208 protein-coding genes, 7 tRNA genes, 1 other RNA gene and 3 pseudogenes (2 of these 219 running past the window's edge) are annotated in these 225624 nt (G+C 72.9%); 122 read left to right on the top strand and 97 right to left on the bottom strand.

Annotated elements, in window-relative coordinates; genetic code table 11:
* Nucleotides 1-792, top strand: partial view of an adenylate/guanylate cyclase domain-containing protein gene (locus AC3RJ8_RS12035; protein ID WP_489712849.1) — the 3' portion only. The gene continues 246 nt to the left of window position 1, outside the view; the window shows 792 of its 1038 coding nt (coding positions 247-1038); the start codon falls outside the window, past its left edge; it ends in the stop codon at nt 790-792.
* Nucleotides 793-850: 58 nt separating this feature from the next.
* On the opposite strand, the gene AC3RJ8_RS12030 is transcribed toward AC3RJ8_RS12035, so the two are convergent.
* Together AC3RJ8_RS12030 and AC3RJ8_RS12025 are read right to left on the bottom strand one after the other, a co-directional pair.
* Nucleotides 851-1585, bottom strand: a complete 735-nt coding sequence (locus AC3RJ8_RS12030; RefSeq protein ID WP_489712848.1) for an enoyl-CoA hydratase-related protein — start codon at nt 1583-1585, stop codon at nt 851-853.
* Between the two features lie 44 nt (nt 1586-1629).
* A complete protein-coding gene (locus tag AC3RJ8_RS12025; protein WP_489712847.1) occupies nt 1630-2415 on the bottom strand; it encodes an SOS response-associated peptidase in 786 nt (261 codons plus the stop codon).
* Between the two features lie 96 nt (nt 2416-2511).
* Between AC3RJ8_RS12025 and AC3RJ8_RS12020 the strand changes: the two genes are divergently transcribed.
* Both AC3RJ8_RS12020 and AC3RJ8_RS12015 read left to right on the top strand, forming a co-directional pair.
* Nucleotides 2512-3741 carry a multidrug effflux MFS transporter gene (locus AC3RJ8_RS12020; RefSeq protein WP_489712846.1) on the top strand — a complete coding sequence of 410 codons (1230 nt, stop codon included), beginning with the start codon at nt 2512-2514 and terminating at the stop codon, nt 3739-3741.
* Between the two features lie 121 nt (nt 3742-3862).
* Nucleotides 3863-5104: an LCP family protein gene (locus AC3RJ8_RS12015; RefSeq protein ID WP_489712845.1), complete on the top strand. Its 1242-nt coding sequence runs from the start codon at nt 3863-3865 to the stop codon at nt 5102-5104.
* Here AC3RJ8_RS12015 and AC3RJ8_RS12010 read toward each other — a convergent pair whose 3' ends face one another.
* Nucleotides 5105-6037 (bottom strand): LysR family transcriptional regulator ArgP, encoded by a 933-nt coding sequence (locus tag AC3RJ8_RS12010; protein ID WP_489712844.1) that lies wholly within the window; start codon nt 6035-6037, stop codon nt 5105-5107. It lies immediately after the preceding gene.
* A gap of 73 nt (nt 6038-6110) precedes the next feature.
* On the opposite strand from AC3RJ8_RS12010, the gene AC3RJ8_RS12005 reads away from it, so the two are divergent.
* Entirely contained in the window at nt 6111-6728 is a 618-nt protein-coding gene (locus AC3RJ8_RS12005; RefSeq protein WP_489712843.1) for a LysE/ArgO family amino acid transporter, read from the top strand.
* 62 nt (nt 6729-6790) lie between these two features.
* Here the strand turns inward: AC3RJ8_RS12005 and AC3RJ8_RS12000 are convergent, their stop codons facing one another.
* Nucleotides 6791-8002, bottom strand: coding sequence for an aminotransferase class I/II-fold pyridoxal phosphate-dependent enzyme (locus tag AC3RJ8_RS12000; protein WP_489712842.1), 1212 nt, complete (start codon nt 8000-8002; stop codon nt 6791-6793).
* Nucleotides 8003-8065: 63 nt separating this feature from the next.
* Here AC3RJ8_RS12000 and AC3RJ8_RS11995 point away from each other — a divergent pair, with 63 nt between their 5' ends.
* Nucleotides 8066-8686, top strand: a complete 621-nt coding sequence (locus tag AC3RJ8_RS11995; protein WP_489712841.1) for a GyrI-like domain-containing protein — start codon at nt 8066-8068, stop codon at nt 8684-8686.
* 46 nt (nt 8687-8732) lie between these two features.
* Complete coding sequence (locus AC3RJ8_RS11990) at nt 8733-9323, top strand: DUF998 domain-containing protein (RefSeq protein WP_489712840.1); 591 nt, start codon at nt 8733-8735, stop codon at nt 9321-9323.
* A 30-nt stretch (nt 9324-9353) separates the two neighbouring features.
* Here the strand turns inward: AC3RJ8_RS11990 and AC3RJ8_RS11985 are convergent, their stop codons facing one another.
* Nucleotides 9354-10076 (bottom strand): SDR family oxidoreductase, encoded by a 723-nt coding sequence (locus tag AC3RJ8_RS11985; protein ID WP_489712839.1) that lies wholly within the window; start codon nt 10074-10076, stop codon nt 9354-9356.
* 129 nt (nt 10077-10205) lie between these two features.
* Between AC3RJ8_RS11985 and AC3RJ8_RS11980 the strand changes: the two genes are divergently transcribed.
* Nucleotides 10206-10616 carry a MerR family transcriptional regulator gene (locus tag AC3RJ8_RS11980; RefSeq protein ID WP_489712838.1) on the top strand — a complete coding sequence of 137 codons (411 nt, stop codon included), beginning with the start codon at nt 10206-10208 and terminating at the stop codon, nt 10614-10616.
* A 31-nt stretch (nt 10617-10647) separates the two neighbouring features.
* Here AC3RJ8_RS11980 and AC3RJ8_RS11975 read toward each other — a convergent pair whose 3' ends face one another.
* Complete coding sequence (locus tag AC3RJ8_RS11975; RefSeq protein ID WP_489712837.1) at nt 10648-11118, bottom strand: hypothetical protein; 471 nt, start codon at nt 11116-11118, stop codon at nt 10648-10650.
* A gap of 474 nt (nt 11119-11592) precedes the next feature.
* Between AC3RJ8_RS11975 and AC3RJ8_RS11970 the strand changes: the two genes are divergently transcribed.
* Genes AC3RJ8_RS11970 through AC3RJ8_RS11940 form a run of 7 tightly spaced genes read left to right on the top strand, consistent with a single transcriptional unit; the run spans nt 11593 to nt 16213 of the window.
* Nucleotides 11593-12867 (top strand): TadA family conjugal transfer-associated ATPase, encoded by a 1275-nt coding sequence (locus AC3RJ8_RS11970; RefSeq protein ID WP_489712836.1) that lies wholly within the window; start codon nt 11593-11595, stop codon nt 12865-12867.
* On the top strand, nt 12855-13712 hold the full coding sequence (locus AC3RJ8_RS11965; RefSeq protein WP_489712835.1) for a type II secretion system F family protein: 858 nt from the start codon (nt 12855-12857) through the stop codon (nt 13710-13712). Before AC3RJ8_RS11970 ends, AC3RJ8_RS11965 begins: the two co-directional genes overlap by 13 nt.
* Complete coding sequence (locus AC3RJ8_RS11960) at nt 13709-14641, top strand: type II secretion system F family protein (protein WP_489712834.1); 933 nt, start codon at nt 13709-13711, stop codon at nt 14639-14641. The genes AC3RJ8_RS11965 and AC3RJ8_RS11960 overlap by 4 nt, the downstream gene beginning before the upstream one ends.
* A gap of 19 nt (nt 14642-14660) precedes the next feature.
* Nucleotides 14661-14876, top strand: coding sequence for a hypothetical protein (locus AC3RJ8_RS11955; protein ID WP_489712833.1), 216 nt, complete (start codon nt 14661-14663; stop codon nt 14874-14876).
* 10 nt (nt 14877-14886) lie between these two features.
* Nucleotides 14887-15300 carry a TadE family protein gene (locus AC3RJ8_RS11950; protein ID WP_489712832.1) on the top strand — a complete coding sequence of 138 codons (414 nt, stop codon included), beginning with the start codon at nt 14887-14889 and terminating at the stop codon, nt 15298-15300.
* Nucleotides 15297-15758, top strand: coding sequence for a pilus assembly protein (locus AC3RJ8_RS11945; RefSeq protein ID WP_489712831.1), 462 nt, complete (start codon nt 15297-15299; stop codon nt 15756-15758). Before AC3RJ8_RS11950 ends, AC3RJ8_RS11945 begins: the two co-directional genes overlap by 4 nt.
* Before the next feature lie 23 nt (nt 15759-15781).
* Nucleotides 15782-16213, top strand: a complete 432-nt coding sequence (locus AC3RJ8_RS11940; RefSeq protein WP_489712830.1) for a hypothetical protein — start codon at nt 15782-15784, stop codon at nt 16211-16213.
* A 17-nt stretch (nt 16214-16230) separates the two neighbouring features.
* On the opposite strand, the gene AC3RJ8_RS11935 is transcribed toward AC3RJ8_RS11940, so the two are convergent.
* From AC3RJ8_RS11935 to AC3RJ8_RS11925, 3 genes are all read right to left on the bottom strand, one after another.
* On the bottom strand, nt 16231-17310 hold the full coding sequence (locus AC3RJ8_RS11935; RefSeq protein WP_489712829.1) for a Fic family protein: 1080 nt from the start codon (nt 17308-17310) through the stop codon (nt 16231-16233).
* A 126-nt stretch (nt 17311-17436) separates the two neighbouring features.
* Entirely contained in the window at nt 17437-17976 is a 540-nt protein-coding gene (locus AC3RJ8_RS11930; protein WP_489712828.1) for a putative glycolipid-binding domain-containing protein, read from the bottom strand.
* 78 nt (nt 17977-18054) lie between these two features.
* A complete protein-coding gene (locus AC3RJ8_RS11925; protein ID WP_489712827.1) occupies nt 18055-18432 on the bottom strand; it encodes a VOC family protein in 378 nt (125 codons plus the stop codon).
* Nucleotides 18433-18502: 70 nt separating this feature from the next.
* Here AC3RJ8_RS11925 and AC3RJ8_RS11920 point away from each other — a divergent pair, with 70 nt between their 5' ends.
* Both AC3RJ8_RS11920 and AC3RJ8_RS11915 read left to right on the top strand, forming a co-directional pair.
* On the top strand, nt 18503-18973 hold the full coding sequence (locus AC3RJ8_RS11920) for an SRPBCC domain-containing protein (protein WP_489712826.1): 471 nt from the start codon (nt 18503-18505) through the stop codon (nt 18971-18973).
* On the top strand, nt 18970-19290 hold the full coding sequence (locus tag AC3RJ8_RS11915) for an ArsR/SmtB family transcription factor (protein WP_489712825.1): 321 nt from the start codon (nt 18970-18972) through the stop codon (nt 19288-19290). Before AC3RJ8_RS11920 ends, AC3RJ8_RS11915 begins: the two co-directional genes overlap by 4 nt.
* A gap of 210 nt (nt 19291-19500) precedes the next feature.
* Here AC3RJ8_RS11915 and AC3RJ8_RS11910 read toward each other — a convergent pair whose 3' ends face one another.
* Nucleotides 19501-20448 carry a transposase gene (locus tag AC3RJ8_RS11910; RefSeq protein WP_489712824.1) on the bottom strand — a complete coding sequence of 316 codons (948 nt, stop codon included), beginning with the start codon at nt 20446-20448 and terminating at the stop codon, nt 19501-19503.
* Nucleotides 20445-20762 carry a transposase gene (locus AC3RJ8_RS11905; protein WP_489712823.1) on the bottom strand — a complete coding sequence of 106 codons (318 nt, stop codon included), beginning with the start codon at nt 20760-20762 and terminating at the stop codon, nt 20445-20447. Before AC3RJ8_RS11905 ends, AC3RJ8_RS11910 begins: the two co-directional genes overlap by 4 nt.
* A 78-nt stretch (nt 20763-20840) precedes the next feature.
* On the opposite strand from AC3RJ8_RS11905, the pseudogene AC3RJ8_RS11900 reads away from it, so the two are divergent.
* The 4 genes and pseudogenes from AC3RJ8_RS11900 to AC3RJ8_RS11885 form a co-directional block, all read left to right on the top strand.
* Nucleotides 20841-21227 (top strand): annotated as a pseudogene (locus AC3RJ8_RS11900) (recombinase family protein); the annotation flags it as partial.
* Nucleotides 21228-21493: 266 nt separating this feature from the next.
* Nucleotides 21494-21898 carry a hypothetical protein gene (locus AC3RJ8_RS11895; RefSeq protein ID WP_489715670.1) on the top strand — a complete coding sequence of 135 codons (405 nt, stop codon included), beginning with the start codon at nt 21494-21496 and terminating at the stop codon, nt 21896-21898.
* Nucleotides 21899-22022: 124 nt separating this feature from the next.
* Entirely contained in the window at nt 22023-23591 is a 1569-nt protein-coding gene (locus tag AC3RJ8_RS11890; protein ID WP_489712822.1) for an SIR2 family protein, read from the top strand.
* A gap of 236 nt (nt 23592-23827) precedes the next feature.
* Entirely contained in the window at nt 23828-25144 is a 1317-nt protein-coding gene (locus AC3RJ8_RS11885) for an ISL3 family transposase (protein ID WP_489712821.1), read from the top strand.
* Here AC3RJ8_RS11885 and AC3RJ8_RS11880 read toward each other — a convergent pair.
* From AC3RJ8_RS11880 to AC3RJ8_RS11865, 4 genes are all read right to left on the bottom strand, one after another.
* Nucleotides 25113-25724, bottom strand: a complete 612-nt coding sequence (locus AC3RJ8_RS11880; protein WP_489712820.1) for a hypothetical protein — start codon at nt 25722-25724, stop codon at nt 25113-25115. The genes AC3RJ8_RS11885 and AC3RJ8_RS11880 overlap by 32 nt on opposite strands.
* 76 nt (nt 25725-25800) lie before the next feature.
* Entirely contained in the window at nt 25801-26499 is a 699-nt protein-coding gene (locus AC3RJ8_RS11875) for a toll/interleukin-1 receptor domain-containing protein (protein ID WP_489712819.1), read from the bottom strand.
* 325 nt (nt 26500-26824) lie between these two features.
* Nucleotides 26825-27010 carry a hypothetical protein gene (locus tag AC3RJ8_RS11870; RefSeq protein ID WP_489712818.1) on the bottom strand — a complete coding sequence of 62 codons (186 nt, stop codon included), beginning with the start codon at nt 27008-27010 and terminating at the stop codon, nt 26825-26827.
* Entirely contained in the window at nt 27007-27288 is a 282-nt protein-coding gene (locus tag AC3RJ8_RS11865; protein WP_489712817.1) for a hypothetical protein, read from the bottom strand. Before AC3RJ8_RS11865 ends, AC3RJ8_RS11870 begins: the two co-directional genes overlap by 4 nt.
* Nucleotides 27289-27448: 160 nt before the next feature.
* Between AC3RJ8_RS11865 and AC3RJ8_RS11860 the strand changes: the two genes are divergently transcribed.
* The 13 genes and pseudogenes from AC3RJ8_RS11860 (at nt 27449) to AC3RJ8_RS11800 (ending at nt 43220) form a co-directional block, all read left to right on the top strand.
* The gene (locus tag AC3RJ8_RS11860; RefSeq protein WP_489712816.1) at nt 27449-27814 is read left to right on the top strand and encodes an ankyrin repeat domain-containing protein; all 366 of its coding nucleotides are present in this window, start codon (nt 27449-27451) and stop codon (nt 27812-27814) included.
* Between the two features lie 22 nt (nt 27815-27836).
* Entirely contained in the window at nt 27837-28946 is a 1110-nt protein-coding gene (prfB, locus tag AC3RJ8_RS11855) for a peptide chain release factor 2 (protein ID WP_489712815.1), read from the top strand.
* Between the two features lie 248 nt (nt 28947-29194).
* Nucleotides 29195-29872: pseudogene (gene ftsE, locus AC3RJ8_RS11850) on the top strand (cell division ATP-binding protein FtsE); the annotation flags it as partial.
* A gap of 321 nt (nt 29873-30193) precedes the next feature.
* Nucleotides 30194-31105, top strand: coding sequence for a permease-like cell division protein FtsX (gene ftsX, locus AC3RJ8_RS11845; protein ID WP_489712814.1), 912 nt, complete (start codon nt 30194-30196; stop codon nt 31103-31105).
* Between the two features lie 4 nt (nt 31106-31109).
* Complete coding sequence (locus AC3RJ8_RS11840; protein ID WP_489712813.1) at nt 31110-32639, top strand: peptidoglycan DD-metalloendopeptidase family protein; 1530 nt, start codon at nt 31110-31112, stop codon at nt 32637-32639.
* Nucleotides 32640-32764: 125 nt separating this feature from the next.
* Nucleotides 32765-33265, top strand: coding sequence for an SsrA-binding protein SmpB (gene smpB / locus AC3RJ8_RS11835; RefSeq protein ID WP_407318530.1), 501 nt, complete (start codon nt 32765-32767; stop codon nt 33263-33265).
* A gap of 112 nt (nt 33266-33377) precedes the next feature.
* Nucleotides 33378-33744, top strand: a transfer-messenger RNA (tmRNA) gene (ssrA, locus tag AC3RJ8_RS11830).
* Between the two features lie 92 nt (nt 33745-33836).
* Complete coding sequence (hrpB, locus tag AC3RJ8_RS11825; protein ID WP_489712812.1) at nt 33837-36383, top strand: ATP-dependent helicase HrpB; 2547 nt, start codon at nt 33837-33839, stop codon at nt 36381-36383.
* 124 nt (nt 36384-36507) lie between these two features.
* Nucleotides 36508-38238 carry a BCCT family transporter gene (locus AC3RJ8_RS11820; RefSeq protein WP_489712811.1) on the top strand — a complete coding sequence of 577 codons (1731 nt, stop codon included), beginning with the start codon at nt 36508-36510 and terminating at the stop codon, nt 38236-38238.
* A 38-nt stretch (nt 38239-38276) separates the two neighbouring features.
* The gene (locus AC3RJ8_RS11815) at nt 38277-40058 is read left to right on the top strand and encodes a beta-N-acetylhexosaminidase (RefSeq protein ID WP_489712810.1); all 1782 of its coding nucleotides are present in this window, start codon (nt 38277-38279) and stop codon (nt 40056-40058) included.
* On the top strand, nt 40055-41665 hold the full coding sequence (locus AC3RJ8_RS11810) for an N-acyl-D-amino-acid deacylase family protein (RefSeq protein ID WP_489712809.1): 1611 nt from the start codon (nt 40055-40057) through the stop codon (nt 41663-41665). Before AC3RJ8_RS11815 ends, AC3RJ8_RS11810 begins: the two co-directional genes overlap by 4 nt.
* Nucleotides 41662-42822, top strand: coding sequence for a type III PLP-dependent enzyme domain-containing protein (locus AC3RJ8_RS11805; protein WP_489712808.1), 1161 nt, complete (start codon nt 41662-41664; stop codon nt 42820-42822). Before AC3RJ8_RS11810 ends, AC3RJ8_RS11805 begins: the two co-directional genes overlap by 4 nt.
* Entirely contained in the window at nt 42819-43220 is a 402-nt protein-coding gene (locus AC3RJ8_RS11800; RefSeq protein ID WP_489712807.1) for a RidA family protein, read from the top strand. Before AC3RJ8_RS11805 ends, AC3RJ8_RS11800 begins: the two co-directional genes overlap by 4 nt.
* 10 nt (nt 43221-43230) lie before the next feature.
* On the opposite strand, the gene AC3RJ8_RS11795 is transcribed toward AC3RJ8_RS11800, so the two are convergent.
* Entirely contained in the window at nt 43231-44193 is a 963-nt protein-coding gene (locus tag AC3RJ8_RS11795) for a DUF4349 domain-containing protein (protein ID WP_489712806.1), read from the bottom strand.
* A 188-nt stretch (nt 44194-44381) separates the two neighbouring features.
* Here AC3RJ8_RS11795 and AC3RJ8_RS11790 point away from each other — a divergent pair, with 188 nt between their 5' ends.
* The 9 genes from AC3RJ8_RS11790 (at nt 44382) to AC3RJ8_RS11750 (ending at nt 54438) form a co-directional block, all read left to right on the top strand.
* Nucleotides 44382-45533 (top strand): ROK family transcriptional regulator, encoded by a 1152-nt coding sequence (locus AC3RJ8_RS11790; RefSeq protein ID WP_407318521.1) that lies wholly within the window; start codon nt 44382-44384, stop codon nt 45531-45533.
* A gap of 116 nt (nt 45534-45649) precedes the next feature.
* Nucleotides 45650-46990 carry an extracellular solute-binding protein gene (locus AC3RJ8_RS11785; protein WP_489712805.1) on the top strand — a complete coding sequence of 447 codons (1341 nt, stop codon included), beginning with the start codon at nt 45650-45652 and terminating at the stop codon, nt 46988-46990.
* 98 nt (nt 46991-47088) lie between these two features.
* Nucleotides 47089-48030 carry a carbohydrate ABC transporter permease gene (locus AC3RJ8_RS11780; RefSeq protein ID WP_489712804.1) on the top strand — a complete coding sequence of 314 codons (942 nt, stop codon included), beginning with the start codon at nt 47089-47091 and terminating at the stop codon, nt 48028-48030.
* Nucleotides 48027-48926, top strand: a complete 900-nt coding sequence (locus tag AC3RJ8_RS11775) for a carbohydrate ABC transporter permease (RefSeq protein WP_489712803.1) — start codon at nt 48027-48029, stop codon at nt 48924-48926. Before AC3RJ8_RS11780 ends, AC3RJ8_RS11775 begins: the two co-directional genes overlap by 4 nt.
* A 1-nt stretch (nt 48927) precedes the next feature.
* Nucleotides 48928-49926 (top strand): ROK family protein, encoded by a 999-nt coding sequence (locus AC3RJ8_RS11770; RefSeq protein WP_489712802.1) that lies wholly within the window; start codon nt 48928-48930, stop codon nt 49924-49926.
* 54 nt (nt 49927-49980) lie between these two features.
* Entirely contained in the window at nt 49981-51336 is a 1356-nt protein-coding gene (locus AC3RJ8_RS11765; RefSeq protein WP_489712801.1) for an extracellular solute-binding protein, read from the top strand.
* A 65-nt stretch (nt 51337-51401) separates the two neighbouring features.
* Complete coding sequence (nagB, locus tag AC3RJ8_RS11760; protein ID WP_489712800.1) at nt 51402-52184, top strand: glucosamine-6-phosphate deaminase; 783 nt, start codon at nt 51402-51404, stop codon at nt 52182-52184.
* Between the two features lie 71 nt (nt 52185-52255).
* Nucleotides 52256-52576: a DUF3039 domain-containing protein gene (locus AC3RJ8_RS11755; RefSeq protein ID WP_489712799.1), complete on the top strand. Its 321-nt coding sequence runs from the start codon at nt 52256-52258 to the stop codon at nt 52574-52576.
* A 74-nt stretch (nt 52577-52650) separates the two neighbouring features.
* Nucleotides 52651-54438, top strand: coding sequence for a DEAD/DEAH box helicase (locus AC3RJ8_RS11750; RefSeq protein ID WP_489715629.1), 1788 nt, complete (start codon nt 52651-52653; stop codon nt 54436-54438).
* A gap of 50 nt (nt 54439-54488) precedes the next feature.
* Here AC3RJ8_RS11750 and AC3RJ8_RS11745 read toward each other — a convergent pair whose 3' ends face one another.
* On the bottom strand, nt 54489-55043 hold the full coding sequence (locus AC3RJ8_RS11745) for a maltokinase N-terminal cap-like domain-containing protein (protein WP_489712798.1): 555 nt from the start codon (nt 55041-55043) through the stop codon (nt 54489-54491).
* A 209-nt stretch (nt 55044-55252) separates the two neighbouring features.
* Between AC3RJ8_RS11745 and AC3RJ8_RS11740 the strand changes: the two genes are divergently transcribed.
* Nucleotides 55253-56725 carry a non-reducing end alpha-L-arabinofuranosidase family hydrolase gene (locus AC3RJ8_RS11740; RefSeq protein WP_489712797.1) on the top strand — a complete coding sequence of 491 codons (1473 nt, stop codon included), beginning with the start codon at nt 55253-55255 and terminating at the stop codon, nt 56723-56725.
* A 44-nt stretch (nt 56726-56769) separates the two neighbouring features.
* Here AC3RJ8_RS11740 and AC3RJ8_RS11735 read toward each other — a convergent pair whose 3' ends face one another.
* Entirely contained in the window at nt 56770-58200 is a 1431-nt protein-coding gene (locus tag AC3RJ8_RS11735; RefSeq protein ID WP_489712796.1) for a nicotinate phosphoribosyltransferase, read from the bottom strand.
* Between the two features lie 68 nt (nt 58201-58268).
* Here AC3RJ8_RS11735 and clpS point away from each other — a divergent pair, with 68 nt between their 5' ends.
* Both clpS and AC3RJ8_RS11725 read left to right on the top strand, forming a co-directional pair.
* Nucleotides 58269-58604, top strand: a complete 336-nt coding sequence (gene clpS / locus AC3RJ8_RS11730) for an ATP-dependent Clp protease adapter ClpS (protein WP_489712795.1) — start codon at nt 58269-58271, stop codon at nt 58602-58604.
* Nucleotides 58601-59245 (top strand): DUF2017 family protein, encoded by a 645-nt coding sequence (locus AC3RJ8_RS11725; RefSeq protein ID WP_489712794.1) that lies wholly within the window; start codon nt 58601-58603, stop codon nt 59243-59245. Before clpS ends, AC3RJ8_RS11725 begins: the two co-directional genes overlap by 4 nt.
* 4 nt (nt 59246-59249) lie before the next feature.
* On the opposite strand, the gene AC3RJ8_RS11720 is transcribed toward AC3RJ8_RS11725, so the two are convergent.
* From AC3RJ8_RS11720 to AC3RJ8_RS11705, 4 genes are read right to left on the bottom strand one after another with little or no spacing between them, the layout of a single operon-like run.
* Nucleotides 59250-59495: a hypothetical protein gene (locus AC3RJ8_RS11720; RefSeq protein WP_489712793.1), complete on the bottom strand. Its 246-nt coding sequence runs from the start codon at nt 59493-59495 to the stop codon at nt 59250-59252.
* A 7-nt stretch (nt 59496-59502) separates the two neighbouring features.
* Nucleotides 59503-59730: a hypothetical protein gene (locus AC3RJ8_RS11715; protein WP_489712792.1), complete on the bottom strand. Its 228-nt coding sequence runs from the start codon at nt 59728-59730 to the stop codon at nt 59503-59505.
* On the bottom strand, nt 59717-59914 hold the full coding sequence (locus AC3RJ8_RS11710) for a hypothetical protein (protein ID WP_489712791.1): 198 nt from the start codon (nt 59912-59914) through the stop codon (nt 59717-59719). The genes AC3RJ8_RS11715 and AC3RJ8_RS11710 overlap by 14 nt, the downstream gene beginning before the upstream one ends.
* On the bottom strand, nt 59911-60828 hold the full coding sequence (locus tag AC3RJ8_RS11705; protein WP_489712790.1) for a Rho termination factor N-terminal domain-containing protein: 918 nt from the start codon (nt 60826-60828) through the stop codon (nt 59911-59913). Before AC3RJ8_RS11705 ends, AC3RJ8_RS11710 begins: the two co-directional genes overlap by 4 nt.
* 194 nt (nt 60829-61022) lie before the next feature.
* Here AC3RJ8_RS11705 and murI point away from each other — a divergent pair, with 194 nt between their 5' ends.
* Genes murI through AC3RJ8_RS11690 form a run of 3 tightly spaced genes read left to right on the top strand, consistent with a single transcriptional unit; the run spans nt 61023 to nt 63024 of the window.
* The gene (murI, locus tag AC3RJ8_RS11700) at nt 61023-61826 is read left to right on the top strand and encodes a glutamate racemase (protein ID WP_489712789.1); all 804 of its coding nucleotides are present in this window, start codon (nt 61023-61025) and stop codon (nt 61824-61826) included.
* Nucleotides 61823-62626 (top strand): MBL fold metallo-hydrolase, encoded by an 804-nt coding sequence (locus AC3RJ8_RS11695; RefSeq protein ID WP_489712788.1) that lies wholly within the window; start codon nt 61823-61825, stop codon nt 62624-62626. The genes murI and AC3RJ8_RS11695 overlap by 4 nt, the downstream gene beginning before the upstream one ends.
* Nucleotides 62623-63024, top strand: a complete 402-nt coding sequence (locus tag AC3RJ8_RS11690) for a DUF3054 domain-containing protein (protein WP_489712787.1) — start codon at nt 62623-62625, stop codon at nt 63022-63024. The genes AC3RJ8_RS11695 and AC3RJ8_RS11690 overlap by 4 nt, the downstream gene beginning before the upstream one ends.
* 28 nt (nt 63025-63052) lie before the next feature.
* On the opposite strand, the gene rdgB is transcribed toward AC3RJ8_RS11690, so the two are convergent.
* From rdgB to AC3RJ8_RS11655, 7 genes are all read right to left on the bottom strand, one after another.
* The gene (gene rdgB, locus AC3RJ8_RS11685) at nt 63053-63721 is read right to left on the bottom strand and encodes an RdgB/HAM1 family non-canonical purine NTP pyrophosphatase (protein WP_489712786.1); all 669 of its coding nucleotides are present in this window, start codon (nt 63719-63721) and stop codon (nt 63053-63055) included.
* 2 nt (nt 63722-63723) lie between these two features.
* Nucleotides 63724-64458 (bottom strand): ribonuclease PH, encoded by a 735-nt coding sequence (rph, locus tag AC3RJ8_RS11680; RefSeq protein ID WP_489712785.1) that lies wholly within the window; start codon nt 64456-64458, stop codon nt 63724-63726.
* An 84-nt stretch (nt 64459-64542) separates the two neighbouring features.
* Complete coding sequence (locus AC3RJ8_RS11675; protein ID WP_489712784.1) at nt 64543-65364, bottom strand: LytR/AlgR family response regulator transcription factor; 822 nt, start codon at nt 65362-65364, stop codon at nt 64543-64545.
* Nucleotides 65365-65370: 6 nt separating this feature from the next.
* Nucleotides 65371-66720, bottom strand: a complete 1350-nt coding sequence (locus tag AC3RJ8_RS11670) for a sensor histidine kinase (protein WP_489712783.1) — start codon at nt 66718-66720, stop codon at nt 65371-65373.
* Complete coding sequence (locus AC3RJ8_RS11665; protein ID WP_489712782.1) at nt 66707-68437, bottom strand: sodium/solute symporter; 1731 nt, start codon at nt 68435-68437, stop codon at nt 66707-66709. Before AC3RJ8_RS11665 ends, AC3RJ8_RS11670 begins: the two co-directional genes overlap by 14 nt.
* A complete protein-coding gene (locus tag AC3RJ8_RS11660; RefSeq protein ID WP_489712781.1) occupies nt 68434-68769 on the bottom strand; it encodes a hypothetical protein in 336 nt (111 codons plus the stop codon). The genes AC3RJ8_RS11665 and AC3RJ8_RS11660 overlap by 4 nt, the downstream gene beginning before the upstream one ends.
* A 73-nt stretch (nt 68770-68842) precedes the next feature.
* A complete protein-coding gene (locus AC3RJ8_RS11655) occupies nt 68843-69307 on the bottom strand; it encodes a hypothetical protein (RefSeq protein ID WP_489712780.1) in 465 nt (154 codons plus the stop codon).
* Nucleotides 69308-69572: 265 nt separating this feature from the next.
* On the opposite strand from AC3RJ8_RS11655, the gene AC3RJ8_RS11650 reads away from it, so the two are divergent.
* The 3 genes from AC3RJ8_RS11650 (at nt 69573) to AC3RJ8_RS11640 (ending at nt 73395) form a co-directional block, all read left to right on the top strand.
* Entirely contained in the window at nt 69573-69893 is a 321-nt protein-coding gene (locus AC3RJ8_RS11650; RefSeq protein WP_489712779.1) for a DUF4212 domain-containing protein, read from the top strand.
* Nucleotides 69890-71560 carry a sodium:solute symporter family protein gene (locus AC3RJ8_RS11645; protein ID WP_489712778.1) on the top strand — a complete coding sequence of 557 codons (1671 nt, stop codon included), beginning with the start codon at nt 69890-69892 and terminating at the stop codon, nt 71558-71560. The genes AC3RJ8_RS11650 and AC3RJ8_RS11645 overlap by 4 nt, the downstream gene beginning before the upstream one ends.
* Nucleotides 71561-71751: 191 nt before the next feature.
* Nucleotides 71752-73395 (top strand): ATP-binding cassette domain-containing protein, encoded by a 1644-nt coding sequence (locus AC3RJ8_RS11640; protein ID WP_489712777.1) that lies wholly within the window; start codon nt 71752-71754, stop codon nt 73393-73395.
* A 52-nt stretch (nt 73396-73447) separates the two neighbouring features.
* Here the strand turns inward: AC3RJ8_RS11640 and AC3RJ8_RS11635 are convergent, their stop codons facing one another.
* Nucleotides 73448-74017: an NUDIX hydrolase family protein gene (locus tag AC3RJ8_RS11635; protein WP_489712776.1), complete on the bottom strand. Its 570-nt coding sequence runs from the start codon at nt 74015-74017 to the stop codon at nt 73448-73450.
* Nucleotides 74018-74177: 160 nt separating this feature from the next.
* On the opposite strand from AC3RJ8_RS11635, the gene trxA reads away from it, so the two are divergent.
* Nucleotides 74178-74555 carry a thioredoxin gene (gene trxA / locus AC3RJ8_RS11630; RefSeq protein WP_489712775.1) on the top strand — a complete coding sequence of 126 codons (378 nt, stop codon included), beginning with the start codon at nt 74178-74180 and terminating at the stop codon, nt 74553-74555.
* Between the two features lie 87 nt (nt 74556-74642).
* On the opposite strand, the gene AC3RJ8_RS11625 is transcribed toward trxA, so the two are convergent.
* The 3 genes from AC3RJ8_RS11625 to AC3RJ8_RS11615 form a co-directional block, all read right to left on the bottom strand.
* Entirely contained in the window at nt 74643-77507 is a 2865-nt protein-coding gene (locus AC3RJ8_RS11625; RefSeq protein WP_489712774.1) for a glycosyl hydrolase, read from the bottom strand.
* A gap of 161 nt (nt 77508-77668) precedes the next feature.
* Nucleotides 77669-77751, bottom strand: a tRNA-Leu gene (locus AC3RJ8_RS11620).
* A 32-nt stretch (nt 77752-77783) separates the two neighbouring features.
* Complete coding sequence (locus AC3RJ8_RS11615) at nt 77784-78257, bottom strand: peroxiredoxin (RefSeq protein ID WP_489712773.1); 474 nt, start codon at nt 78255-78257, stop codon at nt 77784-77786.
* A 209-nt stretch (nt 78258-78466) separates the two neighbouring features.
* On the opposite strand from AC3RJ8_RS11615, the gene AC3RJ8_RS11610 reads away from it, so the two are divergent.
* The 3 genes from AC3RJ8_RS11610 (at nt 78467) to AC3RJ8_RS11600 (ending at nt 79082) form a co-directional block, all read left to right on the top strand.
* Complete coding sequence (locus tag AC3RJ8_RS11610) at nt 78467-78763, top strand: GroES family chaperonin (protein WP_489715628.1); 297 nt, start codon at nt 78467-78469, stop codon at nt 78761-78763.
* Between the two features lie 120 nt (nt 78764-78883).
* Nucleotides 78884-78959, top strand: a tRNA-Lys gene (locus AC3RJ8_RS11605).
* 47 nt (nt 78960-79006) lie between these two features.
* Nucleotides 79007-79082: transfer RNA gene (locus AC3RJ8_RS11600), tRNA-Lys, on the top strand.
* 43 nt (nt 79083-79125) lie between these two features.
* On the opposite strand, the gene AC3RJ8_RS11595 is transcribed toward AC3RJ8_RS11600, so the two are convergent.
* Both AC3RJ8_RS11595 and AC3RJ8_RS11590 read right to left on the bottom strand, forming a co-directional pair.
* Nucleotides 79126-79383: a helix-turn-helix domain-containing protein gene (locus AC3RJ8_RS11595; RefSeq protein ID WP_489712772.1), complete on the bottom strand. Its 258-nt coding sequence runs from the start codon at nt 79381-79383 to the stop codon at nt 79126-79128.
* Nucleotides 79380-80033: a DUF2975 domain-containing protein gene (locus AC3RJ8_RS11590; RefSeq protein WP_489712771.1), complete on the bottom strand. Its 654-nt coding sequence runs from the start codon at nt 80031-80033 to the stop codon at nt 79380-79382. Before AC3RJ8_RS11590 ends, AC3RJ8_RS11595 begins: the two co-directional genes overlap by 4 nt.
* A gap of 64 nt (nt 80034-80097) precedes the next feature.
* Between AC3RJ8_RS11590 and AC3RJ8_RS11585 the strand changes: the two genes are divergently transcribed.
* Genes AC3RJ8_RS11585 through trmB form a run of 3 tightly spaced genes read left to right on the top strand, consistent with a single transcriptional unit; the run spans nt 80098 to nt 82096 of the window.
* Nucleotides 80098-80802, top strand: a complete 705-nt coding sequence (locus AC3RJ8_RS11585; RefSeq protein ID WP_489712770.1) for a CPBP family glutamic-type intramembrane protease — start codon at nt 80098-80100, stop codon at nt 80800-80802.
* Nucleotides 80803-80857: 55 nt separating this feature from the next.
* Nucleotides 80858-81265, top strand: a complete 408-nt coding sequence (locus AC3RJ8_RS11580) for a pilus assembly protein CpaE (RefSeq protein WP_489712769.1) — start codon at nt 80858-80860, stop codon at nt 81263-81265.
* 24 nt (nt 81266-81289) lie between these two features.
* A complete protein-coding gene (trmB, locus tag AC3RJ8_RS11575; RefSeq protein ID WP_489712768.1) occupies nt 81290-82096 on the top strand; it encodes a tRNA (guanosine(46)-N7)-methyltransferase TrmB in 807 nt (268 codons plus the stop codon).
* A gap of 9 nt (nt 82097-82105) precedes the next feature.
* Here the strand turns inward: trmB and AC3RJ8_RS11570 are convergent, their stop codons facing one another.
* The 5 genes from AC3RJ8_RS11570 to AC3RJ8_RS11550 are packed head-to-tail and all read right to left on the bottom strand — an operon-like array spanning nt 82106 to nt 86571.
* Nucleotides 82106-82678, bottom strand: coding sequence for an energy-coupling factor transporter transmembrane component T family protein (locus AC3RJ8_RS11570; protein WP_489712767.1), 573 nt, complete (start codon nt 82676-82678; stop codon nt 82106-82108).
* Nucleotides 82675-83355: an energy-coupling factor ABC transporter ATP-binding protein gene (locus AC3RJ8_RS11565; RefSeq protein ID WP_489712766.1), complete on the bottom strand. Its 681-nt coding sequence runs from the start codon at nt 83353-83355 to the stop codon at nt 82675-82677. Before AC3RJ8_RS11565 ends, AC3RJ8_RS11570 begins: the two co-directional genes overlap by 4 nt.
* Entirely contained in the window at nt 83352-84470 is a 1119-nt protein-coding gene (locus tag AC3RJ8_RS11560) for an acetyl-CoA C-acyltransferase (RefSeq protein ID WP_489712765.1), read from the bottom strand. Before AC3RJ8_RS11560 ends, AC3RJ8_RS11565 begins: the two co-directional genes overlap by 4 nt.
* Nucleotides 84467-85867: a class I adenylate-forming enzyme family protein gene (locus tag AC3RJ8_RS11555; protein ID WP_489712764.1), complete on the bottom strand. Its 1401-nt coding sequence runs from the start codon at nt 85865-85867 to the stop codon at nt 84467-84469. Before AC3RJ8_RS11555 ends, AC3RJ8_RS11560 begins: the two co-directional genes overlap by 4 nt.
* A 2-nt stretch (nt 85868-85869) precedes the next feature.
* Nucleotides 85870-86571 carry a biotin transporter BioY gene (locus tag AC3RJ8_RS11550; protein ID WP_489712763.1) on the bottom strand — a complete coding sequence of 234 codons (702 nt, stop codon included), beginning with the start codon at nt 86569-86571 and terminating at the stop codon, nt 85870-85872.
* Nucleotides 86572-86803: 232 nt separating this feature from the next.
* Between AC3RJ8_RS11550 and AC3RJ8_RS11545 the strand changes: the two genes are divergently transcribed.
* Nucleotides 86804-88282: a dihydrolipoyl dehydrogenase family protein gene (locus AC3RJ8_RS11545; RefSeq protein WP_489712762.1), complete on the top strand. Its 1479-nt coding sequence runs from the start codon at nt 86804-86806 to the stop codon at nt 88280-88282.
* 24 nt (nt 88283-88306) lie between these two features.
* Nucleotides 88307-89218 (top strand): ATP-grasp domain-containing protein, encoded by a 912-nt coding sequence (locus tag AC3RJ8_RS11540; protein WP_489712761.1) that lies wholly within the window; start codon nt 88307-88309, stop codon nt 89216-89218.
* A 126-nt stretch (nt 89219-89344) separates the two neighbouring features.
* Here AC3RJ8_RS11540 and AC3RJ8_RS11535 read toward each other — a convergent pair whose 3' ends face one another.
* From AC3RJ8_RS11535 to orn, 6 genes are all read right to left on the bottom strand, one after another.
* A complete protein-coding gene (locus AC3RJ8_RS11535) occupies nt 89345-90256 on the bottom strand; it encodes an ABC transporter substrate-binding protein (protein ID WP_489712760.1) in 912 nt (303 codons plus the stop codon).
* 40 nt (nt 90257-90296) lie between these two features.
* Nucleotides 90297-90983 (bottom strand): ABC transporter permease, encoded by a 687-nt coding sequence (locus AC3RJ8_RS11530; protein ID WP_489715627.1) that lies wholly within the window; start codon nt 90981-90983, stop codon nt 90297-90299.
* Nucleotides 90983-91621, bottom strand: a complete 639-nt coding sequence (locus AC3RJ8_RS11525) for an ABC transporter permease (RefSeq protein WP_407318470.1) — start codon at nt 91619-91621, stop codon at nt 90983-90985. The genes AC3RJ8_RS11530 and AC3RJ8_RS11525 overlap by 1 nt, the downstream gene beginning before the upstream one ends.
* The gene (locus tag AC3RJ8_RS11520; protein ID WP_489712759.1) at nt 91618-92451 is read right to left on the bottom strand and encodes an ABC transporter ATP-binding protein; all 834 of its coding nucleotides are present in this window, start codon (nt 92449-92451) and stop codon (nt 91618-91620) included. Before AC3RJ8_RS11520 ends, AC3RJ8_RS11525 begins: the two co-directional genes overlap by 4 nt.
* 246 nt (nt 92452-92697) lie before the next feature.
* Nucleotides 92698-92773 (bottom strand) — tRNA-His (locus AC3RJ8_RS11515).
* A 69-nt stretch (nt 92774-92842) separates the two neighbouring features.
* Nucleotides 92843-93481, bottom strand: a complete 639-nt coding sequence (gene orn, locus AC3RJ8_RS11510) for an oligoribonuclease (protein WP_489712758.1) — start codon at nt 93479-93481, stop codon at nt 92843-92845.
* A 545-nt stretch (nt 93482-94026) separates the two neighbouring features.
* Here orn and AC3RJ8_RS11505 point away from each other — a divergent pair.
* A complete protein-coding gene (locus AC3RJ8_RS11505) occupies nt 94027-95235 on the top strand; it encodes an MFS transporter (protein WP_489712757.1) in 1209 nt (402 codons plus the stop codon).
* 98 nt (nt 95236-95333) lie between these two features.
* Here the strand turns inward: AC3RJ8_RS11505 and AC3RJ8_RS11500 are convergent.
* Nucleotides 95334-95407: transfer RNA gene (locus tag AC3RJ8_RS11500), tRNA-Arg, on the bottom strand.
* Nucleotides 95408-95777: 370 nt separating this feature from the next.
* Here AC3RJ8_RS11500 and AC3RJ8_RS11495 point away from each other — a divergent pair.
* From AC3RJ8_RS11495 to AC3RJ8_RS11460, 8 genes are all read left to right on the top strand, one after another.
* Nucleotides 95778-96098, top strand: coding sequence for a DUF3467 domain-containing protein (locus AC3RJ8_RS11495; RefSeq protein WP_489712756.1), 321 nt, complete (start codon nt 95778-95780; stop codon nt 96096-96098).
* Between the two features lie 90 nt (nt 96099-96188).
* Complete coding sequence (locus tag AC3RJ8_RS11490; protein WP_489712755.1) at nt 96189-97844, top strand: GTPase; 1656 nt, start codon at nt 96189-96191, stop codon at nt 97842-97844.
* Nucleotides 97841-99418 (top strand): GTPase, encoded by a 1578-nt coding sequence (locus AC3RJ8_RS11485; protein WP_489712754.1) that lies wholly within the window; start codon nt 97841-97843, stop codon nt 99416-99418. The genes AC3RJ8_RS11490 and AC3RJ8_RS11485 overlap by 4 nt, the downstream gene beginning before the upstream one ends.
* Before the next feature lie 50 nt (nt 99419-99468).
* Nucleotides 99469-100044, top strand: coding sequence for a single-stranded DNA-binding protein (locus AC3RJ8_RS11480; RefSeq protein WP_489712753.1), 576 nt, complete (start codon nt 99469-99471; stop codon nt 100042-100044).
* Between the two features lie 101 nt (nt 100045-100145).
* On the top strand, nt 100146-101828 hold the full coding sequence (gene ettA, locus AC3RJ8_RS11475) for an energy-dependent translational throttle protein EttA (RefSeq protein WP_489712752.1): 1683 nt from the start codon (nt 100146-100148) through the stop codon (nt 101826-101828).
* A 133-nt stretch (nt 101829-101961) separates the two neighbouring features.
* On the top strand, nt 101962-104031 hold the full coding sequence (locus AC3RJ8_RS11470; protein WP_489712751.1) for a dynamin family protein: 2070 nt from the start codon (nt 101962-101964) through the stop codon (nt 104029-104031).
* On the top strand, nt 104028-105710 hold the full coding sequence (locus AC3RJ8_RS11465) for a GTPase (protein ID WP_489712750.1): 1683 nt from the start codon (nt 104028-104030) through the stop codon (nt 105708-105710). Before AC3RJ8_RS11470 ends, AC3RJ8_RS11465 begins: the two co-directional genes overlap by 4 nt.
* A 61-nt stretch (nt 105711-105771) precedes the next feature.
* Nucleotides 105772-106266, top strand: coding sequence for an acyl-CoA thioesterase (locus tag AC3RJ8_RS11460; RefSeq protein ID WP_489712749.1), 495 nt, complete (start codon nt 105772-105774; stop codon nt 106264-106266).
* 78 nt (nt 106267-106344) lie between these two features.
* On the opposite strand, the gene AC3RJ8_RS11455 is transcribed toward AC3RJ8_RS11460, so the two are convergent.
* The 4 genes from AC3RJ8_RS11455 to AC3RJ8_RS11440 form a co-directional block, all read right to left on the bottom strand.
* A complete protein-coding gene (locus tag AC3RJ8_RS11455) occupies nt 106345-109083 on the bottom strand; it encodes a cellulose binding domain-containing protein (protein WP_489712748.1) in 2739 nt (912 codons plus the stop codon).
* Between the two features lie 235 nt (nt 109084-109318).
* Nucleotides 109319-110776 (bottom strand): endo-1,4-beta-xylanase, encoded by a 1458-nt coding sequence (locus AC3RJ8_RS11450; protein WP_489712747.1) that lies wholly within the window; start codon nt 110774-110776, stop codon nt 109319-109321.
* A 96-nt stretch (nt 110777-110872) separates the two neighbouring features.
* A complete protein-coding gene (locus AC3RJ8_RS11445) occupies nt 110873-113128 on the bottom strand; it encodes a glycoside hydrolase family 6 protein (RefSeq protein ID WP_489712746.1) in 2256 nt (751 codons plus the stop codon).
* A 166-nt stretch (nt 113129-113294) separates the two neighbouring features.
* Nucleotides 113295-114344 carry a LacI family DNA-binding transcriptional regulator gene (locus tag AC3RJ8_RS11440; protein ID WP_489712745.1) on the bottom strand — a complete coding sequence of 350 codons (1050 nt, stop codon included), beginning with the start codon at nt 114342-114344 and terminating at the stop codon, nt 113295-113297.
* Nucleotides 114345-114426: 82 nt separating this feature from the next.
* On the opposite strand from AC3RJ8_RS11440, the gene AC3RJ8_RS11435 reads away from it, so the two are divergent.
* Together AC3RJ8_RS11435 and AC3RJ8_RS11430 are read left to right on the top strand one after the other, a co-directional pair.
* A complete protein-coding gene (locus AC3RJ8_RS11435) occupies nt 114427-117090 on the top strand; it encodes a substrate-binding domain-containing protein (protein WP_489712744.1) in 2664 nt (887 codons plus the stop codon).
* A gap of 128 nt (nt 117091-117218) precedes the next feature.
* Entirely contained in the window at nt 117219-119897 is a 2679-nt protein-coding gene (locus AC3RJ8_RS11430) for a glycoside hydrolase family 48 protein (RefSeq protein WP_489712743.1), read from the top strand.
* 21 nt (nt 119898-119918) lie between these two features.
* Here the strand turns inward: AC3RJ8_RS11430 and AC3RJ8_RS11425 are convergent, their stop codons facing one another.
* The 4 genes from AC3RJ8_RS11425 to AC3RJ8_RS11410 all read right to left on the bottom strand — a co-directional run bounded on the left by AC3RJ8_RS11425 (nt 119919) and on the right by AC3RJ8_RS11410 (nt 123929).
* Nucleotides 119919-121454 (bottom strand): SDR family oxidoreductase, encoded by a 1536-nt coding sequence (locus AC3RJ8_RS11425; RefSeq protein ID WP_489712742.1) that lies wholly within the window; start codon nt 121452-121454, stop codon nt 119919-119921.
* The gene (locus AC3RJ8_RS11420) at nt 121451-122434 is read right to left on the bottom strand and encodes a DNA topoisomerase IB (protein WP_489712741.1); all 984 of its coding nucleotides are present in this window, start codon (nt 122432-122434) and stop codon (nt 121451-121453) included. Before AC3RJ8_RS11420 ends, AC3RJ8_RS11425 begins: the two co-directional genes overlap by 4 nt.
* A gap of 45 nt (nt 122435-122479) precedes the next feature.
* Nucleotides 122480-123373 (bottom strand): acyl-CoA thioesterase, encoded by an 894-nt coding sequence (locus AC3RJ8_RS11415; RefSeq protein WP_489712740.1) that lies wholly within the window; start codon nt 123371-123373, stop codon nt 122480-122482.
* 172 nt (nt 123374-123545) lie between these two features.
* Entirely contained in the window at nt 123546-123929 is a 384-nt protein-coding gene (locus AC3RJ8_RS11410) for a globin (RefSeq protein WP_489712739.1), read from the bottom strand.
* A gap of 148 nt (nt 123930-124077) precedes the next feature.
* Between AC3RJ8_RS11410 and AC3RJ8_RS11405 the strand changes: the two genes are divergently transcribed.
* Nucleotides 124078-124317, top strand: coding sequence for a PTS sugar transporter subunit IIB (locus AC3RJ8_RS11405; RefSeq protein ID WP_407318445.1), 240 nt, complete (start codon nt 124078-124080; stop codon nt 124315-124317).
* Nucleotides 124318-124390: 73 nt separating this feature from the next.
* On the opposite strand, the gene AC3RJ8_RS11400 is transcribed toward AC3RJ8_RS11405, so the two are convergent.
* Nucleotides 124391-125377, bottom strand: a complete 987-nt coding sequence (locus tag AC3RJ8_RS11400; protein ID WP_489712738.1) for a mechanosensitive ion channel family protein — start codon at nt 125375-125377, stop codon at nt 124391-124393.
* Between the two features lie 119 nt (nt 125378-125496).
* Here AC3RJ8_RS11400 and malQ point away from each other — a divergent pair, with 119 nt between their 5' ends.
* Complete coding sequence (gene malQ, locus AC3RJ8_RS11395) at nt 125497-127656, top strand: 4-alpha-glucanotransferase (RefSeq protein ID WP_489715626.1); 2160 nt, start codon at nt 125497-125499, stop codon at nt 127654-127656.
* 47 nt (nt 127657-127703) lie between these two features.
* Here the strand turns inward: malQ and pepN are convergent, their stop codons facing one another.
* Nucleotides 127704-130274 carry an aminopeptidase N gene (gene pepN, locus AC3RJ8_RS11390; RefSeq protein WP_489712737.1) on the bottom strand — a complete coding sequence of 857 codons (2571 nt, stop codon included), beginning with the start codon at nt 130272-130274 and terminating at the stop codon, nt 127704-127706.
* A gap of 272 nt (nt 130275-130546) precedes the next feature.
* Here pepN and AC3RJ8_RS11385 point away from each other — a divergent pair, with 272 nt between their 5' ends.
* The gene (locus tag AC3RJ8_RS11385; RefSeq protein WP_489712736.1) at nt 130547-131617 is read left to right on the top strand and encodes a hypothetical protein; all 1071 of its coding nucleotides are present in this window, start codon (nt 130547-130549) and stop codon (nt 131615-131617) included.
* A gap of 22 nt (nt 131618-131639) precedes the next feature.
* Here the strand turns inward: AC3RJ8_RS11385 and AC3RJ8_RS11380 are convergent, their stop codons facing one another.
* A complete protein-coding gene (locus AC3RJ8_RS11380; protein WP_489712735.1) occupies nt 131640-133652 on the bottom strand; it encodes a M13 family metallopeptidase in 2013 nt (670 codons plus the stop codon).
* Nucleotides 133653-133766: 114 nt separating this feature from the next.
* Between AC3RJ8_RS11380 and AC3RJ8_RS11375 the strand changes: the two genes are divergently transcribed.
* Together AC3RJ8_RS11375 and AC3RJ8_RS11370 are read left to right on the top strand one after the other, a co-directional pair.
* The gene (locus AC3RJ8_RS11375) at nt 133767-134225 is read left to right on the top strand and encodes a ribose-5-phosphate isomerase (RefSeq protein ID WP_489712734.1); all 459 of its coding nucleotides are present in this window, start codon (nt 133767-133769) and stop codon (nt 134223-134225) included.
* A 1-nt stretch (nt 134226) separates the two neighbouring features.
* Nucleotides 134227-135207, top strand: a complete 981-nt coding sequence (locus AC3RJ8_RS11370) for an Fpg/Nei family DNA glycosylase (RefSeq protein ID WP_489712733.1) — start codon at nt 134227-134229, stop codon at nt 135205-135207.
* A gap of 1 nt (nt 135208) precedes the next feature.
* On the opposite strand, the gene AC3RJ8_RS11365 is transcribed toward AC3RJ8_RS11370, so the two are convergent.
* On the bottom strand, nt 135209-136516 hold the full coding sequence (locus AC3RJ8_RS11365) for a GNAT family N-acetyltransferase (protein WP_489712732.1): 1308 nt from the start codon (nt 136514-136516) through the stop codon (nt 135209-135211).
* 64 nt (nt 136517-136580) lie between these two features.
* Between AC3RJ8_RS11365 and AC3RJ8_RS11360 the strand changes: the two genes are divergently transcribed.
* A complete protein-coding gene (locus tag AC3RJ8_RS11360; protein ID WP_489712731.1) occupies nt 136581-136922 on the top strand; it encodes an MGMT family protein in 342 nt (113 codons plus the stop codon).
* A gap of 30 nt (nt 136923-136952) precedes the next feature.
* On the opposite strand, the gene AC3RJ8_RS11355 is transcribed toward AC3RJ8_RS11360, so the two are convergent.
* A complete protein-coding gene (locus tag AC3RJ8_RS11355; protein WP_489715625.1) occupies nt 136953-137984 on the bottom strand; it encodes an LLM class F420-dependent oxidoreductase in 1032 nt (343 codons plus the stop codon).
* A 110-nt stretch (nt 137985-138094) separates the two neighbouring features.
* On the opposite strand from AC3RJ8_RS11355, the gene AC3RJ8_RS11350 reads away from it, so the two are divergent.
* A complete protein-coding gene (locus tag AC3RJ8_RS11350; RefSeq protein WP_489712730.1) occupies nt 138095-138481 on the top strand; it encodes an MmcQ/YjbR family DNA-binding protein in 387 nt (128 codons plus the stop codon).
* A 102-nt stretch (nt 138482-138583) separates the two neighbouring features.
* Here AC3RJ8_RS11350 and cysE read toward each other — a convergent pair whose 3' ends face one another.
* The 4 genes from cysE to AC3RJ8_RS11330 all read right to left on the bottom strand — a co-directional run bounded on the left by cysE (nt 138584) and on the right by AC3RJ8_RS11330 (nt 141977).
* Nucleotides 138584-139189 carry a serine O-acetyltransferase gene (gene cysE, locus AC3RJ8_RS11345; RefSeq protein WP_489712729.1) on the bottom strand — a complete coding sequence of 202 codons (606 nt, stop codon included), beginning with the start codon at nt 139187-139189 and terminating at the stop codon, nt 138584-138586.
* Nucleotides 139189-140121: a cysteine synthase A gene (gene cysK / locus AC3RJ8_RS11340; protein ID WP_489712728.1), complete on the bottom strand. Its 933-nt coding sequence runs from the start codon at nt 140119-140121 to the stop codon at nt 139189-139191. Before cysK ends, cysE begins: the two co-directional genes overlap by 1 nt.
* 485 nt (nt 140122-140606) lie before the next feature.
* Nucleotides 140607-141683 carry a lytic polysaccharide monooxygenase gene (locus AC3RJ8_RS11335; protein WP_489712727.1) on the bottom strand — a complete coding sequence of 359 codons (1077 nt, stop codon included), beginning with the start codon at nt 141681-141683 and terminating at the stop codon, nt 140607-140609.
* A gap of 223 nt (nt 141684-141906) precedes the next feature.
* Nucleotides 141907-141977 (bottom strand) — tRNA-Gly (locus tag AC3RJ8_RS11330).
* A 132-nt stretch (nt 141978-142109) separates the two neighbouring features.
* Here AC3RJ8_RS11330 and AC3RJ8_RS11325 point away from each other — a divergent pair.
* The 3 genes from AC3RJ8_RS11325 to AC3RJ8_RS11315 all read left to right on the top strand — a co-directional run bounded on the left by AC3RJ8_RS11325 (nt 142110) and on the right by AC3RJ8_RS11315 (nt 144841).
* Nucleotides 142110-142183 (top strand) — tRNA-Pro (locus AC3RJ8_RS11325).
* Nucleotides 142184-142255: 72 nt separating this feature from the next.
* Nucleotides 142256-142720 carry an SRPBCC family protein gene (locus AC3RJ8_RS11320; RefSeq protein WP_489712726.1) on the top strand — a complete coding sequence of 155 codons (465 nt, stop codon included), beginning with the start codon at nt 142256-142258 and terminating at the stop codon, nt 142718-142720.
* Nucleotides 142721-142948: 228 nt separating this feature from the next.
* On the top strand, nt 142949-144841 hold the full coding sequence (locus AC3RJ8_RS11315) for an alkyl/aryl-sulfatase (RefSeq protein WP_489712725.1): 1893 nt from the start codon (nt 142949-142951) through the stop codon (nt 144839-144841).
* A 36-nt stretch (nt 144842-144877) separates the two neighbouring features.
* Here the strand turns inward: AC3RJ8_RS11315 and AC3RJ8_RS11310 are convergent, their stop codons facing one another.
* Both AC3RJ8_RS11310 and AC3RJ8_RS11305 read right to left on the bottom strand, forming a co-directional pair.
* A complete protein-coding gene (locus tag AC3RJ8_RS11310; RefSeq protein ID WP_489712724.1) occupies nt 144878-145225 on the bottom strand; it encodes a DUF202 domain-containing protein in 348 nt (115 codons plus the stop codon).
* Nucleotides 145222-145584 carry a YidH family protein gene (locus tag AC3RJ8_RS11305; RefSeq protein WP_489712723.1) on the bottom strand — a complete coding sequence of 121 codons (363 nt, stop codon included), beginning with the start codon at nt 145582-145584 and terminating at the stop codon, nt 145222-145224. The genes AC3RJ8_RS11310 and AC3RJ8_RS11305 overlap by 4 nt, the downstream gene beginning before the upstream one ends.
* Before the next feature lie 151 nt (nt 145585-145735).
* Between AC3RJ8_RS11305 and AC3RJ8_RS11300 the strand changes: the two genes are divergently transcribed.
* The 5 genes from AC3RJ8_RS11300 (at nt 145736) to tig (ending at nt 149582) form a co-directional block, all read left to right on the top strand.
* Entirely contained in the window at nt 145736-146485 is a 750-nt protein-coding gene (locus AC3RJ8_RS11300) for a cation diffusion facilitator family transporter (RefSeq protein WP_489712722.1), read from the top strand.
* Between the two features lie 12 nt (nt 146486-146497).
* Entirely contained in the window at nt 146498-146740 is a 243-nt protein-coding gene (locus AC3RJ8_RS11295; RefSeq protein ID WP_489712721.1) for a hypothetical protein, read from the top strand.
* 51 nt (nt 146741-146791) lie between these two features.
* Nucleotides 146792-147205: a DUF4190 domain-containing protein gene (locus AC3RJ8_RS11290; protein WP_489712720.1), complete on the top strand. Its 414-nt coding sequence runs from the start codon at nt 146792-146794 to the stop codon at nt 147203-147205.
* Nucleotides 147206-147360: 155 nt separating this feature from the next.
* On the top strand, nt 147361-147975 hold the full coding sequence (locus tag AC3RJ8_RS11285; protein ID WP_489712719.1) for a helix-turn-helix domain-containing protein: 615 nt from the start codon (nt 147361-147363) through the stop codon (nt 147973-147975).
* A 227-nt stretch (nt 147976-148202) separates the two neighbouring features.
* Nucleotides 148203-149582 carry a trigger factor gene (tig, locus tag AC3RJ8_RS11280; protein WP_489715624.1) on the top strand — a complete coding sequence of 460 codons (1380 nt, stop codon included), beginning with the start codon at nt 148203-148205 and terminating at the stop codon, nt 149580-149582.
* 91 nt (nt 149583-149673) lie between these two features.
* Here the strand turns inward: tig and AC3RJ8_RS11275 are convergent, their stop codons facing one another.
* Nucleotides 149674-150240 carry a dihydrofolate reductase family protein gene (locus AC3RJ8_RS11275; protein ID WP_489712718.1) on the bottom strand — a complete coding sequence of 189 codons (567 nt, stop codon included), beginning with the start codon at nt 150238-150240 and terminating at the stop codon, nt 149674-149676.
* Entirely contained in the window at nt 150240-150998 is a 759-nt protein-coding gene (locus AC3RJ8_RS11270; protein ID WP_489712717.1) for a winged helix-turn-helix transcriptional regulator, read from the bottom strand. The genes AC3RJ8_RS11275 and AC3RJ8_RS11270 overlap by 1 nt, the downstream gene beginning before the upstream one ends.
* A 167-nt stretch (nt 150999-151165) precedes the next feature.
* Between AC3RJ8_RS11270 and AC3RJ8_RS11265 the strand changes: the two genes are divergently transcribed.
* The 3 genes from AC3RJ8_RS11265 (at nt 151166) to clpX (ending at nt 154014) form a co-directional block, all read left to right on the top strand.
* Nucleotides 151166-151804 carry an ATP-dependent Clp protease proteolytic subunit gene (locus AC3RJ8_RS11265; protein ID WP_489712716.1) on the top strand — a complete coding sequence of 213 codons (639 nt, stop codon included), beginning with the start codon at nt 151166-151168 and terminating at the stop codon, nt 151802-151804.
* 51 nt (nt 151805-151855) lie between these two features.
* Nucleotides 151856-152581, top strand: a complete 726-nt coding sequence (locus AC3RJ8_RS11260) for an ATP-dependent Clp protease proteolytic subunit (RefSeq protein WP_489712715.1) — start codon at nt 151856-151858, stop codon at nt 152579-152581.
* A gap of 167 nt (nt 152582-152748) precedes the next feature.
* Nucleotides 152749-154014, top strand: a complete 1266-nt coding sequence (clpX, locus tag AC3RJ8_RS11255; RefSeq protein ID WP_489712714.1) for an ATP-dependent Clp protease ATP-binding subunit ClpX — start codon at nt 152749-152751, stop codon at nt 154012-154014.
* Between the two features lie 14 nt (nt 154015-154028).
* On the opposite strand, the gene AC3RJ8_RS11250 is transcribed toward clpX, so the two are convergent.
* Nucleotides 154029-155837: an AMP-dependent synthetase/ligase gene (locus tag AC3RJ8_RS11250; RefSeq protein WP_489712713.1), complete on the bottom strand. Its 1809-nt coding sequence runs from the start codon at nt 155835-155837 to the stop codon at nt 154029-154031.
* Nucleotides 155838-155958: 121 nt separating this feature from the next.
* Between AC3RJ8_RS11250 and AC3RJ8_RS11245 the strand changes: the two genes are divergently transcribed.
* A complete protein-coding gene (locus AC3RJ8_RS11245) occupies nt 155959-156336 on the top strand; it encodes a chorismate mutase (protein WP_489712712.1) in 378 nt (125 codons plus the stop codon).
* 153 nt (nt 156337-156489) lie between these two features.
* The gene (locus tag AC3RJ8_RS11240; protein ID WP_489712711.1) at nt 156490-157737 is read left to right on the top strand and encodes a baeRF2 domain-containing protein; all 1248 of its coding nucleotides are present in this window, start codon (nt 156490-156492) and stop codon (nt 157735-157737) included.
* Nucleotides 157738-157873: 136 nt separating this feature from the next.
* Here the strand turns inward: AC3RJ8_RS11240 and valS are convergent, their stop codons facing one another.
* Nucleotides 157874-160672 carry a valine--tRNA ligase gene (valS, locus tag AC3RJ8_RS11235; protein ID WP_489712710.1) on the bottom strand — a complete coding sequence of 933 codons (2799 nt, stop codon included), beginning with the start codon at nt 160670-160672 and terminating at the stop codon, nt 157874-157876.
* Nucleotides 160673-160751: 79 nt separating this feature from the next.
* Between valS and AC3RJ8_RS11230 the strand changes: the two genes are divergently transcribed.
* The 5 genes from AC3RJ8_RS11230 (at nt 160752) to AC3RJ8_RS11210 (ending at nt 165090) form a co-directional block, all read left to right on the top strand.
* Entirely contained in the window at nt 160752-161720 is a 969-nt protein-coding gene (locus tag AC3RJ8_RS11230) for a bifunctional helix-turn-helix transcriptional regulator/GNAT family N-acetyltransferase (protein ID WP_489712709.1), read from the top strand.
* Nucleotides 161710-162714 (top strand): TIGR03557 family F420-dependent LLM class oxidoreductase, encoded by a 1005-nt coding sequence (locus tag AC3RJ8_RS11225; protein WP_489712708.1) that lies wholly within the window; start codon nt 161710-161712, stop codon nt 162712-162714. The genes AC3RJ8_RS11230 and AC3RJ8_RS11225 overlap by 11 nt, the downstream gene beginning before the upstream one ends.
* On the top strand, nt 162711-163577 hold the full coding sequence (cofE, locus tag AC3RJ8_RS11220; protein WP_489712707.1) for a coenzyme F420-0:L-glutamate ligase: 867 nt from the start codon (nt 162711-162713) through the stop codon (nt 163575-163577). Before AC3RJ8_RS11225 ends, cofE begins: the two co-directional genes overlap by 4 nt.
* 36 nt (nt 163578-163613) lie before the next feature.
* The gene (locus tag AC3RJ8_RS11215; protein ID WP_489712706.1) at nt 163614-164024 is read left to right on the top strand and encodes a hypothetical protein; all 411 of its coding nucleotides are present in this window, start codon (nt 163614-163616) and stop codon (nt 164022-164024) included.
* A 100-nt stretch (nt 164025-164124) separates the two neighbouring features.
* Nucleotides 164125-165090, top strand: a complete 966-nt coding sequence (locus tag AC3RJ8_RS11210) for an IS481 family transposase (protein ID WP_489712705.1) — start codon at nt 164125-164127, stop codon at nt 165088-165090.
* 20 nt (nt 165091-165110) lie between these two features.
* Here the strand turns inward: AC3RJ8_RS11210 and AC3RJ8_RS11205 are convergent, their stop codons facing one another.
* Nucleotides 165111-165491 (bottom strand): VOC family protein, encoded by a 381-nt coding sequence (locus AC3RJ8_RS11205; RefSeq protein ID WP_489715623.1) that lies wholly within the window; start codon nt 165489-165491, stop codon nt 165111-165113.
* Nucleotides 165492-166018: 527 nt separating this feature from the next.
* On the opposite strand from AC3RJ8_RS11205, the gene AC3RJ8_RS11200 reads away from it, so the two are divergent.
* Nucleotides 166019-166810, top strand: coding sequence for an alpha/beta fold hydrolase (locus tag AC3RJ8_RS11200; protein ID WP_489712704.1), 792 nt, complete (start codon nt 166019-166021; stop codon nt 166808-166810).
* A 10-nt stretch (nt 166811-166820) separates the two neighbouring features.
* Here AC3RJ8_RS11200 and AC3RJ8_RS11195 read toward each other — a convergent pair whose 3' ends face one another.
* Entirely contained in the window at nt 166821-168020 is a 1200-nt protein-coding gene (locus tag AC3RJ8_RS11195) for an AI-2E family transporter (RefSeq protein WP_489712703.1), read from the bottom strand.
* 109 nt (nt 168021-168129) lie between these two features.
* Between AC3RJ8_RS11195 and AC3RJ8_RS11190 the strand changes: the two genes are divergently transcribed.
* A complete protein-coding gene (locus AC3RJ8_RS11190; RefSeq protein WP_489712702.1) occupies nt 168130-168564 on the top strand; it encodes a cold-shock protein in 435 nt (144 codons plus the stop codon).
* 21 nt (nt 168565-168585) lie between these two features.
* Here the strand turns inward: AC3RJ8_RS11190 and corA are convergent, their stop codons facing one another.
* The 4 genes from corA to AC3RJ8_RS11170 form a co-directional block, all read right to left on the bottom strand.
* The gene (gene corA, locus AC3RJ8_RS11185) at nt 168586-169731 is read right to left on the bottom strand and encodes a magnesium/cobalt transporter CorA (protein WP_489712701.1); all 1146 of its coding nucleotides are present in this window, start codon (nt 169729-169731) and stop codon (nt 168586-168588) included.
* 304 nt (nt 169732-170035) lie between these two features.
* Nucleotides 170036-170794, bottom strand: a complete 759-nt coding sequence (gene ddaH, locus AC3RJ8_RS11180) for a dimethylargininase (protein WP_489712700.1) — start codon at nt 170792-170794, stop codon at nt 170036-170038.
* Between the two features lie 118 nt (nt 170795-170912).
* Nucleotides 170913-171977, bottom strand: a complete 1065-nt coding sequence (locus AC3RJ8_RS11175) for an alcohol dehydrogenase catalytic domain-containing protein (protein ID WP_489715622.1) — start codon at nt 171975-171977, stop codon at nt 170913-170915.
* A gap of 2 nt (nt 171978-171979) precedes the next feature.
* Nucleotides 171980-172468: an SRPBCC family protein gene (locus tag AC3RJ8_RS11170; RefSeq protein ID WP_489712699.1), complete on the bottom strand. Its 489-nt coding sequence runs from the start codon at nt 172466-172468 to the stop codon at nt 171980-171982.
* A 133-nt stretch (nt 172469-172601) separates the two neighbouring features.
* Here AC3RJ8_RS11170 and AC3RJ8_RS11165 point away from each other — a divergent pair, with 133 nt between their 5' ends.
* Together AC3RJ8_RS11165 and AC3RJ8_RS11160 are read left to right on the top strand one after the other, a co-directional pair.
* A complete protein-coding gene (locus AC3RJ8_RS11165) occupies nt 172602-177164 on the top strand; it encodes a metallophosphoesterase (protein ID WP_489712698.1) in 4563 nt (1520 codons plus the stop codon).
* A gap of 96 nt (nt 177165-177260) precedes the next feature.
* Nucleotides 177261-178442, top strand: a complete 1182-nt coding sequence (locus AC3RJ8_RS11160; protein ID WP_489712697.1) for an FAD-dependent oxidoreductase — start codon at nt 177261-177263, stop codon at nt 178440-178442.
* Here the strand turns inward: AC3RJ8_RS11160 and AC3RJ8_RS11155 are convergent.
* From AC3RJ8_RS11155 to AC3RJ8_RS11145, 3 genes are all read right to left on the bottom strand, one after another.
* On the bottom strand, nt 178429-180834 hold the full coding sequence (locus AC3RJ8_RS11155; RefSeq protein WP_489712696.1) for a LamG-like jellyroll fold domain-containing protein: 2406 nt from the start codon (nt 180832-180834) through the stop codon (nt 178429-178431). The two genes, AC3RJ8_RS11160 and AC3RJ8_RS11155, sit on opposite strands and share 14 nt — an antisense overlap.
* 194 nt (nt 180835-181028) lie before the next feature.
* Complete coding sequence (locus AC3RJ8_RS11150) at nt 181029-183185, bottom strand: hypothetical protein (protein WP_489712695.1); 2157 nt, start codon at nt 183183-183185, stop codon at nt 181029-181031.
* On the bottom strand, nt 183083-183673 hold the full coding sequence (locus AC3RJ8_RS11145) for a hypothetical protein (protein WP_489712694.1): 591 nt from the start codon (nt 183671-183673) through the stop codon (nt 183083-183085). Before AC3RJ8_RS11145 ends, AC3RJ8_RS11150 begins: the two co-directional genes overlap by 103 nt.
* A gap of 312 nt (nt 183674-183985) precedes the next feature.
* Here AC3RJ8_RS11145 and AC3RJ8_RS11140 point away from each other — a divergent pair, with 312 nt between their 5' ends.
* Complete coding sequence (locus AC3RJ8_RS11140) at nt 183986-184318, top strand: metallophosphoesterase N-terminal domain-containing protein (protein WP_489712693.1); 333 nt, start codon at nt 183986-183988, stop codon at nt 184316-184318.
* On the top strand, nt 184206-185939 hold the full coding sequence (locus AC3RJ8_RS11135) for an alpha/beta fold hydrolase (protein WP_489712692.1): 1734 nt from the start codon (nt 184206-184208) through the stop codon (nt 185937-185939). Before AC3RJ8_RS11140 ends, AC3RJ8_RS11135 begins: the two co-directional genes overlap by 113 nt.
* A gap of 9 nt (nt 185940-185948) precedes the next feature.
* Here the strand turns inward: AC3RJ8_RS11135 and AC3RJ8_RS11130 are convergent, their stop codons facing one another.
* Nucleotides 185949-186887: an NAD(P)/FAD-dependent oxidoreductase gene (locus AC3RJ8_RS11130; protein WP_489712691.1), complete on the bottom strand. Its 939-nt coding sequence runs from the start codon at nt 186885-186887 to the stop codon at nt 185949-185951.
* 55 nt (nt 186888-186942) lie between these two features.
* Here AC3RJ8_RS11130 and AC3RJ8_RS11125 point away from each other — a divergent pair, with 55 nt between their 5' ends.
* On the top strand, nt 186943-187431 hold the full coding sequence (locus AC3RJ8_RS11125; RefSeq protein WP_489712690.1) for a MerR family transcriptional regulator: 489 nt from the start codon (nt 186943-186945) through the stop codon (nt 187429-187431).
* Nucleotides 187432-187439: 8 nt separating this feature from the next.
* Here AC3RJ8_RS11125 and AC3RJ8_RS11120 read toward each other — a convergent pair whose 3' ends face one another.
* From AC3RJ8_RS11120 to AC3RJ8_RS11105, 4 genes are all read right to left on the bottom strand, one after another.
* Nucleotides 187440-187967, bottom strand: a complete 528-nt coding sequence (locus AC3RJ8_RS11120) for a HepT-like ribonuclease domain-containing protein (protein ID WP_489712689.1) — start codon at nt 187965-187967, stop codon at nt 187440-187442.
* On the bottom strand, nt 187964-188419 hold the full coding sequence (locus AC3RJ8_RS11115; protein WP_489712688.1) for a nucleotidyltransferase domain-containing protein: 456 nt from the start codon (nt 188417-188419) through the stop codon (nt 187964-187966). Before AC3RJ8_RS11115 ends, AC3RJ8_RS11120 begins: the two co-directional genes overlap by 4 nt.
* Before the next feature lie 22 nt (nt 188420-188441).
* A complete protein-coding gene (locus tag AC3RJ8_RS11110) occupies nt 188442-189452 on the bottom strand; it encodes a hypothetical protein (RefSeq protein WP_489712687.1) in 1011 nt (336 codons plus the stop codon).
* Nucleotides 189453-189675: 223 nt separating this feature from the next.
* Nucleotides 189676-190041: an MmcQ/YjbR family DNA-binding protein gene (locus AC3RJ8_RS11105; protein ID WP_489712686.1), complete on the bottom strand. Its 366-nt coding sequence runs from the start codon at nt 190039-190041 to the stop codon at nt 189676-189678.
* Between the two features lie 186 nt (nt 190042-190227).
* On the opposite strand from AC3RJ8_RS11105, the gene AC3RJ8_RS11100 reads away from it, so the two are divergent.
* Nucleotides 190228-191562, top strand: coding sequence for an MFS transporter (locus tag AC3RJ8_RS11100; RefSeq protein WP_489712685.1), 1335 nt, complete (start codon nt 190228-190230; stop codon nt 191560-191562).
* Between the two features lie 59 nt (nt 191563-191621).
* On the opposite strand, the gene AC3RJ8_RS11095 is transcribed toward AC3RJ8_RS11100, so the two are convergent.
* The gene (locus AC3RJ8_RS11095; protein WP_489712684.1) at nt 191622-192560 is read right to left on the bottom strand and encodes an AraC family transcriptional regulator; all 939 of its coding nucleotides are present in this window, start codon (nt 192558-192560) and stop codon (nt 191622-191624) included.
* A 142-nt stretch (nt 192561-192702) separates the two neighbouring features.
* On the opposite strand from AC3RJ8_RS11095, the gene AC3RJ8_RS11090 reads away from it, so the two are divergent.
* Together AC3RJ8_RS11090 and AC3RJ8_RS11085 are read left to right on the top strand one after the other, a co-directional pair.
* The gene (locus AC3RJ8_RS11090; protein WP_489712683.1) at nt 192703-193578 is read left to right on the top strand and encodes an NAD(P)H-binding protein; all 876 of its coding nucleotides are present in this window, start codon (nt 192703-192705) and stop codon (nt 193576-193578) included.
* 44 nt (nt 193579-193622) lie between these two features.
* Nucleotides 193623-193949: pseudogene (locus tag AC3RJ8_RS11085) on the top strand (anthrone oxygenase family protein); the annotation flags it as partial.
* A gap of 93 nt (nt 193950-194042) precedes the next feature.
* Here the strand turns inward: AC3RJ8_RS11085 and AC3RJ8_RS11080 are convergent.
* The 7 genes from AC3RJ8_RS11080 to AC3RJ8_RS11050 form a co-directional block, all read right to left on the bottom strand.
* The gene (locus AC3RJ8_RS11080) at nt 194043-194891 is read right to left on the bottom strand and encodes a hypothetical protein (protein ID WP_489712682.1); all 849 of its coding nucleotides are present in this window, start codon (nt 194889-194891) and stop codon (nt 194043-194045) included.
* 82 nt (nt 194892-194973) lie between these two features.
* Nucleotides 194974-195777, bottom strand: a complete 804-nt coding sequence (locus AC3RJ8_RS11075; RefSeq protein ID WP_489712681.1) for an ABC transporter ATP-binding protein — start codon at nt 195775-195777, stop codon at nt 194974-194976.
* On the bottom strand, nt 195777-196856 hold the full coding sequence (locus tag AC3RJ8_RS11070) for a FecCD family ABC transporter permease (RefSeq protein ID WP_489712680.1): 1080 nt from the start codon (nt 196854-196856) through the stop codon (nt 195777-195779). Before AC3RJ8_RS11070 ends, AC3RJ8_RS11075 begins: the two co-directional genes overlap by 1 nt.
* Entirely contained in the window at nt 196853-197896 is a 1044-nt protein-coding gene (locus AC3RJ8_RS11065) for a FecCD family ABC transporter permease (protein ID WP_489712679.1), read from the bottom strand. Before AC3RJ8_RS11065 ends, AC3RJ8_RS11070 begins: the two co-directional genes overlap by 4 nt.
* A gap of 11 nt (nt 197897-197907) precedes the next feature.
* Complete coding sequence (locus tag AC3RJ8_RS11060) at nt 197908-198972, bottom strand: iron-siderophore ABC transporter substrate-binding protein (RefSeq protein WP_489712678.1); 1065 nt, start codon at nt 198970-198972, stop codon at nt 197908-197910.
* A 192-nt stretch (nt 198973-199164) separates the two neighbouring features.
* On the bottom strand, nt 199165-200229 hold the full coding sequence (locus tag AC3RJ8_RS11055; RefSeq protein WP_489712677.1) for a glutathione S-transferase family protein: 1065 nt from the start codon (nt 200227-200229) through the stop codon (nt 199165-199167).
* Nucleotides 200226-200819, bottom strand: coding sequence for an HhH-GPD-type base excision DNA repair protein (locus AC3RJ8_RS11050; protein ID WP_489712676.1), 594 nt, complete (start codon nt 200817-200819; stop codon nt 200226-200228). The genes AC3RJ8_RS11055 and AC3RJ8_RS11050 overlap by 4 nt, the downstream gene beginning before the upstream one ends.
* Nucleotides 200820-200871: 52 nt before the next feature.
* On the opposite strand from AC3RJ8_RS11050, the gene AC3RJ8_RS11045 reads away from it, so the two are divergent.
* Nucleotides 200872-201267: a DoxX family protein gene (locus AC3RJ8_RS11045; protein WP_489712675.1), complete on the top strand. Its 396-nt coding sequence runs from the start codon at nt 200872-200874 to the stop codon at nt 201265-201267.
* Nucleotides 201268-201339: 72 nt separating this feature from the next.
* Nucleotides 201340-202491, top strand: coding sequence for a DUF6318 family protein (locus AC3RJ8_RS11040; protein ID WP_489712674.1), 1152 nt, complete (start codon nt 201340-201342; stop codon nt 202489-202491).
* 5 nt (nt 202492-202496) lie between these two features.
* Here AC3RJ8_RS11040 and AC3RJ8_RS11035 read toward each other — a convergent pair whose 3' ends face one another.
* Genes AC3RJ8_RS11035 through AC3RJ8_RS11025 form a run of 3 tightly spaced genes read right to left on the bottom strand, consistent with a single transcriptional unit; the run spans nt 202497 to nt 205541 of the window.
* Nucleotides 202497-203405, bottom strand: a complete 909-nt coding sequence (locus AC3RJ8_RS11035) for an ABC transporter ATP-binding protein (protein ID WP_489712673.1) — start codon at nt 203403-203405, stop codon at nt 202497-202499.
* A complete protein-coding gene (locus tag AC3RJ8_RS11030) occupies nt 203402-204511 on the bottom strand; it encodes a putative F420-0 ABC transporter permease subunit (protein WP_489712672.1) in 1110 nt (369 codons plus the stop codon). Before AC3RJ8_RS11030 ends, AC3RJ8_RS11035 begins: the two co-directional genes overlap by 4 nt.
* Nucleotides 204504-205541 (bottom strand): putative F420-0 ABC transporter substrate-binding protein, encoded by a 1038-nt coding sequence (locus AC3RJ8_RS11025; protein WP_489712671.1) that lies wholly within the window; start codon nt 205539-205541, stop codon nt 204504-204506. The genes AC3RJ8_RS11030 and AC3RJ8_RS11025 overlap by 8 nt, the downstream gene beginning before the upstream one ends.
* Nucleotides 205542-205834: 293 nt before the next feature.
* On the opposite strand from AC3RJ8_RS11025, the gene AC3RJ8_RS11020 reads away from it, so the two are divergent.
* From AC3RJ8_RS11020 to AC3RJ8_RS11010, 3 genes are all read left to right on the top strand, one after another.
* Complete coding sequence (locus AC3RJ8_RS11020; RefSeq protein ID WP_489712670.1) at nt 205835-206260, top strand: CoA-binding protein; 426 nt, start codon at nt 205835-205837, stop codon at nt 206258-206260.
* Nucleotides 206261-206388: 128 nt separating this feature from the next.
* Nucleotides 206389-207939, top strand: coding sequence for a molybdopterin-dependent oxidoreductase (locus AC3RJ8_RS11015; RefSeq protein ID WP_489712669.1), 1551 nt, complete (start codon nt 206389-206391; stop codon nt 207937-207939).
* A 354-nt stretch (nt 207940-208293) separates the two neighbouring features.
* The gene (locus AC3RJ8_RS11010; RefSeq protein ID WP_489712668.1) at nt 208294-209085 is read left to right on the top strand and encodes an SDR family oxidoreductase; all 792 of its coding nucleotides are present in this window, start codon (nt 208294-208296) and stop codon (nt 209083-209085) included.
* A 39-nt stretch (nt 209086-209124) separates the two neighbouring features.
* Here AC3RJ8_RS11010 and AC3RJ8_RS11005 read toward each other — a convergent pair whose 3' ends face one another.
* Both AC3RJ8_RS11005 and AC3RJ8_RS11000 read right to left on the bottom strand, forming a co-directional pair.
* The gene (locus AC3RJ8_RS11005) at nt 209125-210486 is read right to left on the bottom strand and encodes an MFS transporter (RefSeq protein ID WP_489712667.1); all 1362 of its coding nucleotides are present in this window, start codon (nt 210484-210486) and stop codon (nt 209125-209127) included.
* 168 nt (nt 210487-210654) lie between these two features.
* Entirely contained in the window at nt 210655-211287 is a 633-nt protein-coding gene (locus AC3RJ8_RS11000) for an alpha/beta fold hydrolase (RefSeq protein ID WP_489712666.1), read from the bottom strand.
* Between the two features lie 217 nt (nt 211288-211504).
* Here AC3RJ8_RS11000 and AC3RJ8_RS10995 point away from each other — a divergent pair, with 217 nt between their 5' ends.
* The 11 genes from AC3RJ8_RS10995 to smc all read left to right on the top strand — a co-directional run.
* Nucleotides 211505-212137 (top strand): maleylpyruvate isomerase family mycothiol-dependent enzyme, encoded by a 633-nt coding sequence (locus AC3RJ8_RS10995; RefSeq protein ID WP_489712665.1) that lies wholly within the window; start codon nt 211505-211507, stop codon nt 212135-212137.
* A gap of 293 nt (nt 212138-212430) precedes the next feature.
* Nucleotides 212431-215835: an isoleucine--tRNA ligase gene (ileS, locus tag AC3RJ8_RS10990; protein WP_489712664.1), complete on the top strand. Its 3405-nt coding sequence runs from the start codon at nt 212431-212433 to the stop codon at nt 215833-215835.
* Nucleotides 215832-217241 carry a bifunctional folylpolyglutamate synthase/dihydrofolate synthase gene (locus AC3RJ8_RS10985; protein WP_489712663.1) on the top strand — a complete coding sequence of 470 codons (1410 nt, stop codon included), beginning with the start codon at nt 215832-215834 and terminating at the stop codon, nt 217239-217241. Before ileS ends, AC3RJ8_RS10985 begins: the two co-directional genes overlap by 4 nt.
* Before the next feature lie 88 nt (nt 217242-217329).
* Nucleotides 217330-218325 (top strand): dihydroxyacetone kinase subunit DhaK, encoded by a 996-nt coding sequence (gene dhaK / locus AC3RJ8_RS10980; RefSeq protein WP_489715621.1) that lies wholly within the window; start codon nt 217330-217332, stop codon nt 218323-218325.
* 32 nt (nt 218326-218357) lie between these two features.
* Complete coding sequence (gene dhaL, locus AC3RJ8_RS10975; protein WP_489715620.1) at nt 218358-218984, top strand: dihydroxyacetone kinase subunit DhaL; 627 nt, start codon at nt 218358-218360, stop codon at nt 218982-218984.
* On the top strand, nt 218981-219751 hold the full coding sequence (gene dhaM / locus AC3RJ8_RS10970) for a dihydroxyacetone kinase phosphoryl donor subunit DhaM (protein WP_489712662.1): 771 nt from the start codon (nt 218981-218983) through the stop codon (nt 219749-219751). Before dhaL ends, dhaM begins: the two co-directional genes overlap by 4 nt.
* A 57-nt stretch (nt 219752-219808) precedes the next feature.
* On the top strand, nt 219809-220420 hold the full coding sequence (locus AC3RJ8_RS10965) for a TetR/AcrR family transcriptional regulator (protein WP_489712661.1): 612 nt from the start codon (nt 219809-219811) through the stop codon (nt 220418-220420).
* A gap of 94 nt (nt 220421-220514) precedes the next feature.
* Nucleotides 220515-222161: an MDR family MFS transporter gene (locus AC3RJ8_RS10960; RefSeq protein ID WP_489712660.1), complete on the top strand. Its 1647-nt coding sequence runs from the start codon at nt 220515-220517 to the stop codon at nt 222159-222161.
* On the top strand, nt 222158-222601 hold the full coding sequence (locus tag AC3RJ8_RS10955) for a DUF4233 domain-containing protein (RefSeq protein ID WP_489712659.1): 444 nt from the start codon (nt 222158-222160) through the stop codon (nt 222599-222601). Before AC3RJ8_RS10960 ends, AC3RJ8_RS10955 begins: the two co-directional genes overlap by 4 nt.
* Before the next feature lie 23 nt (nt 222602-222624).
* Nucleotides 222625-223065, top strand: coding sequence for a nucleoside-diphosphate kinase (gene ndk / locus AC3RJ8_RS10950; protein WP_407318333.1), 441 nt, complete (start codon nt 222625-222627; stop codon nt 223063-223065).
* A 137-nt stretch (nt 223066-223202) separates the two neighbouring features.
* On the top strand, nt 223203-225624 hold the 5' portion of the coding sequence (smc, locus tag AC3RJ8_RS10945; protein ID WP_489712658.1) for a chromosome segregation protein SMC. It continues 1154 nt past the right edge of the window; the window shows 2422 of its 3576 coding nt (coding positions 1-2422); its start codon is at nt 223203-223205; its stop codon lies beyond the right edge, outside the window.

Raw genomic sequence — 225624 nt, 5'->3', positions numbered from 1 at the left:
GACGAGGGCCAGCTGGACGAGCAGGCCCAGATGACGCTCGTCCGTTCTCTCGGGCACACGGCCGACCGGCTCGCGCTGTGGCAGGTGGAGGCGTTCGTCGAGCACCTCGGGCGCCGGTTCGAGCTGGACGACGTCAGCGCCCGCCTCGCGGCGCTCGAGCGCATCCCGGGGTTCGCCGACATCCTCGCGCGCCAGCTCGAGCACGCGTGGCGCCGCCAGCTCGCGGCCCTCATGGGGCGGTTCGCCACCGAGTTCGGCGGGGTGCAGGGGGCGCGCCCGGTACCGGACGAGCTCCCGCTGCGGCGCGCGGTCGGGTTCGCCGACATCGTGTCGTTCACGAAGCGGACCGCCGGGCTCGGGTCGCAGGAGCTGTCCGAGTTCGTCCAGCAGTTCGAGGCACGCGCTCGTGACGTCATCACCGAGGCGGGCGGCCGGGTCGTCAAGACGATCGGTGACGCGGTGCTCTTCGTCGCCGACGACGTCGCGACGGGTGCGGAGTGCGCCCTCGGTCTCGCCGCGCCGCACGCCACCGCGCAGGAGATCCCGGTGCGCGTGGGCTTCGTGTGGGGGCGGGTGCTGTCCCGGTTCGGCGACGTGTTCGGCCCCGACGTGAACCTCGCCTCGCGGATTACCGAGCTGGCCGAGCCGGCCAGCGTCCTGGTGGACCCGCCCACGGCGGCGCTGCTGGCGTCGTCGTCGCGGTACGCGCTGACGGCACAGGCGCCGCAGGAGGTGCAGGGGCTGGGCGAGATCACGCCTGTGCGCCTGCACCGCGCCTACACGGCGTCCTGACGTGGCGGCGGGACGTCCGTCCGTCCCGACCGCGGGCCTCTCCCACCCCGCAGGCCCTTCAGCGGTCCCAGTGCCCCCGGCAGCAGCCGGAGCTGTGCGCGCCGCTCGGCGGCGAAGGTGCGCCGGTCGCCCGCCGACCACCGACGGTCGAACAGCTGCTTCGCCGCCGCGAGCGCCTCGGGACGCCGCTCGGCGAGCCGGGCCGCGAGGTGGTGCGCGTCGTCGTACGGGGTGTCCGACGCCGTGCCGGCCAGTCCCAGCGCGACCGCGTCGCTGCCGCTGACCTCGTCGGCGGTGAGGTGAGCCGCTTGGCGGTCTCGATCCCGACGAGCTGGGAGAGCGACCGGACCCCGGTCATGTCCGGAACGAGACCGCGGGCGGTCTCCATGACGCACCAGCGCGCGTCGGTCGCGGTGACGCGCAGGTCCGCGGCGAGCGCGAGCTGCAGTCCCGCCCCGAGCACGGCACCGTGCGTCGCCGCGACGACGGGCACGGGCAGGCGACGCCAGGCCCAGCAGGCCTCCTGCAGCGGGTTGGTGCCGCGCCACGTCGGCACGAACGCGCGGGCGGTCCCGCGCGGGTCCCGGGCGGCGGAGCCGAGGTCCATCCCGGCGCAGAACGCCCGCCCGGTGCCGGAGAGGACGACGGCGCGCACCGCCGGGTCGCGACGCAGCCGGTGAGCGGTGGCCCCCAGGTCGTGCACCATGGCCAACGACAGGGCGTTGAGCTTGTCCGGGCGGTCGAGGCGGACGTCGGCGACGCCGTCGGACACGGCGCAGGTCACGTGGCTCATGGCGGTCACCCTAGGGCCTGGCGGCCTCGGCACCTGAGCAGAGCTCAGCCGTCGCCGACGACGTCGGGGTCGAGCGGTTCGGGGTCCGGCTCGATGAGTCCGGGGTCGTCGTGGCGGACGTTGCCGACGCGTGAGCGGACCGGCCGGACCGCCATCGGTGTGCCGGTCGTGTCCAGGAGGCCGTACGCCTCCTCGGCGCCGACGGCCGGGTCGAGCCAGGCGTCCCAGGCGGAGCGGGGGAGGACCGCGGGGGTGCGGTCGTGGATGCGTCCGAGCTCCCCGACGGCGGCCCGCGTCACGATCGTGGCCGAGACCAGCCACCGGTCCGGGTCGTCGCCGGCGCGGCTGCGGTCCCTCCAGAACTCGTAGAGACCCGCGAAGGCCGCGACGCCGTCGTCGGCCGGGTGGATCCAGTACGCCTGCTTCGGGACCTTCTTGGTGGTGGTCGGCAGGTCGAGCCTGCGCCACTCGTAGTAGCCGTCGGCGGGCACCAGGCAGCGCCGCACGGCCAGCGGGCGGGCGAACGCGGGCTTGTCGAGGAGGGTCTCGCTGCGCGCGTTGATCATCCGCGGCCCGACGCCGGGGTCCTTGGCCCAGGACGGGACGAGGCCCCACCGGGCGGCCTGCATCGAGCGGGTGATCTCCCCGGCCGTGGTCCGGCCGTCGGCGAGGCGCTCGCGGCGCGGCTTCTCGACGACGATGCGGACGTCGTCGGTCGGAGCGACGTTCCAGCGGGGGCCGAGTACGCGCGCGTCCTCGGCGACCTCGGCGATCGCGAGGTCGTCGGCCAGTGACTGGGCGTCCGTGAACGACGCGTACCTGCCGCACATGGAACCCATGGTCGCGCACGCCACCGACAGGGCGGGTGAGAGGCGTCACGGGCGAACGCGTCGCGACCGTCGTATCGTTTCGATAACATGGCGGTCATGCCCGAGAACCCCGCCCCGCCGCAGCGTGCCCGCTCGTCCTTCCGGTGGGTCGTCATGCTCGGGTCCCTCGCGGCGATCCCGGCGTTCACGGTCGACATGTACCTGCCGTCGTTGCCGGAGGTCGCCGCCGACCTCGGCTCCGGCCCATCGTTCGCGGCGCTGTCGGTCTCGATCATGCTCGTCGGCGGCGCGGCCGGACAGCTCGTCATCGGGCCGCTGTCCGACAGGTACGGCCGTCGTGCGCCGCTCCTGGTCGGGCTGGCCATGCACGTGGTCACCTCGCTGCTGTGCGCTGTCGCCCCGAACATGCTCGCGCTGGTCGGGCTGCGGCTGCTCCAGGGATTCTTCAACGCCGCCTGCGGTGTCGCGGCGATGGCGATCGTGCGGGACCGGTTCGTCGGCTCCGAGGCGGCTCGCATCCTGTCGCGCCTCATGCTGATCATCGGGATCGCGCCGCTGCTGGCACCGACGTTCGGCTCGGCGGTCGCCGAGCTCGCCTCGTGGCGCTGGGTCTTCGGCTTCCTGGCGATCCTCGGCGTGACCATGGGCGTGATCGTGTGGCGGTTCCTGCCGGAGACCCACCCCGTCGAGCGCCGGTCCACCGGCGGGGCGCGCTCCGTCGTCGGCGGGTACCGGCACCTTCTGCGCGACCGGCACTTCATGGCGCTCGCGCTGCTGCCGGGACTCGGCATGGCCGTGCTCATGAGCTACGTCGTCACCTCGCCCTTCGTGTTCCAGGAGGTCTACGGGCTCAGCCACGGCCAGTTCTCGCTGCTGTTCGCGCTCAACGGCGTCGGGCTCGTCGCCTCGGCCCAGATCAACGCGTCGCTGGTGCGCCGGGTCGCCCCGATCCGCATCCTGCGCACCGCGCTGGTCCTGCAGGGCGGGTGCGCCCTGATCCTGCTCGTCGTGGCCATCACAGGCGCTGGCGGGCTCATCGGGCTCCTCGCCGCGCTGTGGATGGTGCTCGCGTTCACCGGCCTGATCCCCGCCAACGCCTCCGCCATCGCCCTGTCCCGCCACGGCGAGCGCGCCGGGACCGCGGCCGCCGTGATCGGTGCCGTGCAGTCCGGCGTCGCCGGGCTCGTCTCGCCGCTCGCCGGAGCGCTCGGTGGCGGTACCGTCGCGATGACGTCGGTCATGATGGGCGCCTGGATCTGCGCCATGGCCGTACTCGCGTTCGCCACGCCGGCGTTCCGGCGCGGCGGCTGGGTGCAGCTCGCCTGAGCCGACCGCGCCGCCACGGCGCCTCGTCAGGACGTTCCCTCGTGGTGAAGGTGCCGTGAAAGGGACGTTGTCCGGACTCGCCGGGTAGGCCTGAAACGGACGCCCGACCTAAGGTGTCGGTATGGAGAGTGTCAGTCCCCGGCACGCGGGACCTCATGCCGGGCACAGGGTCCTGCGGTGGACCGCCCTCGGGCTCACCGGGATCCTGGCACTCGGCACCGCTGGTGGGGTGGCGGCCTACATCGACCTGCGCAACCAGATCGAGGTGTCCGACGTCGACGCCCTCCTCGGGCGTGACGGTGACCCCGAACCCGTGGCCGAGCCCGAGGAACCGGAGGATCCCAGCGACCCGTTCGCCGGGGACTCGCTGAACCTCCTGGTCATGGGGACCGACTTCCGCGACGCCGCGAACGAGGAGCTCGCCGGCAAGGGCGACGAGTTCAACTCCGACACCACGCTGGTGGTGCACGTCAGCGGTGACCGCAGCCGGATCGAGGCGGTGTCGATCCCGCGCGACTCGCTCGTCGACATCCCCGCCTGTCCCCGGCCGGACGGCAGCACCACCTCGCCCCAGTACGGGGCCATGTTCAACACGGCCTTCGCGCTCGGCGGCGGTCCCGAGAAGGACATCACCGGCGCCGCGGCGTGCACGATCCTCACGGTCGAGGCGCTGACGGGGCTGACGATCGACGACCACGTGGTCGTCAAGATGAACGGTGTGGTGGACATCGTCGACGCCATCGGTGGCGTCCCCATGTGCCTGCCCGAGCCGGTGGTCGGCGACAAGCGCTACAGCGACCTCGAGCTCGGTGCGGGACGCCAGGTGCTCGACGGCGAGACCGCGATCCAGTTCCTGCGGGTGCGCAAGGGCGAGGGCATGGGGCTCGAGCTCGGCAGCGACCTCATGCGCATCGAGCGGCAGCAGGCCTTCATCGACTCCATGCTGCGCGAGGTCCTCGACCAGAACGTCATCACCGACACCCCGGCCCTGTACCGGATGGTCCAGGCGTCGCTGCGTGCGATGTCGACCAGCCCGGACCTGGCCAGCCCCCGCGCGCTCGCGGGCCTCGCGTGGAGCGTGCGGGACGTCGACCCCTCGGGCATCTCGTTCCGGTCGGTGCCCGTCGTCGAGGCCGTCAACGACGCCAACCGGGTCGTGTGGACCGCCGAGGCGGACGAGATCTGGGAGCGGCTCGCCGCCGACGACCCCCTGGTCGACGAGCCCGAGCCGAGCGCGTCGCCGACCGCCTCCGACGACGGTGACGGGGACGACGAGAAGAACGGCGACGACGAGAAGGACGAGGAGGGCGACGACCCCTCGCCGTCGCCGAGCCCGTCGCTGCGGCCGGGGGTCTGCGCCTGATCAGCTCGGCTGGGGCAGGGTGCGTCGCGCCTGCTCGCGCAGCGCGTCGGTGACCCGGGCGAGCACCGTGGAGCGCAGCCGCCACTGCTGGAGGAAGAGCGGGACGTCGACGGAGTCCTCGCTGAGCCAGACGACGTCGTCGGCCGGCTCCAGGACGTCGAACCGGGTGCCGGCCCGGGGCAGCGGACCCCACATGCCCCAGCCCATCCCGGCACGGACGGCCGCGAGGAACGCGACGGTGGACGGCACGTGGTGCCGGGGCGGCGAGGGGACGGCGGTGCCGAGGTCGCGGGCCACCGTGCGCAGCCAGCGGTCCTGCAGGTCGTCGGTGCGGTCGAAGACGACCACGGGAGCGGCGTCGAGCGCCGCGGGGGTGGCGCCGCCGGGGAACCAGCGGTCCACGAAGGAGCGCGTCGCCGCGGGACGGTAGCGCGTGAGTCCGAGCGGGACGGACGTGCACCCCTGCACGGGCTCCCGGTGGGAGGTGACGGCGGCCATGACGGCGCCGGCCGGCAGCAGGTCGACCGTGCGGTCCTGGTCGGCGACGTGCACGTCGAGGCAGACGCCGTCCACCGCGGCCAGGGCCGGCATCAGCCAGGTGGCCAGCGAGTCGGCGTTGACCGCGACCGGGACCGTCACGGGGCGTCCGGTGGTCCCGGCGGCGTCGGGCGTGCCGGCGGGTCCGAGCTCGGCCGCGGCCTCGGCGCCGAGCAGCTCGACCTGGCGGGCGAGCCGCAGCAGCGTGCGACCCGGTGCGGTAGGTGTCGCCGGACGGGTGCGCTGCACCAGCACGGTGCCCGCGGTGTTCTCGAGGGCCCGGATCCGCTGGCTGACCGCCGACGGCGTGATGTGCAGCGCGCGGGCCGCGCCCTCGAAGGACCCCTCGGTGACGACGGCGGCGAGGGCGGCGAGCTGTCCGGAGTCCCAGATCATAGATGAAGTATGCCTTCATCAGGCGCAGTAACATTCGCTGTACTTCACCGGGAGGCCTGTCTAGCGTCGTGGGGTGCTCATCTTCCTCGCCGGCCTCGGGTTCGGGCTGTCCCTCATCGTCGCCATCGGCGCCCAGAACGCCTTCGTGCTGCGCCAGGGCGTGCGCCGCGAGCACGTCGGCGTCGTCGTCGCCGTGTGCGCCGCCTCCGACGCGATCCTGTACGCCGCCGGGGGAGCAGGGCTCGGAACGCTCCTCGAGCGCGCACCCGCCGTCGTCGACGTCGCACGCTGGGCGGGCGCCGCCGTCGTCCTCGGGTACGGCATCCTGTCGGCACGGCGCGCCTGGCGCGGCGGGGAGGAGCTCGAGGCCGCCGACGACGGCGCCGTGCCCGACGCGGGCCGCCGGCTGCGGCCCGTGCTGCTCACGGCCCTGGCGCTCACGTGGCTCAACCCGCACGTCTACCTCGACACCGTGATCCTCGGCGGCTCGGTGGCCGCGACGTACGGGGCCGACCGCGGCTGGTTCACCGCCGGGGCGATGGTGTCCAGCGTGCTGTGGTTCGTCGGTCTCGGCTACGGCGCGCGGTACCTCGCCCCGATGCTGCGGCGCCCCGGCGCGTGGCGGGTCGTCGACGGCGTGATCGCGCTGGTCATGCTGGCGGTGGCGGTCTCGCTGGTCGCCGCGAGGTAGCGCTCGACGGCGCGAGGTAGCGCAGCGCAGCGCGAGGTAGCGCTCGACGGTGCGAGGTAGCGTCAGCGGCGCAGCCTGGCCAGGCGGCCGACGGCGTCGCGCAGCACCTCCGGGCGCTTGACGAACGTGAACCGCACGCGCGAGCGCCACGCCTCGGCCGCCGTCGACCCCTGCCGGCAGAACGCCGAGACCGGCACGCCCACCACACCGGCGAGCTCCGGCAGGCGCAGGCACAGGTCGTGGCCGTCGTCGAGACCGAGCCGTTCGACGTGCGCCGCGCCGTCGGCCACCACGAAGTACGTGCCGCGGGGGACGACGACGCCGAAGCCCGCCGCCTCCAGCCCCTCGCACAGCAGGTCCCGGCGGGCGGTGAGCGACCTTGCCAGTGCCCGCGGTGTCTCGTCGTCGGCGAGCGCCAGCGCGATCGCCGGCTGGAACGCCGAGCCCGAGGTGTACGTCATGAACTGCTTCACCGTGCGCACCGCCGTGACGAGCTCCGCGGGGCCGTGCAACCAGCCGACCTTCCACCCGGTCAGGCTGAACGTCTTGCCCGAGCTGGACACGGTCAGCGTGCGCTCGGCCATGCCGGGCAGGGTCGCCACGGGGACGTGCTCGGCGTCGTCGTAGACGAGATGCTCGTAGACCTCGTCGGTGAGCACGACCGCGTCGCGCTCGCGGGCCACGGCGGCGAGCTGCTCGAGCTCGGCGCGCGTCAGCACGGTGCCGGTGGGGTTGTGCGGCGTGTTGACCAGGAGCAGGCGCGTGCGGTCGCTGGCGGCGGCGCGCAGGGCCGCCACGTCCAGGCGCAGGTCGGTGGTCAGCGGGACGGGCACGTGCGTCGCGCCGGCCAGGGCGATGGCCGCGGCGTGCGAGTCGTAGAACGGCTCGAGGGTGATCACCTCGTCGCCGGGCCCCGTCAGCGCGAGGATGGCGGCCGTGAGCGCCTCGGTGGCCCCGGTGGTGGCGAGCACCTCGGTGTCCGGGTCGACGACGAGCCCGTAGTGGCGGTGCTGGTGCGCGGCGATCGCCCGGCGCAGCTCGGGGACGCCGTCACCCGGGGCGTACTGGTTGCGACCGGCGTCGATGGCCGCCTTCGCGGCCTCCTTGATGTAGTCCGGCCCGTCGACGTCCGGGAACCCCTGGCCCAGGTTGATCGCCCCGGTGCGGTTCGCCAGCACCGTCATCTCCGCGAAGATCGTCTGCCCGACGCCGCCGTCGGGCGCGAGCAGACCGGTCGCGGCGGCGACCTGGCGCCAGCGCGGGGTGGACGTCATGCGCCCGACCCTACCGATCGCCCTCCTGTCGCCGCCGTCGGTGACGGCGGGCATGCTGGGGTCATGCCGAGCGTGGACCTCAAGACGACGTACCGCGAGCTGTACCGGGCGCCGCGCGACCCCGAGCTCGTGACGGTGCCGCCGCGCCCCCACCTCATGGTCGACGGGGCGGGCGACCCGAACACCGCTCCTGCGTACGGCGAGGCCGTCACGTCGCTGTACCCCCTGGCGTACGCGTTGCGCGCCGCGGTGAAGGACGCCACGGGCACCGCCTACACGGTGATGCCCCTCGAAGGACTGTGGTGGGCCGACGACGTCGAGCGGTTCCGCGACCTGCCCCGCTCCGTGTGGCGCTGGACGCTGATGATCAGCCTGCCCGACGACGTCGCGCAGGTCGACGCGGTCGAGGTCGTCGCGCGCACGACGGCGGAACGCGGCCTGCGAGCGGCCGTGCGGCTCGACGAGTTCGGCGACGGCGAGGCGGCGCAGGTGCTGCACGTCGGCCCGTACGCCGAGGAAGCGCCCACGGTGGACGCCCTGCACGCGTTCGTCACCGCCTCGGGGCGCGAGCTGACCGGGCGGCACCACGAGATCTACCTGTCGGACCCCCGGAAGACGGCGCCCGAGCGGCTGCGCACGATCATCCGGCAGCCGGTGACGCCGGTGGACGTCCCCGGCCCGTGACCGGTGGCACTCCCGGAGCGGTGGGCGCGTCGGGGAGGGTGGTGACATGTCGATGTGGTTCCCCGCCGTGTGCTGCTGGTCGTTCGTGGTCGTGTTCCTCGTCGACGGGTGGACCCGCCCGGGCTACGGGTGGGTGCGCCAGCCGGTGAGCGCGCTCGCCCTCGGGAGGCGCGGCTGGCTGCAGACCGTGAACTTCCTGGTGTGCGGCGGGGCGGTCACGGCCGGGGCGCTCGTCGCGCGCGAGGACCTCGGCAACGGGCTGCTCGCCGTCGTCGTCGGCGTGTTCGGCCTGGCGCTCGTGGCGTCGGGGCTGTTCCGGATGGACCCGATGCGCGCGTACCCGCCCGGGACCCCTGACACGACGCCCGAGGAGACGTCGTGGCACCACCGGCTCCACGACCACGCCGGGGCCGTCGTGTTCGCGGCCGTGCCGCTGGCGGCCGTCGTCGCGACCGTCGTGCTGCCGGAGGCCGGCTGGAAGGGGTACTCGGGGACGACGGCCGTCCTGTCGGGCGCCGGGCTCATCGTCTTCGGGCAGGCGTGGGAGGACGACTCCCCGCGGGCCGGCCTCCTCCAGAAGGCGACCATCGCCGTCGGGTGGCTGTGGGTCGGGCTGCTGTTCGTCCGGGCCGCGTGAGCCGCGGCCCGGACGCACAGCTGTCGCTGCTCAGCCGGCCAGCAGCGCGTCGAGCTCGGCGTAGAACGCGGCGGGGTCGCCGGCGAGGGACGCCTTGACCATCGCGGTCCAGTCGTCGACGATCACCTCGATCGAGCCGGTGGCCAGGCCGTCGAGGGACGTGCGCGGCACCTCGCGCGGATCGATCTTCGGCCCGTCGTAGCCCGCGGCGATGGCCGTGTCGGCGGCGCCGAGGAGCACCCCCTGGACGAGCGTGCCCTGCGCGGCGAGCTCGAGGCGCACGCCGTTGGTCATGCTCCACTCGGCCGCCTTGGCGATGGCGTACGAGCCGGTGCCCGGCGCGACGAACCACGACAGGGCCGAGAGGACGTTCACGATCGCGCCGCCGCCGTTCGCCGCCAGGGCGGGGCGGAGCTCGCGGATCACGTCGAGCGTGCCCCAGAAGTGTGTGTCCATCTCGCGGCGCACGTCCGCCAGGTCGCCCGTGGTGAGCGAGGCGCCGGTCGCGATGCCGGCGTTGTTGACGAGCAGGGTCACGTCGCGTGCCGCGTCGGCGGCCGCGACGACGGACTCGTGGTCGAGCAGGTCGAGCCGCAGCGGCACCACTCGGCTGTCGTCGACGTCGAGGCTCTCGGGGCGGCGAGCCGTCGCGTAGACCTTGCTCGCTCCACGGTCGAGCAGCTCGAGCACGAACTCGCGGCCGATGCCGCGGTTGGCTCCGGTGACGAGGGCGATCTGACCGGTGACGTCCATGGGGTTCTCAGCTTTCTCGATGAGTGGTGGCGGGTCCGACCGGGACTGATCGGCCCGATGTCGGCTACGCTAAGAGTTCACGTTGACGTCAAGGGCAAGTACTGAGGCCAGGATCACAGGAGGGCACGGATGCGAATCGGCGAGGTGGCACGCCGGGCAGGCGTCAGCACCAGAGCGCTCCGCTACTACGAGGAGCAGGGGCTGCTCGCCGCGGAGCGCACCGACAGCGGCCAGCGCACCTATCCCGAGTCGGCCGTCGAACGTGTCCGGCTGATCCAGCAGTTCTTCACCGCCGGTGTGCCCAGTCGCACGGTCCTGCAGCTCATGCCCTGCATCGAGACCGGGGAGGCCGCGCCCGAGGTCTTCCAGGTGCTCGCAGCCGAGCGAGACCGCATCACCGCCGCCATGGCCGACCTCGCTGCCGCGCGCGATGCCCTGGACCACATGATCGACGTCGCGAACCACCCGACGCCCGAGCACTGCCCCGGCCTGCGCGAGCCGGCCTGGTCGTCCTACGAGCCGGCCGCCCGGGCGCGGTGAGCGAAGCCGTCGTTGACGGCGCGGGAGACGTTCAGCGACATGCGGCGGACGAGGACCTGCGCTGCAGCCACCACACGAGCTGATCGGTCGGGGCCCGGAGGTCACCGAACTGGAGCGTGGCAGGGTGTCCCGAGTGCAGGACGCGGATCCGCAGGGCACCGCGGTACGTGGACACACCGGCGATCTCGTGCCAGGGCACGGTGGGCCTGCCGCCCATCCGGACCCCGTACGAGGTCACCACCAGGTCGCGCTTCAGGTAGCTGATCTGCATCGCGAGGACGACCCCGGCCAGCACGGCGACGAGGACGAGCGGGCCGATGGACACGAGCAGGGCCAGGGGCCCGAACGCGATCGGCAGGCCGATGGCCGCACCGAGGCAGAGCGCGATCGTGCCGGCCGTCAGGGCGATGGCGACGGTGCGCAAGGTCCTCGGGGCCTGGATGACCACGCGCCCGGAACGGCGCAGCTCGGCTTCCCACTGCTGCGGGCCCGACGCGCTCACCTGCGGTGCGAAGCCGTCGGCTGCACCGCGACCGGTCGGGTCAGGTGCAGCCGAGTGCGGCACGGGCTGTGCAGGCTGGTCCGACATCGTTCTCCTCGCAGGCCGCCATCCCCGGTCCGATCCGGAACCGAGGGCTGGAACGGCTCAGCGTAGCCTCGATCGTTCCGGGGACATCGACCGCCGTCGGGGCCGGCGGTCCGGTCCGCGACGTGCGTGCGATCGCCGCGACGCGTCGCAGCAGGTGCTGCCTGGCGTGTCCACGATTCGGACCGTGGTCAGAGGTCGGTGGCACGGTGCACGGTGCGGCATCTAGCGCGCTGACCAGGGATCTTGTCGTCCCGGGGAGGCTGCGGCGACAGACCGGCGACACCGCGGCGCGGGTCGTCCACAGGGTGGCAGCGGGGCCGTGGCGATGTTCGCTACGCTCGGCGACGCCTGAAGGCCCGGAATGTCCCCGACCGAGAGGTTCGCCCGGTGACCATCGACGTGCCGCTGCGCGACGACGCGACCGGCATCCTGCAGCACGAGGTGCGCGAGCTGATCCGTCGTCGTGGCCTCGACCCCGTCAGCGACCGTGCCGGTCTCGAGCGCCTCGTCGTCGAGGCCGCCGCCGACTACGCCGAACGTGTGTCGCTCGGCGTGGTGCCCCCGCTGGCCGACACCGCGGCGTCGGTACGTGCCGTGGCCGACGCACTCGGCGGCCTCGGGCCGCTGCAGCCGTACCTCGACGACCCGGAGATCGAGGAGATCTGGATCAACGCGCCCGCGCAGGTGTTCGTCGCGCGCCGCGGGGTCAGCGAGCTGACCACCACGCTGCTCACCGTCGCTCAGGTCCGCGAGCTCGTCGAACGGATGCTGTCCTCCAGCGGGCGACGCCTGGACCTCAGCAGCCCGTTCGTGGACGCGACGCTGCCCGGAGGGGAGCGGTTGCACGTCGTCATCCCGGACGTCACCCGCGAGCACATGGCGGTCAACATCCGCAAGCACGTCGTGCGGGCCCACCATATCGACCACATGGCCCGGCTGGGGTCGTTGACCCCGCACGCGGCGGCCTTCCTCGACGCCGCGGTCCTGGCGGGGCTGAACATCCTGGTCGCCGGGGCGACCCAGGCCGGCAAGACCACGATGCTCAACGCGCTGGCGGGATCGATCCCCGCCGGGCAACGCGTCGTGTCCTGCGAGGAGGTGTTCGAGCTGCGGCTGCCTGTCCGCGACCACGTCGCGATGCAGTGCCGTCAGCCGAGCCTCGAAGGCACCGGTGAGATCCCGCTGCGCCGACTCGTCAAGGAGTCCCTGCGGATGCGCCCCGACCGTATCGTCATCGGCGAGGTCCGCGAGGCCGAGAGTCTCGACCTGCTGGTGGCGTTGAACGCCGGTGTTCCGGGCATGTGCACGATCCACGCGAACTCCGCCCGGGAGGCGGTCACCAAGATGTGCACCCTGCCGCTGCTCGCCGGGGAGAACGTCTCGGACCGCTTCGTCACCCCGACGGTCGCTTCGGCCATCGACCTCGTCGTCCACCTGGGGGTGTCGGCCGACGGCGTTCGCCAGGTCCGCGAGATCGTCGCGGTCACCGGACGGGTCGAGGAGAGCAGGGTGGAGACCGCGCAGATCTTTCAGCGGCGTCCGGTCGCGCTCGGCGGGGAGCTCGTGCGCGGCGACGGGTTCCCGCCGGGTGCCGAGCGCTTCGAGCGCGCCGGTATCGACGTCAACGCTCTCCTGGGCGGGGAGCACGCATGGGCGTCCTGATCGGACTGGTCGCCGGCGTCGGGTTGGTGCTGGTCTGGCTGTCCTGCTGGGAGCCCGTGACGGCGAGACGACGGCGCAGCCGGCGCAGCCAGGTGCTGCAGGACGTGCTCGTCCAGGCCGGCGTGCCGACGGTCGGGCCTGGTGCGCTGTACGCCTTCAGCGTCGGCGTGGGAGTCGTGGTGCTTCTCGTCGGGATCGCGCTGACGCGGTCCCCGGCCATCGCCGGTTGCTTCGCCCTCATGGCCGCCGCGGCCCCGGAGGTCCTCCTCCGGGTGCGGGCGCGCCGTCGTCGTGAGGGCCTGCGGGACGTGTGGCCGGACGCCGTCGACCACCTCGCCTCCGGCGTCCGCGCCGGTCTGTCGTTGCCCGAGGCCGTCGCCCAGCTCGGTGAGCGCGGGCCGGTCGAGCTGCGCGAGCCGTTCGCCCAGTTCGCCGCCGACTACCGGGCCACCGGCCGGTTCGGCGAGTGCCTCGACCTGCTCAAGGCACGCCTCGCGGACCCGGTGGCGGACCGCATCATCGAGGCGCTGCGCCTGACCCGCGAGGTCGGCGGGACCGATCTCGGCCGACTGCTCAAGAGCCTCTCGGAGTTCCTGCGCGAGGACGCGCGGACGCGCGGCGAGCTGGAGGCACGCCAGTCGTGGACGGTGAACGGAGCTCGGTTGGCCGCCGCCGGCCCGTGGGTCGTGCTGGCGTTCCTGGCGACGCGACCGGAGACGGCGCAGGCCTACGACTCGGCGGCGGGTGTCGCCGTGCTCGCGGCGGGTGCCGGGTGCTCGGTGCTCGCGTACCAGGTGATGCGACGGATCGGGCGCCTGCCCGAGGAGAGCCGGGTGCTGCGATGACGCTGGCGGTGACGGGTGGTCTGCTCGGGCTGCTGGGCGGGGTGGGCCTGGTGCTGGTGTGGGCGGGCTGGCGGGGCCGACGGATCTCGTTGGACGAGCGGCTCGCCCCTGCCCTGCGCCCGCGGGACGCGTCTTCGGGCCTGTTGCGTACCCAGGTCGCCCACACACCGTTCGGTGTGGTCGAGAGGATCGTCGCCCCCTGGGTGTCCGACGCCGCCCACTGGTTCGAGCGGTTCGGATCGACGCGCGAGGAGGTCCAGCGTCGCCTGGACCGCGCCGGTCGGACCGAGACGGTCGAGCAGTTCCGGGCGCGGCAGCTCGTGTGGACCGTAAGTGGTCTCGTGGTCGGTCTGGCGGTGTCGGTGCTGCTCGCCGCCACCCGCGACTCCGCGGTGATCCCGCTGGTCGCCCTGGTGCTGCTGGCCGGTTCGGTGGGGTTCGTCGCCTGCGACCGGTGGTTGAGCACGTCGGCCCAGCGGCGTGAGGAGCAGATGCTGGCGGAGTTCCCGACGGTGGCCGAGCTGCTGGCGCTGGCTGTCACGGCGGGGGAGGGCCCGATGCCGGCGTTGGAGCGGGTGGCCTCGACGGCGCGCGGCGAGCTGTCGGCGGAGATCTCCACCATGCTCGCGGACGTCCGGGCCGGGGCACCGATCGCCGCGGCGCTGTCGGCGATGGCCGACCGTACCAACCTCCCGTCGCTGACCCGCTTCGCCGAAGGGGTGGCGGTCGCCCTGGAGCGCGGCACCCCGTTGGCGGACGTGCTGCGTGCCCAGGCGCAGGACGTGCGCGAGTCCGGTCGTCGAGCCCTGATGGAGGCCGGTGGCAAGAAGGAGGTCGTCATGCTCGTGCCGGTCGTCTTCCTCATCCTTCCCATCACCGTCGTGTTCGCCGTGTTCCCCTCGCTGGCCACATTGCAGATCGGTCTCTGACCCTCGTGAAAGGTTGACCATGTTCCACGGATCTCCCGCCCGCTGCTCGTCCGAGGTGTCGCCGCCGGAGCGCGCCTGGCGTCCTGCCGCCGACGACCCGGAACGCGGGGACGTCCCGGGTTGGGTGCTCGTGACGTTGATGACCGCCGGCCTGGTGGTCGCCCTCTGGGCGCTGGCCGGCCCGCTGCTCGAGGGTGCGTTCACCGAGGCGATCCAGAGTGTCACGGGCCCGTGATGTCGTACCGGTGAGTCGTCTCAACGACCGGGGCGGCGACCGGGGCGGCGCCCGTGGCGAGCACGGTTCGGCCGTCGCGGAGTTCGCGCTGGTCTCGGCGTTGCTGGTCGCGCTGTTCCTGGGGGTGGTGCAGGTGACGCTCGCGCTCCACGTGCGCGCGCTGACCATCGATGCCGCTGCGGAGGGCGCCCGGATCGCCGCGCGGGCGGACCGGGACCTGTCCTCGGGGTCGCAGCGCACCCGTGACCTGCTCACGGCCTCGTTGGGGAGCCGGTACGCCCACGACGTGGTCGCGCGCGACGTGGTCCGGGAAGGACTGGCCGTCGTGGAGGTGACGGTGCGGGCGCCGCTGCCGGTCGTGGGCGTCCTCGGGCCGTCCGGCGCGATGACGGTGAGCGGGCACGCGCTGGAGGAGCCGGGATGAGCCCCGCGGAGGAGGAGCACGACCGCGACCCGGAGGCCGGGGCGGCGGTCGTGGAGTTCCTGGGCGTGAGCGTCCTGCTGCTGGTGCCGTTGGTGTATCTCGTGGTCACCCTGTCCCAGGTGCACGCCGCGGCCTTCGCCGTGGAGGGCGCAGCCCGGGAAGCCTCGCGGGCGATGCTGACGGCGGACTCGTCGTCGGCCGGTGCGGCGCGCGCGGCGGCGGCGACGCGGATCGCGCTGGGCGACCAGGGGTTCGACGTCGACGGCGCGGACCTGCTGACGCTGGAGTGCTCGGCCGACCCGTGCCTCACCCCCGGGGCGACGATCGGGGTCGCGGTGCGCTACGAGGTGCCGCTGCCCCTGGTGCCGTCCGGCCTGCGCGGATGGGTACCGCTCGTCGTACCGGTCGAGTCGGCGCACGTGGCTGCCGTCGAGGACCACGTGGCGGTCCGCCCGTGAGGGGGCGCGAGGACGGACGGATCATGCTCCTCACCGCCGGGTTCGTCGCGGTCGGGCTGATGCTGGTAGGGGTCGTGGCGTCGGCGGCGGCGGTGCACCTGGACCGCAAGCACCTGTTCGACCTCGCGGACTCCCTGGCGGTCGCCGGGGCGGACGCGACGAGCGTGACCACGTACTACGACCCGCTGGCCGCGGGCGACACGGGCACGACCGGCGCCGTGGTGCTGTCCGACGAGGACGTCCGCCGGGCCGTGGGCGAGCACCTCGCGCGGCAGCCGGCACCGAGCGCGCCGGGCCTGCGGGACGTGCAGGTCGTCGAGGCCGTCAGCCCGGACGGGCGTGGTGCTCGAGTCAGCCTCGTCGCGACGTCCCACCCGCCGTTGGTGCGGTGGTTCACCGACGCGTTCGGCGGCGGGATCACCGTCACCGCGACCGCGTCAGCCCGCGCCGGATAGGGGCGTGCGGCGGACCGTCAGTGCGGATCCTTCGTCCCGGGTGCGTACCCGGAACGCACGGCGCGCCGTTTGCCCGCCCGTTCTGCGAAGTCGTCCAGGGCGTGCAGAATCTCCAGCGCGGACCAGGTGATGTGGTGGCGGTGGACCTTCGTCTCGGAGACGACGCCTGCTTCGGTGAGGGCGTCCATGTGGCGCCGCACGTGCCCGCGGGCGATGCCGAGCTCGGCCCCGAGGACGCCGGAGTCGATCACGGGCTGGCGGGTGAGCAGGTCCGCGACGTCGTAGGTGCGGCTTCCGCGTCGGACCATGATCCGGTCGTTCCAGGACTCACGGATCGCGCGGACGTCCTCGACGAGTGTCCGTCCGTTCGCGAGCGCGCGATGAGTGGAGGCGTTGAACATCCGCACGAGGACTTCGGGGTTGCCTTCGCGGTAGGCGTCGAGCGCCCGGTCGTAGTCCTCGACCTGTGCGAGCAGGCCTGCCGACAACGGCATCGTCACGTTCCGGACCAGTCCACGGGCGTGCAGCATCGCCTGCACGAGGGCGCGACCGGTCCGTCCGTTGCCGTCGATGAACGGGTGGATCGTCTCGAACTGGGCGTGCGCGACGGCGATGTGGGCGAGGGCGGGGACGTCTCTGCGCCGGATGAAGCGGACGAGGTCGTCGATCGCCGCCGGCACGTGGTCGTGGTGGGGCGGGACGAAGTCCGCCCCGGCCGGAGAGTAGTCCGATCCGCCGATCCAGACCTGCTCTCGACGCCACCGGCCGGCCTCGTCGGGGTCGTGACGGGCCATGAGGGCATGGTGCATCGCCAGGATCGCGTCGGGGCTCATCGTGTCTGCCATGTCCAGCGCCGCCTGCATCGCGGTCGTGTTGGCGACGATCTGCGGTGCGTTGGAGCCGTGCTTGGCGGGTCCGAGCTCGGCCAGGGCGATCTGTCGTGCCGACGCCGTCAGGCGCTCGATCTTCGACGACGCCGCGGACTCGCTGCGCAGCAGGACGGTGGTGAACGGGGCCAGCTCGCCACCGAGTTCGGCATCGAACCGGCTCATCTCCTGTGCGGCGTGCTCCGCCTCGGCGACGACTTCCGGCGACATGGTGGCGGGCTGATCCCTGATCGCCGGCACGACGGCGGCCTGGTAGCTCCGCACCGGTATGCGACTCTGACGATCAGGTGCGACCAGTTGCTGTGGCGTGCGGTTCGCTCGGTCCTTGCGGTCGTCTCACCGTGACGGCGTCGTGCCGGCCCGGGCGAAGAGGCCGGGGTAGTCGACGACGAGCCCCTCGTCGTCCACGGTGACCTCGCGCCGGAAGTCGCTGTCGCGCGACTCGTAGAGGTACCGGTCGACGGCGAGCCGGGTGTACCGCTGCGGGTCGGTGGTGACCGTGAACGACTCGGGGTCCACGTACGCCGTCACGATGTCCGCGGACTCGCCGATCGCCAGGTCGAGGCGGCGGATCGGCAGCGTGTTGGTGAAGGGGCTGAAAGCCAGGTCGATGTCCACGGCCTCGGCCAGGTCCGGTCGGGCCGAACTGCCCGACCACCATCCGCCGTCGTGGCGAGCGAGCTCCAGCGTGCGCCCGTCGGACGATCTCAGGTTCAGCGTCGTGAAGGTCCAGGCCGGGTCGAGCTCGACGGTGTACTCGAGCCGTTGCGGCCCGAGGTCGACGACCGACCGAGCCTCGTGGCGGCCGTCGCGCATCGTCAGGTCGAGGCGTTCCAGGCTGTCGGACGCGATGCCGCGCCACACCGCCGTCGTCACGAGATTCCCTCCTCGTCGCTCTCGAGCTTGTCGATTCCAGCGTCGCGCGTGGCGTCGCGTCGCGCCATCGAGGATTCCTCAGGTCGACATCTCGCGCAGGATGTGGGGCACTCCGGCAGGGTTGACGATCCAGTGGTGGCGTGGCGGCAGCGGTTCGAGCTCGTCGCGGGTCGGTATGCCGTGGGCGGCGAGGTGCTGGGTCGCAGCGTCGATGTCGTCGGTCTCGACGTCGAGCCAGAGGTCGTGGTGCGCGGTGCTGTCGACCTTGTCGAGCCACAGCGTGCACGGGCCGAAGCGGACGCGCGCCGTCCGGCTCACCTGCTCACCGGGGGTGTCGGGCTCGGGCTCGACGTCGAGCCCGAGGATGTCGCGGTAGAAGGCGACGGTGTCGTCGTAGCGGGCGGCGGGGATCTTCATCGCGATGTTGACTCCACCGCGGAACGTGGGTGCGGGCATGAGGCCTCCGGTGTTCGAGATGTGCAAGCAACGTATTGCAGCTGCACGCGTTCTGCAATAGGTTGGTTGCATGACGTCACCGACCGACCGCATCGAGCGCGAGACCGCGATCGCCGCACCGTCCGCGAGGGTCTGGGAGCTGGTCACCGAGCCGGGCTGGTGGATCAACGACGGCCGGTTGACCGAGCACCGTCTCGAGCCCGACGGCGACGGTCGGGTGGTCGTGCACGACCCGGTCCACGGCGCCTTCGCCGTGCGGACGGTGTCCGAGCGTCCCCAGGAGTACGTCGCCTTCCGCTGGTACAGCGGGGCCGACGGCGCGCGGCGGCGGGGCGCGCTCGACGCGACGGCGTCCACGCTGGTCGAGTTCCACCTCACGGCGCTGTCGCCGACCGAGACCCGCCTGCGTGTCGTGGAGTCCGGCTTCGACGCGCTCGACGAGGACGCGGCGGCCCGCCGGGCGATGCTCGAGGAGAACACCGAGGGCTGGGCCGCCGAGCTCGCTCTGGCCCGCGCCGACGCCGAGGACGGTGCCGCGTGACGACGTCGACCGTCGTCCAGGTCTGCTCGGCGCTCGGTGACGAGAACCGGTGGCTAATCCTGCGGATGCTGGGAGAGCGGCCTCGGTCCGCGTCGGCGCTGGCCGCCGAGCTGCCGATCAGCCGCCAGGCGATCGCCCAGCACCTCGACGTGCTGGCCGGTGCCGGGCTCGTCGAGAGTCGCCGCCACGGCCGCGAGGTGCGCTACGAGCCGGTCGGCGCGAGGCTCAGCGCCGTCGTCGGCCAGCTCGAGTCCGTCGCCGCGGGCTGGGACCGCCGTCTCCAGGCGCTGCGCGAGCGTGCCGAAGGGTCTGCGTGAGCGCGCGAAAGGTGCCTGCCCGAGTGCTCAGAGGGTAGCCGCAAGGCGATCGCTCGCGAAGAAGCCAGGTGGGAGTGGCGGTCGGTCGTGTCCGCACCTGCCGCGTCAAGCGGCCTCCAGGCCCTGTGTCCGGCCGCTGTCCGACAGTTGCTCGCAGAGCGGATCGCCCAGGGGTCTGACAGTCCCAGGTGCTCGGGCAGCTGTCCCGCGTCAAGCTGCTGGCAGATTCTGGGTCTCGGGAAAGTTGGGGATGAGGGGGTCGGCGTAGCCGAGGTGGACCTCCAGGGGCCGGTTCCAGGCGATGGCCTCGTGGGGGCGCACGGTGTTGTACTCGGCCCGGTAGTCGTCAGCGTGGGCGACCAGGGCCAGGACGTCGTCGACCTCCTCGAGGTAGAGCCGCTCGTACTTCAACGACTGAAAGCCGCGTTCGCGTGAGCCGTTCTGTCCGGGGGTCTTGACCCTCGTGCGCACGTGCCGCAGCTCGGGGTGGGCGATGATGAACGCCTCGAACCGGAACGAGCGGAACGGGCCGCCGTTGTCCGTCACGATCGTGACCGCCGGGATCACGTTCCCGTCGGCGTCGCGTGAGCAGGTGCCGATCAGCGGGCTGCCGAACATCGCCTCGTAGTCCGCTAGCGCGAGCTCGATCGCCGCGATCGCGTCGTGCTGGTTCGCCGTCGGGGACACGTGCCACGGATGCTCGTACTTGGACCAGTAGTCCCGGCAGCCCGCGATCCGCCACGTGCCTCCGGTCGTGGTCTCGAACTCGGAAAAGTCGAGCTGCCACACCTGGTTCGGGCCGGTCGGCTCGGTCGCGAACGCGGCCTTGCGCCGCTGGGCGAGCTGGCGGCGTTCACGCTGGTAGGCCGCCGGCAGGATCAGTCCTTCGTCGCGCAGCAGCAGCAGCACCGTGGCCTGGGAGACCCGGTGCCCGTCGTGACGCACCATCGCCCACACCTTGCGGTGCCCCCACGCCGGATGGGCGAGCGCGTGCCGGCGGGCCGCCTCTCGCACGCCCTCTCGCGCGGGACGTGGCCACGGGCCCTTGACCGGCGCGCTGGCCCGGGCGCGAGCCTGCCAGCGTCGCCACGACCGCTCGGGCACGCCGACCAAGGAGCAGAACCTCGTGGTCGGCATGCCCGCCTCGACGCGGATCACCTCGAGGTCCTCGAAGGGCCCAGGCGGCCCTCCGCGGACTTCTTCCACACCCGGGCCTCCAGGTGCGCCTCTCCGAGCGCCTGGGTCAGCTCGGCGATCTCGGCCTCGAGCTGCTGCTCGCGGGTCGAGGGACCGGACTTCCCGGCGGCCAGTCCCGTTCTGCCGGCCTCGAGAAACTGCCGCTTCCAGTTCCCGACCGACTGCTCCGACACCTTCGCCCGCCGGGCGGCCTCGGCGACGGTGACCTCCCCGGCCAGGACCGACAACACGATCCTGGTCTTCTCCTCAGACGGAACGGCTGGTGGTCTCGCCATGAACGATCAGACTCCTCACAGGTCAGGCCCGAAAGCAACGGGCCCTGCCACTAAGTCTGACGCGCGACAGGTGGCACGGTGCCCTATGGCTGGCGTTCGGTGTCCCGTGCGGACGGCCCCGGGCTCGTGTTGGAGCGAGACCCCGACCGGATCGACTACGTGCGCGAGGCGGCCGACCGCGTGCGGCGAGGAGACACCGTGTACTCCGTGGTGCAGTGGCTGGACGAGGTGGGAGCGCCGCTGCCGCGCGCCTCTCAGACGACACGGAAGCGCACGGGTTGGAACTACTCGACGGTGGAGCGGCTCCTACGCTCGCCCATCCTCGCCGGCATGACCGCCTACAACCCTGGCAACACCACCAAGTCTCGCGGGGATGATGTGCTGCGCGACGGGGACGGGCTGCCCGTGGTGGACGAGCCCGTGGCGATCCTCTCGCCGGGGGAGTGGCGCGCGTTGGTGAAGAGCCTGGATGACCGCAAGGAGACCTCCGCCCGTGCCCGCCCTCGGGCCATGCGCTCCAAGACCTCGGCGCTGCTGTCGGGCCTCGTGTTCTGCGGCCACTGCGACGACGACGGCGCGCCGCGACGGATGCACCGAGGGACGACCAACGGGCGCTCGTCGTACTCGTGCCCGCGCTGCCACCAGACCATCTCCAACGTCGAGGACTACGTGGTGGGTGAGTTCCTACGGCAGAAGGGGGAGCAGGTACGTTGGTCGGTGGTTGAGGAGAGGTGCGCGAGGGCGGCGCGGCGATGCTGCCCGAGATTGAGCACCGGCTATCGGAACTCAGCCAGCAGTTGCAGGCCACGGACGACGATGACGAGGCTGACCGGCTCACCGAACAGATCGGCTCCCTGCGGGCAATGCGCCGCGAGGCCCGCCAGAAGGCGCCCGTGGTCAGCATGCAGCCGGTCAGGCTCACCCAGACCTACGGCCAGGACTGGGCAGCTGCGGAGGCGGTGGAAGACCAGCGGGCCGTGCTGGACGACGCGCTGGAGTCCATCGTGGTGCGGCGGGGGCGCGTCGGGCGTGGGCTGGACACGTCGCGGCTGGCATTCACGTGGAAGTTCCCCGAGGTCCTGGGGCCAGTAGAGACGCCGGACGACGAGACGCTCGCGGAGTGGGCGCAGACCTGAACTGCGGAGACCCTCGCTGGGCGTTTCAGCGGTGGCCTCTGGGCGACTACGAGTCTTGGGTGGTTTGACGACCTGCCCTGCGTGGCGGGTGGGAGTAGCGGGTGGATTTCGGGATGATGAACTGGTGCTACGTGATCAGCTCGTCTCCCACCTTCGCAGCGTCGGCCCTGCCCCGTTCCTCTTCGTGGGGTCGGGGCTGTCGCGTCGATACCTAGGTGTCCCTAGCTGGGACGGGCTGCTGCGGCACTTCGCGAAGGAGTTCGGGTCGAACTACGACTTCCTTTACGCGTCGGCAGATGGCCGTCTCCCAGAGGTCGCCTCGTTGTTGGCCAGCGTGATCCACGAGCGGTGGTGGAAGGACGGTGAGTTCGCTGAATCCCGAGCCAAGTACGCGGAGGCGAAGCTGCTCGGCAAGGATTCGGCATTTAAGGCAGAGGTCGCGAGTTTCGTCGGGAACAAGCTGGACGATCTCACCAAGGAAGACGCTCTGGTGCGGGAGATAGATCTCCTGCGGAGGGCCGTGGTGGATGGTGTCATCACGACCAACTACGACGCGCTCATGGAACACATCTTCGGAGATTTCAAAGTCTTCGTAGGTGAGGAGGACCTGCTGTTCTCTGACATTCAGGGAGTGGGTGAAATCTACAAGATACATGGTGACCACGGAGACCCTGACTCTCTCATCCTGACTACAGCTGACTATGAGCGATTCTCCGAGCGGCGACCCTACTTGGCTGCCAAGCTCCTGACGATCTTTGTCGAGCGTCCGATTGTCTTCATCGGGTACTCCTTGTCGGACGAGAACGTCCTCAGTATTCTCCGGTCAATCGCGACGGCGCTAACGAGGGAACGAGTCGGGGACCTGCAGGATCGTCTCGTCTTCATTGAGTGGAACCCGAGCGCTGAACCAGAATCTCGGCTGGGTGCGACCGTAGTGCCGGTGGAGGGTGGGTTCAGTATCCCCGTCCAGCACGTCCAGGTGCGGGACTTCGTGGAGGTCTTCGAGGCGCTGGGTGACCTGGAACGAAGGTTCCCGGCTCGCTACCTGCGGCATCTGAAGGAACACGTCTACGAGCTCGTTCGCGACCAGGACCCGCAACGCAGAATCTATGTAGCGGACATCGAGCCCGGGGAGACCTTGGATGACGTCGACGTAGTCTTGGGTGTCGGGGCTCTTGCGAAGATTACCCAGTCGTATGCAGGGAAGACTCGCCGGGATCTCTTGGAGGACGTTGTTGCGGGCGGGGATTTGGTGCCAGGTCGCGTGATTGCGGACGTCCTTCCAGCGATCCCGGTGGGCCATGCGGCTCCGATCTACAAGTACTTGCGGGCCGAAGGTTTACTTGACGAATACGGTAATCTCAACGATCCGAGCAAGGTTAGCGAAAAGATTGTGGATCGTATGGCCAGGGGTGCCGACTCGTGGCAGCCGCCGTCGTCGTATCACGCGCGAGGCGACGCCATTGCTGCGCAGTATGAGGACTTTGATGCGCTCGCGCAGGGTATGGAGCCGCACCACGTTTTGCTGTTCGCGCCGCGCCTGCCGGATGATAAACAAAATGCGGAAGCGCTTCGCTGCTTTCTACTGGATCATCGGGATGACCAGTGGGTTGAGGGGCATCCTTTTCAGCAGACCCAATGGGCGAAAGGCGTGCTGCTGTACGACTGGTTACGGTTTGGTCGGGCGCGATAGTAGCTGCGGCCGTAGATTGTGATCGGCCGCTCACGATCGCTCCGACGTCGTGTTTGGCACGACCCCGCTGGCTGTGTTCACCGGGCGGGTATGCGTTCTGAGTACCGGGAGGTACTAATGGATAACGGGCTCAACGCAGATGAGGGTGTAGCGCTGGCTGGCTGAGCCGGTTCCGGGGATGGGTCGAGGTCCCCCAGGATGGAAGTTCTCACGCTCACCATCTGGAAGACCTCGACGTGCCTGAACTTACCTTCGCTGCCCCTGACCTTGCGACCTTCGCGCGCCTGGACGAGCTCGGGCTCGTCGTGGTCGGGCAACGGCTGGAGCCCGACCGGGCGACGCTGTGCTGCCGGGTCGTGGCGCGCGCCGATGATGCGTTTTGCCGCGGGTGCGGGGCCGAGGGCACGCCGCGGGGCACGGTGACCCGGTGGCTGGCGCATGAGCCGTTCGGGTGGCGGCCGGTCACGCTGCTGGTGCGGGTGCGCCGCTACCGCTGCACGGGCTGTCGTCGGGTGTGGCGCCAGGACATCTCGAGGGCGGCCGAGCCGCGGGCGAAGCTCTCGCGGGCGGCGGTGCGCTGGGCCCTGGTGGGTCTGGTCACCCAGCATCTGACGGTCGCGCGGGTGGCCGAGGCCCTTGCGGTGGCATGGCACACCGTCAACGACGCCGTCCTGGCTGAGGGCCGACGGGTGCTGATCGATGACGAGGCCCGGTTCGACGGCGTGGCCGTCATCGGAGTCGACGAGCACGTATGGCGCCACACGCGGCGCGGTGACAAGTACGTCACGGTGGTCATCGACCTGACCCCGATCCGGGACGGCACCGGCCCAGCGAGGCTGCTCGACATGGTCGAGGCGCGCTCCAAGCAGGCCTTCAAGCAGTGGCTGGCCGCCCGACCCAAGTCCTGGCGACAGGCGGTGGAGGTCGTCGCGATGGACGGCTTCACCGGCTTCAAGACCGCCGCCGCTGAGGAGCTGCCCGACGCGGTCGCGGTGATGGACCCGTTCCACGTCGTGCGCCTGGCGGGCGACGCCCTGGATCGCTGCCGACGCCGGGTCCAGCTCGATCTGCACGGCCACCGCGGCCGCGCCAAGGACCCCTTGTATCGCGCGCGGCGGACCCTGCACACCGGCGCCGAGCTGCTCACCGACAAGCAGACGGCCAGGATCCAGGCGCTGTTCGCCATCGCCGAGCACGTGGAGGTCGAGGCGACCTGGGGCATCTACCAGCGCATGATCACCGCATACCGCCACCACGACCGCGCACACGGCCGCGCCCTGATGGTCGCGGTCATCGACTCCCTGGCCCGCGGAGTTCCGGCCGCGCTGAGCGAACTCGTCACGCTCGGGCGGACCCTGACCAAGCGTGCCGCCGACGTGCTCGCGTTCTTCGACCTGCCCGGCACCAGCAACGGACCGACGGAGGCGATCAACGGCCGACTCGAAAACCTGCGCGGCTCCGCCCTCGGCTTCCGCAACCTGACCCACTACATCGCCAGATCACTGCTCGAAGCCGGCGGCTTCAGACCGCTGCTACACCCTCATCTGCGTTGAGCCCGTTTAACCGCATCACATTCTTGCCCGAAACGAACGTCCACCACCTACCGTTCTCTCCCTCCCCGGACTCGCTCACGTCTTCGACCGTGTCGGGGTCTGTTGCTCGCTTTCGAAAGTATTCATATGCACGACGTAACTGCCGATACTGGTTCGCAACAGTGACGTCTCCAGCGTTCAGTATTTCGCCTGCGGTTACAGCAAGTAGATCCTCTACCGTCCGAACTGCTGACACTAGCTTCTTGCGCATCTGTGCCAGCATCTCCTCTGCTTGCTGTTCTGAGAGATTTCCGGCGATGCGCAGTCGGAGGCCGAACTTCTGGTGAGCAAGCTCGCATGGGTATCCCTTGTATGCAAATGGAGTCCACCAAGCCACCTTCTCGCCAGGTCCGTGGTGCTGGATGCCGACGAGATTGAGCGCATGCCTCAAAAGCACCGGCACCGGAGCTTCGTCAGGCGTGATCGACACCCGGTATGACGGATGGCTCAGGTCGCGCTCTCGATACGGGATCGGCTGAGAGAAGTCTCGGAGCGCAGTCATAGCGAGCCGCTTGCCGGCCGATTCTTCCGGGGAGTCCATTTGTCAAGGATGGCATATGGGGTAGACGGGCGACAGCTGGCAGCTACCAGGTTGACGGCGTCGCGCCTCGGGTAGGTTAGGCGGGAATCGCTGCTGCTGTGGCGGCAATCTTGGCCGAGACTTCTTCCAGGGAGGAGCCTGCCGTACTCACTCCGGATCGCGAAGCGAGCAACGGGCTCACGTCGCGTAGTTGCTCGAACGTAATGCCATGCGTGACCGGGATCACCCGGTCAGTTGCGAGGAGCGCTGAGAGTTCCTTGTCTGCGATCCCCTGCGCATCCAGGCTCCTGAGCAGAGCGGGAGTTGCCAACACGAGTCCAATTCGTGAATTCTTGAGTCCTCGGTCAATCTCGCGGATCAAGGAGGTTCCTAGTCCGACTTCGACCTCACTGAACCAGACGCTTGCGCCGTTCGACTTGAGGTGGTTGTAAAGATCGGTTGCGGCATCCTGGCGGTCATCCCAGGCATGGCAAAGGAAGAGGTCGCGCTTCTCGGGGTGCTTATGTGCCTGCTTCTCGGCCTCGCGTGCGAACGGCTCTACCGAGCGCCACTCGGACGGGGAGAACGAGACGGACTTCCCTTGTCGCGTGCGTCGCGACCGCGAACCACCCGAGGACCCGCTGCTCGGACCGCCAGCGCCAACTGGCCGGTAGGACCTTCGGGGCTCGTAGTAGGCGTACGAGGAAGACCGAGATGACCGCCCACGACACGCGGGGCAGTTGGCGGCAGCTGCTGAGGAACGGTGGCCGTAGACGGGCGCTGTACATTGAGACACGGAGGCGATGCTAGAGGAGACCCCTGACACTCTCCCGAGAATGAGCCGATTTCACCCGCATGCTCGCTGTTGGTCACGCCAGGCCCGCGTGGACGGCAGCCGCCAAGTTGCAGGAACGAACCAAGAGGACGGTACGGATCTGAGCGGGCCCCGTGACCCGCTGGCCGTATACATCGGCCGCCCAACGGAGCCGTGGAGAAGGACTTGGATGTCTGAACCTCTAGGCGCGGGCTGAATGCCAGGACCGGATGGGTGGAGAGGCCCAACAGGTTCTCATGCCCGTGCCGGGCGTCTAGCGCGACTATGGTTCCGCGTGGTCTCTCCGTTACTGCTGCAACGCTGCGACGGCGTCTCGCACGCCCCGTGCATAGGCCCTCAGCAGCGCACGGGTGTTGACGTCTGCTGCGTCGGTGTTGTCGGGCGGTAGCGCGGCGAGCATCCGCTCGACCTGCCCAGCGAGGTCCAGCGCGCCGGTCAGGTCGAGGTAGGCAGTGTGAGGCTGGTCGGTCACTCGACTGCCACCGGCTCCGGACGGACCGCTGCGACGTACTCCCGGGCGGTCGCGGGCACCTGCTCGCCGGACACCTGCTCCCAGGCGTACAGGCCGCCGAGGCGCATCCGGCCCGCGTGGGTGCTCACGTCATGGGCGGTTGCCGGCAGACGGTCGTTGGCGGCGGTGTACCGCAGCACTGCCTCGCGGATCTCGTGCAGCGTTGCCGACCGGGTCAGCGTCGCTAGGCGGCCCTCCCGGAAGGTGACGACCTCGCCGTCGTTGTGGGCCTCCGGCATCTTGGGTGCGTACTCGACCTCGTTGAGTGCCTTCAGCTGGTCGAGCAGCGCGGCGACCTTGCGCTGGAGTGAGTCGCCCCGGCGTGTCCGGAGACGGCGAAGCGGGCCTCGTCCGCCGCCGCGGGGCCCACGCGACGCCCCCCGCGCGATACTGGCCACCATGAACGACAAGCTGCCCGTGGACCTGGACCAGATGTTCGACCTCGCCCGCGCGGGCGAAGGCCTGCTGCTGGAGTTCGTCGACGCCGGCGTCCCGGCCGACCACGCGGACGCCCAGGGCAACACGTTGCTCATGCTGGCCGCGTACCACGGCCACGCCACGCTCGTCCGCGGTCTGGCCGACCGTGGTGCGGACGTGAACCGCCTGAACGCCCGCGGTCAGTCGCCCCTGGCGGGCGCGGTCTTCAAGGGTGAGCTCGCGGTGATCGAGGTGCTGGTCGCGGCCGGCGCCGATCCCGAGGCGGGCGAGCCGAGCGCCCGCGCGACGGCCGCGATGTTCGGCAGGGTGCTGCCGGGAGCCTCCTGAGCGACAGGTAGGCTTGAACATCGTGGCCACCATCGACTTTCCCGCCGAGATCAAGGCGCTCCGCTCCACCCTCAAGACCATCGAGTCGGTGAGCGACCCTGCGGAGCTGCAGGAGCGGATCGAGATGCTGTCCGACCAGGCGGCCTCGCCGGACCTGTGGGACGACCAGGACAACGCGCAGAAGGTCACCTCCGCGCTCTCCCACGCGCAGAGCGAGCTCGAGCGGGTCAAGCGGTTCGCCAGCCGGATCGACGACGTCGAAACGCTGGTCGAGCTGGGCAACGAGATGGAGGACGCCGACTCCCTGGAGGAGGCCGAGGCCGAGCTGGCCACGATCCGCAAGGACCTCCGCTCGCTCGAGGTCCGCACCCTCCTCAACGGTGAGTACGACGCGCGTGCCGCCGTCGTGACGATCCGCGCCGGCGCCGGCGGCGTCGACGCCGCGGACTTCGCCGAGATGCTGATGCGCATGTACCTGCGCTGGGCCGAGCGCCACGGCTATCCCACCAAGGTGATGGACACCTCCTACGCCGAGGAGGCGGGCCTGAAGTCCGCGACGTTCGAGGTGGATGCGCCCTACGCGTTCGGCCACCTCTCGGTCGAGGCCGGAACGCATCGCCTGGTGCGCATCTCGCCCTTCGACAACCAGGGCCGCCGGCAGACGTCGTTCGCCGCGGTCGAGGTGATCCCGCTCATCGAGCAGACGGATTCCATCGAGATCCCGGACAACGAGCTCAAGATCGACGTCTTCCGCTCCTCGGGCCCGGGCGGCCAGTCGGTGAACACCACGGACTCCGCGGTGCGCATGACGCACATCCCCACGGGGACGGTCGTGTCGATGCAGAACGAGAAGTCGCAGATCCAGAACCGCGCCGCCGCGCTGCGCGTCATGCAGTCGCGCCTCCTGCTGATCCGTCAGGCCGAGGAGGCGGCGCAGAAGAAGGAGATGGCCGGAGACATCAAGGCGTCCTGGGGCGACCAGATGCGCTCCTACGTGCTGCACCCGTACCAGATGGTCAAGGACCTGCGCACCGAGCACGAGTCGGGCAACACTCAGAACGTGTTCGACGGCGCGATCGACGAGTTCATCGAGGCCGGCATCCGCTGGCGTCGTTCGGGCGGCGAGAGCTGACCCGAGCGCGACGACCTCGCGCTACCTCGCGCCGTCGTGCGCTACCTCGGGCCAGGCTGCGCTACCTCGCTGGAATGGGCGCTACCTTGGTGTTTGGCGGGTTTCAGCCTTTTGTCGTAGTTGCGCCGAGCAACAGGTCGACCCGCGACACACCGGCGTGTCGTCCGACGGCCCACCCGAGGCGTCGTGCGACTCTCGATCAGGCGAGCGCCGCAGACAGCGGCGTCCGCGCGGGGGAGGGGCACGCAGTGATCCGGTTCGAGAACGTCTCGAAGGTCTACGCCCGGGGGGCGCGACCCGCGCTCGACGACGTCTCCGTCGACGTCGAGCGCGGTGAGTTCGTGTTCCTCGTGGGCGCCTCCGGTTCGGGCAAGTCCACGTTCCTGCGGCTCGTGCTGCGCGAGGAGCGGCCCACCGGCGGTCGGGTGTACGTCGCCGGCCGCGACCTGACCCGGCTCTCGGCATGGAAGGTGCCGTCGCTGCGGCGCGGCATCGGCATGGTCTTCCAGGACTTCCGGCTGCTGCCCAACAAGAACGTCTACGAGAACGTCGCCTTCGCGCTGCAGGTCATCGGCCGGCCGCGGCACACGATCCGCACCACCGTGCCGGAGGTGCTCGAATGGGTCGGCCTCGACGGCAAGGAGAAGCGCCGCCCCCACGAGCTGTCCGGCGGCGAGCAGCAGCGCGTCGCGATCGCCCGCGCGTTCGTGAACCGGCCGCAGATCCTGCTCGCCGACGAGCCCACCGGCAACCTCGACCCGACGACGTCGCTCGGCATCATGCGACTGCTCGATCGCATCAACAGCACCGGCACCACCGTGGTGATGGCGACGCACGACGACGAGATCGTCAACGAGATGCGCCGTCGCGTCGTCGAGCTCTCCACCGGGCACGTCGTGCGGGACGAGGCCGACGCGGTCTACGGGCGCCGAGAGGACATCCTGCCGCTCGTCGGGCCGGCACCGGTGCTCGACGCTCCCGGCCGTGGCGTCCCTCGGCGTGGGACGGCGACGCCGCGCATCGTCGTCCAGCCCGAGCCGGGCGACGTGGCCGCGGAGGAGGCCGCCGAGGCCGCCGTCGGGCACGGGGCGTTCGAGGAGGACGCGCACGACGCCGTCGCCCCCCTGGCCGAGGACCCCGTCGGCACCGCGCCGGCCGAGGCGCCCGCCGAACCCGAGCCGCTCGAGGACCGGCTGACCCGGTCGCGCCGCGCGATGTCCCGCGCCGGCGCCGAGGAGGTCTGAGCGGTGCGTCTGCAGTTCATCCTCGTCGAGGTCCTCCAGGGCCTGCGGCGCAACGCCACCATGGTGGTCTCCGTCGTCCTGGTGACGTTCGTGTCCCTGACCTTCGTCGGCGCGGCCGCTCTGCTGCAGACGCAGGTGACCAAGCTCAAGGGGGACTGGTACGACCTGGTCGAGGTGTCCGTCTTCCTGTGCCCCGACGGCTCCACGGTCCCCACCTGCGCCGAGGGAGAGGCCACCGAGGACCAGATCACCGCGGTCGAGGAGGCGATCGCCACCGAGCTGGACGACGTCGTGTCGACCACCTACTTCGAGTCCCAGGCGGAGGCGTTCGAGGCCTTCTCCGCCCGCTACCCGGACGGGTACCAGGGCACGCAGCTCACCGAGGACGACATGCAGGCGTCCTACCGGCTCCAGCTCGCCGACCCCGAGCAGTACCAGGTCGTCGACGACGTCCTCGGCGGTCGCGACGGCGTCGAGGTGGTCGAGGACCAGCGCGCGGCCTTCGAGCCGCTCTTCCTCGCGCTCAACCGCGCGTCCCTGGTCGCGGTGGGCCTGGCCGCGGTCATGCTGCTGGCTGCGGCACTGCTGATCACCACCACGATCAGGCTCTCCGCCGTGTCGAGACGGCGAGAAACAGGCATCATGCGTCTCGTGGGTGCGTCGAACCTCTTCGTGCAGCTGCCCTTCATGCTGGAGGGGGCCATCGCCGCACTCGTGGGCGCCGTGCTGGCCGTGGGCGGGCTGTGGCTCGCCGTGCAGTACCTGGTGGTCGACTGGCTCGCCGAGTCGGTCGACTGGGTCAACTACGTCACGACCGCTGACGTGCTGGCCATCGCCCCGCTGCTGCTCGGCGTCGCCGTCGCCCTCGCCGTCGTGTCCTCCGTCGTCACCCTGCACCGCTACACGAGGGTGTGATCCCATGACCCCGCGTCCCGCCTCCCGCCTGCGCCGGATCATCGGCGCCGCCGTCGTCGGCCTGCTCGTCCTGGGGCCGTCGGCACCGGCGCTCGCCGACGAGATCGACGACCAGCGTGCCGCCGCCGAGCAGGAGAAGCGCGAGAAGGACGCCGAGCGCGAAGACCTCGAGCTCGCCCTGGAGGACACCAACGCCGAGTTCGCCCAGGCCGTGCTCGACCTCAACACGGTCGAGGCGCGACTGCCCGTGGCCCAGGCCGAGCTGGCCGAGGCCCAGGCCGCCCTCGCCGAGGCGCGGCGCAAGGCCGAGGTCCTCGCGCAGCGCCTCGCCGACGCCGAGGACGAGGAGACGCGGATCTCGGAGGAGATCGCGGCGGGCGAGGGGCAGTCCGAGGAGGCCCGGTCCGACGTCGTGGCGATGGCCCGCGAGGCGTATCGACGAGGCGACGACGTCAGTGCGCTGGGCCTCGTCACCGGCGCGCAGTCGACGCGCGAGTTCCTCGAGGACATGTCCGTCAACTCCTCCGCAGCGCGCAGCCAGTCACGGGCCGTCGCCGAGCTGCAGGAGGCGCAGACGGTGGCGCGCAACCAGGAGGCCCGCCTCGTCGCGATCCGCGAGACCATCGCCGACCTCAAGGCGGAGGCCGACGCCAACGTCGTGGTCGCCGAGCAGGCGGAGCAGGACGCCGCGGACCGCAAGGCCGAGGTCGAACAGCTCATCGAGGAGCAGAAGCGGCTCAAGGCCTCGATCGAGGAGCAGCGCGACGAGACCGTCGCGGAGCTCGAGGAGAACGAGGCGCAGCGGGCGACCCTCGAGGACGAGATCCAGCAGATCATCGTCAAGCAGGAGGAGCGCGACCGTCGCCTCGAGGAGGAGCGCAAGCGCCGCGAGGCCGAGGAGCGCCGCCAGCGGGAAGCCGAGGCGAAGCGGCAGGCCGAGCGAGAGGCCGAACGCCGTGCCGAGCAGAAGGAGTCCGAGAAGGGCGGCTCGGGCGGCGGCTCCGGTGGCGGCGGGTCCGGCGGTGGTGGCTCCGGCGGAGGCGGGTCCGGCGGAGGCGGGTCCGGCGGCGGAGGCGGTGGTTCCGGTTCCGGCGGTGGTGGCGGCGGCTCCGGCGGCGGAGGTTCCTCCGGCCCGTTCCTCGGCTGGCCCACGAACTACCACGTGGTCACCAGCTCGTACGGCCAGCGCTTCCACCCGCTCTACAACGCGTGGCGGCTGCACGCGGGCACCGACATCCGTTCGTACTGCGGCACACCTATCTACGCGGCCCAGAGCGGGTACGTGGAGCAGGCCTACTACGGCAGCGGCCCGGGCAACAACGTGCTCGTCAACCACGGCCGGCACCAGGGCGACAGCGTCATGTCCCGCTACCTGCACCTGTCGCGCGACGTGGTGAGCGTGGGGGAGAAGGTCGACAAGGGCGAGATCATCGGGTACTCCGGGACCACCGGCAGCTCGACGGCGTGCCACCTGCACTTCGAGGTGTACGTGAACGGCAGCACCGTCGACCCGATGGGCGGCTGGCTCAACTGACCCGCTGATCGCCTGACGAGCTGATCGCCTGGCGCGCTGATCGCCGAGCGCAGAAAAGGCCTGGATCGCCGTCGTCGGCCGCGTATCCTGGGACGCTGCGGTATCGCGACCAGGGAGGGGGAGCCGTGTCCAACAAGGCCAAGGGCGCCAAGAAGAAGGCGGACGACCCGCGCCAGGTCGTGGCGAACAACAAGAGGGCACGCCACGACTTCGTGATCGAGGACGTCTTCGAGGCCGGGATCGTCCTGTCCGGCACGGAGGTCAAGGCGCTGCGCATGGGCCGCGCCTCGCTCGTGGACGGCTACGTCGCGATCGACCACGACGAGGCCTGGCTGGAGAACGTCCACATCCCCGAGTACTTCCAGGGCACGTGGAACAACCACACGCCCAAGCGCAAGCGCAAGCTCCTGCTGCACCGCGACGAGATCGACCGCCTCGGTGTGAAGTCGCGGGAGAAGGGGCACACCATCGTGCCGCTGCGGCTGTACTTCCTGGACGGCCGGGCCAAGGTGGAGATCGCCCTGGCCCGAGGCAAGAAGGAGTACGACAAGCGCCAGACGCTGCGGGAGAAGCAGGACATGCGCGAGGCCCAGCGGGCGATCCGCCAGAAGGAGCTCCTCAGCTGACAGGACCGGCGCGCGCCGCCGGTCCTGCGGGCCGGAATATCCGTGCGCACGGTGTCGTTGGTGCACTACAGTGAGACCGTCGGCCTGCGGGCCGGCGCTTGACAACACCACAGGGGCTGATCGGTTTCGACGGTGGTCGTGATTCCAGGAGAAGCGGGCCGAGGAGGCAGGCTCATCTCGTGAACGATGCCTGCAAACCTATAGGTGCCGATAACAAGCGCACCGACTTCGCCCTCGCCGCCTGAGCGAGCCTCGAAGTCCGTGAGCCCGGGATTGCTCTCGACCCGGTAGCTCACGTCATCTAGAGAGCCACTGCTCGTAGCCCTCGTCGTCGGGGCTGCGGGGACTCTCAGACGGCTGAGCCCGTCCACACCTTGTCTGCGTGAGTGTGGGGGCTGAGAAAAGCGCAGCAGACTGCGCCCGGAGAAGTCCTGGAACAGCGTCACCGGACCCGGGTTCGATTCCCGGCAGCTCCACCCCGTGCCCAAGGCCCGGACTCCTGCCAGCAGACTCGCCGGCAGGAGTCCGGGCCTTGTCTGCGTCCCTGGCCGGGCACGGCACACTGGAGCCCATGACCCTGGCCGTGCTCGCTGATCTTCTCGCCGCCCCGCCGGCGCTGCCGGTTGCCGGCGGCCTCGCCGAGCTGTCCGCCGCGGTCCGCGCCTCGGGTGCCGCGGTGCTGCAGTCCCCGCCCGGCAGCGGCAAGACGACCCTGGTCCCTCCTGCGCTCGCGGTCGCCCAGGGTGGTCGCGTCGTCGTCACCCAACCGCGCCGGATCGCCGCCCGCGCCGGTGCTCGCCGGCTCGCCGGGCTCCTCGGCGAGCCGGTGGGGCGCACGGCTGGTTTCGCGGTGCGCGGGGACCGGCAGTCCGGCCCGGAGACCCTCGTGGAGTTCGTCACCGCGGGCACCCTGCTGCGCCGCCTGCAGCACGACCCGGAGCTCCCCGGGGTCCGGGCCGTCGTGCTCGACGAGGTCCACGAGCGTCAGGTCGACGGCGATCTCCTGCTCGCCATGCTGGTCGAGGCGCGTGCGGCGCTCCGTGAGGACCTCGCTGTCGTGGCCATGTCCGCCACGGTCGAGGCGGGGCGGGTCGCCGCGCTGCTCGGGGAGGACGCCTCCGTCGTCACCGTGCCCGGTGCGCTGCACCCGGTCTCGACGGTGTGGTGCCCGGCGCCGCGCACCGCACCGCGCCTGACGCCCGGGGGCACGAGCCGTGAGTTCCTCGGCCATGTCACCGACGTCCTGGGACGGGCGCTGCAGGAGCAGGCCGGGGACGTCCTGGTCTTCCTCCCCGGCGCCCGGGAGGTCGACGACGTGGTGCGTCTCGCCCGCGCGGCCTTCCCCCGGGTCGACGTGCTGCCCCTCCACGGTCGCCTCCCGGGGGCGGAGCAGGACCGCGCGCTGCAGACGACGTCCGGCCGGCGGGTCATCGTCTCCACGGCGGTGGCGGAGTCCTCGCTCACCGTCCCGGGAGTGCGCGTCGTGGTGGACGCCGGCCTGGTGCGTGAGCCCCGCACCGACCACCACCGGGGACTGGCGGGGCTCGTCACCCGCAGCGTGAGCCAGGCCGCGGCCGAGCAGCGCGCCGGACGTGCCGGGCGTCAGGGCTCCGGCACCGTGTACCGGTGCTGGTCCGAGGCCGAGCACGCCCGGCTGGAACCCCACCCGCGTCCCGAGATCCAGACCGCCGACCTGACCGGTCCGATGCTCGAGCTCGCGGTGTGGGGCGCGCCGGGCGGGAAGGGGCTCGCGCTGCTGGACGCGCCGCCGCCCGCCGCGGCGGCCGCTGCGGACGCCGTCCTCGCTGAGCTCGGCGCCGTGACGGCCGACGGCGTCGTCACCGCGCGGGGCCGGGCCATCGCCGCGGTCGGGACCGACCCGCGGCTGGCGCGCGCTCTGCTCGACGGCGCCGAGGCGGTCGGTCCGCGGGTCGCCGCGGAGACGGTCGCGCTGCTCGCGGCCGACGGCGGCCCGAGCGACGTCGACCTGGCGGCCGCGTTGCGCCGCCAGCGCTCCGCGCCGGGGCGGAGCAACCCGTGGCGGCGCGAGGCGGATCGCTGGGAGCGGGTCGTCGCGCGACGGGACGGGAGCCCGCGTCGTGACGACCGGGCCGGCACGTCGGCCGGTTCGCACGGGGTCAGCCTGGACCTTGCCGTCGGGATCGTGACGGCGTTGGCCCATCCCGACCGCATCGCCCGCAAGCGGCCGGGGGCCGACCGGTACCTCATGGCGGGGGGAGCGGGGGCGCGCCTGCCCGGGGGTGCGCTGGCGGGCAGCGAATGGCTCGCCGTCGCGGAGGCGACCCGGTCGCCCGGGCAGCCCGACGCACTCGTCCGGTCGGCGGTCCCGATCGACGAGGCCACCGCCCGCGAGGCGGGCGCGAGCCTGCTGAGGACGGTCGACGACGTCGCCTGGCGGGACGGCCGTCTGGTGTCACGCCGCGTCGTGCGGCTGGGGGCGATCGAGCTGTCGGCGAAGCCCTTGTCCAGCCCGCCGTCCGAGCTGGTGGCGGCGGCCGTCCAGCAGGGCCTGCGCGCGGAAGGGCTCGACCTGGTGCCCTGGCCCCCGGCAGCGGTCTCGTTGCGGCGCCGGCTCGCCTTCCTCCACGCAGCGCTCGGCGAGCCGTGGCCGGACGTGTCCGACGAGGCGCTGGAGGATCACGTGCCCGCCTGGCTCGGGCCGGACCTCGACCGGGTGCGGACCGGTCGGGACCTGCGCCGCGTGGACACGACGACGGCGCTGCGCAGGCTGCTCCCGTGGCCCGAGGCGTCCCGGCTCGACGTCCTCGCCCCCGAACGCGTCACCGTCCCCACCGGCTCGGCGCTGCGCGTGGACTACTCCGACCCGGACCGGCCCACGCTGGCCGCGCGGATCCAGGAGGTCTTCGGCTGGCAGGGTGCGCCCGCCCTGGCCGACGGGCGCGTGCCGCTGGTCCTGGAACTGCTTTCCCCGGCGCAGCGGCCCGCCGCGGTGACCGCGGACCTCGCCGGGTTCTGGAGCACGGGGTACCCGCAGGTGCGGTCCGAGCTGCGCGGGCGCTATCCCAAGCACCCGTGGCCCGAGGATCCCGCAGCCGCCAGCGCGACGACGCGGACCAAGAGGGCCTCGCGCGGCTGACCTCGCAGCGCGTCGGGACGCCGCTCCTTCCGCCTCCCGACGCGCGGGGAACGGCCAGGTGCTGGACTATCGACTTCTGCACCCTCAGGGTGGACGTGATGACCGTCACAGGGGAGTGGTAGCCATGGCCGAGGGAAAGCTCGACGTCGTCGCGAGGCGGCTGGGTCTCCGGACCGACCCGATCATCTTCTTCGTCTCCGCGGCACTCATGGTGCTGTTCCTCGTGGTCCTCATGATCTTCCCGACGCCGATCCGCAATGCCTTCGGCAACGGCCGCGAGTGGATCGTCACCAATCTCGGCTGGTTCTTCATCCTGGGCGTGACGGTCTGGCTCGTCTTCCTCGCGTGGGTGGCGCTGAGCCGCTACGGCCACCTGCGGCTCGGGCCCGACGACGCGAAGCCGGAGTACGGCAACCTCTCGTGGTTCGCGATGCTGTTCGCCGGCGGGATCGGAACGGTGCTGATGTTCTGGGGCGTGGCCGAGCCCATCTCCCACTTCGGGACGCCACCGTTCGCCGGGGTGGAGCCGTACTCGGCGGAGGCGGCCGAGGACGCCATGTCGGTCTCGCTGTACGACCTGGGCCTGCACACCTGGACGATCTTCACGCTGCCCGGCCTCGCCTTCGGGTACTTCGTCTACCGGCACGACCTCCCGCTGCGCGTCAGCTCCGTGTTCTACCCCTTCCTCAAGGAGCGGATCCACGGGCCGATCGGCCGGACGATCGACATCTTCGCGGTTCTCGGCACGCTCTTCGGCCTGGCGGTGTCGCTCGGCCTGGGCACGTCCCAGATCGGGGCCGGCATCAACCACCTGTTGCCGGAGGTCGACAACAGCACGTGGCTGCAGGTCGGCATCATCACGGTACTGACGGCCGTCGCCGTGGCGTCGATCGTCGCGGGCCTCGACAAGGGCGTGAAACGGCTGTCGAACATCAACATCCTCATGGCTGTCGGTCTGATGATCTTCATCCTCATCAGCGGCGACACCGTGTTCCTGCTGCGTCAGGTCCCGCAGAGCATCGGCGTCTACCTGCAGGACCTGACAGGGTTGGCGTTCTGGAACGACGCGATGTCGCCCTTCACCAAGGACGGCGGCTGGGGTTGGCAGGGTGACTGGACGGTCTTCTACTGGGCCTGGACGGTCACCTGGGCACCGTTCATGGGCGTGTTCCTCGCGCGCATCTCCAAAGGGCGCACGATCCGCCAGTTCGTCGCGGGCGTGCTCCTCGCGCCGACGCTGTTCACGATCGTGTGGTTCGTCGTGTTCGGCTGGTCGGCGATGCAGCTCGACGGGATCGGCGGGGACGGCGGGATCATCTCCGAGGCGGTCGAGGTGGACGTGGCGCTGGCCATGTTCACGTTCTTCGAGCAGTTCCCGGCCGCGACGCTGATCTCCGGCATCGCCGTGGTGGTGGTCGCCCTGTTCTTCGCCACGTCCTCGGACTCGGCGTCGCTGGTGGTGGACATGCTCTGCGCCGGCACACCGGACGCCGGGCCGACCCGTCAGCGGGTCTTCTGGGGGGTGAGCGAGGGGGCGCTGGCCGCATCGCTGATCATCCTCGGCGGCGTGACCAACGCCGACGGCCTCGCCGCGCTCCAGCAGGTCATCACGGTGATCGGGCTGCCGATCTTCGTCCTCGTGTTCCTCATGATCTTCTCGATGATCAAGGCGTTGTCCACGGAGCGACGGGCGGCGATCGAGGCACAGTTCGCTGGCGTGCTCGCCAAGCGGGACCGGGCGATGCGCGGGCGCCCGAAGGTCGCCGGGCAGGGGCGCGCGCGGGAGGGCAGCGAAGAGCCCCTCGTGCCGGTCGAGGACGGCGACAACGCGGACGACGGCACCGACCGGGTCTGATTGTCAGGGGGCCTACCCAATTCGCTAGGGTGCGTGGTGTGCCCCACGCCACACCGCCGACGACGCCGGTCCCCACCGTCCCCGCACCGCTGACGGCGGCGCTCGACCCGGGCGAGCACGCCCTGGCCGCCGGCGCCCTCGTCGCGACGCACCCGCTGCTCGCCCCCGCGGCGCGGTGGTGGCGCCGCGTCACCGAGGAGAGCACCGGGATCGAGCTGGTCCCGACGCCCGGCACGACGGCCGCCGCCGAGCCCGCCGCCGAGCCCGTCGATGACGGTGCGAGCGTGCGCTTCGACCTTGACGACACGTTGACGGGCGGGGCGTACACGCTCGACGTGAGCCCCGCCGTCGTGCAGGTGCGCGCCGCCGACCTGCCGGGCGCGTTCGCCGCCGCCCAGACGCTCCGGCAGCTCGGCGGCGCGGCCGCGTTCCGTCGGGCCGGCACCACCCCGCTTGTGCTGCCCGCCCTGCGCGTCACCGACGCCCCGCGCCACCACTGGCGCGGGGTTCTGCTCGACGTCGCCCGCCACTTCCTGCCGACGGCGGACGTGCTGCGGTTCGTCGACCTGGCCGCCGCGCACCACCTGAACGTGCTCCAGCTCCACCTCACCGACGACCAGGGCTGGCGGATCGAGATCGAGCGGTACCCCCGGCTCACGCAGGTCGGTGCCTGGCGGCGCGAGTCCACCGTCGGCACGTGGCGCACCGGGACGCTCGACGGCCGGCCCCACGGCGGCTGCTACAGCGCCAACGACCTGCGCGAGATCGTCGCCTACGCGCGCGAGCGCGGGGTCATGGTCGTCCCCGAGGTCGACGTCCCCGGCCACGTCGCGGCGGCGCTCGCCGCCTACCCGGAGCTCGCCGCCCGCTCCGGGCCCCACGAGGTCTCGACCACGTGGGGCATCAGCGAGGACGTGCTGGACCCGTCCGAGCGGACCCTGGCCTTCTTCCGCGGGGTCCTGGACGAGGTCTGCCAGATCTTCGACGCGCCGTTCGTGGCGCTCGGCGGCGACGAGGTGCCGACCACCGCGTGGAGCGAGCGACCGGATCTCGCGGAGCGGGCCGCCGGCCTCGGTCTGACCCGCGGGGACGGGAGCCCCGACGTGGCCCGGCTGCACGGCTGGTTCCTCGCCCGGCTGGCCGACCACCTGCGCACCAGGGGGCGTCGCACCGTCGTGTGGGACGAGGCGTTCGGCCCCGACCTGCCCCGCGACGCCGTCGTCGTCTGCTGGCGTGGCCACACCGTCGCGCTGGACGCGATGGCGGCGGGCCACGACGTCGTCATGGCGCCCGAGCAGGAGGTGTACCTCGACCACCGCGCCGCCGACGACCCGGAGGAGCCCGTCCCGGTCGGTTTCGTGCGCACCACGGCCGACGTGTACGGCTTCGAGCCGCTGCCGGCGGCTGCGCTCGCGGCCCGCCCCGGGGTGCCGGACGACGAGCGGCACGGCCGCCTGCTGGGCGCCCAGGCGCAGGTGTGGACCGAGCACCTCGACTCCGCGCGCCGCGTCGACTATGCGGCGTTCCCGCGGCTGGCGGCTTTCGCCGAGGCCGTCTGGACCACCGATCCCGCGCCTCGCGCACCCGGCGGCCCGGCGTCCGCCGCGTTCCTGGACCGGCTGCACGGTGCGCACCTGCCGCGCCTCGCGGCGGCCGGGGTCGAGTTCCGCCCGCCCGAGGGTCCGCACCCGTGGCAACGGCGTCCGGGCGTCGCCGGGCACCCGCGGGACCTCGTGGCCGAGCGTGCCGCTGCCGGCTGGGACGGGATGGGTGGTTGGGTCCCGGGTCGGGACGGCGCCGAGCCGGAGGCCCGCCGGTGAGCGCCCGGACGGTGGACGTCGTGCGGGGAGTGGTGCTGCCCCGTCCCGACGGCAGCCTCACCTCCCCCCAGGACGTCCTCCTCGACGGCGGCCGGGTGCGCGCGGTCGTGCGGTCCTCGCACCGGCGCGGCGGGACGGTGCTCGACGGCGGTGGCCGCCTCGTGCTGCCGGGTTTCGTCGACGCCCACGTCCACGGGGGCGCCGCCGTGCTCGAGCCGGAGGTCCAGCACGCGCTGCTGCGCCAGGGGATCACCGCGATCGTCACCGGGGCCGACGGCGTGGGGTACGCGCCGTCGGACCGGACTTCCGCGGCCTGGGCGGGCCGCTACTTCGCCGGCATCGACGGCGAGCACCCTCGTTTCGACGGCGGCAGCGTCGCCGAGCTCCTTGCCGGCTACGACGGGACGACCCCGGTGAGCGTCGCGGCGCTGGTGCCGCACGGCACCCTGCGCCGCACCGTCGTGGGCGTCGACCGGCGTCCTGCCACCTCCGCCGAGACGGCGAGGATGGTGGCGCTGGCGCGCCAGGGGTTCGCCGACGGCGCGGTGGGACTGTCCACCGGCCTCGAGTACGTCCCGGCGGCCTGGGCGCACGAGGACGAGCTGCGCGCCGTCGTCGCGGTCGCCGCCGAGCACGGGTTGCCCCACGTCTCGCACATGCGGGGCTACGAGGACCGTGCCGTCCCGGCGCTCGAGGAGCTGCTGCGGCTGGCCGCGGCGACGGGCGCCGCTACCCACGTGTCGCACCTGCACGGCCCGGCGGCACCGATCGTCGCGCAGCTCGACGAGGCCCGTGCCGCCGGCGCCGACCTCACCTTCGACTCCTACCCGTACCTGCGGGGCTGCTCGCTGCTGTCGATGGTGGCCCTGCCGACGTGGCTGCCGCTCGCCGACCCGGACGCCACCGCCGCGGCCCTCGACGCCCCGGCCCACGCCCGGCGGCTGCGCGCCCACCTCGACGGGCTGGCCGACCTCTGGCCGCGCGTCACCCTCGCCTGGGTGCCGGGGCTGGCCCCGCACGAGGGCGACGTGGCGGGCCGGGCGCTGGTCGACGTCGCCGCGCGCTGGGGCGTGCCGCCGGCGGAGGCCGCGCTGCGCATCCTGCGGGCGTCCCGGCTGCGGGCGAGCTGCGTCTTCGCCCAGCCGCCCACCGGGACGGCCGCCGCGGTGCGCACGCTGGCGAACCATCCCGGGCACCTCGCGGGTTCCGACGCGATCTACCAGCCCGTCGGCGCGGCCGCCACGGAGGGCCGGTCGCACCCGCGCGGCTGGGGTGCCTTCGCCCGGTTCCTCGCCGAGCGCGTGCGAGGCACCGGCGACTGGACGTGGCACGCCGCCGCCGAGCACCTCGCGGGTCGGGCCGCACGACGCTTCGCGCTGGCCGGCCGCGGACGCGTCGCGCCGGGGGCCGTCGCCGACCTCGTGCTGGTCGATACTGACGCCGTGGCCGACCGGGCCACCTACGAGGCGCCCCGGACCCCCGCGGTCGGGATCGACGACGTGCTCGTCGCCGGCGAGCCGGTGCTCGCCGGCGGTGAGCTGACCGGTGCCCGTCCCGGCCGCGGACTGCGGGCCGCCACCCGCCCCACCGAGAGGAGCCCGTCATGAGGATCGACGACCCGGACCGGACGTGGCCGCTGCTCGCCCTCGAGCGCAGCGCCGTCGAGCACAACGTCGCCACCGCGTCCGCCGCGCTGGCCCGGGCCGGCGTCGAGCACGCCCCGCACGTCAAGACCCACATGTCGCGCCAGCTGTGGGACCGTCAGCGCGCGGCGGGCGCCTGGGGCGCCACCGTCGCGACCCCGGCGCAGCTGCGCACCGTGCTGGGGTGGGGCACCGCGCGGCGGCTCCTGCTCGCCAACGAGCTGGTCGATGCCCGGGACGCCGCCCGGCTGCGCGCCGCGCTCGACGCCGGCGCCGCCGAGGAGGTCTGGGTCTGCGTCGACTCCCCACACGGGGTCGAGGTGCTGCGGCGGGCCTTCGACGGCGTCACGCACCGGCAGCTCGGCGTGCTCGTGGAGCTGGGTGTCGCCGCCGGGCGCACCGGGGTCCGGACCGTCGACGGTGCGCTGCTGCTCGCCCGGTCCGTCGTCGACGCCGGGCTGCGGCTCGTCGGTGTCAGCGGCTACGAGGGCCCGGTCGCGTCCGGGACGACCGCGGCCGAGCTCGACGCGGTCGCGCGCTGGTGCGGCCTCCTGCGCGACGCCGGGGCCGCCGTCGCGCCGTTCGTGGACGGCCCCGTCGTGCTGTCCGCGGGCGGCAGCGCCTTCGCCGACGTGGTCGTCCGGCAGCTCACCGCGGTGGCGGGTGCCCGCGTCGTCGTCCGCTCGGGGGCCTACGTCGCGCACGACCACGGTCACTACGCGCACGCGGACCCGTGGACACGCCTCGGCGTCGCGGCCCTGCGCCCGGCGATCACCGTGTGGGCGGCCGTGCTCTCGGCTCCCGAGCCCGGCCTGGCGGTGTGCGGGCTGGGACGGCGCGACGTCTCGTTCGACCTGCACCTGCCGGTCCCGCTGGTCGCCCGCGGGACCGGTCCCACCGGCCGGCTCGCCGACCCCCGAGCGCTGGACGCTCGGGTGACCGCGCTCGACGACCAGCACGCCTACCTGCGGGTGCCGGACGACGACCTGTCGCCGGGCGACGTCGTCGGGTTCGGCGTCTCGCACCCGTGTACCACGTTCGACAAGTACCGCACCGGCGTCCTCACCGACGCCGACGTGGTGGTCGAGACCCTGACGTTCGACTTCTCGGAGGAACCATGACCAAGACCGCCGTGTCCACCCCGCACGCCCCCGCGCCCGCCCACACGTTCCACCAGGGGGTGCGCCGCGGGCCGTTCGTGCAGGTCTCCGGGCAGGGTCCTGTGGACCCGGTGACGGGGGAGTACGTGTTCGCGGACGACGTCGCCGCCCAGACGACGCGGACCCTGGAGAACGTGCGCGCGATCGTCGAGGCGGCCGGGGCGACGTTCGACGACGTCGTCATGCTGCGGGTCTACCTCACCTCGCGGGAGCACTTCGCGGCGATGAACGAGGCCTACGGGACCTTCGTGACCCGGCACTGCCCGTCCGGGGTGCTGCCGAGCCGCACCACGGTGATGGTGGGGCTTCCGCGCCCGGAGATGCTCGTGGAGATCGACGGGTTCGCCGTGACGGCGTGAGGGGCGCCGGTCAGCGCCCGTCGTCCGCCGACGACGCGCTGTCCTGCGCACCGTGGTGCGCGCCGTCCTGTGCGTCGTCCCGCGGCCGGGCCTCGGGGTCGCGTGGCGAGCCGGCCCGGCGGCGGCGCACGAGCCGGTAGAGGACGTAGCCGACGGCGGCGAGGACGAGCCACGGCAGCAGGACCCCCAGCACCAGCACCACGGTCTCGACCGTGGCGACGAGCGCCTCCCACCCGGTGGCCAGCCCGCCGGTGAACCCGCCGCGCGGGGCAGAGATCTGGGCCTCCGGCGCGTCGATCTGCACGTGGAGGGTGGACATCGCGACCTCGTCGCTCAGCGCGTCACGCTGGGCGACCAAGGAGTCGAGCTCGGCCTGTCGCTCGGAGAGCTCTCGCTCGACCTCGAGCAGGTCGGCGGTGGAGCCGGCGGCGGCCAGGAGCTCGGTGAGCCGTTCGGTCGACGTGGTGAGCGCAGAGATGCGGGCGTCCAGGTCCTGGCCGCGGCTGGTGACGTCGGTGCTGGACAGCTCGACGTCCTGGACGGTCCCGAGGTCGCCGATCGCGTCCACGGCGCTCGACGTGCGGTCAGCGGGGACTCTCACGGTCAGGCTGGCCGAGCCGGGGGAGTCTTCGTCGCCGGGGTTCTCGTGGCGCTCCTCGACGTGGCCGCCGGCCTGCTCGACGAGGCGGACCAGCTCGGCCGCCGTCGTCGTGGGCTGTTCCGACACGAGCGAGAGGTAGCCGGTGACGACGACCTCGCGGTCGACGACCGACGAGGCGGAGTCGTCCTCCTCGGTCGCCGCGGTGGCCTCCGCGACGGCGGCTGCCTCCCCGGCGGAGTCCTGCGCGGACATCTCGGCGCCGGCGTCGCCGGAGTCCCCCGCCCCGGAGCCGGAGCACCCCGCGAGTCCGAGGGCGAGGACCGCAGCGACCGTGGCGGTCACGGCGCGACGAGGCAGGGATCGGATCGGCATGGCCCCGACTCTAGGTGGCTGACCTGGCCCGACGCGCGCCGTGGTCAGGATCGTGATGGGACCGTGGCGCGACCGTGACCTCCGTCCCGGACAGTGGGACGAGCGGCCGGCGACCGATGGTTACGATCGAGTAACGAAGGCGAACGGGCGATGGACAACGGGTCTGTTAAGACGCTCTACTAACAAACATGACCACGACGACGACGCGCACCAGCCGACGGGGACTGGGTGGCGGTCTGCGAGCCACCTCGAAGGTGCTGCCCGAGCACGCGAGGGCCCACAACCGCTCGCTCGTGCTCCAGCACCTCTTCCACGAGGGCCCCACGTCGCGCGCCGGTCTCGCGCGGGCCACCGGCCTCACGCGCGTCACCATCTCGGACCTGGTCGGCGTGCTGTTGGCCGAGGACCTCGTCGAGGAGCTCGGCACCCAGCCGGGGCGCCGGGTGGGCAAGCCGGCGATCCTCGTCGGGATGCGCACGGACGCCTACCAGATCGTCGCCGTCGACCTCTCCGACGACACCGTGTTGCGCGGTGCCGTCCTGACCCTCACGGGCGAGGCCGTCGTCCGCCAGGAGCTCGAGGTGGGCGACCGCCGCGGCGACGACCTGGTCGATCTGATCGCCCGTTTCGCCCGCCGCCTGGTGGCCGCTGCCACGCGTCCCGTCATCGGGGTGGGCATCGGCTCGCCGGGTGTCGTCGACCACGCCGGGCGCGTCGTCGAGGCACCGAACGTCGAGTGGCGGGACCTGCCGCTCGCGGCCACCCTCACCGACCGGCTCGGGCTGCCGGTGCACGTCGCCAACGACGCGAACTCCGCGGCGCTCGCCGAGTACACCTACGGCGGAGCGGCCGACTCGATGCTGGTCCTCACCGTGGGGCAGGGCGTCGGCGCCGGCGTCATGGTCGACGGCGCGCGCGTGCACGGCTCCGCCGACGCCGCCGGCGAGCTCGGGCACGTCACCGCGGTCGACGACGGCCTGCCCTGCGCCTGCGGGCGCCGGGGGTGCCTGGAGACGGTGCTGTCGGCGCCCGCGCTGCGACGCGCCGTCGAGGGTCTCGACCGCGCGGCGGCGGACGCCGTGCTGGCCGACGTCGGCCGCACGCTGGGCAAGTCGCTCGCACCGGTCGTCGGTGCGCTCAACCTGGGCGAGGTGCTGCTCTCCGGCCCGCCGGAGCTGCTCGCCGGGGCGCTGCGCGCCGCGGCCCACGAGACCCTCGTCGCACGGACCATGCCGGCCACCGCGGCCGGCCTCAACCTGCGCATGGCGTCGCTGGACGACGACGTCGTGCTGGCCGGCGCCGCCGTGCTCGTCCTCGGCGCCCAGCTCGGAGTCTCCTGACATGACTCCTGACACGGCTCTCGACAGCAGTCCCTGACCAGCTCCATCGACCGACCACAGCCGGTGCCACCTGGTACCGGCCCCCGCGTACCCCAATTTGGAAGGAAACCGAAGCAGTGAAGAGAACACGCACCGTCGTCGCTGCGGCGTCGACCATCACGCTCGCCCTCACCCTCGCCGCCTGCGGCACCGACGAGCCGGCCGACACCTCGGACGGCGAGACCACCGACAGCGCCGAGGTGGAGCCCGGTGACATCACCCTCTGGGTCGCCGGCGCCGACACGCCCGAGGAGCTGCGCACCTACCTCGTGGACACGTTCGCCGAGGAGAACCCCGGCTCGACGCTGACCATCGAGGAGCAGGACTGGGGCGACCTGGTCACCAAGCTCACCACGGCGCTGCCCGACGCCGAGAACACCCCGGACGTCGTCGAGATCGGCAACACCCAGTCGCCGACCTTCACCAACGCCGGTGCGTTCCGCGAGATCTCCCCGGAGCTGTACGAGGAGCTCGGCGGCGACAAGCTGCTGCCGTCCTTCGTGGAGGCCGGTTCCGTGGACGACACGATCTACGCGCTGCCGTACTACTTCGGCTCGCGCTACATGTTCTACCGCGCGGACCTCTGGGACGAGGCGGGCGTCGAGATGCCCGAGACGCTGCCGGAGTTCACCGAGGCCGTCACCGAGCTCACCACCGACGACCTGTCCGGGTTCGCGATGGGCGGCCAGGACTGGCGCAACGGCATCTCCTGGGTCTTCGCCAACGACGGCGAGCTGGCGGTCAAGGAGGGCGACCAGTGGGTCTCCACCCTCGCCGACCCGAACACCGTCGCCGGCCTGGAGATGTGGCAGGAGGTCTACGAGGGCGCCTCGAACCTGCCCGCGACCGAGCGTGACGTCGCCTACTGGGACTTCCTGAACGACGCCGAGGACGGCGGGGCCCCCGAGGCCGCGACGATCATGGCGCCGGGCTGGGCCCGCTGGTCCATCGGTGAGCTCGTCGAGAACGACGAGGGCGAGATGGTCCGCGACGGCATGGCCGACGCGGAGAAGTACGACATCTTCGCCCTGCCGGGTCTCGACGGCGGCATCGCCCCCGTCTTCGCCGGTGGCTCCAACGTGGCCGTCTCGGCCCAGTCCCAGCACCCCGAGCTCTCCGAGAACCTGCTGCGGATCATCTACTCGGACGAGTACCAGACGATGCTCGCGGAGAACGGGCTCGGCCCGGCCAACGCGGACTTCAACAGCATCATGGAGACCGACACGTTCGGCGAGGTGACCGTCGCGACGGCCGAGGCCTCCCAGCTCACCCCGGCCGCGCCGGGCTGGGCCGCCGTCGAGGGCGCCTTCGTCTACGAGGAGCTCTTCCAGAAGATCGCCGAGGGCGGTGACGTGGCCGAGCTCGCCGCCGAGTACGACGAGAAGCTCACGCCGATGCTCAACGGCCAGGCCGGCTGACGGTCCTCGTCCGCACGACCGACTGATCACGACGGGCGGGGCGGCGCTGCCGAACGGCTGCCGCCCCGCCCGCCCCATGACCCGGGAAGGAGGACCGCATGACCACGACCACCGGCGACACCGCAGGCACCGACGGCATCGCGATCCGCCGTCGGCGCAGGCCGGCCACCCCTTATCTCCTGCTGATCCCCGCCGTCGCGGCCCTCCTGGTCGGTCTCGGGTACCCCGTGTACTGGCAGGTCGTCACCTCGCTGCAGGAGTACGGCCTGATGCAGCAGTTCGGCGCCCCGCCAGCCTTCGTCGGGCTCGAGAACTTCGCCCGCATCTTCACCGACACCGAGGTGTGGGCGGTCGTGGCGAAGTCGATCGCGTTCTGCCTCGTCAACGCCCTGCTCACCGTCGGCATCGGGCTCGGCCTCGCCGTGCTCATGCGTGGGGTGCACGGCTGGGTGCGCATCACCATGCAGATCACGCTGCTCCTGGCCTGGGCCACCCCGCTCGTGGCCGCCGTCACCGTGTTCCGCTGGCTCTTCGACTACCGCACCGGCGTGGTCAACTGGTTCTTCGTCCAGCTCGGCGCCGAGCAGATGGACTCCTACAACTGGCTGGGCAACGTCTGGACGTTCTTCCTCGTGGCGTCGTTCGTCGTCATCTGGATGTCCGTGCCGTTCGTCGCGATGTCCATCTACGCCGGGCTGACCCAGGTCTCCGAGGAGGTCCTCGAGGCCGCGCGGATCGACGGTGCCAACCCGCGCAAGATCCTCTGGCTCATCATCATGCCGCTCGTCCGTCCGGTCATCGCGATCGTGCTGCTGCTGCAGATCATCTGGGACCTGCGGGTCTTCGCCCAGATCCGCCTCCTGCAGGACGCCGGCGCGCCCATCTCCGAGACCAACCTGCTCGGCAACTACATCTACGAGCTCGGCGTTGGCAGCCAGGACTTCGGCGGCGCCGCCGCCGTCTCCCTGTTCGTGCTGGTGCTCACGGTGGTGCTCGCGGGGCCGTACGTGCGCTATCTCATGAAGGAGGACGCGGCATGAGCGCCGTCCTGACAGCCACCACGCCGGCCGCCCAGGCCGACCGCACGCCGCTGCGTCGTCGTCGGCTCCGGCCGGGCAAGGTCCTGCTCAGCGCGCTGGGCCTCGGCCTCGCGCTGGTCTGGGTCTTCCCCGTCTACTGGATGATGCTCTCGGCCGTCACGCCGGACGCGATCCTCGGCGGCTCGACCCCGCACTTCCTCCCGGCCGACTTCACGTGGACCAACCTGTCCTCGGTGCTGACCGACTCGGGCTTCCTCAACGCCCTCGGCATGAGCCTCATGGTCACGGGTTTGACGATCACCCTGGTGCTCGCCTTCGCGTTCTTCGCCGCGCTGGCCATCAGCCGGTGGCGCTTCCGCGGCCGGACGAGCTTCATCCTGGCCGTGCTGTTCATCCAGATGCTCCCGGCCGAGGGGCTCTTCATCGCGCAGTACCAGATGATGTCGAGCCTCGGGCTGCTCAACAAGGTCATCGGGATCTCCGTGCTCTACGTCGCGATGCTGGTGCCGTTCACCGTGTGGATGCTGCGCGGGTTCGTCGCCGGTGTGCCGATCGAGCTGGAGGAGGCCGCCATGGTGGACGGCCTGTCCCGCCCGAAGGCGTTCCTGCGGATCACCTTCCCGCTGCTCGCCCCCGGCCTCGTCGCCTCCGGCGTGTACGCGTTCCTGCAGGCGTGGAACGAGTTCACGACAGCGCTCGTGATCCTGCCGGCCGAGTCGGCCCAGACCCTGCCGATCTGGCTGCGCAGCTTCCTGTCCGCCTCGGCGAACCGGGGCATCAACTGGGCCGAGGTCATGGCCGCGTCCACCCTCATCGCGGTGCCGGTCATCGTCTTCTTCCTGTTCGTGCAGGGGCGGATGACGTCCGGCCTGGTCTCGGGTGCGGTGAAGGGCTGACGTGAGCGACGCGAGAACGACGGCGCGGACGGCGCTGTCAGGGTTCAGCGTGGGCCTGGACATCGGGGGCACCAAGACCCTGGCGGTGCTCCTCGGCGGCGACGGCGAGGTGCTGGCACAGACCCGGCTCGCCACGGTCCGGGGACCCGTCGGGGTCGTCGACGGCGCGGTCGGCGCTGTGCAGGGCGTCGTCCGCCAGGCGGGCGTGCCGTTCGGCGACGTGACCGGCGTCGGGGTCGGGGTACCGGGCCTGGTGGACTCGGGTGCGGGGACCGTGCGGCACGCCGTCAACGTCGGCGTCGACGGTGCCCCCCTGGAGCTCTCCACCCTCCTGTCCGCACGGCTCGGCGGCATCGGGGTCGAGGTCGAGAACGACCTCAACGTGGCCGCTGTCGGCGCCGCGCACCTCGTCGAGGCCGAGGGTGTCGGGCACGCGCCGACCGACCTCGCCTTCCTGGCGCTCGGCACGGGGCTCGCGGCCGGGATCGTCCTCGACGGCCGCCTGCGGCGTGGCAGCCGCGGTGCCGCCGGGGAGATCGGGCACGTGCCCGTCGACCCGGCCGGACCACCCTGCGCCTGCGGGCAGCGGGGATGCCTGGAGCTGTACGCCTCGGGCTCCGCGGTGACCGCACTGTGGCCCACGACCACGGGGCGGCCCGCGCCGGTCGAGCTGTTCGAAGCCGCCGCCCGCGGTGACCTCGACGCCGTGGCGGCTCGTTCGACGTACGCGCGAGCCGTCGCCGCGGCCGTCCGGATGCTCGTGCTCACCGTCGACGTCCAGCACGTCGTCCTCGGCGGTGGCGTGTCCCAGCTCGGTCAGCCCCTGCTCGACGTCGTCCGCGACGCGCTGGACGACGAGTCGGCGGCGTCGGCGTTCCTGCGCTCGCTGGACCTGCCGGGGCGGGTGCGCCTGGCGCCCGGGCGGGTCGCCGTCGGCGCCGTCGGTGCCGCCGTCGTCGGCCGAGGCGCCGGTGCCCGCTCCCGCGACCTGGCGGGATAGCCGCACCACCACACCGGGCCCTGCGCGGGCGATCCTCGCGCCGACCCACCCGTCATGACGAGAGGAACCTCCACCGTGATCCGACGACGCGCTGCATCCCGAGCCAGGGCCCTCGCGACCACACTTGCCGCAGGCCTCGCCCTCGTCCCCGTGCTGGCCGCGTGCGGGCCCGAGGAGGTCGTCCCGGAGAGCTCGGACGACATCGTCCTGTGGCTCGTCGGCGCCGACACCGGGGAAGACCTGCGCCGGCACCTCGTCGAGACGTTCGAGGCGCGCAACCCGGGTGCGACGCTGACGATCGAGCAGAAGGAGTGGGGCACCCTCGTCGACGATCTGGAGTCCTCGCTCGTCGACCCGGCAGCGACGCCGGACGTCGTCGAGCTGGGCAACACCCAGGCGCCGACGTTCGCCGACGCCGGGGCGTTCCGCGCGATCTCGCCCGCGCTCTACGAGGAGCTCGGCGGGGAGGACCTGCTGCCGTCGTTCGTCGAGGCGGGCTCGGTGGACGGCACCGTCTACGCGCTGCCGTACTACTTCGGCTCGCGCTACGTCTTCTACCGCAAGGACGTCTGGGACGCGGCCGGAGCCGAGGTGCCGCGCACGCTCGAGGAGTTCGGCGAGACGGTCAAGGACCTCCGCGACGGGAACCAGGCCGGCTTCGCCATGGGTGGTCAGGACTGGCGCAACGGCATCTCGTGGGTGTTCGCCCACGGCGGCGAGCTCGCCGTCAAGGAGGGCGAACGCTGGGTCTCGACGCTGTCCGACCCGAACACGATCCGCGGGTTGGAGGAGTGGCAGGACATCTACGAGAGCGCGTCCCAGCTGCCCGCCACGGAGGTGGACGTCGACTACTGGGACTTCATCAACGACGGGCTGGCGACCGGCGAGCCCGCGGCGGCCAGCATGATGGCGCCGTCGTGGGCCCGATGGTCGGTCGGGGACATCGTGCGCGACGACGACGGTGCCGAGGTCCGCGACGGCATGGCCGACACCGACAAGTTCGGGATCTTCGCGCTGCCCGGGGTGGACGGCGGTGTGGCGCCGGTCTTCGCCGGAGGATCCAACATGGCGGTCTCCGCGCTGACCCGCAACGTCGCGCTGTCCGAGGACCTGCTGCGGGTGGTGTACTCGGAGGAGTACCAGACGATGCTCGCCGAGGCCGGGCTCGGGCCGGCGAACACCGAGCTCACCGAGCTGATGACCGGGGACAAGTTCGGACGCACGCTGGTCAAGACGGCCGAGGCGTCGAAGCTGACCCCACCCGCACCGGGCTGGGCCGACATCGAGGCCCGCGGCATCTACGAGGAGCTGTTCAAGGAGATCGCGCGCGGCGGCAGCGTCCCCGCGCTCGCCCAGCAGTACGACGCCCGCATCACCCCGCTCCTCGACGGGACCGTCGAGGAGGAATGAGCCGGCCCCCGTCGTCCGTACGGACCCGATGGGTGGACTGCAAGCCTGACTGGAAGGATGGTTCGATGGAGGTCGTGATCGCTCCGGCGCGGGAGCTGGCGGTGCTGGCTGCTGATGCGGTCGAGGGGGTGCTGGGTTCGCGGGCGGAGCCGGTGCTGGGGTTGGCGACGGGGTCGAGCCCGTTGGCGGTGTATGACGAGCTGGCCCGGCGTCACGACGCGGAAGGGCTGTCGTTCGCCCAGGCGCGAGGATTCATGCTCGACGAGTACGTCGGGCTGGCGGCCGATCACCCCGAGCGCTACCGCAACGTCATCGCCACCGAGATCGCCGATCGCGTGGACTGGCCCGCCGGCCAGGTGAACGGTCCCGACGGTCTCGCCGACGACCTGCCGGCGGCGTGCGCCGCCTACGAGGAGGCGATCGCGGCAGCCGGCGGCGTGGACCTCCAGCTCCTCGGGATCGGGACGGACGGTCACATCGGGTTCAACGAGCCGGGCTCGTCGCTGGCGTCGCGCACCCGGATCAAGACGCTGACCGAGCAGACGCGGGTGGACAACGCTCGGTTCTTCGACGACGACGTGGACCAGGTGCCACGGCACTGCCTGACGCAGGGGTTGGGTACGATCATGGAGGCCCGGCACCTGGTGCTGCTGGCCACGGGGCGGCACAAGGCGCAGGCGGTGCATCAGCTCGTCGAGGGCCCGGTCTCGGCGTTGTGGCCGGCCACGGTGATGCAGTGGCACCCGCACGCCACGGTGCTGGTGGACGAGGCGGCGGCGTCACGCCTGCAGCTGGCGGGGTACTACCGCCAGACGTACGCGTCCAAGCCGTCCTGGCAGGGCCTGTGACACGCCCCGCAGCGGTCCTGCTGCCGTCGGCCGCGCCGTCGGTGTCGGTGGCCGGCACGTAGGATGGAGCCATGAGCGAGCCCCTCTCCACCCCACCCGCGGATCCTGCCCAGGAGACCGGATCGGGCACCAGCGTGCTGGAACGGCCGGACACCCGTGAGCAGGCCGCGGAGCCGGGCGATCACGAGCGGTTTGCGCACTATGTGCGCAAGGAGAAGATCATGGCCTCGGCGATGTCGGGCAAGCCCGTGATCGCCCTCTGCGGCAAGGTGTGGGTCCCCGGCCGCGACCCGTCGAAGTTCCCCGTGTGCCCCGTCTGCAAGGAGATCTACGACGGTCTGCGCGAACCGCAGGACGGTGGCAAGGACGGCGACGGCGACTCCGACACGTGAGTGCGTCGCTCCCTGAGCCCGAGTCCGTCGACCTCTTCGAAGCCGCCTTCGAGCCGCAGGAACCTGCCAAGCCACTGCCGCAGTCACCGTCGGTCTCCGCCGCCTCCCACCTCAGCCCGGCCTACCCGCGCCGGGCGCCGTGGGGGACCGCGTCCAACCTGCGTGCCTGGCAGGCCGAGGCGCTCGAGCTGTACCACGAGCGCTCGCCGCGGGACTTCCTCGCCGTCGCGACGCCCGGCGCCGGCAAGACGACGTTCGCGCTGCGGGTCGCCACCGAGCTGCTGGAGGCGGGTGTCGTCCGCCGTGTGACGATCGTCGCGCCCACGGAGCATCTCAAGCACCAGTGGGCGGACGCCGCGGCCCGGGTCGGCATCCGGATCGACCCGTCGTTCAAGAACTCGCAGGGTCGGCACGGCTCCCACTACGACGGCGTCGCGCTCACCTACGCCCAGGTGGCGGCCAAGCCGGCGCTGCACCGCGCCCGCACGCAGGCGGCCCGCACGCTGGTCATCCTCGACGAGGTGCACCACGGCGGCGACGCGCTGAGCTGGGGTGACGCCGTCCGCGACGCGTTCGAGGACGCCACGCGCCGTCTGGCCCTGACCGGGACCCCGTTCCGCAGCGACACGGCCTCCATCCCGTTCGTGACCTACGAGGCGGACCACGAGGGCATCCGGCGTTCCAAGGCCGACTACACCTACGGCTACGGCGAGGCCCTGCGCGACCACGTCGTGCGGCCCGTGCTCTTCATGACGTACTCGGGCGAGATGCGGTGGCGCACCCGGGCCGGCGACGAGGTCTCGGCGCGTCTCGGCGAGGCCATGACCAAGGACATGCACGCGCAGGCGTGGCGCACGGCCCTCGACCCGAACGGCGAGTGGATCCCGTCCGTGCTCGCCGCGGCGGACAAGCGCCTGACGGAGGTCCGCCGCGCCGTGCCGGACGCCGGCGGGCTGGTCATCGCCTCCGACCAGACCGACGCCCGCGCCTACGCCGGGCACCTGGCCCGCGTCACCGGGCAGAGCCCCACCGTGGTGCTGAGCGACGACGACGGCGCGAGCGCCCGCATCGACGAGTTCGCGGCGGGCTCGCAGCGCTGGATGGTGGCCGTCCGTATGGTCTCCGAGGGCGTCGACGTGCCGCGGCTCGCCGTCGGGGTCTATGCCACCAGCACGTCCACGCCGCTGTTCTTCGCCCAGGCGGTCGGCAGGTTCGTCCGTGCCCGCAAGCGCGGTGAGACGGCCTCCATCTTCGTGCCCAGCGTGCCGCTGCTGCTCGAGCTCGCGAACGGCATGGAGATCGAGCGGGACCACGCGCTCGACCGGCCCCAGACGGCCGAGGAGCAGGGGATCGAGTACGACCCCGAGGCGGCGCTGCTCGCCGCGGCGAACAAGGAGGAGAAGGCCTCCGGGGAGCTCACCGGATCCTTCGAGGCGCTCGAGGCCCAGGCGTCCTTCGACCGCGTGCTGTTCGACGGCGGTGAGTTCGGCACCGGGGGCGACATCGGCTCGGCGGCCGAGCAGGACTTCCTGGGCATCCCCGGGCTGCTCGACGCGGACCAGGTCACCACGCTCCTGCGGCAGCGCCAGGCCGCCCAGGCGAGCGGTCGGTCCGGGGCCGGGGCGACGGCGTCGGAGGCCGCGCTCGAGCAGTCCGAGCAGGAGCACCGCCGGGCCGCCGCCCTGCGCAAGGAGCTGTCCAAGCTGGTCTCCGCCTGGGCGCGCAAGTCCAGCCGCCCGCACGGCTCGGTGCACACGGAGCTCCGCCGGCGGTGCGGGGGACCGGAGGTGCCGCTCGCCACGGCCGACCAGCTCGCCGAGCGGGTGGAGATGGTGCGCGGCTGGTTCGTCGGCAAGAAGTAGGCCGCCCGTCGCGAACCGCGCTGCTGGGTGCGCGGCGGGCACCATGCCGCTCAGTCGAGGACGGCCACCGCCAGCGGCGCGTCCTGACCGTCCCAGCATGCGACCAGTGTCGCGACCTCGGGCTCCGGCGCGTGCGGCAGCCGGACGGTCCGGACGGTGGCGTCGTCGGCCGGGTCGCCTGCCAGGCGCTGGGCCTGGATCGTGGGGGTTCGAGCAGCGACCGTCCAGTCAGTGTGGTGCACCGTCTCCGCGGCCTGCGCCGGGCCCGTACGGATCGCCTGCCGCACGGCCGTCAGGTAGACGGGGTCCGCGGTGGCGTCGTAGACCCAGCGGGTGCCGAGGACGGAGTGCTCCGCCGTGCCCACCAGCGCGTGGGCGAGCTCGGGTGCTGCGGTGCCGCGGTAGGTGCACGGGACGTGGACGACGCTGCCGTCCTCCGCGCGCACGAGCAGCAGCTCGACACCCACCTCCCCGGTAGGGTCGTCGAGCCGGAACCCGCCGATCGTCTGAACCTCTCCTCCGGGGTACCACGGCCGGTCGGGCAGCCAGCCCGCGAGGATCTCGCGCTTGCTCGGCACGATGGTTGCCTGGTGGAGGATCGCCATGGCCAGCCACCCTATGCCGCCGCCCTATGCCGCCGCCCGGCGCGCCGAGGTGGGCAGCGCCGCCCGGGAAGGCTCCCGCACACGAGATCCTGTCTCAGGTTGAACGTTAAACGTTTCGGTTCCGCCGTTCGGGGCGGCCGTCGGGGCAGGATGTTAGCGATCACATCACGGGCCACGACGACGTGGCCCCGAACCAGGAGGAGTGAAGGATGAAGAGGTCCAGAGCCCGCCTCGCACTGGGAATGGCCGCCGCGCTGGTGCTGGCCCCGATGCTCGCGGCACAGACCGAGGCGCCCGCCGTCGCCGACGACGGTGTCAACCTGGTGAGCAACGGAGACATGGAGGACGGCACGAACGGCTGGACGGCGTTCGGTGACGGTGCGGTGGAGCCCGGCTGGTACCCCGTCCACGACGGCAGCATGGCGCTGCGGTCCATCGGCCGGGGCGCCTCCTGGAACGGTCCGGCCCAGGACGTGACCGCCGCGCTGTCGAACGGAGCGACCTACTCCACGAGCGTCTGGATGCGGACAGAGACCGGGACCCCCGACGGCAAGGTCACGTTGAGCGTCACGGCGGGCGGCACGACCGACTACGTCACGCTCGCCCAGGGCGGCGTCAGCCCGGGAAGCTGGACGGAGCTCACCGGCGAGGCCACCGTGTCCTGGTCAGGATCGCTCGAGTCGGCGACCCTGTACGTCGAGACGACCAGCGGCACCGACGACTTCCGCATCGACGACGTCCGCGTGGCCGGGGGGACGGGCGGGGGCTCCGCCTGCGAGCTGCCGTCGTCGTACGAATGGTCCTCCACGGGTCCGCTCGCGCAGCCGGGCCCGGGGTGGGCGTCGCTCAAGGACTTCACCACCGCCCCCTACGACGGCGGGCACCTCGTCTACGCCACCACCCACGACTTCGGTGACTCGTGGGGCTCGATGAACTTCGACGTCTTCGGGGACTGGTCCCAGATGGGCTCCGCCGCTCAGCACGGCATGAAGTCGCCGACGGTGGCGCCGTCGCTGTTCTACTTCGAGCCCGAGGACACGTGGGTGCTCGCCTACCAGTGGGGAGCCTGGCCGTTCATCTACCGCACGTCGGACGACCCCACGGACGCGAACGGCTGGTCGCAGCCGAGCCCGCTGTTCACCGGGTCCATCCAGAACTCCGGCACCGGTCCGATCGACCAGGCGCTGATCGCCGACGAGACCCACATGTACCTGTTCTTCGCCGGCGACAACGGCAACATCTACCGGTCCCGGATGCCGATCGGCGACTTCCCGGGCAACTTCGGGTCGTCGTACGACGTCATCATGAGCGACACCACGAACAACCTGTTCGAGGCCGTCCAGGTGTACACCGTCGACGGCAGCGACCAGTACCTCATGATCGTCGAGGCGATCGGCGCGAACGGCCGCTACTTCCGTTCGTTCACCGCCGACAGCCTCGACGGGCAGTGGACGCCGCAGGCCGCCACGGAGGCCGACCCGTTCGCCGGACGCGCCAACAGCGGCGCCACCTGGACGGACGACATCAGCCACGGTGAGCTCATCCGCAGCAGCGCCGACCAGACGATGACGGTCGACCCGTGCAACCTGCAGCTGTTGTACCAGGGTCGCCACCCCGGCTCCGACGGGGTGGACTACGGCCTGCTCCCGTACCGACCGGGACTGCTGACGTTGCGGGACTGACCTCCGGCACGGTGGGCGCGGGCGGCTCCGGCCGCCCGCGCCCGTCAGAGCGTCAGCTCGACGGTCGGGATCGCCGCGTCACCGTGGGACAGCCGCCGGGCACCGCGCGGCAGCTCCGCGCGCGACGTGCGGTGCTGCGTGGCGGCGTTCGCCACGCCGTAGGCACCGACCCAGCGGGAGTCCACCGCGCCGTCGGTCACGAGCGGCACGTGCAGGCGACGCAACCGCCCGCCGTCGTCGCCGTCGGAGCCGTCCGGCTCCCAGGCGACGACGTCCTCGTCGGGCCCGGTGACGAGCACCTCCTCGAGGGCGCGCCCCTGGTCGTCCAGGCGCCGAGCGGGAGCCTTGCGCCCACCGCGGCTGGACTTGCGGCTCGAGGCCTTCTCGACCGGGTGCATGACGCCGGTCGAGTCGGTCCGTGCGACCAGCTTGTAGACCATCCCGCACGTCGGCGCGCCCGAGCCGGTCACCAGGGAGGTCCCGACGCCGTAGACGTCCACCGGCGCGGCGGCCAGACCGGCGATCGCGTGCTCGTCGAGGTCGGAGGTGACCACGATCTTCGTCTCCGTGGCGCCCAGCGCGTCGAGCTGCTCGCGCACCTCCACGGCGAGCGCCCCGAGGTCGCCGGAGTCGAGCCGCACGGCTCCCAACCCGGGGCCGGCGGCCTCGACGGCACGCTCGACGCCGCGGGCGACGTCGTAGGTGTCGACCAGCAGGGTCGTGCCGGGCCCGAACGCCTCGACCTGGGAGGCGAAGGCCGCGCGTTCGTCGTCGTGCAGCAGGGTGAAGGCGTGCGCGGCCGTGCCGATCGTGTCCAGGCCGTAGCGGAAGCCCGCCTCGAGGTTGCTCGTCCCGGTGAAGCCGGCGACGACGGCGGCCCGGGCGGCGGCGACGCCGGCCTGCTCGTGGGTGCGGCGCGAACCCATCTCGAGGACGGGCCGGTCGACGGCGGCGCTCGTCATGCGGGACGCCGCCGAGGCGATCGCGGAGTCGTGGTTGAGGATCGCGAGCACGAGCGTCTCGAGCAGCACGGCCTCGGCGAAGGTGCCCTCGACCTGCAGCACGGGGGAGCCCGGGAAGAACGTCTCGCCCTCGGCGTAGCCGGTGATGGTCCCGGTGAACCGGTAGCTGCGCAGGAAGTCGAGCGTGCGCTCGTCGACGACACCCGCCTGCTCGAGGTAGGAGAGCTCGGTGTCGCCGAACCGGAAGGCGGGCAGCGCCTCGAGCACCCGGCCCGTGCCGGCGACGACGCCGTACCGGCGCCCCGCGGGCAGCCGGCGGGTGAAGACCTCGAACACGCAGTGCCGGTGCGCGGTCCCGTCGGCGAGCGCCGCCTGCAGCATCGTCAGCTCGTACCGGTCCGTCAGCAGCGAGAGCGACGGTCGCAGCGTCGGCAACGGCGCGGCCGGCAGCGACAGCGGGGAGACGAGGGACTCGGGCGACGAGGCCCCGTCGCCCCGGTACGCGTCGTTCATTCCCCTACCGTAGGGCTCGGCAGGCCCGGGAGCAGCATCAGCGGCGCGTGTCCCCCTACCCTGGTGCTGTGGTGACGACGATCTCGGCGACGCAGGAGGACACCCGCACCGAGGAGGTGTCCCGGCTGGCCGACCCCTGGGTGACGATCGTCTGGAACGACCCGGTCAACCTCATGAGCTACGTCGCCTACGTGTTCGAGAGCTACTTCGGCTACCCGCAGGCCAAGGCGCAGAAGCTCATGATGCAGGTGCACCACGAAGGGCGGGCCGTCGTCTCGACAGGCCCCCGCGAACGGATGGAGGTCGACGTGCAGGCGATGCACGGCTTCGGGCTGTGGGCCACGATGCAGCAGTCCGGGGCCCCGGGCACGAGCGGTCTGTCGGGTGCGGGGGAGGACGCGTGACGCCGTTCCGTGCCACGCCCGCAGGGTTCGTCGCGCACTGGGAGCCGGTCGAGCGCGAGGTGCTGGCACGGGTCGCCCGCGACGTCGCGGGCCTGCTGAGCGCCGACGCCGGCCTGCCGGACGAGGTGACGGACGAGGCGGTGGCGTTCACCGGCGTGGCCCGGGTCCCGCGTGACCCCGCCGTGCAGCGGTTGCTGCCGGACGCCCACCGCGAGGACGCCGACGTGGCCGCCGAGTTCCGGCACCTGACGCAGACCGACCTCGCGGCGGGGAAGCTGACGCGGCTGCACCACTTCGCCGACACGGTCGAGGGTGACGGCGAGGTGCTGGTCACGCGCGAGGCGGCGCAGGACTTCGCCGGGGCCCTCACGGACGTGCGCCTGGTGCTCGGGGAGCGTCTCGGCCTCGACGACGACGCCGACGTCGAGCACCTGCACCACGAGGTGCTCACGGGGCTGGGCGTCGTCGAGGACGGCGGCACCGGGTCGCGGGGCGCCGACCCGGAGGCCATGGACGCCGCCGGGCTGGACGCCGAGCAGCGGTCCTACTGGGGCGGAGTGTTCGTCGCCGCGGGGTTCGCCCAGGAGTCCCTCATGGACGAGATGCTCGCCGAGCTGCGCGCCGGCCGCGCCGGCGGCTGAGCCCTCACGACCGGTCGGCGGGCGAGCGAGCGCTGCCCGGTCCTGCCTGCGTGCCGAGCTCCGCCATGATGGCCTCGGCCACGGCGAGGTCGCGGCCGATCGCCGACGACGGGCGTCCGCCGTGACCGGACGTGCCGATGCCCTGACCCTCGGTCGCGGTACCCGCTGCGTCGCGGATGGCCACGACGCCCTCGACCCGGAGCAACGGGATGCGGAACAGGCGTGCCAGCAGGCGGATCTCGATGAGCATGGTCACCTCACGGCGTGCCGAGCCTGATGTCCTGGTACGGATCGGGCTCCGCCGCCGACGACGGACCGGCCCCAGAGTGCGGTGCGGCGGCAACGCCGTAGCGGTGGCGGAGCGTCTCGACGAGAGCCTTGGCCCCGGCCTCGATGCGGGCGTACTGCTCCCGGCCCGCCCGGGTTCCGGCGACGTAGCCCAGACCGAAGAAGACCGCGCGGCCGAGCGTCCTACGCCTGATCATCCTGGCCCTCCTCTCCCTGCCGCTGCCGGATCGCCGAGACGACCGCGCTGAGTGCCGTCACCCCGGCGACCGCGCCGAGCGAGATCAGGCCGGAGCGCGTGGCGCCGGCACGAGAACGCCTCCTGCCAGGAAGCGCGGCCCGGGCGCGGTCGACGAGCGACTTCTTCCGGAACGGCATGATCATGATGCCCTCGCCTTCCGACCGCGCCGGGGTGCGCGATCACGGATCGCCGCGACGACGTCCTGCTTGCGCAGGGAGCGCTTCAGATCGAGGCCCATCTCGGTCGCCAGGGCGAGCAGTTGGTCCTTGGTCATGTCGTCGAGGTCCAGCGGGTCGACGTCGGCGTCGGCGCCCAGCCCTCGGCCCTGCGACGCCACCGCCTCCTTCCGGCCCTCGACCGACTCGACACGCCGTCGGGCGGCCCGTGCCTCCTCCTCGGCCTCGCCGGCCATGCGCTCGGCCCGCGCGCTGGCCTCGTCGGCTGCCTGCCGGGCGGCGGCAGCCGCCTCCTCGGCCAGCTCGCGGGCATGGCCGAGCTGTTCGCGGGCACGCTCGATCGCGTGCTCGGCGCGCGCCTGGGCCTTCTCGGCCCGGTCCTCGGCCTGCTCCAGCCGTCGGGTCACCTCGGACTGCGTCTCGGCCAGCCGCTGGGCGGTGACCTGCTCGGCCTTGGCCCGCTTCGCCGCGACGTAAGAGTCGGCCTCGTGCCGTGCGTCGGCGGCGACCCGGGCGACCTCGCGATCCGCCTCCTGACGGGACTCGGCGACCAGGCGGTCGCCCTCCGCCTTCGTGGCCGCAGCCGCCTCCGACTGCTCCTTGGCCTTCTGCGCCTCCTCGTGAGCGAGCGCCTCGAGCTCGTGGGCCCGTTCCATCGCGGCGTCCACGCGAGCCAGCCGGCTGTCCGCACCGTCGACGAACGGGTTGGCGTCCGCGACGGTCGACGCGGCCCGTCGACCAGCGGCCCGGACGGTGTCGCCGGCAGACTCCGCCGGGTTCTTCACCGCGGTGTCGAGCGCCCACACGACGTTGCGCGGAAGGTCGGTCAACCCACGTCGAGCCTGCCGCCCGACCCACCGCAGGGGATTCGTCCTCGTCATCGATCACTCCTCACCTCTTCGGGTGGTCACGAGCGGAACGACCCCCGAGTGCCCCCTGCCTTCTCAGAGAACGGAGCATCGGCCGAGCACGCAACCTCACGCGATCGCCGCCCGGGCGGCGATGTGGTCACCACCACGCGTGTCGCCGATCACGAACCACGTGCTCCGGGCCTCACGCCGTTAGGCTGCCAGCCGTGAACGACGCCCCCATCGGGATCTTCGACAGCGGGGTGGGCGGTCTGACGGTCGCCCGCTCGGTGCTCGACCAGCTCCCGCACGAGCAGCTGCACTACATCGGCGACACGGCGAACGGCCCCTATGGGCCCAAGCCGCTCGCCGCCGTGCGCGCCATGGCGCTCGCGGTCATGGACCGGCTCGTCGACGACGGCGTGAAGATGCTCGTCATCGCCTGCAACTCCGCCTCGGCCGTGGCGCTGCGCGACGCCCGCGAGCGCTACACCGTGCGCCGGGGGATCCCCGTGGTCGAGGTGATCCTGCCCGCCGCCCGCCGCGCCGTCGTCGCCTCCCGCTCCGGGCGCATCGGCGTCATCGGGACCAAGGCCACGGTCGACTCGCTGGCCTACGACGACGCGTTCGCCGTCACCCCTGGTCTGCAGCTCACGAGCAAGGCCTGCCCCGAGTTCGTCCGGCTCGTGGAGGAGGGCACGACGTCCGGACCCGAGGCGCTGGAGATCGCCGCCGAGTACCTGGCGCCGGTCAAGGCCGCCGGCGTCGACACCCTCGTGCTGGGATGCACGCACTACCCGCTGCTGACCGGGCCGATCTCGTACGTGATGGGGCAGGACGTCACCCTGGTGTCCTCCGCCGAGGAGACCGCGATGGACGTCTACCGCAAGCTCGTCGCCCACGACCTCGAGCGACCCCTCGACGCGCCCGCCCCCACGCACCGCTTCGCCACGACGGGCGACCCGCAGCAGTTCGAGCACCTCGCGCGCCGGTTCCTCGGGCCGGAGGTCAACCTGGTGGAGGCCGCATGAGGCTCGTGCCCGTCGGCGTCTCCGGATCCCTGCCCGGCCCGGACTCGCCCGCCTCCAGCTATCTGGTCCAGGCCTCGGACGGCGAACGGGACTGGAGCGTCGTGCTCGACCTCGGTTCGGGCTCGCTCGGCGCGCTGCAGCGCTACGTCGACCCCCTCGACGTCGACGCCGTCGGGCTGTCGCACCTGCATCCGGACCACTGCGCCGACCTGTCGGGGCTGTACGTGTACCTGCGCTACCACCCCGAGCGGGGCTCGCACCGCACCGGGATCCCGCGGCGGCTGGCCGTGCACGGCCCGACGACGTCCCGGGAGCGGGCCGCGGCGATGTACGGCCTGACACCCGGCGAGGACATGGACTCCGAGTACGACTTCCGGAGCTGGCAGCCGGGCCGGTCGGTCCAGGTCGGTCCGCTGACCCTGGAGCCGTTCCCGGTGCGGCACCCGGTCGAGGCCTACGGCATCCGGGTGACCGGACCGTCGGCGCGACGGCCGGGGGAGCAGGCCACCCTGGTGTTCTCCGGCGACACCGACTACTGCGACTCGCTCGTCCAGGGTGCGCGCGGCGCGGACCTGCTGCTGTGCGAGGCGGCGTTCACCGAGGGACGGGACGACGGCGTCGCCGGGATCCACCTGACGGGCCGGCGTGCCGGTCGGGTCGCCGCCGAGGCCGGGGCCGGACGTCTGCTCCTGACCCACCTGACGATCTGGACCGATCCGGAGGTGCCGCTCGCCGAGGCCCGTGGCACCTATGCGGGACCGCTGGACGTGGCCGTGCCGGGCGAGGTGTACGAGCTGTGAGCGCGCTCGGGCGTCGTGGCGCAGCGGCTGCGCTGGCGGGCGACGTGGCCTGCGTGGTGGCCTTCACCCTGGTGGGTACCTCGAACCACGGCTCCGGGGGCTCGCTCGAGCACGTGCTCGCGGTGGGTGCACCGTTCGTCGTCGCCCTGGCCGTGGGCTGGATGGTGGGTCGCGCCTGGCGATCTCCCTGGCGGGTGTGGCCCGTCGGCGTCGTCGTCTGGTTCACCACGGTCGTCCTCGGCCTGGCGCTGCGGCCGCTGTTCGAGGGCGGCTTCGCGTGGTCCTTCGCGCTGGTGACGGCGGGGTTCCTCGCGATCACGATGCTCGGCTGGCGGGCGATCGTGTCCTTCGTCGCTGTGGGTATGGAATCGACGGTCCAGCGCGACGCTGGACCGTAGATTCCCTACCCACAGTGCACGGGGTGGGTCAGAGGGCCTCGGCGATCATCGGGGCCAGGGTGCGCAGCGCCTTGCCGCGATGGCTGATCGCGTTCTTCTCCTGAGGCGTCAGCTCGGCCGACGTGCGCGTGCCCGGCCGTCCGTCCGGGCCCGGCTCCTGCTCGGCGGGCACCAGGATCGGGTCGTAGCCGAACCCGTGGGCACCGCGCGGTTCGCGCACCAGCACGCCCGGCATTTCACCCATCGCCACCTCCTCGCGCCCGTCCGGGGTGACCAGGGCTGCCGCGCAGACGAACGCCGCGCCACGGTGGTCGTCGCGCACGTCCCCGAGCTGGGCCAGCAGCAGGCCGAGGTTCGCGACGTCGTCCCCGTGCCGGCCCGCCCAGCGCGCCGAGAAGATCCCGGGGGCACCGCCGAGCACGTCGACGCTGAGCCCGGAGTCGTCGGCGACGGCGGGAAGCCCGGACGACGCGGCGAGCGCACGCGCCTTGATGAGGGCGTTCTCGGCGAACGTCACCCCGTCCTCGACGGGCTCGGGGGCGCCGAGGTCGCCCGCGGTGACGACGGCGCCGTCGGGCAGCGAGTCCAGCCCCGGCTGGGTGCGCAGGATCGCCAGCAGCTCGATGAGCTTCTTGCGGTTGTGCGTGGCCAGGACCATCCGGGCCGACGACGGGACGTCCGCACGTGCGAGGGGCATGCTCAGAGCTCCTGCGCGAGCGCCGACTGCTGCAGCGCGGTCAGCTCGGCGGTGCCGGCGGTGGCGAGGTCGAGCAGCGCGTCCAGCTCGGCCCGGTCGAAGGGGACGCCCTCGGCGGTGCCCTGCACCTCGACGAACGCCCCGGAGCCGGTGGTGACCACGTTCATGTCGGTCTCGGCGCGTACGTCCTCGACGTACGGCAGGTCGAGCATGGGAACACCGTCGATGATGCCGACGCTCACTGCGGCGACCGAGTCGGTGAGCACCTGCTTGCCGCCCTTGACGTGCCCGTGGCGGGCACCCCAGGCGACCGCGTCGACGAGGGCCAGGTAGGCGCCGGTGATCGCCGCGGTGCGGGTCCCGCCGTCGGCCTGCAGGACGTCGCAGTCCAGCACGATGGTGTTCTCGCCCAGGGCGGTGATGTCGACGACGGCGCGCAGCGACCGGCCGATCAGCCGGGAGATCTCGTGGGTGCGGCCGCCGATCTTGCCCTTGACGGACTCGCGCTGGCTGCGGGAGTTGGTGGCCCGGGGGAGCATCGCGTACTCGGCCGTGACCCAGCCCTCGCCGGAACCCTTCTTCCAGCGCGGCACGCCCTCGGTGAACGAGGCGGTGCACAGCACGCGGGTCTTGCCGAACTCCACGAGGACGGAGCCCTCGGCGTTCTCGCTCCACCCGCGGGTGAACGACACGGGTCGGAGCTGGTCGGGCGTACGGCCGTCTTCGCGAAGCGTCATGCCGCACACCCTATCCACCGCCGAACAGGAACCTGGTCCCGCTTTCGGCGGCGAATCCGGGACCAGGTTCCTGTTCGGCGGGTGTCACATGCCGAACCGGCGGCGCAGCTCGCGCGCGTGCCGCCGCGACACCTCCACACGCGAACGCTGGCGGTCCGCCATGACCACCACCAGCGCGCCCTGGAAGTCCGGCACCAGCTCGCGGACGTGGTCCAGGTTCACCAGGTAGGAGCGGTGCGCCCGGAAGAAGTGTCCCCGCAACCGTCGCTCCAGCTCGTTGAGGGACATCGTCACGAGGAGCCGCTCGTCGGCCAGCTTGAGGTAGGAGTACCCGCGCGCCGCGCTGGCGTACACGATCGACGCCCCGTCCACGAGCACGGTGCGCCCGTCCTTCTGCACCGGGATCCGCACCAGCGGGTCGACGCCGCCCCGCGACGGCGGGTCTGCCGTGCCGGCCGAGCTCGCGGTGCCGGCGCCGGGGCTCGCGCCGTCCGACGACGGAGCCGAGGCCGCGCTGGCCGCACCGGACCCCGACGCCGTGCCGTCGTCGGCCAGCGCTCGGTCGAGGGCACGCCGCAACCGGTCCGCGTCGAACGGCTTGAGCAGGTAGTCCGCCGCGGCGAGGTCGAACGCGTCGACCGCATGGTCCGGGTAGGCCGTGGTGAAGATGACCTTCGGAGGGTCGGGCCGGTCCCGCAACGCCGCGGCGACCTCCAGACCGGAGCCACCGGGCATGCGCACGTCCAGCAGCACCAGGTCGTAGTCGAGCGACCCCAGCAGGAGCAGGGCCTCCTCGCCGTTCGTGGCCTCGCCCACGACCTGGACCTGCCCCACCTCCTCGAGCAGGTAGCGCAGCTCGGCCCGTGCCGGGGCCTCGTCGTCGACGATCAGGGCCTTGGGTCGCATCGCGGGTCACCTTAGCGGGATCTGCAGGTCCACGGTGGTGCCCTTGCCCGGGGTGGACGCCACGTCGAACGAGTACCGGTCGCCGAACAGCGAGTCGAGGCGCTGGGAGATGTTCCACAGCCCGACGCCGGAGTGCCGCGGGCCCGCCGTGCCCGGACGTCTGCCCGCCAGCAGCCGCTCCAGCACCTCCGGGTCCATGCCGGCGCCGTCGTCGCTGACACGGATCGACGTGGTCCGCGTCAACGGGTCCACCCGGGCGCGCAGCTGCACCGTCCCCCCGGTCACGGAGTCCGCGATGCCGTGCTTGACGGCGTTCTCCACGATCGGCTGGATGACCAGCACCGGCACCCGCGAGGTCAGCACCTGGGGGTCGAGGTCGTAGCGCACGCGCAAGCGGTCGCCGAACCGTGCCTGCTCCAGCGACACGTACGTCCGCACGAAGAAGTACTCCTGGCTGAACTCGGCGAAGTGGCCGTCCTGGCGCACCGCGTACCGGAAGAAGTCGCTCAGGCGCAGCAGGAGCTGGCGCGACTCCTCGGGGTCCGTGCGCGACTTGGAGGCGATCGTGTTGAGGATGTTGAACAGGAAGTGCGGGTTGATCTGGGCCCGCAGCGCGTCGAGCTTGGCGTCGGAGGCCAGGTGGCGCTCGCGGTCCATCTCCGCGAGCTCCAGGTGCAGCGACAGCATCGAGGCCATGTCGTCGACGAGCACGCGCGGCGCCGGCTCGTCGTGGACGCGGTAGACCTTCAGGGTGCCCACGACCCTGTCGGCCACGGCGAGCGGGGCGACGACGGCGGTCCGCAGCGGGCAGTCGGGCTCCGGGCAGCCGATCCCGTCGCGCGCGTGCATGACGACGGTGCGCTTCTTGTCGAGCGCCAGCCGGGACACGCGGGTCTGCAGGGTGCCGCCCACGTGGTGGTGGTCGGCACCCGGCCCGACGAAGGCGAGCACCTGCTCGGTGTCGGTGATCGCCACGGCGTCGCCGCCGAGCAACGGCTTGATGAGCTGGGCGGTGCGCCGGGCCGCGTCCGCCGTGAGCCCGTTGCGCAGCGGCATCGACCGACCGGCGGCCGCGATCGTCAGCCCGTCGCGCACGCCCCGGGGGTCGCGCTGACGGGACGGCCGCCACGACCGGCGGGTGGCCGCGGCGGCACCGCGCGCTCCACCGCGTGGCCCGCCCCGTGGTCCCCGCAGCGCGGACGGGTAGCCGAGGACGACGACGGTGCTCACCACGACGCCGGCCGCCAGGGTCGGCAGCACGCCGAGCGACGGGTCGACGAGGACCTGCGTGACGAGGTAGACCACCGCCCAGGCCGCCGCCAGGACACCGGCGAGCAACCGGCTACCCCCGCGCACGGCGCACCCCTCGTGCGGTGCGCGCGGTGCGCGGTGCCCGTGCCGCGGCGCGGCGTCGCCTGTTCTCCGCCAGCACGAGGCGGGCGAGACGTTCGGCGTGCCGGTCGGCGGCGGTGCCGTGCATGATCAGCCACGACCTCTCGACGTCCGCCGGCGGCACGGTCCGGCGGGAGACGATCACCGTGACGGCGGCTGCCAGCGGGGCCGCCACGAGCGTGGGCGTCACCAGCGCCTCGCGCAGCAGGCCGCCGGCGGCGAACAGCCCGGCGGTGAACATGCTCACGGCGACCACCATGCCGGTGGACATGCCGGCGACGGCTCCTGCCGCCGTCGTGCGCGGCCACCAGATCGCCAGCAGGAACACCGGCGTCAGCGCGGAGCCGGCGATCGCGAACGCCCAGGTGACCATGGTCGCCACGATGGACGGGGTGGCCGCGGTGAAGGCCTCCGGCCGCATGACCAGACCGAGGCCCGCCGCGGCGCAGGCGGTGGCCAGGGTGGTGACCCGGCCGGCCAGGACCGCCTGGCGCTGGGTGGCGCGGGGGTTGATGTGCCGCTCGTAGACGTCGTGACCCCAGGAGGCCGCGGCGGCGAGCAGCAGCCCGGCGATGGTGGACATCACCGCGATGAGGGCACCAGCGGCGATCACGCCGAGCCCGGTGTCGCCGCCGTAGATGCGGCCGAGCACGGGCAGGGCGTGCTCGGGGACCTGCAGCACGCCGTCGACGGTGAGCTCCGCGAGCCACGGATGGTCCGCGACCGCGCTCGGGACGATCTCCCGTGCCGCCGTGCCGAGCATGACGGCCAGCGAGTAGAAGACGCCGGCCAGGCAGAGCACCCACACCGTGGTGGTGCGGGCGGCGGCGCCGGTCGGGGACGTGAAGTAGCGGTTCATGACGTGCGGCAACCCGGCGGTGCCCATCGCGAGGGTGATGATGAGCGCGAACTGGCCGAGGCCGCCGTAGCGGGCGCCGGGCTGGCCGAACACGGCGGGCTCGTCGGGGTGCAGGGCGTTCTCCTCGGAGGCGAGGCCCCCGTCGGTGGCGGGGTTCTCCAGCGGGGTGCTCGACAGCTCCGCGACGGCGTCGCCGTAGTGGAAGCCCGCGCCCACGACGGTCGCGGCCAGCCAGATCAGCGCGCCGAGCAGGAGCAGGAACTGCACGGCCTGGGTCCAGGTGGTCCCCCGCATGCCCCCGAACGCCACCAGTCCCGCGACGACGGCCGTCGAGACGAGGATCCCCGTCGCGTAGGGGGACAGCCCGAGGACGCCCGACCCCACGAGCAGCTCCCAGGTGATCCCGGAGCCCACGGTCTGCGGCACGAGGTAGGACAGGATGACGAGCTGGACCACGCCCACGGCGACCAGGCGCACCCGCTCCGAGCCGAGGCGACGCCCGAGGAAGTCCGGGATGGAGAACTCCCCGAACCGGCGCAGCGGTGCCGCGACGAACAGCAGCACGGGGATGAACCCGGCGGCGAAGCCGACCGCGTACCAGGCGCCGTCCAGCCCGGTGGCGTAGACGGCCGCGGCCACCCCGAGGAACGACGCCGCGGAGAAGTAGTCGCCGCAGATGGCCCAGGCGTTCGTCGCCACCCCGACCCGCTGACCGGCCAGGTAGAAGTCGACGGTCGACGCTCCGCGCGGACGCATCACGACGGCGACGACGGTCAGCGCGGCCAGCACGGCCGCCAGGGTCAGGGCGCTGGAGGTGGTCACGGAACCTCACCGGTCCCGTCGAGCCGGGGGTCGGCCGGGTCGTCGCGGGCGTCGCCCAGCATGCGGTGCTCCACGGCGGACGAGAGCCGCGCGACGGCGACGCCCAGCACGGCGAAGAAGACGTAGAGGCCGAACGCTGCGACGAGGAAGCCGGGGCTCATGCCGCCCGCGAGCCGGGCCTCGGACCACCAGTCCAGGGTCAGGGTGAGCACGGGGAAGGCGGCCACGGCGAGGAGGAAGACGACGAAGTAGCCGACGGCCACGCGCCGCAGCGTGCGGAAGGTGGCGTCCACCTCCGCGGGGGTGTGCCGAGCGTCGACGTCGTCGTCCATGAACGAGCACCTTACGGAGCGCAGGCTCCCAGCAACAGTGCCGCCCCCTGTGCTGCGCCCGGCGGGAGGCGGTTCACGACGGCGGCGCGACCGCGGGCGTCCGGACGAGCCGGACGCCGGTGGTGAGGAGGATGACGGCGCCGCCGAGGACCATGACGAGCCCGATGCCCGGCATCGCCTGGCCCCAGGCGTCGGTCGCCTCGCTGACCTGGACGAGCCGCAGGAGCTGCCAGACGGCCACGAAGGCGACGCCACCGCCGGCGAGGAAGCTGTGCGACACGGCGACCCAGCGGCGGGGGATCAGGGCGCCCGCCACGGCGATGAACCCGCCGCACAGGGTGAGCTGACCGGGGCCCGCCAGGCCGTTGATGTTCCCGAGGGGAGTGAGGACCCACGGCAGCATGCTCCCGACGATGACGGCCAGGGCGCCGACCAGCAGGCCGACGCTGCCGGGGTGCAGGATCTGCTTGCGCGGCTTTCCGGCTCGGCCGCCCGCGCGGAGCAGGTTGCCGAGGGGCGTGCTCGTCGTCGAGGCCATGGGCCGACTCTAGGCGCGCTCCACCTCGCCTCGACCCCGCCGGTCGGTGAGCGGTGCGGTTCGTCCGGCGAGCGGTCGATCAGGCGGCGCGAGCGGTCGGGCCGCGTGGTCGTGCCGGTCACGGGTCTCCCGCCACCGCTCGCGGGACCGTCCGCGCCGTCGGGAGACCAGGCCTTGTGACCAGCACGAACGGTGCGATTCGCTCACCCGGTGGGACGTATCCCGGGCGACGGTGCCCGGGAGTTCGCGACGAAGGGAGCGTCCGATGACGGACAGCGTGCACGAGAGCTCGTCAGATCCAGGGCCACCGGTCAACGGCTGGCGGCAGGAGTACTGGAAGAAGAACCTCCGGCTGATGGTGGTGCTGCTCAGCATCTGGTTCGTGGTCTCGTTCGTCTGCGGGATCCTGCTGATCGAGCAGCTGAACACCATCGTGGTCCTCGGCTTCCCGCTGGGTCTGTGGTTCGCGCAGCAGGGATCGATCTACACCTTCATCATCCTGATCCTGGTGTACACGCTGCGCATGGACCGGCTCGACGACGAGTACGGCGTCGCCGAGCGTGACGGAGAGGGGAACCGGCTGTGAGCGAGATCCAGATGTGGTCCCTCGTCTTCGTGGGACTGTCCTTCGCCGTCTACCTGACCATCGCCTGGCGCAGCCGGGTGAAGGAGACCAAGGGCTTCTACGTGGCGGGCCAGGGCATCCCCGCCGTGGCCAACGGCGCGGCCGTGGCGGCGGACTGGATGTCCGCGGCCTCCTTCATCTCCATGGCGGGGCTCATCGCCTTCATGGGGTCGGACGGCTCCGTGTACCTCATGGGGTGGACCGGCGGCTACGTGCTGCTCGCGCTGCTGCTCGCCCCCTACCTGCGCAAGTGGGGCAAGTTCACCGTCCCCGAGTTCGTCGGGGACCGGTACTCGGAGTACGTGCGGCTCATCGCCGCGGTCGCCGCGATCATCGTGTCGTTCACCTACGTGGTCGGGCAGATGCGCGGTGGTGGCATCGTCTTCAGCCGCTTCCTCAACCTGTCCATCGAGGGCGGCGTGGCCGTCGCCGCAGCGATCATCTTCCTCTACGCCGTCCTCGGCGGCATGAAGGGCATCACCTGGACCCAAGTCGCCCAGTACACGGTGATGATCGTCGCCTACCTCATTCCGGCGTGGACCATCGCGCAGAAGATGACCGGCTTCCCCGTGCCTCAGGTGACGTTCGGGCAGATCCTCGCCGAGCTCGACGCGCTGAGCGAGAAGTTCGGTCTCGCGCAGTACACCGAGGCGTTCGCCGCGCGGCCGCAGCTGGACGTGTTCCTGGTGACGATGTCGCTGATGATCGGCACGGCCGGGCTGCCGCACGTCATCATCCGGTTCTACACGACCAAGTCGGTGCGCGGGGCCCGGTTCTCCGCGTTCTGGGCGCTGTTCTTCATCGGTCTGCTCTACACGACCGCGCCGGCGGTCGGGGCGTTCACCAAGCTGAACCTCATGCAGTCGGTCGACGGCGTGGCCGTGGCCTCGCTGCCCGCCTGGGTGAACAACTGGGCCGCGACCGGACTGGTCACCGTCTCCGACAGCGCGTCGACGATCACCTCGCTCAGCAACGACCCCGAGTCGGGTGCCGACCTCATCGTCAACAACGACATCCTCGTGCTGGCCACCCCGGAGATCGCGGGCCTGCCCGCGCCCATCGTCGGGCTGGTCGCCGCGGGCGGTCTCGCGGCGGCGATGTCGACGGCGGCCGGCCTGCTGCTGGTCATCTCGTCCTCGGTCTCGCACGACCTGTACTTCCGGGTCGTCAAGAAGGAGGCCTCGGAGTCGCGGCGACTGCTCGTGGGCCGCATCGCCATGGGTCTCGCCGTCGTGGTCGCGATCTACGGTGGCATCAACCCGCCGGCGTACGTGGCCCAGGTGGTCGCCTTCGCGTTCGGGTTGGCGGCCTCCACGTTCTTCCCGATCCTGGTGCTGGGGATCTTCTGGAAGCGCGCCAACGCGATCGGTGCGGCCTCCGGCATGATCTCCGGCCTGGTGTTCACGGCGTCGTACATGATCTACACGCTCGACGTGTTCGGGACGTCCGCGAACGAGCACGTCTTCGGCATCTCCCCGGAGGGCATCGGTGCTATCGGTGCGCTGGTGAACATCATCGTCACCGTGGTGGTGTCGAGGCTCACGGCGCCACCGTCGGAGCACGTCCAGGAGATGGTGGAGGGGATCCGCTACCCGGCCGCGCGGGTGGAGGCGCCTGCTGCGGAGTAGGTCTGCGGCAAGGACGGGGGCTCCCTGCTCCGCGCGGTCGCGCTCACGGGCGCTGCGCGCCCTCCGCTTCCGGTCTGACGACCGCGCGGAGCAGGGAGCCCCCGTCCTTGTGCCCTCTCTCGGTCCGGAGCGGGCAGGCGGGACGAGGGCGTGCGGCGGAGGAGCGGGTGCGGGGTACGTAGGGTGGTGCGGTGCACCTCGTCGCCTCGGACCTCGCCTTCGGCTACCCCGGCCGTCCCGTCCTGGCGGGCGTCGACCTGCGGGTGTCCGACGGCGTGCGGCTCGGCGTCGTCGGCGAGAACGGGTCGGGCAAGTCGACCCTGCTGCACCTGCTCGCCGGCGATCTCGTGCCGTCGGCGGGCGAGGTGCGCCGCAGCGGGTCGGTGGCGCTCGTCGAGCAGGAGCTCACCGTGCCGTCCGGGCTGACGGTCGGTGACCTGGTCGACGCCACGCTGGCGGACCTGCGCCGTCTCGCGGCCGACCTGGAGGCCGCCGCGGCAGCCTTCGATCACGACGGCGGCGACCTGCGCGAGCTCGGCGACCTCCTGGCCCGGGTGGAGCACCTCGCCGCGTGGGACGCTGACCGGCGCGTGGACGAGGCACTGACGCGGCTCGGCGCGGTCCGCGACCGTGACCGGCGGCTCGCGACGCTTTCCGTCGGGCAGCGGTACCGCGTGCGTCTCGCCTGCCGCCTCGCCGAGCGCGCCGACCTGCTGCTCCTCGACGAACCGACCAACCACCTCGACGACTCCGGCCTGGCGTACCTGACCGAGACGGTGCTGGGGTGGCACGGCGGCGTCGTGCTCGTCACCCACGACCGCGAGCTCATCGACGACGTCGTCACCGCCGTCTACGACCTCGACCCGTCGATGGACGGCATCCCCGTGCTCTACGGGCAGCCGGGGTACCTGTCCTACCGGTTCGCGAAGAACCAGGCGCTGCAGCGGTGGAAGCAGCGCTACCGCACCGAGGAGCAGCGCGCCGCCGAGCTCGCGTACCGGCTCGACCGGTCCTACGAGGGCCTGTCGGACGAGTGGCGCCCGCCCAAGGGATCCCAGAAGCACCGCCGGGGGACGCGCGCCCGCATCCACGTCAAGGCCGCCGACCGTCTCGTCGAGAAGCTGAAGGCCGAGGCGGTCGACGTCCCGCCCCCACCGCTGGAGCTCACCTTCCCGGACCTGCCCGCCCTGTCTGCCGGCTGGGACCCCACCGATCCCCTCGTCGACCTGCGATCGCCGCGCGTCGAGGCGCCCGACGGCGGTGTGCGGCTCGACCTGCCCGGCACGCGGCTGGCCGTCCCGCCGTCGGGCCGCCTGCTCGTCGTCGGGCCCAACGGCACCGGCAAGTCGACGCTGCTCGGCGCGTTCGCCGGGACGCTGCCGCTCGCCCGCGGCACCCGGGCGTCCCGCGACGGCGTGCGGATCGGCGTCGTCGGGCAGGAGGGTCGCACGGCGAGCGCAGGCATCGAGGGGGGCTCGTCGCCGTCGGGCTTCGACGCGTACGCGACCGAGGCGCTCGCCCTGCTGGACCGCGGCGAGCTCGACCCTGACCACCTGGTCCCCGTGGCGGCACTGGGGCTGCTCACTGAGGACGAGCTCGAGCGACCTCTGCGTGAGCTGAGCGTGGGACAGCGACGACGGTTCGACATCGCGCTCGCGCTGCTGCACGCACCGCACCTGCTGGTGCTGGACGAGCCCACCAACCACCTGTCCGTGGACCTCGTGGACGCGCTGACGATCGCGTTCGAGCGGACGTCGGCGGCCGTCGTCGTCGCCACCCACGACCGCCGGATGCGGGCCGACCTGTCCGACTGGCCGGTCCTCGGGCTGGGGTGAGCGCTACCTCGACGGACCGTGCGCTACCTCGCGGCGTACCATCGCGGCGGGGTCAGTCGAGACGTCCGACGTGGGCCATCGCCTGGCGCACGAGCGTGCCCTGGCCGTTGACCATCTCCGCCTGCACGGTATCGCTGCACGCCTCCTCCGGCGTGAGCCAGGCGAGGTCGAGGGCGTTCTGCTGAGGGCGGCAGTCGCCGTTGACCGGCACCACGTAGGCCAGCGAGATCGCGTGCTGACGAGGGTCGTGGAACGGCGTGATGCCCGGGGTGGGGAAGTACTCGGCGACCGTGAACGGCTGCGGCGACGCCGGGACCTGAGGCAGGGCGACGGGGCCGAGGTCCTTCTCGATGTGGCGCAGTAGCGCGTCGCGCACGCGCTCGTGGTAGAGGACCCGGCCGGTGACGAGCGCACGGGTCATGCTGCCGAGCGGGGTGGCACGCAGCAGCAGGCCGACGGAGACGACGTCGCCGGACTCGTCGACCCGCACGGGTACGGCGTCGACGTACACCAGCGGCAGCTGGGCCCGGACCGCGGCGATCTCCTCGGGTGTCAACCATCCGGCCTGCCCGGTGGGGTGCTCGTTCTCGTCGTCCGGTGGGAACTCGGCGGTGTCGGTCACCCTTCGTTTCTACCAGCCCGACGGCCGTCCCGGCCCGCGCTGGTGCCCCGGTCGCGGTGACGTGGGACACGCTCGGTCCGCGGTCGCGACGCGCGGCGGAATACCTGGGCGCGTGCGGGCGCTGTGCCCAAGAGGCAACCCCCCCACGAGAGGACTACGCATGGCTACCGTCGAGCTCACCGACACCACGTTCGAGCAGGCGATCAAGGACAACGACATCGTGCTGGTCGACTTCTGGGCCTCCTGGTGCGGCCCCTGCCGCCAGTTCGCGCCCGTGTTCGAGGCGTCGAGCGAGGAGAACACCGACGTCGTGCACGCCAAGATCGACACCGAGGCGCAGCAGCAGATCGCCTCGGCCGCCGGGGTGACCGCGATCCCGACGCTCATGGCGTTCCGCGAGGGCGTGCTCGTCTTCAACCAGGCGGGTGCGCTGCCCGCCCCGCAGCTCAAGCAGGTCGTCGACGCCGTCAAGGGCCTCGACATGGACGAGGTGCGATCCCAGATCGCCGCCGCGTCCAACGGCGAGCAGCAGGGCTGAGCGCTTCCCGCACGATGCACCGGCCGCCGCCGGACCTCGGGTCCGGCGGCGGCCGTCGTGCTTCCTGCAAGGGCTGGAGGACGCGGTTCAGGAGAACGGGAGGCTGAGCGACGACGCCGCTCCGGTCGCGACCGTGGGACTGCCGCTGCCGAGCACGCTCCACAGCTCGACGCGCACCGTGCCGTCGTCGAGGTCGCCGAGCCCACCCTGCGACGAGGTCAGTCGCCCGGTGGCCGTGTAGGTCTCGTCGCCCGGCACGGGGTCCGTCGCGAAGTACGCGTACGTCTCGGTCCGTTCAGCGTCGCCGTCGCCGTCCAGGTCGTAGGTGACACGCGCCTGGACGGCCAGCCCGACCTCGGTCCCGGCGTCGACGGCGAACGAGAACGCCGTGTCCTGCCCGGTGTGCGCCGCCGTCAGCCCGGTCGCCTCGAAGACGGCCGGCTGGTGCGGGGTGCCGTCACGGTTCTGGCCGCCGGCGCCGGCCAGCTCGACGCGCCCGCCGGTGCCCGCGGCGGCGTCGAGCGTGCCGTCCTGCCCGAGGTGCCGCACCGGCTCGAAGTCCCCGGGCTCGGGGTCCGGCGTGGGGTCCGGGTCCGGCGTCGGGTCGGGGTCCGGGCCGGGGCCGCCCGGCGCACCGCCGCCGGACCACTGGTGCGCCCCCGTCGCGACCGTCCGCCCGGCGGGCACCTCGACGGCCGTCCCGTCGGAGAACGTCACGGTCAGGGGAGCCGCGGTGACGTTGGCCGCCACGTACGTGCGCCCCTCGTCGCCGTCGAACGCTGCCGCGAGCGCGTGGTCCGCGCCGACGTCGTCGGCCACCGTGCCCAGGGAGGCCAGGTTGGCCACCCAGTGGAACGTGTGCGCGGGTGTCTCGCCCTCCTCCGGCTCGAACGACGAGGACGTCAGCAGGTCCAGCGCCCGCTGCCCGTCGCCGAGCGCCAGATAGCTCCACAGGATGTCCTGCCACACCGTCGGCGGACCGCCGTTGACGGCCTCGAGGTGGTCGTACGCGTCGCGCACGGTGGACGGCGAGTCCCCGAGGTACAGGTGCGACCCCGTGATCGGCAGCGTGTTGATGCCCTGGATCATCTCCGGCTCGGCGCTGAACCACGTGGAGTAGGAGCCGCCGTCGCCCCAGACCATCCCGACCACGGGGTGCTCGAACGCGTCGGGGTACGCGCTACCGTCCACGTCGAACCAGTAGCGCTGGATCGCGGCCGCCTGCGTCGCGTACAGGTAGGCGCCTGCGTCACGGACCTCGTCGTCGCCCGTCGCCTCGCCCCACTGCACGAGCGCACCAGCGAAGTTCATGCCCTCCGAGCTGGACTCCTGGTTGTTGCCGGCCGCGAACGCCCCGTGGCCGGAGGCCCAGTCGTGCCCGGCGTAGACGTCGAAGTCGCGCAGGTACGGGAACCGGGTCTCGTCACGGTCGTAGCCGTTCGCGTCGCGGATGAGCAGGTCGACCATCGGCCCGTAGTCGGCGGCCCACTGCGGGTCGAAGCGGGCCAGGGTGGCGGCCGCGGCGACGTAGTAGCCGTAGTGGAAGTGGTGGTCGTTCAGCTCGGTGTCCGCCCCGTACGAGGCCGGGTAGCCGATGAGGGTTCCCCAGCGGTCGTCGTAGCCGAAGACCTGCTCGGTCTTGCCCGGCGTGGCGGTGAACCAGTCGGTGAGGACGTCGCGCACGGCGTCGAGCGCCTCGTCGCGCTGGGCGGTCCGGCCGAGCTGGTCGGCGATCTCCACGATCCGCGTGGCCCGGCCGAGGGCCTTGCCCGTCCAGTACGTGTCCGCCTGGCGTTGGTCGAGCGGGTCGCCGACCTCGTCGAGGTAGGCCTCCAGGGTGGCGCGGTCGGCGCCGGCCGACGTCGCCACGGCCGGGAGCTCGGGCAGGACCCCGCCGTAGGGGGTGGTCGTGGTGAACTCGGTGGCGTCCGTCAGGACCACCATGTCGCCGCGCGGCGAGACGTAGGTGGGGCCGCTCGGGGACGCCTCGGTGAGGTGGGCGCTCTGGTGCGGGTACAGGGCGGCGACGGTGCCGCCGTCGGGCGCTCCCGGCCAGGGCGTCGTCTCGAACGTGTAGGTGGTGCGCACCACCGAGTCGTCGACGTCGTAGGTGTAGTCGGCGCGCGTGCCGGTGACCGGGGTGCGGCCGGCGGCGGTGTAGTCGTCGACCAGCGCGGCGCGCTCCGCCGCGGGGACGTCGGGCAGGACGGCGACGGCGTAGCGGCCGGTGGGTGCGGTCGCGGACGTGCCGCTCACGGACCACGGGACGCCGTCCGGGGTCACGGCGAGGTAGTCGGCACCGCCGACGCGCACCCCGAGCCGACCGGGCTCGTCGAGCCAGACCTCCGGGGTGCCGGCGAACGTCAGCTGCGCGTCGCCGCCGGTCGCCTCGAACCAGGCGAGCGGCAGGCCGTGGCCGATGGTCGCGCGCAGGGACTGGTCGCCGTCGTCCCACACCGGGGTGACGGTCCAGTCGGTCCAGTCGGCGACGGCGACGTGCGGGGCGTCCATCCCGACGACGCCCGCGCGGAGGTCCTCGGTGTACGGGTAGTGGTACTCGCTGACCCCCGCGCCGCTGCCGCTGATGGCCGCCTCGGTCGTGTAGGAGATGCCGAGGCCGCCGGCCGACGGAAGGTAGGAGGCCGGGTGCGCGTGCAGGGGTGCGCTGAAGGAGCAGTCGAACACCTTGTACGCCAGCGACGTCCACCAGTCGTTGGTGGGCAGCGGGGTGTCGGGCGCGTCGTCGGTGACGAAGGCGCGCGGGTCCGCCTCCACGGCGTCGCACCCCTGGGGCGTGGGGCCGACCGGGTCGGTCGTATAGCTGCCCTCGCCGACGTCCACGACGTCGGCCGAGGCCGGCGGGGCCACTGCCGTGACTGCGCCGCCGGCGAGCAGGGCGAGCGCCGCGACGCGGGCGGTCCGCCGGTGTCGCGCGGGTTGTGAGAACGTCATCGTTCACCTCGCAGGTCGGTCGCCTCGTCGAGCACGTCGGCCCACGTCCCACGGCCGACGTCCTTGATCGGCCCGGGGCAGACGTGTGGAAGCGATCCCAACACTCTGGCGCAGTCGGGTGACACGTGCAACCTCGGCCCGTCCGGACCTGCTGTTCCCGGTGCGCGAGGCGGGACTCGAACCCGCACGTCCGAAGACACTGGGACCTAAACCCAGCGCGTCTGCCTGATTTCGCCACTCGCGCGTGCGTCCCGAGTCTACGACCGGGACGTCACGTCAGACGTCGAGGGCCTTGCGCAGCCGCGCCACGTGCCCGGTCGCCTTGACGTTGTACTGGGCGAGCTCCACCGTGCCGTCGGGGCCGACCACCACGGTCGAGCGGATCACGCCGACGACGGTTCGGCCGTAGTTCTTCTTCTCGCCCCAGGCGCCGTAGGCCTCCAGGACCTCGCGCTCGGGGTCCGAGGCGAGCGGGAAGGTCAGGGCGTCCCGCTCGACGAACTCGGCGAGCTTGGCGGGCTCGTCGGGGGAGATGCCCACGACGGCGTAGCCCGCGCCCTGCAGGGCGGCGAGCGAGTCGCGGAAGTCGCACGCCTCGGTGGTGCAGCCCGGTGTCATGGCCGCCGGGTAGAAGTAGACGACGACGCCGCGGTCTGCCTGCGAGCGCAGCGTGGAGAGTGAGACGCTGCCGCCGTCGGCGGTGGTCAGCGTGAAGTCGGGGGCGGGGTCGCCGACGGCGAGACGGGGCACGGGACACTCCTCGGGCAGGTGGTGCGGGACTGGCCCGAGCCTAGCGTCCACCGGTCTCGCCGTCGGCCTGGTGGCGGCCTGGTGGCGGCCTGGTGCCTGCCCGGCGCCGCCGCTCGCGTAGCGTGGTGCCCGTGAGTCCCGCAGCATCCAGCGCCACGTCCCCCGCCGGCACCACGCCCGGGCGGAGCGTCGAGCCGTTGCCCATCCGCATGCTCCACGACCGCGTGCTCGTGGACCCGGAGACGGATCGTTCCGAGCGCCAGTCGTCGGCCGGGCTCGTCATCCCCGCCACGGCGACCGGACCCAAGCGGCTGACCTGGGCGACCGTGGTCGCCCAGGGCGAGCACGTGCGGCAGGTCTCCGTGGGCGACCGGGTGCTGTACGACCCCGAGGACCGCGCGGAGGTCGACCTGGGCGGGACCGACTACGTGCTGCTGCGCGAGCGTGACGTGCACGCCGTGGCCGAGCGGTCCGCCGACGCCGGGACCACCGGCCTGTACCTCTGAGCCCTGCTGCTCCGCGGGCCGGGAGCCGTCGACGACGGGCTGTCGTACAGGTCACAGCCGCTGGACGGGGATCGAGGTTCCCGTCCCAGGTCCGGGCCTGGTAATGTTTCACACCGCTACGCGCCATTAGCTCAATGGGTAGAGCAGCTGACTCTTAATCAGCGGGTTCGGGGTTCGAGTCCCTGATGGCGCACCAGCGAGGATGTTCGGCCGGTCGACCGGCCGTCGTCCCCGCTTCGTCGCGCGCCATTAGCTCAATGGGTAGAGCAGCTGACTCTTAATCAGCGGGTTCGGGGTTCGAGTCCCTGATGGCGCACCACCGAGGCCCCGTCGCAGCAGCGACGGGGCCTCTTCGCGTCCCGTCACGCGTCGCGCGCCGGTGGCTCGACGCTCAGCAGGTCGCCGGGCTGGCAGTCGAGGACGTCGCAGACGGCCGTCAGCGTCGAGAACCGGATCGCGCGGGCCCTGTTGTTCTTGAGCACGGAGAGGTTCGCCACCGTGACCCCGGCTTCCTGGGCGAGCTGGGCGAGCGTCATGCCGCGCTGCTCGAGGAGCGTGTCGAGGTGGGACACGACCCGGTGCGGGGCGGCTGGTTCCTCCGTGCGGTGCGTCCTGCTCACACGAGTCCCTGCAGGTCGGCGCGCATGCTGCTGCCGCGACGCAGGACGGCGGCGACCGCCCAGAGGGTCGCGGCGACGACGAGGGCGGTCACCGGGAGCTCGACGGCACCGCTCGGCCCGCCGACGGCGGACGCGGGGGTCTGCAGGCCCAGCGTCGTGGGGTCCAGGGCGGTCAGGCGTCCCACGGTCGTGACCCCCGCCGCCACGACGCCGCCGACGAGCACGACCACGCCCATGGCGGCCACCCGTCGCGGGTTGTCGCGGTGGAACGGGTCGCCCGCCTCGACCGAGCGGAGCATCCGGCGCAGGAGCACGCCGCACACGACGACGGTGGCGCACAGCGCGGTTGCCGGCGCGAAGACGAGGAGCCGCTGCACGACCGTCGGTGCGGTGATCGTCAGGGTCGTCGTGGTCGGGCCACCGAGGAGCAGCGCACCGTCGCCGGCGGGGACCTGCTCGGTCGCCCAGGAGACGGGCACGACGAGGTTGTCGGCGACCAGAGACCCCACGCCCGTCGCGAGGAGTCCGACGGCGGCCAGCGCGATGAGCGCCGTCAGCACCGCCGCGCGGGCAGACGTCCGCCGTCGGCGAGGGTGAGGGGCGTCGTCGGGGACGTCGGGCCGTATCGACAATCGATGTGCTCGTGTCATTCCATCATGATAATCGATATGGCGGGTGCCGTCCCGTCGCCCGACCCGAGTGAGGACTCCTGCCATGACCCCGTCGACGACCCGGGCGCCGGCCCGACCCCGTGCCGGCGCTGTCGCCACCTTCACGGTCGGCGTCGTGGCCTGCTTCGTCGCGCTGCCGCTGACCGTCGACGTCTTCAGCGACCACGGGCCTGGCGTGCTCGTCCTGCTCGCCGCGGGCCAGCTCGTGGGCGCCCTCCTGCTCGTCGGCTGGTGGCTGCGACGCCACCGGTTCGGGTGGCGGGCGGTGGGTGCTGACCGCGCGAGGTGGCGTCGCGACGCGCTCCTCGGCGCCGCGACGGTCCCGCCACGTGCCCTCCTCGAGTTCGGGGTGCTCGTCCCGCTGGCCGGAGGTGCCTCGAACGCGGAGGTCCAGGAGGTCCTGCGCAACGTCGGCACGAACGGCTGGTCGCTCACGGGCGCGCTGGTGCTCGGCATGATCGGCGGCGGGATCGCCGAGGAGCTCTACTTCCGCGGGTTCCTCGTCGGCGGCGTCCCCCGGGTCTTCCGCGACCGCCGTCGTGCCCGCCGCGTCGCCGTCGTCGTCTCCGTGGTGCTCTTCGCCGCGCTGCACCTGCCGGCCAACCTGCCCGACGCCGTCTCCATCCTCGTGGCCGCGCTGGTCTACACGGTGCTGTTCACGACGACGAACCGCCTCACGGCCCCGATGGTGGCGCACATGCTCTGGAACGCCACGGCGATCGTCGGCGTGCTGGCCCTGTACGGCTGAGCGGGCCACGACGCGCGAGGGTTGCGCCCGTGCCGCGGGCGCGCACGATGGACGGATGATCTCCACCGACCTCGCCACCCGCCTGCGCGACGCGGGGCTCATCTGGAAGCCTGCGGACGGCGACAGGTTCCACATCGACGCCCCGGAGCTCGCGGCCGAGGTGTTCACCGTCTCCACCCTGACGATCGAGGCCCACCACTTCTCCACCGGCACGGTGCTCGGCTTCAACGGGACCACCGAGTGGGCGCTGGACTCGGTGGACATCGAGGACACCCTCTGGCTCCCGAGGGAGGACCAGCTGCGCTCGCTGCTCGGCAGCACCTTCCGCTCCCTGCGGCACGACGACGGCGGGTACGTCGTCGACGTCGTCCTCCTCGACCGGCCGCGGAGCTTCGCCGCACCGGAGGCGGCCGACGCCTACGGGCAGGCGCTGCTCGCCCTGGTGGAGCTGTCGGGAGACTGATCCCGTGCGCCGTACCCTGGTGCGGTGCCCGAGACACCATCGCGACCCGACGAGCTCCGACCGCCGACCGAGCGGCGGGCCGGCGAGAACTTCTTCCGTCGTCCGCTCAGCTACGTACGCCGCACCGAGCGCCTCACCGTCGGGCAGCAGCGTGCCTGGGACACCCGGCGCCACCGGTACCTCGTCGACGTGCCGCGCGAGCACCGCGAGCTGTCCGTCGACCCGGGCTGGACGTTCGACGCCGTGGCCGAGTTCGGGCGACGGGCCCCGCTCGTGCTGGAGATCGGGACGGGGCTGGGGGAGTGCGTCGTCCACGCGGCGGCGACCCACCCGGAGCGTGACCACCTCGCGGTCGAGGTCTACACCCCCGGCGTCGCGCAGACGATCGTCCGCGCGGGGCACGCCGGGGCGGACCCCGCGGACGCCGGCGGCGCCCCCGGCCAGGAGCTCGCCAACCTGCGGATCATGCAGGTCGACGCCGCCGAGCTGCTGCGTCACGGCCTGCCCGCGGCGAGCCTGGACGAGCTGTGGGTGTTCTTCCCGGACCCGTGGCCCAAGCAGCGCCACCACAAGCGGCGCCTCGTCTCGCCGGAGCTCGCCGAGCTGGCCGCCCGCGTGCTGCGTCCCGGCGGCCGCTGGCGGCTGGCCACGGACTGGGCCCAGTACGGCGAGGTGATGCTCAAGGTCGGCGACGCCGCCGAAGGGTTCCGCAACGCCTACGGACCGGGGGAGCGGGCGCCGCGTTTCGAGGGACGGGTCATGACGAGCTTCGAGCGCAAGGGGCTCAACGCCGGCCGGGAGATCACCGACCTGGAGTACGTCCGCGTCTGAGGTCCTGCATCAGTCGTCGAGGCCGCGTGCCCGCAGTGCTTCGCCGAGCGCGTCGGCCCGCCGCAGCGCCCCGACGACGAGCGGGACGGCGAGCGCCCGGACGTCGTGCTCGTGGCCGCGGGCGCGCTGGGCGTCACGCACACCACCGGCGAGGCTCGCCAGCACCGGGACGGAGCGCACCGCCAGCGCGAGCACCAGCGCGGCCCGTTCGGCGTCGACCCGTAATCGTCGCAGCGGACCCAGGGCACGCTCCAGGGCGCCGAGGATCGCCGAGGTCGGTGTCGTGAGCGTCACGAGCCCCGCCAGGACGACCAGTGCCACGAGACGGGTGGTGAGCACGGTCGCGGCTGTCGGGCCGAGCGTGGCCCACTGCACCGCGACCAGCACCGGCACGAACCAGCGCAGCGGACGCACCTGCGACCACAGCGCCCGCGGCCCCAGCCGGGCCGCGGCGTACAGCGCCAGCACGCCGAGGACGGCGACCCCGACCTCGGCCGGAGTCCGCACGGCGAGCAGCGCGAGGGAGCAGGCGCACAGCCCCAGCAGCTTGGTCCCGGCACCCAGCCGGTGCAGCGGGCTCATGCCATCAGCCGGCGGTAGGCCGGCACCGCGCGTGCGGGGACGTCGTCGACCACCACCCGTCCGCCGTCGACCACGAGGACGCGGTCGTAGCCGGCCACCAGGTCCAGGTCGTGCGTGACCAGCACCACGTGCTGGTCGAGGGCTGCCAGCCGGGCGGCGACGGCCCGGGTGTTGCGCAGGTCGAGCAGGGTGGTGGGTTCGTCCGCCACGACGAGGCGCGGGTCGGTCACCAGCACGCTCGTCAGCGCCAAGAGCTGCTTCTGGCCGCCGGAGAGCAGGTGGGCGGGGTGGTCGGCGTGCCCGGCGAGCCCGTGCCGCTCGAGCTCGGCGGCGACCCGGGCGGAGACCTGCGCGGGGGAGAGGCGTGCCCGGCGCAGCGAGTAGGCGACGTCCTCCGCGACGGTCGGCATGATGATCTGCGCGTCCGGGTCGGTGAAGACGAACCCCACCCGGCGGCGCACCTCGCGCCCCCGCCGGCGCGTGTCGAGGCCGTCGACGAGCACCCGGCCCGAGGAGGGCAGCACGAGGCCGTTGAGCAGGCGGGCCAGGGTCGACTTGCCGGAGCCGTTCGCCCCGATGACGGCGACCCGGCGTTCGGTCAGACGCAGCGAGACGTCGTGCAGCACCTCGCGCTCGCCGTGTCGCACGTGCACGGCGTCGAGGACGACGTCGGTCACCGGACCACCTCCACGAGCACGGCGACCCCGATCCCGCCCGCCGCGGCGGCCGTCGCCAGTCCGAGGGTGCCCGCGGGTGCGCCGTCGGTCACGAGGCGCGTGAACAACCGCACGACGGCGACCGCCCCGCTCGCGCCGAAGGGATGGCCGAGGCCCAGTGTGCCGCCGTCGGCGTTCCACCGGGGGTCGTCGCCGACGCCCAGGTCGTCCGTGACGGCGATCGCCTGGGCGGCGAAGGCCTCGACCAGCTCGACCGCCGCGACGTCGTCGAGCGGGACACCCGCTCGGGAGCACACGGCGGGCACGGCGGCGACCGGGCCCAGCATCGGCCGCGCGGGGTCCACCCCGCACGTGGCGACCGACCGGACGCGCAGCCCCGGGAGCGCGCCGCGCGCGTCCTCGCGCACGAGCACGACAGCGGCGGCCCCGTCGCCGGACGGCGCGGCAGAGGCAGCGGTCACCGTGCCGTCGGCCGCGAAGGCCCCGGGCAGGCGGTCCAGGACACGGGGGTCGAGAGGACGCGCGTGCTCGTCGCGCGAGAGCCCGCCGACCCGCAGCGTCTCGGGCGCGAACCGGCCCGCGGCGTGCGCCGCCCGGACCCGGGCGTGAGATCGGACCGCCCAGGCGTGCTGGCGCTCGCGGTCGATCCCGCGGGCACGGGCCAGCCGGTCCGCGGCCGACCCGAGGCCGGGGTCCGCCCACGGTGGCGGGGCGAACGACGCCCGGTCGTAGGCGAGCGGCCCGTGCGCGCGCGACGGCGCCCGCGACCCGCTCTCCACACCACCGGCGAGCACGGCGCACGCCTGCCCGGAGTCCACCAGCGCGGCACCGACGGCGACGGCGGCCAGGCCCGAGGCGCACTGCCGGTCCACGGTCACGCCCGGTGCGGCCAGCCCGGCGGCGAGGGCGGCACGCCGGGCCACGTTGCCGCCGTGGCCGGCAGCGTTGCCGAGCACGACGTCGTCGACGGCGTCCGGTCCCGGCGCGGCGCCCGGCCAGGCGTCCCGCACCGCGGCGGTCAGCGCCGCCGTGGCCAGCACCGTCTCGTCCAGCGTGGCGTGGCCGCGGCCGGCCACGGCGAGCCAGGTGCGTCGTGCCGCGACGATCACGCTCACCGCAGCACCGCCAGGTCGCCCGGGTCCGCCGCCGGGTCGGTCCCGGCGAGCCGGGCCGCGAGCACCGCCCGCGCCACCTTGCCGTCCGCGGTCCGCGGCAGCGTGTCCATCCGGTACCAGCGGCGCGGCCGCTGGGCGGGTGCGAGCGTCGCCCGTGCGACCCGCTCCAGGTGGACGCGCAGGCCGGGACGGTCGTCCGCCTCCACGACGGCGACGACCACGGCGCCGAGACGCCGGTGCGGCGCCCCCGCCACGACGACGTCGCGCACGCCCGGCACGGGTCGCAGCGCCGCCTCGACGTCCTCGGGCACGACGGTCGCCCCTGCGGTGAGGACGGCCCCGTCCCCGCGGCCGCGCAGCACCAGGGGACCGTCGGGCCCGTCCGGCACCTCGGCGAGGTCGCCCACGGTGGCCCAGGCTCCGTCGCGGCGCAGCGGTCCGCGAGCGCCGGCGAGATACCCCGACGAGACCCATGGCGAGCGCACCCAGACCTCGCCGAGGCGGGTGCCCTCCTGCGGGCGCACGGTGATCTCCGCCCGCGGGAAGGGGCGCAGGCCGTCGCCGGTGTCGATGGCGACGAAGCTCAGCTCGACGGCTCCGTAGTACGCCACGACGTCGACGTCGTGGGTGGCGGCCCGCTCCCGCTGGACGGGGTCCAGGCCGGCGCCGCCGACGACGGCGGTGCGCAGGCGTGAGGGCATGCCGGCGTCGAGGGCGTCGAGCACGTCGTCGAGCCGGGAGGGGACCAGGTGGACCAGGTCGCTGGTGGCGAGCGCCGCGGTGGTCGCGGTGGTCCCGGGCGCGAGCTGCGCGCACGCGCCGACGGCCAGGGCGTGGACCGTGGCGAAGCAGTGCAACGAGCTGGCGAGCGGCCCGGTCACGGCCACCGTGTCGGTCTGTCGGGTGCCCGTCAGGTCGGTGACGTGCCCGAAGGACCGGGTCCACGACCCACGGGTGCGCGCCACGGCGCGGGGCCGGCCCGTGCTGCCGGACGAGAACCCGGCCCACGCCACGGCGTCGTCGTCGGGTGCGGGGCCGGGGTCGCCGACCGGCACCCCGGGGGCGGCGCGGGGCAGCGGCACGTGCACGACGGCGGCGGGTGCCAGCGTGCGCAGCACCTCGGCGCGCTGGTGCACGGGCCAGGCGGGGTCGGCGACCAGGGCGGTGCCGCCCGCGAGGTCCACAGCGAGGAGCGCGACGACCGCGTCCATCGGGTCGTGCAGCAGCAGGGCCACGAGGTCGCCGGGGCGCGTGCCGGTGGCGACCAGGTGCTCGGCGCCGGCGCGGGCGTCGGCGGCCAGGTCCGCATAGCTCCGCGTGCGCGGTCCGCAGCGCAGCGCGGGCCGGGCCCCGCCGGGACCGGCCGCGTGGCGCAGGACGTGGTGGGCGACCGGCACCCTCAGCCCTCCTGGGTGTCGTGGCCCGCGGTGTGGTGGCCTGTGGTTCGGTGGCCTGTGGTTCGGTGGCCTGCGGTTCGGTGGCCCGGCGTGCGCCCGCGGAGCGCCGCCGGATAGGCACGCGCCACCGCGACGGTGATCGAGGCGCAGGCGAGCGCCTTGAGCAGGTCGCCCGGCAGGAAGGCGAGCGAGAGCCAGGCGGTCTGGGTCAGGGGCACCCCGGTGACGAGCGTCTGCACGGGCACGCCGCACGCGTAGACGACGCCGACGCCGCCGACCAGCGCCGCGACGAGCACTCCGATGAAGGAGACCCGGCGGAGCCGCTCGACCATCAGTCCCACGACGAACGCCCCCGCGACGAAGCCCACGAGGTAGCCGGCGGAGGGCCCGACGAAGACTCCGAGGCCCCCACGGCCCCCGGCGAGCAGCGGCAACCCGGCGGCGGCCAGCGCCAGCAGGGTGAGCACCGCCAGCGCGCCGCGCCGGGATCCGAGCACGGCACCGGCGAGCATCACCCCGAGCGTCTGCAGGGTGATCGGCACGGCGTTGCCGAACAGGCTCAACGACCCCGGCATCCCCAGCACGGCGATCAGGGCCGCGAAGGTCGCGACGCGCGCGGCGTCGGCGGCGTCCAGGCCGCGGGAGACCCCGCGCTCCACCGCGTCGGTCGTGGCGGGCCCGGTCGGTCCGGTCGTCTCGGTCATCGGTGCTCCTGGGTCGTCGGTTGCGGACCGTCCGTGCCGGTCGGTGCAGGAACCACTCTGCTGGCCCGGTCCCCACGAGGCGCCGGGCACCGGGCCCACCGGTGCGCCGCCGTCGTGCACGAATCCCACAAGCGGTTGCGGGAACCACCAAACCACCCCCGGCAGGGCTGGCGACACCGGCCATGGCGCCGACGCGGTGGCGGGCACGGTCCAGGCACGACACGATGCCCGCATGGATCAGACGTACGACGTGATCGTCATCGGTGCCGGACCCGTCGGGGAGAACGCGGCGGGCCGGGCCTCCGCCACGGGGCTCTCGGTCGCCGTCGTGGAGGCGGAGCTCGTGGGCGGGGAGTGCTCCTACTGGGCCTGCATCCCCTCCAAGACGCTGCTCCGACCCGGTGCGGTGCGTGCGGCGGCCCGCGCGACGCCCGGCGTGGCCGACCCCGGACCGCTCGACGCCGCGGCCGTCCTCGCCTGGCGTGACCGGATGACGGGCGAGGGGGACGACTCGGGCCAGGAGAAGTGGCTCGCGTCGGTCGGGGTCGCGCTGGTGCGCGGCCACGGTCGGCTGGTGGGCGAGCGCACGGTCGAGGTCACCCCGGGGCCCGGACCCGTGGACGACGGCGGCACGCGCCTCCTGCACGCCCGGTGCGCCGTGGTGGTGGCCACCGGCAGCGCACCGGTGCTGCCGCCGGTGCCGGGTCTCGGTGCGGCCAACCCGTGGACGTCGCGCGAGGCCACGGCCGCCGAGCAGGTGCCCGAGTCGCTCGTGATCCTCGGCGGCGGTGTGGTCGGCTGCGAGATGGCGACCGCCTACGCCTACCTGGGTTCGCGGGTCACCCTGGTGGCGCGCAGCGGGCTGCTGAGCGGGGCCGAGCGGTTCGCCGGTGACGCCGTGGCCGAGGCGCTGCGCGCGGCGGGGGTCGAGGTCCGGCTCGGTGCCGAGGTGGCCGAGGTGTCCCGTCCCGAGATCGGCGGTCCGGTCACGGTGACGATCGAGGACGGCCGGGGGACGCAGCGGGTCACGGCCGCGGAGCTGCTGGTGGCCACCGGGCGGCGGCCCCGGACGGGCGACGCGGGCCTGGACAGCGTCGGACTGGCCACCGACGCACCGCTGACCACGGACGACTCGATGGCCGTCGAGGGCGCCTCACGTGCCGCCGGCGGGCGACCGTGGCTGTTCGCCTGCGGTGACGTCACCGGCCGCGTGGCGACGACGCACCAGGGCAAGTATGAGGGCCGTGTCGCCGGAGACGTCGTCGCCACCCTGTACGGCCCGGACAACGGCGGTGCCGCGATGCCGCCACCGGGCGAGCGGGCCTGGACCCGGTACGCCGCCACGGCCGACCACGGCGCGCAGACCCAGGTGGTCTTCACCCGTCCGCAGGTCGCCTGGGTCGGGCCGACCGAGGCCGAGGCGCGGGCCGCCGGGCTGCCCGTGCGCGCCGTCGGCTACGACCTGTCGGCCGTCGCAGGGGCCGGGGTCACCTCCCCGGAGTACGGCGGCCGCGCGCAGGTGCTCGTGGACACCGACCGCAGAGTCCTCGTGGGCGCGACCTTCGTGGGGCCCGACGCTGGCGAGATGCTGCAGGCGGCCACGATCGCCGTCGTCGGCGAGGTGCCGCTCGACCGTCTGTGGCACGCCGTGCCCGTCTTCCCGACCGTCTCGGAGGTGTGGCTGCGGTTCCTGGAGGAGTTCGGGCTGTGACGCCCACCGGATAGGGTCGTGGCCGTGACCACGACGACGAAGCGAGTCGGACTCGCCACCTGCTCCGTCCTGCCCGACCTCGAGACGGACGACCGCGCCCTCGTCCCCGCCCTCGCCGCCCGCGGGGTCACCGCGGAGCCGGTGGTGTGGGACGACCCCGACGTCGACTGGTCGGACTACGACCTCGTCGTCGTGCGCTCGACCTACGACTACTCGCCCCGGCGTGACGAGTTCGTCGCGTGGGCGCGTTCCGTGCCCCGCCTGGCCAACACCGCCGACGTCATCGCGTGGAACACCGACAAGACGTACCTACAGGCGCTCGACGACGCCGACGTGCCCGTCATCCCCACCATCTGGCTGGACCCTGAACGCCACCTGTCCAAGCGGGCGATCCACACGCGCATGCCCGCCTTCGGCGACTTCGTCGTCAAGCCGGTCGTCTCGGCGGGGGCCAAGGACACGGGCCGGTACCAGCCGGTCAGCTCAGCGTCCCGGGCGCTCGCGATCCAGCACGCCAAGGCGTTGCTCGACGACGGTCGCGCCGTGATGATCCAGCCCTACGTGACCAGCGTGGACACCCAGGGTGAGACCTGCCTGGTCTTCGTCGAGGGCGAGATCCGGCACTCCGTGCGCAAGAACGCTCTGCTGACCGGCCCGAGCCGACCCACCCAGGGGCTCTACGCCCGCGAGAAGATGCGCCCCGTCGAGGCGACCGGCGCCGAGATCGAGGTCGCCCGGCGCGCGCTCGCCGTCGCCCACGAGAAGCTCGGCGTGAGCGCACCGTTCCTCTACGCGCGCGTCGACCTGGTGGGTGGCGAGGAGTCCCCGACGGTCATCGAGCTCGAGCTCACCGAGCCGTCGCTGTGGCTCAAGCACGACGGCGGCGCGGGGACCGCCGGGGCGCTCGCGGACGCCATCGTCGGCCGGCTGGGCTGACGGTTCGATCCGGGTCGGTCCCTTCTCGGCGCGGTCGCGCTCGCGGGCGCTGCGCGCCCTCCGCTTCCGGTCTGACGACCGCGCCGAGAGGGACCGACCCGGACCTGGTGTCCTGCCGGCCGGAGGTCAGCTCAGGTCGTTCTCCGCGAGCCAGTCGGCGGCGATGTCCTCGCTGGAACGCTGCTCCTCGGTGGACTGGACGTTGAGGCCGACCAGTCCCTCGGGGGTGAGCGCGGCGCTGACCGGGTCGATGGCGGCGGAGACCTCGTCGGCCACGTCAGCGCTGACCAGGGGGACGACGTTGGAGGCGAGGAACAGACCCTCGGGGTCCTCCAGCGTGACCAGGCCCTCGGTCTGGATGCGCGGGTCGGCGCTGAACACGTTGGCCACGTTGACGGTGCCGGCCACGAGGTCCTGGACCGTCGTGTCACCGGTGGCCTCGAACGACACGTCGACACCGTAGACGTCCGCGAGGCCCTGCGGGCCGTACGGGCGCTCCTCGAGCTCGGCGGGGCCGCCCACGACGATCTCCTCCTCGACGTCCGCGAGGTCCCCGATCTCCGTCAGGCCGTTGGCCTCGGCGAAGTCGGCCGTGACGTTGTAGGAGTCCTGGTCGGTCGCGGCCGACTGGTCGAGGACCGCCAGGCCGTCCGGCAGGGCCTCCTGGAGCGCCACGTAGACGTCGTCGGTCGAGGTCGCGGTGGTCTCCGGGTCGAAGAACTGCAGCAGGTTGCCTGTGTACTCGGGGAAGACCTGCACCTCGCCGTTCTCGAGCGCCGGCATGTAGGCGTCGCGCTGACCGATCGAGAAGTTCCGTTCGACGGTGAACCCGTCGGCCTCGAGGGCCTGGGCGTAGATCTCCGCGATGATCTCGTTGGAGTAGTAGGCCTGGGAGCCGACGACGATCGTGTCGGACTCCATGGCCTGCTCGCCGGTGTCCTGCTCCAGCGGGTCGGAGTCGCCGCCGCAGGCGGTCAGGGTGAGCAGGGCCGCGGCGGCTCCGGCGACGAGGGTGGTGGTGCGTCGGGTGGTGCTCATGGTCTGCCTTTCGTGGGCTGTCGGACGAACGAGCGTGGGGTCAGTTCTCGCGGGTGCGCCGGGCGGAGACCCCGGCCGGGACGACGACCCGCTCGAGGAGGGCGAAGAGGGCGTCCAGCGCGACGGCGAGCACGACGATGACGAGTGCCGCCCCGAGGATCTGCGCGAAGTCGCGGATCTGGATGCCCTGGACGATGTAGAAGCCGAGGCCCCAGCTGCCGACGTAGCCGGCGAGCGTCACCGTGGCGACCACCTGGAGGGTGGCCGACCGCAGGCCGCCGATGAGCAGCGGCAGGCCGAGGGGGACCTCGACCTTCCGCAGCACCTGCGTCGGGGTCATCCCCACCGAGCGGGCGCCGTCGACCACCCGCCGGTCCACCGCCTCGACGCCCGCGTAGGCGCCGGCGAGGATGGGCGGGATCGCCAGCAGGACGAACGCCGTGGTCGACGCCCCGACCTTGTGGGTGACGCCGAGCACGAGCACGAGCAGGAGCACCAGCCCGAAGGACGGCACCGCCCGCGCGGCACCCGACAGGGCGACCGCCACCTCGCGGCCGCGGCCCGTGTGGCCGATCAGCCACCCGAGAGGCACGGCGATCACGGCGGCGATCAGCACCGAGACGGCGGTGAACGCCAGGTGGGTCCAGATCGCCTCGGACAGCGGCAACGAGCCGGTCTGCCGGTCCGGCGAGAAGATCCAGGCGAAGGCCTCGGCGAAGAGGTCCATCACGCCCCCTTCCTCGTCCACGGCATGAGCGCACGGCCGAGCAGGACCAGCAGCCAGTCGACCAGCAGGGCGATGACGACAACGGCGACCACTCCCGCGAGGATCTCCGGGACGATCTGGCGCTGGTAGCCGTTCGTGAACAGGTAGCCCAGGTTGTCGATGCCGATGAGGATGCCGACGGTCGCCAGCGAGATGGTGGACACCGCGGTGACGCGCAGACCGGCGAGCACGACGGGGCCCGCCAGCGGCAGGTCCACCTGCCAGAACCGGCGCCAGGGCCCGTACCCGACGGCGACGGCGGCCTGGCGCACCGAGGGTTCGACCGAGCCGAGGGCGTCGGCGACGAACCGGGTCATGATCGCCACGGCGTAGATCGTCAGGGCGATGACGAGGTTGACCTCGCTGAGGAAGCTGATGCCCAGCAGCGGCGGCAGCAGGGCGAACAGTGCGAGCGAGGGGATGGTGTACAGCAGGCCGACGAGGGTCAGCAGGAGCCCACGGGTCAGGCGGAACCGGAAGGCGACCCAGCCGGCGGGGATCGAGAGCAGGAGACCCAGCAGGATGGGCAGCGCGCTCTGCCGGAGGTGTTCCACGGTGAGCCGTCCGACGAGATCGAGGTTGTCGGCCACCCAGGTCATGCAGCGCCCCGCCCGTCCCCCTCGACGAGGACACCCTGCGTGCGGCCGACGCCGTCCACGAGCACGGTGCCGCGGTCGGTCTGCTTGGTGTGCAGCGCCCGGGCGCCGCGCTCGGCACCGATGAAGCTGGCGACGAAGTCGCTCGCGGGGTTCTCGATGATCTCGCTCGGCGAGCCGATCTGGGCCACCTGGGCGCCCTTCTCCAGGATGACGACCTGGTCGCCGAGGAGGAACGCCTCGTCGATGTCGTGGGTGACGAACACTACGGTCTTGTGGAGCTCCTGCTGCAGGCGCAGCGTCTCGGTCTGCAGCTCGGCGCGCACGATCGGGTCGACGGCGCCGAACGGCTCGTCCATGAGCAGGATGTTCGGGTCGGCCGCCAGCGCCCGGGCGACCCCGACACGCTGCTGCTGCCCGCCGGAGAGCTGGCTGGGGTAGCGCTCGGCGAGGGCTCGGTCGAGGCCGACGACGTCCAGCACCTCGGCGGCGCGGTCGCGCGCCTCGCGCTTCGGCACGCCCTCCAGCCGCAGCACCGTGGTGACGTTGTCGATCACGCGGTGGTGGGGCAGGAGGCCGCCGTTCTGCAGCACGTACCCGATGCTGCGCCGCAGCCGGACGGCGTCACGGTCGAGGATCGACTCGCCGTCGATCTCGATGGTCCCGGCCGTCGGCTCCACCATCCGGTTGATCATCCGCAGCAGGGTCGTCTTCCCGCAGCCGGAGGAGCCGACCAGGACCGTCGTCGTGTGCGGAGGCACGACCAGGTCGAAGTCCGCGACGGCGTGGGTGCCGTCGGGGTACGTCTTGGTCACCGAGTGGAACTCGATCATGGGGTGGCCTCCCGAGGGTCGGCGGGTTCCGACGTCCTACCCGACCACAATCGAGCGCAGGGCGCGAGAGAACCCGCCGGTGCGGCGAGAGATCCGGTGTCGGTGTCGTGCGGCTCCGCGCGGGCGTGCCGGCGTCGGATCGTCCGGAGCCCCTGACCACCGCGACGGCGCGTGCCCGTCCGTCAACGAGAACGAGGCCCGGAACGCGTCCAGGAGTGATCCTGGCGTGTTCCGGGCCTCGTGCGGTGGGGTGGCTAACCGGGCTTGAACCGGCGACCTCCTGGACCACAACCAGGCGCTCTACCGACTGAGCTATAGCCACCATGGCTTCGACAGACGAATGACAACGAGTGCCTCAGCCGTCGAAAAGTGTACATGCTCCGCCGGGCGATCAGGACATCGCGGGACGGTTCGTGACCGAGGTCTCCTCGATCCGCGCGGCGACGGCGCGGGCGGTCTTCGTGTCCGGCCCGGGCTGCGGGACGAACAGCGCCTCGCGGTAGTACCGCAACTCGTCGATCGACTCCAGGATGTCGGCCAACGCCCGGTGGCCGCCGTTCTTCTTCGGCGAGGCGAAATAGACGCGCGGGTACCAGCGCCGGGCCAGCTCCTTGATCGAGGAGACGTCGACGATCCGGTAGTGCAGGTGCCCGACGAGCTCCGCCATGTCTCGGTCGAGGAACATCTTGTCGGTGCCCACGGAGTTGCCGGCCAGCGGTGCCTTGCCGACCTCGGGGACGTGCTCGCGGACGTAGGCCAGCACCTGCGCCTCCGCGTCGGCCAGCGTGGTCCCGCCGTCGAGCTCGGTGAGCAGCCCGGAGGTGGTGTGCATCTGGCGGACGAAGTCGTTCATCTGCTCGAGGGCCTCGGCGGGCGGGCGCACGACGACGTCGACCCCCTCGCCCAGGACGTTCAGCTCGGAGTCGGTGACGACGGCGGCCACCTCGACGAGCGCGTCCGCGCGCAGGTCGAGGCCGGTCATCTCGCAGTCGATCCAGACGATACGGTCGTTCGGGTTGCTCGGGCTCACAGGTGCCAGCCTACGTTCCGACGCCGACGCCGACGCCGACGCCGACGCCGACGCCGACGGTCCGGTCCGGGACGGGGCACGGCGCCGAGCGGACGCGGAGAGCCCCGGCGGTCTCGACGCTGTGGTCGTGACGGCCGGGGCTCTCGGCGTCGTGCGGACAGGCGGTCATGCGGCTCGCCATCCCCGGGCGGGGGCGGCGACGAGCCGGAGGCGGAGCCGGGACGACCGGCGCTTCCGCCGGCCCCGGGGAGGTGCCGGCGGGGCCTCGCGCTGCCGACGCATCTGTCGGGCACGCTCGGCCTCGGCGAGGCGCTCGTGGTGGATGGCGCGCGCGACGGCGTGCGCTTCGATCGGGTGCATGGTGCTTGATTCCTTCGTGACGTGGGTTCGTCGGTCCGGGCCAGGGACCACCCGACCGTCCGGCATCTGACCGGACGGGCGTCACCGCGGTGTTGTTCCGAGCATGCACCGTGCCCGTGGTCGGGTGCACGGCTTTTTCGCTGGTAGCAGCCTCGCGCCGGTCGTGCTCCCGTATCGTGCGTCAGGTGCCCGCACCCGTACCCGCGCCCGTCGCCGCGCTCCGTACCGCGCAGTTCAGGACCCTGACGGCCGGCTGGGCGCTGACGAACTTCGGCGACTCGGTGCTCGTCCTGATCCTGGCGGTGTGGGTCACCGACCTCACCGGCAGCGCTGCGCTCGGTGGTGCCACCTTCGCGGCGCTCGGCGTCCCGGCGCTGGCGGCGCCGTTCCTCGGTCGCCTCGCCGACCGCGTGTCCCGCCGTCGGATGCTGGTGTGGACCTACGCGGCCGGGGCGCTGGTGCTCGTCCCGCTGCTCGCCGTCTCGCGCGCGGAGCACGTCTGGGTCGTCTACGTCGTCACCGTCCTCTACGCGACCGTCGCCTACGTGACGGTCGCCTGCCAGTCCGGCCTGCTCAAGGACCTGCTGCCCGACGAGGCCCTGGGCCACGCCAACGGGCGGCTGGCCGCCATCGACCAGGTGTTCCGGATCGCGATGCCCGTGCTCGGCGCCGCCGTGTACGCGTGGATCGGCCCGGCACCGCTGGTGGTCGCGGCGATCGTCGCGTTCGTCGCGTCGGCCGCCGTCTTCGCCGTCGTGCGCATCACGGAGTCCGGGCCCGACGGCGAGACCGCGGTGGGGTTCTGGGCCGAGGCCACCGAGGGGTTCCGCTTCCTGTTCTCCACACCGCCGCTCGGGGGCATGACCACGGCGATCCTCTGGGCGATGGCGGCCGTCGGCCTCGTGAACGCGGTGGCCTTCGCGATCCTGGAGCACCTGGGCCTCGACGCGGCTCTGCTGGGTCCGCTGACGGCGCTGCAGGGCGTCGCCGGGCTGGCGGCCGGGCTCGTCGTCGGCCGCCTCATGCTGAGGTTCGGCCGGGTGCGGGTGTTCGCCCTCGGGCTCGTCGGCCTCGCGCTCGGCCTGGTCCCGCTCGCCGGCTCGTGGATCGTCCCGGCCGTCCTCGGTATGGGGGTCGTGGGCTTCACCGTCACCAGCGCCGTGGTCGCCTACGTCACCGAGCGCCAGGTGCTCACGCCGGCCCGCATGCAGGGCCGCGTCGGCGCCGCCAGCCACGTGGTGCTCAACCTGCCCGGCGTGCTGGTGACCCTCGCCGGCGCGGCCGCGCTCGCCGTCGTCGACCACCGGGCCCTCGTGGCCGTCAACGTCGCCGTGTGCCTGGTGTGCGGCCTGGTCGCGCTGCGGATGCGCGCCCCGGCCCCCGTCGCGGACTGACGACGATGGGCCCGTGCGGCGACAGCCCTCGCCCGGCACGTCGCGCACACGGCTGCTTCGCTGGTGGCAGCGGCTCGCCACGTTCGCGACCAGCTCGGTGCCCCCGGCAGGATTCGAACCCGCGACCCGGTCATTAGAAGTGACCCGCTCTATCCGACTGAGCTACGGAGGCAAGCGTGCCGAGTTTAGCCCAGAGGCCCGCAGGGGAGACCGGTTCGTCCGGAACGACCGGCGGGGCACTCACGTGAAGCCGGTCGACAAGAGCGCGATCGATGTGGTCGGCGTCGACAGTCCTGAGGCCGACGGGTGCTACTGCTCCGGCCGAGCGACCACGGTGCGTCGGTCACGCCCGGGATCACGCCGAGCAGGAACGGCCAGCGAACCGGGATGCTCGATGCTGGCCAGATCTCCGCCGTCTCGCGGATCGTGTCGGGCGTCGATGAGACCTGCCGGTGCGGGGTGCCCTGGCAACGCCGTCTCGCGGCCGAGGGGTACGGTCGGACGACCGCACCGTCTCCCGGACTGCCGAAGAGAGGACCGTCATGGCGAGCTCCGAGCTCAAGCTCCAGGTCGACCTGCCCAGCGAGCACGAGGCGGGGGTGCCGGCGGACTTCGCGTCGGTCTGGCACACCTCGGCGTCGTTCGTGCTGGACTTCGTGGCCGCGAAGTCCCCGGCCAAGGCGGCCGTCGACCAGTCGACCGGCTCGCCGACCGGTGGCCGCGTGATGCCCGCGCGGGTCGTGTCCAGGGTCCGGATCCCTCCGCAGCAGGTGTTCGAGCTCGCCCGGGCGCTCACGCAGCAGCTCGACGCCTGGGAGCGGGAGACCGGACGCAAGGCCGACGGCTCGGGGGCGAAGGACTGAACGGCTCCTCCGCCGTCGGCGAGGAAGAGAAGTCCGGTCCGCACGGCGCGCGCGTTTGGCAGCGACCGCCGCGCACGCCAGGATGAGCGCGTGACATCCTCCACGCGCGCCTCCCGCTTCCGCGGCGGGCGGCCGGACGCCGCTGCGGCCGAGGAGCTCGGCCTCACCGTCCACGACGTCGCCCGCGACCTGCGCCGCGACGTCTCCGGAGTGCGACTCCCGCTCCCGATCGAGGGCGCGGACGAGGCCACGGCGTCCCGGGACCGTCTGCTGGCCCAGCTCGACGAGCACCTGCTGCCGCGGCTCGCGGAGCTCAGCTCACCCGCCGTCGTCGTGGTCGCGGGATCGACCGGCGCCGGCAAGTCCACCCTGTACAACTCCCTGCTCGGCGAGGAGGTCTCCGCGGCCGGGGTCCTGCGGCCCACCACCCGTGAGCCCGTCCTGGCGTTCAACCCGGCCGACGAGGACGTGATCGCCGAGGGTCCCATCACCCGCCTGTCGCGCGTGATCCACCACGGCGGGGTGCCGCGCGGCACCGCGCTGCTCGACGCCCCCGACCTCGACTCGTTCGTGCAGGAGAACCGCTCCATCGCCCAGCAGCTCCTCGAGGGCGCCGACCTGTGGCTCTTCGTGACGACGGCCTCGCGGTACGGCGACGCGCTGCCCTGGCAGGCGCTCGCGCGCGCCACCGAGCGGGGCGCCTCCGTGGCGATGGTGCTCAACCGGGTGCCGCAGGCCGACCTCACCACGGTCCGTGGCGACCTGATGTCCCGCCTGCGCTCGCACGGCATGACGGACACGCCGCTGTTCGTGGTGCCGGACGTCGGTCCCCACGAGGGCCTGCTCGACGAGTCCGTCGTGCGGCAGATCAAGCGGTGGCTCAACATGCTCGCCGGCCCGGACCGCTCCCGCGCCGTGGTCGTGCGCACCCTCAAGGGTTCGCTCGCCGCGCTGCCCGGTTGGGTGACCTCTCTCGCCGACGCGGTCGAGGCGCAGGCGGACGCCGCGAGGGCGCTGCGGCGAGCGGTCGACGCCGAGCTCCCCGCCGCGGAGAAACTCGCCCGGGAGGCGGTGGCCGCGGGAGTGGTCGCCGGGGCGTCCGTCGAGGCCCGGTGGCGCGAGCTGTCCGGGACGGCCGGCATCGACCGGGTCAAGGTCCGCGGCGACCGGGCGCGCAGTACGCGACGGGCCGGACGGACCCGGTCGGAGGCGCTCGAGGTGCTGCGCGACGACGTCGAGGCTGCCGCCCGGCGTACCCTCACGGCGGCCGGGGCCCGCGTCGAGGAGCGGCTGCGGGCCGTCCTCGGGGGCACGGCGGCGCCGGCCGGCGGGTCGTACGTCGCGCCGGAGGTCGACGCACGGGCGGACGCGCGCGCCGAGGCGGTGGCGCGCACGGTGGCGGGATGGGTCTCCGGCGCGGACGACCGCGTCGCCGGGATGCTCGGACCCGACGCCGGCGCCGCGGTCCCGGCGGCCGCGAAGGCGTTCGGGGAGCGTGGTCTGGCGACGCTGCTGCTCGCCGCCGCCGCGGGCAGCGACGACGCCGGCCGGCTCCTCGACCGGGTCGTCGGTGACACCGCGACGGAGCCGGCGGAGGTCCTGCGCGACGACCTCGCCGACCGCGCCGCGGCCGTCGTCGCTGCCGAGATCGACGCCGTCCGGGAACGGCTGGACTCACCCGACCTGGCCGACGACGCCGCCACCGCGCTGCGTCTGCGGCTCGCCGAGCTGAGGAGACTCACATGACGACGGCCTCGCACGACGCGACGCTGCGCGCGCGCACCGAAGACCTGGCCGAGGCGCTCGCGCTCGCGGGGCCCCGGCTCGACCGTGCCACCGCCCAGCGGGTCGAGACCGCGGTCGGGGGCGTCCGGCGCCGTCTCGAGCTCGGTGTCGACCACACCGTCGTGGCGTTCGCCGGAGGTACCGGCTCGGGCAAGTCGAGCCTCTTCAACAAGATCTCGCGGCTGTCGTTCGCGGACGTCGGGGTCAAGCGGCCGACGACGGCACGCGTCACCGCGTGCTCCTGGTCCGACGGCGCGGACTCGTTGCTCGACTGGATCGGCGTCGACCGCGAGCGCCGGATCACCCACAGCGAGGACCTCGAGGGCGACGGTGCGGCCGGCCTCGCCGGCCTGGTGCTCCTCGACCTGCCCGACCACGACTCCGTGGAGCCGGCGCACCGCGAGGTCGTGGACCGGGTGCTGCCGCTGGTGGACCTGCTGGTGTGGGTGGTCGACCCGCAGAAGTACGCCGACGACGCGCTGCACACCGGGTACCTGCGGGCGCAGGTCGGCTCCGAGTCCTCGATGGTGCTCGTGCTCAACCAGGTGGACACGGTGCCCGACTCGCAGCGGGAGAACCTGGTCGAGGACCTGGGTCGCCTGGTGGCCGACGACGGTCTGACCGGCGTCCACGTGCAGCCTGCTTCCGCGAAGACGGGCCTGGGGATCGCCCGGGTGCGAGAGATCCTCGAGGAGGCGTGCGCACGACGCTCGGTGGCCGCGGGGCGGGCCGCCGCCGAGCTGGACGGGGCGGCGGCCGCGCTCCTCACGCAGACCCCCTCGGACGTGCCGTGGCAGCTGGACGCGGCGGTGGAGCGCGAGCTCGAGCCCGTGGTCGGGGCCACCGGGCTGGACGCCGTCGCGAGCCAGGTCGGCGCGGCGGTGCGCAACGGTTACGGCATGCCCGAGCTGCCGGCGCCCGACCGGGACACGATCGCCCTGTCCCGGGCGCGCTGGCTGACGAGGGCCGGTGCGGCCCTGCGGCCGGGGTGGCAGCGCTCGCTCGCGGAGTCGGTGGCGGGTGCGGACCGGTTGCGCACCGCCGTGTCGGGTGCGCTCAAGGGTGTCGACCTGGACGTGCGCGGGCCGGCGTCGTCACGAGCGATGCGCCGCGCGGCGTGGGCGTGCGCGGCCCTGGGCCTGGTGCTGGGGGTCGTGGGAGCGCTCGCGCTGACGGAGGTGCTCGACGTCCCCGCGCCGTGGGGCCAGGTGCTCGTGGGTGCGGGTGCGCTGCTCCTCGTCGCGGCGGTGGTGCTGACCGTCGTGCGGGTGGCGATGCGGCGACGGCTCGCCCGGCGACGGTCCGCGGAGGTCGCCCGCCATGGCCGCGCGGCGGTCCGTGACGTGCTGGTGCAGCATCTCGGTGAGCCGACGCAGCGCGTGCTCGTCGACCACCGGCGGGTGCGTGAGCTCGCACGGTCCGCGCGTGACCTGCCGTCGTCGCGTCCGCTGACGGGGGCGCTGAGGCTGCCCACAGCGGGGTCGTCGTCCACAGATGTCCCTGAGGAGGGCGACAGGGCCTCCGCCTCGGCCTGAGCCTGGGGCTGCGGCCGGCACGGTGCCGGCCGGAGACCTCAGGAGGAACGATGAGCGATGCGATCGTCACGGTGACCGGCTACGTCGGCACGAGCCCCGCGCTGCACCTGTCGCCCCACGACGTGCCCTGGACCAGCTTCCGGGTGGCCAGCACCCGGCGGGTGCGCGACCCGCGCACCGGTGAGTGGCGCGACGGGAAGACCGCGTGGTTCACGGTCAAGGCGTTCCGCGGCGCCGCCCGGACCGTGAGCGAGTCGCTCGTGCAGGGACAGCCGGTGGTGCTCACCGGACGGCTGTCCACCGAGGAGTGGACCGACCGGGACGGGCGCGAGCGCACCAGCCTGGTCGTGGACGCGGACGCCGTCGGGCCGGACGCGACCCGGGGCATGACCCGGTTCACCCGGGTGGTGCACGAGTCGTCGGGCGAGCCCGCCGGGCGAGCCGTCGCCTCGGGCGCGCCGGACCGGTCCGACCCGTGGGCCGCCGCCGCGGCGCCGGACGACGCCCGCGCGCTGACCGGCGGGGCCGACGACCAGGGCAGCGCCGTCGTCGACGAGCTCACCGGCACCGGCGACGACCCCGCCGACGACGGTGCGGACGAGACGGCGGCGTCGGTCGCGGGCTGAGGGAGCACGTCGCGTAGGCTGGGGGACCGGCTGTACGCCGGTTCTCCCGGCGTGCCGCCGGTCCCACTCCAACAGCGCGATCGAACGGTGGAAACGAGCCAGTGGCTGAGTTCATCTACTCCATGTACAAGGCGCGCAAGGCGCACGGCGACAAGGTCATCCTCGACGACGTGTCGCTGAACTTCTACCCCGGTGCCAAGATCGGCGTCGTCGGCCCCAACGGTGCCGGGAAGTCGACGATCCTCAAGATCATGGCCGGCCTCGACCAGCCGTCGAACGGTGACGCCCGGCTCTCGCCGGGGTACACGGTCGGCATCCTGCAGCAGGAGCCGCCGCTCAACGAGGAGAAGACCGTCCTGGGCAACGTCGAGGAGGCGGTCGGGCCGATCAAGGCCAAGGTCGACCGCTTCAACGAGATCTCGGCGCTGATGGCTGAGCCCGACGCGGACTTCGACGCGCTCATGGCGGAGATGGGAGAGCTCCAGGAGGCGATCGACGCGGCCGACGCCTGGGACCTCGACAGCCAGCTCGAGCAGGCGATGGACGCGTTGCGCTGCCCGCCGCCGGATGCCGACGTCACCGTGCTCTCGGGCGGTGAGCGCCGCCGTGTCGCGCTGTGCAAGCTCCTGCTGGAGAAGCCGGACCTGCTGCTGCTCGACGAGCCGACCAACCACCTCGACGCCGAGTCGGTGCTGTGGCTCGAGCAGCATCTGGCGACGTACCCGGGCGCCGTCCTCGCCGTGACGCACGACCGGTACTTCCTCGACCACGTGGCGCAGTGGATCTGCGAGGTCGACCGGGGTCGCCTCTACCCCTACGAGGGCAACTACTCCACGTACCTCGAGAAGAAGCAGGCGCGCCTGGAGGTCCAGGGCAAGAAGGACGCGAAGCTGTCCAAGCGTCTCAAGGACGAGCTGGAGTGGGTGCGCTCCAACGCCAAGGGCCGGCAGACGAAGTCGAAGGCCCGTCTGGCCCGGTACGAGGAGATGGCTGCCGAGGCGGAGCGCACCAAGAAGCTCGACTTCGAGGAGATCCAGATCCCGGCCGGCCCGCGGCTGGGCAGCCTGGTCCTGGACGCCGAGAACCTGCAGAAGGGCTTCGACGACCGCCAGCTCATCGACGGGCTGTCCTTCACGCTGCCGCGCAACGGCATCGTCGGTGTCATCGGACCCAACGGTGTCGGCAAGACGACCCTGTTCAAGACGATCGTCGGCCTGGAGCCGCTCGACGGTGGCGAGCTCAAGGTCGGCGACTCCGTGAAGATCTCCTACGTCGACCAGTCCCGCGGGGGCATCGACCCGGAGAAGTCCCTGTGGGAGGTCGTCTCGGACGGTCTGGACTTCATCCAGGTCGGCAACGTCGAGATCCCGTCGCGGGCCTACGTGGCCTCGTTCGGTTTCAAGGGCGCGGACCAGCAGAAGAAGGCCGGCGTGCTCTCCGGCGGTGAGCGCAACCGCCTGAACCTCGCGCTGACCCTCAAGCAGGGCGGCAACCTGCTGCTGCTCGACGAGCCGACGAACGACCTGGACGTCGAGACGCTGGGCTCGCTGGAGAACGCGCTGCTGGAGTTCCCGGGCTGCGCCGTCGTGGTCTCCCACGACCGGTGGTTCCTCGACCGTGTCGCCACGCACATCCTGGCCTACGAGGGCACGGAGGAGAACCCGGCGAACTGGTACTGGTTCGAGGGCAACTTCGCGTCCTACGAGGAGAACAAGGTGGAGCGCCTCGGCGCGGACGCCGCCCGTCCGCACCGCGTGACCTACCGCCGCCTCACCCGCGACTGACCCGTGTGGGCATGAGATCTCCCGGTCTGCGCCGCGCAGACCGGGAGATTCCATACCCACAGCGGTGGGGGAGGCGACACGACGAGGCGGCCAGGTTCATGCACCGAACGTCCGATGTGTGCAGACTGGGCACATGACCGCGACCGGCCGGCCCGACGACCCCGACGAGCGCGCCGACCCCGACGAGCGCGCCGCGGGCGCCGTCTCCGCGAGTTCCGCCCTGACGCCCGACGCCGGCGCGGCCGCCCTCCTCGACGCCCTGGACGCGCTGCGCGCCCGGCTCGGCGCCCTGCGACTGCCGCTGGAGACGCCGGGGGTCCACCACGCCCGCACCGACCTGGCGCGGGCGACCGACCAGCTCGACGACTACCTCCTGCCGCGGCTGCGCGCCGAGCGTGCGCCGCTGCTCGTCGTCGTCGGCGGCTCGACGGGTGCGGGCAAGTCCACCCTCGTGAACTCGCTGCTCGGTGAGCAGGCGACGGCACCGGGCGTCCTGCGCCCCACCACCCGCGCGCCCGTGCTCGTGCACCACCCGCTCGACGCCCGCTGGTTCACCGGCGACCGGGTGCTGCCCGGCCTGGCGCGGACCAGCGTGCACGGCACGCCCGCCCAGACCGACCGGCCTGACGAGAGCGCACCGGCGGGGCCCCGCGCCCTGCGCCTCGTGAGCTCCAGCAGCCTGCCCCAAGGCCTCGCACTCCTCGACGCCCCCGACGTCGACTCGGTGGAGGAGGCGAACCGCGACCTCGCCGCGCAGCTTCTCGGGGCCGCCGACCTGTGGCTCTTCGTCACCACGGCCGCCCGATACGCGGACGCGGTGCCGTGGGAGCTGCTGACGACGGCGGCGGCCCGCCGCGCCCAGGTCGCCCTGGTGCTCGACCGGGTGGACCCGGGCGCCGAGGAGGTGGCCGCCGACCTGCGCCGGCTCATGGGGGAGCACGGCCTGGGCGAGGCCGCGCTGTTCGTCGTGCCGGAGTCGGGGCCGGGCAGCGGCGACGACGCGATGGCGGACGGCTTGCTGCCGGAACACGCGGTCGGTGAGCTCGCCACCTGGCTGACCGGCCTCGGCGGCGATCCCGACTCACGAGCGCGCGTCATCGCCGCGACGCGTGACGGCGTCGTCGACGACCTGGTCCGGCGGACGAACGAGCTGGCCGGCACGGCCGACGTCCAGCACGCGGCCGACGCGCGCCTCCGCGACGTCGTCGCACGCCACCACGCCGACGCGCTGCGACAGGTCGAGGCCGCGACGTCGGACGGTGCGCTGCTGCGCGGCGAGGTGCTCGCCCGGTGGCAGGACTTCATCGGGACGGGCGAGTTCTTCCGGTCGCTGGAGGCTCGTGCCGGCAAGGTGCGCGACGCCGTCGGCCGCGTCCTGCGCGGGCGCGTCAAGGAAGCCCCGCAGGTGGAGCAGGCGATCGCCCACGGCCTCGAGTCCGTGATCCTGGACGCCGCCGAGCAGGCCGCCGAGCGCACGCACGCCGCCTGGCGCGACGACGCCGCGGGCGCCGGGCTCCTCGACGGGCTGGAGCTGAGCCGGACCGCTCCCGGGCTCCGTCGCGAGGTCGCCGCGGCGATCCGCGCCTGGCAGGGCGACGTCCTGGAGCTGGTCCGGGAGCAGGGTGAGAGCCGGCGGGGGACCGCCCGTGCGCTCTCCTTCGGCGTCAACGCGCTGGGCGTGAGCCTGATGGTCGTCGTCTTCGCCTCCACCGCCGGCCTGACGGGCCTCGAGGTGGGTATCGCGGGCGGCACCGCGGTGGTCGCCCAGAAGCTGCTCGAGGCGGTGTTCGGCGATGACGCCGTCCGTCGCCTCGCCGCGCAGGCGAAGGAACGCCTCACGGCCCGAGTCGACGCCGTCCTGCGCGGCCAGTCCGCCCGGTACACCGCCCAGCTCGACGCGCTCGGCACCGACGACGTGCGGGGGGACCGGCTGCGTCACGCCGCGCGCGACGTGGCGGATGCTGCCCGCCAGGAGCGGGCCACCCGCTCCCGGACCGACGACGGCCTCACCCGCCCGTGGAGCGGCGGCCTGCTGCGGGGGGCGGGGACCTTCCGGCCACCGACGAGCCCCGAGGGCGTCCCGGGGGTCCCGGGAACCCTCGCGGGCCGCGAGGTCACGGCGCAGGAGGCGGACGACGCGGGCTCGCCGGACGAGCCCAAGACGCCGTTCTGGCGGCGCTGGCGACGAAAGGACCAGGGATGAAGCCGGACCTCGCCACCCGCACCGCCGCCCTGGAGCAGGCCCTGGCGGCCGGGGCCGGGCGGCTGGACCGCGAGCTGACCGACGAGGCCCGCGGCGTCGTCGAGCGTGCCCGCGAGCGGGGCGGCCTGAGCGCCGAGCACACCGTGGCGGCGCTCGCCGGCGCCACCGGGTCTGGCAAGTCCAGCGTCCTCAACGCCGTCGCCGGCACGGAGCTAGCGGAGCCCGGCGTGCAGCGGCCCACCACTTCGCACGCGCTCGCGGCAGTGTGGGGGGAGGGCGCGGACGACCTGCTCGACTGGCTGGAGGTGCCACGCCGGCACGAGATGGAGCCGGACCCTGACGCGAGCACGGGACGGTCGGCCGGGCTGCTGCGCCGTGCTCGGCCGCCGGCCGGCATCTCGACGGGACTGGTGCTCCTGGACCTGCCGGACCACGACTCGGTGGTGGTCGAGCACCGGGTGCGCGCCGAGCGGCTGGTGGAGCGCGCCGACCTGCTCGTCTGGGTCGTGGACCCGCAGAAGTACGCCGACGCGGCCCTGCACGAGCGGTACCTGCGCCCGCTGGCGGGGCGATCCGAGGTCGTCGTCGTGGCCCTGAACCAGATCGACCGGCTGGCGCCGGAGGAGGCCGACGCGATCCTGGCGGACCTGCGCCGGCTCGTCGCCGCGGACGGGCTCTCCGGGGCGCGCGTGCTCGGGGTCTCTGCGCGGACGGGGCAGGGTGTCGACCGGTTGCGCGGGCTGCTCGCCGACGCGGCCCGGCGGCGGGAGGCGGCGACGGCACGCCTGGCCGCGGACACCCGGGCGGTCGCGCGCCGCGTGGTGGACGAGTGCGGTCAGGTGCCGCCGGTGCGCGCCGCGGACCGGGCGCACGGTGCGCTCGTCGATGCGCTGGAGGAGGCGGCCGGCGTCACCACGGTGGTCGACGCCGTCCGCGGCACGGCGAGGCGGGACGCGCACCTGGCGACCGGCTGGCCCGTGACCCGCTGGATCGCCCGCGCCCGCAAGGACCCCTTGCGACGCCTCGGGCTGCGCACCGACCAGGTGCGGGTCCCGGTCGACCGGCCGGACCTGGCCCGCACGTCGTTGCCCCAGACCCGCCCGAGCGTGCGGGCCTCCGCGGCGACGGCGGTGCGCACCTACGTCGACCAGGTCACCGGCGGCGCGCCGGACGCGTGGGTGCTCGCCGCGCGGGAGCGGGGGACCGAGGCCGTCGAGCGTCTGCCGGACACCCTCGACCAGGCCGTCGCCTCGACCCGGCTGGAGGAGGCGCGGCGGCCCTTCTGGTGGCGGGCGGTCGGGGTCCTGCAGTGGCTGCTGCTGGCGGCGGCGATGCTCGGGCTGCTCTGGCTGGGTGTCGCGGCGGCGCTGCGTTACTTCCAGCTCCCGGCGCTGATCATGCCGGTCCTGACGCTGGACCTCACCCGGTGGGGCGGTGGCACCTTCGACGTGCCGTGGGCGACGGTGCTCGCCCTGGGCGGCATCGTCGCCGGCCTTCTCCTGGCGCTGGTCTCCCGGCCGCTCGCCGCGCTGGGTGCCCGACGGCGGGCGGGGCGGGTGCGCCGTCGGCTGCGGACGTCGGTGGAGGGCGTGGCGCGCGAGCAGGTGCGCGAGCCGGTCGCGGCGGAGATGGCCGCGCTGGCGTCGTGCCGGGAGCACGCGACGACCGCGGCGGCGTGAGGCCCGTGGTGAGACGCCGCCGCACCCGGGCCGGCCGTGGAGCCGTGCGACGATGCCAGGCATGACTCGTCTGCACGTCCCCGTCTCGCTGCGCTGGTCGGACCTCGACGCGTACCAGCACGTCAACAACGTCGCGATGTTCCGGCTGCTGGAGGATGCCCGCATCACCGCGTTCTGGCGGCACCCGGAGGCGGAGGACCCGTGGCCGACGGCGATCCTCGACACGGGCCCGCACGCGACGTCGCACACGTTGGTGGCCGGCCAGCAGATCGAGTACCTGCGGCCGCTGGAGTTCTCCCGCGACCCGGTACGCATCGAGATGTGGATCGGGTCGATCGGGGGAGCGTCGCTCGAGGTCTGCTACGAGGTGTACGACGGCGCCCCCGGCGGGTTCCCGCGCACGGGGCCGGCCTCGGGCCTGGATCCCTACACCCGCGCGACGACGACGATCGTGGTCCTCGACGCCGCGGCAGGACGTCCGCGTCGGCTGACGGCCGACGAGCGCGCGGTGTTCGGAGAGTTCTCGGGGGACCCGATCGCCTTCCGCCGCCGCTGACCCCCGCCCGAGCGCTGTGGGTATGAAATCTGCGGTTCGCCGCGTCGAAGAAGCGCAGATTTCATACCCACAGCGGGGTCAGGCGGTGGTGCAGGGGTCGCCGTTGGCGGTCAGGCCGACGACGTCGGCCGGTTCACCCGTGCCGATGAAGCCGACGGTGGTGGACTGTCCGGGGGCGAGGGCGGTCTGCCACGACGGACCGGTCACGGAGACATGCGCGCCGGCCTGGGTGAGATCGCCGCCCCAGGACTGCGCGACGGTCTCGCCGCCGCTGAAGTCCCAGGCCAGCTCCCACGGGTCCAGCGCGTCCTGCCCGGTGTTCGTCAGCCGCACCTCGCCCTGGAAGCCGCCCTGCCACTGGCCGACGACGGCGTAGGCCGCCGCGCAGGAAGCCTCACCCGGTGCGTCGGTCGGGTCGGGCGTGGGCTCGTCCGTCGGGTCGGGCGTGGGGTCCGGTGTCGGCTCGCCGGTCGGATCGTCCGTCGGGTCCGGCGTCGGCGTCGGCTCCGGCTGGGTGCCGCCGAACTCGCCGACCACGATGCCGCGGCCGTTGGTGCCGACGTAGACCCGCCCGTAGACGTCCGGGTCGCCGGTGATGGCGCCGCCCGTCCAGGCGTACTGGTGCTCGTCGTCGTTGATGCGCACCCAGGTGGCCCCGGCGTCGTCGGACCGGAAGAAGCCGCGCACGCCGTCGATCTTGCTCGAGGTGTACACGGCCGGGTGGTCGTGCCCCTCGGCCGCCTTGCCGAAGCCGACGGTATCGCCCTCGTCCACGCCGGCGACGGGTTCGAACGTCTCGCCGTGGTCGGTCGAGCGCCACATGCCGTAGATCCCGTCGGCCTCGCCGCCCGCCACCCAGACGTGACCCGCGTGGCCCGGAACGGCCTCGACGTGGTGGCGTCCGGCGTCGGGCAGGCCCGTCGCCGCCGAGGTGCTGAACGACGCACCGCCGTCGCGCGAGGTGTAGAAGGTGCCGTCGGCGAGCGCGTAGAAGACCGACGGGTCCTCGCGGTCGGCGCGCACCGTCGCGCCGGCGGGCACGCCGGTCGCGGGCGTCCAGGACGAGCCGAGCGACGTCGAGACCTGCACGCCGGTGCCCTCCGGGCTCCACACGATGGCGGAGCCGTCCGCGGCCATCGCCACGTTGCCGGGGCCGGTGGCGTCGGCCGGCTGCTGCCCGGCCCACCACGAGTCGCCGCCCGAGGTGGTCACCCCGAGGAGCTGGTCACCGCCGGTGCCGACGCGCACCATCGTCTCCGGCTCCTGCCACGCGACGTCGAGGCTGAGCACGCCGCTCTGGTAGGGCTGCGTGTAGCCGTAGGCGTCCGGCACCTGGGTGATGTCGTGGTGGACGAACCCGCCGATGTCGTACATCCCCGAGACCAGCTCGACCGGTCCGGGCGGGGCGACCAGGTCCTGGATCGCGGTCTCCTCGAGGCCCTGCGCCTTGACGGAGATGTCGACGGTGCCGCCGTCGTCCCAGGCGGTGAGGTTCTCGCCCCCGTAGATCGTCGCACCGGTGCCGTACAGGAACCGGTCCGAGTCGAACGGGTCGATCTCGAAGCTCTCGGTCATCCAGCCGAGCTTGGGGGAGTCCTCGGGCGGCGTCCCGGCGCTGCCGAAGTCGAGCCAGGGGGCCCCGGAGATGTCGAGGTCGTAGTGCTTCGACCGCTCGGGGTAGCTCGTCCACTCCCAGATGGGCTCCCAGGACTCGCCCCGGTCGGTGGAGCGGTAGACCTGGTTGTCGGGGAACCAGGAGAGCTGGGACACGACCATGATGGTGTCGGGGTCTTGGCGGTCGATCGTCAGGCCGGAGTAGCCGAAGTAGGCGTCCGGGTCGTCGGACGGCACGGGGCTGATCCGGTTCCACTCGTCCGTGGCGGTGTCGAGGCGCCACACGTCCCCGGAGCCGCCGTCGTACGGGCCGCCGGTGTCCGACGTCGCCACGTACAGCTGGCCGGAGGTGTGGTCGAGCTCTGCCTTGTGAGGGATGAACCCGGTGGGCTGACCGGGCACGCGCTCCCAGGTCGCGCCGGCGTCGGTGGAGCGGTAGACGTTGTTCTCGGTGTCGGCCACGCCGACGTAGATCGTCGGCGTCGGCTGACCTGGCGATCCCGAGGACTCGTCGAAGAGCGTCCACACGACGCCCTGGATGCTGTCGAGGTACTCGCCGCCGTCGGGGTCGGCGACGTACGTGCCGGGGTTGGGGAAGCTCGTCACCTCGGACCACGAGGCGCCGGCATCGGTGGAGCGCCACAGGCCGTTGCCGCCCTCGGTGCCCAGGTACAGCACCGAGTTGTCGTTCGGGTCCACCATGAGGCGCTCGCCCATGCCACGCCCGGGCATGTTGCCACCGACCTTGAACGGCAGGTCGGCCTTCGCCCACGTCTCCCCGCGGTCGGACGAGCGCAGCACGGCCCCGTCGTTCGGGTCCCAGGAGTTCGTGTAGGAGCCCACCATGGCGTAGACGTTGTCGGGGTCGACGGGGTCGGTGGCCAGCGAGAGCACGCCGGAGTGCCCCCAGTCGTCCCAGCCGACGTGGTCGAGCAGCGGCACCCAGCGCTGGGTGGCCTGGTCGAGCCGGTAGGCGCCGCCGACGTCGGTGCGCGCGTAGACGAGCCCTGGCTCGGTCTCGCTGTAGACGATGCCGGGGACGAACCCGCCGCCGACCATCTCGACGTTGCCCCACTCGTAGTCGTCGGCGGCGCTCTGTGGTGCGGCGAGCGGTGCGGCCGGGGTCTGGGCGACGGCGGCACCCACCCCCGCGGCGACGAGCCCGGTGGCCGCCAGCACGGCGACCGCTGGTCGAAGTCTCATCCGATCTCACTCCTTGGTGCGGACTGACCCGGGCCGCAGCCGGTGGCGGGCCCGGGTGACACGTCGTCGTGTCGTGCCGCACGCTAGTCGAAGCGCTTCGACGGTGGCGGTGCCGCCCCAGCCCTGAAACGTTTAGGGCACGCTCGAGGTCGCTGTGGGTATGACGTCTCCCGGATGGCGCGACGAGATCCGGGAGATGTCATACCCACAGCGACGGGTGGGGCGGTGCGGTGGATCAGGAGCAGTCGGCTCCGTTCAGCACGACGTCGGTCGGGACCGACGCGTCACCCGCGTGCGTGGCGTTGTAGCCGATCTGGACCGACCCACCCACGGGTACCGTGCCGTTCCAGGCGGCGTTCTGGGCCGTCAGTGTCGAGCCGGACTGCGACCAGTCGGCGGACCACCCGTTCGTCAGGACCTGCCCGGCGGGCAGACCCGCGGTGAGCGTCCACGACGACCAGGCGTCGTCGCCCGTGTTGGTCAGCGTGACCGTGCCGGTGTACCCGGTGTCCCAGCCGGCGTTCGACCACGTCACCGCGCAGGCGGCGTCCCCGGGGTCACCGGGGTCCGTCGGGTCCGGGTCGGGGTCGGTGTCGCCCTCGACCTGCGCGCCGAGGGCCTCGGCGATCGCGGAGTACGCCGGCTTCGCCTGGTACTGCGCGTCCCACGGCAGGGCCGCGCCCTGGCCGTCGAACACGTCGGGAACCCAGGAGTGCCCGTCGTCGACGCCCCACACGGTCACGCCGGTGCAGCGGTCGACGGCGAGGCACGCCTCGACCACGGTCCGGTAGTCCTGCGCCTGCCGCTGCAGGTCGGTGGCCGACGCCGGGACGTTCATCCGGATGTCGAGCTCGGTGACGCGGACGTCGACGCCGAGGTCGGCGAAGCCCTGCAGGTTCTGCTGGTAGGTGCTCGGCACCTGCCCGACGATGAGGTGCGACTGGAATCCCACGCAGTCGATCGGGACGCCGTCGGCGAGGAGGTCGGCGACGAGGTCGTACATCGCCGTGGACTTCGCGTTGACGCCATCGGTGTTGTAGTCGTTCAGGCAGAGCTCCGCGCCCGGGGCGGCCGCGCGCGCCCGGGTCAGCGCCTCGGCGATGTACTCGTCGCCGAGCACCCGCTGGAAGACGCTCGGGCGGCGGCTGCCGTCCTCGGCCCACATCTCGTTGACGACGTCCCAGGAGTCGACGTCGTCGGCGTACCGGCCGGCGACGGCGTCGATGTGGTCGTACATCGCGTCGCGCAGCCGTGTCGGGTCGGTCAGGCTCTCGACCCACCCGGGGAGCTGGGAGTGCCACACGAGGGTGTGGCCGTACAGGTCGGCGTCCTGCGCGTCGGCGAAGGCCACCACCTGGTCGGCCCCGCCCCAGCTGAAGCTGCCCTGGCTGGGCTCCGTGGCGTCCCACTTCATCGCGTTCTCCGCGACGACGAGGTCGAACTCGCGCTCGGCGATCTCGCGGTAGCCGGGGTCGTTCAGATGGCCGGGCGTGAGGGCGAAGCCCAGCGTGACTCCCTGGCGCTCGGCGGCGTCGCGGAGCGGCTCGTAGACGGGTTCGGCGGCCTGGGCGGGGCTGAGCAGCAGGCCTCCGGCGAGCAGCGTGCCGCCGACCAGAGCGGTGGCCGCGGCGGCGGCGGTGGTCCGCCGGGCCCGTCGACCATCGTGGTAATCGTTTTCGAGATGTGGTCGCATGTTTCCTCCGAGGAAGGGTGGAACCCGCGGCCGGGGCACGCAGCCCCGGCCGCGGGGATGTGGGGCGGGGGCGGCGCGAGCCGCCCCCGCCGGGGGTCAGGCGATGTCGCAGACAACGCCGTCGAGGGCGAAGTCGTCCGGCGCGGTGTTCGTGCCGGAGTGCGACCCGTTGAAGCCGAAGGTCACGGAACCGCCGGCCGGGATGGTGGTCGACCACGCGGCCGGCGTGATCGTCACGGCGGAACCGGACTGCGACGCCTGCGCCGACCAGATCTGGTCGATCGTCTGACCGTCGGCGAACGTGAACGTCAGCTCCCAGCCGTCGACGGCGGCGTCGGAATCGTTCGTCACGACGAACGACCCGGTGAAGCCCGAGCTCCACGAGTTCGCCGTGTAGTCGACGGTGCAGCCGCCGCCCGGGGTGACGTCGTCCTCCTCGGTCGTCACCGACAGCGGTGCCGAGGCGGCCGAGACGTTCCCGGCGGCGTCGTAGGCGGAGACCGTGTAGGAGTACTCCGTGCCGGCCGCCAGGCCGGAATCCGTCACGGACGTGCCGGACACGTCCGCGACCTGCTCGCCGTCGCGGTGCACGAGGTACCCGGCCACGCCCGTGTCGTCGTCGGAGGCGTCCCAGTCGAGCGCCACCGAGGACGACGTCACGTCACCGGCTGCGAGACCCGCTGGCACGGTGGGCGCCTCGGTGTCCTCGCCGCCACCGCCCTCGGTCGTGGTGACCGACAGGGCGTCCGACGCGTCGGAGACGTTCCCCGCGGCGTCGCGAGCCGTGACGGTGATCTCGTACGTGGTCGACGCCGTCAGGCCGGTGAGCGTGGCCGACGTCGTCGCGCTCGTGGCAGCGGCCTCGCCGTCGACCAGCACGGTGTACCCGGTCACGCCGGTGTCGTCCGTCGAGGCGTCCCAGGTCAGGGACGCCGACGACGACGTGACCTGGCCGGCCTCGAGCCCCGCCGGGGCGCTGGGCGCCTCGGTGTCGGGGTCGACGGTCCCGCCGTCGATCGCGGGGTAGGCGTTGGTGACGAGCATCTCGAACTGGTCCTGGAACCACTGGCCGGCGAGCGGCGCGCCGCCGAGGGCGCCCGTGAGCTCGCCGTCGAGCTTGGGCGAGGCGAACGTCGGGTCGCACATGCGGTCGAAGCTCTTGCCCTGGTCGTTCGGGATCTCCTCGGAGTTGCCGTCCGACTCGCCCGGGGGCTTGACCCACACGTAGGCGTCGAGGTGCGAGGCGGCGTTGTCCGTCGGGTTGACGGTCGGGCGCTCGCCCAGGCCGGCGCCGTCCGGGTTGCACCACGCGCCGCGGTGCGTGCGACGGTCCACGCGGGACTCGTCCACGTAGGTGTTCAGGGTGCTGGAGCTGCTCTCTGCCGTCGGCCGGTCCGGGCCGCCCCAGCCGTTGCGCGAGGTGTCGATGAGCATCCCGATGTCCGACGGGAACCCGGCCGCGACGGCCAGCGAGTAGAGGTGCTCGGTCCAGTCGAGCTCGTCGAAGTCGCTGTTCCACTGGTAGAACTCCGCCTGGCGCACCTGGGTGCCGCCGCCGCTGCCGAAGGGCTCGTCCTCGAGGAACGGCTCGTGCAGCGGGGTGGAGTTCGCGGTGTTGGTGACGAACCCGGCCACGGTGTCGTACCCGTGCTCGGTGCTGGTCACGACCTCCTGGAACACGTCCACGGCGGGGCCGGCGTTGGAGTCCCAGCCCAGCCAGCCGGCGTGTGCGGCGTCGATGTAGGAGTACACGTTGCCGGCCTCGTAGAGCCGGTCGAGGGCGTAGGCCGTGCCCTCGCGGTAGTAGGGCGCCGACTCCTGGCACGCGGGCTCGGACATGTTGGTGACCAGGTTCGGCAGCGAGTCGGGCTCGATGGTCGCCACGACCCGCAGGTCGGCGTACTGGGGTTCGGCCAGCATGTCCGCGATGACGTCGATGTACTCGTTCTTGTACTCGGCCATGCCCTCCGGTGTCGGTTCGAGCAGGCCGTTGGAGGCGAGAGCGTAGCAGTCACGGCCCGGCAGGTTGTAGATCACCAGGTTGAACACCATCGGTGTGTCGCCCTGCTGCTGCTCCAGAGCGGCGTCCAGGTGGTACCGCAGGCCGGGCCCGTCCACGTTGCCCTCGATTGCGCTGGTCCGGTCCATCCAGACCGAGGTCGGGGTGTCGGCGATGGTGAGCATCTTCTCGCCGAGCTCGCCGCCGGCCACCGCGGCGGCGTCGACCACGTTCTCGGACCAGTAGGAGTTCACGTACTGGTCGGCGCCGACGAACGGGTTGTCGACGCGTTCTGCCGCCGAGGCGGTGGTGGCCATCAGCGGGCTCGCGGCCAGCGCCAGGGTCGCGGCCACGGCGAGCGGTCGGACCGTCGCGGCTCTGCGCGGTCGCCAGGATCGAGATCGCACGGGATCCTCCAGGGGTTCGGGGGCACGGGCCTCGTCGCCCGTGCGTCGAGCGAGCTGCCCGACGTCCCCAACGTGGACTGGTTGCGCTCCCACGCGCACCTCGCCAAAACGTTTAGGTGCCGACGTCGGAGCGTGGCGGGGCGGTCGTCCCCCGGATGACGAGTCGTGCCGACGGCGGGTCGACGGGCCCCTGCGGGCCGACGCCCAGGGCTGCCGCCACCGCCGGGGCGAGGTCCCGCCACGGTCGGGCGACCGCCGTGAGCTGCGGGTCCACCAGGCGGCACGTGTCGGCATCGGCCCCCGAGACCACCGAGACGTCCCACGGCACCCGCAGGTCGCGGTGCCGGGCGGCCTCCAGCACGGCCAGCGCCGTCACGTCCCCGTCGGTGACCACCGCCGTCGGCGGGTCCTCCTCCGCGAAGAGGCGGGCGGCGACCGCTCCCGCCGCAGGCGCCGTGGCCGCCTCCAGGACGGAGACCGTCGCGGCCAGGCCCGCGGTCGCCGTCAGCAGCCCGGCGTGCAGGGCGCGCGCGACGTCCGCGCCGGCGTCCGCGACGAGCAGCACCGTCCGGCGGTGACCCAGGTCGACCAGGTAGCGCCCGACCGCGTCGTCCGCCCCGCCGTCGAACCACACGGCGTGCTCGGCGCCAGCGGTCCCGAGGTCCGGCGGCGTGACGGCGACGACGCGGGCGCCGACCCGGCCGACGATGCGGACCCGGGGGTCGTCGACGAGCAGGTCCGGCACGACGAACGCCGTGTGCCGCCGTTCGCTCCAGGCGCGTTCGAGGTCGGCGCTGCCCGTCTCCCGGTCCGCCGTGACCTCGAGCGCCAGCGCGACGTCGCCGAGGACGTCGCGCAGCCCGGCCGCGAGGTCGAGACCGGCCGAGCGGCTGTGCACCGAGCCCGTGCCGTCCAGGACCTGCAGCCCGACGCTGGTGGTGTCCGCCGAGCGCAGGGAGCGTGCGGCGGCGCTGGGCCGCCAGTCGAGGTCCTGGGCCACCTTGAGCACGTGGCGGCGGGTGGTCTCGGAGACCCCGGGGCGTCCGTTGAGCGAGTACGAGACCACGGCGATCGAGACGCCGGCCGCGCGGGCGACGTCGGTGATCGTCACCCGACGCCCGGGGGCCGGTCGGGCGTCGCCGCCGCGCTGGGTTCTGGGCACGCTCCCACACTCTGCCGGTTTTCGGGGCATGATGCACCTGCGGGGGCGCACGCAGGACTCGACGACGAGGACGGTGGTGCAGGTGTCGACGTGGACACGTGCGAGCGGCAGACCAGGCAAGGTCTCGACGATCGGTGTGCTGTGCCCGGTGGTCGGCGGCTACTACTTCGGCCGCGTCCTGGCGGGGATGGCGCGGGTCGTCCGGGCGGAGGGGCACCGGCTGGTCGCGGTGCAGACGTACCCGGCCGACGTCGACCGCGACGAGTTCCCCGTGCCGCCGTACCGGCGGGCGGCACCGGGCCTCGACGTGTACGACGGCCTGGTGGTCGTCACGACGGCGCTGCCGGACGAGGAGCTGCGCCGGCTCGACGCGACCGGTGTCCCGATGGTCACCCTCGGGGTGCCCCCCGACGACCTGCGTGCCCCGGCGGTGTCGCCGGACAACGCCGGTGGCGTGCGCGCCGCCGTCGACCACCTGGTCGAGCACGGTCACCACAGCATCGGGTTCCTGGGCAACACCGACCAGCGGGACATCGCCGAGCGCTACGCCGCGTTCCGGGACGCGTTGGCGGCCCACGGGCTGGAGCACCGGCCCGAGCAGGTCTACCGCACCCGGGACAACCAGGAGGCGGCGGCCGAGACGGTCGGGCGCCGGCTGCTCGAGCAGGGGCTGACCACGACGGCGACGGTGGCCGCCACCGACCGCAACGCGATCGGGTTCCTGCGCGGCTTGCACGGGGCCGACCCGGACCGGGGCGCCGGGCAGGCGGTGATCGGTTTCGACAACGCCGACGTCGGTGCGCGCACCTGGCCTCGGCTCACTTCCGTCGACCCGCTGCACGACGCCGTCGGTGAGCTCGCGGCCACGCTGGTGCTCGCCCGGGCCCGCGGCGAGCAGCTCGGCGGGGTGCACCGGCTCGAGACGGCCGCGCTGGTGCGGCGCGAGTCGTGCGGCTGCGCCCGGGGCACCCGCAGCACGGTCGTGACGGCCGGCTCGACGGCGCCGCGGGACCCGGATCCGCTCGGGGCCGTCGCCCGGGTGGTGTTCGCCCGTGCCGAGGGGATGCACAGCCGCGGCGCGACCGACGCCTGGCTCGCCCTGACGCGCCAGCTCGTCGAGGCGAGCGTCGCGACGGGTCAGCAGCCGCCCGCGGCCGCGCTGCGCGCGCTCGGGGACCGGACCGCGTCGCTGCGCCCGGGTCCCGGAGCGCTCGAGCAGCTCGTGCCCGCCCTGCACGCGGAGGGCGTCCGGGTGCGCGAGCGGCTCGCGGCCCGCCCCGCCGCACCGCGCGGCAACGACGACGACGCACCGGCCCTGCCCGGGTTGGACCGGGGAGCCGCCGACGCCGTGGAGGAGGCCCTCTTCCAGATCATCGTCGCCCTGAGCCGCGGCTGCGCCCACGGGGACCTGGCCCGCGCCGGTCGGCTCGAGCAGGATCTCGTGGACCAGAACCTCGTGGACCTGGAGCTGATGCGCGCCGACGGCGAGTCCCTGCGACGCCTGGACTGGATGCCGAGGGCGCGGATCTCCACGGCTGCCCTGGCGCTGTGGGAGGACCACCCGGACCGCCCCGCCGAACGCGTCCTGCGCATCGTCGGGGCGCGGGGTGCGGCCGGCGAGCACCTGGTGGGCCAGAGCGTGGCACCGCAGGACTTTCCCCCGCCGGGGCTCACGGACCCGCGCTCGCTGACGGTCGTGGTGCCGGTCGCGTTCGGCCGGGTCGACCTCGGTCTGCTGGCCGTGGGCGGCCTGGTCGACTCGCGGGCCACGAGCACACGGGCCCGCTACAACCACTGGGCGGCGATGCTGGCCGTCGCGCTCGAGGCCGAGGAGTCGCTCACTGCCCTGGAGGCGCAGCGACGCTGCCTCGCCGAGGAGGCGGAGCGCGAGCGGGCGCTCGCGCTCGACGTCGCCGCGGGCGAGGAACGGTCGGCGCTCGTCTCGATCGCCTCCCACGACGGCACCTGGGACTGGGACGTCGACGCGGGCACGGTGCGCTACTCCCAGGCGTGGGCGCGGCTCGTGGGCGAGGACCGGGCGTCCCTCGCCGACGACCCGCGCGAGTGGCTCTCCAGGGTGCACCCGGACGACCTGCGCCGGGTCCACGCCGCCGTGGCCGCTCAGCTCTCGGGGACCCGGGAACCGCTCGACGTCGAGCACCGGATCCGGGCGGCGGACGGCACCTACCTGCCGGTGCGCTGCCGCGCGGTGACCGTGCACGACGCCGGCGACCGGCCCGTCCGGCTGGTGGGTTCGATGGCGGTGCTCGCCGAGCCGGCCCCGGACCAGCGTCGGGACGTCGCACCGCCCGAGAGACCGTTCGTCGACGTCGCGACCGGTCTGGTCGCGCACGAGCTGTTCGTCGACCGCCTCGACCGGGCCATCCGGCGTCGCAGGAGGCTGCCCGCCTACGCCTGGCAGGTCCTGGCGGTCGCGCTGCCGCAGAGCCTCGACGGGCCACCGCTGCACCTGCTGCGCGGGGAGCTCGACGAGGACGACTGCGCCACCGCCGTCGGTACCGGCGGGGTCGCCGTGCTGCTGGACGGCCAGGACGGCCGCTCGGCGCAGCATCGGGCCGCGCGCCTCGCCGCCGTGCTCGGCCCACGGGCCGTGGTGCGGCGGGTGCCGACCGTCGAGCCGGCCGGGGCGACGCTCGTCGCGGCGGACGTGCTGGACCGTGTCGTGGTCGCGCTGGGAGCCGCCGACGCGCAGAGGTGGCAGGTCGCGGTCGACGTCCACGCCTGAGCGGCGTCGGGCTGCCGCGCGGGGCCTCGGGAGCCTCGCGGGGCGCCGGCCCTAAACGTTTCGCCGCGTTGTGGGATCGCTCCCACTGGCTGATCGTCGGGATGTCCGCTCAACGAAGAGAGGTTCCCATGCATCGCACAACCGTCCGCACCCGCCTGGTGGCGGGTGCCGCGGCGTCGGTCACGCTGGCCGCCCTCGTCGCCGCCGTGCCGGCCGGCGCGGCGCCACCGGTGCCGTCCGTCGCCACCGCCGTCGAGGACCTCGACACCGGCGGGGAGTACACGCAGCGGTTCCTGGAGCTCTACGACAAGGTCCACGACCCCGCCAACGGCTACTTCTCGCCGCAGGGCATCCCGTACCACGCCGCCGAGACGCTCATGGTCGAGGCGCCCGACCACGGCCACGAGACCACCAGCGAGGCGTACTCGTTCTGGCTGTGGCTGGAGACCTCCTACGGGCAGGTCACCGGTGACTGGGAGCCGTTCAACCACGCCTGGGACACCCTCGAGGCGTACATGATCCCCACGACCGAGAACCAGCCGACCAACGGCGCCTACGACCCCGGCAGCCCCGCCACCTACGCCCCCGAGGCCATCCACCCCAGCGAGTACCCGTCCGAGCTGGGCACGTCGGTCAGCGTCGGTACCGATCCCCTCGGCGACGAGCTGGAGCAGACGTACGGCACGCCGGAGATCTACGGGATGCACTGGCTCGCCGACGTGGACAACGTCTACGGCTTCGGGGCGGCCCCCGGCTCCTCCGAGCTGCTGGGGCCCGACCACGAGGGCACCAGCTACATCAACACGTTCCAGCGCGGGCCGCAGGAGTCCGTCTGGGAGACCATCCCGCAGCCGTCGATCGACGACTTCTCGTACGGCGGCGAGAACGGCTACCTGGACCTGTTCACCGGTGACTCCTCGTACACGGAGCAGTGGAAGTTCACCAACGCCCCCGACGCCGACGCCCGCGCCGTCGAGGCCGCCTACTGGGCGAACAAGTTCGCCACGGAGCAGGGGCAGCCCGAGGCGGTGGCCGACACCGTCGGCAAGGCGTCGAAGATGGGCGACTACCTGCGGTACGCCCTGTTCGACAAGTACTTCAAGACGCCCGGCTGCGAGTCCGAGTCCTGCCCGGCCGGGACGGGCCGCGAGAGCGCCCACTACCTGCTGAGCTGGTACTACGCCTGGGGCGGCGCCCTGGACACCTCAGCACCCTGGGCGTGGCGCATCGGCTCGAGCCACGCGCACTTCGGCTACCAGAACCCGATGGCCGCGTGGGCGCTGGCCAACGACCCCGCGCTGGCGCCCGGGTCGCCGACCGCCGAGGACGACTGGTCGGCGAGCCTCGACCGCCAGGTGGAGCTGTTCCAGTGGCTGCAGGCACCTGAGGGCGGCATCGCCGGAGGGTCCACCAACAGCTGGGACGGGCACTACGCCGAGCGGCCCGACGGCGTGGCCACGTTCTACGACATGGCCTACACCGAGGCGCCGGTCTATCACGACCCGCCCTCCAACGAGTGGATGGGCATGCAGGGCTGGGGGGTCGAGCGCATCGCCCAGCTCTTCCACGAGACGGGGGACGAGCGCGCCGAGGACATCCTCGACGACTGGGTGCCGTGGGTCATCGACCACATCACCGTCACCGAGGACACCTGGGAGATCCCCTCGAACCTCGCCTGGTCCGGCCAGCCCGACGACTGGGACCCCGCGAACCCCGGTGACAACGCCGGCCTGAGCGTCGAGGTCACCGGCTACGGCCAGGACGTCGGCGTGGCCGGGGCCCTGGCCCGCACGCTGATGTACTACGCGGCAGGGCCGGGTGAGGACCCGGAGCAGATCGCGGCGCAGCAGACCGCCCACGACCTGCTCGAGGCGATCTGGACGCAGAACAGCGACCCCCTCGGCGTCGCCACCACGGAGACCCGCGGCGACTACGGGCGTTTCGACGACGTCTACGCCGGCGGCGACGGGGACGGGATCTACGTGCCCGAGGGCTGGAGCGGCACCATGCCGAACGGCGACGTCATCGAGCCCGGGGTGTCGTTCCTGGACATCCGCTCCTTCTACGAGGACGACCCGCAGTTCGACAAGGTCCAGGCCCACCTCGACGGCGGACCCGCCCCGGAGTTCACCTACCACCGGTTCTGGGCACAGACGGCGGTGGCCACGGCGCTCGCCGACTACGACCGACTCTTCGGTGACGCGCCGGAGCCGCCGGAGGACACCGAGCCTCCGACGGCCCCGCAGGACCTCGCCGCGACGGCCGACGGCACCACGGTGGAGCTCACGTGGACGGCGTCGAGCGACGACGTGCGCGTCGCGGGCTACGACGTCAGCCGGGACGGGGCCGAGGTCGGCAGCGTCGGGGGGACCGTGACGTCGTTCACGGACTCGGATCTCGCCGCGACGACCGACTACACGTACACGGTCACGGCGCGCGACGCCGCGGGCAACGTCTCGGAGGCGTCCGCCCCCGCGACGGTGACCACCGGGGACGACGAGCCCGACCCGCCCGCCGGGGCGTGCACGGCGGAGTACACCACCGCCAACGCGTGGTCGGGCGGGTACCAGGGCCAGGTCGTCGTCACCGCCGGGGCCGACGGCGTCCAGGACTGGGAGGTCACCGCCCCCGACGGGCTGACCACGTCCAACCTGTGGGGCGGCCGGCTCGACGACGGCGTGATCACGCCCGAGTCCTGGAACGCGGACCTGGGTGCCGGGCAGTCCACCACCGTGGGGTTCGTCGGCACCGGTGAACCGCCGGCCGCGCAGGAGCTCGGCTGCACGGGGGTGGTGCCGGGAGCCTGACCGGCGTCCCTCGAACCGGTCTCAGGAGGTCGAGCGGCCCGCTTGCCGCTCGGCCTCCTGCGCCACGTTGCGCTGCATCCCGCCGAAGACGATGCCGTGGAACGGCGCGACCGCCCACCAGTACGCCTGGCCGGCCAGCCCGTGCGGGTGGAAGAGCGCGCGCTGGGCGAAGTAGGTGCGGCCGGGCCCAGCGGCGTCGCGCAGGCTCGGGGCGTCGTCCGCCTCGTCGGTCACCTCCGCGGCGGCCTCGTCCACGCGCAGCTCCAGCCAGGCCAGGCCCGGCAGGCGCATCTCCGCGCGGAGCAGCATACGCTCGCCCGGCTCGATGGCCTCGACCCGCCAGAAGTCCAGCACGTCGTCGACGCGCAGCCGGCGCTCGTCGCGGCGGCCCCGGCGCAGGCCGGGCCCCCCGACGACGCGGTCGACCAGGCCTCGGGCCTGCCAGGCCAGCGACCACGAGTACCACCCGCCCTGGCCGCCGATCTCCTCGATCACGCGCCAGAGCACCTCTCGCGGCGCGTCGACGACCGTGCGCCGCTCGTCGACGTAGAGGGAACCGCCCGCCCAGTCGGGGTCCGTGGGCAGCGGGTCCGACGGCGCGCCGGGCACGGACGCCGACGACCAGCGAGTGGTCACCTCGCCGTCGTGGATGCGGGTCAGGGCCAGCTCGATCGCCCGCTCGACGCCGACGAGCCCCTCCGGCGGGTCGGGGACGTACCGGCGCACGTCGTCCTCGCGGCACACCACCTCGTGCTGCAGCGAGTCGACCAGGGGCCGTGCGATCCCGGACGGCACCGGCGTCACCAGGCCGACCCAGTGGCTCGACAGCCGGGGGGTGAGCACCGGCACACCGACGATCACCCGTCGCCGCAGGCCCGCGACGCGGGCATAGCTCTGCATCATGTCCCGGTAGGTCAGGACGTCGGGACCACCGATGTCGAACCCGCGCGAGACGTCGGCCGGGAGCGTCGCCGCACCCACGAGGTACCGCAGCACGTCCCGGATCGCGATCGGCTGGATCCGGTTGTCGACCCAGCGCGGCGTCGTCATCGCCGGCAGCCGCTCGGTCAGGTACCGCATCATCTCGAAGGACGCCGAGCCCGAACCGAGGATCACCGCGGCCCGCAGCACCGCCGTCGGCACGCCGGAGGCCAGCAGGACCTCCTCGACCTCCTTGCGCGAGGCGAGGTGCGCCGACAGGTCGCCCTCGGGAACGTCCGGATACAGGCCTCCGAGGTAGACGATGCGTCGCACGCCCGCCTCCCGGGCCGCCCGCGCGAACGTGAGGGCGTTGCGCCGGTCGACCGCCTCGAACGTCCGGCCCGTGCCCAGCGAGTGCACCAGGTAGTAGGCCACGTCCGCGCCCTCGAGAGCGTCCCGGGTCGCCTCGAGGTCGCTCACATCCGCGGCGACCCTCTCGACGTCCGAGGCCCAGTCCCGGCCGTCGAGGCGGGCCGGGTCGCGGGAGATGGCCCGCACCTCGTGCCCGGCGGCGAGCAGCTCCGGCACCAGCCGCCCGCCCACGTACCCGGTGACACCGGTGACGGCGGCCCTCATCCCAGCAGCTCCAGCACCGCGCGCTCGGCCCGCGAGCGGACCCGTGTCGCGCCGATCGTCTCGCCGCGCTCCCACAGGTCGAACAGCCGCGGGTCGATGTACGACGACCGGGCCACCGCGGGAGTGTTGCCGAGCTCCTCGGCGACGTCGCGCACGACCTCGGCGACGACGCGTCGCCGGGCACGCTGCGACGACGGAGCGGGCCCGACGTCGGCCAGCGCCCGGGCCGTCAGCACCGTGGCGTGCCAGGTGCGGAAGTCCTTCGGTGTGGCGTCCTCGCCGAGCCGTGCCCGGATGTCGGCCTGCACGTCCGCGCTCGTGACGTCGTGCCAGGTCCGTCCGCCTCGCGTGTCGTCGTACCAGGCGAGGAGCTCGGTGCCACCGCGACGGCGTTTGAGCGTGGTGACGTGCCGCGCCACCGTCGCGTCGTGCACGACCGTCTCGCGCACCTGGCCGGACTTGGCCGGGTACCGGAAGCAGACGCTGCCGTCCCGGCGCACCCGGGCGTGCTCCTTGCGGATCGTGGCCAGCCCGTAGCTGCCGTGGCGTCGTGCGTACACCTCGCTGCCCGCGCGGAAGGAGGCGTCGTCGAGCAGCCGGAACGCCAGCGCCAGAGCCTTCCGCCGCGGGAAGCCCGGACGGCGCAGGTCACGGCTCACGCCGCGCCGCGCCACGGGCAGCCGGCGACCGACCTCCAGGACGTGGTCGTGCTTGCGCCGGGCGCGCCGCTCCTGCCACTGCGGGTGGTACAGGTACTGGCCGCGTCCGGCGTCGTCGTACCCGAAAGCCTGCAGGTGGCCGTTCGCGAAGCGGCAGATCCAGACGTCGCGCCACGCGGGCGGGATCGCCAGGTGCCGGCACCGTTCGATCGCGTCGGCAACGGCCAGGGGCATGCCGTCGACGTCCAGGAAGACCCAGCCGTCGCCCTTGCGACGGCGCGAGCAACCCGGGTCGGACGGAGACGAACGGCGCAGACGCACCTCGACAGTGTGGAACGACCGGCGCCATCTCGCACGGGGTACGGGTCAGCCGGGCAGGCGGACCATGCCCTCCTGCGCGATGGTCGCCACCAGGGCGCCCCCGCGGTCGTAGACCCGGGCGAGCCCCAGGCCACGGCCGCCCTGTGCACCGGGTGACTCCTGGACGTACAGCAGCCACTCGTCGGCGCGCGCGTCCCGGTGGAACCACATCGCGTGGTCGAGGGAGGCCATCGGGACCTTCCCTCCCACGTCCAGCCAGGACGTGCCGGCCTGGCGCAGCACCGGCTCCAGCATGACCTGGTCGCAGGCGAACGCCAGCAGGGCACGGTGCAGCAGCTTGTCGTCGGAGGCGATCTCGTGACGCGCGCGGACCCACACCAGCTGCTCCGGGCGGGGGTCGGACGCCGCGCCGAGGTAGACAGACCCGCCCACGTGCGCCAGCTCGAACGCCGAGCCCTCCGACCAGTACCGGGCCGCCGGGTGGTCGACCCCCGCGAGGGCCTCGAACGTGGAGGTGACGTCCTCCGGCGCGGGGACGTCGTCGGGCATCGGCACCTGCGCCTCGTAGCCCGGCTGGTCCACCTGGAACGACGCCGTCAGCGACAGGATCGGCCGGCCGGCCTGGATCGCGTGCGTCCGCCGCGCGCTGAAGGACCGGCCGTCGCGCAGGCGCTCGACGGCGAAGTCCACCGGGGAGTCGAGTGCTCCCTCACGCAGGAAGTAGGCGTGCAACGAGTGGGGGAGCCGGTCGTCCTCCACGGTGCGGCCGCAGGCGATCAGCGCCTGGGCGAGCACCTGGCCGCCGTACACGCGCCGGCCGGGCCCCGGCACGGAGTCGCCGCGCCACAGGTCGTCCTCGCCGCGCGGCCCCCAGCCCTCGACCTCGCGCAGGTCGAGAGCGGCCAGCAGCTCGTCGAGGGGCCCAGGGTTCTCGGTCACGCTCGGACTCACTCCTCTGTCTCCTGTGGTCGGAATGGTGCTGCGCTCGCGGGCTCGCTCCGCATCATTCCTCGAGCTCGTGGTCGGAATGGTGCTGCGCTCGCGGGCTCGCTCCGCATCATTCCTCGAGCTCGTGGTCGGAATGGTGCTGCGCTCGCAGGCTCGCTCCGCATCATTCCTCGAAGGTGTTGATCATGCTAAAGGCCGCCCGCTCCAGGTAGTCCCACAGCTGGGACTCGTGCGCGGGCGCCAGGTCGAGGGAGTCGACGGCGGTGCGCATGTGCCGCAACCAGCGGTCGCGGGCGTCCGGGTTGACCTTGAACGGCGCGTGCCGCATCCGCAGGCGAGGGTGACCGCGCTGCTCGCTGTACGTCGTCGGACCACCCCAGTACTGCTCGAGGAACAGCGTCAGGCGCTCCTTGGCCGGGCCCAGGTCCTCCTCGGGGTACATCGGACGCAGCACCTCGTCCTGCGCGACGCCGTCGTAGAACACGTCCACGAGGCGCTCGAACGTGGTGTGGCCGCCGACGTCGTCGAAGAAGGTGGGTGTCGTCACCGGCACATCCTCCCAGATCGGGGACGGGCCGGGCCGCCGTCCGTCCGTGGCGGTGGTCACCCGGGAACACCCGCTCGTGCGAGACGTTAGGCTGGTAACGGACCTGCAACGACGCGATCCGACGAACCACTTCCTGGGGAGACACCGAATGAGCAAGGCGGACGACATCCTCTCAGCACTCGGCGGGACCACCAACGTCGTCGAGCTCGAACCGTGCATCACGAGACTGCGTGTCCAGGTGTCGGACCCGCAGCTCGTGGACGAGCACGCTCTGAAGACCTCCGGAGCGTTCGGCGTCGTCCGCTCGGGGCGCGTCATCCAGGTCATCGTCGGTCCGGAGGCCGACAATCTCGCCGCGGAGCTCGACGGGCGCCTCGCCTCGGCCTGAGCCGGGGACTGTCCGCACGCGCCCAGGCAGCCGGGTGCGTGCGGACCGCGGCGGGACCCGGTCCGCGTCGGGGTCAGCCCTCGTCGCTGGCCGTCGTCTCGGCCCGCAGCACGCCCGCGCCCCGGAGCTGCGCCTGCGCGGCGCGGAGCATCGCCCGCGACACGTCCCACTGCACGCCGGGCTTGACCTGCGCGTGCAGGGTGAAGGTCATCGAGAAGTCCGTGACGGCGTCGACGCCGCGCACCGACGGCGGCTCGAGGAACTCCGCGGCCAGCTCCGGGTCGGCCGCGACGGCGTCGGCCGCACGGCCGAGCGCGGAGCGGACCACGTCGACGTCCGCGTCCACGGGGACGCGCACCTCGGCCAGCGCCCGCGACCACCCCTGCGTGCGGTTGCCCGCCCGCAGGATCTCGCCGTTGCGGACCCACCACAGCGTGCCGTCGATGGAGCGCACCTGCGTGGTCCGCAGCTGGACCTCCTCGATGACGCCGTCGGCGCCGGAGCCGAGATCGACGACGTCGCCGACGCCGTACTGGTCCTCCACCAGGATGAACACGCCGGAGATGAAGTCCTTGACGAGGGACTGGGCACCGAAGCCCAGGGCGATGCCGGCGACGCCCGCGGAGGCGAGCAGCGGTCCGACGGGGTAGCCGACCTCGGTCAGGACCATCAGCAGGATCATGACGCCGACGACGATGTTGGCCGTCGAGTTGAGGACCGATCCGACGGTGCGCGCCCGCTGGGCGCGACGCGCGGAGGCCAGCGGGTTCGCGACCGAGATCGCTTCACCCACGATCGGTGAACGGCGGAACCAGTCCTTCGCGCTCTTCTCCTCGGTGGGCGGCTTGCCGGTGGCGATCCGCTCCGTGACGTGGGAGATGAGGCGACGCAGCAGCACCAGGACGACGACGCCGACCACCACGATGACGGCGACGCGCAGCGGCCAGCCGGTGAACCAGGACCAGAACGACTCACCGGCGTCCGAGAGGCCGTCCGTGATCTCGGACGTGGGGGAGGGGTCGGGTGTGCTGGAGGCGGGGGCCGGAAGACGAGAAATCACGCCCGCCACCGTAACGGCCCGCGCCGCCTGTCGACACCGTCGACGAGGCGTCCGCTGGCGTGGGGCGACTGCTGCAGGCGTCCGATGGTGGCAGGATCGTCCCCGTGAGCATCAAGGACATGGACCAGACCGTGCCCGACGACGGCACGCGCCCCGAGCTGCACGAGCTCGCCGCGGCGCACGGGGTGCTCACCGAGTACCACCGGTTCGGCGGCGGCACCGCCCAGGTGCCCGACACGACCCTGGTCGCGGTCCTCGGTGCGCTCGGGGTCGACGCCTCCGGGCCGCAGCAGGTGGCGCACGGCCTGCGCCGCGTGCGCGACGAGGAGTGGCGCTCGGTGCTGCCACCGACCGTGGTGGCGCGCCAGGGCCACGAGACGCTCCTGCCCGTGCACGTCAGCGACGGCGCGTCGGTGCACGTGTGGCTGGAGCTGGACGGCGCCGAGCCCGCCGCGCGGCGGCACGCGGTCCGGCCGCGGCGCGACCTGCAGCAGTCCGGCGACTACGTCCCCCCACGCGAGGTCGACGGGCGGGTGGTGGGCCGGGCGACGTTCGTGGTCCCGCCCGACGTCCCGCTCGGCTGGCACACCCTGTACGCGCTCAGCGAGGGGCAGGAGTCCTCGACGACCCTCGTGGTCACGCCCGACCGGCTCGTCCTGCCGCCGGAGCTCGAACGTGGCCAGGCGTGGGGGGTGCTCGCGCAGCTCTACTCGGTACGGTCGCGGACCTCGTGGGGCATCGGCGACCTCGCCGACCTCGCGGACCTCGCGTGGCTCACGGCGCACCGGGCGGGCGCCGACTTCGTGGCGGTCAACCCGCTCTCCGCGGCGGAACCCGTCACGCCGATGACCCCCTCGCCCTACCTGCCCACCTCGCGGCGTTACGGCAACCCGATCTACGTGCGCGTCGAGGACATCCTGGAGACGGCGTACCTCTCGGCCGCCGACCGATCGCTCGTGGAGTGGGCGGCGGACCCCGTGCGGGACCTCGACGGCAACGGCGGACCCATCGACCGCGACGCCGTCTGGGAGGCGAAGAAGGCCGCGCTCGAGGTGGTCTACTCGGCTCCCCGGCGTGCTGCCCGGCAGGCCGCCTTCGAGGACTTCGTCGCCACCGAGGGCGCCGGGCTGCAGGACTTCGCGACCTGGTGCGCGATCACCGAGGAGCTCGGGGGCCGGCCCTGGCCCGCCGAGCTGGCCGAACCCGCGTCGCCGGCCGTCGCCGCGGCCCGCGAGCGGCTCGCCGAGCGCATCGACTTCTACGTCTGGCTGCAGTGGGTCTTCGACGAGCAGAAGGCCGGCGCCCAGCGCACGGCGGTCGACGCCGGCATGCGGCTGGGGATCGTCCACGACCTCGCGGTCGGCGTGCACCCGGACGGGGCCGACGCCTGGGCGCACGCGGACGTGCTGGCCCGCGGGGTCGGCGTCGGCGCCCCGCCGGACATGTACAACCAACAGGGGCAGAACTGGTCCCAGCCGCCGTGGAACCCGCGGGCGCTCGCCCGGGCCGGCTACGCGCCCTACCGCGACATGCTGCGCACCGCGCTGAGGCACGCCGGGGCGCTGCGCGTCGACCACATCCTCGGCCTGTTCCGCCTGTGGTGGGTGCCCGAGGGCGCCGACCCCACGCAGGGCGCCTACGTGCGCTACGACCACGACGCGCTCGTGGGCATCCTGGCGCTCGAGGCCCAGCGGGCCGGGGCGGTCGTGATCGGCGAAGACCTGGGGGTCTTCGAGCCGTGGGTGCGCGACTACCTGGCCGGGCGCGGCGTGCTCGGCACGTCCGTGTTCTGGTTCGAGAAGGACGGCGGACGCCCGCGGGCGCCCCAGGACTACCGTCGGCTGACGCTCGCGACGGTGGGGACCCACGACATGCCGCCGACGGCGGGCTACCTGGCCGGCGAGCACGTCGACCTGCGCGAGCGGCTCGGCCTGCTCACCGAGGACGCGCAGGCGTTGCGGGGGCAGGCCAGGTCGGAGCGCAACGCCGCCGTGGCGGTGCTCGCCGAGCAGGGGCTGGTCGGGGACAACCCGTCCGAGCGCGAGGTCGTCGAGGCGCTGCACCGGTACCTGCGACGGTCGGAGGCAGCCCTCGTGGGGGTCCAGCTCGTCGACGCGGTGGGCGAGCGGCGCTCGCAGAACCAGCCGGGCACCGACACCGAGTACCCGAACTGGAAGGTCCCCCTCGGGGACTCCGCCGGCAACGTGGTCCTGGTCGAGGACCTCTTCGACAACGCGCGGCTGCGGTCGCTCTTCGCCGCGGTGGGCGCGGGCCGCTGACCAGGGGAGCCCGCGAGGCGCCGGCCTCGCGGGCTCCCCCCCCGGTGTCAGGCGGCGTCGACCGCCTGGGCGGCCAGCGCCCGCTCGGTGCCGGCCAGCCCCTCGACGACCATCCGGCGCAGGGCCGCCGGTGCGTCGGGGTGCGTCTCGAGCCACCCACGGACCACGTCCCGCAGCCGGGTCGACGCCAGAGGAGCCGGGTAGAGCCCCTCGATGAGCTCCTCGGCGATGTGGTAGCTGCGCGTCTCCCAGATCGGCAGCAGGGAGTCCACGTACCGCTGGGCGAACGGCGTCAGCACGGCGGGGTCGGTGACCTGCACGAACCCGGCGGCGGTCGCGCGGATGATCGCGTTCGGCGCGTCCGCGTCGTCCACCACGGAGGCGAACGCGCGCTCCTTGCCCTCGAACGTGGGCGTGGCGGCACGGGCACGGGCCGCAGCCTGGCGGCCCGACGCCGTGTCGTCGGCGGACAGGGCGGCGTCGATCTCGTCGTCGCCGGCGGCGCCGAGCTGGACGAGCCCCTGGAGCAGCTCCCAGCGCAGGTCGGTGTCCACGGCGAGCCCGTCGAGGACGACGGAGCCGTCGAGCAGCCCGCGCAACGGGGCCACGTGGGCGTCGGAGGAGGACATCGCCGCGAAGTACTTCACGAGCTGCAGCTGCAGGTCCGACCCCGCGGCGGCGTCCTGCGCCAGCGACCAGAGCGTGTCGCCGACGCGCCCGAGGGTCTCGGCGCGCCGCGCGGGCGCCACGTACGAGCGGGCGGCGAGCCCGAGCTGAGCCAGCGTGGTGCGCACCGTCGTGGACTCCGTCTCGGCCGCGATGTTGCCCAGCACGAGGTCGACGTACGCCGACGCCGGGGTCTCGCCGTCGCGCACCGCGTCCCACACCGAGCCCCACACCAGGGAGCGGGCCAGCGGGTCGCTGATGCGCGAGAGGTTCTCGACGGCGAAGGCGAGGGAGGCGTCGTCGAGCCGCACCTTGGCGTAGGCCAGGTCGTCGTCGTTCACGAGGACCAGGTCGGGCCGGGTCAGGCCGACGAGGTCCGGCACGGCGGTGCGTGGGCCGTCCACGTCGACCTGCACCGAGCGCGTGCGCACGACGGCGCCGGAGTCGTCGAGGTCGTAGCAGCCGATCCCGAGACGGTGCGGGCGCAGGGTGGGGTGGTCCGCGGGCGCCGTCTGCTCGATGTGGAACGCCGTGATCCGGCGGTGGTCGTCCAGCTCGATCGCGGGCCGCAGGGTGTTGACCCCGGCCGTCTCGAGCCAGATCTTCGACCAGGCGGTCAGGTCGCGCCCGCTGGTGGCCTCGAGCTCCACGAGGAGGTCGGGCAGCTCGGTGTTGGCCCACGCGTGCTTGCGGAAGTACGCCGACACCCCGCGGATGAACTCGTCACGGCCGACCCAGGCCACGAGCTGCTTGAGGACCGAGGCGCCCTTGGCGTACGTGATGCCGTCGAAGTTGACCTGGACGTCCTCGAGGTCGTTGATGGGAGCGACGATCGGGTGCGTGGACGGCAGCTGGTCCTGCCGGTAGGCCCAGGTCTTCTCCATCGCGTTGAAGGTGGTCCAGGCGGCCTCCCACTCGGTCGCCTCGGCGGTGGCGAGGGTGGAGACGTACTCGGCGAACGACTCGTTGAGCCACAGGTCGTTCCACCACTTCATGGTGACCAGGTCCCCGAACCACATGTGCGCGAGCTCGTGCAGGATCGTCACGACCCGGCGCTCGCGGACGGCGTCGGTGACCTGGGAGCGGAACACGTACGACTCGGTGAAGGTGACGCAGCCCGGGTTCTCCATCGCGCCCATGTTGTACTCGGGCACGAACAGCTGGTCGTACTTGTCGAACGGGTACGGGACGCCGAACGTCTCCTCGTAGAACGCGAAGCCCTGCCGGGTGGTGGCCATGATGGCCTCGGCGTCGAGGTGCTCGGACAGCGACGACCGGCAGAACACGCCGAGGGGAACGGTCCGGCCGTCCGACGACGTGACCTCGCCGCGCTCGACGGCGTACGGGCCGGCGACGAGCGCCGCGAGGTACGTGGAGATGCGCGGGGTGGGCCCGAACTCCCACCGGGCGGCCTCGATCTCGGGCTCCGTGGCGTGCGTGGCGAGGGCCGGAGCGGGTGTCGGCTGGTTCGACACGACGTGCCAGGCGGCCGGTGCGGTCACCGTGAGCTGGAAGGGAGCCTTGAGGTCCGGCTGCTCGAACGTCGCGAAGACCCGCCGGGCGTCGGGCACCTCGAACTGCGTGTAGAGGTAGACCTCGCCGTCGACGGGGTCGACGAACCGGTGCAGCCCCTCACCGGTGTTCATGTAGCCGCAGTCCGCCACGACGCGGACCTCGTTGTCGGCCGCGAGACCGTCCAGGGCGATGCGGGAGTCGGCGAACACCTCGGCGACGTCCAGGGGACGTCCGTTGAGCGTCACCTCGCGCAGGCGCGGGGCGACCAGGTCGAGGAACGTGCTGGCTCCGGGGGTCGCGGAGAACCGGACGACGGTCGTGGACTGGAACGTCGTCGGCCCGGTGGTCACGTCGAGCTCGACGCGGTAGGACTCGACGGTGCTGATGACCCCGGCGCGCTCGACGGCTTCGACGCGGGTCAGGTTCTCTCCGGGCACGGGTGCTCCCTGGGACGGTGACAGGTGACGGCGACCACGAGGTCGTCGCGGCCGCGTGCGTCGATCATGCCACCTCGGACCCGGCGTGCCGAACCCTTTCGCGGCGGAACCACGCCGGTCCGGCGAGGGCATGGCACGGAGCTCTGGCGGACGTCGACCCACGCGGCGGCGCGGACGGGTTCGACGGACGAGACCCGGTCGTGACATCCTGCGCTGTGCGCGTCAGCGCGTCGGCCGGTCGTCACGGCCGTCCGTCCCGGGAGGGAGCCCAGATGTCCGGCAACGTGCCGCCGCCACCGCCGCCCGGCCCTGCCCCGCAGGGGCCAGGTGCCGACTCGCCGCGGGAGCCCGTGCGGCCCGCGACCGCCGCGGCGACCCCACCGTCGTTCGCGCCCGGCTCCGCGCCGCGCGCCGGCGGGGCGGGTTCCCCGTCGACCGCGCCGGCGCCACCGACGGCCGTGCAGCAACCCACCGCGAGCCCGCACGCGCCGGTCCCGCCCGCTCCCTCGCAGCACCAGCCCGGCCCCGCGGGTCCGGCACCGACGGGCCATGCACCGACGAGCCCGGCACCGGCCGGGTACTCCGCACCCGTCCGTCAGCCCGCCTACCAGCCGGCGGCCTACCGCCAGCCGGAGTACCACCAGCCGGACTACCAGCAGCCGGCTGCTCCGCTCGCGGCTCAGCAGTACGGGTACACGCCCCAGCAGTACGCCTACCAGCAGCCGTCGCCGCCGACCGGGACGTCGCAGGCCCCCGCCGCGGCAGGCACCGCGAAGCGTCCGAGCCGCCGGCTGTCCCCGGGGTGGATCGTGTTCATCGTCGTGGACGTGATCCTCATCGTCGTGGCGGTCACGTTCGCGATCAACATGCTCGGCGGCTCCGACCTGCCGGCCGTCGCCGACGCGGAGCCGGACGCCGTCGCGACGCAGGACGCGCAGGGCGGTGCGGAGGGCGAGGCCGCCGAGGAGGAGCCCGCCGCCGACCCGGGCGCGTCCGTCGCCGAGTTCGCCTCGCCGTCGCGGAACATCTCCTGCGAGGTCTTCGAGAACCAGGTCTCCTGCGCGATCGCCGAGCTGAACCAGCAGCCGGCCCCGGTGGAGGGCTGCGACGGGACGACCGGCTACGTGGTGACGCTGGGAGGAGACGGCGAGGTCGCCCTGCCGTGCGTGCCCGGTGCCGACAAGCCCACGGCGGCCGCCGGCGGTCTGGACGAGCTGCCCTACGGCGAGTCGACGACCGAGGGCGACTTCACGTGCACCAGCGAGCAGGACGGCATGTACTGCCAGCACGACCCGAGCGGCAAGGGCTTCTCGCTGGCGCGCGCCGGCGTCGGGACCTACTGACCGGTCCCGACGCCGGGCACGGTCACCAGATCCGTACGCGCTCCGCGGGCGGCAGGTACAGCGCGTCGGACGGCGCGACGTCGTACGCCGCGTAGTACTCGTCGAGGTTGCGCACGACACCGTTGCACCGGAACTCGTTCGGCGAGTGCGGGTCGGTGGCCAGCCGTCGGATGATCTCCTCGTCGCGGCCCTTGGCCTGCCAGACCTGCGCCCAGCCGAGGAACACGCGCTGCAGCCCGGTCAGTCCGTCGACCACCGGGGCGTCGTCGAGGGAGCCCCCGAGGGCGATCCGGTAGGCCTTGATCGCGATCGAGAGACCGCCCAGGTCGCCGATGTTCTCGCCGATCGTCAGCGCGCCGTTGACGAACGCGTCCTGACCGGTGAGCTGGGCGGGGCGGAAGGCGCCGTACTGCTCCACCAGCGCCTTGGTGCGCTGCTCGAACTCCGCCCGGTCGGACGCGGTCCACCAGTCCTCGAGGCGACCGTCGCCGTCGTACTTGGAGCCCTGGTCGTCGAACCCGTGCCCGATCTCGTGCCCGATCACGGCACCGATCCCGCCGAAGTTCACCGCGTCCTCGGCGTCCGGGTCGAAGAACGGCGGCTGCAGGATCGCCGCGGGGAAGACGATCTCGTTCATCCCCGGGTTGTAGTAGGCGTTGACCGTCTGCGGGGTCATGAACCACTCGTCGCGGTCGAGCGGGCGGCCGATCTTGCCCAGCTCGTGGTCCTGCTCGAAAGCGTGGGCCCGGCGCACGTTGCCGACCAGGTCGTCGGCGGTGATCTCAAGACCGGAGTAGTCGCGCCACTTCACGGGATAGCCCACCTTGGGCGTGAACCTGTCCAGCTTCGTCAGCGCGCGCTGCTTGGTCTCGTCGGTCATCCAGTCGAGGTTCTCGATGGACTCGCGGTACGCGGCGACGAGGTACGCGACGAGCTCGTCCATGCGTTCCTTGTGCGACGGCGGGAAGTGGCGCGCCACGTACTCCTGGCCGACGGCCTCGCCGATCGCCCCCTGGACGACGGTGACGGCCCGCTTCCAGCGCTCCCGCACTTCCTGCGCGCCGGAGAGGGTCCGCCCGTAGAAGTCGAAGTTCGCCTCGACGACGGCGTCGGCCAGGTACGGGGCGCGGGCGGTGATCAGGTGGTAGGCGGCCCACAGCTTCCAGTCGGCCAGCTCGGCCGACGCCCACAGCGCCGCGAACCCCGTCGCGAAGGACGGTTCGCGCACCACCAGGGAGTCGAGGGACCCGGTCGGTGCGCCCAGCGCCTCCGCCCAGCCGGCCCAGTCGAAGCCCGGGGCCGAGGCGACCAGGTCGTCGAACGTCGTCGGGTTGTAGGTCTCCGTGGCGTCGCGGTCGCGGACCACGTCCCAGTGGTGCCCGGCGAGCTGCGTCTCCAGCGCGACGACCCGCTCCGCGGCGTCGGCCGCCGTCGTGCCCCACGCGTCCTGCCCGACGCTCGCGAGCGTCAGCATGCGGGCCACGTGCGGCGTGTAGGCGGCCCGGACGGGGGCGTACTGGTCCTCGCGGTAGTACGCCTCGTCGGGCAGCCCGATGCCCGCCTGGGCGAAGTAGGTCACGTACGTCTCGGGATCCTTGGCATCGTTGTCGACGTAGAACGCCACGGCTCCGCCGCCGCCGGTCCGCTGGAGCGCACCGAGCACCCCGGCGAGCGCGGCGTGGTCGTCGGCGTCACGGATCGCGACGAGCTCGTCGTGCAGAGGGGTGGTGCCCAGCTCCTCGACCCGCTCGGTGTCCATGAAGCTCGCGTAGAGGTCGCCCACCTGGGCCTGTGCGCCGGTGGCCGCACCCCGCCGGGCGGCCGCACCCGCGTCGGTGATGATCTCGCGGACCTGCTCCTCGGCGGCGTCGTGCAGGGCACGGAAGGCGCCGTCCATGGACCGGTCCGCGGGGATCTCGTAGGTGTCGAGCCACCGGCCGTTGACATGGCGGAAGAGGTCGTCCTGGGGGCGGACGGAGTCGTCGAGCGTGGATGTGTCGATGCCGGACCGCAGCCCGGTCGCGTCGGTCGTCATGGCGCCAGACTACGCATCGCGCGCGAGCGCCCGTGCGACGGGCCCGCGCGACCGGTGAGATGGGTACGTGAGACGGGGCGGCGGCCGGTCCGTCCCGTGGGGGACAATGAGGTCATGCGTCTGCACATCGCCGCCGATCATGCCGGATACGAGCTCAAGTCCCACCTCGTCGAGCACCTGCGCGCCGCCGGGCACGAGGTCGTCGACCACGGGGCCCACGACTACGACGCCCAGGACGACTACCCGTCGTTCTGCTTCTCCGCCGGTGAGGCCGTCGTCGCTGAGCCGGGTTCGTTGGGTGTCGTCATCGGCGGGTCGGGCAACGGCGAGCAGATCGCCGCGAACAAGGTCATCGGTGTCCGCGCGGTGCTCGCCTGGTCGCTGGAGACGGCTCGCCTCGGGCGCCAGCACAACGACGCCAACGTCATCGCCGTCGGCGGGCGCATGCACACCCTCGAGGAGGCCACGTCGTTCGTCGAAGCCTTCGTCGCCGAGCCCTTCAGCGGCGACGCGCGCCACCAGCGCCGCATCGACCAGCTCGCGGCCTACGAGGCGTCGCGGCCGACCGCCTGACGTGCCCGAGGGGCACACCGTCCACCGGCTCGCCCGGATGCTGGGGGACCTGTTCGCCGGGCGCGAGGTGGGCGTCACCAGCCCGCAGGGCCGGTTCGCGTCCGGGGCATCGCTGCTGGACGGCGGCACGGTGGTGGCGGCCGAGGCGTGGGGCAAGCAGCTCTTCGTCGGGTTCGCGACCGGGGCCTCGGGCACCGACCGCTGGCTGCGCGTGCACCTGGGTCTCTACGGTGCCTGGACGTTCGCCGGTGACGCGAGCACCGACGTCGTGCACGCCATCGGCGCGCCGCGGCGCCGGGTCGGTGAGCGGGACTCGCTCCCGGCGCCCGCACCGTCGGCGGGGGCGTGGACCCCGCCGGAACCGCGCGGTGCGGTGCGGGTCCGCCTCCTCGGGGAGCACGCCGTGGCAGACCTGACGGGTCCGACCGCCTGCGAGGTGCTCACGCCGGCCGAGAAGGCGGACGTCGCGGCGCGGCTCGGTCCGGACCCGATCCGGCCCGACGGGGCCCGGGCGTCCCTGGCCGCGGCGCGCGACGCCTTCGTCGCCAGGGTGCGGCGGTCGCGCGTGACCGTCGGGCAGCAGCTCATGGACCAGGCCGTGGTCGCCGGGGTCGGCAACATCTACCGCGCGGAGGCGCTGTTCCGCGCCGGTGTCGACCCGCTGCGCCCAGGACGCGAGGTCCCCGCCGACGTCCTCGCCCGGATGTGGGACGACCTCGTGGAGCTCATGCGCGACGGCGCCGCGACCGGGCGGATCGTCACCACCCGGCCGGAGCACCGCGGTCGCGGGACGCTCCCGCCGGAGGAGGGTCGTCGACGGACCCGCCAGAACACCGACGGCGACCCCGCGGCCGTGCCCGCCGACGAGGCGTTCTACGTCTACCACCGCGACGGGCTGCCGTGCCGGGTCTGCGGCACCCCCGTGCTGCTCAAGGAGCTGGCGGGACGCAACCTCTTCTGGTGCGGCGTGTGCCAGGCATAGCTCAGAAGACCCAGCTGCACACCGGAGCGACCGGCCACCCGAACGCCGCGCCGGCCGTCGCCAGGGCGCCGGGCGTGCGCGCGGTCACCAGCCCCGCGGCGGCCAGCGCGGCCAGCGACGTCCCGCCCAGGTAGGCGGCACCGAGCTCACGCACGTCCAGCGCGAGATCCGCCTCCGACGGCGGCACGTCGGAGCGTTCGCACGTCGCCGCGCCGAACGGTGCGGCCCGCAGCCGCCACACACCGTCGTTGGCCCCGAGCCGGGTGTCGGTCACCGCGAGGGTCGTGTCGACGGGTGCCGCGTACCGCCGTCCGGCCAGCGCGGCGGGAACGTCCACGAGTCGCACCCACACGTTGTCGACCCGCTGCTGCCCGACGGCCCGGGGGTCGGCGAGCAGGGAGAGCAGCGGGTCGTCGGGGGAGAGGATGAACGGCTTGGTCTCGGTCATGAGGTCCAGGTCGAGGAGCACGCCCCACAGCGCCCGTGCCGCCGCGGCGTCGAGGGCGACCGCCTCCTGGACGCTCACCGTGCCCTGCGCGCCGGAGGGGGCCCAGTCGAGCTTGCGGCGCAGCAGGGCATAGCCGCGCGGTGCGCCCGCGCGTTCGACCACGACGACGCGACGGGACTCCTGCCCGTCGCGGAAGGCCGGCGCGTCGTGCCACCAGGCGGCCTGCAGCTCGGGGGACTCTCGGGTCGCCCAGCCCGGCCGGTTCAGCCCGGTGTCGCCCACGGACTCCCCGGCACCACGGTGCACGGCGTCGACCAGCGCCGCGTGGCGCTCGCGGTCGGCGTGCTCGATGCGCACGCTGTGATCGGAGGCGCCGGGGACCTCCCGCAGCGCGGCACCCCGCGCGATCGTCACGCGGACGTCGTCGGCGGCCTTGCCGTAGCCGAAGCGGCCGTAGATCGGGTACTCGGCGGCGAAGAGCGCCGAGAGCGGCTCGCCGCGCTCGCGACACCGGGCCAGGTGCAGGTCGATCATCGCCGAGGCGATCCCGCGGCGACGGTGCTGCGGGTGCACCCCGACCCAGGTGAGCCCCGCCGTGGGCAGGGTCCCGCCCGGCACCGGGAAGCGGCCGAACGGGTAGGAGGCGTGCATGGCCGCCAGCCCGGGGGCCGACGTCGTCGCGTCGTCCACCTCGACGCCCACGGTGCGCTCCCACGTCAGTGGCGAGGGGCCCTTCTCGATCACGTCGGGGTCGACGGAGGCCGGGAAGGCCCAGGAGTCCATCTCGGTGACCGCGCGGCGGTCGTCGGCGGTGAGCTGGCGGAATCGGTACCCGGGGGGTGCGGAAGCGTCGATGGTCACGGGCCGATCCTGCCGCCTGGCCGGGTGCGGCGCCAGACGATCTCGGCAGCGGTAGGGTCGCGGCGTGACCGACGACGCCGCCACCAGCGCCGGGACGAGCCTTGCCGAGGAGTACCTGGACGAGGTGCTCGCCGTCGTCGAACGGGTCCCCTCGGGGCGCGCGACGACCTACGGTCTGGTGGCCGAGGCCGTCGCCGAGGTGCTCGGCCGTGGCGGGCCGCGCCAGGTCGGTCAGGTGATGGCGCGCGCGGGCTCGGGCGTGGCCTGGTGGCGGGTCGTCAATGCCGCCGGGTCACCGCCCGCGCGGCACCTGGACCGGGCGCTCACCGAGCTGCGCGCCGAGGGCTGCCCGCTGACCCGCGACGGGCGACGGGTCGACCTGCGCCGCGCCGTCTGGCTGCCCTGAACCTCCCCGCAGGACTCGGCCGTCCCGTCGTCAGCCGAGCAGCGCGGCCGCGGAAGCGGCGTCACCCTGGACCAGCAGCGTCGTCAGGGCGGTGTCCTCCCACCGGGAGAGGTCGGCGCGGACCTTCGCCGCCGGACCCACGAGCGCGATCTCCTCGACGAGCTCGGTCGGCACCGCGCGGGCGGCGTCGTCCTTGCGGCCCTCGAGGTAGAGCCGCTGGACCTCGTCGGTGACCGCGCCGTAGCCGAGGCGGTCGAGCGAGGCCTTGTGGAAGTTCGCCTCCTTGGCGCCCATGCCGCCCGCGTACAGGGCGATGTGCGGGCGCACGACGTCGGCTGCCGACTCGACATCGTCGCGCACGACGACGGGCACGGCCGCCGCGACCTCGAAGCCCTCCGGGTGCGAGCGCTCGTCGGCCCGTCGTGCGAAGCCCTCGGCCAGCAGCTCCCGATGCTCGGCGTCCGTGCGGGGCGCGTAGAAGCCCGCCATCCAGCCGTCGGCGATCTCGGCCGCCAGCGCCACGTTCTTCGGGCCCTGCGCCGCGAGGACGATCGGGACCTCCGGCCGGACGGGGTGCACCGTCGGCTTGAGGGCCTTGCCGAGCCCGGTGGCCCCGGGGGCGTCAGCGGGCAGCGGCAGGCGGTAGAAGTCGCCGTCGAACGTCACGGGACGCTCGCGGGCGATCACCTGGCGCACGATGTCGACGTACTCGCGGGTGCGGGCCAGGGGGCGGCGGTACGGCTGGCCGTACCAGCCCTCGACCACCTGCGGGCCTGATGCTCCGAGGCCGAGCACGAACCGACCGCCGGAGAGGTGGTCCAGGGTCAGGGCCTGCATCGCCGTGGCCGTGGGCGTGCGGGCGGCCATCTGGGCGATCCCGGTGCCGAGCCGCAGCCGCGAGGTGTGCGAGCCCCACCAGGCCAGCGGCGTGAAGGCGTCCGACCCGTAGGCCTCGGCGGTCCAGACGGAGTCGAGGCCGGCGGCCTCGGCCTGCTGCAAGGCCTCCACGATGCCGGCCGGCGGCTTGCGGGACCAGTAGCCGGTCTGGATGCCGATGCGCAGGGTGGTCATGGGTCTCCTCGTCGAGTCGTGATACCTGGGACGTCCGGTCCCGGACAACGGCCACCCTAGCCGAGGTGGCGGCGGCGGACGGCGTCTTGGATCCTGGGCAGATGGCCACCTACGACGACGTCGCCCGCCTGGCGCTCGCCCTGCCGGAGACGACCGAGGGCACCTCGCGCGGCTGGCGGGTGTGGAAGGTCGGCGGCCGGCAGTTCGTCTGGGAGCGGCCCTTCACGCAGGCAGACCTGCGGCGGTTCGGGGACGCCCCGGTGCCTGCGGGACCGATCCTCGCCGCAGTGGTCGAGGACCTGGGCGAGAAGGAGGCGGTGCTCGCGGCGCACGCCGATACCCACTTCACCATCGAGCACCTCGACGGCTATGCGGTGGTGCTGGTGCGCCTCGACGCGGTCGGCGACGGCACGCTCGCCGAGACCGTGGAGGACGCCTGGCTGGCCAGGGCGCCGCGGGGCGCGGCGGCGAACCACCGGGCCTCGTGACGGCTTCAGTGGTGCGGTGCCCCATTGCACCGCACCGCCATCCTTTCTAGTGGTGTGGGCCACACCGGGCAAGGGCTGGGAGGCCCCGTTGCCGAATCGCAATCAGATGACGTACTCGATGAGCTGCGAGGGGTCCTCGAACGTCTGCCCGTTGGTCGGTCGTGGCGCCGGAGGCGTGCGCAGCCGTGCCGGGACGCCCACCGCGACCGCGGACGCGGGCACGTCCCGCGTCACCACGGCGTTGGCGCCGATCTTGGCGTCATGACCGATCCAGAGCGGGCCGAGGACCTTGGCGCCGGACCCGACCATCACCCGGTCGCCGAGCGTCGGGTGCCGCTTGCCGGGGTTCATGGAGCGCCCGCCGAGCGTCACGCCGTGAAAGAGCAGGCAGTCGTCGCCGACCTCCGCGGTCGCGCCGATGACGACGCCCATCCCGTGATCGATGAAGAGTCGGCGGCCGATGCGTGCGCCGGGGTGGATCTCGATGCCCGTGAGGAGCCGCGAGACGAGCGACAGGACGCGGGCGAGCAGACGCAGGGCCGGCTGCTGCCACAGGGCGTGCGCTATGCGGTAGTGCCACACGGCGTGGACGCCCGGGTAGGTCAGGACGACCGCGGCGAGCGAGGTCGCGGCCGGGTCCTGGGCGCGCGCGACCTCTGCGTCCTCCCGCAGGAGGCGCAGGAGCGCGCGCGCCGAGGAGCCTGCCATCAGTCGAGCAGGTCGGAGAACAGGATGGTGGACAGGTAGCGCTCACCGAAGCTCGGGATGATGACGACGATCGTCTTGCCGGCGTTCTCCGGACGAGCGGCCACCTGCGCCGCCGCCGCGAGGGCAGCACCCGAGGAGATGCCCACGAGCAGGCCCTCCTCCTTCGCCGCGCGCTTCGCCCACTCGACGGCGGTCTCGGCGTTGATGTCGATGACCTCGTCGTAGACGTCGGTGTCGAGGATCTCCGGGACGAAGTTGGCGCCGATGCCCTGGATCTTGTGCGGTCCCGGCGCGCCGCCGTTGAGGATCGGGGACTCCTCGGGCTCGACGGCGACGATCTGCACCTCGGGCTTGCGCTCCTTGAGCACCTGGCCCACACCCGTGATGGTCCCGCCCGTGCCGATGCCCGCGACGACGATGTCGACGCCGCCGTCGGTGTCGGCCCAGATCTCCTCGGCCGTGGTCTCGCGGTGGATCTTCGGGTTGGCCTCGTTGGCGAACTGGCGGGCCAGGACGGCGCCCTCCCGCTCGGCGGCGATCTTCTCGGCGGCGGCGACCGCGCCCTTCATGCCTTCGGAGCCGGGGGTGAGCACCAGCTCGGCGCCGTAGGCACGCAGCAGGGCGCGGCGCTCCTTCGACATGGTCTCGGGCATCGCGAGCACGACGTTGTAGCCGCGGGCCGCGCCGACGAAGGCCAGGGCGATCCCGGTGTTGCCCGACGTGCCCTCGACGATGGTGCCTCCGGGCTTGAGGTCGCCGGACGCCTCGGCGGCGTCGATGATCGAGACACCGATGCGGTCCTTGACCGAGCTCGCGGGGTTGTAGAACTCGAGCTTGGCGACGACCGTGGCCGCGGAGCCCTCGGTGAGGCGATTGATGCGGACCAGCGGGGTCCGGCCGATGAGCTTCGTCGCGTCGTCGTAGATGACCATGAGCGGTTGTTCCTCCGTGGGTAGCGGTGAGGCTGGCTGGTGAGAGCAGGGGTGCGGCACCGGTCGTGGCGGTGCCCCTGGTGCGGGCAACCGTGGGAAGCGGTGCACTGCGAGCGTCGCACGGTCGCCGCGGCCCGTCAGGTCGGGGTCAGGCGTGGCGTGGACGCTCTACCGACAGCGGCAGGCCGTCATGGGGGCGGCGCAGGCCGGCGAGCACGTCGACGTGCGCGGACGGGAGGCTGCCGCGAGAGCCGTGCGGGGGAGCGCGGTGGGCATCGTGCGTTCCTCCCTCGTGAGCGGCGTGCGCCGCGTGCATCGGCTCTCGTGCAGGGCTAACGTGCCCTGCGGCGCCGAGCCTATCCATGGCCCGACAGATCGACAAGGCCAGTCTCACTGATCGAGAACATCGATGAGTCGACGGCCTCGATGGACGCGCACGCCGGCCCCGGCCGTCTTCGGGCCGGGGCCGGCGGGGAAGCGGAGGGTCAGGCCGCCGAGCACTCCGCGGACAGCGCGGCGGGGTCACCGTCGCCGAGGAAGCCGAACGAGGTCGACGCGCCGGCCGCGAGGCTGCCGTTCCACCCGACGTTCGAGACGGTGCCGCCGGACACCGACCCGTTCCACGCCTGGGTGATCGTCGCGCCGTCGACGACGACGTCCCAGCCGGCGATCGCCGCGTCACCGGCGGTCACCGTCACGTCGGCCTGGTAGCCGCCGGACCAGGCGTTGGTGACGGTCACCTCGGCCGTGCAGTCGCCGCCGGACCCGTCACCGGGGTCCTCACCGTCGCCGGGGTCCTCACCGTCCCCCGGGTCTTCGCCGTCGCCGGGGTCCTCCCCGTCGCCGGGGTCCTCACCGTCCCCCGGGTCTTCGCCGTCGCCGGGGTCCTCCCCGTCGGCAGGGCCGTCGCCGACGATGTCGCCGCCACCGATGTTGATGTCGGAGCACAGGTAGTACGGCTGGTCGGCGTGGCTCGCCTGCCACACGGTGTAGAGCACCGCGCGACCGTCGTAGCCGGTCAGATCCACCTCGGCCTGGTACGGCGACGTGGTCGGATAGGAGTCCGTCACCTGGAGCAGGTCGAGGTCGTCCCAGCCGAGCCGCTCGGTGGTGGGGTCGAAGCTGGGCTTGGAGACGTAGATCCGCAGGTAGTCGGCGCCGTGGTTGGCGCCGTCGGTCAGGGTGAGCGTGAACTGGTGGTCGACCCCGGTGGCGTACCACCCGCCGGGCGTGTCCAGGTAGTCGTACCGGCCGCCCTCGGTCTGCCCGCCGGAGCAGAGCTGGCCGTCGGGGATGAGCTCCTCGTGACGGTGGTTGATGCCCTCGTGGTAGAGGCCGTTCCAGTTCCACATGGCGGCTGGCTCCGCCTGCCAGGCGCCCCAGCACATGGGGTCGATCTCGGCCATCTCCGGGTTGAGGTGGTCGTCACCCCAGCGCTCGAGACAGCCGTAGTTACGGGTGGGCGGGTCGGTGACCGACCCGTGGGCGGCGGCCGAGCTCGCGCCGACCGTGGCGACGGCCACGAACGCGAACGGCGCGACGAGGGCGGCCGTGGCAGCCATCGCCGCCCTGCGCCATCGGGTTGTGCGGGACATCGGTGTCCTCCTGGTGCTCGTACGGCGGCCGCTGCGCAGCGGCCCGGACAGATGCCATGAGGACACGGGAGGACACCGGGGGCCACGGTTCGAACCGTTTAGGTGGCGCGGGGAGGTCTCAGCAGGCGCTCGTCCCCGGAGACGGCGAAGCCCAGGTCGGCGCGACGCGGACCTGGGCTTCGACAGGAAGAGCGGGCGACGGGAATCGAACCCGCGTCATCAGTTTGGAAGACTGAGGCTTTACCATTAAGCTACGCCCGCACGTGCCCGACGGTGGCGCACCGGTGGGTGCTGCATGCGTCGGAACGCGGGCGCCAGCCTAGCAAAGGTCGTGGCGTGCTCCGGGGCACTACACTTGCGCCGGGCCTGCCGTCCTCGGGCGGACAGGTACCACGGGGTGTGGCGCAGCTTGGTAGCGCATCTGCTTTGGGAGCAGAGGGTCGCAGGTTCAAATCCTGTCACCCCGACCGAAGGGCGGCCGGCCCGCCCGGCGCGGACCTTCTCTTGTGGTGGCGCGGACCGGCGAGGATGCTGGCCGTGTGCGGCCCATCGAGCTCGAGCGCCTGGTCCAGGCGCCGATCGACGATGTCTTCGCGCGTCTCGTTGACATCGACGGGCACAACGACTGGCTGGCCGGCACGCGGACCATGCTGAAGCACACCCGGCAGACCTCCCCCGGGCCACCCCGTGTCGGCACGACCTTCGTCGACGTGACCCGCACGGGCACGATGCCCGGTGAGATCGTCGAGCTCGAGGCGCCGACCCTGGTCGTCTTCCACTGGTGGGAGAGGTCCGCGGCGGGCAGGACCACGATCGAGGGGTGGCCGAGCTACCACCTGCGCCCGTCCGGCGATGACGCGACGATGGTCCGGCATCGTGGCCGGTTGGTGCCGCACGGCATCTGGCGGCTGGGCGCCCCGCTCCTGCGCCGGATCGCCGTGAAGGAGCGCACCGTCACGGTCGACGCGCTGCAGGCGTCCTTCGCGGGGCCGACACCCGGCTAGGTCGCACCTGCACGGTCCCGGTCGCGGTCCCGCACTGGCGTTCGGCATCGGGAGGGCGGTGCTGGCAGCGCTCCCCGCGGCCTGGGACCAGGTGGGGACCGGCGTGCTGCCGGCCACGCTGCTGCTCGTGGCGGCGGAGGCGGGCCGCAGTGCGCCAGCTGCGAGCAGGGCCGGAACCGGCTGACCGCTCGCCGCGCGGGACGTCCCCCGCGGTGCCATCGTGTGGCCATGGCCACAGAGTCCAAGCCCCCGGCAGCCAGCATCGTCAACCAGCAGCAGGCCGTCCGCGACAGCCTGCCGTTCTCCGACACGCAGGACTTCGAGGACGCCACCCGCGGGCTGATCGGCCGTCGGCAGCCCAACGCCGTCACGGCGGACGACGGAACGGTTCTCTGGGACAACGACGCCTACGCGTTCCTCGAGGACGAGGCCCCTGGCACGGTCAATCCGAGCCTGTGGCGCCAGTCGAGGCTCGTCGCGACCGACGGCCTCTTCGAGGTCGTGCCCGGGATCTACCAGGTGCGCGGGCTCGACCTGTCGACCGTCTCGTTCGTCGAGGGCGACGAGGGTGTGATCGTCATCGACCCCCTGATCTCCCAGGAGACGGCCGCCGCAGCCATCGCGCTCTACCGCGAGCACCGCGGCGACCGCCGGGTCACGGCGGTCATCTACTCGCACTCGCACGTGGACCACTTCGGGGGAGTCCGGGGCGTGGTCGACCAGGCGGACGTCGACGCCGGACGCACGCAGGTCATCGCCCCGGCCGGGTTCGTCGAGCACGCCGTGGCGGAGAACGTGTACGCCGGGACGGCGATGAGCCGGCGGGCGGGGTACATGTACGGCGCTGCGCTGGCCCGCGGTCCGCAGGGCCAGGTCGGTGCAGGGCTGGGGCAGACGACGTCGACCGGGACGGTGACGCTCATCCCCCCGACCCTGGAGATCACCACCACGGGCGAGGAGCACGTCGTCGACGGCGTGCGCATCGTCTTCCAGATGGCGCCCGACAGCGAGGCGCCCTCGGAGATGCTGTTCTACTTCCCCGCGCACCGGGCGCTGTGCGCCGCGGAGGACGCGACCCACACGCTGCACAACCTGCTCACCCTGCGCGGCGCCGTCGTCCGCGACCCGAACTCATGGGCCAGGTACCTCACGGAGACCGTCGACCTGTTCGGCGCCGACCTCGAGGTGGTCTTCGCCTCCCACCACTGGCCCACCTGGGGCCGGGAGCGGGCCGTGGGGTATCTGGAGAACCAGCGAGACCTGTACGCCTACCTGCACGACCAGACGCTGCGGATGATCAACAAGGGCATGACCGGCCCGGAGATCGCGGAGGAGATCCAGCTCCCGCCGGTGCTCGAGAACGCGTGGAACGCCCGCGGCTACTACGGGTCGGTCAGCCACAACGTCAAGGCGATCTACCAGCGGTACATGGGGTGGTTCGACGGCAACCCGGCGCACCTGTGGGAGCACCCGCCCGTCGAGAGGGCCAAGCGCCACGTCGACCTCGGTGGCGGCGCGGACGCCGTCGTCGAGAAGGCGCGGGCGGCGTTCGACGCCGGGGACCTGCGCTGGGTGGCCGAGCTGCTCAACCACGTGGTGTTCGCCGACCCTGACCACGCCGCGGCGCGAGAACTGCTCGCCGACACCTACGAGCAGCTCGGCTACGGCTCCGAGAACGGCACCTGGCGCAATTTCTACCTCTCGGGCGCCACCGAGCTGCGGGACGGGCAGTTCGGCACCCCGACGGAGTCGAGCGCCCCCGACGTCGTCGCCAACCTGTCCCCGGAGATGCTGTTCGACGCGCTCGCGGTCCAGGTGAACGGCCCGCTGGCGTGGGACGAGCGGCTGACCGTCGATGTCGTTATCGCGGACACCGACGAGCGCTACCGCCTGCGGCTGGCCCACGGCGTGCTGACCTACAGCGCGGCGCCCCAGCGCGGCGAGGCGGACGCGACCCTGACGGCGTCGAAGCAGGCGCTGCCGGTGCTCGCGATGGGTGGCCTGCCGCCGGAGAAGCTCGCCGCCGTCGGCATCGAGCTCTCCGGCGACCCTGCCGTCCTCGGCCGCCTCCTGGCCGTGCTCGAACCGGGCGACAAGGACTTCGCGATCGTCACGCCCTGATCCTCTCGGGACCTGCCTGCGCGACCTCGGCGGACGTCAGAACGCGAGGACCAGCGCCACGCCGCCGAGGCCGAGCAGGCAGGTCCCGGCACAGATGATCGCGATGCGCCGGCCGTGCCGCAGCCGGGGCGTCTCCTGCCGCAGGCGGGCGTCGGTGTGGCGCGCGTGCTGCTGGGCGAACCACCACAGCGGGGGAGTGGCCACCAGCAGGACGCCGACGGCGAGGGCGAGCGACCGCGAGCCCTGCACGGTCGGGAAGACCTGCACGGTCACCAGGGCGGCCGCCATGAACGACAGCAGGGTGCGCCGCCAGGCGAGTGCGGTCCGCTCGGCGGCCAGTCCGCGCTCGGCCGACCGGTCGGGCACCTCGGCCGGGTCGGTCATCGCAGCAGCAGGGCGAGCAGTGCCAGGACCCCGACCACGGTCACCGTCACCACGAGCACGAACCCGGTGATCGCGCCGGGCAGGGGTGCGTCCTCACGCATGGCCCGTTCGGTCCGCGCCCACTCGACGGCGGCGACCACGGGGACCGTCGATCCGGCGACGAGCAGCACGATCGCGGCAGCCAGGCGCAGGGTCGGTTCCATCGGCAGGTCGAGGGCCTCCAGCGCCGTGCCCCCGGCGAGCAGCCCGAGCGACGTGCGCACCCAGGCGAGGATCGTGCGCTCGTTGGCCAGGGAGAACCGCGCGTCGGGCTCGGTGCCCCGGGAGTACACCCACCGGGGGAAGCGTTCGGCGGCCATGGGTCGACCCGTCTCCTCTCACGCGATGCGTCGCCGCCATCCTGGCACCTGGCGAGCCGGACGGCGCGGCGGTGCGGTGCGACGGCGGTGTCCACCGAGCACCGGCGGCCCGCGCACCGTAGTTTGGGCGCGACGAGCGGAGGGGGCGCACATGAGCACCGACACCACGGCCCGACTGGCGAGCGGGCGCGACGAGTCCTCCGCGAGCACGGTCACCGTCGCCGTGGCGTCCGCCGCCAACGCGCTGGTCGCCCTCGCCAAGTCCGCCGCCGCCGTGCTCACCGGGTCGGCGTCGATGCTCGCGGAGGCGGTGCACTCCTGGGCCGACACCGGCAACGAGGTGTTCCTGCTCGTCGCGGACAAGCGGTCGCGTCGGCCCGCCGACCGTGACCACCCCGTCGGGTTCGGTCGCGAGGCGTACGTGTGGTCCATGTTCGCCGCGATCGGGCTCTTCGCCGTCGGGGCGGGCGTGTCGATCACGCACGGGGTCCAGGAGCTGCTGGACCCGCAGCCGGCGGAGGACTTCGGCATCGCCTACGGCGTGCTGGCACTGGCCTTCGTGCTCGAGGGTGTGTCGTTCGTACGGGCGTGGCGGCAGGCCCGCGCCGAGGCGCGGGAGGTGCGACGCGACGTCGTGCGGCACGTCGTGGTCACGTCCGACCCCACGTTGCGCGCTGTGGTGGCCGAGGACGCCGCGGCACTGGTCGGCCTGGAGGTCGCGTTCGCCGGGATCCTCGCTCATCAGCTCACGGGGTCCGCCGTGCCGGACGCGGTCGGGTCCATCGCTATCGGCGTGCTGCTCGCGATCGTGTCCGTCGTCCTGGTCGACCGCAACCGGCGGTTCCTGGTCGGCGAGGTGGCCCAGCCTGCCACGCGCGACGCCGTGCTGCGCCACCTGTAGTCGCTGCCGCAGGTGGAGCGCGTCACCTATCTGCGCCTGGAGTTCGTCGGCCCGCGGTCCCTCTACCTCACCGCCAGCGTCGACCTGCTCGGCGACGAGCAGGAGGTGGCGGTGGCCCGGCGGCTCGACGAGCTCGAACGGCCAGCGGTGCGGGTGGGCCCGATCAGTGGTGCCGTCTTCACGGTGTCGACCCCGGAGGAACCATCACTGGCCCCCGGCGCGGGTCCTCGCCCCGACGGCGCACCTCTGGCATGATCCTCGCCGTCTGACTTCGACCATTTTCGGCCGACTTTCACCTGGAGAACCATGACCACGCCGGACCCGAACGTCCCGCAGAACCCGTCCACCGGCCCTGACGGGTCCTACCCCGCCGGTGCGCAGGATTCCTACCCCGCGGGTCCGCCCGCGCCCGCCTACGGTCAGCCCCCGGCCGAGAACCCGGGCAAGACGATGGGCATCGTCGGCCTGGTCCTCGGGTTCCTGGGGCCGCTCTCGCTCGTCGGGCTCATCCTGTCCATCGTCGGCCTGCGCAAGTCGAAGAAGGCCGGCCAGTCGAACGGCATCGCGGTGGCGGGCATCATCGTGAGCAGCCTCGTGCTCGTCGGCGTCATCATCGCATCGATCGCGATCGGCCTCGGTGTGGCGCACGTCCTCGAGGTGTGCAACGACCTCGGGCCGGGTACGCACATCGAGAACGGCGTCACCTACACCTGCGGCTGACCCGCTGCCCGCGACGGCCCGCCTCGGCACGATGCCGGTGGCGGGCCGTCGTGCGCCCCGGGTCACGACGAGGGCCGGTGCGCCGCTCACGGACCTGGCCTGAGAACCGCCCTCACCGAGCGCACGCAGTGTTGCTGGGGTAGCAAGATGGTGGCATGGCGCACCACGACCACGACGGCCGGACCGGTACCGACCTCGCCGCGACCCTCGGTACCGTCGGCCCGCGGCTGCGGACCCTGCGCACCGAGCGCGGCGTGACCCTCGCGACGCTGGCCGCGCAGACCGGCATCTCCGTCAGCACCCTGTCGCGCCTCGAGTCGGGTCTGCGCAAGCCCTCCCTCGAGCTGCTGCTGCCGCTGGCGCGGGCGCACGGGGTCGCCCTCGACGACCTGGTGGACGCACCGGCCACGGGTGACCCGCGCGTGCATCCGGAGCCGGTGACGGCCGACGGGGTCACCTCTCTCGCGCTGACCCCCGGTGCCGCCGAGATCGGCGCCTACAAGCTGATCATCGAGGCCGGCGCCCGGTCCGGCGATCCCGACCTGCGTACCCACGAGGGCTACGAGTGGTGCTACGTGCTGAGCGGCCGGCTCCGCCTGGTCCTGGGGCACCACGACCTCGTCATGGGCCCGGGCGAGGCCGCGGAGTTCGACACCCGGGTGCCGCACTGGTTCGGGCCCGCCGACGACGGTGCGGTCGAGCTGCTCAGCCTCTTCGGCAAGCAGGGGCAGCGTGCGCACACGCGAGTCCGGCCCCGCGCGAAGGGCTGACGGCACCTCGCACGCGGCAGTGGCGGACGCCACCGCCGCACGCCGTCCGGCCGTGCCGGCCGCAAGGCCATGTGGCGTATGATCGATGGGTTGCCCGTACGCCTGCCGTAAGGGCTCCGGTTCACACAGAGCACGTCCACAGCACAGCATCCAGCGCCGCAGCACACAGCCCGGCACCTACCGGCGAGACGCGCGCGCACGCACCCGACACGTTGGAGACCATCGAAGTGAAGAGCGCCGTCGAGACCCTGGACCCCACCAAGGTCAAGCTGACCGTCGAGGTGGAGTACGACGAGCTCAAGCCGAGCATCGACCACGCCTACAAGCACATCGCGGAGCAGGTGAACATCCCGGGCTTCCGCAAGGGCAAGGTCCCCCCGCGCATCATCGATCAGCGGGTCGGCTGGGGTGCCGTCGTCGAGCACGCCGTCAACGAGGGCCTGTCGGGCTTCTACCGGGACGCCGTCAACGAGAGCGAGCTGCGCCCGCTGGGCCAGCCCGAGGTCGAGGTCACCGAGATCCCGGAGAAGGCCGGCGAGGGCCAGCTCGCCTTCGTCGCCGAGGTCGAGGTCCGCCCCGAGCTCACGCTGCCCGAGCTGTCCGGCCTCGAGCTGACCGTCGAGTCGACCGAGGTCGCCGACGCCGACGTGGACGAGCGCCTCGACTCCCTGCGCGAGCGCTTCGGCACCCTCGTGGGCGTCGACCGCCCCGCCGTCGAGGGCGACTACGTCGTCATCGACCTCAAGGCCGTCATCGGCGACGAGGAGATCGACTCGGTCTCCGGCGTCTCCTACCAGATCGGCGCCGGCAACATGCTCGAGGGCCTGGACGAGGCACTCACCGGCCTGTCCGCCGACGAGACCACGACGTTCGCCTCGAACCTCGCCGGCGGCGAGCACGCCGGTGACGAGGCGACCGTCACGGTCACCGCCACCTCCGTCAAGGAGCGCGAGCTGCCCGAGGCGGACGACGACTTCGCGCAGATGGCGTCGGAGTTCGACACCCTCGACGAGCTGAAGGCGGACCTGCGCGAGCAGGTCGCGTCCTCCAAGACCTCGAACCAGGCCGTCGCCGCCCGCGACGCCCTGCTCGAGAAGCTCCTCAAGGCCGTCGAGATCCCCGTGCCGCAGGGCGTCGTCGAGGCCGAGGTGCACCGCCACCTCGAGCAGGAGGGCCGCCTGGAGGACGAGGAGCACCGCGCCGAGGTCACGGTCGACGCCACCAAGGCGATCAAGAACCAGATCCTGCTCGACACCCTCGCCGAGGAGCTCAAGGTCCAGGTGGGCCAGGGTGAGCTCATCGAGTACCTGGTGCAGGCCTCCCAGCAGTACGGCATGGAGCCGCAGCAGTTCATCCAGACCCTCGACCAGGGCGGGCAGATCCCCGCGATGGTCGGCGAGGTCGCGCGCTCCAAGGCCCTCGCCGTCGCGCTGCGCGACATCGAGGTCAAGGACGGCGACGGCAACGTCGTCGACCTGACCGAGTTCATCGGCACGGCCGAGGACGACGCGGCCGAGGCCGCAGCGGCGGAGGACGCCGCCGAGGAGGAGACCGCCACGGAGGAGACCTCCGAGGGCGAGTCGACCGAGGAGCAGGCCAAGGCCTGAGCCTCCCCTCACGACGACGACGGCCCGCACCTTCCGCACGGAAGGTGCGGGCCGTAGTCGTCCCGGGTCGTGCCGGGACTGGTCCCGTTCGTCAGGGTGCGAGGGCGGGCCTCACGACGTCGAGGGCCGTCACACCGGAGTCGAACCGTTCGGCACGGGTCGTCACCCAGGAGCTCGGCGGGCCGCTCTGCGGGAAGAGCGACCGACCTCGGCCCAGGGTCTCCGGGAAGACCGGCAGGCGATACTCGTCGACGAGGTCGGCCTCGGCGAGCTGATGAGCGATGTCGCGGCTGCCGATGAGCATGATGTCTCCGCGTTCGGCCAGCTCGTGCTCCAACGCGACGAAGGGCGTGGGCCCGAGGTGGCGGGAGTGCTGCCATGCGCTGACGTCGGTGTGGCGGGAGACCACGAGCTTGGGCATGTCGTTCATGGCATCGACCAGGTACTCGTGCGTGGCGTCAGGCGTGGGCCAGTAGGAGGCGAGGGCGTCGAACGTCCGTCGGCCCATGACGAATGCGCCGAGCAGCGCGTACTGCCGGGCCAGATCCTGTTCGAGCTGCGGGCTGAACGCGCGCCGGACCCAGTCCATCTCCTGGCCGGGAGGGCCCTCGAACCGGCCGTCGAGGGACATGAACTCGCAGACGATGAGGCGGCCCATCAGCGCGCCTGCTCGCGGGCGCGGGAGGTCTGCGAGCGGGGGATCGAGGTGTCGGTGGCAGCCGTGCTCATGTGGTTCCTCTCGTCAGGCGGGCTGGGCAGCATGAAGCATCGAGCGAAGGTCTCGAACGTGCCCGGCGGCGCGTCGATACGGGCTGTCCCTTCGCGGCTCGCCCGGGCCGGGTCGAGGTTCTGGAAGACCAGGGCGGCGAGCGTCTTCGGATCGGCCTCCACCCGCGCTTCCGTGGCGAGCGGGCGTCCGGTTGCGCCAGTGCCCGTCGGGTCGACGCGTCGGATCGTGAACGACCCCCGGGCGACCCGGGCTTCGAAGACGTCCGTGCCGAGGACGAGGACGAGATCGACGTCCACAGCGGCTGCAGCACCGGGGTCGAAGGTCGTCCTCAGCGACAGTGCGAACGAGGAGGCGCTCAAGGCCTGCTCGGTGAGGTTGGTCGGAGTGTGCGCCGCCCAGTGCCCCAGGGCGAGCAGCACCGGTTCGAGCGCGGCGCCCCACGGGGTGAGCTCATAGACGGTGGCGGCGGCCGGCGGAGGCAGCCGATGCTTGGTCGCCACCCCCGCCTCGATGAGGTCCTTGAGCCGCGCGCCCAAGATGTTCGTGCTCACTCCGGGCATGGCAGCAGCGAGGTCCGAGTAGCGGCGCGGACCGAAGATCAGCTCCCGCACGACCGGAATCGCCCAGCGCTCGCCGACGACGTCGAGCGCCCGCGTGATCCCGCAGGCATCGGCATACGTTCGCATGCGGTGACCCTACCGAGTTTGCTTGTTATTGACAAGTAAAAACGTGCGTATAGCAAGTGACCAGATCCGGGACGCTGTGCGCCCGCAGCGAAACAGGGCGTACCGGGGACTCTTCGGCCCGCCAGGGCGCGTTAGGGTCGAGCGACAGCGAACCGAAGGAGACGGACGTGAACGACCTGCTGCAGGTGGACCAGGCGGCACCCCAGGCCCGGTCCGAAGGACAGGGCCTGGGCCTCAACGACTCCATCTACAACCGGCTCCTCAGGGAGCGCATCATCTGGCTGGGTTCGGAGGTGCGCGACGACAACGCCAACGCGATCTGCGCCCAGCTGATGCTCCTGGCGGCCGAGGACCCCGACAAGGACATCTACCTCTACATCAACTCCCCGGGTGGCTCCATCACGGCGGGCATGGCGATCTACGACACCATGCAGTTCATCCAGCCGGACGTCGCCACGGTGGCCATGGGCATGGCCGCGTCGATGGGGCAGTTCCTGCTGTCCTCCGGTGCGAAGGGCAAGCGCTACATCACGCCCCACGCCCGCGTGCTGATGCACCAGCCCTCGGGCGGCGTCGGCGGCACCGCGACGGACGTGCGCATCGGCGCCCAGCTCATCATGCACATGAAGAAGGTGCTCGCCGAGCTCACGGCGGAGCAGACGGGGCAGCCGCTCGAGAAGATCCTCAAGGACAACGACCGCGACAGCTGGTTCACGGCGGCCGAGGCGCTCGAGTACGGCTTCGTCGACCGCGTGGTCGACACGGCGTCGTCGGTCGCCGGTGGCGGTGGCACCAACGCCGGCTGACACCACCCATCGACCTCCGGTCGCCAGACCATTCTTGTTCCGAGGAGAACCATGAGCCACTCGCCCGAGTACCAGTTCGCCATGACGGCCGAGCGCCTCGCCGGTGGTGCCGCACGCCCGGGTGGCGTCGCGATGCCGTACGGATCGAGCACCGCCGCGCCGTCCGCACGCTATGTGCTGCCCCAGTTCGAGGAGCGCACGCCGTACGGCTTCAAGCGCCAGGACCCGTACACCAAGCTGTTCGAGGACCGCATCATCTTCCTGGGCGTCCAGGTCGACGACGCCTCCGCCGACGACGTGATGGCGCAGCTGCTGGTCCTGGAGTCCCAGGACCCTGACCGCGACATCATGATCTACATCAACTCGCCGGGCGGGTCGTTCACGGCCATGACGGCGCTGTACGACACGATGCAGTTCATCAAGCCGCAGATCCAGACGGTGTGCCTGGGTCAGGCGGCGTCGGCGGCGGCCGTGTTGCTCGCCGCCGGGCAGCGGGGCAAGCGTCTCGCGCTGCCCAACGCCCGCGTGCTGATCCACCAGCCGGCGATGGAGAACGGTGGCTACGCGCAGGCCTCCGACATCGAGATCCACGCCAACGAGCTCATCCGGATGCGGGAGTGGCTGGAGACGACGCTCGCGCAGCACACCGGCAAGGACGTCACGGAGATCCGCGACGACATCGAGCGGGACAAGATCCTCACGGCCGCGCAGGCCAAGGACTACGGTCTGGTCGACCAGGTGCTCGAGTCCCGCAAGGTCCCGCAGCTCGAGAGCTGAGCGGCCGCAGCGGCCCCTCGGCGGGCCGCGACCCGGGGCGCCGACGATCGTCGGTCGCCCCGGGTCGCGCCACACCGGGCATATCGTGCTGACAACGGGGCCCGGGTGGTGTGGAATGGGCGAAGGACCTGCACGAGACGGCCCTGCACGAGACAAGGAGGCCCGAGGTGGCTCGAATCGGTGACGGCGCAGACCTGCTCAAGTGCTCGTTCTGCGGCAAGTCTCAAAAACAGGTCAAGAAGCTCATCGCCGGGCCGGGCGTGTACATCTGCGACGAGTGCATCGACCTGTGCAACGAGATCATCGAGGAGGAGCTCGGCGAGGCCACCGAGGTCGGGATGACCGAGCTGCCCAAGCCGCGGGAGATCTTCGCGTTCCTCGAGCAGTACGTGATCGGGCAGGAGCCGGCGAAGCGGGCGCTCGCCGTCGCGGTGTACAACCACTACAAGCGGGTCCAGGCACCACCGCCGGCCAAGGACGACGACGACTCCGTCGAGATCTCCAAGTCGAACATCCTGCTGGTCGGCCCCACCGGTACGGGCAAGACGTACCTGGCCCAGACGCTCGCCAAGCTGCTCAACGTCCCGTTCGCGATCGCGGACGCCACGGCCCTCACCGAGGCGGGCTACGTGGGCGAGGACGTCGAGAACATCCTGCTCAAGCTCATCCAGGCCGCCGACTACGACGTCAAGAAGGCCGAGACGGGCATCATCTACATCGACGAGGTCGACAAGGTGGCCCGCAAGGCGGAGAACCCGTCGATCACGCGTGACGTCTCCGGCGAAGGCGTGCAGCAAGCCTTGCTGAAGATCATCGAGGGCACCAGCGCCTCGGTGCCTCCGCAGGGCGGGCGCAAGCACCCGCACCAGGAGTTCATCCAGATCGACACGTCGAACGTGCTGTTCATCGTGGCCGGCGCGTTCGCGGGGCTGGACGACCTCATCGCCGCCCGCGCCCGCAAGCGGGGCATCGGGTTCTCCGCGCCGATGGAGTCGAGCGTCAACGAGGACCTGTTCTCCGAGGTCCGGCCCGAGGACCTGCACAAGTACGGGCTGATCCCCGAGTTCATCGGTCGCCTGCCGGTCATCGCCTCGGTCTCCCCGCTCGATCGAGAAGCCCTGGTGCGGATCCTCACGGAACCCCGCAACGCGCTCGTCAAGCAGTACCAGCGCATGTTCGAGATCGACGGGGTCCGCCTCGAGTTCGCGGACGACGCCATCGACGCCATCGCCGAGCAGGCGCTGCTCCGCGGCACCGGCGCCCGCGGGCTGCGGGCGATCATGGAGGAGGTCCTCCAGCAGGTGATGTTCGACGTGCCCAGCCGCGACGACGTCGAGGGCGTCGTCATCACGCGCGACGTCGTCGAGGAGAACGTCAACCCGACGATCGTGCCGCGGTCCTCCGGTCCGGTGCGCAACCGCAAGTCCGCCTGACGCCGCGCCCCGGATCAGCCGTAGATCGCGTCGATCTCGTCGGCGAAGTCCTTGACGACGGCGGACCGGCGGACCTTCATCGACGGGGTGAGGTGACCGCGGGACTCGGTGAGGTCGGAGTCCAGCACCCGGAACGCGCGGATCTGCTCGGCCCGCGAGACCGTCGAGTTCGCGTCGTCGACCGCTGCCTGCAACGCGGCGAGCACCTCCGGCCGGTGCCGCGCCGTGCGGGCGTCGGACCGGGGCAGCCCCCGCGCCGCGAGCCAGCCGCCGAGCAGCTCGGGGTCCAGGGTGAGCAGCGCCGCGACGAACGGCCGGTCGTCGCCCACGACGACCACCTGGGACACCAGGGCGTGGGCACGCACGCGGTCCTCGAGCGGGCCGGGAGCCACGTTCTTCCCGCCGGCCGTCACGATGATCTCCTTGGCGCGGCCGGTCAGCCTCAGGTGGCCGGACGCGTCGAGAGCCCCCAGGTCGCCCGTGCGGAACCAGTCGCCGTCGAACGTCTCGGCCGTGCGCGCGGGGTCGTTCGCGTACCCGCGCATGACGTGCGGTCCCCGGACCTGGACCTCGCCGCCGGCCGCGATCCGGATCTCCGTGCCGGGGAACGGCGGGCCGACCGTCCCGACGGACATCGACCCCGGCAGGTTGACCGCCGTCGGGGCGGTCGTCTCGGTCAGGCCGTAGCCCTCGAGGATGCTCAGGCCCGCGCCCCGGAAGAAGTGCCCGAGCCGTTCGCCCAGCGGCGCGCCCCCGGAGATCGCGTGGCGCACCCGGCCGCCCATGGCGGCGCGCAGGCGGGCGAGGACGAGCCGGTCGGCGAGCGCGTGCCGCAGCCGCAGCGCGAGGCCCGGCCCGCCGTCGTCCAGGGCCCGCGACCAGTCCGTCGCCACCTGCGCGCACCAGGCGAAGAGCCGGCCCCGCAGCCCGCCACCCGCCGACTGCTCGGCGGAGTGGTAGACCTTCTCGAACACGCGGGGCACCGCGAGGAGATAGGTCGGCCGGAACGCGCGCAGGTCCGGCACCAGGTTCTTCACGTCGCCCGAGTGGCCCACGACGGTGGTGCCCGCGATCGCGGCGACCTGGATCAGGCGGGCGAAGACGTGCGCGAGCGGCAGGAACAGCAGGGTCCGCGCGTCCCGGGCGGCGACGACGTCGGGCAGCGCCTGCTGGGCGTTGAGCGCGAGGTGGCAGAACGCCCGGTGCGTCAGCTCGGCGCCCTTGGGCCGGCCGGTCGAGCCGGAGGTGTAGACGATCGTGGCGAGGTCGTCGGGGCCGACGGCATCACGGCGGGCGAGGAGGTCGCGGTTCGAGACGCTGCGACCGGCCGCGCGAAGGGTCGCCAACGCTGTGTCCTGCCGGCCGCAGGCGCCGCCGTCGAGCACCAGGACCCGCTCCAGGTCGCTCAGGTCCGCGTCGACCTGCCCGACGGCGTCGGCGTGGGCGGGCGTCTCCACGACGGCGAGCCGCACCCGGGCGTCCGACAGGATCCAGTGCACCTGCTCGGGCGAGCTGGTCTCGTAAACGGGGACCGGGACGGCGCCGGCCGTCCAGATCGCGAAGTCGAGCAGCGTCCACTCGTACCGGGTGCGGCTCATGATCGCCACCCGGTCGCCGGGGCCCACCCCGAGGGCGACCAGGCCGCGCGCCACGGCGAGGACGTCCGCGTCGAACTCGTGGGCGGAGACGGGAGTCCAGCCGTCCCCGTCACGCCGCTCGAGGAGCGGTCCGTGACCGGTCCGGTCGACCCGGTCGGCGAGGAGGGTGGTGATGCTGGTACCCGCGGGCACCTCCACGAGGCTGGGCGTCGCGGCATGGTTCATCGAGAGTGTCTCCGGCTACGGACGGTGCGGCCCCGGGCGCGGAGCCTGCAGGACACTACACGGTGAAGGTCACATGCCGGTCACGCCCGCGGGCGGGGACCGGCGACCGTAGGATCGAGGCATGGCTCAGCCCTTCGACGAAGCACCCGTCCCCGCGACCGGCCGGGCCCTCCCGCCCGAGATTCTCGCGTTGCGCAGCACCATCGACAACATCGATGCGGCGCTGGTGCACCTGCTGGCCGAGAGGTTCCGGGCGACCGAGCGGGTGGGCGAGCTCAAGGCGACGGACGGTCTCCCGCCGGCCGACCCGCAGCGGGACCGCCAGCAGATCGAGCGGCTCAAGACGATCGCCGCCGGCGCGGGCCTCGACCCGCAGTTCGCCGAGGAGTTCCGCCACTTCATCGTCTCGGAGGTCATCCGCCACCACGAGCGCATCGCTGCCGAGCACGAGGCCGGGCGCCGCGCGGGCAACGCGCCTCCGCTGGACACCTACAGTTGAAGGGGTCCGAGGTAGCAGTCCGGCACGGTGGACCCGCGCTCGTCGCGGGCCTGGCGGAGCGTGCAGGGAAGCGCCCCCGCATCGCGGGTGGCGCATAGCGGGGATCCGTCGCACGCTGGGAGACACAGTCGACCGACGCGAGGGAGACCCTGCATGACGATCGAATGGATCAAGCCCCTGGTCGGCCACCCCGGCCCGTTCGCCACCGTCTATCTGGACGCGACGCGATCGGTCGAGGCCGGCGACCGGGACGTGGCGAACCGCTGGCGGGCGCTGCGCAAGAACCTGTCGAAGCAGGGCGCACCGGACCCCGTCCTTGCCGAGCTCGACGAGGCGGTCGACCGCCCCACCAGGGTCCGGGGACCCCACGGGAGGGTGCTCATCGCGGACGCCGGCGGGGTGCTCGTCGACCGGGTGCTGCGCGAACCGCCCTCGGTCATGGCCGCCGTCTGGCACCGGGTGCCCTCGCTGCTCCAGGCGGCCCGCTCCGCCGACGAGGCGGTGGACGCCCTCTGCGTCGCGGTGGACCGCCAGGGCGCGGACTTCTTCCCGGTCGGCACCGACGGTGCCCGCACCGGTGAGCCCGACACGTTCGAGGGTGGGCACGACGAGCTGTCCAAGACGTCGAGTACGTCGACGAAGCGTGCCACCATCGAGTCGCGGGCGGAGGACTCCTGGCGCCGCAACGCCGAGGCGGTCGCCGGCGAGATCGACCGGAGGGTCGCCTCCCAGCGTCCCGAGGTCGTGCTGCTCACCGGAGACGTCCGGGCCGTCAACCTGGTCCGCGGCGAGCTCGGCCAGCAGGCGACCGAGGTGACCGTCGAGGTCGCCGGGGGAGGCCGTGACGCCGGGGTGCACCAGGAGGCGTTCGCCGAGGCCGTGGCCGACGCCCTCGACTCGTTCCGTGCCCGGCGCAGCGAGCAGGTGCTCGCGGAGCTGCGCGAAGGGCTCGGGCGGGACAGCGGCGCCGTCGCCGGTGTCGAAGACGTCGTCGCCGTGCTGTCACGGGGCCAGGTCAAGCACCTCGTGCTGTCCGAGCAGCTGGCGGACGACGCGGCGCGCGCCCTGCGGTCGTGGACCGACGGCGCCGAGAACGGTCCGGACGCCGGCTCGCTGCTGAACGGCCGACAGCTCTGGATCGGCCCGGACCCGCTCCACATCGGTGTCGCCAGGGCTCAGCTCGAGGGGCTCGGGGTCAACAAGGGCCTGGAGGAGCTGCCCGTGGCCTCGGCCCTGATGCGAGCGGCGGTGGGGCAGGACTCCGGCCTGGTCTTCGCCCCCCAGGGGTCGGTGGAGCTGATGGACGGGGTCGGTGCGACGCTCCGGTGGGAGGACGACGGCACCCCGCACGAGTCGGCCGCCTCGATGAGCGGTGACGGGGGGCGGCTCAGAGCGCTCTGACGAGCGCTCTCTGACGACGAACCGAGGTCCGGGGGAGGGGCGACCGCGCGCGGTCGTCAGACCGGAAGTGGAGGGCGCGCAGCGCCCGTGAACGCGACCGTGCGCGGTCGTGCCTCCCCCGGAGCGGAGCCGGTCGTCATCCGCGAGGCTTCTTGGCCGGCGGCTCGCCGAGCTCGTGCCGCAGGACGACGATCCCGCCCTGCACGTCCGGGTCGCCCTGGCCCGCGGCCGCCTCGACCAGCTCGAGATCGCCGGTGGCGCGGCCGGCGCCGCGGACGTCGTCGATCGCCGCACGCACCCCGGGCAGGAGCCCGGCCGGTACCGCGACCGTCGCGGACAGGATCGGCGTCTTCATGGAGACCTTGGCCGCGGACTTCAGCTTGCGCAGCGAGGCGAGTGCATGCCCGGCCGCGGTGAGGTCCAGCGCGTCCGCGCCGTCGGCCGCCGCCCGCAGCGGCTCCGCCGTCGGCCACTCGGCGCGGTGCACGGACCCGGTGCGCCACCAGGACCAGACCTCCTCGGTGGCGAACGGGATGAACGGTGCCAGCAGGCGCAGCATCACGTCGAGGGCGATCGCCAGCGCGGTCCGTGCCGACACGGTCTCGGCCGACAGGTCGTCCGCGGTGGCGCCCGCGCCGTAGGCGCGGTCCTTGACGAGCTCGAGGTAGTCGTCGCAGAACGCCCAGAAGTACGACTCGGTGATCTCGAGCGCCCGCGTGTGGTCGTAGGCCTCCAGCGCCGCCGTGGCCTGGTCGACGACGTCGGCCAGGCCGGCCAGCATCGCGCGGTCGAGCGGGACCGTCACCGCGTCGGGGTCGAGGACGATCTCGCCCGCACCCGTCTCCGGGTCGACGCCGAAGGTGAGGGCGAACTTCGAGGCGTTGAGGACCTTGATCGCCAGCCGGCGACCGATCTTCATCTGCCCCACCTCGAAGGCCGCGTCGGTGCCCAGGCGCGCCGCGGCGGCCCAGTAGCGCACCGCGTCCGAGCCGTGCTCGACGAGCAGGTCCATCGGGGTGACGACGTTGCCCTTGGACTTGGACATCTTCTTGCGGTCCGGATCGAGGATCCAGCCGCTGATCGCCGCGTTCTTCCAGGGCAGCACGCCGCACTCGAGGTGCGAACGCACCACCGAGGAGAACAGCCAGGTACGGATGATGTCCTGGCCCTGCGGACGCAGGTCCATGGGGTAGACGCGCTCGAAGAGGTCGGCGTCGCGTTCCCAGCCGGAGACGAGGAGCGGCGTCAGCGAGGAGGTCGCCCAGGTGTCCATGACGTCGGCGTCGCCGACGAAGCCGCCGGGCGCACCGCGCTGGGTCTCGTCGTAGCCCGCGGGCGCCTGCGACGTCGGGTCCACCGGGAGGTCGGCCTCGGCCGGCACGATCGGGCGGTCGTGGTCGACGTCGCCGGCCTCGTCCACGCGATACCAGACGGGTACGGCCACGCCGAAGAAGCGCTGCCGGGAGACCAGCCAGTCGCCGTTCAGCCCGCCGACCCAGTTCTCGTAGCGCACGCGCATGAAGTCGGGGTGGAAGTCGAGCTCCTTGCCGCGGGCGAGCAGCTCGGCCTTCAGGTCGCGCTCGTCCCAGTCCCGGCCGCCGTTGCGGATGTACCACTGGCGCGAGGTCACGATCTCGAGGGGCTTGTCGCCCTTCTCGTAGAAGTTCGTCATGCGCTGGGTGGCCTTCGGCTCGCCGTCCAGGTCGCCGGACTCGACGAGCGCTTCGACGAGGGCCTTGCGGGCGCTGAAGGTGGTCTTGCCGGCGAGGCCCTCGGCGTAGAGCGCGGCACCGGGGCCCGCGGCGATCCACTCCGGCGTCTCGCGGTGCAGCCGCCCGTCGCGCCCGATGACGGAGCGGGTCGGCAGCTGCAGCTCGCGCCACCACTGCACGTCGGTCAGGTCGCCGAACGTGCAGCACATCGCGATGCCCGCACCCTTGTCCATCGAGGCGGCCGGGTGCGCCAGCACGGGGATCTCGACGCCGAACAGCGGCGACGTCACCGTGGTGCCGAAGAGGTCCTGGTAGCGCTCGTCGTCCGGGTGGGCGATGAGGGCGACGACGGCGGGCAGCAGCTCCGGCCGGGTCGTCTCGATGTAGACGGGCTGGGCCGGTGCGCCCTCGGACCCGGCGCGGTGGAACGCCACGCGGTGGTAGTGGCCCGGGTACTCGCGCGCCTCGAGCTCGGCCTGGGCGACGGCCGTCTGGAACGTCACGTCCCACAGGCCCGGCGCCTCGGCCTGGTAGGCCTCGCCGCGTGCGAGGTTGCGCAGGAACGCCCGCTGCGAGGCCGCGCGTGACGTCGCGTCGATCGTCTGGTAGGTCTGCGACCAGTCGACGCTCAGTCCGAGCCGGCGCCACAGCTCCTCGAACTGACGCTCGTCGTCGGCGGTGAGGCGCTCGCACAGCTCGATGAAGTTGCGGCGGCTGACCGGGACCTGGTCCGCGGGCTTGACGTTCTTGCCGTCGGTGCCCTGGTGCGGAGGCTGGAAGCCCTCGGTGTAGGGGAGGGAGGGGTCGCACCGCACGCCGAAGTAGTTCTGCACGCGACGCTCGGTGGGCAGGCCGTTGTCGTCCCACCCCATGGGGTAGAAGACCTCCTTGCCCCGCATCCGCTGGAAGCGGGCGACCACGTCGGTGTGGGTGTAGCTGAACACGTGACCGACGTGCAGGGAGCCGGAGACGGTGGGCGGCGGGGTGTCGATCGAGTAGACCTGCTCGCGGGTCGCTGCGCGGTCGAAGGCGAAGGTGCCCTCGGCCGACCAGCGCTCGTCGAACTTCTGCTCGAGACCGTCCGTGCTGACCTTCTCGGGTACCTCCCGGACCACCGCGCGCACGACGTCGCCGGCCTGACCGGTACCGGTGGTGGGTGCGGAGGTCTGTGCGAGGGCCGCGTCGGACTGCGCGCGGGCCCCGGTGCTCGGGAAGTCGCTCATGGTCAGCCATTGTCCCAGATCGCGCTCCGTCCTCGTCACGGATTCCGCTGCACGAAATTCTCTGACTATGATCAGAGGTATGGCTTCTCGTCCTTCCGTGCCGACCGGCCCCGACGTGCCCGACGTGGTGCAGCACGTCGACGTGGTCCGTCGCTTCAACCGCAGCTACACCCAGCGCATCGGTGTGCTCGAGGAGTCGTTCCTGGGCCTCGGCATGCCGCTCGGTACGGCTCGGCTGCTCTACGAGATCGGCGTCGAGGCGGGTACCACCCGCGACCTCCGCGCCCGCCTCCAGCTCGACTCGGGCTACCTGAGCCGGCTGCTGCGGCGCCTGGAGTCCGACGCCCTGGTGTCCGTGGAGCCCGACCTGGACGACCGCCGTCGGCGACGCGTGGACCTCACCCCGGCCGGACGGCGGGCATGGGACGAGCTCGAGCGACGCTTGGGCGAGCGCGCGACACACCTGATCGCACCGCTGACCGATCGCCAGCGCGCCCGGCTGGCGGCCGCGCTGGCCGAGGCCGACCTGCTGGTCCGTGCGGCGACGGTCCGGATCGAGCAGGTGGATCCGACGGATCCGGCTGCGCTCGCCGCCGTCCAGGCCTACGTCGACGAGCTCGACGAGCGGTTCCCCGGCGGGTTCGCGGTGGGGGACCTCGCCGCGGGCACGGAGGGCCTGCGGCCACCGGACGGTGCCTTCGTCGTCGCCACCAGCGACGGTGTCCCGGTCGCCTGCGGGGGAGTGCAACCGCTCGGCGGGGGCGCCGGCGAGATCAAGCGCATGTGGGTGCACCCGGCGTGGCGCGGCGCCGGCCTCGGCTCGCGGTTGCTACGACACCTGGAGAGCGTCGCGGGGGACCTGGGCCACACCACCGTGCGTCTCGACACGAACGGGACGCTGGCCGAGGCGGTCGCGATGTACGAGCGCGCGGGGTACCGCACGGTGGAGCGGTACAACGACAACCCCCACGCGACGCACTTCTTCGCCAAGGACCTCCACGACCGGCCGCGACGTGGTGAAGGATACGCTCGGACGCATGGCTTCTGATCTCACCGTCGGCTACGCCGCGATGCTCGAGCAGTTCCACCCCACCGAGGTCGTCGACCTCTCGGCCTACGCGGAGGAGCACGGCTTCTCCGGCGTCATGGCCGCCGACCACTTCCAGCCCTGGGTGCCGCAGCAGGGCCACGCCGCGTTCGTCTGGAACGTGCTCAGCGCCCTCGGCGAGCGCACGCGCGGCGATCTCGGCCCCGGGGTCACCGCTCCCACCTTCCGCTGGCACCCGGCCATGGTCGCGCAGGCCTCGGCGACGCTCGCCGCGATGTACCCCGGCCGGCACTGGCTGGGCCTCGGTTCGGGCGAGGCGCTCAACGAGCACGTGACCGCGGGCTACTGGCCCGAGGCACCCGAGCGCATCAACCGGATGTTCGAGGCCATCGACATCATCAAGAAGCTCTTCACCTCCGGGCTGGAGGGCAAGGACGTCAAGCACTCGGGCCAGTTCTACAAGATGGAGTCGACCCGGCTGTGGACCATGCCGGAGGTCGCCCCGGAGATCCTGGTCGCCACCGCCGGGCCGGTCACCGCCAAGCGGGCCGGCAAGCACGCCGACGGGCTCATCACGGTCGGCGCCCCGCTGGAGAAGATCGAGATGCTGTTCGGCCGGTTCGACGCCGGGGCACGCGAGGCCGGTCGCGACCCCGAGCCGATGCCCAAGGTGCTGCAGGTGCACATGTCCTGGGCCGAGACGGACGAGGAGGCCATGGCGAACGCCATGACCGAGTGGCCCAACGGCGGCATGAAGTTCCCCAAGGCGGACATCCGCTCACCGCACGACTTCGCCCAGATGGCCAAGCTGGTCCGTCCGGAGGACTTCGAGGGCCGCATGGTGGTCTCCGCCGACCCGGACAAGCACCGCGAGGCCATCCAGAAGTACGTCGACCTCGGCTTCGACCGCATCTACCTGCACAACGTGGGCCGCAACCAGGGCGAGTGGATCGAGACCTTCGGCCGCGAGGTGCTGCCGAAGCTCGTCCGGTGAACCGGCCGCCCTCCCCGGGTGTGCCCGGCACCGTTCCGCTCGACGGCGCCCGGCTGACGCTCTGGGCGCCGGCCGGCCTCGGGGAGGTGCGCCCCGGCGACGATCTCGCGGTGCTGGTCGGCGACCTGCTGGCGAGCGACGCGGAACGCTCCGGCGACGCCCTGGCCGAGGGCGACGTCGTCGTCGTCACGTCCAAGATCGTCTCGAAGGCCGAGGGCCGGGTGGTCCGTGCCGACGACCGGGAGCAGGCGATCACCGACGAGACCGTGCGGGTGGTGGCGGTGCGCGAGCGGCCCGGAGGGCTGCCGCCGCTGCGGATCGTGGAGAACCGGCTCGGCCTGGTGATGGCCGCGGCGGGGGTCGACGCGTCGAACACGCCGGAGGGCACGGTGCTGCTGCTGCCCACCGACCCGGACGCCTCCGCCCGGTCGCTGCGTGAGGCGCTGCGTGAACGGTTCGGGGTCGACCGCCTCGGCGTGGTCGTGACCGACACCGCCGGGCGCCCGTGGCGGGACGGGCTGACCGACATCGCGATCGGTGCGGCCGGCGTGTCCGTCGTCGACGACCTGCGGGGCGGGGCCGACACCCACGGCAGGGAGCTGTCGGTCACCGTCGCCGCCGTCGCCGACGAGATCGCCGCGGCCTCCGAGCTGGTCCGTGGCAAGGCGAGCGGACGAGCCGTGGCGGTGGTGCGCGGCGTGGGACGGTACGTGCTGGCGGGGGACGGTCCGGCGGGCGACGGCGCGGGGGCACGCAGCCTCGTGCGCGGTGGACCCGACGACCTCTTCCGGGAGGGGACGGCCGAGGCGTACGCGCGCGGCCTCGCGGACGGCCGCACCGAGGCGGCACCGCAGGAAAACTGATGGCCGGACGGCGGCCCTGTCGCTAGCGTGAGCCGCATGCTGCCTGCGGAGTGGATCGAGCACCGGCGACCCGGCGACCGTGAGGTCATCGGCTGGATCCGCCCCGACGGCGACGACTGGGTGGCCGTCTCGCTGCTGGGTCACGACCTGACCGGGCCGGTCGACTGGCTGGCCGCCGAGGAGGCGCTCGACGCGACCAGCCTGGCGTGGTTCGCCGACCCGTGGATGCTCGAGACCGAGGGCGGGCCGCTGCGCGTCCGGATCGTGGAGGTCACCCCCGACCAGGTCGTGGTGCAGACCGACGACTTCGGCGCGATCGACGCGCCGGTCGAGCGGCACGTGCTGCCGTGGCCGGCGCCGTCCCGCCTGCGCGAACGACGCTCCGGCGACCCCGACGGTCGCGTCCTCGCCGGAGTGCCGGACGAGACGTCGCCCGGGTCGCGCTAGGTGTACCCGGTCATGAGGTTGGTGCCAGTTCCGGTTGGCGAGAGGGAGGACCTCCGGGCTTAGTGGAGATGTCTGAAGTCTTCACAACCCGGAGGTCCTCGTGTCCCACGCTAATGCCCGTCTGACCGCTCGCGGCAGGATGTTGATCGTCGAGCGTCGCCGCCGGGGCTGGAAGCAGGCCCACATCGCTGCGGCGATGGGCGTCTCGCGCAAGTGTGTCCGCTACTGGTTGCACCGGTTCGCAGGCGAGGGCGAGGCCGGCCTGGCCGACCGGTCCTCGCGCCCGCACCACTGCCCGACCAGGACCCCACGTCAGGTCGAGGCCAGGGTCGTCGCCATGCGCCGGGCCGAGCGGCGCGGGCGCGACCAGATCGCGGCCGAGCTTGGGGTGCCGGCCCGGACCGTCTCGAGGATCCTGGCCCGTCACGGCATGCCACACCTGGCGCTGCTGGACCCGATGACCGGCGAACTCCTGCGCGCCTCGAAGACGACTGCCGTGCGCTACGAACGAGACCGACCCGGTGAGCTGGTCCACATGGACGTCAAGAAGCTCGGCCGCATCCCCGACGGTGGCGGCTGGCGAGCCCACGGGCGCGGCGCCGGGGACAACCGGGACCGCAAGAACGGGACCGGCTACGACTACGTCCACTCCCTCGTGGACGACCACTCCCGCCTGGCCTACTCCGAGATCCTCACCGACGAGAAGGGCACCACCTGCGCCGCGTTCCTGGACCGTGCGATCGTCTACTTCGCCGCCCACGGCATCACCCGGATCGAACGCCTCATGACCGACAACGCCTGGGCCTACCGCTGGTCCCTGCGCGAGATCTGCGCCGCCCACGGCATCCGGCAGAAGTTCATCAAGCCGCACTGCCCCTGGCAGAACGGCAAGGTCGAACGCCTCAACCGCACCCTGGCCACCGAATGGGCCTACCGGCAGGTCTTCACCTCGAACGACGAACGCACCGCAGCCCTGGCACCCTGGATCGAGTACTACAACACCCGACGCCGCCACCAAGCCCTCGACGGCCTACCCCCGACCAGTCGGCTGGCACCAACCTCATGACCGGGTACAGCTAGGGCGGTTCAGACGGGTTCGAGGCGGGCCCGGAGCAGGCAGAACTCGTTGCCCTCGGGGTCGGCGACGACGTGCCAGGGCTCGTCGCCGCTCTGGCCGACGTCAGCCCGGCGCGCACCGAGGCTCAGGAGGCGTTCGAGCTCGGCGTCCTGGTCACGGTCGGTGGCGTTGACGTCGAGGTGCAGCGGGAGCTTTCCCCGCCTCGGGTCGTCGTTGCGGCTGAGGACGATCGTCGGCTGCGGACCGCCGAACCCGGCCCGCGGCCCGATCTCGATCGACCCGTCCTCCTCGCGGTCGAGCTCGACGAAGTCGAGGACCTCGCACCAGAACCGGGCAAGGTTCTCCGGGTCGTGGCAGTCGAGGACGAGCTCGCTGAGACGGCACGCCATGGTTCTTCTCCTCTCAGTCCGTGGTGACGGCAGGCGCTTCCACCGGGGTGGGCTCGCCGCCGGTGATCCGCACGAGATCGTCGAACGTGGTGGGAACACCGTGCGCGCGTGCCCGGCCGCGGCCCAGATCTCGTCGAAGGCCGCCAGGGCGGTGTCCACGCGGTGCGCGCCGGAGGTCAGGACGAGCAGCGGTTCGCCGTCCAGGGTGAAGACCAGCGAGTTCGCGATCGCGCCGACCTCGACCCCCCCCAGCGCCTGGGCGGCGGCCGAGGCCGTGGTGACCGCGTCGTCGAACCACCGGATGCCGTCGGTGGCGGACGCGGCGTCGGCGGAGACGAGGGCGGTCCGGACCTGGTCGACCGCGGAGTGGGACGCCGGGAGGCTCATGCCGTCGCATCGTAGCGATGGCCGCCGACGGACGCACCGGCCCACGCCGTCCCGCGTGCTGACGTCGCCGGTGTGGGTGACAGGCGCTACGGTCGCGGTGGAGATCCGGGCGCCACCGCCCGGCGAGGGAGGAATCACGGATGACCCAGCACGTCACGAGCGTGACCGGTGATCGCATCGGCTTCGACCGCTACGGCGAGGGCGGCCCCGCCGTCGTGTTCGTCGCCGGCGCGGGTCCGTTCCGGGCGGTCGACCCCGTCACCGACCGGACGGCGAGGCTCTGCGCCGAGCACGGGCTGACGGGGATCGTCCTCGACCGTCTCGGCCGAGGGGACAGCCCCGCTGACGGCGTGCTCGACCTCGACCGTGAGCTGCACGCGTTGTCCGCGGTGATCGACGCGGCCGGGCCGCCCGCCGTGCTGGTCGGGCACTCGTCCGGCGCCGCGCTCGCCCTGTGCGCCGCGGACGCGGAGCTGCCGGTCGCGGGCTTGCTGCTGTGGGAGGCGCCGCTCGCCGCGCCGGCGGACGACGTCGCCGGGTGGATCACCGAGTTCGAGCGCCGCCTCGACGCCGAGGACTACGTCGGCGCCACGGAGCAGTTCATAAAGGACATGCCTCCCGAGTGGCTCGAGGGCATGCGCGCCTCGCCCGACTTCGAGGTCCTGGCGCGAGCCTCGGCCAGCCAGCGCGCGGACGGCCAGGCGTTGGTCCGGGCGACGGACCTCCTCGAGACCGAACGTCTGCGTGAGCTCGCCATCCCGGTGCTGGCGACCTACGGCTCGCAGACCTTCGCGGAGATGCCGGTGGCAGCCGAGCGGATCGCCGGAGCCGTCACGCGCGGGGCGGTGGAAGAGGTCCCCGGCGCCGAGCACTCCTGGGAGCCCGAGGCCATGGCGCAGCGGATCGTGCGCTTCGTCCGCGACGACGCCTGACGACGGCCGACTATCCCGCGGTGTCCCGCTCGGGCTCGGTGTCCCGCGTGCCGGGAGCGGCCGCGGGATCGTCGTCCGAACCCGTCGCGTCGGCAGACGCGGGAGCCCTTCCGCCGTCGGCCGGCACGTCACCGGTCGGCACGCTGTCGGTGACGTCGTCGCCGGAGAGCCAGCGCAGCCAGTTGTTCCGCGGGTCGCCCTCCAGGACGAGCGCTCGCAGCAGCAGCGTCAGCGGGATGGCCAGGATCGCGCCGAGCGGACCGATGACGAACGTCCAGAACACCACCGAGACGAAGCTCAGGGTGAGGGAGAGCGAGACGGCGTCGGAGACGAACTTCGGCTGGACGAAGACCTGCAGCACCACGTTGACCACGCAGTACACGGCGACGACGGCGAGCGCGAGCTGCCAGCCGCCGACGACGAAGCCCATGACCATCGGTGGGATGAGGCCGAGCACGAACCCGATGTTGGGCACGAAGTTGGTGACGAACGCGAGGATCGCCCAGATCGCCGCGCCCGGGACGTCGAGCAGCCAGAGTGCGACGCCGTCGATGATCGCCACGACCGCTCCGAACGTCGCGTTGACGACGTAGTAGCGGCGCACGCCGGTGCTGAACCGCGTGGTGCGGTCGATGGCGTCGGCGCGCGTGGCACCGAAGTGCTGGGCCGCCGTGGAGTAGCGCGCGGCGTCGACGGCCATGAAGACCGCGTACGCCAGGACGAAGAAGAACGCGGTGCCGACGGTGACGACCGTCCCGCTGACGGTGCCGGCCACGGACAGGACGTTGGCCGGCTGCAGCCAGGCGGTCACCGTCTCGGTGATCTGGGTGTCGATACCGGTCGCCGCGAGCTGTTCCTCGATCTCGGCGACCGAGTCGGCCAGCTGGGGGATGTAGCTCTGCACGAGTGCCGCGAACCGGAACCCGGCCCAGACCAGCATCGCCAGGAGCGCGGCGAGGATGAGGTAGGCGACGAGGATCACCGCGGTGCTCGCCGCCCAGCGCGGCCAGCCCCGGGCCTCGAGCGGGAACCGCACCGGATGGCAGATGATGACGATCACGACGGCGAGGAACAGGGGGGCGAGGACCCCGGCGGCGGCGTGGACCGCGGCCAGGACGACCGCTCCCGCGGCCAGGACGAGCAGCGTCCGCAGTGCCGGGGACAGGACAGGGACGGTCGGGCCGGCCGGGGCGCTGGGCGTCGAGGTCACGCTCCGACCCTAGCGGGCGGGCCGGCGGCGGCGAGGCGAGCCGCGCCGTCGGGCCGGTGCCCCTGCGCGGGGATATGCTCCCAGGACGGTGTCGAGAGGGGTGGTGGCCGTGCGCGGTGAGGTGGTGCGGTACGACGCGATCAAGGGCTACGCCTTCGTCGCGGTGGACGGTCTGGACGACGACGTCTTCCTGCACGTCAACGACATCGACTTCGACAAGGCGCTGATGGCCGTCGGCACGGTCGTCGACGTCACCCACGAGATGGGCGACCGCGGGCCCCGGGCGCTCGGCGCAGCACTCGTCAGCTCTCCCGTCGCCGACGCCGTGCAGGCGGCCCTCGGGTCACGGCCCGACGAGGGGCCGGACACTGCCGGCCAGCGCGCCCACGACGGTTTCGCCGACGTGCTGTCGGCTGTCGAGCTGCGTGCCGAGCTGACCGAGCGCCTGCTCGCCGCGGCCGGGGACCTCACCGGACGGCAGGTCCTGGCCGTGCGCGCCGCGGTCGAGCAGATCGCGCGCCACCATGGCTGGCTGGACGCCTGAGCCCGCAGGCCCGCCTCCCGGCTACATCCACTTCTTCCAGCGGAACACCCCGTACAGGCCGATGCTCACGGCGAGCATCAGCACGAGCGCGAACGGGTAGCCGAACGCCCAGTGCAGCTCGGGCATGGCGTCGAAGTTCATGCCGTAGATCGCTCCGACGAGGGTCGGTGCGAAGAGGATGGCCGCCCAGCCGGAGATCTTCTTGACCTCGTCGCCCTGCTTGATCGACACCTCGGTGAGGTGCGTCATCTCCTCGTTCTGGCGCTGGGCCACCAGCGTGGCGTTGACGGTGAGGATGTCGCGCAGCGCGACCCGGAACGTCTCGACGGACTCCGCGACCTCGATGAGGTGGTCGGCGACGTCGCGCAGGTAGGCCTGCATCTCGTCGTCCACCCGGTACTTCTCGGCGCCCTTGGCCAGCGACTGGCAGACGTTCTGCAGCGGTCGCACGGCGCGCTGGAAGTCGACGACCTCGCGGGAGAGCTCGTAGATGCGCCGCGACACCTGCGCGTCGCCGGAGAAGACCTCGCCCTCGATCTGGTCGATGTCGTAGTCCAGCCCGGACACGACCGGCGCGTAGTCGTCGACGATGCGGTCCATGATCGCGTAGAGCACGGCCTCGGGACCGCGGCCCAGCATCTGGGGCGTGGACTCCAGGCGTGCCCGGACGGTGGCGAGGTCGGGGGAGTCGCCGTGCCGCACGGTGACGACGAAGTCCGGCCCGATGAAGACGTGCAGCTCGGAGAACTCCACCTCCTCGACGGAGTCGAGATAGCGCGCCGCGTGCAGCACGACGAACAGCGTGTCGCCGTACCTCTCGATCTTGGGACGCTGGTGCGCCTGGATCGCGTCCTCCACGGCCAGGGGGTGCAGGTCGAACTCCCGCGCCAACGCGGCCAGCTCTCGCTCGTCCGGACGCTCGAGCCCGATCCACGCCATGCCGCCCGGTGCCGAGCGCAGCGTCCGGAACGTGTCCGCGAGGCGTGTGAACGAGGCGGTGCGATGACCCTCGTCGTCGTACACCGCCGCGGCGACGATCGCCGAGCGGGGGCGGAGCGGCGTCGGGGGCGACGGCTCGGGGGTGGGGGCCGGCGTCCCGCCGCGTCGCGGGCGCAGGGCACCGAGGACCTGACGGGGGCGTGCCGAACGAGGTGAGCTGAAGGCCATGAGGGACTCCCAGGCGTGCAGGAACGATGGTCTGCGTGCTGTGGATCCCGCGACTGAGGCGGCGTCGCGTCGGGGACGCGATCGATGGGGGGACGACGGCGTCGTCCGGTGCGGGCACCGGACGGTGTCGAGCCGAGGTCAGTCGCGGCTCGGACTACTAGGAGGCTCGCTGCGAGTCATGCGCGATACCTCCTTCGTTCTCGGGCGGTGCGTGCACCGCGTGCTCCGGGCCGCGGTCAGTCTACTCCGACCTGCCCGGACGTGCCCGGGAGGCGCCGGGTGACCTGACTCACGGGCGCGAGGATCAGCGGAGGCGGACCGACAGGCAGGTCACGCAGCCCTCGAGCTTCTCGAGCTCGGACACGGGTGTGGTGAGGACCTCGAGACCTCGGGTGCGGAACAGCTCCGCACTGCGTGGGGCGCTCGCGGACATCAGGACGGTGACCTCGTCGAGCACGACGACGGCGTTGCCCTCCGGCTCCGGGACGGGGAGGAACCGCTCGAAGACCGTCGGGTCGTCCACCAGGGGAGGGTGCCCGACGACGGTGCCGTCCGGCAGCGCGGTGACGGCGCTCTTGAGATGCAGCACCCGGGACACCGGCACGGCCACGACCTGCCACCCGCGGGGCGTGAGCAGCTCGCGCAGGGCGGCGACCCCGGCGTCGTTGGTCCGCGAGCTGCGGCCCACGTACACCGTCCGCCCGACCTTGAGAACGTCACCGCCGTCGAGCGTCGCCGGTGCCTCGATCGTGGCCGTGTCGAGCCCGAGGACCGCGACGACGGGGGTCAGCGTGTCGAGCTCGCCGCGGCGTGACGGTGCCCCGGGCCGCGTGATCACGGCCAGGCGGTCGAAGACGACGACGCCGTCCTCGACGAACACGCCGTCCGGGTGCTCGTCGGCCGCGGGGGCCTCCGACACGGCCCAGCCGCGCTCGCGGAAGACGGCGACGTAGTCGTCCCACTGCTGACGGGCGTGCGCGGCATCGACGGGCACCCGGTCGAGGTGGGTCAGCTCGCCCTCGGCGAGGTGCGGGGACGGCGGGCGGACGATGAGTCGGGTCACGGTGCGACCGTATGCCCGTTGTGCCGATGTCGGTAGTTCGTGTCGAGGTCGGCACCGCGCACTGCCGACCTCAAGACGAACTACCGACATCGGCACTACGGAAGCAGGAGAGGGGTGGTCAGCGACGGGGATCCAGCACGGTCATGCCCGTCCGCGGCTCGTCCCGCATCGACGGCAGGAGCCTCGCGGCCTCGTCGAGCCCGACGACCCGGCCCACCAGGTCCTGCGGTCGCAGGGAACCGTCCGCCACGAGAGCCAGCATCTCGGGGTAGTCGGCCGCGGCCATGCCGTGCGAGCCGAGCAGGTCCAGCTCGTAGGCGATGACGCGGTCCATCGGCACCCGGGGATGCCCGCCTTCCCCGCCTGCGCCGGTCACGGCGGGCATCAGACCGACCTGCACGTGGCGGCCGCGGCGACGCAGCCCGTGCACCGAGACGGCGCAGGTGGCCTCCGAGCCGGCGGCGTCGATCCCGACGTGCGTGCCGCCGTCGGACGCCTCGCGCACCTGCGCCGCCACGTCGGCGCTGCCGTCGGCGAGCACGGTGTGCTCCGCCCCGGCGTCGCGCGCGGCGCGCAGGGCGTCGGCGCTGCGGTCGACGGCGACGACCCGAGCGCCGTGGGCGGCCGCCACCATCACCGCGCTCAGGCCGACCCCGCCGGCACCGACGACGGCGACCCGCTCGCCGGGCCGCACCCGCGCACGGTGCACGACGGCGCGGTAGGCCGTGGCGAAGCGGCAGCCGAGGCTCGCCGCCGCGACGGAGGTGACGTCGTCGGGCAGCGCCACCAGGTTGTGGTCGGCGGCGTGCAGCATGACCTGCTCGGCGTAGGAGCCGTGGTGCGTGAAGCCCGGCTGGGTCTGGTCCGGGCAGACCTGCGACTCCCCGGCGCGGCACCAGGAGCACTGCCCGCAGCCGTTGACGAACGGTGCGGTGACCCGGTCGCCCACCCGCCAGCGCCCGACGCCGGTGCCCACCGCCGCCACGGTGCCCGCCAGCTCGTGACCGGGGACGTGGGGGAAGGTGGTGATGTCCGGGTCGTGGCCCGCCCAGGCGTGCCAGTCGGACAGGCACAGACCGGTCGCGTGCACCTGGACGACCACCCCGCCGTCGGGCGCCGACGGCGGAGGCAGCTCACGGACGGTGAGGGGACCGCCGAAGCGGTCGAAGACGAGGGCGCGCACGCTCACGCCTCGGCGATGCGCCGGATCGCCGCCAACGTCGCGGGGATGCCCTCGTGGGCCATCGCCGTGCGCGCCTCGATCTGGGCGTCGGCGTCGTCGCCGTACCGCTGGACGAACGCCGCCTGACCCTCCGGGGTGAACTCCCAGGACTCGGTGAGCACCGTCGCCTCGCCGTCCCGGGCGGGCTCCAGCGTGTACGCCCAGCGCACGAACCCCTGGCCGACCACCCAGGCGAACTCCCGGCCCGGGTCGGCCACGACGACCTGAGACCGGGTCTCCCACGTGCGGTCCGCGGTCTCGTTGCGGCCGGTGAAGTGCGCGCCGATCCGGGGCGACGCACCCGCCGCGGGCGCGTCCGCCTCGTCCCACCAGCAGGCCTTGCAGACCGGGGACCACTCCCCGGTGCGGGTCACGTCCGAGACGAGGGCGTAGACCTCGACCGGGGGCGCGGCGATCTCGATCGACTGCGAGTGCGTCCGTGCGGTAGTCATGCCCGCGATGATGGCATGCCGGCCCCCGACGGACAGCAGGTCGTCGTCCGACGTTCACTCGGTCGGGTCCTGGAGTTCGCCCACGGCGGGCAACGTGCGGGGCAACGCTCCCGAGCCGAAGGTGCCTTGTCGCATGCCGTCGTCCCGCCAGCTCCCCGTCCGTCTGACGTCCGCCCTGACCGCCGCGGCCCTCGCCACCGGGGCGCTGGCCGCCGCGGTCCCGGCCGCCGCCGCACCCTCACCGGGTCCCTCCGTGGACCTGCCCTGGCCGCTGGTCGTCACCGAGATCGCCCCCGACAACAGCGGGCCCGACCACTTCGAGTTCTTCGAGGTCACCAACACCACCGACGAGCCCGTGGACCTCGCCGAGCACACGTTCACGTACGTCCACACGAACGAGGGCTCGTCGGGCAGCGACCGGCCGCTGACGCTCGCCGAGGACACCGCGACCGTGCCCGCCGGTGGCAGCGCGGTGCTCTGGTTGCAGTACACGAGCTCCACGGTCGACAGCTTCGCCCGGTCCGACGACGACTTCCGTGCGGCGGTCGGCGCGGAGGCCGACGTCCCGCTCTTCCACGTCACGGGCCAGGCCGGGATGGCGAACAGCGCCGAGCGCGGGATCCGCGTCGACGACGCGAGCGGCGACACGGTGAGCTGGTCGGTGTACGACCGGGTCTCGACCGCCCCGGACGTCTCGACGCACTTCGCCGTCCCCGCGGAGCCGGAGGTCGCGGCGATGGTCGAGCTCTCGTCGGGGCCGCACTCGCCCGGCGTGGTCGACCCCGACCAGCTCACCCCGACGGAGCCCGAGCCGGATCCGGAGCCGAGCGTACCCGAGCAGGGAGCGCCGCCGCCGTCGGACCCGGACCTGGACGCCCCGGAGCTCCAGGTCACGGAGGTGGCACCGGACACGACCAACGTCGGCGGTGCCGACGGGTACGAGTTCATCGAGGTCTACAACGCCTCCGACGCCCCCGTGCCGTTCTCCGCACACACGATCGACTACCTGTACCTCGACGGGTCCCACCTCGTCACCAACAGCGCGACGTGGCCGTCCGTCCCGCACGACCCGGTGATCGAGCCCGGTCGCACGCTGGTGCTGTGGGTCAAGAACGGGTCCAACGACGACCTGACGGCGGCGGACTTCAACGCGCACTTCGGCAGCCGCCTGACCGCGGGCGTCGACCTCGTCGAGATCCACGCGGCCGGGATGGCCAACGGGGGACAGCGTGGCATCCAGGTGGTGACCAACAGCGGTCACGTCCTCTCCCGCGCGGACTACATGGACGACGACCAGACCGTGGCCGACCGGCCGATCCAGTACCGGTGGGACGAGGGCACGAACCAGACGCTGGTCGGCACCGGCCTCGCGACCCCGGGCTACGCGTCGCCGGACCAGGTGCCCGCCGGCCTCGTCGTGGTGCCCGAGGACGCCGCCGACCCGGTGATCACCGACCTCACCGGCGACGGCGGCGAGACCGGCGAGGACCTGCCGCTGCGGTTCGACGTCACCGACGACCGCCGGGTGACCACCGTCGAGCTCACCCTCGCCACCGACGTCGGCGAGCCCAGCACCCGGAACCTGCGGTTCGACGAGGAGGGCGGCTACGTCTACGACGTGCCGGCCGTGGACCTCTACGGCAAGGCCTGGGTCGAGTACACGCTCACGGCGTCCGACGGCGTGCGCACCAGCACGCTCGGACCGGTGCGCGTCGACCTGGCCGACGGCGAGCCCGCCCCGGTGCGGCTGGACGTGACCGACGGGCAGCACGTCGGCGGACGGACGCGGGTGACGGCGACGACGGCGGGCGACGCCGCCGCGCTACGCCTGGCGGTCGACGGTGTCGAGGTCGCCGCGACGCCGTCGCTCGAGGCGCCCGCGATGTTCGCCTTCGAGGCCACGAGCACCGACGCGTTCTTCCGCAACGGCGTCAAGATCGACGACGAGGTGCTCACGGTGTTCGACGAGGGCTTCTACGAGCTCGTCGAGACCGTGGCGAGCGAGGTCCCGATCGACCGGGTCGTACCCGGCGAGAGCGTCACGCTCGGCATCTACGCGGGCACCAAGGCGTGGCCGGAGCCCGACCCGGACGAGAACAACGACGACTTCAGCGCCTTCGACGTGCGCCTCGCGCTGCCCGACGGGCGCGTGCTGCTCCCCGTCGCGTGCGGTGGTGCTGGCGAGGGTCAGGAGGAGACGGTCCGCGACTGCCCGGCGCCCGGCGCACGGATCGGCTTCTCCGACGCGGACCAGGTCTACTTCACGGCCACGTTCGACGCGCCGGACGATGCTTTCGACTCCCGGGCGCACGTGTGGGACACCACCGCGCTGCCCGACGGGGAGCACACGATCACCGCGACGGCAGGGGAGGAGACGGTGACGCGCACCGTCGTCGTGGACAACACGGCGCCCGAGGTCGCCACCGACCTCACCGACGGCGAGACGTACCGCGGCGAGATCGTGGTGGACGCCCGGGCCACCGACGCCGGCTCCGGTGTCGCGACGCTGACCGCGACCCTGGACGGCGAGGAGGTCGAGCTGCCCCACACGACGAGCTCGCTCGCCCTGGAGGCCGGGGAGCACGCGCTCGTGCTGGAGGCCGAGGACGAGGTGGGCAACACCACCACGCGAACGGTCGGCTTCAGCACCCCCGACGAGACACCCGGCGTCGCGCTGGGCGAGCCGGCGGACGGTGCCGTGGTCGATGCCGGCGACGTGGTGCTGACCGCCACCCCGGGCACCGCGACGGGCGACGTCGTCGACGTCGAGTTCCGCCGCGGCCTCGCGTACGACGCCGCCGACGCCGAGGTGCGTGCGTTCGCCGGCACGACGACGGACGCCTCCGCCACCGACCGGGACGGCCGGACTGCGCTGACCGAGGAGGAGGCCGCGCGGACCGTGACCGCCGACGGGACGGCGAGCGAGATCAGCTCCGACAGCGAGCTGCCGTACCAGCTCTTCACGGTGGACGTGCCCGACGACGCCGGGACCGACGGGCAGGTCCGCATCTCGTGGACGGGGTCGGCGAACGCGGACGCCAAGGTGCTGCTGTCCGTGCTGGACACCGCCGACGACTCCTGGGACGAGATCGACCGGCACGTCACCACCGACGGGGTCACCGAGCTCGAGCTCGGTGGGACGGTCCCGCTGGCCGACCATGTCCGCGACGGCGCGGTGACCGTGCTGGTGCAGCACTCGGAGGGCTTCGCGGGCACGGAGCGGTCGCCGCGCGAGGACGCGGCCGCGCCGTTCCACCCGGACGCCACCCCGAGTTCGGAGTACGACTTCACGATCGGCTGGGAGTCGGACACCCAGTACTACAACGACAACGAGGGTCAACCCACCGACGGTTCGGGCGAGGAGTGGTACTCGCACCAGGAGGCCATCCACGACTTCTTCCTGGACCGCCGTGACGAGCTGAACCTGCAGTACGTGGTCCACACCGGCGACGTCGTCGACGACTGGGACCAGGAGTACCAGTGGGCGAACGCCGACCCGTCGTACCGGATGCTCGACGAGGCCGGGCTGCCGTACGGGGTGCTGGCCGGCAACCACGACGTCGGCGGGGCGCTCGCGGACTACGGCCCGTTCTCCCGCCACTTCGGTGCGGACCGGTTCTCCGGGAACCCCTGGTACGGCGGCGACCACCAGGACAACCGCGGCCACTACGACCTGGTCAGCGTCGACGGCGTGGACCTGCTCCTGCTGTCCATGGGCTGGGCGCCGGGTGACGAGCAGATCGACTGGATGAACGAGGTGATCGCGCAGTACCCGGAGCGCACGGTCTGGCTCAACCTGCACGAGTACATGCTCACCACCGGTGGCCTCGGCCCGGTCCCGCAGCAGATCCTCGACGAGGTCGTCGCCCCGAACCCCAACGTCGCCATGGTGAGCTCCGGCCACTACCACGACGCCTACACCCGCACGGACGACTTCGACGACGACGGCGACGGTGTGGCGGACCGGACCGTCTACTCGATGCTGTTCGACTACCAGGGCCTCGCCGAGGGCGGGCTCGGCTACCTGCGGCTGCTGCACTTCGACAACGACGGGGGCGCGGGCGGCACCGGGCGGATCGTCGTGCGCACGTACTCGCCGTCGCTGGACGACTTCGACTCCGACGACGCGGCGCTGAACGACCCGTCCGGCATGCAGGACTTCGAGATCCCGTACGCAGCCCTCGGGCTGACCCCGACGACGAAGACCCTGGCGACGGACGCCCTGAGCATCGACGTGCTGACCACCGAGTCGATCGACACGGTCACCGGCGTGGCGAGCGATGAGACGGCGTCCGGCACGTGGTCGGACGTGAAGCCCGGCGAGCACGGGTGGTTCGCCGAGGTCACCGGTCCCTTCGGCGGCGTCGTCGCCTCACCGGTGCGGACGTTCACCGCACAGGATGCCGCGGGGCCCGTCGTCGAGCCGGGCACGCCCCAGGTGGTGGCCTCCGGTCGTGGCGGGCCTCGCGAGGGCAAGCCGCTGCGCGTCGACCCGGGCCGGTGGACCCCCGGCACCCAGCTGACCTTCGTGTGGAGGGCAGACGGCGAGGAGGTCGCCGCCGGCAAGCGGCGGACGTACAAGCCGGACACCTCCGACGTCGGCAAGCGGATCACCGTCGAGGTGACCGGGACGAAGAAGGGGCACCGGCCGGCGACCGCGACGTCCGAGCCCACGGACCCCGTGGCCGGCCGCTGACGTCCGTCAGCCGCCGTGCGGTAGACGGGGATGACGGCCGGTGCCCGCGGTGTTGGCGCCGGTGTGACCCCGACCGCTGCGCCGACCGTGCCCGAGATGGCCGACGTGGTCGTCATCGGTGCGGGGCAGGCGGGCCTGTCCGCCGCCTACCACCTGCAGCGGCGAGGCTTCGTGCCCGCCGGTGCACCGCTGTCGGGCCGCCGCGACGCGAGGACGTACCTGGTCCTCGATGCCGAGGACGGGCCGGGCGGTGCGTGGCGACACCGTTGGCGGTCGCTGCGGATGAGCACGGTGAACGGCATCCACGACCTGCCCGGCATCGAGCAGCCGGGGGTCGCCCCCGAGGCGGCGAGCGTGGACGTGCTGCCCGCGTACTTCGGCGACTACGAGACGGAGCTCGGCCTCGCCGTCGTGCGGCCGGTCCGGGTCCGCCGCGTGGAAGAGGCCGACGGCAGCGCGACGGGCAGGCCCGGCGACCTTCTGGTTCGCTGGGCCTCCGGCGACCGGTCCGGCGCGATCACCGCGCGGGCGATCATCAACGCCACCGGGACGTGGTCCAAGCCGTTCTGGCCCGCCTACCCGGGTCAGGAGACGTTCCGCGGCCGCCAGCTCCACACGGCCGACTACGTGCGGGCCGAGGACTTCGCCGGTGCGCGGGTCGCGGTGGTGGGCGGCGGGATCTCCGCCGTGCAGCTCCTGGAGGAGATCTCGCACGTGGCGCAGACGTTCTGGTTCACGCGGCGCGAACCCGTGTGGCGCGACGACTTCGGGCCCGACGACGGGTCGCGTGCCGTCGCGATGGTCGACCAGCGGGTGCGCGAGGGACTGCCGCCGCAGAGCGTCGTGTCCGTGACGGGCCTGATCCGCACACCATCGCTGCATGCCGCCGCGGAGCGTGGTGTGCTCGAGCGGCGGCCGATGTTCACCCGGATCGTGCCCGAGGGTGTCGTCGCGGCGGACGGCCAGGTCCTGCCCGTCGACGTGATCTTCTGGAACACCGGGTTCCGCGCGGCCCTGGACCACCTTCGACCGTTGCGGCTGCGGGCGCCCGGCGGCGGCATCCGGATGGACGACACGCAGGTGGCCGGCGAGCCGCGGGTGCACCTGGTGGGCTACGGGCCGTCGGCGTCGACCGTGGGGGCGAACCGCGCCGGGCGGGAAGCCGTGGCGCGGATCGTGCGGTTCCTCGCCGCCGAAGATGAGCTGCTGCCCGTACCCCACCGGGGGACACGGGCAGCCGCTCATGGACCGGACACCGGGGGCGTCACGGCGAGGTGAGGTCCGCGACCTCCCCGTCCGCGACGGTGGCGAGCTGGTCCGCCGTCAGGGCACCCACGTACACCTGCAGGTCGTCGACGTCACCCTGGAACGGCGTGTCCCACCAGTTGACCCCGAGGGCGAACACGCCGTCGTCGGTGGTGAGCACGTCCGGGAAGCCGGTCCCGGTGTGCACCACCTCACCGTCGAGGTAGATGGTCACCGCACCGCCCGTCTCGACCGTGAAGGCGACGTGCGACCAGGCCCCGGTCGGGACCTGCGTCCCGGTCAGACCGTCGTAGAAGGTGCTCGATCCGGCCCACAGCATCGTGCGGTGCTGGTCCCAGCCGGACGGCACGAGGCTCAGCCAGTTGACGTCGTCGCGAGCGGCGAAGAAGGCTGTCGTGTAGTCCGTCAGCCGCTCCGGACGCAGCCACAGGCTCACCGTGTAGTCCTGGCCGGAGATCAGCCCGTCCGGCAGGCGCACCCCGCTGGTGCCGTCCAGGTGGACGGCCTGGCCGTGCGCGCCGTCGGTGAAGGAGACCTGGCCGCCCTCGGCGTCGACGCGATCGCCCGTGACCGTGCCCGCCGCAGCGCCACCCGTCGCGCTCAGGTCGCCGTCGAAGGCGTAGCGCGCGACCAGCCCGGGCTCCGGCATCGCCGGGACGGTGAGCTCGAACGCCTTCGTCGCTGTCACGCCGCCGATCGTGACGGTGGCGGTGAGGGTGACGCCGGCGTCGCCGACCTGCTCCGACGGGCGCGTGACCGTGCCGTCCGCGGTCACGACCGACTCGTCGCTGGACGCCCAGGTGATGGTCGCGCCGTGGGTGCCCACGGTCGGCAGGTCGAGGTCTGCCACCACCGATCCGGTGCCCGGCAGGGTCAGGTCGGCGACGACGGCGTCGACGATCTCCTGGTCGCCCAGCGGCGCCTGCGCGCTGCCCCACAGCGAGACGCCGTCGGCCGACTGCACGGAGAACGTGTCGACCCAGGCCGCGGCGGTGGGGTCCCACTCGCGCGAGACGACGCCGTCGTACCCGGTGCCGTCGAGGGTCAGGCGCAGCCGGTTCTTGTCGTAGAGGCGCCAGCGTCCCTCAGCAGCACCGCTGACGCGCCCGTCCTGGCGCAGGGTCACGGTGGAGGCGGTGCGGATCTCCCGGCTGATCGTCTTGTCGTGCTCGATGAACCGGTAGTCGCCGACGAGCTGCTTGCGCAGGAACTTCGCGGTGTCGTTCCCCCCGGCGTAGCGGTAAGGCGCGACCACGGGCCAGCCGTCGGCGTTCATCGACATATCGTGCACGCGGATCTGGTGGCGCTCGCCCTGCTCGGGGAACCGGCTGTGGAAGATCAGCAGCATCTCGCCGGTCTCCGGGTCGACGTAGGTCGTGTTGTGACCGGGGGAGACCTTGCCGTCGCCGATGCCGGTGCCGGGCGCGCCGACCTCCCGCTGGAACAGGTAGTTGCCCATGAGCTTGACGCCGTACGGCTCGATCGTGACGTCGTCGAAGACCGGCAGGGCCGGGTCCGAGCGGACCTCGCGCATGTCGTTCCCCGCGGCGTCGACGAACGGGCCGTCCGGGTTCTCCGAGCGCATCACGCGCATGTTGTACCCGGAGTCGGCGTCCAGCCCGCCGAACGACGTGAACAGGTAGTAGTACTCCGTCTCGGGGCTGTACATCATCGCCGGACCCTCGATGCGGCTGTGGTTGCCGCCCGTCAGGTGCGTGCCGTACCCCTGGTCGGGCAGCGGGACGCCGGTGGCGGGGTCCATCTCCAGGATGAAGATGCCACCGGAGAACGAGCCGTAGACCATCCACAGCCGGCCCTCGGCGTCGTAGAAGACGTCGGGGTCGATGGCGTTCGGGTGGACCAGCGCGTCGTAGGGCGTGCCGTCCTCGCTCGGCCCCTCGCCGTCGCGGTGCCCTGACCTCAGCAGGATGCCGAGATCCTCGTAGGGGCCCTCGACGCTGTCGGCGACGGCGACGCCGAGCGCGCTGCGCGGCGAGCTGCCCTCGCACGCGTTGTAGTACATGTAGAACTTGCCGTCCGCCTCGAGCTGGAGGACGTCGGCGGCCCACAGGGTGTCGGACTCGGCCCAGGCGAACGTCTCGGCCAGCTCGGTCGTCACGTCGTCGAACAACGGGTTCTCAGGGGTGACGAGGTTGGCCACCTGTTCCCACTGCTGGAAGTCGTCGGTCTTCGCGGCGGCCAGGTGCGAGCCGAACACGTAGTGCTCGTCCCCGACCGTGACCAACGAGGGGTCGTGGGTCTCCGCGTCGACGAAGACCGGGGGTGCCGGATCCGCGAGAGTGGGCGGGGCGGCGCTGGCGGCGCTCGTCGCCCCGGCGGCGAGGGGCAGGGCCAGAGCGGTGGCGGTGAGGGCGGCGATGCGTCGTGACCGTCTGCGGGTCATGGCGGCTCCTTGGTGTTCGTCGTCGAACGTCGGCCCCGGCGATGGGGCCATTACAACGATGTATCGCGGATACTCTACATCGTTGTAGACGGTGGTCAAGGGTCCCAGGCACGCCACATGCGATCCGCCGGGGTGTGACCGGACGTTCGCGGGCGGGCACGGCGCCGAGGCGCCGCACCTGCCCGCGGGGCAGGTCAGGGCCTGCCGGTGCGGACCTCGAGGGTGGCCGGCGCGGACACCGTCGGTGTCGCGCCCGTCTCCCCGGCGACCAGCGCCCGGTATTCGCCCGAGTGCGGCGGCACGGCGCGCACGGTGAGCGACGACGACGTCTCGCCCGCCAGGTCCGTCCACTCGCCGTCGACCAAACGCTGCCACTGGTAGCCCGTCGCCGCGACGGCCTCGACGTCGAACGTGGCCGGACGGCCGGGGCGCGACGAGACGTCCTGCGGCTGCTCGGTCACCACGGCCGCGACCGGCGTCTGGCCCGCCGTGTACCGCGTGAAGTTGTACTCCCGCGGCGACTGCGGACGCTGCTCGCCGGTGACCTTCGCCTGCAGGTCGCACTCGCCGTTCGCCTCGATCTGCAGCCATTCGCCCATCACGTACTCGACGACCTCCTCCTTGTCGTCACCGCAGATGTCGACGTGCCACAGGCGGGCGTCGTCGAGTGCGGTGACGAACTCACCGTCGCCCGAATGGATGCCGGTGGGTTCGCCGCAGCCGCGGTTCCAGACCATGATCTGGTCGGTCCCGTCACCGGTCCAGTTGTGGATGGGCTCGGGGATCGTGCCGTAGCAGCCGCGGGTCTGGCGCTCCTCGGCCCACACGGTCTCGCCCTGGGCATCGATCATGAACAGGCCGTCCAGGCCGTTCGAGGACCGGTTGATGCGGTCCAGCCCGAACGTCTCCAGGCCGGGAAGGTCGGCGCGGAACTCGCCGACCATGATGTTCTGCGACTCGACCGTGTCGTCGTTGACCCAGATGGTCTCGCCGGTGTCCCAGCGGTGGGCCGACGTCGAGGCGCCGCCGAGCAGCACGTCCGCGGTGCCGTCGGAGTCGATGTCGGCGACCCAGATGGTGTCGGCGTGGTCGGGCAGGTCGGCGGACCACAGGAGGTTGCCGTCGGCGTCGACCATGTCGTAGCCGATCATGATCTCGTCACGACCGTCGCCGTCGAAGTCGTACGGCCACGGGTAGTGCCCGGTGTTGCCCTCGTGCTCCCAGATGACGGTGCCGTCGGACTCGAGCAGCCAGGCCTTCGTGTAGCGGTTCTTGAGCAGGATCTCGTCCGGGTGGCCCTCGCCGTCGGCGTCCACGAAGACGATGGCATCGTGCGCCTGCGGGTCCGGCAGGGCGAAGTCGCGCACGTGCTCGCCGGTGGCGCCGTCGAACACGTAGAACCGGCCCTCGGCCTCCGTGTCGCCGTCCGGGTACATGACCGCGACGACCTCGAGGTCACCGTCGCCGTCGGTGTCCACGACCTGGGCGGGGATGTCCTGGCTGTTGTTGCGCCCGTCGGGGTCGACCTCGCCGATCTGCCAGAGCTGCTCGCCGGTGGCCGTGAAGGCCGTCATCGAGGCGACCATGGGCCCGTCACGCAGTGCGCCGGCGTTGATGTGGTGCGGCTGGACCATGACGATCTCGGGCCGGCCGTCGCCGGTGAGGTCGCCGAACCACGGCCGGGCGCCGTCGCCGGCACCGCTCGTGTCGATGTCCGCGATGGTGGTCGGCTCGATCATGTTCTCGAGCACCGTGTTCTCGGACGGCTCGGAGATGCCTCCGGACCCGACCGCGCGCACCTGGTACGTCCACGTGAAGCAGCACGCGGTGCCCGGCCCGACGTCCAGCGCGCTCGAGGTGTCCTCGGTGCGCTCCAGCAGCTGCCAGTCGTGGGAGACATGGTCGGTGCGGTAGACGTCGTAGGCGACGGCGCCGTCGGGGGCGTCCCAGTGCAGGATCGACGTCGTGGCGTCCTCCGCGCCCTCGACGCGCAGGTTCGTGGGGGCCGACGGCGGAGCCTGCTCCTCGTCCGCGGCCTCGATGGCCAGGGGCTGGGACGGGCCGGACTCGATGCCTGAGCCGTCGGTCTGGGTGACGGTGTACGTCAGGGAGTCGCCGAGGCGGATGCTCGGGTCGGTGTCGGTGTAGGCCGGCTCGGTGGTCGTGCCGATGGCCGCCGCCTCGCCGTCGTTCATGCTGCGGTACACGGTGTACCGGGCGGCGTCGGGGCGGGCGTCCCAGGTGAGGTTCACCTCGACCGCCGTGCCGTCGACCTCGACGTCGGAGGCGAGGTTCGACGGCGGCAGCTGGGAGGAGACGGTGATGCCGTTGATCCGTCCGTCGCGGGCCACGTCGAGGTCGAGCCGGCCGTCGTCGACGGTGACGACGTCGGCCCAGGTGGCGAACGCTCGAGCGTCCCCTCGTCGGAGCCCTCGACGGTGAGCTCGGTGTAGTTGGCGGCGATCTGGTCCCCGCTGACCACGGTGACCCAGTAGGTGCCGTCGGGCACGTCGGTGGAGAACGTCGTCGTGCCGACGGTGAAGTCGCGGCGCAGGTCGTCCGGGGCGCCGCGGTCGCGGACCGCGACCTGACGGGACAGGCCGTAGCCCGCGCCGTCGTCGTACACCGTGGTGTGCGCCACGCGGGTGTGGCCGTCAGCCACGGGTGAGCTCGTCGAACCGAAGTCGAAGCGCTGGTCGACGGTCGCGGCCTCGGTGGCGCCCTCGTCCGCCGTGGCGCTGGCGGCCAGGGGGAGCGGCGCGAGCGCGACCGTCGCGGCGGCCGCGACGGCGATCGCTCGACGTGGTGATCGGGTGGTGCTGCGGTGGGTGGGTGACAACGTCGTCCTCCATCGGTGCGTGCCGACGACGTCGCCTGGATCGACGGCGTCGTCGGTCTGAGTCCCGACCGTGAATCGATTCAAGGCCGTTTGGAAAGCGTATACCACCTGCTCAGCCAGCGCGACTGACACCGACTCGCGGCTGTTCGGCAGTTTGCGCTCTGTTCGGCAGTTCGAACTGCCGAACAGAGCGCAGACTGCCGAACGAAATGGCGGGAACGCTCGGGCTACCGGATAGTTGCCCTGGCGACGGGTGAAGTTCCCCCGAGTCGTCGTGGCGAGTCCAGCCGGGCTTCACGCTCGGGCGCCAGCGTGCTCGGGGGGTCGGCACGGGGCCTGCCCCACGATCGCGACGAGCGCGGCCTGCGCGGCGTCACCGTCACCAACGGCCGCGACGTCACGACGACGGACCGCCGGGGTCGCTACGAGCTCCCGGCGTTCGACAGCACGACGGTGTCCCTCGCCCAGCCGCGCGGGCCTCTGACGCGCTCCGAGTGGCGCCCCGAGCAACCGTCCTGGATCGTAGGCGGCGATGAACCGGTCGACGACGCCCCGCCGCCCCCGCCCCTTCACCACCACGGTCGCCGCCCTGGCCTCCGGCGCACTGCTCGCCGCCGGCCTCCCGGGCACGGCCGGCGCCGCTGAACGTGCGGCACCCGCCACGATGACGCCGTCCGCCGGCCCGCCGCCGTCGTTGCCGGCCACGAGCGCGCTCCAGGTCGACGCGCCGGTGCCCGAGATCGACTGGCAGCCCTGCGCCGACGCCGAGGGCTACGACTGTGCCGAGGTCCAGGTCCCGCGGGACTACGTCCGCCCGCACGGCCGCACCACCACGATCGCGCTCACCCGGCTGCCGGCCACCGACGCCGAGAACCGGATCGGCAGTGCGCTGGTCAACTTCGGCGGCCCGGGCGGCCCCGGCGTCGAGACTCTGCACGCCGTCGGCGAGGTGATGGTCGATCCCGAGGTCCGGGAGCGGTTCGACCTGGTGAGCTTCGACCCGCGCGGTGTCGGCGGGTCCGACCCGGTGACGTGCTTCCGCGACGCGGAGCGGGAGGAGGACTACGTCGCCGGGCTGCCCGAGATGCCGATCACGCGCACGGAGGAACGCCGTGCCGTCGCCGGGTTCGCGCGGATCGCTGCCGGGTGCCAGGTCCTCTCCGGCGACCGCCTCTCGACGTCCTCGACGGCCAACGTGGCCCGCGACATGGACGTGCTGCGGCAGGCGCTCGGGGACGAGCGGCTGACGTACATCGGGTACTCGTACGGCACCATCCTCGGCGCCACCTACTCGGCGATGTTCCCCGAGCGGGTCCGCGCCCTGGTGCTCGATGGCACGATCGACCCGGTGGCTTGGTCGGGCAAGGGTTCGCCGGACCCGATCGCGACCCGCCTCGGCCAAGCGGAGGCCGCCACGGAGACGTTCGCCGAGTTCAACCGGCTGTGCGCCGAGGCCGGCTCCGGGGCGTGCCCGCTCGCCGCGCTGGGCGATCCCGCCACCGTCACCGAGGAGGTCCTCACCACGCTGCGCGAGGGGCCGGTCGAGGTGCCGGCCGGTGACGGCACCACGGTCACGGTCACCTACGGCCAGATGGTGTCGACCTCGTTCCAGGCGATGTACGGCACGTCGACGTGGCCGCAGCTGTCGCTCGCGTTCACCCAGGTCGCGGTCGCCGCCGGCATCGGCGAGCAGCCGCCGTCGGCCCGGTCGCAGGGTCCGTCGCTGGACGACCTGCTGCGCGAGCTCGGCGTGGTCGAGGACTACCCGTCCGTCGGCAACGCGCTGGCCGCCCAGTGCATGGACACCGCCGAGCCGCTGCGCCTCTGGCAGTACCCCGCGTACGTCGACGAGCTGGACGCGGCGTACCCGCACTTCGGGCGCTTCCGCGGGTGGACCGGTGCGGGGTGCGCCCCGATGGTCCTGCGCGACGAGGACGCGTACACCGGCCCGTGGGAACAGGCGACGCAGGCGCCGGTCCTGGTGATCGGAACCCGCTACGACCCCGCTACGCCGTACCACTTCACCGCGCCGTACGCCGAGCACTACGACGACGCACGGGTGATGACGGTCGAGGGCTGGGGGCACACCACCCTCGGCGTCAGCGCGTGCGCGGACGCCGCCATCGCCCGCTACCTCGTGGACGTCGAGGCCGACGACGGCGTCACGTGCACCCAGGACGTCGTGCCCTTCGCCCCGGTGGCGCAGCGTTCCGACCGTGAGGAGCTGCGCACCCTCGTCGGCCGGTCCGCCTGGTGGGGCGTCTGACCGGTCGCCTCAGACGCCCAGCAAATCGCCGTCGATCGCCGCGGCGGCGACCTGCCCGGCGTTCATCGCGGCGGTCACGGATGCCATCGGCATCGGGAAGTCGGCGGTGTGCGCCAGGTCGCCGGCAGCGAACACCCCGGCCAGGCTCGTGCGGCCCATGGCGTCGACCGCCACGCAGCCGGACTCGCGCAGCTCGAGACCGAGCTGGCCCGCGAAGGGCGCGGACTGGTGCAGCGTCGGCATCACCATGAGCCCGCCGAGCAGCTCGGGCTCGCCGCCGTCGAGTACGGCCAGCGCGCCCTGGTGACCGCCGTCGAGCACCGCACGCTCCACCTTCAGCACCTTCTCGTCCCGCACCGTGACTCCGCGGCCCTCCAGTGCAGCACGGACGTCCGGGTCCAGCGTGCCGCCGTCGGCCAGGACGACCAGCCGGCTGGCGATGCGTTCCATGAGCCCGGCGACCCGTGCGACGTGCGCGCCCGTGCCGAGGATCCCGACGGGCGTCCCGGAGAACTCGTGACCGTGGCAGTACGGGCAGTGCGCTGCCACGGTGCCGAACAGCTCGGCGACGCCCGGGGTGTCCGGCAACTCGTCGCGCAGCCCGGTGGCGAGCAGCAGGCGCCGCGCACGGACCTCCCCGTCGTCGGTGCGCACGACGAACGCGGCGGACTCGTCGCCCGGGTCGAGCCGGGTGACCTCGTGCGCGTTCGTGCGGCGCATCTCGACCGTTCCGTAGGCGGCGAGCGTGCGGTGGGCGGCGGCGCGGAACTCGGCGGGCGGCGTGCCGTCGAAACCGAGCACGTTGTGCATGGCGTCGGTGGGGTCGTTGCGATAGGCGCCTGAGTCGAGGACGACGACGTCGCGGTGCGTGCGGCCGAGCGTGAGGGCGGCCTGCAGGCCGGCGGGGCCGCCACCGATGACGATCGCGTCGTGGAGGATCTCGTCCATGGGGGTCTCCTTGCAGGTGGTTGCGTCAGGCCCCAGCCTGTGAGTTCATGTTGACATGAAGTCAAGCGTCCCGTCGTTCACCGTCGGAGAGCTCGCGGCACGGTTCGCCCTGGAGACGCATGTGCTGCGCTACTGGGAGGAGGTCGGGCTGCTCGCTCCGGCACGCGACGGGGCGGGACGGCGACGCTACGACGCCGACGACGTGGTCCGCGTGGCGACGATCCTCAGCTCCAAGGTCGCCGGGATGAGCCTCGAGCAGATCCAGGTGCTCCTCAACGCCGGCCCGGAGGGCACCGGTGCGCCGGAGCGGCACCGGGTGCTGGCAGCGCACCTGGCCGAGCTCGACCGCCGTCAGGCGGAGATCGAGCGCTCCCGGCACATGACCGAGCACGCCATGTCCTGCCGCGCGCACGACATTGCCGCCTGCCCGAACTTTCGCTCGCACATGACCGAGCTCGTGGACGGCACCCGCACCTGGCCGGACCTGCCGGTCGGCGTGCACCGGTCGCCCGTGACCGATACCGCTGGCCGCCGGGCGTCCTGACCCGGGGGTCAGCGCTGCGGGAACGGATCCGCGGCAGGTGGCACGTTGGGGCGCAGGGCTGCCGGGAGCACGTTCTGGTCGGAAGGCCCGTCGGAGAGACCGAGAGCCGAGATCAGCGCCGGGACGCGGTCCTTCAAGGACTGCCAGACGATCTCGTGGTCGACCTTGTCGTGGTGGTGAGCAACGAGGTTGCGCATGCCGGTGATGGCTCGCCACGGTATGTCGGGGAATTGATCCTTGTAGTCGCTGTGCAGCTTTTCGACCACGGTGCCGACGGAGACGACATACCGCTCGGCGGCGGCACGCAGGATCTCGCCGTCGTCGTCGGGGGCGATGAAGGTTCCGTAGCCCCGGGCGACGAGGCGGGCGCAACGTGCCGCGATCTGCCGGAGATCCTCCAGGCGGCGAAGTGTCTGCCGTTCCGAGTAGGCGCGAGCGTTCTTCGGATACCCCTTCGTCTCGCGATATCGGCGCTCTTCGTCGGCATCGACGTACTCTGCCTCGTCCAGGCCGAAGGCCTCGGCACCCGTCGTCACAACGGCACCGCCTCGTGCCGCGCCTCGGCGGCGGCAGCACCACTGGACTCGCTCGAGACCAGGTCGACACGGACCGTCAGCAAGCGCTCGATGGCGGTAACGAGCTCGGCCTTGTCGACCAGGTCGAAGCCGTCCGGGTAGGTGGCCATCAGATCGACATCGGAGTACGGGGTGTCGTCTCCGCGCGCTACTGATCCGAAGACCTTGACGTCCGTGACGCCGTGAGCAGCCGCCGTCTTCACGACGTCGGCACGCTTGTTGAGCAGGATGTTCCGCGGCCGAACGCGAAGAGCTGCCGTGAGTCGGCGGCGGGCGTCGTCCGAGGCATCGCGGCGTCCACGTTCGATGGCGGCGATCGTGGACTGCTGGACGCCGCTCAGGTCGGCAAGGCGTTGCTGGGTCAGTCCCGCGGCCTGCCGCCGGACCTGGACGAGCTCGCCGAAGGTGCTCATGGGCACGATCATAGCGGGCCTGCTATACCTCGGTGAGGACGGCGTCGACGCGCGGGGCGGCTGCCGTGACAGCCACTGTGCTCGAGGGAGCCGCCTGCTCCTGCCTCATGCGGACCCAGGCGAGCCAGCCAGCCAGCTCCCTGCTCTCGGACGCGATCGGGAGTCCGGTCCTCAGGACCTCGCGCTCAGCGGCGGGGATCTCCATGCGGTCCGCGAGCAGCGCGCTCAGGGCACGGACCGACGGTTCCACAGCAGATCCCTTGGCGAAACGCCAGGTGAGGTTCTCGTCCCTGGTGATCAGATCCAACTCGGCGCGACCAGAGGCGTCGTCGTCGCGGAACCGCACGTAGCGGACCTGGTCGTTGGAAATGGACCGGGTCACCACTCCCTGGTTCCGGAAGTCGGAAGCCTTGGTGGCGAGCACACGCCGCTCAGTCACCACGACGACGATGTCGCCTGTGCCGCGTTCCTTCGCCTCGGCGATGGCGACGGGCTCTTCGTCTCCGTCGAGGAGCCAGCGCAGGATCCGCAGGTCCCGTGTGAGTTGTCCCTCGGTGTCCTCGACGAAGACGGTGTCAGGCCGTTCCAGCTCGGGCCGGGGCCGCACCGTGGCGGAGAGATGCTGGACCGCAGTGAGGGGCTGGGCAGCCATGGCCGTCACGTCGCTGCTGGCCCGGCGAGCACCGGTCAACGGGATGGTCAGCTTGGCGGGCAGCTCCACGAGGATCATGAGCTCGCGGTTCAGGACATCGAGCAGCTCGGCCGTCTCCTCGACGACCCTGTCGTACTCGGCGCGGGCGTGGTCGACGATGGACTGCGGCAGCTTCTCGTCGTGGGGGTCCTGGGCCGCGCCGAGCTTGACCCGGCCCGCACGCAAGGCCTGATACTCGAACCAGGCCTTGTGAGCCAGCAGCAGGCTGTGGACGTCGAGGACCATCGCCTCGCCGTTCCTCTCGATGTACTGCCGGCGCTCTTGGTGACCTTCGAGCCGGGCCAGCTCGACGGTATGACTCTGCACGTGGTCGCTGAACATCTTGCGTTGCGTGCGTAGCGCTGCCTCGTGGCCCTGGACGTTCTCCCACACCCGCGACGTGACCTGTCCGACAGTGTTCGCCTCGACAACGGCTGCTTCGGGACAGGCCGAGTCGATGCGCGTGCGTCGGCCTGAGTGCGTCGATCATCGTGCGCCTCCCGCGTCAAATCGCACACAGATAGGACTATGTGTGCACGGTATGTTCGGCCACGCGGCGGTGGGCTCAGGCCGGTCGGGCGACGCTCGCTGCCAGCACCTCGGGTGCCTGGATGCAGTAGGAGTCGGTGAGCAGCTCGCCCAGCTCAGCCCAGTCCGTGCCGTCGTCGAGCAGCATGCCGACCACGTTGGTTCCCCACCCGGCCTTGAAGTACGGGCCGCCGAGGTGCTCGAAGGCCACCACCTCGTCGGGCTCGGCACGAAAGACGACCCGGAACAGCTGGTCCTCGCCGCCGAACACGTGGGCCACCGTGGCGCGGCGTACCCGCCAGCGCACGCCCGTCCAGGCAGGCTCTTCGACGCACTCGGAGAAGTCGAGGAGTCGGCGCAGTCGATGAACGTGCTCGGGCGGCACGTCCGGACGATCAGGCATGGGTCCAACCTGCCACGGCCCTGTGACAGCGGGGACCTGCGTCACTGTGGTCCCCGTCGGGAAGGGCTAGCCTGGACGTCCCGGGTCGGCACCCCGACACCGGGAAGGCTTGTGTATCTACCAGGTGCTCCTCGCGCCCACGGCGGCACGACGATCGTGCGGCGATGCCGCGGAGGAGACCACAGCATGAGCACGACCTTCACCCCGGACCGGACCACGTCCGAGCAGTCCGGTCCCACCCTCTGGCAGGTGATGGGCCGCACCTACTTCCCGCTGGCGTTCGTCGCCCGGCTGCCGTTCGCGATGATGGTGGTCGGCGTGCTCACTCTCGTCGTGGCCGGGCGCGACTCCTTGACGCTCGGCGGGGCCACCTCGGGCATGGTGGGCCTGGGTGCCGCCGTCTGCGGGCCGCTCATCGGTGCCTGGGCGGACCGGGCCGGTCAGCGCCGCGCGCTGCTGGCCGCCGCAGCGGTCCACAGCGCCCTCCTGCTGGCTCTGACGCTGGCGGTCTACGCCGCCGTGCCTGACGCCGTCGTGCTCGTCGTCGCACTCGGCATCGGTGCGAGTGCCCCGCAGGTCCCACCGATGTCGCGCAGCCGGCTCACCGGTGTGATCGGCTCCCGTCTCCCCGCGGCCCGACAGCCCGGGGCCCTGAGCCGGACCATGTCGTACGAGGCCACCGTCGACGAGGTCGTCTTCGTCTTCGGCCCGTTCGTGGTCGGGGCGCTCGCCACCCTGTTCGGACCGGCGGCACCGATCCTCGCCGCGTCCGCGCTGACGGCGCTCGCGGTCGGAGCGTTCGCGCTGCACGCCTCCGGGCGTGCGACGCCGGCCACGAGGCAGGGCGCGGCACAGGGCACGGCACAGGGCACGACGACGGAGCGCGCGGCACGCTCGCAGCGACCGGTCGTGCAGGCCCCGGCCGGCGAGCTGTTCACCCCGCGGGTGCTGGTGCTCGTGGCAGGTTTCGTGGGGATCGGGCTGTTCTTCGGCTCGGTGCTCACCGCGCTGTCCGCGTACACCGGCGACGCCGGGCACTCCGAGCGGGCCGGTCTGCTGTACGGGTGCATGGGGATCGGGTCGGCGGTGACCGCGCTGGCGGTGTCGGTCTTCCCGGCGCGGTTCAGCCTGCGGGCCCGGTGGCTGGTGTTCGCCGTGGTGCAGCTCGCCGGTGCGGTGATCGTGGCGACGGCGTCGTCCACGGGCGTGCTGCTCGCCGGGCTGCTCCTGGCGGGGCTGGGCATCGGCCCGAGCCTGGTGACGATCTACTCGCTGGGCTCGGAGCGCAGCCCGGTCGGCCGGAGCGCGACGCTGATGACGATGCTGGGCTCGGCGATCATCCTCGGCCAGTCGGCCGCGTCGGCGGTCACCGGGACGCTCGCGGACGCCGCGGGCACGACGGCGGCGCTGGCGGTGCCGATGGTCGCCGCCGGGGTCGTCGCGGGTGCCGCGGCGGTCAACTGGCGGCTCGGCCGGGCAGCCGACGTCGTGGTCGATCACGCATCAGCCGCCGATGCGTGAACTTCCACGACGTCGGACGCGCGGCGGTCGGCTCGATGCTGCGAGAACCGTGGCGCTGTTCACGCGGTCCGACGGCGGTGCTCGGCGGGGCTGATGCCCCGGACCCGCTTGAACGCGGCGCTCAGGGCGAACGGCGAGGCGTATCCCACGGCGCGGGCGACGGAGGTCAGGGTCGCGGCGTCGTCGGCGAGCAGCATGTCCGCGGCCACGTCGAGCCGCCACCCGGTGAGGTAGGACATCGGCGGTTCGCCGACCAGCTCGGCGAACCGGCGGGCGAACGCCGCGCGCGACAGGCCGACCTCGCGGGCGAGGGTGTCCACCGTCCACGGCCGCGCGGGGTCGTGGTGGATGAGCCGCAGCGCGGTCCCGACGGCGGGGTCGGCATCGGCGCGGTACCACCCCGGGCCCTGCGGGTGGTCGAGCCAGGCGCGCAGGCACGTGATGAGCAGCAGGTCGAGCAACCGGTCGAGCACGGCCTCCTGGCCGGGCAGGTCCTGGACCACCTCGCGGGCCAGCAGGTCGACCAGGGTCGGGTCGACGTCACCGCGGCGCAGCACCACGCGGTGCGGGAGCACCCGCAGGAGCCGCCGCCCGACCGCTCCGTCGAGCGGGTAGGTGCCGGTGATGATGACGGTCTCGCCGTCGAGGTCGTTGCCCCACGACCGCACGCCGAACACCGTCATCGGCGACGGACCGCCGTCGATGGCACGGCAGACGTCGCTCGGCCCGACGACGACGGTCGGGGTGGTCGCGGGGGAGTCGGCGACCACGTAGTGCTCGGGTCCGCGGAGCAGGACGACGTCGCCCGCCTCGACGGTGGTGCCGTCGTCGGACCCGGAACCGTCCGGGCCCACCCAGCCCGACCCGCGCAGCACGGGGATGATCGTCAGCGGGGCCTCGTCCTCGATCCGCATGCCCCACGGCGCGCGCAGGTGGCTGCGCAGGAGGAACGCGTCGCGGGCCCGGGGCCCGTCGAGCAGTCCGGAGACGACGTCCATGCGGCTACCCTAGGGCGCCCCGGAGCGCACCAGGCCGTCGAACGAGACGATCTCGTATGAGGACGAGCGTCTAGAGGATGGATCGTCTCGTCGGGTGCCGCTTGACTCGGTGATGACAACTCACCGCTCCTCGGAGGTCACCATGTCTCAGCAGCACACGCTCGCCCCCTCGTCCACCACCACCCGCGCCGACCGCGGCACCGTCGTCGTCCTCGGCGCGACCGGCAAGACCGGGCGGCGCGTCGCCGAGCGGATCGAGGCGCTCGGCGTGCCCGTACGCCGCGCGTCCCGCGGCACGACACCGCGCTTCGACTGGGAAGACCCGGCCACCTGGGCGCCCGTGCTCGACGGCGCCACCGCCGTCTACGTGGCCTACGCACCGGACCTCGCGGTCACCGGCGCGCCCGAGACCGTGACCCGGCTGGCCGCGGCCGCCCGCGACGCCGGCGTGCGGCGGCTCGTGCTGCTGTCCGGGCGCGGCGAGACCGAGGCACAGCGTGCCGAGCAGATGGTGGCCGACGTCTTCCCGGGCCGCACCGTGCTGCGGTGCGCGTTCTTCGCGCAGAACTTCGACGAGAGCTTCCTGCTCGAGCCGCTGCTCGGCGGCGAGCTGGCTCTGCCCGTCGACGGCGTCGTCGAACCGTTCGTGGACCTGGAGGACGTCGCCGACGTGGCCGTCGCCGCCCTCACCGGCGACGCGCACGCCGGCCAGGTCCACGAGCTCACCGGGCCGCGCCTGCTGACGTTCGCCGAGGCGGTGGCCGAGATCGGCGCGGCCTGCGGCCGGGACGTGCGCTACGTGCCGATCACGATGGCCGACTTCACCGCGGGTCTGGCGGCCGTGGGCGTTCCCACCGAGGAGGTCGGCCTCCTGGATTACCTCTTCACCGAGGTGCTGGACGGCCGGGGATCGTTCGTGACCGACGGCGTGCAGCGGGCGCTGGGCCGGCCGGCGCGCGACTTCCGTGACTACGCCGCACGCGAGGCGTCCGACTGGGTGCCGGAGGCCGGGTCGTGACCCCGTACACGGTGCTCGCCGGCGCCGCCGCGGTCGCGACGGGCATGGCCGGCGGCGTCCTCTACGCGTTCTCGGCCTTCGTCATGGCCGGCCTGCGGCGCCTGCCGCCCGACGACGGCGCCGCGGCCATGCGGGGCATCAACCGCGACGCGGTGCGTGCCCCGCTGATGGCGCTGCTGCTGGCCGCGACGGGGCTGCCCGTGGCGGCGGCCGTCGTCGGCCTGGTCGGCTCGGAGCCCGGCACCGCCTGGGCGGTCGCCGGGGCGGCCGTCGCGGTGCTCGGCGTGCTCGGGGTGACGGGCATCGGGAACGTGTCGCTGAACGACCGGCTCGAGGCCGCCGAGGACCCGGGCGCCGAGTGGCAGCGGTTCGTGGGGCCCTGGCTGCGGTGGAACCACGTGCGCACCGCCGCGGGAGGCTTGGCCGCGGGGCTGTTCGTCGTCGCCGGCTGGCGGGCGGTCGCGTCAGCCGAGCTCGGCGGACAGCACGATCTCCTCGCCGACGTCGAGACGCACGTCGGTCAGCCGCACGCCGGGAGGCAGCGCCTCGGCGAGGTCGATCCGTCGGCCGGCGACCTCCTCGACACGACCCTTCATCGTGCCGAGGAGCGCGCCGACGATCGGGTTGCCGCTGGAGAGCCGGATGTCCCCGACGGTCACCACCATCGCGTCGTCCACGGCGGCCGACGCGGTCGCGGTGATCTTCGCGGAGAGGAACATGCCCTTCTTGATCGACGCGTCGATCGCGATGGCGGCGTCTCGCGGGCCGGTCTGGTCGATCCGCAGGTCGAAGTCCGTGAGCTGGATGCCGTTGCCGGCCAGGGCGACGGTGAGCAGCCCGCGCACGGTGCCGGCCAGACCCTCGCGGGAGACCGCCACCCGCGCGTTCCCCGTCACGGGCGAGTCCTCGGACGGTTCGACCAGCTCGGCCCCGACGGACCCGTCCGCACCGGCCACCCAGGAGAACCGCGCACCCTGCAGCTCGGCGGACAGGTCCACCGGGAGGTCGACCGCGGTCAGCGGGTGCGCGCCGAGGTGCAGGGTGCGCAGCACCGCGTCGTCGCGCGAGACCACGTCCGGTGTCCACGACGGGGCCTGCGGGGCCTCGCCCTGGCCGGGCACGACCGCCACGCCCGTGAGGTCGATCTCGAGGGAGTGCACGTCCGCGCCGTCGAGAGAAGCCTCGATCCGCGCCTGGTCGAGTCCGTGCACCTGGCCGCGCGCGGCGTCACGCAGGGTGTCGCGCAGCCGGGCGGCGAGGTCGTCACCCGTCGCGGGGCGCGGGGCTGTACCGAGGGGCAGCAGGGAGTCCATGACGCCCGAGTCTAGGGCGGCCCTGCCGCCGGGCCCGCACGGCGCGCGGCGCACCACCCGGCGGGCGGCGCGAGTCTGCCGCTCAGGCTGCCGCCAAGTCGTGGTACCGCCCGCGCGGCAGCATCATCGGCCGCCCGGAGACGGGGTCGAGGATGATCTGGCAGGACAGCCCGAACACCGTCTCGACGGTCGCGGCGGTGAGGACCTCCTCGGCGGTGCCGGTGGCGAGCACCCGCCCCTCGGTCAGCGCCACGAGGTGGTCGGCGTACCGGGCGGCGAGGTTGAGGTCGTGCAGCACCATGACGATCGTGGTGCCCCGCTCGCGGTTGAGCGTGGTGAGCAGGTCGAGCACATCGACCTGGTGGCTGACGTCCAGGTACGTCGTCGGCTCGTCGAGCAGCAGCACGTCGGTGCGCTGGGCGAGCGCCATGGCGATCCACACGCGTTGGCGCTGCCCACCGGACAGCTCGTCCACGGACCGGTCAGCGAGCGCGACGGTGTCGGTCGCCTCCAGGGCGTCGGCGACCGCCTCGTCGTCGGCGGCGCTCCACCGCGCCAGCAGCCGCTGGTGCGGGTGCCGCCCCCGGCCGACGAGGTCGCTGACGGTGATCCCCTCGGGGGCGGTGGGGGACTGGGGGAGCAGCCCGAGGGTGCGCGCGAGCTCCTTGGCGGGCATCGTGTGCACCGCGCGTCCGTCGAGCAGCACCCGCCCACCGCGGGGCGACAGCAAGCGGGACATGGAGCGCAGCAACGTGGACTTGCCGCAGGCGTTGGCGCCGACGATCGCGGTGATCGCCCCCGCGGGGACGTCGAGGTCGAGGGCATCGAGGACGACGTGGTCGTGGTAGCCGACGGTGAGGGTGTCGACGCGCAGGTCATGACCCATCAGAGCGCACCTCCGGTGCGGTTGGTCCGGATGACGAGGTAGACGAGGTAGGGGGCGCCGAGGACTCCGGTGACCACCCCGACGGGGAACCGGGTGCCGAACAGGTGCTGCCCGGCCAGGTCGGCCACCAGGACCAGCAGCGCACCGACGAGCGCGGCGGGCAGGAGCAGCGGCCCGTTGGGGCCGACGATCCTGGCCGCGATGGGCCCGGCCAGGAACGCGACGAACGCGATGGGCCCGGTGGCGGCCGTGGCGCACGCGATGAGGACGACCGCGGCGACGACGGCGGTCAGCCGGGAGCGCTGCACCCGCACCCCCAGCGCGGCGGCGGTGTCGTCGCCGAGCTGGGTGGCGGCGAGGTCGCGGGACTGAGCCAGCAGCAGGGGGCCGAGGACGGCCAGGGCGACCGCCACGAGCGCGACGTTCTCCCACTGCGAACCGTTGAGGCTCCCGGTGAGCCAGCGCATCGCGGTCTGCAGGTCCCACTCGGCGGCGCCGTCGAGCACGTGCAGGGTGACGGAGTCGAACATGGCGGCGAGGCCGATGCCGACGAGGATGAGCCGGCTGCCGGCCACCCCGTTCTTGGCGGCGAGCAGGTGGACGAGCAGCGCGGTGCCCAGCCCGGCACCGATGGCGACGCCGGAGACGGCCCATCCGGTCAGGCCGAGCACGACGATGCCTACGGCAGCGGCAGCGCTCGCCCCCGCGGTGATGCCGATGATGTCGGGGCTGGCCAGCGGGTTGCGCAGCATCGTCTGGAAGGTGATGCCCGACATCGCGAACGCCATCCCGCACACGACGGCGAGGGTGGCGCGGGGAAGCCGCAGGGTGCCGACCGTGAAGGAGGCACCCTCGACGTCCTGCCCGGCCGCGACGCGCAGCACGTCCTCGAGCGGGTAGAAGGTGTGGCCCACCATGAGGCTGACGGTGTACACGGCGAGGACGGCGACGAGCAGCGCGCCGGTGACCACGCGCCACCGGCGCCACCGCCTCCGGCGTCCGGCGACGACGACGGCGCGGGCGTCGGGCCCGTCCGACGGCGGCGCGACGGCGCGGTGTGCGGGGGTGGTGACGGTCACAGGGCACGCACCTTCTGTCGGCGCACGATGGCAATGAAGAACGGGGCGCCGACCAGCGCGGTGATGATCCCGACGTCGATCTCGGCGGGCGGCGCGACGACCCTGCCGATGACGTCGGCGGCGGTGACCAGCGCGGCGCCGCCGAGGGCGGTCAGGGGCAGCAGCCACCGGTGGTCCGGTCCGGCGAGCAGGCGGACCACGTGCGGCACGACCAGTCCGACGAACCCGATCGGCCCGGTGACCGCGGTCACTGCCCCGCACAGCACCACGGCGCCGGCGCTCGCCGTCGCGCGGGTGAGCGCCACCCTCTCCCCGAGGCCGGTGGCCAGCTCGTCCCCGAGGGCGAGGGTGTTGAGCCCCCGCGCGGCCAGGAAGCAGACGGCGAACCCGACGAGCAGGAAGGGCAGCACGGACGTGATGGTGGCCGACGTGGCACCACCGACACCGCCGACCTGCCAGGACTGGGCGCCGTCGGCGATGTCCCGGCGGGGCAGCACGACGGCGTTGACGAGGGAGATGAGGGCCGCGGAGGCGGCGGCGCCGGCCAGGGCCAGCTTGAGCGGGGTGGCGCCGTCGCGGCCCAGGGATCCGATGACGTAGACGACGACGGCGGTGACGGCGGCACCGGCGATCGCGAAGCCGATGTACTGCCCCACGGTGTTGATCGAGAACCAGGCCATGCCGACCACGACGGCGAGCGCCGCTCCGGCGTTCACCCCCAGGATCCCGGGATCGGCCAAGGGGTTGCGGGTGACGCCCTGCATGACGGCACCGGCGACGGCGAGCGCTGCTCCGGCGAGCATCGCCATCAGGGTGCGGGGGATGCGCTTCGCCACGGCGGCGTGGTCGTAGCCGTCCGTGGAGCCGGCGAGGGCGGCGAGGACGTCGCCGAGCCCGACGTCGCGGGAGCCGAACGCCACCGACAGGCAGACCAGGGCGACCAGCACCACGGCGAGTGCCGCCAGGGCGAGGACGCGCGCCCGGCGCGGGGCTCGCAGTGCTGCGAGCGCCGCGCCGGGCGGAGAGGTGGTGGTGGTCACGGGAGGCGGGCTCAGTCCCGGGCGTCCGCGTCGTCACCAGCGGTCGCGGCGTCCGCCAGGAGTCCGAGGTAGTCGTCCAGGACGTAGGGGATCTGCAGCGGGGTGGGGTTCGCCGCGGTTCCCATCGGTCCGTCGCCGGGCAGGTTCACGATGGCGCCGTTCTCCACAGCAGGCAGCTGCGACAGGATCGGGTCGGCCTCGAGCGCCTCGATCAGCTCGTCGCCCCCGTAGGTGACGAAGATGTCGACGTCGGAGAAGATGTCGGCGTTCTCGGTGCTGACGCTGCCGTTGTAGGCATCACCCTCGGTGGAGTCGACGAGGCTCTGGGGCATCGTCATGCCGAAGTCCTCGAAGTAGATGCTGCGGGGGTCGTTCGCCGAGTAGAAGCTGATCTCGCTGAGGTCCGTGGGGTCGACGTGGGTGACCATCATCGCCGACTTCCCCTCGAGCTCGGGATGTGCGGCGGCGGTGTCGGCGATCTCGGCCTCGAGGTCGGCGACGAGCTGGTCGCCCTCGGCGGACATGCCGAGCCCGGCCGCGTTGATCTCGATCATCTCGCGCCACGTGGTCGCCCACGGGCCGCTCTGGTACGCCACGACGGGCGCGATCTGGCTGAGGGTGTCGTAGTCCTCCTGGCTCAGCCCGGAGTACGCGGCGAGGATGACGTCGGGGTTCGTGTCGGCGACCGCCTCGAAGTCGATGCCGTCGGTCTCGTCGAAGACGACCGGCATCTCGGCACCCAGGTCCTCGAGCTCGTCCTCGACCCACGGGTGCACGCCGTTGCCGTCGTCGTCGCCCCACGGGGTGGCAGCCATGCCGACCGGGACGACGCCGAGGGCGAGGGCGATCTCGTGGTTCGCCCAGGCCACGGTGGCGACCCGCTCGGGCTTCTCCTCGATGGTGGAGCTGCCGAAGGCGTGCTCGACGGTCACCGGGAACGCGTCGTCGGACCCGGTGGATCCGGCCGCGGCGTCGGCGTCGGCGGCGGTCTCGGCGCCGTCGGTCGAGCAGGCGGCGAGCCCGAGCGTGAGGGCGGCGGCCGCGGTGAGCGCGGTCAGGCGGGCGGTGCGAGACATGGTGTCCTTCCACAGGTGTGAGCCGCGTGGCGGCGAGGTTGTCGGCAGCCGTCGTCGTGCGTCCGTCGCCGGACGTCTCAGTGAGGCTTGCCTTGCCTAACCTATGGTCGTCGCAATGCGGTGCGCAACGCCCCACGGTCGGTGGTGACGGGTCTCACAGGGGCGGGCCGCGTCGGCTCGCCAGGGGGGCGCTCAGGCGGGAGCGAGCGGGCTGTGCCCGGCCGTCACCTGTTCGCCGTCGGGCACGGGGCCGGGCGGCGTGCCGCCGCCCCACGGGTCGTCGCCGAGCGCCTCGCGGCCGTGCGGTTCGAGCCATCCCCGCAGGTCGGGGCCGGCCGGCACGATCCGTGTCGGGTTGATGTCGGTGTGCACCACGTAGTAGTGCTCCTTGATCTGGGCGAAGTCCACGGTGTCGCCGAAGCCGGGCAGCTGGAACAGGTCGCGCGCGTAGGCCCAGAGCGCGGGCATCTCGGTGAGCTTGTTCCGGTTGCACTTGAAGTGGCCGTGGTAGACGGCGTCGAACCGCACGAGCGTCGTGAACAGCCGCACGTCGGCCTCGGTGATCGCGGCGCCCATCAGGAACCGTCGCGTGGTGAGTCTTTCCTCGAGCCGGTCGAGTGCCGCGAACAGCCGCACGTAGGCCTCGTCGTAGGCCTCCTGGGATCCGGCGAAACCGCACCGGTACACGCCGTTGTTGACCTCGGTGTAGACGTGGCGCATCACGGAGCCCATCTCGTCCCGCTCGGCCGGGTCCTCGGGGAGCAGCCGCGGTGCCCCCTCGCGGTGGAAAGCGGTCCACTCGGTCGACAGGTCGAGCGTGATCTGCGCGAAGTCGTTCGTCACGACGGCGCCGTCACGGGTGTCCACGATCGCGGGCACGGTGATGCCGCGGGGGTAGTCGGGGTCGCGGGCGAAGAACGCCTCCTGCAGCCGTTCGATCCCGAGTACGGGGTCCGTGCCGCCGGGGTCGAGGTCGAACGTCCAGCTGCGCTCGTCGTGCGTCGGGCCGGGCATCCCCAGGCTGATGACGCCCTCCAGACCCAGGAGCCGGCGCACGATGATCGAGCGGTTGGCCCACGGGCAGGCGCGTGCGGCGATGAGCCGGTAGCGGTCGGCCTCGACCGGGTAGCCGTCCGCGCCGTCGCGGGTGATGCGGGTCGAGAGGTAGTTCGCGTCGCGCACGAACTCCTGGCCCTCGACGGTGTACGTGCCGCCCTGGGAGTGCTCCGGACGTGCCGTCGTCGCGTGGTCGTTCACTTCGCCTCCTTCGCCGCCGCCTTGGCCGCCTTCTTGAACGCCCGGACCTCCTGCAGCGTCTCGGCGCTCGTCACGTCCGCGATCGAGCGCCGGGAGCCCTGCTCCCCGAACTCGCCGGCGGCCTCGCGCCAGCCGGCCGGCTCGACGCCGCACTGCTTGCCCAGCAGGGCGAGGAAGATCTTGGCCTTGCGCTCGCCGTAGCCCGGCAGGGCATGGAGCCGACGCAGAACCTCGGTGCCGGTGGGCGCGTCGCCGGAGGGGCCGGGGTCGGTCCAGATCCGGGAGGCGTCGCCGTCGTAGTCGTCGACGATGGCGCGTGCGACGGCCTGCACGCGTCCGGCCATGGACCGGCCGTAGCGGTGGATCGCCGGGGGAGTGGTCGCCATCGTCACGAACTCGTCCGGGTCGGCGTCGGCGATCGCCGACGGTTCCACCGTGCCGAGCCGGTCGAGGATCTTGCGCGGTCCGGCGAACGCGTGCTCCATCGGGTACTGCTGGTCGAGCAGCATCCCGACCAGCAGCGCGAACGGGTCGTCGCTGAGCAGGCGGTCCGTGTCCGCGTCACCGGTGATCCAGAGGTCGGTAGCCATGCCTCCATCCTGCCGGATCGCGGCCGGCGTCGCGGCGGATAGCCTCAGCCGCATGGCTCGACACCCGAACGTCCTGGCCGGCAGCCTCGCGGCGGCACTCACCGTCACCGGCACGCTGCACTTCTGGCGCCCCCGCCCGTTCGAGGCGCTGATCCCCGCATCCCTCGGCTCACCGCGCGCCTGGGTGTACGGCAGCGGTGCCGCCGAGCTGGCGTGCGCGGCCGCGGTCGCCGTGCCGGCCACCCGGCGCGCCGGGGGCCTGGCCGCGGCCGCGCTCTTCGTCGCGGTCTTCCCCGGCAACGTCAAGATGGCCCTCGACTCGCGCCCGGGTGCGCGGTCCTGGGCACGGAAGCCGGCGGTGGCCTGGGGCCGCCTCCCGCTCCAGGTGCGGCTGGTGGCCTGGGCGTGGCGGGTGGCGCGCACGGGCGGCAGTACCGCTCAGCACTGAGCGGACCTGGTCGTCCACAGGCTGTGGACGACGACGGCGCCGCGGCACGCCGGGGCCCTACCGTCGCCGGGCATGAGAGCACACGAGGTATCGCCCGTCCGCCCGACCGGTCGCCCGCCCCGGGCGGCCGCCGCCCTGGTGGCGGTCGCGATCGTGCTGGTCGTGAGCGCCTGTGCCGGTCCGACGGACGACGGGTCAGGGCCCGCCGGCACCTCCGACGGATCCGGAGGCCCGGTCTCCCGGGACGCCGTCGACCCGGACACCCCGGAGGCGGCGGCGGACGCCGCTGTCGACTTCTTCGCGGCGTTCGACGAGATCGTGCTGTCCGGGGACGAGAGCCACTGGACGGACCGCTCCTCGCCGGACTGCTTCTACTGCGGGGCGATGGCGGGGTTCGCCTCCACCTTCGGGTTCACCGCGGGTGCCCAGGACGCCCGCGCCACCGATGCCGAGGTGACGCTGGAGGAGCTGGGTCTCGCAGGGTTCGACGTCGAGGTGCTCCAGGCCGCACGGAGCGACGAGCGGACGGTCGACGTCGACGTCGAGCTCGAGCAGCACCTGAGCGACCTCGTCCCGGTCTCGCCGCAGATGATCGGGCCGGACGGCACGGTGGATGCGACGAGCTACGACCTCGACGGCGGGTCGGGCCCGCAGCCGGCGCGTGTGACGATGACGCACGACGGCCGGCGGTGGACGGTCGCGGACGTCACGTCCGTGCCGGGCGGTGACGGCGCGCGTGCGGAGACCGCCGGGTCGGCCGGGGCGGCCCAGGAGCCGGCACCGTTGCCCGCGATGTCCCGCGGGGACGTCGACGGCGCGGTCGCGGCGCTGGAGCACTTTCTCGCCCTGGAGCAGCACGCGTACCGCACGGGCGAGATCGAGGAGCTGGACAGGCTGTCGGCTCCCGACTGCGCAGCCTGCCGGACGAACCGTGACCTCGCCGTGGAGGCGTTCGCCGCGGGGTTCGAGATCGAGGCCGGGCCGTCCCGGGTCGATCTCGTGCGGCGCGTCCCCGCCGAGGAGGTCCTCGCGCCCGAGGACCTCGACCCGGAGATGGACGAGGACGTCTACCTGCTGGAGACCCGCGTGCGCACCACGGACATGGTCCTGCGGACCGCCGAGGGCGAGGAGACCTTCCCGGCCGGGCAGTACGGCCTGCGGGCGACCCTCCTGCACGGCCCGGACGGGCGCTGGTACGTCGTCGAGCTCACCGAGGGCCCGTGACCGCCTCAGCGCTCGTCGAACGTGAGCACGGGTCGGCCGGTGCCCGGATGGCGCAGCACCGTGGTCCGTACCCCGTACACCGGGTCGATGACCTCCGGCACGAGCACCTCCTCGACGGGACCGGCCGCCACCACGTGCCCGGCCTCTCCCGGGGCCAGGACGACGGCGTGGTCGCACGTCGACGCCGCCAGCGACAGGTCGTGCAGGGCGGCGAGCACGGTGACACCCTCGGCGGCGAGATCGCGCACGAGGCGCATCGTCGCCAGCTGGGCCGCGACATCGAGGTGGTTGGTCGGTTCGTCCAGCAGCAGCACGCGTGGCGCCTGGGCCAACGCCCGGGCCATGTGCACGCGCTGGCGCTCCCCGCCGGAGAGGGTGGAGATCTCCCGGCCGGCGAGGTCGGTCGCGCCGACGCGGTCGAGGGCCGCCCACGCGATCGTGTGGTCGTCCTCGGTGGGCCCGGCGAGCAGCGACCGGTGGGGGGTGCGGCCGAGCAGGACCGCGTCCAGCACCGTGACGGGCAGCTCGGTGCCGGCGTCCTGCTCCACGAATGCCAGCGTGCGCGCCCGCCGGCGGCGCGGCATGGCGAGCAGGTCCTCGCGGAGGGCCGCCGCCGGAGGTTCGGACGTTCCCGGGACCGCACCGGCGCCGACCAGCGACACCTGTCCGCCGTCGGGCCGCTGCACCCCGGCGACCAGCCGCAGCAGCGTCGACTTCCCCGTGCCGTTGGGGCCGAGCAGACCGGTCACCGCACCCGGCGGCGCGTCGACGTCCACGTCGTCGAGGATCAGTCGCCCGCCGACGGACCAGCGCACCCGCTCGGCCAGCAGGCCGCCCCGCACGTCGGTGCCGGCCCCCGAGGCGTCGGACCTGTGGTCCGCGGTCCGTGCCGACCGCTCGTCGGTCTGCGTCATGAGCGCGCCCGTCCCTTCCACAGCAGCAGCGCGAACACCGGGGCGCCGATCGCCGCGGTGACGATGCCGACCGGCAGCTCACGGGGCGCGAAGACGGTCCGCGCCAGGGTGTCGGCCCAGACGAGGAACGTCGCCCCGCACAGCATGGACAGGGGCAGCAGGGCACGGTGGCGGGCGCCGACGAGGAGGCGCACGGCGTGCGGCAGGATCAGCCCGACGAAGCCGATCGCGCCCGACTGCGAGACCAGCGCCCCGGTCAGCAGCGCGACGGCGAGCAGCAGTCCCCAGCGCACCCTGGCGACCGGCACACCGAGCGCGGCCGCCGAGGTGTCGCCGAACGTGAAGGCGTCCAGGACCGACCCGGTCGAGGCCAGCAGGGTGCCGAGCACCAGCACCGCCCCGGCGGCCACGGCCACCGAGGCCCACGTGGCCCCGGCGACGGACCCGAGCAGCCAGGACAGGATCTCGCGGTACTGGTCGCCCTTGGCGGACCAGAAGATGACGAAGCTCGTGGCCGCCGCGGCGAGCTGCGACACCGCCAGCCCGGCGAGCACCGTGCGTGCCGGGGACAGCCCGCCGGCCCCCCGTCCCGACGCCGAGGCCAGGGCGAGAGTGGTCACGAGCGCCGCCGTCGAGCCGATGAACGCCGCCACCGGCAGCAGGGCCGTGAGGCCGAGGATGAGCACGCACGCCGCGCCGAACGACGCCCCCGAGCTCAGCCCGAGCAGGTAGGGGTCGGCCAGCGGGTTGCGGGTCAGTGACTGCATGACGACGCCGCACACCGCCAGCCCGGCCCCCACGGCCGCGGCCGTCAGCACCCGCGGCATCCGCAGCTGCCACACGATGCCGTCGGCCAGCGTGTCGGGGGCGGCGAGCCCCAGCAGGTCGCCCAGGCCGAGCCGCGTGGCCACGACCTGTGCGACGTCCGACGGCGTCAGCCCGGCCGGGCCGATGGCGACCGTCACGACCACGGTCGCCAGCAGCGCCGCCGTCGTGCCACCGAGCCACGCGAGCAGCCGGCCGCGCGACAGCGTGCCGGGTGCGTCCGCGGCACCCGGGGCCGCCGGGGTCGTCCCGGTGCTGGCGCGCGTGGCCGTCTCAGCCATCGATGTCGATCTCCGCGAGCTGCTCGGACAGGTCGAGCGCCGCGTCGGCGTTGCGTACCCCCGCCTCCGAGGCGGGGAACGGCACCACGAGGTAGCGCTCCTCGGCGACGGCGGTCAGCCGGGCGGTGGCCGGGTTCTCCTCGAGGCGGGCGATCTTGTCCTCGGCGCTGTTCCAGGCGGCGTCGACCAGGACGATGACGTCCGGGTCGGCGTCGACGACCTCTTCCCAGCCCATCGACGTCCACGTGTCCTCGACGTCGCCGGCGACGTTGTCCAGGCCGACGGCGTCGAGGATCATCTGCGGCGCACCGATGCCCGCCCCGACGTACGGGACGTCGCTGCCGGAGGAGTACCACAGGGCGTCGAGGTCGCGGTCGTCGGGGGCGAGGGCACCGAGCACGGCGCTCTGCTCGACGACGACAGCCTCGGCCTCCTCGGCGACGTCGAAGATTCGGCCGACCTCGCGGATGTCGGCCCACACGTCCTCGAACGTCAGCGGGTTTGGCATGTAGCCCGGGTCCTTGCACGCGGCCGGGGCGACATAGCTCTGCACGCCCAGGGAGGCGAGGGTCTCGCGGTCGCCGGCGCCGTCGGCCGACACGTTCGACTCCCAGCCCGCGTAGACCAGGTCCGGCTCCAGCTCGAGCACGGCCTCGGTGCCGGGCACCTCGTCGCTGACCGGCTCGGCCACCGCGGTCCCCGCGGCGGCGTCGGCGAGCCAGTCGGGCACCTCGCCGTCGAGGAACGCCGCCCCGACGACCCGGTCCCCGAGCCCGAGGGCCAGCAGGGTCTCGGCCGTGGAGGACTTGATGGTCACCACGCGCTCGGGGGCCGCCTCGAACGTCACCTCGGTCCCGCAGTTGTCGAGCGTGAGCGGGTACTGCGTGGCGGACGTCCCGGCGCCGTCCGGACCGGACGAACCGGCCGGGTCCGGGGAACCGCCGTCGTCGGCCGCGCGGGTGCCCGACGAGCAGGCGGCAAGGGTCAGGACGGTGATGACGGGCAGGGCGAGAAGGTGCGGACGAGGCACGCGGAGGGCTCCCTCAGAGCGGACGGCGCACGGCGACGGGCAGGGCCGTGCAGGGTGGGCGGGGTGCGTCATCTCGCACCGGCCGGACCTGCGACCCAGAGGGAGGGGCCGCGCCGACGGGCGATTCATCGGTGCCCGTGGTCCGTGCCGTCCAGCCTAGTACGACGCCGAGCCGTCAGGTCCCGGCAGCCTTCCACGACGTCCGTGCCAGCCGGTCCACCAGGTCGTCCGGTCTCGGTGTCCGAGGGGGGGACGGCGGGAACAGAGCCGGCCGGAGCCCGGTTGGCACCAGCATGACCAGCTCCACGACCTCGGCGACCGACGAGACGATCCGGCGCCTGCTGCAGGACACGACGACGTGGGCGGTGGTGGGCCTGTCCACCAACACCGCGCGCGCCGCCTACGGCGTCGCCAGGACGCTGCAGCGGCACGGCAAGCGCATCGTCCCGGTGCACCCCTCGGCGGCCACCGTGCACGGTGAGCAGGGGTACGCGTCCCTCGCCGAGATCCCCTTCCCCGTCGACGTCGTCGACGTCTTCGTCAGGTCCGAGCTGGCGGGCGACGTCGCCGACCAGGCGGTCCAGATCGGCGCCCGCGGCGTGTGGCTCCAGCTCGGTGTCATCGACCACGACGCCGCCGACCGCGTGCGGGCAGCGGGCCTCGACATGGTGATGGACCGCTGCCCGGCCATCGAGCTGCCCCGGCTCGGCAGCTCCTGAGCCGGGTCCCGGGCCGGCCCGAGCCCGGCGCGGCCGCGAGGACCCGACTCCTTACGAGGCCGTGACGGTCGGTGTCCGACGGCGTCGTCGGCCTGGTGAGCGCGCTCGATGGTGACAGAGTGGGCGGCATGGAGCAGAGCACAGGGGGCCGCTGGGCCGCTCTCGGCGGCGTCGTCGCCGCGGGCGCGGGGCTGGCGGGCGCGGAGCTGGTCGCCGCCGTCGTCGACCCGGCGTCCTCGCCCGTTCTGGCACTGGGCGCGGCGTTCGTCGACGTCGTGCCGCCGTGGCTGAAGGACTTCGCCGTCGAGTGGTTCGGCACGGCGGACAAGGCGGTGCTGCTGGCGTCGATGGGACTGGTCCTGGCCGCGGGCGCCGCCCTGGCGGGATGGCTCGAGCGGCGCCGACCGCCGTCCGGCGCCGTCCTGCTGGCGGCCGTGGGGCTGGCTCTCGCGCTGGTGGCGATGAACCGACCGGGCGCCACCGTCGTCTGGATGCTGCCCAGCGTGCTCGGCGTCGGCGCGGCGGTCGTCCTGCTGCGGGTGATCGTGTCCCGCGTGCCGCAGCCGGTCGCGCCCGACGGGCTGCCGGGCGGTGGCCCGCCGCCTGACGACGTCCCCACCCGCCGTTCGTTCCTCGTGTGGACGGGCGCGACCGCCGCCGGCGCCGTGGTGGCCTTGGCCGCCGCCCGGGTGGTGTCCGCCGGGAGCCGCGCGGTCGAGGTGGTCCGCGAGGCGATCCGGCTGCCCGCACCGGCCACGCCGGCCCCCGCTGTCCCGGCCGGTGCCGACCTCGGGATACCCGACGTCGCGCCGTACATCAGCCCGAACGACAACTTCTACCGCATCGACACCGCCCTGCGTGTGCCCCAGGTCGACCCCGCCGAGTGGTCCCTGAAGGTCACGGGGCTCGTCGAGGAGCCGTTCGAGCTCACCTGGGACGAGCTGCTCGAGCTGCCGCTCACCGAGCACCACGTGACGCTGGCCTGCGTGTCCAACGCCGTCGGCGGGGACCTCATCGGCAACGCCCGGTGGCTGGGCTACCCGATCCGTGAGCTGCTGGCCCGGGCGAAGCCGCAGGCGGACGCCGACATGGTGCTCTCGACCAGCGCCGACAGCTGGACGGCCGGCACCCCGCTGGAGGTCCTCACCGACCCCGACCGCGAGTCGTTGCTCGCGATCGGCATGAACGGCGAGCCGCTGCCCGAGCAGCACGGATTCCCGGCCCGCCTGGTGGTGCCCGGCCTGTACGGCTACGTCTCGGCGACCAAGTGGGTCACCGAGCTCAAGGTCACCCGGTTCGCCGACGACCAGGGCTACTGGACGCCCCGCGGCTGGTCGGCGCTCGGCCCCGTCAAGCTCCAGTCCCGCATCGACGTGCCGCGCGGGAACGTCGAGGTGGGCGAGGTGGTGGTGGCCGGGGTCGCCTGGGCCCAGCACACGGGCATCGCCGCGGTCGAGGTGAGCGTCGACGACGGCCCCTGGCAGGCCGCCGAGATCGCCGACACCGTCGGGCCCGACACCTGGCGCCAGTGGCGCTACGTGTGGGACGCGCCGGCGGGCGACCACACGGTCGCCGTCCGAGCGACCGACGCGGACGGCCAGGTCCAGACGAGCGACGAGGCGCCGCCGGCCCCCGACGGCGCGACCGGCTGGCACACCGTGCAGGTCAGCGTGGGCTGACGGCCGTCGCCACGCGCGGCCCGTCAGGCGCGCGACTCGACGGCCAGCCGCGCCCCGAGCGCGACGAGCAGCCCCCCGGTGACCCGGTCGAGCGGCGGCTCCTCCGGCTGCGGCAGCGCCCCACAGCAGGGTGCCGACCTGGATGGCGGCGAGCGCGGCAAACCCGTGCCGCCGCGAGCGTGTCAGCGTGCTGCGCAGCACGAGAGCGGTGTCCATGCCGGGATGACGGTCAGCAGCGCGGCCACGACGGTGAAGGCCAGCAGGGCCTGGGCGACGGTCACGACGCCACGGTAGCGTCGCACCCGCCCGCGACGTCCGGACGATCCGCGCCGACCACTTTCCGAGGAGCGCCCCATGAGCACCAGCACCGCATACACCCGCCGCATCCTGGTCACCGGAGCGTCGTCCGGCATCGGCGCCGCCACCGTCCGCCGGCTGCGCGCCGAGGGCTACGACGTCGTCGCCGCGGCCCGGCGTGCCGACCGGCTCGAGGCGCTCGCGGCCGAGACAGGTGCCGAGGCCTTCCCCCTGGACGTGACGGACCAGGCGGCCGTCGACGCCCTGGTGGCTCACCTGGGGGAGACCGGCGGTCTCGACGGCGTGGTCAACAATGCCGGGGGAGCGTTCGGCCTCGACCGGGTCGAGGACGCCGACGTCGACCAGTGGCGGCACATGTACGAGCTCAACGTGCTGGGCACGCTGCGGGTGACGAAAGGTGTGCTGCCGTTGCTGCGGGCGTCGGCCGAGCGTCACGGCGGTGCCGAGGGAACCGGCGCGGACGTCGTCGTCGTCACCTCGACCGCCGCGCACGGCGCCTACGAGGGTGGTGCCGGGTACACCGCGGCGAAGCACGGCGAGCGGATGCTGTCGACGACGCTGCGCTGGGAGCTCGCCGGCGAGCCGGTCCGGGTCGTCGAGATCGCCCCGGGCGCAGTCGCCACGGAGGAGTTCTCGCTGGTGCGGTTCGACGGCGACGCCGAGAAGGCCGCCGCCGTGTACGAGGGCTACCAGCCGCTGGTGGCGGACGACGTCGCCGACGCGATCGCGTACGCCCTGACCCGGCCGCCGCACGTCAACCTGGACCTCATGGTCATCCGGCCCCGTGCGCAGGTGCACAACTCCAAGATCGCCCGCACCGGGGTCTGACCGTCCGCCGAACCTGTCGACCCGGACCGGTTCACGGCGTCATATCGTGCCGGACGGAGACGTCCGGCGCGGGGCGCGGCCCGCGAACGCGATGACGGGCAGCACGAGGAGGGCGAGCACCCCGCCGCCGAGCGCGAGGGTCGCGTAGCTCGACGACGCGACGACGAACCCTGAGCCGAGCCCGCCGGCGGCGCCCGCCAGCGCGACGGCCAGGTCGACGGAACCCTGTGTGCGCGCCCGGACCTCCAGCGGCACCATCGTGGTGAGCAGGGCGGTGCCGGAGACGAGGCCGAGGCTCCAGCCGAGCCCGAGCAGACCCAGACCCACGGCGAGCCCCACCACCGACGACGGCGGAACGAGCGCCGAGACCAGGCCCGCCGCGAGCAGGGTGGCGGCGGCCGCCACGGCCACGCGCACGGGACCGAACCGGTCGGTGAGCCAGCCCGACAGTGGCGAGGGGAGGTACATCGTCCCGACGTGCACGGCGATGACGAACCCGGCGGTGGCCACGGCGTGCCCGTGGTGCTCCATGTGGATCGGGGTCATCGTCATGATGGCGACCATGACGCCCTGGGTGAGCACCATGATCGTGCCCGCGAGCAGCACGGTGCGGCGCACCTGCCGGTCGGTCGGCTCGGTCACCTGCGGCGGGGGAGCGACCGCGGTCGCCGTCGACGTCGACGGCGCGGACGAGCCGGCGGCGGGCTCGGTGGGTGCCGCCTGCGGCGCGAGGGCGGCCTGCTCGGCGCGCTCGCGGGCGAGCAGCAGCGGGTCGGGCCGCAGGAGCACCCAGAGCACCACCCCGGCGGCCGCGTAGGCCGCGCCGCCGAGGAGGAAGGGTCCGGCGAGCGGCGGGATGCCCCAGCCGGCCGCGAGGTCACCCATGACGCCGACCAGGTTCGGGCCGGCCACTGCCCCGACCGTGGTCGCCACGAGGACGGTGCTCACGGCCCGGCCGCGGTGCCGGGGCGAGGCGAGGTCGGCACCCGCGTACCGGGCCTGCAGGTTCGTCGCGGTGCCCGCACCGTAGACGGCGAAGGCGACGAAGAGCAGCACGACGTCGTCGAGGACGGCCGCGACCACGACGCCGGCCGCGCCGACCGCCCCGGTCAGGTAGCCGAAGGTCAGGCCGGCCCGGCGCCCCCAGCGCTGCGACAGGCGTCCGACCACCAGCGCCGCCGCGGCGGACCCGGCGGTGAACAGGGCGGCGGGCAGGCCGGCGTAGGCGGTCGTGGCGAGCATGTCGGCCGCGAGGAGGGCGCCCACGGTGATCCCGGCCGCGAGCCCGGCGCCCGAGAGCACCTGCGCCAAGACGAGGACGAGCACCGTCCGGCGCTGCTGCGGGTCCACCCGGGAGACGGGCGGCGCGGGGTCCGCCGCGGCTCGCGCCTGGTCGGTCATGGGGTGCTCCTCGTGTCGTGACGTCTGCCCCTGACAGTACGGCTGCCGAGCCGTCCGTCGCGTCCGCCGACGACTGATCGGCACGAATTCGGGGGACGTTGACGGAGATCTTTCGCCGACCCGGTGACCAGCACGGCCCGGTTCCACGTGGTCTCTCGCGACCGGCTGCTACTCGTCGAGCGTCGCAGCATCGTCGACGTCCCGGTCGAGGTCGTCGCGCAGGACCGCGATCCAGTCGTCGAAGGCGTCGAGGTGGGCGTCGAGGTGGGCGTCGAGGTGGGCGTCGTGACCGGCGTCCGCCAGGTCGGCACGCCTGGTCGCGGGCCGACGGCGGACCAGCTCGTCCTTGGCCTCGGCGGTGAACATGCCGTCGTCGGCGAACGGCAGGGGCCAGGAGGCGAAAGACCGGCCGATCGCGCGCGCCGCACCGGGATCGGCGAAACCGGCGACGTGCCCCTCGAGCAGGACGAGGCGGTCGACCAGGTCGGGACGGGCCGAGGCCGTGAGGAACGCTGTGTGGGCGCCCATCGACTGTCCGACGAGGCGCACCGGCTCGTCGGTCAGTTCCTCGATCACCGCGACGACGTCGGCGACGAAGGCATCGCGGGACACGTCGCTGGGCCGCCGGGTGCTGTGCCCGTGGCCTCGTTGGTCGAGAAGGAGCACGTGGAACCGGTCCGTCAGCGCGTCGGCGGTGGGCCACAGCTCGCGTGAGCTCCCGGCCAGGCCGTGCAGGAGGATCACCGGCGGGCCGTCGCCGCCCCGGTCGGTGACGGCGAGGTCGACGCCGTCACGGCGCACGAACCGGTGCGGCGTCGTCGTGGAGGTCCCGGGGCGGTCGATGTGCTTGCCTCCGTGGGCGTCGGTGTTCCTCGTGCGGTCGTGTCAGCAGGACCCTAGACCCGTCGCGGTGAGGGCCCGCCGAGGTCGGCAGCGATGAGTATGGTCGCGTCGCGCGGTCTGTGCTGCGGAACACGCTGCCGGACGTCGGCAGCGTCCGTCGGAAGGGGCTGGATCCATGAACGACGCTGCGACCGTCTGGGACGCCGTGCACGCCGAACGGCGCCGCCTCGTCGACGATCTCGACGGGATCTCCGAAGAGCGGTGGCAGACGGCGTCCCTGTGCCCGGGGTGGACCGTGCACGACGTCGTGGCGCACCTCGTCGACTCCGCGACGACGACGAGGCGGGGCTTCCTGCGCCAGATGGTGACCGCCCGGTTCGACTTCGACCGCGTGAACGACCGCGGGGTGGCACGGCACCGAGCGGACGACCCGCGGCGCACCCTGGCGTCGCTCCGCGCGGTGATCGACCGGACCGACACTCCTCCCGGTCCGCTGGCGGCTCGGCTCGTGGAGGCGTACGTGCACGGCGAGGACATCCGCCGACCGCTCGGGATCGGGGCGTCCTACCCGCCGGAGCGGGTCATGCAGGCGCTGCGCTACGTCGCCCGGACAGGAGCGTCGTTCGGCGGCGGGCGGGAGCGCGTCGACCGCCTGCGCCTCGACCCCGTGGACGCCGACGGGAGCATCGGTGACGGGGAACCGGTCCGGGGCGCGGCGATCTCGTTGCTGCTCGCGGCGTCCGGACGACCGGTGGGTGCCGAGGAGCTGACCGGCAGCGGGGCCGGCGTGCTGGCCGGACGCCGCTGACGCCGGCGGCTTGCGCGGCTCGCTATCATCGGAGCACAGGCATCGACCCGGCCATCACCGGCGAGCCTCCGGAAGAACGGGGCGACACGTCGCTCCCAGTAGAACCGGACGGGTAGGCCCGTCACAGCCGTCAACGAGCGGCGGACCCTGATGCTCGACGAGGGGTCCGCAAGCGGGGTGGTACCGCGGCACGGTCCGCGCGGCGTCCGGAACGGGACGCCGCGAGCACCGACGTCGTCCTCGTGCAGCAGTGCCGTCGTCGTACCACCGTCGCTCGTCCCAGGAGCCCACCCATGGCCTACCCGTTGCACCGCTCGGCCCCCTCGTCCTCCGGGACACCCGGCGAGGCGTTCGGCATCCCCGCCTCGCCCCGCCTGCCCGCGATCGAGCAGGACGTCCTGGCCTACTGGGCGTCCGACGACACGTTCCGCGCCTCGGTGGCAAAGAACGACGCCGGGCAGGACGGCGAGAACGAGTTCGTCTTCTACGACGGCCCGCCCTTCGCCAACGGGCTGCCGCACTACGGCCACCTGCTGACGGGGTACGCCAAGGACGTCGTGCCGCGCTACCAGACGATGCGCGGCAAGCGGGTCGAGCGCCGGTTCGGCTGGGACACCCACGGCCTGCCGGCCGAGCTCGAGGCGATGAGCCAGCTCGGCATCAAGACGAAGGACGAGATCCTCGAGCTCGGCATCGAGACGTTCAACGACGCATGCCGCAGCTCGGTGCTGAAGTACACCTCCGAGTGGCGCGACTACGTCACCCGTCAGGCACGGTGGGTGGACTTCGACGGCGACTACAAGACGCTCGACCCGACCTACATGGAGTCGGTCATGTGGGCGTTCGCGGAGCTGTACCGCAAGGGGCTGGTGTACTCCGACTTCCGGGTGCTGCCGTACTGCTGGAACGACCAGACGCCGCTGTCCAACCACGAGCTGCGCATGGACGACGACGTCTACCAGAACCGCCAGGACCCGGCGGTCACGGTGGGCTTCGAGGTCACGTCGGTGCCTGACGGCGGCACGGAAGCGGTGCGCCCCGGCGACAAGCTGCTCGTGTGGACCACGACACCGTGGACGCTGCCCTCCAACCTGCTGGTCATGGTCGGCGAGGACATCGACTACGTCGTCGTGGAGTCGGCGTACAGCGGCTCGACCGAGCGGTACGTCCTCGCCGAGGCGCGGCTGGGCCACTACGCCCGCGAGCTGACCGACGAGGGTGCCGAGGAGCCGCGCGTCGTCGGCCGTCTGACGGGCGCCGACCTGCTGGAGGCCGCCTACCGCCCGCCGTTCTCCTACTACGAGGGTCGCGAGCGCGCGCACCGTGTCGTGGCGGCGGACTTCGTCACCACCACCGACGGAACGGGCCTGGTGCACTCCGCCGGCGCCTTCGGCGAGGACGACAAGATCGTCTGCGACCGCGAGGGCGTCGCCTCCGTGATGCCCGTCGGGGCCGACGGAAAGTTCACGCACCCGGTCGACGAGTACGCCGGCCTGCAGGTGTTCGACGCCAACCTGCCGATCATCGACCACCTCAAGGCACGCACCCGGGGCGAGGCCGACGCCGGGTCGGTCACGACCGGCACTGTGCTGCTGCGCCGCGAGTCCTACGACCACTCCTACCCGCACTGCTGGCGCTGCCGCCAGCCGCTGATGTACATGGGTGTGTCCTCGTGGTTCGTGGAGGTCACCAAGGTCAAGGACCGGATGCTCGAGCTCAACGAGCAGATCTCCTGGACGCCTGACCACATCCAGCACGGCCAGTTCGGCAAGTGGCTGGAGAACGCGCGCGACTGGTCGATCACCCGCAACCGCTTCTGGGGCTCCCCGGTGCCGGTGTGGCAGAGCGACGACCCGGCCTACCCGCGCACCGACGTCTACGGCTCCTTCGCCGAAATCGAGCGCGACTTCGGCCGCCTGCCGCGCAACGCCGCCGGCGAGCCGGATCTTCACCGCCCCTTCGTGGACGACCTGACGCGCCCGAACCCTGATGACCCGCGACCCGACGCCGAGAAGTCGACGATGCGCCGGGTCGAGGACGTCCTCGACGTCTGGTTCGACTCCGGCTCGATGCCTTACGCGCAGGTGCACTACCCGTTCGAGAACCGCGAGTGGTTCGAGCACCACTACCCGGGCGACTTCATCGTGGAGTACATCGGCCAGACCCGTGGTTGGTTCTACACGCTGCACGTGCTCGCGACCGCGCTGTTCGACCGCCCGGCGTTCCGCACCGCCGTCTCGCACGGCATCGTGCTGGGCTCGGACGGACGCAAGATGAGCAAGTCGCTGCGCAACTACCCGGACGTCTCGGAGGTCTTCGACCGCGACGGCTCGGACGCCATGCGCTGGTTCCTCATGGCCTCGCCGATCCTGCGCGGCGGCAACCTCGTCGTGACCGAGGAGGGCATCCGCGACGCCGTCCGGCAGGTGCTGCTGCCGCTGTGGAGCACCTACTACTTCTTCACCCTGTACGCGAACAGCGCCGCGGGCGCGGCCGGCGTCGAAGGGTCCGGAGCGGGGTACGCCGCGCAGCCCGTCGAGCCGGAGCGGGTGGCCGGGCTGCCGGCCCTCGACCGGTACCTGCTGGCACGCACGCACGACCTCGTGGGCACGGTGACGGCGCAGCTCGACGCCTATGACATCTCCGGGGCGTGCGAGTCGGTGCGCGAGCACCTCGACGTGCTGACCAACTGGTACGTGCGCACCCAGCGGGACCGGTTCTGGGCCGAGGACGCCGACGCGTTCGACACGCTGTACACGGCGCTCGAGGTGCTGTGCCGCGTCATGGCACCGCTCACGCCGCTGCTGACCGAGGAGATCTGGCGGGGCCTGACCGGCGGGCGGTCCGTCCACCTGGCCGACTGGCCGGCCACCGACCAGGAGGTCGGCGAGCGGTTCGAAGGCGCCGACGGCACGTACGCCGTGGCCGTTCACCGCGTGCCCGAGGCCGCACTGGTGGCCGACGACGCGCTCGTGGCCGCGATGGACGAGGTCCGCGCCGTCGTCTCCACCACGCTGGCGCTGCGCAAGGCGAACCAGCTGCGGGTGCGCCAGCCGCTGTCCCGTCTCACGGTGGCGGTCCCGGACCCGGCGGCGCTCGCCGACTACACGGCCCTGCTGACGGGCGAGCTCAACGTCAAGGCCGTGGATCTCGTGACGGCCGACGCCGACGCGTCCGAGCGGTTCGGCATCACCGAGCGGCTCGCCGTCAACGCCCGCGCGGCCGGCCCGCGCCTCGGCCGGGGCGTGCAGGCCGTCATCAAGGCCGCCAAGTCCGGTGCGTGGCACGTCGCGGACGGGGTCGTGGTGGTGGCGACCGCCGACGGCGAGGTTCCGCTGCTGGAGACCGAGTACGAGCTGACGACCGTCGTCGGGCAGGAGGCGGGCGAGAACGTGGCCGCCTCCGTGCTGCCGGGCGGCGGGTTCGTCGTCCTGGACCTGGCGCTCGACGACGCGCTGCGCGCCGAGGGGTACGCCCGCGACGTCGTCCGCGACGTCCAGGACGCCCGCAAGGCGGCCGGTCTCGAGGTGAGCGACCGGATCGACCTCGCCCTCGACGTCCCGGCCGGGCACGTGGCCGACGTCGAGGCGCACCGTGAGCTGGTGACGCGCGAGACGCTGGCCGTCACGCTGACGGTGACCGGCACCGATCGCGGCGACCGCGCGGTCGCCGTCACGAAGCACGAGGGGGACGCATGAGCGACGCGAAGAAGGCGAAGGCCGCCGAGCGCAAGGCCGCCCGGGAGGCGGCGGAGGACGCCGCCGCGCGCGAGGACCTGGAACGCGTCTACGCCCACATCGTGTCCCGGGCCCCGGAGCACGACGTGTCGCCGACGATCGACCGGGTCGCCCGGCTCCTGGAGCTGCTCGGCGACCCGCAACGGTCCTTCCGTGCCATCCACCTGACGGGCACCAACGGCAAGTCGTCGACGGCGCGGATGGCCGAGCGGCTCGTGCGCGAGCACGGGCTGCGCACCGGCCTGTTCACCTCGCCGCACCTGACGAGCGTCACCGAGCGCATCTGCGTCGACGGCGAACCGCTGAGCGCCGCGCGGTTCGTCGAGGTGTGGGAGGACGTCTTCCCCTACGTCCAGGTGGTCGACACCGAGCTCGAGGAGTCCGGCCAGTCCCGGCTGAACTTCTTCGAGGTCCTCACGGGGCTGGCGTTCGCGGCGTTCGCGGACGCCCCGGTCGACGTAGCCGTCCTCGAGGTCGGGATGGGCGGCACGTGGGACACGACGAACACGGTGGACGCGGAGGTCGCGGTGATCACCCCGATCAGCGTCGACCACGAGAAGTGGCTCGGGTCGACGCCGGCCGAGATCGCCGAGGTCAAGTCGGGGATCATCAAGGCGGGGGCGACGGCCGTCGTGGCCGAGCAGCGGCCCGAGGTCGACGAGGTGCTCGCCGAGCGGGCCGTGACCGTCGGTGCGCGGGTGCTGCGCGAGGGCGTCGACCTCGACGTGGTCGCACGGCAGATCGCCGTCGGCGGCCAGATGGTCTCCCTGCGCACGCCGTTGGCGACGTACACGGAGATCTTCGTCCCGCTGCACGGGGAGCACCAGGCGCACAACGCGCTGCTCGCCCTGGTGTCGGTGGAGCAGATGCTCGGTGGGCGGTCGCTGGACGGGGGCGTCGTGGAGACGGCCTTCGCCGGCGTCTCGGTGCCCGGTCGCCTCGAGCTGCTGCGCTCCAGCCCCACCGTGCTCGTCGACGCCGCGCACAACCCGCACGGCGCCGAGGCCCTGGTCGCGGCCCTGGACGAGTCGTTCAGCCTGCGGGCCGTGGTCGGCGTCGTCGGCGTGATGGCCGACAAGGACGCCGAAGGCCTGCTCGCGGCGCTGGAGCCGGCGCTGTCGCACGTGGTGCTGACGCGCAACTCCTCGGAGCGTTCCGCCGACCCGTTCGCCGTGGCGGAGGTGGCCCGCGAGATCTTCGGCGAGGACCGGGTGCACACCGCCGAGCGGCTCGACGCCGCGCTGCAGGTGGCGACCGACCTCGCGGAGGCGGACGACGTCGTCGGCGTCGGCACGGGGACCGGCGTGGTGGTGACCGGCTCGGTCATCACCGTCGCCGACGCGCGGATCCTGCTGGGTCGCGGCTGACGGTCGGGCGGTCGCGCAGCCCGGATGCTGCGGGGCTCGTCCCGTGGGTGTTGGATGGGCCCAGGGACGACCGAAGGGGATGGTCCGAGTGAAGAAGCTGCTGGACGACCCGGCACAAGCCGTCACGGACTCCTTGCGGGGGTTCGCGCAGGCGCACGCCGACGAGGTGACGCTGCACGAGGACCCGACCTTCGTGCAGCGCGCGGGGGGGACGCCGCCGGGTCAGGTGGCCGTGGTCAGCGGCGGGGGCTCGGGCCACGAGCCGCTGCACGCCGGGTTCGTCGGCGCGGGGATGCTCGACGCCGCGGTACCGGGGGCGGTGTTCACCTCGCCGACCGCCGACCAGGTCGCCGCGGCGATCATCGCCGCGGACGGCGGCGCGGGCGTGCTCGCGGTGGTGAAGAACTACACCGGCGACGTGCTCAACTTCGAGACGGGCATCGAGCTGGCCCAGGCCGAGGGCGTCGAGGTCACCAGCGTCGTGGTCAACGACGACGTCGCGGTGGAGGACTCCCTCTACACGGCCGGACGGCGCGGCGTCGCGGGCACTCTCGCGGTCGAGAAGATCGCGGGGGCGGCGGCCGCCCGGGGCGACGACCTGGCCACCGTGACCGCGCTGGCCGAGCGGGTGGTGTCCGCGGTGCGCTCGATGGGCGTCGCGCTGACGGCCTGCACGGTGCCGCACGTGGGCCGGCCGAGCTTCGACCTGGAGGACGACGAGGTCGAGGTCGGCATCGGGATCCACGGCGAGCCGGGCCGGCACCGTGTCCAGGCGTCGGGGGCCAGCGACATCACCCGGCGTCTCGTCGACCCGGTCGTGGAGGACCTGGAGCTCGTGGCGGGGGAGCCGGTCCTGCTGTTCGTCAACGGCATGGGCGGCACGCCGTCGAGCGAGCTGTACGTGGTCTACGCCCGTGCCCGCGAGATGCTGGCCGAGCGAGGGGTGGAGGTCCGGCGCTCGTTGGTCGGCAGCTATGTCACGTCGTTGGAGATGCAGGGGGCGTCGGTCACCGTCATGCGCCTGGACGAGGAGCTGACCGCGCTGTGGGACGCCCCGGTCCGGACGACGGCGCTACGCTGGTGAGCGTGCTGGACGTCGACTGGGCAGAACGTTGGATGCACGTCGCCGCGGCGGACGTGCGGTCCGCCCGGGACGAGCTGACCGAGCTCGACCGCCGGGTGGGCGACGGCGACCACGGGGTCAACCTCGACCGTGGGATGCAGGCGGTGGCCGACCGGCTCGACGACCCCTCGCTCCTGCGCCGCGAGACGGTCGGGCAGGTGCTGCACCTCGCCGCCACCACTCTCATGTCGACGGTCGGCGGGGCGGCCGGGCCGCTCTACGGGACCGCTCTGCTGCGCGCCTCGAAGGTGACCGACCGCACGGTGCTCGGTCCCTCCGGTGTGGTCGCCCTCGTCGAGGCGGCGCTGGAGGGCATCGTCGCCCGCGGCAAGGCGTCCCCGGGCGAGAAGACGATGGTCGACGCCTGGCAGCCGGCGGCCGAGGCGACCGAACGTGCGGCGGCCATCGGCAGCGGGACCGACGAGGACGCGGTCGACGTGCTGCGGGCGGCGGCCGAGGCGGCGTCGGCCGGCGCGGAGGCGACCGTCCCGCTCGTCGCCACCAAGGGCCGGGCCTCGTACCTGGGTGAGCGTAGCGCCGGTACCGAGGATCCCGGGGCGCGCTCGACCGCGATCCTCCTGGCCGCGGCCGTCGGCGCGGCGCAGGGGCCCGGCGCGTGACGGTCGGCCTGGTCCTCGTGGCGCACTCGGTCCGGCTCGCCGAGGGAGTGGCGGAGCTCGCCGGTCAGATGGCGCCGGACGTGGTCGTGCGGTGTGCGGCCGGCGACGTCGACGGCGGCCTGGGCACGTCGCTGACGCGGGTGCAGGAGACGTTGGCCGGCGCGCTGGCCGAGGCAGACGGGGTCGTGGTCCTGGCAGACCTGGGCTCGGCGGTCCTGACGGTCGAGTCGGCGTTCGAGCTGGACCCGGACCTGCCGGCGCGCACACGGTTCGTCTCGGCCCCGTTCGTCGAGGGTGCGGTCTCCGCGGCGGTGACCGCGCAGCAGGGCGCGACGCTCGACGCCGTCGCGGAGGCCGCCGAGGCCGCGGTGCGGTCCATCGGTCCGGAACCTGTCCTGGAGCTCGTCGAGGCGGACACGGCGGGGACGGCGGACAGCCCGGCGGTGGCGGCGACGCGGGCGTCGGGGGAGGCGGTGCCCGTGCCGGGGCCGACGTCGTCGGGGGCCGCGGACGAGATCAGCGTGACCGTCGCCGTGCGCAACCCGTTGGGTCTGCACGCCCGGCCGGCCGCGGTCGTCGCGCGCGCGGTCGCCGACCTGGGCGTGCCGGTGACCATCGAGGGCGCCGACGCCACGAGCGTGCTGCAGCTCATGTCGCTCGGCACCTCGGCGGGTGACGTGGTGCGGGTCACCGCTCGCGGTCCGCAGGCGGAGGCGGCCGTCGCCGTCGTCGTCGGTCTGCTGGAGGGCGGCTTCGGCGAGGTGTGAGCCAGGCCACGCAATATTGCAGTTGATGCAAACTTGCAGTAGATGCATGATTGTCGTGTGAATGCTCCGACCTCGGACGACCTCGGCCTGCGGGCGCGCAAGAAGCGGGCCCGCGCGGACGCCATCGTCGACGCCGCGCAACGCCTTGTGCTCGCCCACGGGTTCGACGCGGTGACGGTCGAGGCGATCGCTGAGGCGGCCGGGATCTCCCCGCGCACGTTCTTCAACTACTTCGAGTCGAAGGACGACGCGGTGCTCGGCCAGGGGTCCTTCGACCTCGATGCCGGGTTCCGCGGCGAGTTCGTCGCCGGCGGCCCGACCGGGCGGCTCACCGCCGACCTGGAGATCCTCGCGACGGCCCTGCTCGGGGCCGTGGCAGGCTCCGCGCCGGACGCACCCGCCCGGGTCCTCGAGCTCGTGCAGGCAGAACCACGGCTGCTGGCGAGCCACTTCGCCTGGTTCGAGCGGCACAAGAACCAGATCGAGGACCTGTTCGCCCAGCGGCACGCCCACCGCCCGCTGCCGGCCGACCCGGCGACCTGCACCACGGTCGTCTTCCTCCTGGTGCGCGCCGCGCTCGACGACTGGGACCGCGCCGGGCGGCAGGACGACGTCACCGACCATCTCCGGTCCGCGCTGACCGCGATCGCGGCCGTCGTCACCGCCTGACCCCACGACCCCTGGCCACCGCACTCCACGTCGCACCGCACCGCCCCCGCCCCACGCCGCACCGCCCCGCACCGCCCCCGAACGAGGTACCGCCATGACCCACGCCCCCGCCCCCGCGCCGGACAAGCCGCTCGTCGTGCTGACGCAGCGCACGATCTGGCTCATCTTCGGCGCCCTCATGGCGTCGATGTTCCTGTCGTCGCTCGACCAGACGATCGTCTCCACCGCGATGCCGACCATCGTCGGCGACCTCGACGGCGTGGCCCACCAGGGCTGGGTCATCACCGCCTACATCCTTGCCGTGGCCATCGGGATGCCGCTGTACGGCAAGTTCGGCGACCTGTACGGGCGGCGCTGGCCGTTCCTCGTCGCGATCGGGCTCTTCACCCTCGCCTCCGCGGGCGCGGCGCTCGCGGACTCCATGCTGACGCTGGTGCTGTGGCGGGCGGTCCAGGGCCTCGGCGGCGGCGGGCTGATGATCCTGTCGCAGTCGATCATCGCCGACATCGTGCCCGCCTCGGAGCGTGGCAAGTACATGGGTCCGCTCGGCGCGCTGTTCGGCGTCTCCGCCGTGCTGGGCCCGCTCCTGGGCGGCTGGCTGACCGAGGGACCGGGCTGGCGCTGGGCCTTCTGGATCAACATCCCCGTGGGGATCGCCGCCTTCGCGATCGCCTGGTTCACGCTGCGGCTGCCGTCGCACCGGTCGTCGAGGCCCGTCGACTGGGCCGGGATCGCCACCATGGCCGTGGCGACCACCGGCATCGTGCTCGTCACCAGCTGGGAGTCGCTCGCCGAGGGCGGCTACGACTGGTCCGACGGCCGCCTCGTCGGTCTCGTCCTGCTGACCGCAGCGGCCGTCGGTGCCTTCGTCGTGGTCGAGAACCACGCCGCCGAGCCGCTGATCCCGTTGCGCCTGTTCAAGAACCGGACGTTCACGATCACCACGCTGATCGGGCTCGTGCTCGGCATGGGTCTGTTCTCCGCCATGGCGATGCTGCCCACCTTCCTGCAGATGTCCACCGGAGCCGGGGTGACCGAGTCCGGCTGGCTCATGCTGCCGATGATGGCCGGCGTCATGCTGACGTCGATCGTCTCCGGGTTCGCCGTGGCGAGGTCCGGGCGGTACAAGGCCTACCCGGTCGTCGGTCTGGCCGTGGTCGCCGTCGGCATGGTGTGGCTGACCACCCTCGCCGGCGACACCTCCATGTGGGTGTTCGGCGCGATGATCTTCACGCTCGGCGCCGGCATGGGGCTCGTCATGCAGGTCGTGGTGCTCGCCGTCCAGAACGCCGTCGACCCGAGCGAGCTCGGGACCGCGACCAGCGCGAACAACTTCTTCCGCGAGGTCGGTGCCTCCATCGGCGTCGCGCTGTTCACCACCATCTTCACCTCCCGCCTCACCGACAACCTCGGCACGGTCTTCGCGGGCGTGCCCGGGGCGGCCGACGCCGGCACCGAGGCGAGCCTCACGCCCGCCATGGTCGCCGAGCTGCCCGAGCCGCTGCACACGGGCGTCATCGACGCCTATGCCGACGCGCTGGCCCCGTCCTTCTGGTACCTGGTGCCGCTGGTGCTGGTGGGCTTCGTCCTGGCGCTGTTCCTGCCGGTCATCAAGCTCTCCGACGTCGCCGGGATGGTCGCGCGCGGCGAGGCCGTGGAGGACCCCGCAAAGGTCGCGGCACGCGAGCCGGCCGGCGTCGGGCACGGGACCGAGGCTCCGACGGATATCGTGGACCGGTGAGCAAGAAGGACGACCGCCCCCGCCCCGGCGAGACGATCAAGCCCCGCAAGCCCGCCAAGGTGCAGTTCACGGCCACGGTGCTGCAGCTGGAGGCGTTCGCCGTGCTGTTCGCCGCCCTCGCCCTGTACGGGCTGCGGGGCTCGGCGTACGAGCGCGGCCCGCTCGTCCTCGACTCCGTGGCCGCGCTCTGGACGGTGACCGGGGTGCTCTTCCTGGTGCTGGTGGTGCTCTCGAGGACGGTGGCGCGCCCCGGGGGCTACGTGGCCGGGACGGTCGCCCAGGTGCCCGTGCTGGCGATGGGTCTGCTGCTGCCGATGATGTTCCTGGTCGGTGCGATCTTCGTGGCGATGTGGGTGGTCTCGTTGCGGCTCGGCGGACGGATCGACCGCGAGCGCGCCGCCTACGACGCCGCCCACCCGGAGACGGCACCGAACACCTGACCGGGCCGGATAGTGTTTGCGGCATGACCGACGCAACAACCCCCGCACCCGAGCGCACCCTCGTCCTCGTCAAGCCGGACGGCGTCCGCCGCGGCCTGTCCGGGGAGATCCTGCGGCGCATCGAGGCCAAGGGCTACACGCTCACCGCCGTCGAGCTGAAGCGGGCCACCCCCGACCTCCTCGCCCAGCACTACGCCGAGCACGAGGGCAAGCCGTTCTACGCCCCCCTGGTCGAGTTCATGCTCTCCGGGCCCGTCCTGGCGGTCGTCGCCGAGGGCCAGGGCGTCATCGCGGGCTTCCGGTCGCTCGCCGGTGCCACGGACCCGACGGCGGCCGCCCCGGGCACGATCCGCGGCGACCTCGGCCGCGACTGGGGTCTGAAGGTGCAGCAGAACCTCGTGCACGGCTCGGACTCGCCGGAGTCCGCCGAGCGCGAGATCGCGCTGTGGTTCCCCCAGCCCTGACCATCCCCTCCCCGCTGTGGGTATGAGAAGTGCCGCCCTGGACCCGTCCAGGGCGGCACTTCTCATACCCACAGCAGGTGACGGCGGAGCCGGTCCAGATGCGCAGGATCCGGCCCGGCGGCGGATACCCTCGGCACGTGCACCTCAAGACGCTGACGCTCCGGGGCTTCAAGTCGTTCGCCTCGGCGACGACGCTGAACCTGGAGCCCGGCATCACGTGCGTGGTCGGGCCCAACGGCTCGGGCAAGTCGAACGTCGTGGACGCCCTCTCCTGGGTGATGGGGGAGCAGGGCGCCAAGTCGCTGCGGGGCGGCAAGATGGAGGACGTCATCTTCGCCGGCACCTCGGGCCGCCCGCCGCTGGGCCGCGCCGAGGTCTCGCTGACCATCGACAACACCGACGGTGCGCTGCCGATCGAGTACACCGAGGTCACGATCTCGCGCACGCTGTTCCGCAGCGGCGGTTCGGAGTACGCGATCAACGGCAGCTCGTGCCGTCTGCTGGACATCCAGGAGCTGCTCAGCGACTCGGGCATCGGCCGGGAGATGCACGTCGTGGTCGGCCAGGGCCAGCTCGACCAGGTGCTCCGCGCGACCCCGGAGGACCGGCGCGGCTTCATCGAGGAGGCCGCGGGTGTCCTCAAGCACCGCAAGCGCAAGGAGAAGGCGCTGCGCAAGCTCGAGGCGATGGCCGGCAACCTCGCGCGCCTGACCGACCTCACCACGGAGCTGCGTCGCCAGCTCGGTCCGCTCGGCCGGCAGGCCGAGGCGGCCCGCAAGGCACGGACCGTGCAGGCCGACCTGCGCGACGCCCGCGCCCGGCTGCTCGCCGACGACCTCGCCCAGCTCGGCGCCCAGCTCGAGCAGGAACGGGCCGACGAGGCCGCCCTCGCCCGCCGTCGGACCGCGACGGAGCAGGAGCTCGACGCCGCCCGGCAGCGGCTCGCCCGGCTGGAGGTCGCGGCCTCCGCCTCGACGCAGGCCGCGTCCCGGGCCGCCGACACCTTCCACGCGCTCGGCGCCGTCCGGGAGCGGTTGCGCGGCCTGGCGTCCCTGGCCGACGAACGGGTCCGGCTGCTCGGTACGGCCGAGCCCGAGCACCGCGGCCAGGACCCTGACGAGCTCGAGGCCCAGGCCGAGCGGGCCAGGGCGTCGGAGACCGAGCTGCAGCACGAGGTCGAGATCGCACTGGCCCGCCTCGACGACGCCCAGGCCGAGCGTGCCCGGACCGAAGAGGCGGCCGCTGCCGCGGAGCGGGAGCTCGCCACGTTGCTGCGCGGTGCCGCCGACCGCCGCGAGGGCCTGGCCCGGTTGTCCGGGCAGGTCGCCGCTCGGCGGAGCAGGGTCGAGGCCGCCGACGCCGAGATCGAGCGCGTGCACGCCGGGCTCGCGGCGGCGGAGCGCCGGGCCGAGGAGGCCGCGCACCGCTTCGCGGAGCTGGAGCGCGAGGTGCTGGGCGCCGAGGCCGGCGAGGAGGGACTCGACGCGGAGCACGAGCACGCCGTGGCGGCGCTGGCGGAGGCGCGGCAGGCGGTCGACCGCCTCGAGGAGGAGCTCGCGTCCGCCGAGACGGACCGGGCCACCTGGGCGGCGCGCGTCGAGACGCTCAGCCTGAGTCTCGACCGCAAGGACGGCGCGGGGGCGCTGCTCGCTGCCGACCCGGCCGGCGTCCTCGGTTCCGTCGCCGCGCTGCTCGGTGTGGAGGCGGGCTTCGAGGAGGCCGTCGCCGCCGCCCTGGGCCCGCTCGCCGACGCCGTCGCGGTGGAGAGCCTGGAGGCAGCGGTCGACGCGTTGCGCCTCCTGCGTGACGACGACGCCGGTCGCGCCGGTCTGGTCGTGGGCGGGCCCGACGGCGGTGCCACGGGAGACCTCGACGTCCCGCTGCCGGCCGGCGCGCGTCGTGCGGTGGACGTGGTGACGGCCGCCGGCCAGGCCGCCGGAGCGCTGCGCGCCCTCCTGGCCGGCGTGGTCGTGGTCGAGGACCTCGCCCAGGCTCGCGCGCTCGTCGCCGAGCACCCGGGCGTCGTGACGGTGACCCGGGCCGGGGACCTGCTGGCGGCGACCCGGGCGTCCGGAGGATCGGCGGGCGCACCGAGCGTCCTGCACCTGACGAGCGCGCTCGACGAGGCCCGCGCCGGCCTCGACGACGCCGTCGGCCGGGGGGATCGCGCCCGCACCGGCCTGGGCGACGCGCGCACCGAGCTGGAGGCCTCGCAGGCGCGCCACGACGCGACGCTCGCGCGGCTGCACGAGTCCGACGCCGCGATGGCGGCCGTCGCCGAGCAGCTCGGCACGCTCGGTGCTGCGCGTGCCAACGCCCAGACCGAGGCCGAACGCCACCGGAGCGCTCTGGCCGAGGCGACCGACCGTCGTCGGGCGGACGCCACCGAGCTCGACGCGCTCGTGCGACGTCTGGAGGTGGCCGAGAGCCAGGACTCCGCGGACGCCGCCGAGCTCGACGTGGCCGCGGCGACGACGGCGCGGGACGCGGCCCAGGAGGAGGCGACCGCGGCGCGTCAGACCGAGACCGAGGCCCGGCTGTCCCTGCGCACCGCCGAGG

The sequence above is a fragment of the Isoptericola sp. MSGPD8_1_ISO-PGPR-S23-394 genome, assembly GCF_058072785.1.
Note: the sequence above shows the minus strand (reverse complement) of the source record. Positions and strands in the feature narration are given on the sequence as shown.

Bases quoted from the DNA above. Each gene is read 5' to 3' on its own strand.
- AC3RJ8_RS11740 (WP_489712797.1), top strand. From the start codon at position 55,253: ATGAAGAGGTCCAGAGCCCGCCTCGCACTGGGAATGGCCGCCGCGCTG.
- ileS (WP_489712664.1), top strand. From the start codon at position 212,431: ATGGCCTACCCGTTGCACCGCTCGGCCCCCTCGTCCTCCGGGACACCC.
- AC3RJ8_RS11030 (WP_489712672.1), bottom strand. From the start codon at position 204,511: ATGGCTGAGACGGCCACGCGCGCCAGCACCGGGACGACCCCGGCGGCC.
- AC3RJ8_RS11020 (WP_489712670.1), top strand. From the start codon at position 205,835: ATGACCAGCTCCACGACCTCGGCGACCGACGAGACGATCCGGCGCCTG.
- AC3RJ8_RS11525 (WP_407318470.1), bottom strand. From the start codon at position 91,621: ATGACCTGGGTGGCCGACAACCTCGATCTCGTCGGACGGCTCACCGTG.
- AC3RJ8_RS11905 (WP_489712823.1), bottom strand. From the start codon at position 20,762: ATGGCGAGACCACCAGCCGTTCCGTCTGAGGAGAAGACCAGGATCGTG.
- AC3RJ8_RS11155 (WP_489712696.1), bottom strand. From the start codon at position 180,834: ATGACCCGCAGACGGTCACGACGCATCGCCGCCCTCACCGCCACCGCT.
- AC3RJ8_RS11580 (WP_489712769.1), top strand. From the start codon at position 80,858: ATGATCTCCACCGACCTCGCCACCCGCCTGCGCGACGCGGGGCTCATC.
- AC3RJ8_RS11060 (WP_489712678.1), bottom strand. From the start codon at position 198,972: ATGTCTCGCACCGCCCGCCTGACCGCGCTCACCGCGGCCGCCGCCCTC.
- nagB (WP_489712800.1), top strand. From the start codon at position 51,402: ATGGAGGTCGTGATCGCTCCGGCGCGGGAGCTGGCGGTGCTGGCTGCT.
- AC3RJ8_RS11960 (WP_489712834.1), top strand. From the start codon at position 13,709: ATGACGCTGGCGGTGACGGGTGGTCTGCTCGGGCTGCTGGGCGGGGTG.
- AC3RJ8_RS11755 (WP_489712799.1), top strand. From the start codon at position 52,256: ATGAGCGAGCCCCTCTCCACCCCACCCGCGGATCCTGCCCAGGAGACC.
- AC3RJ8_RS11130 (WP_489712691.1), bottom strand. From the start codon at position 186,887: ATGGACGAGATCCTCCACGACGCGATCGTCATCGGTGGCGGCCCCGCC.
- AC3RJ8_RS11530 (WP_489715627.1), bottom strand. From the start codon at position 90,983: ATGGACCTCTTCGCCGAGGCCTTCGCCTGGATCTTCTCGCCGGACCGG.
- dhaL (WP_489715620.1), top strand. From the start codon at position 218,358: ATGCACGTCGCCGCGGCGGACGTGCGGTCCGCCCGGGACGAGCTGACC.
- AC3RJ8_RS11135 (WP_489712692.1), top strand. From the start codon at position 184,206: ATGAACCGGTCGACGACGCCCCGCCGCCCCCGCCCCTTCACCACCACG.
- AC3RJ8_RS12000 (WP_489712842.1), bottom strand. From the start codon at position 8,002: ATGACGTCCACCCCGCGCTGGCGCCAGGTCGCCGCCGCGACCGGTCTG.
- AC3RJ8_RS11485 (WP_489712754.1), top strand. From the start codon at position 97,841: ATGACGACGGCCTCGCACGACGCGACGCTGCGCGCGCGCACCGAAGAC.
- AC3RJ8_RS11805 (WP_489712808.1), top strand. From the start codon at position 41,662: ATGAGGATCGACGACCCGGACCGGACGTGGCCGCTGCTCGCCCTCGAG.
- AC3RJ8_RS11080 (WP_489712682.1), bottom strand. From the start codon at position 194,891: ATGGACTCCCTGCTGCCCCTCGGTACAGCCCCGCGCCCCGCGACGGGT.
- AC3RJ8_RS11230 (WP_489712709.1), top strand. From the start codon at position 160,752: ATGGCTTCTCGTCCTTCCGTGCCGACCGGCCCCGACGTGCCCGACGTG.
- AC3RJ8_RS11570 (WP_489712767.1), bottom strand. From the start codon at position 82,678: ATGAGCCCGCTGCACCGGCTGGGTGCCGGGACCAAGCTGCTGGGGCTG.
- AC3RJ8_RS12010 (WP_489712844.1), bottom strand. From the start codon at position 6,037: ATGATCTGGGACTCCGGACAGCTCGCCGCCCTCGCCGCCGTCGTCACC.
- AC3RJ8_RS12030 (WP_489712848.1), bottom strand. From the start codon at position 1,585: ATGAGCCACGTGACCTGCGCCGTGTCCGACGGCGTCGCCGACGTCCGC.
- AC3RJ8_RS11520 (WP_489712759.1), bottom strand. From the start codon at position 92,451: ATGATCGAGTTCCACTCGGTGACCAAGACGTACCCCGACGGCACCCAC.
- AC3RJ8_RS11765 (WP_489712801.1), top strand. From the start codon at position 49,981: ATGACGAGAGGAACCTCCACCGTGATCCGACGACGCGCTGCATCCCGA.
- AC3RJ8_RS11035 (WP_489712673.1), bottom strand. From the start codon at position 203,405: ATGACGCAGACCGACGAGCGGTCGGCACGGACCGCGGACCACAGGTCC.
- AC3RJ8_RS11775 (WP_489712803.1), top strand. From the start codon at position 48,027: ATGAGCGCCGTCCTGACAGCCACCACGCCGGCCGCCCAGGCCGACCGC.
- corA (WP_489712701.1), bottom strand. From the start codon at position 169,731: ATGGCCTTCAGCTCACCTCGTTCGGCACGCCCCCGTCAGGTCCTCGGT.
- AC3RJ8_RS12020 (WP_489712846.1), top strand. From the start codon at position 2,512: ATGCCCGAGAACCCCGCCCCGCCGCAGCGTGCCCGCTCGTCCTTCCGG.
- AC3RJ8_RS11935 (WP_489712829.1), bottom strand. From the start codon at position 17,310: ATGTCGCCGGAAGTCGTCGCCGAGGCGGAGCACGCCGCACAGGAGATG.
- AC3RJ8_RS11100 (WP_489712685.1), top strand. From the start codon at position 190,228: ATGAGCACGACCTTCACCCCGGACCGGACCACGTCCGAGCAGTCCGGT.
- AC3RJ8_RS11985 (WP_489712839.1), bottom strand. From the start codon at position 10,076: ATGGACGTCACCGGTCAGATCGCCCTCGTCACCGGAGCCAACCGCGGC.
- AC3RJ8_RS10960 (WP_489712660.1), top strand. From the start codon at position 220,515: ATGACCCACGCCCCCGCCCCCGCGCCGGACAAGCCGCTCGTCGTGCTG.
- AC3RJ8_RS11005 (WP_489712667.1), bottom strand. From the start codon at position 210,486: ATGACCGACCAGGCGCGAGCCGCGGCGGACCCCGCGCCGCCCGTCTCC.
- AC3RJ8_RS11455 (WP_489712748.1), bottom strand. From the start codon at position 109,083: ATGAGACTTCGACCAGCGGTCGCCGTGCTGGCGGCCACCGGGCTCGTC.
- AC3RJ8_RS11625 (WP_489712774.1), bottom strand. From the start codon at position 77,507: ATGACGTTCTCACAACCCGCGCGACACCGGCGGACCGCCCGCGTCGCG.
- AC3RJ8_RS11090 (WP_489712683.1), top strand. From the start codon at position 192,703: ATGTCTCAGCAGCACACGCTCGCCCCCTCGTCCACCACCACCCGCGCC.
- AC3RJ8_RS11705 (WP_489712790.1), bottom strand. From the start codon at position 60,828: ATGACGAGGACGAATCCCCTGCGGTGGGTCGGGCGGCAGGCTCGACGT.
- AC3RJ8_RS11695 (WP_489712788.1), top strand. From the start codon at position 61,823: ATGAGGCTCGTGCCCGTCGGCGTCTCCGGATCCCTGCCCGGCCCGGAC.
- AC3RJ8_RS11535 (WP_489712760.1), bottom strand. From the start codon at position 90,256: ATGAGCACCACCCGACGCACCACCACCCTCGTCGCCGGAGCCGCCGCG.
- AC3RJ8_RS11715 (WP_489712792.1), bottom strand. From the start codon at position 59,730: ATGATCAGGCGTAGGACGCTCGGCCGCGCGGTCTTCTTCGGTCTGGGC.
- AC3RJ8_RS11375 (WP_489712734.1), top strand. From the start codon at position 133,767: ATGCGTCTGCACATCGCCGCCGATCATGCCGGATACGAGCTCAAGTCC.
- AC3RJ8_RS11735 (WP_489712796.1), bottom strand. From the start codon at position 58,200: ATGAACGACGCGTACCGGGGCGACGGGGCCTCGTCGCCCGAGTCCCTC.
- AC3RJ8_RS11995 (WP_489712841.1), top strand. From the start codon at position 8,066: ATGCCGAGCGTGGACCTCAAGACGACGTACCGCGAGCTGTACCGGGCG.
- AC3RJ8_RS11940 (WP_489712830.1), top strand. From the start codon at position 15,782: ATGCTCCTCACCGCCGGGTTCGTCGCGGTCGGGCTGATGCTGGTAGGG.
- rdgB (WP_489712786.1), bottom strand. From the start codon at position 63,721: ATGCCCCTCGCACGTGCGGACGTCCCGTCGTCGGCCCGGATGGTCCTG.
- AC3RJ8_RS11200 (WP_489712704.1), top strand. From the start codon at position 166,019: ATGACCCAGCACGTCACGAGCGTGACCGGTGATCGCATCGGCTTCGAC.
- AC3RJ8_RS11590 (WP_489712771.1), bottom strand. From the start codon at position 80,033: ATGACACGAGCACATCGATTGTCGATACGGCCCGACGTCCCCGACGAC.
- AC3RJ8_RS12025 (WP_489712847.1), bottom strand. From the start codon at position 2,415: ATGTGCGGCAGGTACGCGTCGTTCACGGACGCCCAGTCACTGGCCGAC.
- AC3RJ8_RS11225 (WP_489712708.1), top strand. From the start codon at position 161,710: ATGGCTTCTGATCTCACCGTCGGCTACGCCGCGATGCTCGAGCAGTTC.
- AC3RJ8_RS11270 (WP_489712717.1), bottom strand. From the start codon at position 150,998: ATGCGAACGTATGCCGATGCCTGCGGGATCACGCGGGCGCTCGACGTC.
- AC3RJ8_RS11800 (WP_489712807.1), top strand. From the start codon at position 42,819: ATGACCAAGACCGCCGTGTCCACCCCGCACGCCCCCGCGCCCGCCCAC.
- AC3RJ8_RS11160 (WP_489712697.1), top strand. From the start codon at position 177,261: ATGGCCGACGTGGTCGTCATCGGTGCGGGGCAGGCGGGCCTGTCCGCC.
- AC3RJ8_RS11920 (WP_489712826.1), top strand. From the start codon at position 18,503: ATGACGTCACCGACCGACCGCATCGAGCGCGAGACCGCGATCGCCGCA.
- AC3RJ8_RS11495 (WP_489712756.1), top strand. From the start codon at position 95,778: ATGGCGAGCTCCGAGCTCAAGCTCCAGGTCGACCTGCCCAGCGAGCAC.
- AC3RJ8_RS12015 (WP_489712845.1), top strand. From the start codon at position 3,863: ATGGAGAGTGTCAGTCCCCGGCACGCGGGACCTCATGCCGGGCACAGG.
- AC3RJ8_RS11245 (WP_489712712.1), top strand. From the start codon at position 155,959: ATGGCTCAGCCCTTCGACGAAGCACCCGTCCCCGCGACCGGCCGGGCC.
- AC3RJ8_RS11045 (WP_489712675.1), top strand. From the start codon at position 200,872: ATGGCTCGACACCCGAACGTCCTGGCCGGCAGCCTCGCGGCGGCACTC.
- AC3RJ8_RS11250 (WP_489712713.1), bottom strand. From the start codon at position 155,837: ATGAACCATGCCGCGACGCCCAGCCTCGTGGAGGTGCCCGCGGGTACC.
- AC3RJ8_RS11205 (WP_489715623.1), bottom strand. From the start codon at position 165,491: ATGGCGTGCCGTCTCAGCGAGCTCGTCCTCGACTGCCACGACCCGGAG.
- AC3RJ8_RS11275 (WP_489712718.1), bottom strand. From the start codon at position 150,240: ATGGGCCGCCTCATCGTCTGCGAGTTCATGTCCCTCGACGGCCGGTTC.
- AC3RJ8_RS10995 (WP_489712665.1), top strand. From the start codon at position 211,505: ATGAACGACGCTGCGACCGTCTGGGACGCCGTGCACGCCGAACGGCGC.
- AC3RJ8_RS11965 (WP_489712835.1), top strand. From the start codon at position 12,855: ATGGGCGTCCTGATCGGACTGGTCGCCGGCGTCGGGTTGGTGCTGGTC.
- AC3RJ8_RS11405 (WP_407318445.1), top strand. From the start codon at position 124,078: ATGAGCAAGGCGGACGACATCCTCTCAGCACTCGGCGGGACCACCAAC.
- AC3RJ8_RS11075 (WP_489712681.1), bottom strand. From the start codon at position 195,777: ATGGGTCATGACCTGCGCGTCGACACCCTCACCGTCGGCTACCACGAC.
- AC3RJ8_RS11925 (WP_489712827.1), bottom strand. From the start codon at position 18,432: ATGCCCGCACCCACGTTCCGCGGTGGAGTCAACATCGCGATGAAGATC.
- AC3RJ8_RS11115 (WP_489712688.1), bottom strand. From the start codon at position 188,419: ATGAGCACCTTCGGCGAGCTCGTCCAGGTCCGGCGGCAGGCCGCGGGA.
- AC3RJ8_RS11840 (WP_489712813.1), top strand. From the start codon at position 31,110: ATGACCCCGCGTCCCGCCTCCCGCCTGCGCCGGATCATCGGCGCCGCC.
- AC3RJ8_RS11660 (WP_489712781.1), bottom strand. From the start codon at position 68,769: ATGGACGACGACGTCGACGCTCGGCACACCCCCGCGGAGGTGGACGCC.
- AC3RJ8_RS11465 (WP_489712750.1), top strand. From the start codon at position 104,028: ATGAAGCCGGACCTCGCCACCCGCACCGCCGCCCTGGAGCAGGCCCTG.
- AC3RJ8_RS11300 (WP_489712722.1), top strand. From the start codon at position 145,736: ATGAGCACCGACACCACGGCCCGACTGGCGAGCGGGCGCGACGAGTCC.
- AC3RJ8_RS11095 (WP_489712684.1), bottom strand. From the start codon at position 192,560: ATGGACGTCGTCTCCGGACTGCTCGACGGGCCCCGGGCCCGCGACGCG.
- AC3RJ8_RS11720 (WP_489712793.1), bottom strand. From the start codon at position 59,495: ATGCTCATCGAGATCCGCCTGCTGGCACGCCTGTTCCGCATCCCGTTG.
- AC3RJ8_RS11260 (WP_489712715.1), top strand. From the start codon at position 151,856: ATGAGCCACTCGCCCGAGTACCAGTTCGCCATGACGGCCGAGCGCCTC.
- AC3RJ8_RS11460 (WP_489712749.1), top strand. From the start codon at position 105,772: ATGACTCGTCTGCACGTCCCCGTCTCGCTGCGCTGGTCGGACCTCGAC.
- AC3RJ8_RS11860 (WP_489712816.1), top strand. From the start codon at position 27,449: ATGAACGACAAGCTGCCCGTGGACCTGGACCAGATGTTCGACCTCGCC.
- AC3RJ8_RS11675 (WP_489712784.1), bottom strand. From the start codon at position 65,364: ATGCGACCCAAGGCCCTGATCGTCGACGACGAGGCCCCGGCACGGGCC.
- AC3RJ8_RS11125 (WP_489712690.1), top strand. From the start codon at position 186,943: ATGAAGTCAAGCGTCCCGTCGTTCACCGTCGGAGAGCTCGCGGCACGG.
- AC3RJ8_RS11165 (WP_489712698.1), top strand. From the start codon at position 172,602: ATGCCGTCGTCCCGCCAGCTCCCCGTCCGTCTGACGTCCGCCCTGACC.
- AC3RJ8_RS11745 (WP_489712798.1), bottom strand. From the start codon at position 55,043: ATGGCGATCCTCCACCAGGCAACCATCGTGCCGAGCAAGCGCGAGATC.
- cysK (WP_489712728.1), bottom strand. From the start codon at position 140,121: ATGGTCATCTACGACGACGCGACGAAGCTCATCGGCCGGACCCCGCTG.
- AC3RJ8_RS11545 (WP_489712762.1), top strand. From the start codon at position 86,804: ATGGATCAGACGTACGACGTGATCGTCATCGGTGCCGGACCCGTCGGG.
- AC3RJ8_RS11335 (WP_489712727.1), bottom strand. From the start codon at position 141,683: ATGGCTGCCACGGCCGCCCTCGTCGCGCCGTTCGCGTTCGTGGCCGTC.
- AC3RJ8_RS11285 (WP_489712719.1), top strand. From the start codon at position 147,361: ATGGCGCACCACGACCACGACGGCCGGACCGGTACCGACCTCGCCGCG.
- cysE (WP_489712729.1), bottom strand. From the start codon at position 139,189: ATGGCAGGCTCCTCGGCGCGCGCGCTCCTGCGCCTCCTGCGGGAGGAC.
- ndk (WP_407318333.1), top strand. From the start codon at position 222,625: ATGACCGACGCAACAACCCCCGCACCCGAGCGCACCCTCGTCCTCGTC.
- AC3RJ8_RS11215 (WP_489712706.1), top strand. From the start codon at position 163,614: ATGCTGCCTGCGGAGTGGATCGAGCACCGGCGACCCGGCGACCGTGAG.
- AC3RJ8_RS11310 (WP_489712724.1), bottom strand. From the start codon at position 145,225: ATGACCGACCCGGCCGAGGTGCCCGACCGGTCGGCCGAGCGCGGACTG.
- AC3RJ8_RS11820 (WP_489712811.1), top strand. From the start codon at position 36,508: ATGGCCGAGGGAAAGCTCGACGTCGTCGCGAGGCGGCTGGGTCTCCGG.
- AC3RJ8_RS11470 (WP_489712751.1), top strand. From the start codon at position 101,962: ATGACCGCGACCGGCCGGCCCGACGACCCCGACGAGCGCGCCGACCCC.
- AC3RJ8_RS11610 (WP_489715628.1), top strand. From the start codon at position 78,467: ATGCTCCACGACCGCGTGCTCGTGGACCCGGAGACGGATCGTTCCGAG.
- AC3RJ8_RS11655 (WP_489712780.1), bottom strand. From the start codon at position 69,307: ATGGCCTCGACGACGAGCACGCCCCTCGGCAACCTGCTCCGCGCGGGC.
- AC3RJ8_RS11350 (WP_489712730.1), top strand. From the start codon at position 138,095: ATGGCCACCTACGACGACGTCGCCCGCCTGGCGCTCGCCCTGCCGGAG.
- trxA (WP_489712775.1), top strand. From the start codon at position 74,178: ATGGCTACCGTCGAGCTCACCGACACCACGTTCGAGCAGGCGATCAAG.
- AC3RJ8_RS11105 (WP_489712686.1), bottom strand. From the start codon at position 190,041: ATGCCTGATCGTCCGGACGTGCCGCCCGAGCACGTTCATCGACTGCGC.
- AC3RJ8_RS11315 (WP_489712725.1), top strand. From the start codon at position 142,949: ATGGCCACAGAGTCCAAGCCCCCGGCAGCCAGCATCGTCAACCAGCAG.
- hrpB (WP_489712812.1), top strand. From the start codon at position 33,837: ATGACCCTGGCCGTGCTCGCTGATCTTCTCGCCGCCCCGCCGGCGCTG.
- AC3RJ8_RS11480 (WP_489712753.1), top strand. From the start codon at position 99,469: ATGAGCGATGCGATCGTCACGGTGACCGGCTACGTCGGCACGAGCCCC.
- AC3RJ8_RS11015 (WP_489712669.1), top strand. From the start codon at position 206,389: ATGGAGCAGAGCACAGGGGGCCGCTGGGCCGCTCTCGGCGGCGTCGTC.
- AC3RJ8_RS11240 (WP_489712711.1), top strand. From the start codon at position 156,490: ATGACGATCGAATGGATCAAGCCCCTGGTCGGCCACCCCGGCCCGTTC.
- AC3RJ8_RS11710 (WP_489712791.1), bottom strand. From the start codon at position 59,914: ATGATCATGCCGTTCCGGAAGAAGTCGCTCGTCGACCGCGCCCGGGCC.
- AC3RJ8_RS11305 (WP_489712723.1), bottom strand. From the start codon at position 145,584: ATGGCCGCCGAACGCTTCCCCCGGTGGGTGTACTCCCGGGGCACCGAG.
- AC3RJ8_RS11790 (WP_407318521.1), top strand. From the start codon at position 44,382: ATGACCACGACGACGACGCGCACCAGCCGACGGGGACTGGGTGGCGGT.
- AC3RJ8_RS11955 (WP_489712833.1), top strand. From the start codon at position 14,661: ATGTTCCACGGATCTCCCGCCCGCTGCTCGTCCGAGGTGTCGCCGCCG.
- AC3RJ8_RS11425 (WP_489712742.1), bottom strand. From the start codon at position 121,454: ATGAGGGCCGCCGTCACCGGTGTCACCGGGTACGTGGGCGGGCGGCTG.
- AC3RJ8_RS11430 (WP_489712743.1), top strand. From the start codon at position 117,219: ATGCATCGCACAACCGTCCGCACCCGCCTGGTGGCGGGTGCCGCGGCG.
- AC3RJ8_RS11880 (WP_489712820.1), bottom strand. From the start codon at position 25,724: ATGGACTCCCCGGAAGAATCGGCCGGCAAGCGGCTCGCTATGACTGCG.
- AC3RJ8_RS11780 (WP_489712804.1), top strand. From the start codon at position 47,089: ATGACCACGACCACCGGCGACACCGCAGGCACCGACGGCATCGCGATC.
- AC3RJ8_RS11110 (WP_489712687.1), bottom strand. From the start codon at position 189,452: ATGTTCAGCGACCACGTGCAGAGTCATACCGTCGAGCTGGCCCGGCTC.
- AC3RJ8_RS11945 (WP_489712831.1), top strand. From the start codon at position 15,297: ATGAGCCCCGCGGAGGAGGAGCACGACCGCGACCCGGAGGCCGGGGCG.
- AC3RJ8_RS11040 (WP_489712674.1), top strand. From the start codon at position 201,340: ATGAGAGCACACGAGGTATCGCCCGTCCGCCCGACCGGTCGCCCGCCC.
- AC3RJ8_RS11585 (WP_489712770.1), top strand. From the start codon at position 80,098: ATGACCCCGTCGACGACCCGGGCGCCGGCCCGACCCCGTGCCGGCGCT.
- valS (WP_489712710.1), bottom strand. From the start codon at position 160,672: ATGAGCGACTTCCCGAGCACCGGGGCCCGCGCGCAGTCCGACGCGGCC.
- AC3RJ8_RS11450 (WP_489712747.1), bottom strand. From the start codon at position 110,776: ATGCGACCACATCTCGAAAACGATTACCACGATGGTCGACGGGCCCGG.
- AC3RJ8_RS10985 (WP_489712663.1), top strand. From the start codon at position 215,832: ATGAGCGACGCGAAGAAGGCGAAGGCCGCCGAGCGCAAGGCCGCCCGG.
- malQ (WP_489715626.1), top strand. From the start codon at position 125,497: ATGGACCAGACCGTGCCCGACGACGGCACGCGCCCCGAGCTGCACGAG.
- AC3RJ8_RS11990 (WP_489712840.1), top strand. From the start codon at position 8,733: ATGTCGATGTGGTTCCCCGCCGTGTGCTGCTGGTCGTTCGTGGTCGTG.
- AC3RJ8_RS11385 (WP_489712736.1), top strand. From the start codon at position 130,547: ATGTCCGGCAACGTGCCGCCGCCACCGCCGCCCGGCCCTGCCCCGCAG.
- AC3RJ8_RS11170 (WP_489712699.1), bottom strand. From the start codon at position 172,468: ATGACTACCGCACGGACGCACTCGCAGTCGATCGAGATCGCCGCGCCC.
- AC3RJ8_RS11380 (WP_489712735.1), bottom strand. From the start codon at position 133,652: ATGACGACCGACGCGACCGGGCTGCGGTCCGGCATCGACACATCCACG.
- AC3RJ8_RS11290 (WP_489712720.1), top strand. From the start codon at position 146,792: ATGACCACGCCGGACCCGAACGTCCCGCAGAACCCGTCCACCGGCCCT.
- AC3RJ8_RS11050 (WP_489712676.1), bottom strand. From the start codon at position 200,819: ATGGCTACCGACCTCTGGATCACCGGTGACGCGGACACGGACCGCCTG.
- AC3RJ8_RS11980 (WP_489712838.1), top strand. From the start codon at position 10,206: ATGCGAATCGGCGAGGTGGCACGCCGGGCAGGCGTCAGCACCAGAGCG.
- AC3RJ8_RS11010 (WP_489712668.1), top strand. From the start codon at position 208,294: ATGAGCACCAGCACCGCATACACCCGCCGCATCCTGGTCACCGGAGCG.
- AC3RJ8_RS11550 (WP_489712763.1), bottom strand. From the start codon at position 86,571: ATGACCGAGACGACCGGACCGACCGGGCCCGCCACGACCGACGCGGTG.
- AC3RJ8_RS11865 (WP_489712817.1), bottom strand. From the start codon at position 27,288: ATGCCGGAGGCCCACAACGACGGCGAGGTCGTCACCTTCCGGGAGGGC.
- AC3RJ8_RS11650 (WP_489712779.1), top strand. From the start codon at position 69,573: ATGACGGACAGCGTGCACGAGAGCTCGTCAGATCCAGGGCCACCGGTC.
- rph (WP_489712785.1), bottom strand. From the start codon at position 64,458: ATGACGCTTCGCGAAGACGGCCGTACGCCCGACCAGCTCCGACCCGTG.
- AC3RJ8_RS11795 (WP_489712806.1), bottom strand. From the start codon at position 44,193: ATGCCGATCCGATCCCTGCCTCGTCGCGCCGTGACCGCCACGGTCGCT.